The sequence below is a fragment of the Brevundimonas albigilva genome (assembly GCF_023573565.1).
GTDB classification, from domain to species: Bacteria; Pseudomonadota; Alphaproteobacteria; order Caulobacterales; family Caulobacteraceae; genus Brevundimonas; species Brevundimonas albigilva.
This window is the reverse complement of sequence record NZ_CP097649.1, coordinates 1,745,001-1,968,528: the sequence shown is the minus strand read 5'-3', so window position 1 is coordinate 1,968,528 and position 223,528 is coordinate 1,745,001. Positions and strand designations below refer to the sequence as shown.

Annotated in this window: 217 protein-coding genes, 3 tRNA genes and 3 pseudogenes (1 of these 223 running past the window's edge); 117 read left to right on the top strand and 106 right to left on the bottom strand. The window is 68.3% G+C overall.

Annotated elements, in window-relative coordinates; genetic code table 11:
• Positions 1-14: the final stretch of a DUF1365 domain-containing protein gene (locus M8231_RS09825; protein WP_249750123.1), read on the top strand. It extends 748 nt beyond the left edge of the window; 14 of the gene's 762 nt are visible here — the last part of the coding sequence; its start codon lies beyond the left edge, outside the window; the stop codon is at positions 12-14.
• A gap of 29 nt (positions 15-43) precedes the next feature.
• On the opposite strand, the gene M8231_RS09820 is transcribed toward M8231_RS09825, so the two are convergent.
• Entirely contained in the window at positions 44-1,231 is a 1,188-nt protein-coding gene (locus tag M8231_RS09820) for a cell wall hydrolase (protein ID WP_250201381.1), read from the bottom strand.
• 448 nt (positions 1,232-1,679) lie between these two features.
• On the opposite strand from M8231_RS09820, the gene M8231_RS09815 reads away from it, so the two are divergent.
• Both M8231_RS09815 and M8231_RS09810 read left to right on the top strand, forming a co-directional pair.
• Positions 1,680-1,862, top strand: coding sequence for a hypothetical protein (locus M8231_RS09815; protein ID WP_250201380.1), 183 nt, complete (start codon positions 1,680-1,682; stop codon positions 1,860-1,862).
• 227 nt (positions 1,863-2,089) lie between these two features.
• Positions 2,090-2,446 (top strand): DUF6481 family protein, encoded by a 357-nt coding sequence (locus M8231_RS09810; RefSeq protein WP_249750126.1) that lies wholly within the window; start codon positions 2,090-2,092, stop codon positions 2,444-2,446.
• A 63-nt stretch (positions 2,447-2,509) separates the two neighbouring features.
• On the opposite strand, the gene M8231_RS09805 is transcribed toward M8231_RS09810, so the two are convergent.
• Complete coding sequence (locus tag M8231_RS09805) at positions 2,510-3,154, bottom strand: response regulator (RefSeq protein ID WP_250201379.1); 645 nt, start codon at positions 3,152-3,154, stop codon at positions 2,510-2,512.
• A 52-nt stretch (positions 3,155-3,206) separates the two neighbouring features.
• Positions 3,207-6,206, bottom strand: a complete 3,000-nt coding sequence (locus M8231_RS09800; protein ID WP_250201378.1) for a PAS domain S-box protein — start codon at positions 6,204-6,206, stop codon at positions 3,207-3,209.
• A 130-nt stretch (positions 6,207-6,336) separates the two neighbouring features.
• Here M8231_RS09800 and M8231_RS09795 point away from each other — a divergent pair, with 130 nt between their 5' ends.
• The 6 genes from M8231_RS09795 (at position 6,337) to M8231_RS09770 (ending at position 13,426) form a co-directional block, all read left to right on the top strand.
• A complete protein-coding gene (locus M8231_RS09795) occupies positions 6,337-6,816 on the top strand; it encodes a Dps family protein (RefSeq protein ID WP_249750129.1) in 480 nt (159 codons plus the stop codon).
• A 93-nt stretch (positions 6,817-6,909) separates the two neighbouring features.
• The gene (locus M8231_RS09790; protein WP_250201377.1) at positions 6,910-8,106 is read left to right on the top strand and encodes a cell wall hydrolase; all 1,197 of its coding nucleotides are present in this window, start codon (positions 6,910-6,912) and stop codon (positions 8,104-8,106) included.
• A 71-nt stretch (positions 8,107-8,177) separates the two neighbouring features.
• Positions 8,178-10,118, top strand: a complete 1,941-nt coding sequence (locus tag M8231_RS09785; protein ID WP_250201376.1) for a PAS domain-containing protein — start codon at positions 8,178-8,180, stop codon at positions 10,116-10,118.
• A 69-nt stretch (positions 10,119-10,187) separates the two neighbouring features.
• Positions 10,188-10,595 (top strand): response regulator, encoded by a 408-nt coding sequence (locus M8231_RS09780; RefSeq protein ID WP_249750132.1) that lies wholly within the window; start codon positions 10,188-10,190, stop codon positions 10,593-10,595.
• Between the two features lie 70 nt (positions 10,596-10,665).
• Entirely contained in the window at positions 10,666-11,625 is a 960-nt protein-coding gene (locus tag M8231_RS09775) for an aldo/keto reductase (RefSeq protein WP_347342311.1), read from the top strand.
• A 289-nt stretch (positions 11,626-11,914) separates the two neighbouring features.
• On the top strand, positions 11,915-13,426 hold the full coding sequence (locus tag M8231_RS09770) for an integrase arm-type DNA-binding domain-containing protein (RefSeq protein ID WP_250201375.1): 1,512 nt from the start codon (positions 11,915-11,917) through the stop codon (positions 13,424-13,426).
• A gap of 5 nt (positions 13,427-13,431) precedes the next feature.
• On the opposite strand, the gene M8231_RS09765 is transcribed toward M8231_RS09770, so the two are convergent.
• Together M8231_RS09765 and M8231_RS16995 are read right to left on the bottom strand one after the other, a co-directional pair.
• Entirely contained in the window at positions 13,432-14,574 is a 1,143-nt protein-coding gene (locus tag M8231_RS09765) for a hypothetical protein (protein ID WP_250201374.1), read from the bottom strand.
• Positions 14,575-14,583: 9 nt separating this feature from the next.
• Positions 14,584-15,003 (bottom strand): abortive infection family protein, encoded by a 420-nt coding sequence (locus M8231_RS16995; protein ID WP_488796123.1) that lies wholly within the window; start codon positions 15,001-15,003, stop codon positions 14,584-14,586.
• Positions 15,004-15,015: 12 nt separating this feature from the next.
• Here M8231_RS16995 and M8231_RS09760 point away from each other — a divergent pair.
• The 5 genes and pseudogenes from M8231_RS09760 to M8231_RS09740 form a co-directional block, all read left to right on the top strand.
• Positions 15,016-15,411, top strand: a pseudogene (locus M8231_RS09760) (transposase family protein); the annotation flags it as partial.
• 84 nt (positions 15,412-15,495) lie between these two features.
• Positions 15,496-15,873, top strand: a complete 378-nt coding sequence (locus M8231_RS09755) for a hypothetical protein (RefSeq protein ID WP_250201373.1) — start codon at positions 15,496-15,498, stop codon at positions 15,871-15,873.
• A complete protein-coding gene (locus M8231_RS09750; RefSeq protein ID WP_250201372.1) occupies positions 15,863-16,369 on the top strand; it encodes a thermonuclease family protein in 507 nt (168 codons plus the stop codon). The genes M8231_RS09755 and M8231_RS09750 overlap by 11 nt, the downstream gene beginning before the upstream one ends.
• A 109-nt stretch (positions 16,370-16,478) precedes the next feature.
• Entirely contained in the window at positions 16,479-16,844 is a 366-nt protein-coding gene (locus tag M8231_RS09745; RefSeq protein WP_250201371.1) for a hypothetical protein, read from the top strand.
• Positions 16,841-18,196, top strand: a complete 1,356-nt coding sequence (locus tag M8231_RS09740) for a HEPN domain-containing protein (RefSeq protein WP_250201370.1) — start codon at positions 16,841-16,843, stop codon at positions 18,194-18,196. Before M8231_RS09745 ends, M8231_RS09740 begins: the two co-directional genes overlap by 4 nt.
• 16 nt (positions 18,197-18,212) lie before the next feature.
• Here the strand turns inward: M8231_RS09740 and M8231_RS09735 are convergent, their stop codons facing one another.
• Together M8231_RS09735 and M8231_RS09730 are read right to left on the bottom strand one after the other, a co-directional pair.
• On the bottom strand, positions 18,213-19,505 hold the full coding sequence (locus M8231_RS09735) for a type II toxin-antitoxin system HipA family toxin (protein WP_250201369.1): 1,293 nt from the start codon (positions 19,503-19,505) through the stop codon (positions 18,213-18,215).
• Positions 19,502-19,855 (bottom strand): helix-turn-helix domain-containing protein, encoded by a 354-nt coding sequence (locus M8231_RS09730; RefSeq protein WP_250201368.1) that lies wholly within the window; start codon positions 19,853-19,855, stop codon positions 19,502-19,504. The genes M8231_RS09735 and M8231_RS09730 overlap by 4 nt, the downstream gene beginning before the upstream one ends.
• 243 nt (positions 19,856-20,098) lie before the next feature.
• Between M8231_RS09730 and M8231_RS09725 the strand changes: the two genes are divergently transcribed.
• On the top strand, positions 20,099-20,491 hold the full coding sequence (locus M8231_RS09725) for a hypothetical protein (RefSeq protein WP_250201367.1): 393 nt from the start codon (positions 20,099-20,101) through the stop codon (positions 20,489-20,491).
• Between the two features lie 148 nt (positions 20,492-20,639).
• Here the strand turns inward: M8231_RS09725 and M8231_RS09720 are convergent, their stop codons facing one another.
• Complete coding sequence (locus M8231_RS09720; protein ID WP_250201366.1) at positions 20,640-21,128, bottom strand: hypothetical protein; 489 nt, start codon at positions 21,126-21,128, stop codon at positions 20,640-20,642.
• A 370-nt stretch (positions 21,129-21,498) separates the two neighbouring features.
• On the opposite strand from M8231_RS09720, the gene M8231_RS09715 reads away from it, so the two are divergent.
• The 3 genes from M8231_RS09715 (at position 21,499) to M8231_RS09705 (ending at position 25,505) form a co-directional block, all read left to right on the top strand.
• The gene (locus M8231_RS09715; RefSeq protein ID WP_250201365.1) at positions 21,499-23,544 is read left to right on the top strand and encodes a ParB/RepB/Spo0J family partition protein; all 2,046 of its coding nucleotides are present in this window, start codon (positions 21,499-21,501) and stop codon (positions 23,542-23,544) included.
• Positions 23,545-23,602: 58 nt separating this feature from the next.
• Positions 23,603-24,373 carry a pPIWI-associating nuclease domain-containing protein gene (locus M8231_RS09710; protein ID WP_250201364.1) on the top strand — a complete coding sequence of 257 codons (771 nt, stop codon included), beginning with the start codon at positions 23,603-23,605 and terminating at the stop codon, positions 24,371-24,373.
• Positions 24,310-25,505, top strand: a protein-coding gene (locus tag M8231_RS09705) for an IS3 family transposase (protein ID WP_250201343.1) whose coding sequence is annotated in 2 segments (ribosomal slippage) — positions 24,310-24,580 and positions 24,580-25,505 — 1,197 coding nt in all. Because the reading frame shifts where the segments join, the coding sequence is not laid out codon by codon here. Before M8231_RS09710 ends, M8231_RS09705 begins: the two co-directional genes overlap by 64 nt.
• Here M8231_RS09705 and M8231_RS09700 read toward each other — a convergent pair.
• Genes M8231_RS09700 through M8231_RS09660 form a run of 10 tightly spaced genes read right to left on the bottom strand, consistent with a single transcriptional unit; the run spans position 25,485 to position 32,895 of the window.
• Positions 25,485-26,009 carry a methyltransferase family protein gene (locus tag M8231_RS09700; RefSeq protein WP_250201363.1) on the bottom strand — a complete coding sequence of 175 codons (525 nt, stop codon included), beginning with the start codon at positions 26,007-26,009 and terminating at the stop codon, positions 25,485-25,487. The genes M8231_RS09705 and M8231_RS09700 overlap by 21 nt on opposite strands.
• Positions 26,006-26,134 carry a hypothetical protein gene (locus tag M8231_RS16915; protein ID WP_255413955.1) on the bottom strand — a complete coding sequence of 43 codons (129 nt, stop codon included), beginning with the start codon at positions 26,132-26,134 and terminating at the stop codon, positions 26,006-26,008. Before M8231_RS16915 ends, M8231_RS09700 begins: the two co-directional genes overlap by 4 nt.
• A complete protein-coding gene (cydB, locus tag M8231_RS09695) occupies positions 26,134-27,135 on the bottom strand; it encodes a cytochrome d ubiquinol oxidase subunit II (protein WP_205682545.1) in 1,002 nt (333 codons plus the stop codon). Before cydB ends, M8231_RS16915 begins: the two co-directional genes overlap by 1 nt.
• Positions 27,125-28,552 (bottom strand): cytochrome ubiquinol oxidase subunit I, encoded by a 1,428-nt coding sequence (locus M8231_RS09690; protein WP_250201362.1) that lies wholly within the window; start codon positions 28,550-28,552, stop codon positions 27,125-27,127. Before M8231_RS09690 ends, cydB begins: the two co-directional genes overlap by 11 nt.
• 9 nt (positions 28,553-28,561) lie before the next feature.
• Positions 28,562-29,356: a sulfite exporter TauE/SafE family protein gene (locus M8231_RS09685; protein WP_250201361.1), complete on the bottom strand. Its 795-nt coding sequence runs from the start codon at positions 29,354-29,356 to the stop codon at positions 28,562-28,564.
• Between the two features lie 8 nt (positions 29,357-29,364).
• A complete protein-coding gene (locus tag M8231_RS09680) occupies positions 29,365-30,642 on the bottom strand; it encodes an NAD(P)/FAD-dependent oxidoreductase (protein WP_250201360.1) in 1,278 nt (425 codons plus the stop codon).
• Positions 30,639-31,061, bottom strand: coding sequence for a protein tyrosine phosphatase family protein (locus tag M8231_RS09675; RefSeq protein WP_250201359.1), 423 nt, complete (start codon positions 31,059-31,061; stop codon positions 30,639-30,641). The genes M8231_RS09680 and M8231_RS09675 overlap by 4 nt, the downstream gene beginning before the upstream one ends.
• A 29-nt stretch (positions 31,062-31,090) precedes the next feature.
• On the bottom strand, positions 31,091-31,510 hold the full coding sequence (locus M8231_RS09670; RefSeq protein ID WP_250201358.1) for a DUF6691 family protein: 420 nt from the start codon (positions 31,508-31,510) through the stop codon (positions 31,091-31,093).
• Entirely contained in the window at positions 31,507-31,941 is a 435-nt protein-coding gene (locus tag M8231_RS09665; protein WP_250201357.1) for a YeeE/YedE family protein, read from the bottom strand. Before M8231_RS09665 ends, M8231_RS09670 begins: the two co-directional genes overlap by 4 nt.
• 12 nt (positions 31,942-31,953) lie before the next feature.
• The gene (locus M8231_RS09660; protein ID WP_250201356.1) at positions 31,954-32,895 is read right to left on the bottom strand and encodes an MBL fold metallo-hydrolase; all 942 of its coding nucleotides are present in this window, start codon (positions 32,893-32,895) and stop codon (positions 31,954-31,956) included.
• Positions 32,896-32,999: 104 nt separating this feature from the next.
• Here M8231_RS09660 and M8231_RS09655 point away from each other — a divergent pair, with 104 nt between their 5' ends.
• The 3 genes from M8231_RS09655 to M8231_RS09645 are packed head-to-tail and all read left to right on the top strand — an operon-like array spanning position 33,000 to position 34,496.
• Positions 33,000-33,659: a peroxiredoxin gene (locus tag M8231_RS09655; protein WP_250201355.1), complete on the top strand. Its 660-nt coding sequence runs from the start codon at positions 33,000-33,002 to the stop codon at positions 33,657-33,659.
• A complete protein-coding gene (locus M8231_RS09650) occupies positions 33,656-34,075 on the top strand; it encodes an ArsR/SmtB family transcription factor (RefSeq protein ID WP_008259045.1) in 420 nt (139 codons plus the stop codon). Before M8231_RS09655 ends, M8231_RS09650 begins: the two co-directional genes overlap by 4 nt.
• Before the next feature lie 25 nt (positions 34,076-34,100).
• Complete coding sequence (locus M8231_RS09645; protein WP_008263599.1) at positions 34,101-34,496, top strand: cupin domain-containing protein; 396 nt, start codon at positions 34,101-34,103, stop codon at positions 34,494-34,496.
• A 3-nt stretch (positions 34,497-34,499) separates the two neighbouring features.
• On the opposite strand, the gene M8231_RS09640 is transcribed toward M8231_RS09645, so the two are convergent.
• From M8231_RS09640 to M8231_RS09630, 3 genes are read right to left on the bottom strand one after another with little or no spacing between them, the layout of a single operon-like run.
• Positions 34,500-35,993 carry a L,D-transpeptidase family protein gene (locus tag M8231_RS09640; protein WP_250201354.1) on the bottom strand — a complete coding sequence of 498 codons (1,494 nt, stop codon included), beginning with the start codon at positions 35,991-35,993 and terminating at the stop codon, positions 34,500-34,502.
• Between the two features lie 35 nt (positions 35,994-36,028).
• Positions 36,029-36,802, bottom strand: coding sequence for a substrate-binding domain-containing protein (locus M8231_RS09635; RefSeq protein ID WP_250201353.1), 774 nt, complete (start codon positions 36,800-36,802; stop codon positions 36,029-36,031).
• Positions 36,802-37,701 carry an MBL fold metallo-hydrolase gene (locus tag M8231_RS09630; protein WP_250201352.1) on the bottom strand — a complete coding sequence of 300 codons (900 nt, stop codon included), beginning with the start codon at positions 37,699-37,701 and terminating at the stop codon, positions 36,802-36,804. The genes M8231_RS09635 and M8231_RS09630 overlap by 1 nt, the downstream gene beginning before the upstream one ends.
• A gap of 101 nt (positions 37,702-37,802) precedes the next feature.
• Between M8231_RS09630 and M8231_RS09625 the strand changes: the two genes are divergently transcribed.
• Together M8231_RS09625 and M8231_RS09620 are read left to right on the top strand one after the other, a co-directional pair.
• Positions 37,803-38,992, top strand: a protein-coding gene (locus M8231_RS09625) for an IS3 family transposase (RefSeq protein WP_250201334.1) whose coding sequence is annotated in 2 segments (ribosomal slippage) — positions 37,803-38,055 and positions 38,055-38,992 — 1,191 coding nt in all. Because the reading frame shifts where the segments join, the coding sequence is not laid out codon by codon here.
• A 46-nt stretch (positions 38,993-39,038) separates the two neighbouring features.
• Positions 39,039-39,461, top strand: a complete 423-nt coding sequence (locus M8231_RS09620) for a hypothetical protein (protein ID WP_250201351.1) — start codon at positions 39,039-39,041, stop codon at positions 39,459-39,461.
• Positions 39,462-39,470: 9 nt separating this feature from the next.
• Here the strand turns inward: M8231_RS09620 and M8231_RS09615 are convergent, their stop codons facing one another.
• The 3 genes from M8231_RS09615 to M8231_RS09605 all read right to left on the bottom strand — a co-directional run bounded on the left by M8231_RS09615 (position 39,471) and on the right by M8231_RS09605 (position 43,958).
• On the bottom strand, positions 39,471-42,869 hold the full coding sequence (locus M8231_RS09615) for a UvrD-helicase domain-containing protein (protein ID WP_250201350.1): 3,399 nt from the start codon (positions 42,867-42,869) through the stop codon (positions 39,471-39,473).
• On the bottom strand, positions 42,869-43,195 hold the full coding sequence (locus tag M8231_RS09610) for a hypothetical protein (protein WP_250201349.1): 327 nt from the start codon (positions 43,193-43,195) through the stop codon (positions 42,869-42,871). The genes M8231_RS09615 and M8231_RS09610 overlap by 1 nt, the downstream gene beginning before the upstream one ends.
• Positions 43,196-43,598: 403 nt before the next feature.
• A complete protein-coding gene (locus M8231_RS09605) occupies positions 43,599-43,958 on the bottom strand; it encodes a hypothetical protein (RefSeq protein ID WP_250201348.1) in 360 nt (119 codons plus the stop codon).
• Positions 43,959-44,550: 592 nt separating this feature from the next.
• Here M8231_RS09605 and M8231_RS09600 point away from each other — a divergent pair.
• Positions 44,551-46,170: an ABC1 kinase family protein gene (locus M8231_RS09600; protein WP_250201347.1), complete on the top strand. Its 1,620-nt coding sequence runs from the start codon at positions 44,551-44,553 to the stop codon at positions 46,168-46,170.
• On the opposite strand, the gene M8231_RS09595 is transcribed toward M8231_RS09600, so the two are convergent.
• On the bottom strand, positions 46,120-46,605 hold the full coding sequence (locus M8231_RS09595; protein WP_250201346.1) for an Hsp20/alpha crystallin family protein: 486 nt from the start codon (positions 46,603-46,605) through the stop codon (positions 46,120-46,122). The genes M8231_RS09600 and M8231_RS09595 overlap by 51 nt on opposite strands.
• 770 nt (positions 46,606-47,375) lie before the next feature.
• The gene (locus M8231_RS09590; RefSeq protein WP_250201345.1) at positions 47,376-47,753 is read right to left on the bottom strand and encodes an aldo/keto reductase; all 378 of its coding nucleotides are present in this window, start codon (positions 47,751-47,753) and stop codon (positions 47,376-47,378) included.
• Between the two features lie 15 nt (positions 47,754-47,768).
• Between M8231_RS09590 and M8231_RS09585 the strand changes: the two are divergent.
• Positions 47,769-47,885: pseudogene (locus M8231_RS09585) on the top strand (IS110 family transposase); the annotation flags it as partial.
• Between the two features lie 132 nt (positions 47,886-48,017).
• Here the strand turns inward: M8231_RS09585 and M8231_RS09580 are convergent.
• A protein-coding gene (locus M8231_RS09580) for an IS3 family transposase (RefSeq protein WP_250201344.1) occupies positions 48,018-49,186 on the bottom strand; the annotation gives its coding sequence in 2 pieces (ribosomal slippage) (positions 48,018-48,928 and positions 48,928-49,186; 1,170 coding nt in all).
• A gap of 220 nt (positions 49,187-49,406) precedes the next feature.
• Here M8231_RS09580 and M8231_RS09575 point away from each other — a divergent pair.
• A protein-coding gene (locus M8231_RS09575; RefSeq protein WP_250201343.1) for an IS3 family transposase occupies positions 49,407-50,602 on the top strand; the annotation gives its coding sequence in 2 pieces (ribosomal slippage) (positions 49,407-49,677 and positions 49,677-50,602; 1,197 coding nt in all).
• Between the two features lie 20 nt (positions 50,603-50,622).
• The gene (locus M8231_RS09570; protein WP_250201342.1) at positions 50,623-50,859 is read left to right on the top strand and encodes a hypothetical protein; all 237 of its coding nucleotides are present in this window, start codon (positions 50,623-50,625) and stop codon (positions 50,857-50,859) included.
• A 314-nt stretch (positions 50,860-51,173) separates the two neighbouring features.
• Here the strand turns inward: M8231_RS09570 and M8231_RS09565 are convergent, their stop codons facing one another.
• A complete protein-coding gene (locus M8231_RS09565) occupies positions 51,174-51,848 on the bottom strand; it encodes a TetR/AcrR family transcriptional regulator (protein WP_250201341.1) in 675 nt (224 codons plus the stop codon).
• Positions 51,849-51,935: 87 nt separating this feature from the next.
• Here M8231_RS09565 and M8231_RS09560 point away from each other — a divergent pair, with 87 nt between their 5' ends.
• Together M8231_RS09560 and M8231_RS09555 are read left to right on the top strand one after the other, a co-directional pair.
• On the top strand, positions 51,936-53,135 hold the full coding sequence (locus M8231_RS09560; protein ID WP_250201340.1) for a patatin-like phospholipase family protein: 1,200 nt from the start codon (positions 51,936-51,938) through the stop codon (positions 53,133-53,135).
• Positions 53,136-53,152: 17 nt separating this feature from the next.
• A complete protein-coding gene (locus M8231_RS09555; RefSeq protein ID WP_250201339.1) occupies positions 53,153-53,731 on the top strand; it encodes an acyloxyacyl hydrolase in 579 nt (192 codons plus the stop codon).
• Between the two features lie 1,097 nt (positions 53,732-54,828).
• Here the strand turns inward: M8231_RS09555 and M8231_RS09550 are convergent.
• The gene (locus tag M8231_RS09550; protein WP_250201338.1) at positions 54,829-55,731 is read right to left on the bottom strand and encodes a CoA transferase; all 903 of its coding nucleotides are present in this window, start codon (positions 55,729-55,731) and stop codon (positions 54,829-54,831) included.
• Positions 55,732-55,827: 96 nt separating this feature from the next.
• On the opposite strand from M8231_RS09550, the gene M8231_RS09545 reads away from it, so the two are divergent.
• From M8231_RS09545 to M8231_RS09535, 3 genes are all read left to right on the top strand, one after another.
• Positions 55,828-57,018, top strand: a complete 1,191-nt coding sequence (locus M8231_RS09545) for an acyl-CoA dehydrogenase family protein (RefSeq protein WP_250201337.1) — start codon at positions 55,828-55,830, stop codon at positions 57,016-57,018.
• 116 nt (positions 57,019-57,134) lie between these two features.
• Complete coding sequence (locus tag M8231_RS09540; protein WP_250201336.1) at positions 57,135-57,725, top strand: TetR/AcrR family transcriptional regulator; 591 nt, start codon at positions 57,135-57,137, stop codon at positions 57,723-57,725.
• Positions 57,726-57,842: 117 nt separating this feature from the next.
• The gene (locus tag M8231_RS09535) at positions 57,843-58,718 is read left to right on the top strand and encodes an alpha/beta fold hydrolase (RefSeq protein ID WP_250201335.1); all 876 of its coding nucleotides are present in this window, start codon (positions 57,843-57,845) and stop codon (positions 58,716-58,718) included.
• A gap of 251 nt (positions 58,719-58,969) precedes the next feature.
• Here M8231_RS09535 and M8231_RS09530 read toward each other — a convergent pair.
• Positions 58,970-60,159, bottom strand: a protein-coding gene (locus M8231_RS09530; RefSeq protein WP_250201334.1) for an IS3 family transposase whose coding sequence is annotated in 2 segments (ribosomal slippage) — positions 58,970-59,907 and positions 59,907-60,159 — 1,191 coding nt in all. Because the reading frame shifts where the segments join, the coding sequence is not laid out codon by codon here.
• A 415-nt stretch (positions 60,160-60,574) separates the two neighbouring features.
• Positions 60,575-60,650 (bottom strand) — tRNA-Lys (locus M8231_RS09520).
• 181 nt (positions 60,651-60,831) lie between these two features.
• Between M8231_RS09520 and M8231_RS09515 the strand changes: the two genes are divergently transcribed.
• Entirely contained in the window at positions 60,832-61,185 is a 354-nt protein-coding gene (locus M8231_RS09515; RefSeq protein WP_249750133.1) for an Hpt domain-containing protein, read from the top strand.
• Here the strand turns inward: M8231_RS09515 and M8231_RS09510 are convergent.
• Together M8231_RS09510 and M8231_RS09505 are read right to left on the bottom strand one after the other, a co-directional pair.
• Entirely contained in the window at positions 61,182-61,514 is a 333-nt protein-coding gene (locus M8231_RS09510; RefSeq protein ID WP_249750134.1) for a chorismate mutase, read from the bottom strand. The genes M8231_RS09515 and M8231_RS09510 overlap by 4 nt on opposite strands.
• 38 nt (positions 61,515-61,552) lie before the next feature.
• Positions 61,553-62,368, bottom strand: coding sequence for a ferredoxin--NADP reductase (locus tag M8231_RS09505; protein WP_250201333.1), 816 nt, complete (start codon positions 62,366-62,368; stop codon positions 61,553-61,555).
• 106 nt (positions 62,369-62,474) lie between these two features.
• Between M8231_RS09505 and M8231_RS09500 the strand changes: the two genes are divergently transcribed.
• The 6 genes from M8231_RS09500 to egtB all read left to right on the top strand — a co-directional run bounded on the left by M8231_RS09500 (position 62,475) and on the right by egtB (position 70,673).
• Positions 62,475-64,739: a S9 family peptidase gene (locus tag M8231_RS09500; protein ID WP_250201332.1), complete on the top strand. Its 2,265-nt coding sequence runs from the start codon at positions 62,475-62,477 to the stop codon at positions 64,737-64,739.
• The gene (locus M8231_RS09495) at positions 64,673-66,163 is read left to right on the top strand and encodes an amidase (protein ID WP_249750136.1); all 1,491 of its coding nucleotides are present in this window, start codon (positions 64,673-64,675) and stop codon (positions 66,161-66,163) included. Before M8231_RS09500 ends, M8231_RS09495 begins: the two co-directional genes overlap by 67 nt.
• Before the next feature lie 72 nt (positions 66,164-66,235).
• Positions 66,236-66,526, top strand: coding sequence for a SemiSWEET family sugar transporter (locus tag M8231_RS09490; RefSeq protein ID WP_249750137.1), 291 nt, complete (start codon positions 66,236-66,238; stop codon positions 66,524-66,526).
• A gap of 259 nt (positions 66,527-66,785) precedes the next feature.
• On the top strand, positions 66,786-67,091 hold the full coding sequence (locus M8231_RS09485) for an SCP2 sterol-binding domain-containing protein (RefSeq protein WP_154726859.1): 306 nt from the start codon (positions 66,786-66,788) through the stop codon (positions 67,089-67,091).
• A gap of 105 nt (positions 67,092-67,196) precedes the next feature.
• Positions 67,197-68,408 carry an acyl-CoA dehydrogenase family protein gene (locus M8231_RS09480; RefSeq protein ID WP_249750138.1) on the top strand — a complete coding sequence of 404 codons (1,212 nt, stop codon included), beginning with the start codon at positions 67,197-67,199 and terminating at the stop codon, positions 68,406-68,408.
• A gap of 102 nt (positions 68,409-68,510) precedes the next feature.
• A complete protein-coding gene (egtB, locus tag M8231_RS09475) occupies positions 68,511-70,673 on the top strand; it encodes an ergothioneine biosynthesis protein EgtB (RefSeq protein WP_250201331.1) in 2,163 nt (720 codons plus the stop codon).
• A gap of 69 nt (positions 70,674-70,742) precedes the next feature.
• Here the strand turns inward: egtB and M8231_RS09470 are convergent, their stop codons facing one another.
• Both M8231_RS09470 and M8231_RS09465 read right to left on the bottom strand, forming a co-directional pair.
• Positions 70,743-70,970, bottom strand: a complete 228-nt coding sequence (locus M8231_RS09470; RefSeq protein WP_249751975.1) for a con-10 family general stress protein — start codon at positions 70,968-70,970, stop codon at positions 70,743-70,745.
• 111 nt (positions 70,971-71,081) lie between these two features.
• On the bottom strand, positions 71,082-72,059 hold the full coding sequence (locus M8231_RS09465) for an NAD(P)H-quinone oxidoreductase (RefSeq protein ID WP_250201330.1): 978 nt from the start codon (positions 72,057-72,059) through the stop codon (positions 71,082-71,084).
• Between the two features lie 362 nt (positions 72,060-72,421).
• Here M8231_RS09465 and rpoB point away from each other — a divergent pair, with 362 nt between their 5' ends.
• Entirely contained in the window at positions 72,422-76,537 is a 4,116-nt protein-coding gene (rpoB, locus tag M8231_RS09460; RefSeq protein WP_250201329.1) for a DNA-directed RNA polymerase subunit beta, read from the top strand.
• Positions 76,538-76,654: 117 nt separating this feature from the next.
• Positions 76,655-80,851: a DNA-directed RNA polymerase subunit beta' gene (rpoC, locus tag M8231_RS09455; protein ID WP_250201328.1), complete on the top strand. Its 4,197-nt coding sequence runs from the start codon at positions 76,655-76,657 to the stop codon at positions 80,849-80,851.
• Positions 80,852-80,911: 60 nt separating this feature from the next.
• Here rpoC and M8231_RS09450 read toward each other — a convergent pair whose 3' ends face one another.
• Positions 80,912-81,709, bottom strand: a complete 798-nt coding sequence (locus tag M8231_RS09450; RefSeq protein WP_249750140.1) for a hypothetical protein — start codon at positions 81,707-81,709, stop codon at positions 80,912-80,914.
• Positions 81,710-82,097: 388 nt separating this feature from the next.
• Here M8231_RS09450 and rpsL point away from each other — a divergent pair, with 388 nt between their 5' ends.
• From rpsL to M8231_RS09385, 14 genes are all read left to right on the top strand, one after another.
• The gene (gene rpsL / locus M8231_RS09445; RefSeq protein WP_021697983.1) at positions 82,098-82,472 is read left to right on the top strand and encodes a 30S ribosomal protein S12; all 375 of its coding nucleotides are present in this window, start codon (positions 82,098-82,100) and stop codon (positions 82,470-82,472) included.
• Positions 82,473-82,511: 39 nt separating this feature from the next.
• Complete coding sequence (gene rpsG, locus M8231_RS09440) at positions 82,512-82,985, top strand: 30S ribosomal protein S7 (RefSeq protein ID WP_201216437.1); 474 nt, start codon at positions 82,512-82,514, stop codon at positions 82,983-82,985.
• A gap of 136 nt (positions 82,986-83,121) precedes the next feature.
• Positions 83,122-85,200, top strand: coding sequence for an elongation factor G (gene fusA, locus M8231_RS09435; protein WP_250201327.1), 2,079 nt, complete (start codon positions 83,122-83,124; stop codon positions 85,198-85,200).
• A 110-nt stretch (positions 85,201-85,310) separates the two neighbouring features.
• On the top strand, positions 85,311-86,501 hold the full coding sequence (tuf, locus tag M8231_RS09430; RefSeq protein WP_201216432.1) for an elongation factor Tu: 1,191 nt from the start codon (positions 85,311-85,313) through the stop codon (positions 86,499-86,501).
• Between the two features lie 292 nt (positions 86,502-86,793).
• Positions 86,794-86,928: a hypothetical protein gene (locus M8231_RS16910; RefSeq protein ID WP_283843656.1), complete on the top strand. Its 135-nt coding sequence runs from the start codon at positions 86,794-86,796 to the stop codon at positions 86,926-86,928.
• Positions 86,929-87,023: 95 nt separating this feature from the next.
• Positions 87,024-88,361 (top strand): hemolysin family protein, encoded by a 1,338-nt coding sequence (locus M8231_RS09425; protein ID WP_249750142.1) that lies wholly within the window; start codon positions 87,024-87,026, stop codon positions 88,359-88,361.
• Between the two features lie 92 nt (positions 88,362-88,453).
• Positions 88,454-88,529: transfer RNA gene (locus M8231_RS09420), tRNA-Trp, on the top strand.
• A gap of 70 nt (positions 88,530-88,599) precedes the next feature.
• On the top strand, positions 88,600-88,896 hold the full coding sequence (secE, locus tag M8231_RS09415; protein WP_249750143.1) for a preprotein translocase subunit SecE: 297 nt from the start codon (positions 88,600-88,602) through the stop codon (positions 88,894-88,896).
• A 13-nt stretch (positions 88,897-88,909) separates the two neighbouring features.
• Complete coding sequence (gene nusG, locus M8231_RS09410; protein ID WP_249750144.1) at positions 88,910-89,485, top strand: transcription termination/antitermination protein NusG; 576 nt, start codon at positions 88,910-88,912, stop codon at positions 89,483-89,485.
• Between the two features lie 315 nt (positions 89,486-89,800).
• Complete coding sequence (gene rplK / locus M8231_RS09405) at positions 89,801-90,232, top strand: 50S ribosomal protein L11 (protein ID WP_249750145.1); 432 nt, start codon at positions 89,801-89,803, stop codon at positions 90,230-90,232.
• Between the two features lie 4 nt (positions 90,233-90,236).
• Positions 90,237-90,926 carry a 50S ribosomal protein L1 gene (gene rplA / locus M8231_RS09400; protein WP_250201326.1) on the top strand — a complete coding sequence of 230 codons (690 nt, stop codon included), beginning with the start codon at positions 90,237-90,239 and terminating at the stop codon, positions 90,924-90,926.
• Between the two features lie 126 nt (positions 90,927-91,052).
• Complete coding sequence (locus M8231_RS09395; RefSeq protein WP_249750146.1) at positions 91,053-92,135, top strand: AI-2E family transporter; 1,083 nt, start codon at positions 91,053-91,055, stop codon at positions 92,133-92,135.
• 112 nt (positions 92,136-92,247) lie between these two features.
• Positions 92,248-92,700: an NUDIX hydrolase gene (locus M8231_RS09390; protein WP_249750147.1), complete on the top strand. Its 453-nt coding sequence runs from the start codon at positions 92,248-92,250 to the stop codon at positions 92,698-92,700.
• Between the two features lie 72 nt (positions 92,701-92,772).
• Positions 92,773-93,288 carry a DUF2059 domain-containing protein gene (locus M8231_RS09385; protein ID WP_249750148.1) on the top strand — a complete coding sequence of 172 codons (516 nt, stop codon included), beginning with the start codon at positions 92,773-92,775 and terminating at the stop codon, positions 93,286-93,288.
• Here the strand turns inward: M8231_RS09385 and M8231_RS09380 are convergent.
• Positions 93,285-93,992, bottom strand: a complete 708-nt coding sequence (locus tag M8231_RS09380) for a glutathione S-transferase (RefSeq protein WP_249750149.1) — start codon at positions 93,990-93,992, stop codon at positions 93,285-93,287. The two genes, M8231_RS09385 and M8231_RS09380, sit on opposite strands and share 4 nt — an antisense overlap.
• 318 nt (positions 93,993-94,310) lie before the next feature.
• Here M8231_RS09380 and rplJ point away from each other — a divergent pair, with 318 nt between their 5' ends.
• The 3 genes from rplJ to M8231_RS09365 all read left to right on the top strand — a co-directional run bounded on the left by rplJ (position 94,311) and on the right by M8231_RS09365 (position 95,773).
• The gene (rplJ, locus tag M8231_RS09375) at positions 94,311-94,826 is read left to right on the top strand and encodes a 50S ribosomal protein L10 (protein ID WP_249750150.1); all 516 of its coding nucleotides are present in this window, start codon (positions 94,311-94,313) and stop codon (positions 94,824-94,826) included.
• A gap of 62 nt (positions 94,827-94,888) precedes the next feature.
• The gene (gene rplL / locus M8231_RS09370; protein ID WP_249750151.1) at positions 94,889-95,278 is read left to right on the top strand and encodes a 50S ribosomal protein L7/L12; all 390 of its coding nucleotides are present in this window, start codon (positions 94,889-94,891) and stop codon (positions 95,276-95,278) included.
• 114 nt (positions 95,279-95,392) lie between these two features.
• Positions 95,393-95,773 (top strand): hypothetical protein, encoded by a 381-nt coding sequence (locus tag M8231_RS09365; protein ID WP_249750152.1) that lies wholly within the window; start codon positions 95,393-95,395, stop codon positions 95,771-95,773.
• Positions 95,774-95,776: 3 nt separating this feature from the next.
• Here the strand turns inward: M8231_RS09365 and pip are convergent, their stop codons facing one another.
• Genes pip through M8231_RS09350 form a run of 3 tightly spaced genes read right to left on the bottom strand, consistent with a single transcriptional unit; the run spans position 95,777 to position 97,393 of the window.
• Positions 95,777-96,751 (bottom strand): prolyl aminopeptidase, encoded by a 975-nt coding sequence (pip, locus tag M8231_RS09360; protein WP_249750153.1) that lies wholly within the window; start codon positions 96,749-96,751, stop codon positions 95,777-95,779.
• Positions 96,752-96,788: 37 nt separating this feature from the next.
• On the bottom strand, positions 96,789-97,151 hold the full coding sequence (locus M8231_RS09355; protein WP_249750154.1) for a DUF423 domain-containing protein: 363 nt from the start codon (positions 97,149-97,151) through the stop codon (positions 96,789-96,791).
• Between the two features lie 2 nt (positions 97,152-97,153).
• Positions 97,154-97,393, bottom strand: a complete 240-nt coding sequence (locus M8231_RS09350) for a hypothetical protein (protein WP_249750155.1) — start codon at positions 97,391-97,393, stop codon at positions 97,154-97,156.
• A 204-nt stretch (positions 97,394-97,597) separates the two neighbouring features.
• On the opposite strand from M8231_RS09350, the gene M8231_RS09345 reads away from it, so the two are divergent.
• From M8231_RS09345 to M8231_RS09310, 8 genes are all read left to right on the top strand, one after another.
• Positions 97,598-97,996 carry a DUF6249 domain-containing protein gene (locus M8231_RS09345; protein WP_249750156.1) on the top strand — a complete coding sequence of 133 codons (399 nt, stop codon included), beginning with the start codon at positions 97,598-97,600 and terminating at the stop codon, positions 97,994-97,996.
• 25 nt (positions 97,997-98,021) lie between these two features.
• Complete coding sequence (locus tag M8231_RS09340; RefSeq protein WP_249750157.1) at positions 98,022-98,579, top strand: RNA polymerase sigma factor; 558 nt, start codon at positions 98,022-98,024, stop codon at positions 98,577-98,579.
• Positions 98,569-98,991: a hypothetical protein gene (locus M8231_RS09335; protein WP_249750158.1), complete on the top strand. Its 423-nt coding sequence runs from the start codon at positions 98,569-98,571 to the stop codon at positions 98,989-98,991. The genes M8231_RS09340 and M8231_RS09335 overlap by 11 nt, the downstream gene beginning before the upstream one ends.
• 57 nt (positions 98,992-99,048) lie before the next feature.
• Positions 99,049-99,885 carry a 3-methyl-2-oxobutanoate hydroxymethyltransferase gene (panB, locus tag M8231_RS09330; RefSeq protein WP_250201325.1) on the top strand — a complete coding sequence of 279 codons (837 nt, stop codon included), beginning with the start codon at positions 99,049-99,051 and terminating at the stop codon, positions 99,883-99,885.
• A gap of 78 nt (positions 99,886-99,963) precedes the next feature.
• Complete coding sequence (locus tag M8231_RS09325) at positions 99,964-100,743, top strand: tetratricopeptide repeat protein (RefSeq protein ID WP_249750159.1); 780 nt, start codon at positions 99,964-99,966, stop codon at positions 100,741-100,743.
• A 23-nt stretch (positions 100,744-100,766) separates the two neighbouring features.
• The gene (locus M8231_RS09320) at positions 100,767-102,152 is read left to right on the top strand and encodes an outer membrane protein assembly factor BamB family protein (protein WP_249750160.1); all 1,386 of its coding nucleotides are present in this window, start codon (positions 100,767-100,769) and stop codon (positions 102,150-102,152) included.
• Positions 102,153-102,184: 32 nt separating this feature from the next.
• On the top strand, positions 102,185-103,813 hold the full coding sequence (gene der / locus M8231_RS09315; protein ID WP_249750161.1) for a ribosome biogenesis GTPase Der: 1,629 nt from the start codon (positions 102,185-102,187) through the stop codon (positions 103,811-103,813).
• Between the two features lie 5 nt (positions 103,814-103,818).
• Positions 103,819-104,286, top strand: a complete 468-nt coding sequence (locus M8231_RS09310) for an NUDIX hydrolase (RefSeq protein ID WP_249750162.1) — start codon at positions 103,819-103,821, stop codon at positions 104,284-104,286.
• Here M8231_RS09310 and M8231_RS09305 read toward each other — a convergent pair.
• From M8231_RS09305 to radA, 4 genes are all read right to left on the bottom strand, one after another.
• Positions 104,283-105,035, bottom strand: coding sequence for an SDR family NAD(P)-dependent oxidoreductase (locus M8231_RS09305; RefSeq protein WP_249750163.1), 753 nt, complete (start codon positions 105,033-105,035; stop codon positions 104,283-104,285). The two genes, M8231_RS09310 and M8231_RS09305, sit on opposite strands and share 4 nt — an antisense overlap.
• Before the next feature lie 67 nt (positions 105,036-105,102).
• Positions 105,103-106,608: an amidophosphoribosyltransferase gene (gene purF, locus M8231_RS09300; RefSeq protein WP_249750164.1), complete on the bottom strand. Its 1,506-nt coding sequence runs from the start codon at positions 106,606-106,608 to the stop codon at positions 105,103-105,105.
• Between the two features lie 32 nt (positions 106,609-106,640).
• Positions 106,641-107,237: a CvpA family protein gene (locus M8231_RS09295; protein WP_249750165.1), complete on the bottom strand. Its 597-nt coding sequence runs from the start codon at positions 107,235-107,237 to the stop codon at positions 106,641-106,643.
• Positions 107,238-107,269: 32 nt separating this feature from the next.
• The gene (gene radA, locus M8231_RS09290; protein WP_249750166.1) at positions 107,270-108,640 is read right to left on the bottom strand and encodes a DNA repair protein RadA; all 1,371 of its coding nucleotides are present in this window, start codon (positions 108,638-108,640) and stop codon (positions 107,270-107,272) included.
• Between the two features lie 167 nt (positions 108,641-108,807).
• On the opposite strand from radA, the gene M8231_RS09285 reads away from it, so the two are divergent.
• Positions 108,808-109,437: a Yip1 family protein gene (locus M8231_RS09285; RefSeq protein ID WP_249750167.1), complete on the top strand. Its 630-nt coding sequence runs from the start codon at positions 108,808-108,810 to the stop codon at positions 109,435-109,437.
• Between the two features lie 10 nt (positions 109,438-109,447).
• Here M8231_RS09285 and alr read toward each other — a convergent pair whose 3' ends face one another.
• The 5 genes from alr to rpsR all read right to left on the bottom strand — a co-directional run bounded on the left by alr (position 109,448) and on the right by rpsR (position 116,034).
• Positions 109,448-110,485, bottom strand: a complete 1,038-nt coding sequence (gene alr, locus M8231_RS09280; protein WP_250201324.1) for an alanine racemase — start codon at positions 110,483-110,485, stop codon at positions 109,448-109,450.
• A 323-nt stretch (positions 110,486-110,808) separates the two neighbouring features.
• Positions 110,809-112,299 carry a replicative DNA helicase gene (locus M8231_RS09275; protein WP_250201323.1) on the bottom strand — a complete coding sequence of 497 codons (1,491 nt, stop codon included), beginning with the start codon at positions 112,297-112,299 and terminating at the stop codon, positions 110,809-110,811.
• A gap of 152 nt (positions 112,300-112,451) precedes the next feature.
• Positions 112,452-114,803: a TonB-dependent receptor plug domain-containing protein gene (locus tag M8231_RS09270; RefSeq protein ID WP_250201322.1), complete on the bottom strand. Its 2,352-nt coding sequence runs from the start codon at positions 114,801-114,803 to the stop codon at positions 112,452-112,454.
• A gap of 369 nt (positions 114,804-115,172) precedes the next feature.
• Positions 115,173-115,757, bottom strand: coding sequence for a 50S ribosomal protein L9 (gene rplI, locus M8231_RS09265; RefSeq protein ID WP_250201321.1), 585 nt, complete (start codon positions 115,755-115,757; stop codon positions 115,173-115,175).
• 1 nt (position 115,758) lies between these two features.
• The gene (gene rpsR, locus M8231_RS09260; RefSeq protein WP_249750170.1) at positions 115,759-116,034 is read right to left on the bottom strand and encodes a 30S ribosomal protein S18; all 276 of its coding nucleotides are present in this window, start codon (positions 116,032-116,034) and stop codon (positions 115,759-115,761) included.
• Here rpsR and M8231_RS17080 point away from each other — a divergent pair.
• Positions 116,012-116,191, top strand: coding sequence for a hypothetical protein (locus M8231_RS17080; RefSeq protein WP_353745004.1), 180 nt, complete (start codon positions 116,012-116,014; stop codon positions 116,189-116,191). The genes rpsR and M8231_RS17080 overlap by 23 nt on opposite strands.
• Positions 116,192-116,210: 19 nt before the next feature.
• Here M8231_RS17080 and rpsF read toward each other — a convergent pair.
• Positions 116,211-116,408 (bottom strand): annotated as a pseudogene (rpsF, locus tag M8231_RS17075) (30S ribosomal protein S6); the annotation flags it as partial.
• Positions 116,409-116,793: 385 nt separating this feature from the next.
• Here rpsF and M8231_RS09250 point away from each other — a divergent pair.
• The gene (locus tag M8231_RS09250; protein WP_249750172.1) at positions 116,794-118,386 is read left to right on the top strand and encodes a carboxyl transferase domain-containing protein; all 1,593 of its coding nucleotides are present in this window, start codon (positions 116,794-116,796) and stop codon (positions 118,384-118,386) included.
• A gap of 6 nt (positions 118,387-118,392) precedes the next feature.
• Here M8231_RS09250 and ppk2 read toward each other — a convergent pair whose 3' ends face one another.
• On the bottom strand, positions 118,393-119,142 hold the full coding sequence (ppk2, locus tag M8231_RS09245; RefSeq protein ID WP_249750173.1) for a polyphosphate kinase 2: 750 nt from the start codon (positions 119,140-119,142) through the stop codon (positions 118,393-118,395).
• A 96-nt stretch (positions 119,143-119,238) separates the two neighbouring features.
• Between ppk2 and M8231_RS09240 the strand changes: the two genes are divergently transcribed.
• The 3 genes from M8231_RS09240 (at position 119,239) to M8231_RS09230 (ending at position 121,653) form a co-directional block, all read left to right on the top strand.
• On the top strand, positions 119,239-120,375 hold the full coding sequence (locus M8231_RS09240) for a serine hydrolase domain-containing protein (protein ID WP_249750174.1): 1,137 nt from the start codon (positions 119,239-119,241) through the stop codon (positions 120,373-120,375).
• 105 nt (positions 120,376-120,480) lie between these two features.
• On the top strand, positions 120,481-121,239 hold the full coding sequence (locus M8231_RS09235; RefSeq protein ID WP_249750175.1) for an extensin-like domain-containing protein: 759 nt from the start codon (positions 120,481-120,483) through the stop codon (positions 121,237-121,239).
• A gap of 210 nt (positions 121,240-121,449) precedes the next feature.
• Positions 121,450-121,653, top strand: coding sequence for a cold-shock protein (locus M8231_RS09230; RefSeq protein ID WP_249750176.1), 204 nt, complete (start codon positions 121,450-121,452; stop codon positions 121,651-121,653).
• Between the two features lie 148 nt (positions 121,654-121,801).
• Here M8231_RS09230 and M8231_RS09225 read toward each other — a convergent pair whose 3' ends face one another.
• The 3 genes from M8231_RS09225 to M8231_RS09215 all read right to left on the bottom strand — a co-directional run bounded on the left by M8231_RS09225 (position 121,802) and on the right by M8231_RS09215 (position 125,557).
• Positions 121,802-122,749, bottom strand: coding sequence for a DMT family transporter (locus M8231_RS09225; RefSeq protein ID WP_250201320.1), 948 nt, complete (start codon positions 122,747-122,749; stop codon positions 121,802-121,804).
• Between the two features lie 64 nt (positions 122,750-122,813).
• Entirely contained in the window at positions 122,814-124,985 is a 2,172-nt protein-coding gene (locus tag M8231_RS09220) for a histidine kinase dimerization/phosphoacceptor domain -containing protein (protein WP_250201319.1), read from the bottom strand.
• On the bottom strand, positions 124,982-125,557 hold the full coding sequence (locus M8231_RS09215; RefSeq protein ID WP_250201318.1) for a biliverdin-producing heme oxygenase: 576 nt from the start codon (positions 125,555-125,557) through the stop codon (positions 124,982-124,984). The genes M8231_RS09220 and M8231_RS09215 overlap by 4 nt, the downstream gene beginning before the upstream one ends.
• A gap of 153 nt (positions 125,558-125,710) precedes the next feature.
• Here M8231_RS09215 and M8231_RS09210 point away from each other — a divergent pair, with 153 nt between their 5' ends.
• Positions 125,711-126,487, top strand: coding sequence for a transglutaminase-like domain-containing protein (locus tag M8231_RS09210; RefSeq protein WP_250201317.1), 777 nt, complete (start codon positions 125,711-125,713; stop codon positions 126,485-126,487).
• A gap of 231 nt (positions 126,488-126,718) precedes the next feature.
• On the opposite strand, the gene rpmB is transcribed toward M8231_RS09210, so the two are convergent.
• Positions 126,719-127,015: a 50S ribosomal protein L28 gene (gene rpmB, locus M8231_RS09205; protein WP_249750184.1), complete on the bottom strand. Its 297-nt coding sequence runs from the start codon at positions 127,013-127,015 to the stop codon at positions 126,719-126,721.
• Between the two features lie 227 nt (positions 127,016-127,242).
• On the opposite strand from rpmB, the gene M8231_RS09200 reads away from it, so the two are divergent.
• A complete protein-coding gene (locus tag M8231_RS09200; protein WP_249750185.1) occupies positions 127,243-127,719 on the top strand; it encodes a DUF3617 domain-containing protein in 477 nt (158 codons plus the stop codon).
• Positions 127,720-127,785: 66 nt separating this feature from the next.
• Here the strand turns inward: M8231_RS09200 and M8231_RS09195 are convergent, their stop codons facing one another.
• The 3 genes from M8231_RS09195 to M8231_RS09185 form a co-directional block, all read right to left on the bottom strand.
• Positions 127,786-128,733 carry a DUF808 domain-containing protein gene (locus M8231_RS09195; RefSeq protein WP_249750186.1) on the bottom strand — a complete coding sequence of 316 codons (948 nt, stop codon included), beginning with the start codon at positions 128,731-128,733 and terminating at the stop codon, positions 127,786-127,788.
• 66 nt (positions 128,734-128,799) lie between these two features.
• A complete protein-coding gene (locus M8231_RS09190) occupies positions 128,800-129,192 on the bottom strand; it encodes a hypothetical protein (RefSeq protein WP_249750187.1) in 393 nt (130 codons plus the stop codon).
• Positions 129,193-129,316: 124 nt separating this feature from the next.
• Positions 129,317-129,847, bottom strand: a complete 531-nt coding sequence (locus tag M8231_RS09185) for a CarD family transcriptional regulator (protein WP_249750188.1) — start codon at positions 129,845-129,847, stop codon at positions 129,317-129,319.
• A 367-nt stretch (positions 129,848-130,214) separates the two neighbouring features.
• On the opposite strand from M8231_RS09185, the gene cysD reads away from it, so the two are divergent.
• Both cysD and cysN read left to right on the top strand, forming a co-directional pair.
• Entirely contained in the window at positions 130,215-131,213 is a 999-nt protein-coding gene (cysD, locus tag M8231_RS09180) for a sulfate adenylyltransferase subunit CysD (protein ID WP_430641155.1), read from the top strand.
• Positions 131,213-133,138 carry a sulfate adenylyltransferase subunit CysN gene (cysN, locus tag M8231_RS09175; RefSeq protein ID WP_249750190.1) on the top strand — a complete coding sequence of 642 codons (1,926 nt, stop codon included), beginning with the start codon at positions 131,213-131,215 and terminating at the stop codon, positions 133,136-133,138. Before cysD ends, cysN begins: the two co-directional genes overlap by 1 nt.
• Positions 133,139-133,155: 17 nt before the next feature.
• Here the strand turns inward: cysN and M8231_RS09170 are convergent, their stop codons facing one another.
• The gene (locus M8231_RS09170) at positions 133,156-135,714 is read right to left on the bottom strand and encodes a DUF4214 domain-containing protein (protein ID WP_250201316.1); all 2,559 of its coding nucleotides are present in this window, start codon (positions 135,712-135,714) and stop codon (positions 133,156-133,158) included.
• 132 nt (positions 135,715-135,846) lie between these two features.
• Positions 135,847-136,644, bottom strand: a complete 798-nt coding sequence (locus M8231_RS09165) for a PhoH family protein (protein ID WP_249751976.1) — start codon at positions 136,642-136,644, stop codon at positions 135,847-135,849.
• 304 nt (positions 136,645-136,948) lie between these two features.
• Here M8231_RS09165 and M8231_RS09160 point away from each other — a divergent pair, with 304 nt between their 5' ends.
• Entirely contained in the window at positions 136,949-137,476 is a 528-nt protein-coding gene (locus M8231_RS09160; protein WP_249750192.1) for a gamma carbonic anhydrase family protein, read from the top strand.
• Positions 137,477-137,610: 134 nt separating this feature from the next.
• Here the strand turns inward: M8231_RS09160 and M8231_RS09155 are convergent, their stop codons facing one another.
• The 4 genes from M8231_RS09155 to tipF form a co-directional block, all read right to left on the bottom strand.
• Positions 137,611-138,543 (bottom strand): bifunctional riboflavin kinase/FAD synthetase, encoded by a 933-nt coding sequence (locus M8231_RS09155; RefSeq protein WP_249750193.1) that lies wholly within the window; start codon positions 138,541-138,543, stop codon positions 137,611-137,613.
• Positions 138,543-139,004: a MaoC family dehydratase gene (locus M8231_RS09150; protein WP_249750194.1), complete on the bottom strand. Its 462-nt coding sequence runs from the start codon at positions 139,002-139,004 to the stop codon at positions 138,543-138,545. Before M8231_RS09150 ends, M8231_RS09155 begins: the two co-directional genes overlap by 1 nt.
• A gap of 38 nt (positions 139,005-139,042) precedes the next feature.
• Positions 139,043-139,912, bottom strand: coding sequence for a TIGR01459 family HAD-type hydrolase (locus M8231_RS09145; RefSeq protein WP_250201315.1), 870 nt, complete (start codon positions 139,910-139,912; stop codon positions 139,043-139,045).
• A 220-nt stretch (positions 139,913-140,132) separates the two neighbouring features.
• Entirely contained in the window at positions 140,133-141,407 is a 1,275-nt protein-coding gene (gene tipF, locus M8231_RS09140) for a flagella assembly cyclic-di-GMP phosphodiesterase TipF (protein WP_250201314.1), read from the bottom strand.
• Positions 141,408-141,513: 106 nt separating this feature from the next.
• On the opposite strand from tipF, the gene M8231_RS09135 reads away from it, so the two are divergent.
• Positions 141,514-142,284 carry an SDR family NAD(P)-dependent oxidoreductase gene (locus M8231_RS09135; RefSeq protein ID WP_249750195.1) on the top strand — a complete coding sequence of 257 codons (771 nt, stop codon included), beginning with the start codon at positions 141,514-141,516 and terminating at the stop codon, positions 142,282-142,284.
• The gene (locus M8231_RS09130; RefSeq protein WP_249750196.1) at positions 142,274-143,335 is read left to right on the top strand and encodes a lysophospholipid acyltransferase family protein; all 1,062 of its coding nucleotides are present in this window, start codon (positions 142,274-142,276) and stop codon (positions 143,333-143,335) included. Before M8231_RS09135 ends, M8231_RS09130 begins: the two co-directional genes overlap by 11 nt.
• Here M8231_RS09130 and M8231_RS09125 read toward each other — a convergent pair.
• The 3 genes from M8231_RS09125 to M8231_RS09115 form a co-directional block, all read right to left on the bottom strand.
• Positions 143,284-143,790, bottom strand: coding sequence for a response regulator (locus tag M8231_RS09125; protein ID WP_249750197.1), 507 nt, complete (start codon positions 143,788-143,790; stop codon positions 143,284-143,286). The two genes, M8231_RS09130 and M8231_RS09125, sit on opposite strands and share 52 nt — an antisense overlap.
• 78 nt (positions 143,791-143,868) lie before the next feature.
• Positions 143,869-144,069 carry a DUF2093 domain-containing protein gene (locus M8231_RS09120; protein ID WP_249750198.1) on the bottom strand — a complete coding sequence of 67 codons (201 nt, stop codon included), beginning with the start codon at positions 144,067-144,069 and terminating at the stop codon, positions 143,869-143,871.
• A gap of 40 nt (positions 144,070-144,109) precedes the next feature.
• Entirely contained in the window at positions 144,110-145,366 is a 1,257-nt protein-coding gene (locus M8231_RS09115) for a cation:proton antiporter domain-containing protein (RefSeq protein ID WP_249750199.1), read from the bottom strand.
• Between the two features lie 161 nt (positions 145,367-145,527).
• Here M8231_RS09115 and M8231_RS09110 point away from each other — a divergent pair, with 161 nt between their 5' ends.
• The 3 genes from M8231_RS09110 to M8231_RS09100 are packed head-to-tail and all read left to right on the top strand — an operon-like array spanning position 145,528 to position 149,401.
• Positions 145,528-146,457 (top strand): mechanosensitive ion channel family protein, encoded by a 930-nt coding sequence (locus tag M8231_RS09110; protein WP_249750200.1) that lies wholly within the window; start codon positions 145,528-145,530, stop codon positions 146,455-146,457.
• Positions 146,457-147,473 (top strand): threonine aldolase family protein, encoded by a 1,017-nt coding sequence (locus M8231_RS09105; protein WP_249750201.1) that lies wholly within the window; start codon positions 146,457-146,459, stop codon positions 147,471-147,473. The genes M8231_RS09110 and M8231_RS09105 overlap by 1 nt, the downstream gene beginning before the upstream one ends.
• A 44-nt stretch (positions 147,474-147,517) precedes the next feature.
• Entirely contained in the window at positions 147,518-149,401 is a 1,884-nt protein-coding gene (locus tag M8231_RS09100; protein WP_250202605.1) for an ABCB family ABC transporter ATP-binding protein/permease, read from the top strand.
• Here the strand turns inward: M8231_RS09100 and M8231_RS09095 are convergent.
• The 6 genes from M8231_RS09095 to M8231_RS09070 all read right to left on the bottom strand — a co-directional run bounded on the left by M8231_RS09095 (position 149,389) and on the right by M8231_RS09070 (position 152,979).
• Entirely contained in the window at positions 149,389-149,862 is a 474-nt protein-coding gene (locus M8231_RS09095; RefSeq protein WP_249750202.1) for a chemotaxis protein CheE, read from the bottom strand. The genes M8231_RS09100 and M8231_RS09095 overlap by 13 nt on opposite strands.
• Complete coding sequence (locus M8231_RS09090; RefSeq protein WP_249750203.1) at positions 149,859-150,416, bottom strand: response regulator; 558 nt, start codon at positions 150,414-150,416, stop codon at positions 149,859-149,861. The genes M8231_RS09095 and M8231_RS09090 overlap by 4 nt, the downstream gene beginning before the upstream one ends.
• 126 nt (positions 150,417-150,542) lie before the next feature.
• Positions 150,543-151,493, bottom strand: coding sequence for an acetyl-CoA carboxylase carboxyltransferase subunit alpha (locus tag M8231_RS09085; protein ID WP_250201313.1), 951 nt, complete (start codon positions 151,491-151,493; stop codon positions 150,543-150,545).
• Between the two features lie 88 nt (positions 151,494-151,581).
• On the bottom strand, positions 151,582-151,776 hold the full coding sequence (locus tag M8231_RS09080; protein ID WP_249750204.1) for a type II toxin-antitoxin system HicA family toxin: 195 nt from the start codon (positions 151,774-151,776) through the stop codon (positions 151,582-151,584).
• A 67-nt stretch (positions 151,777-151,843) separates the two neighbouring features.
• On the bottom strand, positions 151,844-152,068 hold the full coding sequence (locus M8231_RS09075) for a DUF1902 domain-containing protein (protein ID WP_249750205.1): 225 nt from the start codon (positions 152,066-152,068) through the stop codon (positions 151,844-151,846).
• Positions 152,069-152,085: 17 nt separating this feature from the next.
• Complete coding sequence (locus tag M8231_RS09070) at positions 152,086-152,979, bottom strand: tyrosine recombinase (protein ID WP_250201312.1); 894 nt, start codon at positions 152,977-152,979, stop codon at positions 152,086-152,088.
• Between the two features lie 116 nt (positions 152,980-153,095).
• Between M8231_RS09070 and M8231_RS09065 the strand changes: the two genes are divergently transcribed.
• The gene (locus M8231_RS09065; protein ID WP_250201311.1) at positions 153,096-153,662 is read left to right on the top strand and encodes a shikimate kinase; all 567 of its coding nucleotides are present in this window, start codon (positions 153,096-153,098) and stop codon (positions 153,660-153,662) included.
• Entirely contained in the window at positions 153,659-154,765 is a 1,107-nt protein-coding gene (gene aroB, locus M8231_RS09060) for a 3-dehydroquinate synthase (RefSeq protein ID WP_249750206.1), read from the top strand. The genes M8231_RS09065 and aroB overlap by 4 nt, the downstream gene beginning before the upstream one ends.
• On the opposite strand, the gene M8231_RS09055 is transcribed toward aroB, so the two are convergent.
• The gene (locus M8231_RS09055) at positions 154,762-155,187 is read right to left on the bottom strand and encodes an MliC family protein (RefSeq protein ID WP_249750207.1); all 426 of its coding nucleotides are present in this window, start codon (positions 155,185-155,187) and stop codon (positions 154,762-154,764) included. The two genes, aroB and M8231_RS09055, sit on opposite strands and share 4 nt — an antisense overlap.
• 39 nt (positions 155,188-155,226) lie before the next feature.
• Complete coding sequence (gene tadA / locus M8231_RS09050) at positions 155,227-155,685, bottom strand: tRNA adenosine(34) deaminase TadA (protein ID WP_249750208.1); 459 nt, start codon at positions 155,683-155,685, stop codon at positions 155,227-155,229.
• Positions 155,686-155,697: 12 nt separating this feature from the next.
• On the opposite strand from tadA, the gene M8231_RS09045 reads away from it, so the two are divergent.
• Genes M8231_RS09045 through rsmD form a run of 3 tightly spaced genes read left to right on the top strand, consistent with a single transcriptional unit; the run spans position 155,698 to position 158,178 of the window.
• On the top strand, positions 155,698-157,173 hold the full coding sequence (locus tag M8231_RS09045; protein WP_250201310.1) for a pseudouridine synthase: 1,476 nt from the start codon (positions 155,698-155,700) through the stop codon (positions 157,171-157,173).
• Positions 157,174-157,198: 25 nt separating this feature from the next.
• Positions 157,199-157,609, top strand: a complete 411-nt coding sequence (locus M8231_RS09040) for a GFA family protein (RefSeq protein ID WP_250201309.1) — start codon at positions 157,199-157,201, stop codon at positions 157,607-157,609.
• A 5-nt stretch (positions 157,610-157,614) separates the two neighbouring features.
• On the top strand, positions 157,615-158,178 hold the full coding sequence (gene rsmD / locus M8231_RS09035) for a 16S rRNA (guanine(966)-N(2))-methyltransferase RsmD (RefSeq protein WP_249750211.1): 564 nt from the start codon (positions 157,615-157,617) through the stop codon (positions 158,176-158,178).
• 21 nt (positions 158,179-158,199) lie between these two features.
• Here rsmD and M8231_RS09030 read toward each other — a convergent pair whose 3' ends face one another.
• Complete coding sequence (locus M8231_RS09030; RefSeq protein ID WP_250201308.1) at positions 158,200-158,784, bottom strand: hypothetical protein; 585 nt, start codon at positions 158,782-158,784, stop codon at positions 158,200-158,202.
• A complete protein-coding gene (locus tag M8231_RS09025) occupies positions 158,781-159,236 on the bottom strand; it encodes an RNA polymerase sigma factor (RefSeq protein ID WP_250201307.1) in 456 nt (151 codons plus the stop codon). Before M8231_RS09025 ends, M8231_RS09030 begins: the two co-directional genes overlap by 4 nt.
• 144 nt (positions 159,237-159,380) lie before the next feature.
• Between M8231_RS09025 and M8231_RS09020 the strand changes: the two genes are divergently transcribed.
• Positions 159,381-159,671: a hypothetical protein gene (locus tag M8231_RS09020; RefSeq protein WP_249750214.1), complete on the top strand. Its 291-nt coding sequence runs from the start codon at positions 159,381-159,383 to the stop codon at positions 159,669-159,671.
• Here M8231_RS09020 and M8231_RS09015 read toward each other — a convergent pair.
• From M8231_RS09015 to M8231_RS09005, 3 genes are read right to left on the bottom strand one after another with little or no spacing between them, the layout of a single operon-like run.
• Entirely contained in the window at positions 159,652-160,143 is a 492-nt protein-coding gene (locus M8231_RS09015) for a low molecular weight protein-tyrosine-phosphatase (RefSeq protein WP_249750215.1), read from the bottom strand. The genes M8231_RS09020 and M8231_RS09015 overlap by 20 nt on opposite strands.
• Positions 160,140-162,002: a DNA mismatch repair endonuclease MutL gene (gene mutL, locus M8231_RS09010; RefSeq protein ID WP_250201306.1), complete on the bottom strand. Its 1,863-nt coding sequence runs from the start codon at positions 162,000-162,002 to the stop codon at positions 160,140-160,142. The genes M8231_RS09015 and mutL overlap by 4 nt, the downstream gene beginning before the upstream one ends.
• 58 nt (positions 162,003-162,060) lie before the next feature.
• Positions 162,061-162,819 carry a tRNA1(Val) (adenine(37)-N6)-methyltransferase gene (locus tag M8231_RS09005; protein ID WP_250201305.1) on the bottom strand — a complete coding sequence of 253 codons (759 nt, stop codon included), beginning with the start codon at positions 162,817-162,819 and terminating at the stop codon, positions 162,061-162,063.
• 199 nt (positions 162,820-163,018) lie between these two features.
• Between M8231_RS09005 and M8231_RS09000 the strand changes: the two genes are divergently transcribed.
• Together M8231_RS09000 and M8231_RS08995 are read left to right on the top strand one after the other, a co-directional pair.
• A complete protein-coding gene (locus M8231_RS09000; RefSeq protein ID WP_250202604.1) occupies positions 163,019-163,960 on the top strand; it encodes a polyprenyl synthetase family protein in 942 nt (313 codons plus the stop codon).
• On the top strand, positions 163,957-164,604 hold the full coding sequence (locus tag M8231_RS08995) for a squalene/phytoene synthase family protein (protein ID WP_249750216.1): 648 nt from the start codon (positions 163,957-163,959) through the stop codon (positions 164,602-164,604). The genes M8231_RS09000 and M8231_RS08995 overlap by 4 nt, the downstream gene beginning before the upstream one ends.
• Here M8231_RS08995 and trmFO read toward each other — a convergent pair.
• Complete coding sequence (trmFO, locus tag M8231_RS08990) at positions 164,601-165,995, bottom strand: methylenetetrahydrofolate--tRNA-(uracil(54)-C(5))-methyltransferase (FADH(2)-oxidizing) TrmFO (protein ID WP_250201304.1); 1,395 nt, start codon at positions 165,993-165,995, stop codon at positions 164,601-164,603. The two genes, M8231_RS08995 and trmFO, sit on opposite strands and share 4 nt — an antisense overlap.
• A 76-nt stretch (positions 165,996-166,071) precedes the next feature.
• On the opposite strand from trmFO, the gene M8231_RS08985 reads away from it, so the two are divergent.
• The 4 genes from M8231_RS08985 to M8231_RS08970 are packed head-to-tail and all read left to right on the top strand — an operon-like array spanning position 166,072 to position 169,641.
• Complete coding sequence (locus M8231_RS08985; RefSeq protein ID WP_249750217.1) at positions 166,072-166,860, top strand: hypothetical protein; 789 nt, start codon at positions 166,072-166,074, stop codon at positions 166,858-166,860.
• Positions 166,853-167,767, top strand: a complete 915-nt coding sequence (locus M8231_RS08980) for a hypothetical protein (RefSeq protein ID WP_250201303.1) — start codon at positions 166,853-166,855, stop codon at positions 167,765-167,767. Before M8231_RS08985 ends, M8231_RS08980 begins: the two co-directional genes overlap by 8 nt.
• A gap of 22 nt (positions 167,768-167,789) precedes the next feature.
• The gene (locus tag M8231_RS08975) at positions 167,790-168,668 is read left to right on the top strand and encodes a hypothetical protein (protein WP_250201302.1); all 879 of its coding nucleotides are present in this window, start codon (positions 167,790-167,792) and stop codon (positions 168,666-168,668) included.
• Positions 168,669-168,699: 31 nt separating this feature from the next.
• The gene (locus M8231_RS08970) at positions 168,700-169,641 is read left to right on the top strand and encodes a CPBP family intramembrane glutamic endopeptidase (protein WP_250201301.1); all 942 of its coding nucleotides are present in this window, start codon (positions 168,700-168,702) and stop codon (positions 169,639-169,641) included.
• On the opposite strand, the gene uvrA is transcribed toward M8231_RS08970, so the two are convergent.
• Positions 169,638-172,568, bottom strand: coding sequence for an excinuclease ABC subunit UvrA (gene uvrA, locus M8231_RS08965; protein ID WP_250201300.1), 2,931 nt, complete (start codon positions 172,566-172,568; stop codon positions 169,638-169,640). The two genes, M8231_RS08970 and uvrA, sit on opposite strands and share 4 nt — an antisense overlap.
• Positions 172,569-172,758: 190 nt before the next feature.
• Here uvrA and M8231_RS08960 point away from each other — a divergent pair, with 190 nt between their 5' ends.
• Positions 172,759-173,358, top strand: a complete 600-nt coding sequence (locus M8231_RS08960) for a hypothetical protein (RefSeq protein WP_249750223.1) — start codon at positions 172,759-172,761, stop codon at positions 173,356-173,358.
• Positions 173,359-173,371: 13 nt separating this feature from the next.
• On the opposite strand, the gene M8231_RS08955 is transcribed toward M8231_RS08960, so the two are convergent.
• On the bottom strand, positions 173,372-173,869 hold the full coding sequence (locus M8231_RS08955; RefSeq protein WP_249750224.1) for a group III truncated hemoglobin: 498 nt from the start codon (positions 173,867-173,869) through the stop codon (positions 173,372-173,374).
• A 148-nt stretch (positions 173,870-174,017) separates the two neighbouring features.
• Between M8231_RS08955 and M8231_RS16905 the strand changes: the two genes are divergently transcribed.
• Both M8231_RS16905 and M8231_RS08950 read left to right on the top strand, forming a co-directional pair.
• Complete coding sequence (locus M8231_RS16905; RefSeq protein ID WP_283843657.1) at positions 174,018-174,152, top strand: hypothetical protein; 135 nt, start codon at positions 174,018-174,020, stop codon at positions 174,150-174,152.
• Positions 174,118-175,686, top strand: coding sequence for an ABC-F family ATP-binding cassette domain-containing protein (locus M8231_RS08950; protein ID WP_250201299.1), 1,569 nt, complete (start codon positions 174,118-174,120; stop codon positions 175,684-175,686). The genes M8231_RS16905 and M8231_RS08950 overlap by 35 nt, the downstream gene beginning before the upstream one ends.
• Here the strand turns inward: M8231_RS08950 and M8231_RS08945 are convergent.
• From M8231_RS08945 to M8231_RS08930, 4 genes are all read right to left on the bottom strand, one after another.
• Complete coding sequence (locus M8231_RS08945; protein ID WP_249750226.1) at positions 175,683-177,251, bottom strand: EAL domain-containing protein; 1,569 nt, start codon at positions 177,249-177,251, stop codon at positions 175,683-175,685. The two genes, M8231_RS08950 and M8231_RS08945, sit on opposite strands and share 4 nt — an antisense overlap.
• 66 nt (positions 177,252-177,317) lie before the next feature.
• On the bottom strand, positions 177,318-177,755 hold the full coding sequence (locus M8231_RS08940; protein WP_249750227.1) for a flagellar basal-body protein FlbY: 438 nt from the start codon (positions 177,753-177,755) through the stop codon (positions 177,318-177,320).
• The gene (locus M8231_RS08935) at positions 177,752-178,051 is read right to left on the bottom strand and encodes a rod-binding protein (RefSeq protein ID WP_249750228.1); all 300 of its coding nucleotides are present in this window, start codon (positions 178,049-178,051) and stop codon (positions 177,752-177,754) included. The genes M8231_RS08940 and M8231_RS08935 overlap by 4 nt, the downstream gene beginning before the upstream one ends.
• Positions 178,052-178,053: 2 nt before the next feature.
• Positions 178,054-179,169 carry a flagellar basal body P-ring protein FlgI gene (locus M8231_RS08930; RefSeq protein WP_249750229.1) on the bottom strand — a complete coding sequence of 372 codons (1,116 nt, stop codon included), beginning with the start codon at positions 179,167-179,169 and terminating at the stop codon, positions 178,054-178,056.
• Positions 179,170-179,348: 179 nt separating this feature from the next.
• Here M8231_RS08930 and M8231_RS08925 point away from each other — a divergent pair, with 179 nt between their 5' ends.
• The 3 genes from M8231_RS08925 (at position 179,349) to gltX (ending at position 181,927) form a co-directional block, all read left to right on the top strand.
• The gene (locus M8231_RS08925; RefSeq protein ID WP_250201298.1) at positions 179,349-179,789 is read left to right on the top strand and encodes a flagellar assembly protein FliX; all 441 of its coding nucleotides are present in this window, start codon (positions 179,349-179,351) and stop codon (positions 179,787-179,789) included.
• A gap of 169 nt (positions 179,790-179,958) precedes the next feature.
• Entirely contained in the window at positions 179,959-180,372 is a 414-nt protein-coding gene (gene dksA, locus M8231_RS08920) for an RNA polymerase-binding protein DksA (RefSeq protein ID WP_249750230.1), read from the top strand.
• A gap of 220 nt (positions 180,373-180,592) precedes the next feature.
• Positions 180,593-181,927: a glutamate--tRNA ligase gene (gene gltX, locus M8231_RS08915; protein WP_249750231.1), complete on the top strand. Its 1,335-nt coding sequence runs from the start codon at positions 180,593-180,595 to the stop codon at positions 181,925-181,927.
• A gap of 18 nt (positions 181,928-181,945) precedes the next feature.
• On the opposite strand, the gene M8231_RS08910 is transcribed toward gltX, so the two are convergent.
• Positions 181,946-182,251, bottom strand: a complete 306-nt coding sequence (locus M8231_RS08910) for a DUF8200 family protein (RefSeq protein ID WP_249750232.1) — start codon at positions 182,249-182,251, stop codon at positions 181,946-181,948.
• Between the two features lie 93 nt (positions 182,252-182,344).
• The gene (locus M8231_RS08905; RefSeq protein ID WP_249750233.1) at positions 182,345-182,950 is read right to left on the bottom strand and encodes an LOG family protein; all 606 of its coding nucleotides are present in this window, start codon (positions 182,948-182,950) and stop codon (positions 182,345-182,347) included.
• A 108-nt stretch (positions 182,951-183,058) separates the two neighbouring features.
• Here M8231_RS08905 and M8231_RS08900 point away from each other — a divergent pair, with 108 nt between their 5' ends.
• Complete coding sequence (locus M8231_RS08900) at positions 183,059-183,781, top strand: hypothetical protein (RefSeq protein ID WP_250201297.1); 723 nt, start codon at positions 183,059-183,061, stop codon at positions 183,779-183,781.
• A gap of 213 nt (positions 183,782-183,994) precedes the next feature.
• Entirely contained in the window at positions 183,995-184,231 is a 237-nt protein-coding gene (locus M8231_RS08895; protein WP_249750235.1) for a hypothetical protein, read from the top strand.
• A gap of 5 nt (positions 184,232-184,236) precedes the next feature.
• On the opposite strand, the gene M8231_RS08890 is transcribed toward M8231_RS08895, so the two are convergent.
• The 6 genes from M8231_RS08890 to M8231_RS08865 form a co-directional block, all read right to left on the bottom strand.
• Positions 184,237-185,280: a LacI family DNA-binding transcriptional regulator gene (locus M8231_RS08890; RefSeq protein WP_250201296.1), complete on the bottom strand. Its 1,044-nt coding sequence runs from the start codon at positions 185,278-185,280 to the stop codon at positions 184,237-184,239.
• Between the two features lie 67 nt (positions 185,281-185,347).
• The gene (locus M8231_RS08885; protein WP_249750237.1) at positions 185,348-186,880 is read right to left on the bottom strand and encodes a tryptophan halogenase family protein; all 1,533 of its coding nucleotides are present in this window, start codon (positions 186,878-186,880) and stop codon (positions 185,348-185,350) included.
• A 20-nt stretch (positions 186,881-186,900) separates the two neighbouring features.
• A complete protein-coding gene (locus M8231_RS08880) occupies positions 186,901-188,418 on the bottom strand; it encodes a tryptophan halogenase family protein (RefSeq protein ID WP_250201295.1) in 1,518 nt (505 codons plus the stop codon).
• A gap of 73 nt (positions 188,419-188,491) precedes the next feature.
• On the bottom strand, positions 188,492-191,656 hold the full coding sequence (locus tag M8231_RS08875; protein WP_250201294.1) for a TonB-dependent receptor: 3,165 nt from the start codon (positions 191,654-191,656) through the stop codon (positions 188,492-188,494).
• 47 nt (positions 191,657-191,703) lie between these two features.
• On the bottom strand, positions 191,704-193,977 hold the full coding sequence (locus tag M8231_RS08870; protein WP_249750240.1) for a beta-glucosidase family protein: 2,274 nt from the start codon (positions 193,975-193,977) through the stop codon (positions 191,704-191,706).
• 265 nt (positions 193,978-194,242) lie between these two features.
• A tRNA-Ser gene (locus M8231_RS08865) sits at positions 194,243-194,332 on the bottom strand.
• A 95-nt stretch (positions 194,333-194,427) separates the two neighbouring features.
• Between M8231_RS08865 and M8231_RS08860 the strand changes: the two genes are divergently transcribed.
• From M8231_RS08860 to M8231_RS08840, 5 genes are read left to right on the top strand one after another with little or no spacing between them, the layout of a single operon-like run.
• On the top strand, positions 194,428-195,243 hold the full coding sequence (locus M8231_RS08860) for a septal ring lytic transglycosylase RlpA family protein (RefSeq protein WP_249750241.1): 816 nt from the start codon (positions 194,428-194,430) through the stop codon (positions 195,241-195,243).
• 48 nt (positions 195,244-195,291) lie between these two features.
• The gene (tmk, locus tag M8231_RS08855) at positions 195,292-195,924 is read left to right on the top strand and encodes a dTMP kinase (RefSeq protein WP_249750242.1); all 633 of its coding nucleotides are present in this window, start codon (positions 195,292-195,294) and stop codon (positions 195,922-195,924) included.
• On the top strand, positions 195,921-196,913 hold the full coding sequence (locus M8231_RS08850) for a DNA polymerase III subunit delta' (RefSeq protein WP_249750243.1): 993 nt from the start codon (positions 195,921-195,923) through the stop codon (positions 196,911-196,913). Before tmk ends, M8231_RS08850 begins: the two co-directional genes overlap by 4 nt.
• The gene (locus tag M8231_RS08845) at positions 196,913-197,698 is read left to right on the top strand and encodes a TatD family hydrolase (protein ID WP_249750244.1); all 786 of its coding nucleotides are present in this window, start codon (positions 196,913-196,915) and stop codon (positions 197,696-197,698) included. Before M8231_RS08850 ends, M8231_RS08845 begins: the two co-directional genes overlap by 1 nt.
• Entirely contained in the window at positions 197,695-198,489 is a 795-nt protein-coding gene (locus M8231_RS08840; RefSeq protein ID WP_249750245.1) for an MBL fold metallo-hydrolase, read from the top strand. Before M8231_RS08845 ends, M8231_RS08840 begins: the two co-directional genes overlap by 4 nt.
• 3 nt (positions 198,490-198,492) lie before the next feature.
• On the opposite strand, the gene M8231_RS08835 is transcribed toward M8231_RS08840, so the two are convergent.
• Positions 198,493-199,761, bottom strand: a complete 1,269-nt coding sequence (locus tag M8231_RS08835) for a DNA polymerase IV (protein WP_249750246.1) — start codon at positions 199,759-199,761, stop codon at positions 198,493-198,495.
• Between the two features lie 107 nt (positions 199,762-199,868).
• Between M8231_RS08835 and M8231_RS08830 the strand changes: the two genes are divergently transcribed.
• The 3 genes from M8231_RS08830 to M8231_RS08820 are packed head-to-tail and all read left to right on the top strand — an operon-like array spanning position 199,869 to position 202,055.
• Positions 199,869-200,234 carry a response regulator gene (locus M8231_RS08830; RefSeq protein WP_249751978.1) on the top strand — a complete coding sequence of 122 codons (366 nt, stop codon included), beginning with the start codon at positions 199,869-199,871 and terminating at the stop codon, positions 200,232-200,234.
• Entirely contained in the window at positions 200,231-201,592 is a 1,362-nt protein-coding gene (locus tag M8231_RS08825) for a PleD family two-component system response regulator (protein WP_250201293.1), read from the top strand. Before M8231_RS08830 ends, M8231_RS08825 begins: the two co-directional genes overlap by 4 nt.
• A gap of 10 nt (positions 201,593-201,602) precedes the next feature.
• Entirely contained in the window at positions 201,603-202,055 is a 453-nt protein-coding gene (locus M8231_RS08820) for a VOC family protein (protein WP_250201292.1), read from the top strand.
• Positions 202,056-202,142: 87 nt separating this feature from the next.
• Here M8231_RS08820 and rpmG read toward each other — a convergent pair whose 3' ends face one another.
• On the bottom strand, positions 202,143-202,310 hold the full coding sequence (rpmG, locus tag M8231_RS08815; protein ID WP_181543575.1) for a 50S ribosomal protein L33: 168 nt from the start codon (positions 202,308-202,310) through the stop codon (positions 202,143-202,145).
• Between the two features lie 126 nt (positions 202,311-202,436).
• On the opposite strand from rpmG, the gene M8231_RS08810 reads away from it, so the two are divergent.
• Entirely contained in the window at positions 202,437-203,003 is a 567-nt protein-coding gene (locus M8231_RS08810) for a hypothetical protein (RefSeq protein WP_249750248.1), read from the top strand.
• A gap of 4 nt (positions 203,004-203,007) precedes the next feature.
• Here M8231_RS08810 and M8231_RS08805 read toward each other — a convergent pair whose 3' ends face one another.
• A complete protein-coding gene (locus M8231_RS08805) occupies positions 203,008-203,715 on the bottom strand; it encodes an NUDIX hydrolase (RefSeq protein WP_249750249.1) in 708 nt (235 codons plus the stop codon).
• 139 nt (positions 203,716-203,854) lie between these two features.
• Complete coding sequence (gene rnr / locus M8231_RS08800; RefSeq protein ID WP_250201291.1) at positions 203,855-206,185, bottom strand: ribonuclease R; 2,331 nt, start codon at positions 206,183-206,185, stop codon at positions 203,855-203,857.
• Positions 206,186-206,288: 103 nt separating this feature from the next.
• Between rnr and M8231_RS08795 the strand changes: the two genes are divergently transcribed.
• Genes M8231_RS08795 through M8231_RS08785 form a run of 3 tightly spaced genes read left to right on the top strand, consistent with a single transcriptional unit; the run spans position 206,289 to position 210,158 of the window.
• The gene (locus tag M8231_RS08795; protein ID WP_249750251.1) at positions 206,289-207,689 is read left to right on the top strand and encodes a pyridoxal-phosphate dependent enzyme; all 1,401 of its coding nucleotides are present in this window, start codon (positions 206,289-206,291) and stop codon (positions 207,687-207,689) included.
• 4 nt (positions 207,690-207,693) lie between these two features.
• Positions 207,694-208,857, top strand: coding sequence for a cystathionine gamma-synthase (locus tag M8231_RS08790; protein WP_249750252.1), 1,164 nt, complete (start codon positions 207,694-207,696; stop codon positions 208,855-208,857).
• Between the two features lie 59 nt (positions 208,858-208,916).
• A complete protein-coding gene (locus M8231_RS08785; RefSeq protein ID WP_250201290.1) occupies positions 208,917-210,158 on the top strand; it encodes a mechanosensitive ion channel family protein in 1,242 nt (413 codons plus the stop codon).
• On the opposite strand, the gene M8231_RS08780 is transcribed toward M8231_RS08785, so the two are convergent.
• The 3 genes from M8231_RS08780 to ileS form a co-directional block, all read right to left on the bottom strand.
• Positions 210,155-210,847 (bottom strand): TorF family putative porin, encoded by a 693-nt coding sequence (locus tag M8231_RS08780; protein WP_249750253.1) that lies wholly within the window; start codon positions 210,845-210,847, stop codon positions 210,155-210,157. The two genes, M8231_RS08785 and M8231_RS08780, sit on opposite strands and share 4 nt — an antisense overlap.
• A gap of 35 nt (positions 210,848-210,882) precedes the next feature.
• Complete coding sequence (locus M8231_RS08775; protein ID WP_250201289.1) at positions 210,883-211,815, bottom strand: NAD(P)H-dependent flavin oxidoreductase; 933 nt, start codon at positions 211,813-211,815, stop codon at positions 210,883-210,885.
• Between the two features lie 422 nt (positions 211,816-212,237).
• A complete protein-coding gene (gene ileS, locus M8231_RS08770) occupies positions 212,238-215,153 on the bottom strand; it encodes an isoleucine--tRNA ligase (protein WP_250201288.1) in 2,916 nt (971 codons plus the stop codon).
• A 293-nt stretch (positions 215,154-215,446) separates the two neighbouring features.
• Here ileS and M8231_RS08765 point away from each other — a divergent pair, with 293 nt between their 5' ends.
• Complete coding sequence (locus M8231_RS08765; protein WP_249750254.1) at positions 215,447-216,343, top strand: hypothetical protein; 897 nt, start codon at positions 215,447-215,449, stop codon at positions 216,341-216,343.
• A gap of 131 nt (positions 216,344-216,474) precedes the next feature.
• On the opposite strand, the gene M8231_RS08760 is transcribed toward M8231_RS08765, so the two are convergent.
• The 4 genes from M8231_RS08760 to hfaA form a co-directional block, all read right to left on the bottom strand.
• Positions 216,475-219,375, bottom strand: coding sequence for a M16 family metallopeptidase (locus M8231_RS08760; RefSeq protein WP_250201287.1), 2,901 nt, complete (start codon positions 219,373-219,375; stop codon positions 216,475-216,477).
• 108 nt (positions 219,376-219,483) lie between these two features.
• Positions 219,484-220,749 carry a holdfast anchor protein HfaD gene (hfaD, locus tag M8231_RS08755; protein WP_250201286.1) on the bottom strand — a complete coding sequence of 422 codons (1,266 nt, stop codon included), beginning with the start codon at positions 220,747-220,749 and terminating at the stop codon, positions 219,484-219,486.
• Entirely contained in the window at positions 220,676-221,701 is a 1,026-nt protein-coding gene (gene hfaB / locus M8231_RS08750; RefSeq protein WP_249750258.1) for a holdfast anchoring protein HfaB, read from the bottom strand. Before hfaB ends, hfaD begins: the two co-directional genes overlap by 74 nt.
• A complete protein-coding gene (hfaA, locus tag M8231_RS08745) occupies positions 221,698-222,135 on the bottom strand; it encodes a holdfast anchoring protein HfaA (protein ID WP_249750259.1) in 438 nt (145 codons plus the stop codon). The genes hfaB and hfaA overlap by 4 nt, the downstream gene beginning before the upstream one ends.
• 121 nt (positions 222,136-222,256) lie before the next feature.
• Here hfaA and M8231_RS08740 point away from each other — a divergent pair, with 121 nt between their 5' ends.
• Both M8231_RS08740 and M8231_RS08735 read left to right on the top strand, forming a co-directional pair.
• Entirely contained in the window at positions 222,257-222,934 is a 678-nt protein-coding gene (locus tag M8231_RS08740; RefSeq protein WP_250201285.1) for a rhomboid family intramembrane serine protease, read from the top strand.
• 93 nt (positions 222,935-223,027) lie between these two features.
• Positions 223,028-223,456, top strand: a complete 429-nt coding sequence (locus M8231_RS08735; RefSeq protein ID WP_249750261.1) for a CBS domain-containing protein — start codon at positions 223,028-223,030, stop codon at positions 223,454-223,456.
• The last annotated feature ends 72 nt before the right edge of the window (positions 223,457-223,528 follow it).

Here is a 223,528-nt window from a genome sequence, read left to right as displayed (position 1 = left end):
CCCACGGAGCCTGACAAGTTCGCGACGACCGTCGTCGGAGCGGTCAGACGGCGTTGGCGGACGCGGCGGCTTCAGGCTTGGGGGATTCGGCCGGACGCGCCGCACGCGGCGTCGGCGCGGCCTGAGCGCGCGCGGAGGCGGCGGGCGACGGCGTCGAAGGCTGCGCCTGCGAAGCCGAGGCCGGGGCGCTGCGTTGCTGTGCGGCAGGCCTAGCGGCGGTCGTGGTCGCGGCGGCGGCCTCGGGCGCAGCGCGGCCTTCCTGGGCCAGAACCAGCGAATAGGCGACGGCCTCGCCGGCCTGACGCGCGGCCTCGACGGGATTGATCGCGGCCTGGATCAGGCGCGGCTGGTCGGCGTCGGTGGAGGGCCGGGGGGCGTAGGTGAAGGCGCCGCGCGAGCCGGAGCGGCCGCCGAACCGATAGAACAGATGGCTGCCCACCTGGCTGACGCGCACCAGCGATCCGCGCCAGGCCGGCGACACGCCGGTGGTGTGGAAGTGGGTGGCGTTGCCGACGGCGGCGTACACGCCCCCCGACAGGGCCTTGGACGCCACGTCGCGAGCGCGGTTCCAGGCGGCCTGGTTTACGCGCCCGCGCATCACGCCCGAGCAGGTGAAGGAGAACTGGCAGCCGGTGCGACGCGCGGCGCCCTGATAGACGACGCCGCAGACGCTCTTGGGAAAGGCGGGGTGGCGGACACGGTTCAGAACCACCTGGGCCACGGCGCTCATGCCGTCGCGGCCCTCGCCGCGCGCTTCGTAATAGACGGCCTGGGTCAGGCAATCCAGGTCGCGGCTGGCGTCCAGCGCGTGATCCATGCGGAAGGGCTGGGCGGGCGTCGGGGCCGACAGGCTGGCGCGACGAAGGTTGGGATCGCCGGGGTTGGCGCGCAGCTGCTCCAGGCGGGCGGCCAGCAGTTCGGCCTGGCGGTCGCGCTCGGCCGAGCCTGCGCTGGTGTAGGGGTCGTGACGTCGGGCGATCGCAAGCGCGCTGGGATCCAGGCCGCCGGCGGCGGCGGACAGGGCTTCTTCGGTGAAGCCGGCGGCGGTGGCGCCCTGGATACGTTCGGCCTGCGCGCGCAGGGTCGTCTCCTGCGCCGCCACGCCGCCCAGATAGGCGGCCCCGATCGCCAGTCCCACCAGACCGCCGAAAGCGGCGGCCGCGTGGACAGGCTTGACCTTCGCCACACGATCGGCAGCCGAAATGGCGCGCGTCTGCGAGGAATGCGACAACGTAGTATCCTAGTCAGCAGGGCTGGAAACGCCGCCCCCGGGGGTAGTCTCGCCGGCCGGGCGACTCTGACGGTCGCGTTCCAGCCTGCAGACGACGTTCGGCTCACGGGCCCGGACGTCGAGGACGGGCCTATATAGCGGTGTTTGTGACCCTAATGTGGTCGATTCGCAAGCTGACGGTTAAGTCGCTGAAGTTTCACGTTTGCGACGCGTATGGGGCGAGATTTTGAACGCGGGGTCGATGAATAAGCATTGGAACGTCGACGATCCTCTTCGGCCTGAGACCCGAATACTTGCATAGACTGCACATCGGCGCGTGATCTAAGCTTACATGGGGCGTGGCCGACGGGGCCTGCCAGGCGTAATCTGGTATTGGGATGCTTTGTCGCGCGGCTCGGGGAACTGGAGCGGCGCACGGGTGTTTGAAGCGGAGCCATTGGAGGACATCATGACCCGCATCGCCATCCTGACCCTGACCGCCGCCGCCCTCGCCCTTGCCGCCTGCGGGGCCACCGTGGAACAGAAGGCGGCCACGGGTGCCGTGGCCGGCGCCGTCGTCGCCGGGCCCGTGGGCGCCGCGGTCGGCGGCGCCGCCGGCACTGCGGCCGGCCACGCTCAGAAGCCGAACTGACGCTCGTTACGGGGGCGCGCCTTGCATCCGGCGAGGCGCGACCTATCTGCGACACATGGCGCGGCTTGTTCAGGCGGCCCGCGCCGATGCTCGCCATCGACCGTTTCGGACCTTGATTTCGCCGCCGGTTTAGGCTTTGTGCGGCCGCTTCGGGCCGTGCGCCGTTCGCCGCCTGACCCTCGATGGCCGCCGTCGCGGCCGCTCACAAGGAAACAGCGCTCGCCCGCATGAAAGACATCAAGACCGGATTCACCGACCGCCTGACCGCCCAGCAGGAAGCCAAGAAGGCCCTGCTCGCCAAGTTCAAGCCCAAGCCCGCCGCCCCCGATCCCGAATTCGACCGGCTGGCCGAGAAGCGCGCCGCCGAAAAGGAGGCTCTGCGCCAGCAGCACGAACTGGCCAAGGCCGAGGTGCGCCGCGAGAAGGCCGAGAAGGAAGCCGCGCGGATGGCGGCCGAACGCGAGGCCCAAGACGCGATCGACGCCGAAAAGCGCGCCGACCGCAAGGCTCGCAAGCAGCTGACCAAGGAAGAGCAGAAGGCGCGTCGCGACGCCCGTTACGCGGCCCGCAAGGCGCGCCGCTAACTCCGCGGCCCGATCTCGATCAAAGGCGCGCCCGGGTTCCCGCGGCGCGCTTTTTCGTATCCGTCATCGAGCCGACGCGGCCGGCGTCCCCTCGACCAAGCGGCGGAGTTGATCGGCCGAATAGGGTTTGCGCAGGAAGGGCCACGGCGCATCGGCCAGAACGCCGTCGACATCGTCGCCGACATAGCCGCTGGTCAGGGCGATGCGCATGTCCGGCCAGTCGCGCGCGGCCCGTCGCGCCAGATCCACGCCGCTCATCCCGCCCGGCATGACCACGTCGGTCAGCATCAGGTCGAAGCGGCCCGCGGCCAGGGCGCCCAGGGCGGCCTCGCCGGTTTCGGCCAACTGGACGTCGAAGCCGAAGCCCTCGAGCAGATCGACGGCCACGGCGGCGACATTGGCGTCATCCTCGACCAGCAGAAGCCGGCGCCCCCCGGCGAAAGCCGTTTCGGGCGGGGGCGTCGAGCGCGTCGGCGCCCGCGTCGGCGCTTCGGCTTCCGCAAGCGGGGGAAGGTAGAGACGAACCTCCGTGCCGCGCCCGACCGTCGAGGCGACCCGAACGCCGCCGCCCGACTGACGCGCGAACCCATAGACCTGGCTGAGGCCCAGCCCGGTGCCCTTGCCGACCGCCTTGGTGGTGAAGAAGGGCTCGAACACCCGGTCGATGACCTCGGCCGTCATGCCCGCGCCGGTGTCCGATACGGTCACGCAGACATAACGCCCGGCGGGAAGATCGGGGCCTTCGTCGTCGGGCCCGATTTCACATGACAGGGTCCGTATGGAAACGCGGGCCGGACGTCGCGGCGCGCCGTCGCGATCCGCCGTGACATCGCCCCAGGGCGTCGCGCGCGTTGACGATCAGGTTCAGCAAGGCGGCTTCGAACTGGGCGGGGTCCACATTGACCCGGGCGCCGCCGCGCTTCAGCCGGACCTGGAAGTCGACCGCTTCCCCCACGGCGCGACGCATCAGGGGCTCGCCTTCGCGGATGAGGGCGTTCAGGTCGACGGCCTCGGGGCGGAGAGGCTGGCGTCGCGAGAAGGCCAGCAGCTGGTGGGTCAGGCTTTCGCCGCGCCGCGCGGCGGACAGGGCGGCTTCGCCCAGCTTCTTGCGTTTCGCCGGGTCTTCGCTGCGCAGGATGATGTCGAGGGCGCCAATCACCACCGTGAGCAGATTGTTGAAGTCGTGGGCGACGCCGCCGGTGAGGCGACCCACGGCCTCCAGGCGCTGGGCGTGCAGCAATTGCGCCTCGGCCTGGGCCTTTTCGGCCAGGGCTTCTCCGACCCGGTCCTCCAGCAGCTCGTTGATGCGCTTGAGGTCGTCCTCGGCGCGCTTGGCTTCGGTGACGTCCAGGCTGGCGCCGACATAACCCTGGAAGGCGCCCTCGGCGTCGAAACGGGGCACGCCCTCGGTGCGCAGCCAGCGCTGGCCCAGCGTCGGATGGTTGACGCGGCTGAGCGCCTCGAAGCGGTCGCGGGCCTCGAAGGCGCGCATGAAGGCGCCGGTGAAGACGGTCTCGTCGTCGGGGTGGATCAGACGCCGCCAGCTGTCGCGCAGCTGCCGTTCCGACCGCACGCCGAAGAAGGTTCGATAGAGGCGGTTGGCGAAGACGAGCTGGGCGGCGTCGTCGCTCATCCAGACCAGGACGGGCGCGCTGTCGGCGACGGTGCGGAAACGGCTCTCGGATTCCTCCAGCCGCATCCGGGCGTCGCGCATGTCCGTGACGTCGAAGGCCACGCCGACGAAGCCGACGACCTCGGAGCCGCTTGTCCGCGGCCGGGAAAAGGACTTGAGCCAGCGCCAGGTCCCGTCGTGGCGCCGATACCGCGCCTCCATCGAGAAGGGCTCCCCGGTCGCTTCTCCCGCCAAGGATTCCTCAAGGATCCGCTGCTGGTCGTCAGGATGCAGGCAGGCGCGCCAGTCGGCCGTCCGGGCCGCTTCATAGGTCGAGCCGTAGAAGTCGACATAGGCCTGGTTGACGAAGGCGCGGCTGCGGTCCTTGGCCGTGACCCAGATCAGGACGGGGGCGGTGTCGGCGACGGCGCGGAAGCGCGCCTCGCTCTCGCGCGTCTCGGCCTCGGCGCGGGCGCGTTCGATCTCGGCCCAGGTGCGGGCGGCGACCTCTTCCAGCAGGGCGGCTTCGGCGTCCGTCCAGAGTCTGGGCTGGGCCGAGTGGACATAGAGAAAGGCGCGCAGCCGGCCGTTGCGGATCAGGGGCGCCCGCATCAGGGCGCGGGTCTGCAGGGCCTCGAAGGCGGGCGCGGCCTGCGTGGTGCGGGGGTCGTCGCGCACATCCTCGACGCGCACGGTCTCGCCGGCGGCCAGATCGGCGATCAAGGGGGCGCCGAGATCGCGCAGGCTGAAGCGCCCGTGGGCGCTGACGACGCCGTCGGTCCAGTCCTGGGTCATCGACACCACGCCGGCGTCTTCGTCGACCTCTCCGTAGCCGACGCGGTGAACCTCCATGAGATCGCCCAGCGCGCGCTCCACCTCGGTCATGATGACCAGCGGATCGGTCATGTCGCGCAGGCGGTCGACCAGGGCCAGGAGGAAGGCCTGGCGCCGTTGCTGGCGGGCCGCGGCGTCCAGGGCCTCACGGGTCTCGGTGACGTCGAAGGCCATGCCGGCGAAGCCCAGCAGGCCGCCCGCGTCGTCCAGGCGGGGCTTGACCACCACGCGCATCCAGCGCCAGGCGTCGTCGTGGCGCCGGAAGCGGGCCTCGAAGGCATGGGCCGCGCCGTCGTCGCGAGCCTGGATCTGGCCGGCCATGACCCTGTCGGCGTCGTCGGGGTGCACAAGCTTGCGCCAGCCCTGACCGGCGAGGGCGGCGCTGTCCGGTCCACAGAAATCGACCAGGGCGGCGTTGGCGAACTCGATGCCGCCTCGGGCGTCGGTCAGCCAAATGGGGGCGGGGGCGATGTCGGCCAGCAGGCGGAAGCGGCTCTCGCTCTCGCGGACCGCCGCTTCGGCTTCGCGCGAGGCGGTGATGTCGACGCCGCCGGCGATATAGCCGATCGGGGCGCCGTCGGGACCCAGCAGGGCGCGGACGCTGACCAGGGCCCAGACCACCCGGCCGTCGGGATGGACATAGCGCTTCACTAGCTGGTCGCCCGACCGTCCCTGGGCGATGGCCTTGAGGGCGGCCAGGGTGCTTTCGGCGTCCTCGGGGTGGGACACATCCAACGTGGTTCGGCCGACCGCCTCCTCCGGCGAGAGACCCAGAAGCTCGGCGTAGCGTCCATTGATGGCTGTGATCCGGCCCTCGCGGTCTAGGCGGACGATGCCCGCGGCCGACTGGTCGACCAGGGCCTGCAGTTCCGATCGGCTGCGCGTCAGCTCGGAAAGGGAATCCTCCAGCCGGTGCAGGCTGCGCCTCAGCCAGGCTCCCGTCTCGGTGCAGAACAGACCGACGAGAAAGAAGTTGGTGGTTGCGATCCGGCCCAGGTTCGGGGGCATGGCCCGCCCTTCGGGCGTGGTCAGCACCACGACGGCCCATCCGCCCGCCAGGCAGGTCGCCAGCGCCGCCCAGCCCCCGGCGCGACCCGCCGAAACGGCCGCCAGGATCACGGCGGGCAGCAGGATGATGAAGCCGGAGATTTCCGCATAGTAGCGCGCCGCCGCAGCCCGCACGGCCAGGCCGATCACCGCGCAGACGACGCCGATCAGGACGGCGCCGAGTGTGGATTTCTGCGTAAGGCGGGGCAGCCGCATCAAAAAGGCGTCGACGCCGGAGAGGGCCTTGCCGACAGCCGCTCTGCTCATTCCCCCACGTCTCCCCGGCGCGTCGATAGGTCGTGCGCTTCTGTTGCAACGCTTCGGCCCCACTGGCGTTCCTTAACACCCAAAAGCGTCGGGTTCCCGGCGTAGGCCTATTCGCATCCATGGAGCAAGCATGACCGCCACTATCGACACGGGCATTTCCGCGGAAGACCGAGGCGATGTCGCCGAGCAGCTGACCCGCGTCCTGGCCGACGCCTACGCCGTCTATCTGAAGACGCACGGCTATCACTGGAACGTGCGGGGGCCGGAATTCTTCGCGCTCCACAACCTGCTGGAGCAGCAGTACCGCGACCAGTGGGAGGCGCTGGACCACATCGCCGAACGCATCCGGGCGCTGGGCGAGCTGGCGCCGCAGGGGTACGGCACCTTCGCCAACCTGACCAGCATCAGGGACGGCGACCCCGAGAAGGACGCGCCGGACATGCTGCGGGAACTGATGCGCGATCACGAGACGCTGATCGCGACGATGCGCGCGGCCCTGGAAGTCGCGGACGACGACGGCGACGACGTGACGGTCGATCTGCTGACCCAACGCCTGGGCGCCCATGAGAAGTTCGCCTGGATGCTGCGTTCGACCCTGGGCGGCCGATAACGCCGATTTACGGAACGCCCGAAAACCGCCCATAAGTCCGGGCATTGCCGTGGGACGACGCAGTCCTCATCTGAGGGCGGACGCGAGGACTCCATGCTGAACCCGGACTGGAAGGCGATCTGGACGGCGCTAAGGCGCTCGGCGGCGGCGATGCCGGCCGCCGGCGCGGTGCTGGGCGTCGCCATGGCCGCCGGGTCGGCGCCGCGCCCGGACGCGGACCGCACGGCCGAGGCGGTGGCGCGCGTCACCGGCGGGGACCTGACCGCCAAGGGCTTGGCGGCCCTGCGCGCGCGGTTGACCCCTTCGCAGCTGGCCCAGGCCGAGCGGCACGATCCGACACGCATCGGACCGGCCCTGTATGGCCTGACCCCCGGATGGGAAAGCCTGACGTTGGCGGGCAAGCCGGGTCTGGAGCCGGGCGCCGTCGGCCTTGAGGCCCAGCAGATGAATGCGGCGCTTCCCGTGACGTCGGGCGCCCTGCGGCCCGCCCAGCCCTTCGTGTTCAAGGGCGACGCCGACGATCGCCGACGGGCGCTGCGTTGCCTGACGCAGGCCGTATATTATGAGGCCGCGCTTGAACCCGACGCCGGTCAGGCGGCGGTCGCCCAGGTGGTGTTGAATCGGGTTCGCGATCCCAACTACGCCAATACGGTCTGCGGCGTGGTGTTCGAGGGCGCCGAGCGCACCACCGGCTGCCAGTTCAGCTTCACCTGCGACGGTTCCCTGTCGCAGGCGCCCGTGGCATGGGCCTGGGAACGGGCGCGCAAGGTCGCGGAAAGGGCGCTGGCCGGACAGGTGGCCCAGAGCGTCGGCACCGCAACCCATTACCACGCCGATTACGTCCACCCCTGGTGGGCGCCCACCGTGGCCAAGGTCAACCAGATCGGAGCGCACATCTTCTACCGCTGGAAGGGCATCTACGGGGAGCCGGCCGCCTTCCGCGCCGTCTATAACGGCCACGAGCCGACGATCGACGAGGCGCGCTTCGCCCGTCCGCGGATGGTCGCCGCCTCGGCCGGCGAGGCCACTGGCGGTCCCGATCCCGATAAGCCGGCTGCGCCGATGCGCACGGTCGAGATCGACGGCCAGCCGCGCGTGGTCGGCGTGGCCAGCCTGGGCGGACGTCGTCTGCCCACTCACGAGGAAGTCGCCGCCATCAACGCCCGCCTGCAGGCGTTCGAGCAGCCCAAGCCGACGGCCTCTGCAGGCGCGCCCAGCGCCCCCGTGCCGGGCGCCGCCGCCATGGCCGTGGAAGAGGTGGGCAAGCCCGCGAACGGATCCGGCGCCTAGTTGCAACGCTTGATCCGTCTGGCGCGTTGACTGCCTTATCGCTGGGCGACGCCCATTCCGGAGACCCCCGCTTGACGACCGCCCCAGACGCCGTTCTTCCCGCCTGGGACGAGTCCGACCGCCTAGCCGCCCTGCGGGAATACGGCATCCTGGATACAGGTCCGGAAAAGGCTTTTGACGAGTTGGTGACTTTGGCGGCGCGGGTTTGCGAAGCGCCGATGGCGGTCATCAGCCTGGTCGACGCGAGGCGGCAGTGGTTCAAGGCCGAGATCGGGCTGGGCGTGTCCGAAACGCCCCTGAGCACGTCCTTCTGCGCCCTCGCCATGATGGAGACCGACGGGCTGGTCGTGCCGGACGCTCGGAGCGATCCCCGTTTCGACTGCAATCCGCTGGTGACGGGCGAGCCCCACATCCGCTTCTACGCCGGGCGGCGGCTGACGACGCCGGAGGGGCTGCCGCTGGGCGCCCTGGCCGTGCTGGACACGCAGTCGCGCGCTGCGGGGCTGAGCGAGCTTCAGGCGCTGACCCTGGACACGCTGGCGGGCCAGGTCATGAGCCAGCTGGAACTGCGCCGGGCCCTGCGGCAGCGCGACCTGAGCCAGGACGCCACGCGAAGGGCTTTGGCGGTGTCCGAATATGTGGGCGCGTGGGAATGGGACATCGTCGCCGACCGGGTTACCGCCGACGAACGCTTTGCGGCGATGTACGGCGTCGCCCCCGACGTGGCGGCGGAGGGCTCGCCGATCGCGGAGTTCATGCGCCACATCCACGCCGACGACGCCGAACGCGTCCGCGCCGAGGTCTCTGCGGCGATCGAGGGGCAGGGCGAATTCGCCAGCGAATACCGCATCGCCAGGCCGGACGGCTCGGTGCGCTGGATGCTGGCGCGCGGGCAGGTTTATTTCGATCAGGACGGCGCGCCCGTGCGTTTCCCCGGCGTGGCGGTCGACATCACGGCGCGGTGGCAGAAGGACGAGGATCTGGCCGCCATCGCCGCCCGGCTGAGCCAGAGCGAGGCGGGATTCCGCGCCCTGGCCGACGCCATGCCGCAGATGGTCTGGTCCACGACGCCGGACGGACTGCACGACTACTATAACGCGCGGTGGTACGAGTTCACCGGCGCGCCCTTCGGCTCGACCGACGGCGAGGGCTGGAACGACATGTTCCACCCGGACGATCAGGATCGCGCCTGGTCGCGCTGGCGGCATTCGCTGTCCACCGGCGAACCCTATGAGATCGAATACCGGCTGAAGCACAACTCGGGCGTCTATCGCTGGACCCTGGGCAGGGCCATGCCGATCCGCGACGACGAGGGACGGATCACCCGCTGGTTCGGCACCTGCACCGACATCGACGAGCTGAAGAAGCTGGAGCAGGGACGCGAGCTGGTCAGCCAGGAACTGAGCCACCGGATCAAGAACATCTTCGCGGTGGTCAGCGCCCTGGTCGCCCTGTCGGCGCGGCAGTATCCCGAAGCGCGCGCCTTCGCGGCCTCCTTGAGGACCCGGATCAACGCCCTGGCGCGGGCGCACGAGTTCGTCAGGCCGCATACGGAGACGTCGCGCATCACGGTCGGCGCCACCACCTTGCATTCCTTCCTGAACGACCTTTTCACCGCCTACGCCGATCACACGGGCGCGGCCCGCGTCATCGTGTCCGGCGACGACGCGGTGTTCGACGATCAGGCGGCGACCTCGGTCGCGCTGCTGTTCCACGAGTTGGCCACCAACGCCGCCAAATACGGCGCGCTTTCGCAAGACGGCGGCACGATCGACCTGACCACGCGTCGGGACGGCGATCGCTTCATCCTGATCTGGACCGAGCGCGGCGGCCCAGAAATCACGGCCGAGCCGACGCGCGCCGGGTTCGGATCATCGCTGGCGACGCTGTCGGTGGAGGGCCAGCTGGGCGGCCGGCTGACGCGGGAATGGCGCCCGGAAGGCTTGAAGATCGTTGCAGATTTGCCGGCGACTGCGCTATCGCGCCGCCGTGCGGCCGAGAAGTCGCGTTAAATTTGGCGCTACGCTGAAACCCATCGCGACGCATCGCGTTATGTGCGTTCCCGAACATAAGCCCCCCGCATGAGCCCGCGCATCCTGATCGTTGAAGATGAAGCCCTGGTCGCCATGGAGCTTCGATTCGTGCTCGAGGACCTGGGGCACGAGGTCGTCGACATCTGCGCGACGGCCAGGTCGGCGCTGAACGCGGTGCGCGAGACGGAAATCGATCTGGCCCTTGTCGACATCCACCTGTCGGACGGCGCGACGGGGATCGAACTGGGGCGACGCCTGGGTCAGGAGATGGGCGTCAGCGTCCTTTTCATGACCGCAAACCCCGGCATGGTGCGACAGGGAGTGGCCGGCACCATCGGCGTCCTGTCCAAGCCCACCGACGAACGGGCGGTGCAGACGGCGGTCGATTATGCGCTGCGCCGACGCCAGGGCCAGCCGATCGATTACGCGCCGCCGGGACTGCAGCTTTTCGGCTGATCGGCGGCCGCAGCGGTTGCGGCGGCGCCGGCCGCGCCTATGTCGAAGGTTCCCCGAACCGGAGCCTGCCATGACCGAACTGACCAAGCGCGCCCTTGGCGATAGCGGCCTTGAGATCGCCCCCCTGGTGTTCGGCGGCAATGTGTTCGGATGGACGGCCGACCAGCCGACCTCCTTCGCCCTGCTGGACGCCTTCGTGGACGCCGGTTTCGACGCGATCGACACCGCGGACGCCTATTCGCGATGGGTCCAGGGTCACGAAGGCGGCGAAAGCGAGACGGTGATCGGCCAGTGGCTGCAGGCGCGCGGCCGACGCGACGACGTCAAGATCTTCACCAAGGTCGGCTCGGACATGGGCCAGGGGCGCAACGACCTGTCGCCCGCCTGGATCGAAAAGGCGGTCGAGGCGTCTCTGCGCCGGCTTCAGACGGATTATATCGACCTCTATCAGACCCATTGGCCCGACCCCGAGACGCCGCAGGAAGAGACGCTGCGGGCGCTGGATCGGTTGGTGCAGGCGGGCAAGGTTCGCGCCATCGGCGTGTCGAACCACGACGCCGCGCAGGTGCGCCAGGCGCTGGACATCTCCGCCCGCGAGGGGTTGGCGGCCTATTCGTCGATCCAACCGCACTACAACCTCTATAGCCGCGACACCTTCGAAGGGGCGCTGCAGGACCTGGCGGTGGAGCACGGGCTGGGCGTCATCACCTATTTCAGCCTGGAAAGCGGCTTCCTGACCGGCAAGTACAAGAACGCCGGCCAGATCGCGGGCACCGCGCGCGAGGGCATGCTGGAGGGCAAGTTCGACGAGCGGGGCGTGCGGATCCTGGCGGTGTTGGATGCGGTGGCCCAGAAGAACGAGGCGACCCCGGCCCAGGTCGCCCTGGCCTGGCTTCTGGCGCAACCCGGCGTGACGGCGCCCATCGTCAGCGCCACCTCCACGGCGCAGCTGGACGACACCCTGAAGGCGGCGACGCTGCAGCTGTCGAAAGAGGACCTGGCCGATCTTACGGACGCCTCAGCCTATTGAGGCGACGATATCCGCAGGGAAGGAAAGGAAAGACGATGGTGGGTGATCACAGGTTCGAACTGTGGACCCGCTGATTAAGAGAACCCGTTCTTCGGTTTTCCGGACCCCGCCGATTGCACGCTAGGGCACGATCAAGCAATTGAAATAATTGACATTTTATACCCACTAGCGCAGATTTGGCGTGTTCTTCGCATTTCGAGAAACAGACTCTCGAGCCGGAGTTCACCGTCCTAATCACCGTCCTAATGGGGGATTTCGGCACCGTCCTAACGCCGAAAACGTCAGCAAAATGCCCGATCAACGCCTCGCTTTAACGGACAAAATTCTCATCGGCATGCCCTTCGCCAGACGCGGGCAGATCGTGGTCCGCGACACCGAACAACCCGGCTTCGCGGTGCGGATCGGCGCCTCGACCAAGACCTTCATCATCCAGGCTGATCTGCGCCGCGACGACGGCACGCGCTCAACCATCAAGATGAAGGTCTGCGAGGTCGGCGAGTTGAACACGCGCGCCGCACGCGCGAAGGCGAGGGGACTCCTGCTGCTCATTGCCGCCGGCGAGGATCCGCGTCCCAAGAAGAAGGTGGAGATTCTGGCCGCGGCCAAGGCCGCCGAGAAGGCCGAGGACGAGGCTGCGCGCGCCGCGCCGTTGGGCGTCCCGACGCTGCGGGAAGCCTGGTCGCGGTTCAGGGTCTCCCACCTCGAACGGAAACAGCGCAGCCCCGCCACGATCCGGGGGTACACCGATCATATGGAGCGTTTGTTCGCGGACTGGCTCGACCGGCCGCTTTCCGAGCTCGGTGACGAGCCTCGCCTCCTGGCGGATCGTCACGACCTGATCAGCGCGAACAACGGGCCCGCCATCGCCAACGGCGCCATGCGCACCTTCCGCGCCGTCTACAATCACGCCCGCAAGACGTGCCGTGCGCTTCCGCCGGAGAACCCGGCGGCCGCCGTCGATTGGAACCCGGAGAAGCGCAAGGACACCGCTATGGGGGTCATAGACCTGCCGGGCTGGTTCGAACAACTTGCCAGGATCACGAACCCGATCCGCCGCGAGTTCCATTTGATGACCCTGCTGTCGGGATCTCGGCCGGAGGTGCTCAAGAACGTCCGCGTCACCGATTTGGATCTGAAGCACCGGATCATGCATCTCTCCAAGCCCAAGGGCGGAGAGATGAAGGCCTTCGACGTGCCCCTGTCGCGGGCGATGATGGAATCCATCTTCCGGCTCAGGCGGATCGCGCCGATCATCTATCCGGAGAGCGGTCGCGTGTGGCTGTTCCCGAGCGATGCGCCCTGCGGTCACATGACGGAGCATAAGGAGGACCGCTCGGTTCTCAGCCATTGGGGCAACGACCTGCGTCAGACCTACCGGACGCTCGCCCAGGCCGCCGAGGTCTCCGAGGTCGACATGCACCTTCTGATGAACCACGCCCTGCCGGGCGTGAACTCGGGCTACATCACCCGGTCCAAACTGATGCGAGATCACCTGAGGGCGCAGCAGGAGCGGTTGTCGGTCTTCTTCTTGGGAACGGTGATGGGCCGAGGCCGCGTGCACAGCGACGAGCTGAGCAGGTGGCTCAACAGCACCAGCCGGACGCTGCTTGAGGATTTGATGGCTGAGGCGCCGGATGCGGTTCGGCTGAGGGCCGGTCCGCGGGCCGCGTTGCGGAAGCTGGAGGTGCAGGCGGCGCGGATGACCTTGCACGCCCTGCCGTCTGTGTTGATCGACGCACCCAGTCGGCGGAACCGAGCCGGACGAAATCTGCTTGCGGAACGTAGGCGCGCCGAGAGCTGACACGATTAGCCCACTGGCACTGGCTCAGGTTCCTGAGGCTCTGATGGAAGGACTTCGGCCAGCCATTCCTTGAGAAGGCTGTTTGACTTGAAGAACATCTCCGCGAAGCCGAAAAGGGCGGTGAACGGAACCGCCTCGATGCGGAGCAGATGGGTTCTGTAGGTCGCCGACTGAGACTTGCCGTGCTGGAGCGTGTTGCTCATTCGTAGGGCTCGATCACCGTCCCTGTAGACGTTGATCGCCAGATCGAGGTGCTGAAGGACTGCATCCCTAATCGGGGTGCCCCAGGGCGCGCGCGTATCGAGATGGATGCAGCGACCGATCATCAGCCCGTTTGACTCGTCCGGTCTCGGCAACTCCTCGAGGATCATGCTCAGATAATCGGGGTCGGTCCGCGTCGCCCTGATCTCGAGCCGGCGGACGTGTCTGAGCGCATAGTCGCGATACGCTTCCATCCCTTCCTGTTCGAGGTCTCCAAGCAGTTCGTACTGTGCGTAGGCTGTCATCTCGGGAAACAGGGCTAGCGTCTTCATCCAGCGCGGATCCGCCGGAACGATCGAGGCCTCGAACAGCGCCTGGAGCGGCTGGGTCTTGAAGTGGCGGGACGGATCCAGCCGAAGAAAGAGCGGGGCCTGTGGGAACTCCTTCCGGGCCCACACGGGAATCTGCGCATCAAGCTGTTGCGCGAGTTTTCCGTACCCCGGACCAACAACATAGATCTCGCTGTCATTGATCGCGAGAACCGCACCGCTGTCGATCAGCTCCAGATCCGGTTGGCCGTTCGTTTGGCGTTTGCGGATGTGATCGAACAGTTTCGGCGCGCCAACGAAGAGCGGTTGGCACCGGTTGTAAAGTGCGCAACTGCGCTCAAGCGCGCGGTTCTGATATCGGTCGCAGACCTCGAAGGCGAACGCCCACCAGGCCAATCGACGATCCTTATCCGGAGCTGGGAAGAAGCCGATCTCAAGATATGGCCGGCAGCGCTCGCGGTCCTGGTCGGTCAGCATCGCCTGGCGAAGCGTCACGCAGTCTTCAGCGTCCTGCGAAGCGCCGAACAGACCCGGCAGATAACCTTCCCAGTTGCCTTCCCGAACATCCAGCGCGTCGGCGAAGCCGACGAGCTGGCGATCATATTCGTCAAGATCCATCGGTTTAACTCAATATAGTCCCGGTTCTGAGGGCTCCGGCTCGAACGCATCGCCGTGACGGGGAAGCGCGCGGTGCTGCTGTCGCTCCCACGTCTGGATTAGGAACAGGGCAGCGGAACTTGCGGCGCTGAGCGCAAGGTGGGCGATCCTAGCGTCGATGCGGGGGAAGCCGCGCTGTCGTCCATGAGCATCTCCGCCATGTGTTCGCAAGGCCCCGACGCCTTTCACCACGGTCGTCAGTCCGCTGAGGACCTGCCGGACGTCGTCCTCGACCTCTGGCGGAAGGTCGCTGCGGCCAGGGGACAGGTTCAGTGAGACTTGCACCGCCTTGAGAAGGCCTTCGATGTCCTTGCGTGGCGGCAGGGGCTGGGCGAGCTCGATCAGGATCGAGCGGCAAACGGCTTCGACGAGGGAGCAGGCCGCTGTCACCGCGTCCTCACCATCGTCAGCGACAACGGCACGGAGTACACCTCGAACGCGGTCCTGGCCTGGGCCGACGACACCGGCGTCGGCTGGCACTACATCGCGCCGGGCAAGCCCCAGCAGAACGGCTTCAACGAAAGCTTCAACGGGCGGCTGCGTGACGAGCTGCTGAACGAGACGCTGTTCCGCTCGCTGCCGCACGCTCGCGCCGTGCTGGAGGCGTGGCGACGCGATTACAACGAGCAGCGTCCGCACTCGAAGCTCGGGTGGCTGACGCCGCAGGCTTATGCAGAAGCGCTCACCGGACACATCGGCCGGCCTGCTGCGCTGGTTGGAGGCTGCGCTGACCGGCCTCTTGCCAACCCAGCCGATCACAGCTCAGATCAACCTAGGACTCTCGTTATGGCTGGATGAGAAACGGGGGTCACGTCAACGGCGATCGGATGCTACATGTTCTGTCTGCGCACTCACAAGCAGATCCGTCCCTGGTACGTTGGGATGACCCTCGCGAAGGCCGGCTTCCGAGGCGAGGTTTTCCAGCTGCATAAGCTTAACAGCTTCAACTTCGTGATGAACGCCCACGCCACGGCCATGGCGCGTCCCATACTTTTCTTCTTCCCCTTGATGACGCCTACCCGCCGCTTCAGCACAGCTGGCTCCAGCGGCAAGCCGGTGATCGAATGGATGGAGCGCTATCTCATGATGACGGCCTTTGCCCGAAATCCGGCGATTACCAATGTGCGCGACATGGCGATGCTCAGGCGGGTTGAGGTGCCGGGTCTTCTCGGCAAGCGGCCAGGCCGGCCTCACTCGGATGTGCAGAGCGTCCGGCAGGCGCTTTTTGGTTCGTCGCGGAGACCTTCCGATGGCGGATGACGCAGGAACCGAAGACGGCCTCAACGCGTCTGTGGTCCGTCCAAAGATCATCCGGCTGCTTTTGTTTAGGCTTCGGATCCCATCACGCCTTGCGCTCGGTCTGACGGTGCTCGGACTGTCGCTGTTTCCCGCTATCGCCAAGGCTGACCCCTGCGAGGGACGGTTGCCGAGCCGGGCGGGGGAGGCGTTCTCAGGTCAGGTCAGGTACATCGGCGACGGCGACAGCCTCTGCGTCGGCCGGTCGTCGGACCCCGAGACCTGGGTCGAGGTTCGTCTTTCGGACTTCGATGCGCCCGAGTTGCACGGCTCCGGCGGAAGGCAGGCGCGCGATCGGTTGTCTCGCCTGGTCATGGGGCGCTCCCTGAGCTGCGTCGCAGTTCGCGGGCGCAACGGACGCGTCGTCGTCTATGACCGGGTGATCGCCGCTTGTCGTCTGAATGGCCGCACCCTCGGGGATCTCCTCCGGGCGAACGGCGGCCGTGAGGGCGGGCGCTAGCGCAGCCTGATCCCGCCCATAACTCCGGGGGCTCGCGTCGCCCCTCTGAACCGTGAGCTGGTCGACCGTCTTCCGATATTCTTATTACGAAAACCCGAGAGACCTCAGCATGAGCGAGACATTCATCCAATCGACGCCACACGGGGACGTCACGCTGGAGTTCGACGACGATGAGCAGGTGATCGTTTGGTCGCCCGCAGGGGTGAAGGTCGGCGAACTGACCCATCGCGAAGTCGACGAGGACGAACCGATGGTCCGGTTGATCACCCACATTTTTCTGGAGGGTGAGGGCGGCCGCTATCAGGGCGCGGGGGTGATGAAGCGGGCCTTGGTCGAGCTGCAGGCGTACGGGTATCGGATGCTCTGCCGGCCTGATGACGGCATTTCTCGAGATGACGGAAGCCATTTGACTCAGGATGCGCCGCGTTTCTTCGCCCGTATGGAATCGAGGGGACTGGTGGGGCGCTTCGGATGAAGAGCCCGCGCCCCGGTTCCAGCCGCGATATGGAAGATCATGCCGGTCACGTCCTGATCGGCGAACGGACGCTCGGGGCCACGCTGTCCCAGTCCGATGGGCATCTGTCCCTCCGCGTGGCGCTTGGGGCCGGTGAGAATCTCGACCTGCCCGAGGATGGCCTCGTGCGGTTTCGCGCGGCGACAGGCTACTTCACCCTTCTGGGTCTGCGCGAGGGCGGGTCGCAGCTGCTGCTCGGGGTTGCCGAATCGGCCACGGTGTCGCTGCGCCATGCGATCAAGAGCGCGGATTTCACCGCGCTCGACGACATAAGGTCCACGACCTGGTTGCTGTATGTCGAGGACCTGCCGGCGATCCACCACGTCAACGGCTTCCAGCAGGCGTTCGTTTTCGCTCAGAACGGATCGGCCCAGGTCGAATGGAGCTACTCGGCGCCGGGGTCGGTGACGCTCGACTGCCCGACCGCAGGCCTCCAAGTCGCGCTGGGGCAGGATGCCAAAACCAGCAGCAAGACGCGAGACCAGGCGACGATAACGTTCGCCTACCCGATGACCGTGATCTTCCCCGAGGCGGTCGGTCTGTATGAGGTCCTGCCGGTGCTCCATCGCATCCGGCAGTTCTGCTCGCTCCTGATGGGGCGCATCCTCGATATTGAACGGGTGGTCCTTCGCCTGCCGCAGGAGGGCGGGCGGTCGCATGACGCCGAGGTCTTCGGCGTTCACCCGGTCAAACGGTCCGACCGGCCCAAGCACAGGATCGCACGGTTCGACGATCCCGCAGCGCTGGCGATCCTCCTCGATGCCTGGCTCGACCGGGTAGACACGCTTGAGGACGCGATCGACCTCCATTTCGATGCGCTCGAACAGGAGGACCTCAGCCTGCCGCTGCGCTTTCAACTGTTCGTGCAGGCGATCGAGGCCGCCCATCGTCGGTCTGGCGCGCCGGCTGGCGAACCGATCAATGTCGACGTCGTGGTCGAGACGCTCAGGGAGCGGAGTGTCGCCGACGGCATGATCGACCGCGTCAGGGGCATGCTCGCCCATGCGCACGAGCCGGGCTTGCGCCAACGGCTACGGGCCTACTGGGATGCGTTCGCGCCTGAGTTGGCGGTGCTCCGCCCCGATCTCACGCGGAACGCCTTCGTCAATCGGCTGGTAGCGACCCGCAACTTCTATGCGCACGGGCTGGACCTGTCGTCCGAGGTTCTTGAACACGCGGACCTGTGGGACGGCACGGAACTTCTCAAGGCCCTGTCCCATCTTGTCCTGCTTCAGGCGATCGGAGCCGACGTCGCCGGCGTCGGCCAGCGGATGATTGACGAACGGTTCGTCCGGTTTTCCATCCGCGCCTGAGCGCGGACGGAAGGTGTCAGAGCATCAGGCGTAGCGACGGATCGATATCGAGGCGCATCTTGTCGTCGACCTGTGCGACCTCGGCGAAGCGGGGCCAGTCGGCGACGACGTCGCGGACCTCCTGAACGATCGCGCGCGCGCGGGCGCTGTTGATGGACACCGTTCGCGCACAGTCCTCGAAATCCGCCAGCACGAACCCGTCGCGCTTGCCGTTCATCGCCATCTGATGCTGCGACAGCCATTTGTTGCCCGGGTCGAAGCTCCAGGTCACGTCATAGGCGGGTGACAGAGACCAGCGACCGGTCTTGTCCATCAGGAAGGCGACGTTCTTGACGTGGTCGTCCTGGTTGCGGGCGACGATGTTGAACGCCATCCGGCGGAACAACTGTTCCAGGTCCGACATGGGCAGGTCCATCTGGCGCAGGACGAGGAAAGCCTGTTCGTAGGTGTAGGTCGTCGGTTGGCCGTAGTCGAAATGGGCGATCGCGCCGAGCGACTGCATGTGCAGCTTGCCCTGGGGCGTCCGGTCGAAGCGCTGCGTCATGAAGTGGCGGCGCCCGCCCTCTTCCAGGAGGCGGCATGGGGCCATCTCGATCCCGGCCGCCCGGGCCATCTCCGAATAGGCGAACTCGACGGCGCCGAAGCCCTTTGGATCGGCGAGACCCCGATCCTTGTTGTTCGAGACTCCGTCGAACTTCAGCAGCCAGTATTCGAAGCCTTCGCCCGCATCCACCTGGCCCGAACGGACCTCGTTTGTCGCAGGGTTCCACGCGATGACCGCCTTCGCTCGCGCTCCACCCGCCGAGGTGCCGACGCGGAGGATGTCGCGCAGGGCGTCGCCTTTGCTGGCGAATGAGGTGTCCAGGTCGTTCTGGTGCGTCAGCACTTCCGACGCGAGTGCGACGAGGCGGTCGATCTGGATCTTCTGCGAGGTCTTGGCCTGCGGACCCTTCGCGGGCGTGAATTCGAGCGCACCCATGCCGCGCGCGCCCGTGTAGCAAAGCCGCTCGACCGCATTGAAACTTTCAGGCGTCCGGCCCTGCGTCGCGAGCCAGGCATTGATCAGGGTGTTGCCGTAGCGGTCGGGCAGGGCGTCGGCCAGCAAGCCCGGCAGACCCTGAAACGTCTCGGGATTGAGGGATGGGAATGTGTAGGTCTGCCGGCTCAGCGGCATCACCAAGGGCGCGACCTGAATGTTACTTTCGGCGAATGCCGGATCGTAGGCGAAGGCGGCGGTCTCCGCGCCGTCCTCGAGTGAAACAGCGCCGATACGGCTTCCCCACAGGCGGACTTCCGCGACGGTGGTCATCGCTTATCCCCCCACGACCACCGCATGTGAATGGGCTCGGACGAGCCGCCGTCGGGGCGAACGCGCTGACGAACCTTTCCTTGGCGCTCCAGCAGATCGATCGGGTTGGCGGGCGCCTCGGGCAGGAGCCGGTCGAATCCATCCAACCGGTCGAGCACGCGCATGACGCGGATCAGGTTGCTGAACTGGACCGACTCGCCGGCCTCCAGACGTTCGATCGTGCGCTTGGAGACACCGGCGGCTTCCGCGACCTGCGCCTGGGTCAGTTCGCGCACGATGCGATGATCGGTTAGCCTGCGCCCAAGCTCTCCCAGAACGGCTTCGTCGGTGTTGAGTGCGGTGAGTTTCATAAGTCGTCACTTTCGACGATTTATATGGGATAATAGGGGTTAACTCGTCAATAATGGCGAGTTGAGATTTTCATGGTCTGTAGGCGATAAGTCGCCATTGGTGGCGATTTATCGAGTGGATAGCCGTTAAGTCGTCAAATATGGCGAGTTATTGGTAACCTGCCAGCTCAACGCAGGCAAACCCGTAACACTCGCACCGCGAGGGATACAGGGTCCCAACTGCCGGAGGTGAAGCAGACCACGATGACGATCTTTCTGAGCGAAGATGACGTCGCCTATTTCGATGCGCTGACAAAGCGCGCCGCCGGCGCGGCGGCGCCTCGACGCCAAACCATAATCTTCCGCGACGGGTCAGAGCCCCGGCGCAACGACTGCCACGCCAATGCCGCTCGGCGCGCGGCGGAGGATCCCGCCGTGGTTCCGGTCCACGGTTGGCTGATCGAAACCAACCATGGCGGTTTCCGACGTCTCGCCGCCCATTCGCTGCTGCGCGATGGCGCGGGGACCCTGATCGACATCACGCCGATCGATCAGGAAGGGCTCGCCTTCATCGAACACGAGGGATCTGCGGCCGATTTTTTCGCTCTCCTGCCGCGCTTCAACAGCATCACCTGGCCGCCGCCGCAGATGCTCTGACGTCTCATGACCCCTGGCGGCCGCGACAGGACGGAGGGATGGCTGATCGCGGCGATCATCGTGCTGATCGTCGTGCAAGTCGTGATCGTCGCGGGCGTGGTCCTGACCGGAACAGCCGCAATGATCCGCCCGGGAACGGGGTGCGCGCCTAGTCAAAGCGAAATGACAGCCGCGGCGTAATCTGGATCGCGTCGAAGATCGCCTGAGCAAGCCCGAAGTCGATGTCGTGGAAGCCGTGCGGTGTCGCGGAGACGAACTGGCGGATCTCGTGGGGTGCGAAGGAGAAGGCAGCGGGCAGGCCCAGCTTGCGCTTGGCCGTGCCATCGGCGCTGTTGCACTGCTCGCACATCACCACATCCGGAAACCGGCCGCCTTGCCCATAGCGAACGGGGCCGACCCCGTGATCGTGGTGGGTGTGGTAGCCGCCGACCCAGTCCTCGAAGCGGTTCGCGGATCTGGGGAAGCGGACGCTCCAGCGCAGAATCTCGAACTTGCTGCGCGCGCATCCGGGGCAGCGCCAGCCCTCGGCGAGGCTGCGGTACAGGGTCCGGCAGTGCGCGCCGTCAAAGGCGGCGTAATCCGCCGCCGTCGGGATCTTGAGGTTCCGGTTTTTCCGATTTGTCACGGCCAGGCCCAAGGCTCGCTGTCTCAAAGACCGGCATGATCGCACGGCGCTGATCATGTCCCGCGACCATGGGGGAAGCGTCAACGGTTTCGACGCTCGCGCCGCGTCGCGTGCCGACGACGAGGGGGCGAAACAGGAAGCACTAAGGGCTCCGCCCTCGCGCGAGCCAGGGTGAAGCGGCTGCGCCGCCGGACCGGCCGGTCTCCCCGACCTTCCGCGCCGGCCATTGATGTCATCGCTCGCAGGAACGTCAGGCTTGTGCAGGCCGGGCGATCCCCCTCCGGCCGGTCCGCCCTGGCCCTTGCTACCCCGGTCTCGCCGACGGGCAGGGTTTCAGGCGCGCAGTTCGCGTGCCTGCAACCCTTGCCCAAAGGAGGCAGACATGACCGCTCAACCTATCGAATCCCCCGCCACGGAGGCGATCGCGCCGCAGCACGGCGCGGAGGTGTTCGTGCCCCTGAACCAGCTCAAGGCCTCGCCGAAGAACGCGAGGAAGACCCCGCATTCGGCGGCGGCCATCGAGGCGCTCGCGGCCTCGATCAAGGCCAAGGGGGTGTTGCAGCCGCCCGTGGTGGAGATCGAGGTGAATGACGAGGGCGGGCCTACGGGAAACTACTTGGTGACCATCGGGGAGGGTCGGCGGCAGGCGTTGCGGCTGCTGTCCAAACGCAAGGCCATCAAGCGGACCCATCCGGTCAAGGTGATCGTGGACGCCGACAACGACGCCCATGAAATCAGCCTCGATGAGAACATCACCCGCGAGGCCATGCACCCCGCCGACCAGGTCGAGGCCTTCCGGCGGCTGGCCGAGGAGAAGGGATATGGCCCCGAGGAGATCGGCGCCCGGTTCGGGGTGTCGGCTCATGTGGTGCGCCAGCGCCTTCGTCTCGCGGCGGCGGCGCCAGAGTTGATGACGGCCTATCGTGAGGAGCGGCTGGCGCTGGACCAACTGACCGCATTCTGCGTCAGCGAGGATCAGGACCGGCAACGGCAGGTGCTGGAACAGATCGGTCCCCACACCCCCGCCTACGCCATCCGGCGCGCCATGACCGAGTCCAAGGTCCGCGCCGATGACCGGCGCGCGGCCTTCGTCGGCAGCGAAGCCTATGAGGCCGAGGGCGGCTCCATCCTGCGCGACCTCTTCACCGAGGACGGCGGGGGATGGTTCGAGGACGTGGGCCTGCTCGACCGCCTCGTCTCGGAGAAGCTGGTCGGGCTGGCGGACGAAGCCCGCGCGCGCGAAGGCTGGAAATGGGCCGAGGCCGCCGGGGAATATGCCGAGGTCTCGGCCTTGGGTCGGGTCTATCCGGTCGCCGTTGAACGGTCGGAGGCGGACGCCGCCGCCATCACCGCTCTGTCGGAGGAGTATGATCGGCTCGTTTCGGAGACGGACAGCGCGGAGGCCTTGCCGCCCGAGGTGGATGCCCGGCTGGAGGATATCGACAAGGCCTTGCAGGCCCTCGGCCCGGACTTCGACTATCCGGTCGAGGTCAAGGCGCGGGCCGGGATCATGGTCCTGCTCGGCCATGACGGTCTCGCCCGCTTTGAGCGCGGTCTGGTCCGGCCTGAGGATGTCGTCTCAAATCGGGCGTTCGATCCGGAGGCCCCCGACATCGAGGGCGAGGATGACGGGACGGGAACCGGGGGCGACGCGGGCCGTGAAGGGCGTCGTGAGGAGACGGAGCCGGATGAAGGCCCCGGTCTGTCGGATCGTCTGCTGATCGATCTGACCGCCCACAAGACCATGGGGCTGCGTGATGCGGTTCAGGCCGACGCCGCCGCCGCCCTCGCCACGGTGGTTCACGCCCTGGCCTTGCAGGTCTTCTATCCCGGCTACGGAATGTGGACGCCGCTGCAGCTTCGGCTGACCGTCAACGGTCTGGATCGGCTGGCGCCGGGAGTGGAGGACGGTCCCGCCGGGCGTAGGGTCCGCGACCGGTGCGAGGCGTGGGGCGCCCGTCTACCCGAGCGGGCGGACGCCCTCTGGGAGGTTTTGGCGCCCATGCGCCGGGCGGATCTTTTGGACCTCATGGCCTGCTGCGTCGGGGTGGGCCTCTACGCCGTGCGCGATCCGCACGACCGCAGGCCGGGGGCCTTGGCGCTGGCCGAGCGGCTGGCGACCGAGGTCGGTCTCGACATGGCCGGGACGTGGAGCGCCACCGCCGCCAGCTATTTCAGTCGGGTCGCCAAGGCGCGGGTGCTGGAAGATGTGACCGGGGCCACCAATGCCGAGGAAGCCGATCGGATCGCCGGGTTCAAGAAGGGCGACATGGCCGAGGCGGCGGAACGTCTGGTCGAGGGCAAGGGCTGGCTTCCCGCCGTCCTGCGCACCGAACCTGCGGTGTCGGAGGCGGAAGGGGAAGCAGCGCCTGCCGATGGAGAGGGGGAGGCGACGGACGCCGACGCCTATCCCTTAGCAGCCGAGTAGAGGTCAGCCGCGACCTCACAAACTCGCCGCGCGCCCTTCGGGGGCGCGCGGCTCTTTATTGGTCTTTGGCAAGCGGCGCGACGAACGGCATGTGATTGCGGATCGCCCGACGCGTCATCACCTAGAAGCCATGACAGCCCCCACGCCCAAGCCCGCCGCCAAAGCCCTCGCCGCGCCGGTCGCCAAAGCCACCGTCGCCCCACCGGCGTGGGACGCAATCGATTGTCAGGCCCAGCGACTGCGAGACCGGCGTCCGCTGGACGACTTCGCCGACAAGGTGCTGACCGGCGCGCTGCGCACGGCGCGAGACGAAGGCAATCCGATCCGGGGTAATCTGTTCGCGGCGGCCTCGCGCGAGCTGACAACTCATCTTCTGCACGACCTGGCTCCGGAAGATCAGGTGCGCGCCTGCGCATGGTTCGTCCAGGCCAAGGATACAATGACGGTCACGCGGGCGCAGCGGGCCGCCTACATCACCCATGGCGGCATGACCCCCGACTACGTCGAGAAGACCCTGGGCCTCCACGCCGACGACTTCGTGAAGCCGCTCACCGAGGCGATGGACGAACTGAACAAGCGGACCCACCTGAAGGCCAACACCGTCCTCGCTGACGACATCGCCATCCGGGGTCTCGCCGCCGATATCTTCGACTCTATCGAAGGCCTGCTCGACATGGCCGAAGAATGCCGGTCGTCCTGGTCTGCGCCCTTTGAAGTGATCCATCCCTTATGTTGGTCTGCGGACCGGAACGGATGGAGCCAAGGATGGCCAGGAAGCGTCACAAGCCCGAAGAGATCATCGCCAAGCTGCGCCAGGTTGAAGTGTTGACCGGGCAAGGCAAATCGATCGCGGAGGCGGTGAAGACGATAGCGGTGACGGAGACGACCTACTTCCGCTGGCGAGCGGAGTTCGGCGGGATGAAGACCGATCAGGTCAAACGGATGAAGGCGCTGGAGCTGGAGAACGCCCGGCTTCGTCGGGCGGTGTCGGACCTGACGCTGGACAAGCTGATCCTGTCGGAGGCGGCGCGGGGAAACTTCTGAGCCCTGCCCGTCGCCGGGCCTGCATCGACAAGGTGCGGACCGAGTTGAAGGTGTCGGAGCGGCGCGCCTGCGCGGTGCTCCGACAGCATCGCTCAACCCAGCGAAAGACGCCGAGGGGCCGCACCGACGAGGCGGCCCTGACGGCGGCCATCACCGCACTGGCGGCGACCTATGGCCGTTACGGCTACCGCCGGATCACGGCGCTGCTGCATCAGGCGGGCTGGTCGGTGAACGCCAAAAGGGTTCAGCGGATCTGGCGACGGGAAGGGCTGAAGGTCCCGCAGAAACAGCCGAAACGCGGCCGGCTCTGGCTCAATGACGGGTCGTGCGTGCGGCTGCGCGCCGAGCGGCCCAACCATGTCTGGTCTTACGACTTCGTCGAGGATCGCACCCAGGACGGCAGGAAGTTCCGCATGCTCTGCGTGATTGATGAGTTCACGCGCGAGGCTCTGGCGATCCGGGTCAAGCGCAGGCTCAACTCCACCGACGTGCTAGAGACCCTGGCGGACCTGATGATACTGCGCGGGCCGCCGGCCTATGTGCGGTCCGACAACGGACCGGAGTTCATCGCCACCACCCTGCGTGAATGGATCGCCGCCGTCGGCTCTCAGACGGCCTACATCGAACCCGGTAGTCCCTGGGAGAACGGCTACTGCGAGAGCTTCAACTCCAAGCTCCGGGATGAACTGCTGAACGGCGAGACCTTCTTCAGTCTGGCCGAGGCTCAGGTGCTGATCGAGGCGTGGCGGCGTCACTTCAACGCCGTGCGACCGCACAGCGCCCTGAAGTACCGACCGCCAGCACCGGAAGCCCTCATCCCTCGCGCCGGAAACATCGTGCCGTGGGCGAGCGCGCCAGCGCTTGAAGGCGCGCGCTCGCCCAACCCAACCATGGCGTCAGGCCCGCCCATGAACTAACATCGAAACCGGATCACCCCATGGGGGCAGACCAGGGGCAGACCAGCCCAGCCAGCGGCGCACCCGGCCCACGTACACGGACCACGCCGCGCCGAAGAGGGCCGCCAGGTGTCGTTCCTCGCGCCGGATGGCGAGACGGTCGGTGGCGAAGGCGGCGACGGGGGCGGCCACGAAGAACCAGGCGTTGTCGAACAGGCCCCCGAGGCCGAGCAGAAGCAGCCCGTTCGCGAGATAGATCGGGTTGCGGCTCCAGGCGAACGGACCGGTCGTGACCAGGGCGGTCGCCGCCCGGTGCGGCAGGATGTTGGCGCGCCGCCGCCGCATCTCCAGCATGGCCCAGAGGTCCAGACCAAGGGCGAGCCCGACCAGAAGGCCGCCGGCGGCGAAGGCGCCGGGGAAGAGGGCGGGCGGAGTCCATAGACGCGCCGTGATGAGCGCGACAAGGACGGCGCCGCCCGTGATGAGCGGCGGCCAGGGCCAGCGGTTCGGCGCCTGCGGCCTCACCCGCCGGCCAGCTTGAGAACGCCGCGCAGCAGATAGGCGACGACGCCCAGGACGCCCACGCCCAGCACCCAGAGGGCGACGAACCAAAGGCCCTGCCGAAGCCCGTTTGTGGAGCCGCGACGCATCAGTGGTAACCGTCGTCGCCGACCTTGCCGCGAAACACCCAGTAGGCATAGGCGGTGTAGGCTAGGATGATCGGGATCAGGATCAGGGCGCCGACCAGCATGAACAGCTGGCTGGAGGCGGGGGCGGCGGCCTGCCACAGGGTGATCTCGTCGGGCACAGCGTAGGGGAAGACGCTTACGCCCAGCCCCGCGAAGGTGACGGCGAACAGGCCCAGAGACAGCAGGAAGGGCCAGACCTCACGCTTCTGACGCATGGTCCAGAAGAAGGCGGCTGCGACGATCAGAACGAGCAACGGCACCTGGGCCGTCAGAAGCACGCCGGGCCAGTCGAACCAGCGCCGGGCGTATTCGCCGTCGAGGAAGGGGGTGGCCAGGCTGACCGCGCCAATCATCAGCAGGGTCGCCGGACCCAGTTTCCAGGCCTGGGCGCGGGCGTGGGCCTGGAGCGCGCCCTCCGTCTTCATGTTCAGCCAGGTGGCCCCCAGAAGGGCGTAGCCGACGACGACGGCGGCGCCGGTCAGCAGGCTGAAGGGGCTGAGCCAGTCCCACCAGCCGCCGCCGTAGGCGCGGCCCGACACCTCGACCCCCTGCAGGATGGCCCCCAGGGTGACGCCCTGGGAGAAGGCGGCCAGCAGGGAGCCGCCGAAGAAGGCGACATCCCAGACGGGCTTGGCCCGTACCGTACGCCAGCGGTATTCAAAGGCGACGCCGCGGAAGACCAGGCCCAGCAGCATGGCGATGATCGGCGTATAGACCGCCGGCATCAACACGGCGTAGGCGAGGGGAAAGGCGGCGAACAGGCCGCCGCCGCCCAGGATCAGCCAGGTCTCGTTGCCGTCCCACACCGGAGCGATCGAGTTCATCGCCTTGTCGCGCTGATCGCCGGCCTTCAGCGTCGGGAACAGGATGCCGACGCCCAGGTCGAACCCGTCCATGACGATATAGGCGAAGACGGCGAAGGCCAGCAGGCCGGCCCAGACCAGGGTCAGATCAACGCTCATGATCGGTCTCCTCGCCGGTCGGGATGGGGCGGTCCGGGTCGATGGCGGGGGCGGGGGTGATGCCCGCCGTGCGGATCGGGGTTTCCGCCACGCCCGGCTCGTCGCGGTGCGGCGCATGGCTCATCAGACGCAGGATGTAGAAGACCCCGGCGCCGAACACCGTGAAATAGACCACGGCGAAGGCGGCCAGGGAGGTTGCGACGGCCGGCGCCGCCAGGGGCGCGGCGCTGTCGGCGGTGCGCAGCAGGCCATAGACCGTCCAGGGCTGGCGGCCGACCTCCGTGGTAATCCAGCCCGCCAGCACGGCGACGAAACCCATCGGCCCCATAACCAGGGCGAACCGGTGGAGCCAGGGCGCGTCGTAGAGGCGTTTTCGCAGGCGCGCATACAGACCCCACAGCCCCAGCAGAAGCATGGCCATGCCCAGGCCGACCATGACGCGGAAGGACCAGAAGACGATCTCGACCGGCGGCCAGTCAGCGCGGGCGATGGTGTCCAGGCCGGCCAAGGGCGCGTTCGGATCGTGCTTCAGGATCAGGGAGGACAGCTTGGGAATCTCGACTGCGCCGTGGACCGTGGCCGCGTCCCGGTCGGGAATGCCGAACAGGATCAGCGGCGCCCCGTCCGGATGGCTTTCGAAATGGCCTTCCATGGCCATGACCTTGGCGGGCTGGTGCTCCAGGGTGTTCAGCCCGTGCATGTCGCCGATGAAGATCTGGACCGGGGCGGCGACCAGGATCATCCCCATGGCCATGGCGAACATCTTGCGTGCGCCCTTGTTCGTCCGTTCCTTGATCAGGTGCCAGGCCCCGACCGCGCCCACGACCAGGCCGGTGGTCAGATAGGCCGCCAGCAGCATGTGGGCGAGGCGATAGGGGAAGGAAGGATTGAAGACGATCTTGAACCAGTCCGCCGGTACGAACTGGCCGACCTCGTTGATGGCGTAGCCTTGCGGCGTCTGCATCCAGCTGTTGACCGACAGGATCCAGAAGGCCGAGGCGAAGGTGCCGATCGCGACCATCAGGGTGGCCAGGAAGTGCAGCTTCTTGCCGACGCGGTTCAGCCCGAAGAGCATGACGCCGAGGAACCCCGCCTCCAGGAAGAAGGCGCTCAGCACCTCATAGGCCATCAGAGGACCGATGACCGGTCCAGCCTTGTCGGAGAAGACCGACCAGTTGGTGCCGAACTGGTAGGACATGACCAAACCCGAGACGACGCCCATGCCGAAAGCGACAGCGAAGATCTTCAGCCAGTATTTGAACAGGTTCAGATAGAGGTCTCGCCCCGTCTTCAGCCACAGGGCCTCCAACACGGCCAGATAGCTGGCCAGGCCGATGGAGAAGGCCGGGAAGACGATGTGAAAGGCAACGGTGAAGGCGAACTGCATCCGCGCCAGGATCAGGGCGTCAAGTTCCATGGTGTGGTCTCACCCGATCAGGCCGAGCGCGCCGGCGCTGCGGTAAAGCATATAGAAGGCGACGACGAAGATCAGCCCGGCGAACACTGTGTTCAATAGGCCTTTTTGTCCTGACAGGGCTTTCGCGAGCCGTGCGCCGATCAGACCGCCAAGGACGCCGCCGCCGATGAAGACCGCGGCCAGGGGCCAGTCGACCCAGCCGTCCAGGGCGTAGTTGAAGGCCGTGGTCAGGCCGAAGGCCGTCACGCCGACCAGCGACGAGCCGACCGCATAGTAGATGGGCATGCGGGTCGAGACCATCAGTCCAGGGACGATCAGAAACCCGCCGCCGATGCCGAAGAAGCCGGACATAACGCCGGTCAGGGCGCCGGCTCCGACGAGCTTCGGCGCATTGCCCCGCGTCAGGACCACGTCGGGGTCCCCCGAAGCCGAGCGGCCTCTCAGCATCAGCACCCCGACCACCAGCATCAGGGCGGCGAACAGAGCCAGCAACTTCTGACCGTCCACGGCCTTGCCCAGGGTGGAGCCGAGAAAGGCGCCGAAGACGCCGGCCAAGGCGAACAGGCCGGCGATCTTCCATTTCACCGTGCCGTGGCGCGCGTGGTTCAACAGATTGGCGAAGGCGTTGGCGGCGACAGCGAAGGCGCTGGTGCCGATCGCCAGATGCGGATCCTTGACACCCACCAGATAGACGATCAGCGGCACAGCCAGGATGGACCCGCCGCCGCCGACGAGGCCGAGGGTGAAGCCGACAAGCGAGCCGGCGCCGGCGCCGAGGCCGTACTGCAGCGGAGACAGGTCCATGATCAGGCTCAGGCGACGATGGGTTGCGGGCGGTCGAGGGCGTCGACGTGGTGCGGTGCCGCCATCCATTCGCGTCCCTTCAGCATGGCTGACCAGTAGATTTCCGGAAGGGCCTCGGACTTCAGCAGCCAGGCCAGGCGGGTCGGCTTGGTGCCGTCCAGAAGCCATCTCGGGAAGCTGGGCAGGAGCTTGCCGCCATAGCCGAACTCGGCCAAAACGATCTTGCCGCGCTCTACTGTGAGCGGACATGAGCCATAGCCGTCATAGACCGCCCGCATCGGCTGACCGTCCAGCAGCGACAGGATGTTCTCGGCCACCACGGGCGCCTGTTTGCGGGCGGCCGCAGCGGTCTTGGCGTTGGGCGCCGAGCAGGCGTCGCCCAGACCAAAGACGTTTTCGAACCGCTTATGGCGCAAGGTGGCGTCGTCCACCTCGATCCAGCCGCTTTCGGCGGCCAGCGGGCTTTCGCGGACGAAGTCGGGCGCGGTCTGCGGCGGGCAGACGTGCAGGAAGTCGAACTCGCGCCGCGTCTGGCGCACTTCGCCGTCCGCACCCGTCACGGCGAAGGTCGCGATCCGCGCCGGGCCGTCCACCGCGACGAGTTTCGACCCGAAGTTCAGGTCGATGCGATACTTGCGAACATATTCCATCAGCGCCGGGACGTAGGCCTTGACGCCGAACAGCACCGGGCCGGCGTTGTGGAATTCGATCTCGATGTCGTTGCGGCCGTTGTCGCGCCAGTGGTCGGCCGACAGATACATGGCCTTCTGCGGGGCGCCGGCGCATTTGATCGGCATGGGCGGCTGGGTGAAAATCGCCCGGCCGCTGTGCATGGCCTGCACCAGCTTCCAGGTGTAGGGCGCGGTCTCGTAGCCGTAGTTGGAGGTGACGTTGTTGCGCCCCAGGGTTTCGGCCAGGCCAGGGATGGCCGCCCAGTCCAGCTTTAGCCCCGGCGCAGCGACCAGCATCCGGTAGCCAATCCAGCGGCCGTCGGTCAGTTCGACGCGATCATGGATGGGGTCGAAGGCCGCGACCGCGCCACGCACCCACTGGGCGCCCTGGGGGATCAGGTCCTCGGTGCGGCGCTGGGTCCGCTCGGGCGTGAAGACGCCGGCGCCGACCATGGTCCAGCCGGGCTGATAATAGTGATGTTCGGACGGCTCCACGATGCGAACGTCGAGGCCTGGGCGGCGGCGCAGGAGGCTGGCGGCCGTGGCGATGCCGGCGGATCCGCCGCCGACGATCAGGACATCGCAGGAATCCGGGGGGGCGTATTGGGCGCTCATGACGCGGCTCCTTCAAGACGGGGACGCAGGGCGCCGAGGTCGTAGCCGGCGCTCTTGGCGCGGGCGATCAGATGATCGGGGGTTTGTGCGCCGGCGTTCGCCAGCGCCCACAGGGTGGTGGTTCGCGTGCCGGTGCGGCAGAAACCGAACACGGGCTGGGGCAGGTCAGCCAGAGCCTCGCGGAAGTCCGCCACGTCCTGGTCGGAGATGGCGCCGCCGACCACGGGAACGTGGGCGAAGGCGAGGCCGGCGGCCTCGGCGGCCTGGCGCAGATCCTCGGCGCTGGGCTGGCCGGGCTCCTCGCCGTCGGGTCGGTTGGAGATCACCGACCGGAAACCCTGGGCCGCGATGGCGGGCAGGTCTTCCGGGGCGATCTGGGGCGAGGCGGATAGGGCCTTGTCCAAGGGGCGGATATCCATGGCTTTGTCTCCCTAGGGTCTTTTCTGGTTCAGGCGTTTCGGTCGAGCGTCAGGCGGAACAGCGCCATGCCGGCCACGAGGGCGCCGACGAAGACAAAGGCCTGCCAGGCGCCGGTCGTCAGGGCCGCCAGCGCCGGGCCGGGGCACAGGCCGACCAGCCCCCAGCCCAGGCCGAACACGACGGCCCCGCCGACCAGAGGGGTGTCGATGGTCCGGCTCTCAGGCACATGGAAGGTCTCGGCCGCGACCGGCGTCTCCATGCGACGGCGGATCAGATAGGCGATGGCGGAGGGGATCAGCGCCCCGCCCATGACGAAGGCCAGCGAGGGGTCCCAGGCGCCCGTCACATCCAGAAAGGCCAGGACGCGGGCCGGGTTGATCATGTCGGACACCACCATGCCGGCGCCGAACAGCAGGCCGCACAGGACGGCGACGATCAGCCGGTTCATGCCAGGCCTCCCAACAGATGGCGGGTGACGAAGACGGTCAGGGCCGCAACCGCCATGAAGACGCCGGTGGCGACGATGGAGCGGGACGACAGGCGGGCCAGGCCGCAGACGCCGTGGCCGCTGGTGCAGCCCGAGCCCCAGCGGGTGCCGAAACCGACGATCAGGCCGCCGAGCACCAGCAGCCAGATGTCCGAGGTAATCTGCACCTCGGGCCTGCGGATCAGCGCTGAGGCCAGGGCCGCGCCCCCCAGCAGGCCGGCGATGAAAAGCAGGCCGAGGGTGCGCGGCGCGCCTTTCGACAGGCCGGTCGCCGCGGCGGTCAGGCCGGAGATCCCGGCCACGCGCCCATTCAGCAACAGGTAGAGACCGGCCGACAGGCCGACCAGCAGACCGCCGGCCAGCGGCCAGACGAAGGGGATGGGCTCAAGCATGGGGGGCTCGCCTCACAGCGCGTTCAGCGGGACCTTGAGGTAGCGCACCCCATTGTCCTCGGGCTCGGGCGGGCGGCCGCCGTTCATGTTCACCTGGACTGACGGCAGGATCAGCCTGGGCATGGGCAGGGTGGCGTCGCGCTGGGTGCGCATGGCCACGAACTCGTCCTCGCTGACGCCGTCGCGGATATGGATGTTGCCGGTGCGCTGGGCGCCGATGGTGGTCTCCCAGGCGAACTCGGTCCGGCCCGGAGGCGCCTTGTAGTCGTGGCACAGAAAGACCCGCGCCTCGTCCGGCAAGGAGGTCAGGCGATGGATCGAGCGGTACAGGGTCCCGGCGTCGCCGCCGGGGAAGTCGCATCGCGCGGTGCCATAGTCGGGCATGAACATGGTGTCGCCGGGGAAGACGGCGTCGCCGATAACGTAGGCAAGGCAGGCGGGCGTGTGGCCGGGTACGTGCAGCACCGTAGCCTCGAGGTCGCCGATGCGGAAGTGGTCGCCGTCGTTGAACAACTGATCGAACTGGCTGCCGTCGCGGCGGAAGTCGGTCCCTTCGTTGAAGATTTTGCCGAAGACCGCCTGGACGGTGAGGATCTCATGGCCGATGGCCAGCTGACCGCCGAGCTTCTCCTGAAGATAGGGCGCCGCCGACAGGTGATCGGCATGGGCGTGGGTCTCCAGCAGCCACTGGACCGTGAGACCTTCGGATTTCACGTAATCAATGAGGGCGTCGGCCGAGTCGTGCGCGGTGCGGCCGGACGCCGGATCGTAGTCGAGCACGCTGTCGATGATGGCGCAGACGTCGGAGCCAGGATCGCGCACGACATGGCTGACGGTGAAGGTGGCCTCGTCGAAGAATGACCTGACGACAGGGCGCTGGCGAGGATCGCCCAGCGCGGCGCGCACGATGTCGGCGGCGTGGTCCCGGGCGGGATCGAGGATGGGCGAGGACATGGCGTGTCTCCGTTTCGGTGACCCAACACATATACCCATTCATAGTTCGTGCAAGTATGTATTTTATTGTAGCGGAAACGGTGGGAAGCGCTTAGCTTGCGGCTATGGAAACGATCGACACCGGGCCAGCCGTCTATCCCCCCGCAATTCGCGCCCTGCGCATCAACGACACGGCGCCGGACTTCACCGCGCGCACGACCCAGGGCGAAAAGCGCCTGAGCGACTACCGTGGACGCTGGCTGGTGCTGTTCTCGCATCCGGCGGATTTCACGCCGGTCTGCACCAGCGAGTTCGTGGCCCTGGCCCGGCAGGCCGAGGCCTTCGCGGCGATCAACTGCGATCTGATGGCCCTGTCGGTGGACAGTCTGTATTCGCACCTGGCCTGGCTGAAGGACATTTACCGCCGCTTCGGCGTGAAGGTGTCTTTCCCGATCATCGAGGATCCCTCCATGGCCATCGGCCACGCCTTCGGCATGGTGGACGCCGGCTCGAGCGACAGCGCGACGGTGCGCGCCACCTTCGTGATCGATCCCGAAGGCGTGGTGCGCGCCATCAGCTGGTACCCGATGAACATCGGCCGCTCGGTTGATGAGCTGCTGCGTCTCGTCACCGCCTTGCAGACTTCTGACCGTGAGGCGGCCTCCACGCCGGCGGGCTGGACGCCCGGCGACGCTCTCCTGGAGCCGGCCGCCACCACCCTGGACGCCGCCATCGCCGACGGTGACGGCGATGCGCCCTGGTACTACCGCGAGCGCCGCGCATGACCGACGATCAAGCGGCCGCCATGGAGCGGCTGAAGGAAAAGGCGCCGGAGGCCGCAGAACTGCTGCGCCAGTTGGCCAACGCCAACCGGCTGCTGATCCTGTGCCATATCGCCGAGGAGGAACGTTCGGTTGGCCAGCTCGAGGCGGACCTGGGCATCAAACAGCCGGCCTTGTCCCAGCAACTGGCTGAGCTGCGCCAGTACGGTCTGGTCAAGACGCGCCGTCAGTCGCGCTCGATCTTCTATTCGATCGCCGACGAGCGGGCCCAGGCGGTCATGGGCATGCTCTATGAGATCTTCTGCGGCGATGCGAAGGCGGTCGGCGCGCGCGTCGCCGCCCCGGCGCCCCGCCCATCGACGCCGGCTCGCGGCGACACGGCGCAATTCGCGCGCATCACCGCCGTCGCGCGTCGCTGACGGCCAACCCGCACAGGAGACTCTCGTGAAGGGCTTCATCGACAATATCGAACGTCTGACGGAAGAGAACACAGACTTTCGCCGTGTTCTCTACACCGGCCACAATCTGCAGCTCGTCCTCATGGCCATTCCGGCCGGTCAGGAGATCGGCGAAGAGGTCCACGACGACCGCGACCAGTTCTTCCGCATTGAGGCCGGTGAGGGCGAAATCTGGATCGACGGCGTGCGTCACGCCGTGAAGGCGGACGACGGTGTCATCGTCCCTCAGGGCGCCCGGCACAATGTGGTCAGCACGGGGTCCGAGCCGCTTCGGCTCTACACCCTCTACGGCCCGCCGGAGCATCTCGACGGGACGGTTCACGCGACGGTGGAAGAGGCCTCCGCCGACCACGAGCACTTCGACGGCCGCACGACCGAATAGCCGTCAGGGGCCGACGTCATCCGCATCGGCGCGGCGGTCGTCGGGCCGCGGCAGGTGCAGAGCGATACCCAACGCCTCCGCCAGACGGGTGTCGCGACGATAGATGTCATCGCGAAAGGCGACGCGGCCCTGGCCGTCCAGGAAGGCGGTCCAGTACAGCAGGCGCACGTCGATCGGTCGACCGGTCGCCACACGGACGGTCTGGCCGCTGTCCAGCGCGGCGTCGAAGCGGGTGAGTCTCTCGGGGTCGGGCGCCAGGAGAAGGCGGGCGAAGCCGACGGCGTCCTGCACCCGCACGCAGCCGTGACTGAGATGGCGGAAGCTCTGGTCGAACGCGCCCCGAGACGGGGTGTCGTGCAGGAAGATGGCGTAGCTGTCCTGAAGCTCGAACTTGACCTGGCCCAGGGCGGCATTCGGACCCGCGCGCTGAACCACCATGCCGTTCTGGATCGTCATGTTGTTCGCCCGCATATAGGCGGCGCCACGCGGCAGGATCTCGCGCTGGGCGATGGAGGTCGGCACCGTCCAGGGCGGATTGGCGACGACCGAGGCGAAGGGCCGTTCCAGGCTGGGCGTCGCATTGTCGGCGTCACCCGTCACGACCCGCATCGAATGCACGGGCCGACCGTCCTTCCAGTAGACCATGATGGAGGCGGCGGTATTCACCTCGATCCGCTCCGGGGCGACGTCTCTCTTCAGCCAACGGCGGCGTTCCAGATTGAGCGCGATCTGGCGAGCACGGGCCTCGGCCGAAATCGACAGCGCCCGCTGGGTCGCCGGGCCGATGCGGGCGTCCGCCTCCAGACCGTGGCGCACCTGGAACGCCCGAACGGCCTCTTGCAGAACAGAGCCGTAGTCACCGCCAGACGGGCCGATCATGGAGGCGGCGGCGTCGCTGAGATCGCCTTCCACCCGAAGGCGCGGCAGGAGGGCGGGAAGACGGGGGTCGGACGCAAACGGTTCGATCGTCGCGCCCAGGGCGAAGGGCGGCCAGCCGCCGCGGTCGGCGATGGTGCGATAGCGGAGGAAGCCGTCGCACAAGCCCTGATAGCCGCGGTCCTGAGGCGCAAGGCCCGCCATCGTCTCGGCCAACGTTCCGTCGTCGACCGCCGTCGCCAGCAGCGGCGGCGTATCGACCTGGTTGCGACCCATCTCCCAAAGGGTCTCGACGGATGCCGGGTCGACCCGGCCATGAGCGAGCGCCTCGACCAGGGTCAGGACGGCCTGGGTCAGTTCGGCTTCGCTCAGGGCGAGACCGTCGGGCGCCGACAGCCCGTGGCGGTCCGCCAGAGCCAGGGCGTCCATGGCTTGCCGGCGCGCTGGCCCCGCCCAGGCGGGGCGTCCGCCGCGGGCGGCGTAGAAGGCTGTGGTCAGGGCAGTGATGTCAAAGGCGGCGGGCGCGGGTGCTGCTCGCGCCGCCGTCGAAACCCAAAGCGGCGCCGCTGCGGCCGCCAGCAGGTGTCGGCGGTTCAGGGTGAAGGAGCGACGGTTGGCCATGCCGCCGACACGGCAGGGTTCACCTTAAGGCAGGCTTAAGGTTGGCCGGTCCGCCAGCCCCAACGCGCGAAGATGGCGGCCCCCTCGTCGGACTTCAAAAATTCGAGGAACGGCTGGGCGTCGGCGTCCTGGCGGCCGGTCTCGGTCACAACGGCGCCAGCGTCGCGGTAGATGCGGTAGGGCTCTTCGACCTCGACCACATCAGCGAGGTCCGGATTGGCGACCTGCCAGATGCCCCAGATGATCCAGGCGTCCAGCGTCGGGTCGTCAATCCAGGCCTGGCGAGCCTCGGCGCTGTTGCGGGCATAGACGGCGATGTTGCGACGCAGGGCGCGCACCTTGGCGATGTCGCCGGTGCGGCCCGCCATATCCTCCCACAGGCCGTTCTGGCCCGCGCCATTGACGACCAGGACTCGGCGACCCGGCTGGAAGAGATCTTCCAGGCCGCCGATGCCGTTCGGATTTCCCGGGCGAACGAGAATGGAGGCGGTGCGCAGATAGAGCGGCTCGACCGCCTCGGCGCGGATGCGGCCCTCCAGAGCGCTGACGAAGTCGGTCATCATCGTCTCGGAGCCTGAGAAGATCAGGTCGCCGTCCGCCTTGGCCTGGCCCAGCCATTGGGGCGTGGGTCCGGCGACGACGGCCACGGCGCGACCGGTGCGCGCTTCATAGGCCTTCGCCGCTTCGCGCATGGCGGGGGCGGGGCCGCCGGGACCATAGACATGAAGAGGATCGGCGGGCGTCTGGGCGTGGGCGGCCAGGGCCGTCGTGCTCAAAAGGGCGGCCAAGGCCAGGGTGGAAGGACGCATCAAGAGTTCTCCTGGGGCAGGGCGAAGTGATTGGCGGGGATCTTGAAATAGACGCGCCCGTCCGGTGCGGCCGGCGGCAACACGCCGCCGCGGATGTTCACCTGAAGCGCGTAGAGCATCAGGTTCGGCAGGGGAAGGGTGGCGTCCCGGCCGTCGCGAAGCCGCACGAAATCCGCCTCGCCGCGTCCGCCGCCGACATGGATGTTGTCCGCCTTCTGCTCTCTCACGGTGCTGAAGCAGGCGGGCTTGCGGCCATCGGGACCGTAGTCGTGGCCGACGAAGACGCCGGTCTCCTCGGGCAGGGCCAAGATGTCCTGGATGCTTCGGTAGAGGGCCTTGGAGTCGCCGCCCGGAAAGTCGGCGCGCGAGGTGCCGGCATAGGGCATCATCAGCGTGTCGTGGACGAAGGCGTTGCCGCCGATCACATAGGTGATGGACGCCAGGGTGTGGCCTGGGGAGAAGATGACCCGCCCCGGCAGGCCGCCGACAGCAAACGCATCACCGGCCTGGAAGAGACGGTCCCACTGGCGCCCGTCGGCCGGGAAGTCGTCGTCCAGGCCGTAGATGTCCTTCCACAGCCTCTGGACGCCAACCACTTTCTCGCCGATGGCGGTTGGAGCCTCCAGCTTCTCGTTGAGATAGGGCGCGGCCGAGAAATGGTCGGCATGGGGATGGGTGTCCAGCAGCCATTCGACGGTCAGGCCTTCAGTCTTGACGTAGTCCAGGATGGCGTCGGCGTTGCGGGTCGAGGTCGCCGCGGCCTTCTCGTCGAAATCCCAGACCGGATCGATGATCGCGCATTTGCGGCTGACCGGGTCGGAGACGACATATTGCCAACTGCCGGTCTTCTTGTCGTGGAGCGCCGCGATGCGCGCTCCGCCGTGGTCGATGATCTGCATGAAGTCTCCGTTTGGTTTGCGAAGAAAAGGGCCGGACCTGACGTGACCCCCTGAAACTCCTCCAGGAATAGCTAGAGTCCGCCCAACGAAGGACGGACAGAATGAAGCGATCGAGGTTCACGGAAGAGCAGATCATCGGGATCCTGTGGGAGCAGGAGGCCGGTGTAGCGACGGCGGAGGTGTGCCGACGCCACGGGGTCAGCTCGGCGACCTTTTACAAATGGAAGGCCAAGTTTGGCGGGCTCAACGTGTCGGAGGCTCGGCGGCTCAAGGCGCTCGAGGATGAGAACGCCCGGCTGAAGCGGATGCTGGCGGACGCGATGCTGGACAACGTGGCCCTGAAGGACCTGCTGGGAAAAAAGTGGTGACGCCCGCCGGCTATCGCGAGGCGGCTGGCCATCTGCAGGCCGCCTACGAGATGAGCGAAAGGCGGGCGTGCCGTGTGCTGGGCGTCGATCGGACGAGCGTGCGCTATCAGGCGACGCGCCCGGACGACGGCGCTCTGCGCGACCGGCTGAAGGCCCTGGCCCAGGACCGTCGACGGTTCGGCTATCGTCGCCTGCACGTGCTGCTGCGGCGCGAGGGCCATGCGGTCAACAGGAAGCGGGTCCAGCGGATCTATCGCGAGGAGCAACTGACGGTGCGCCGGCGCGGCGGCCGGAAGCGAGCGATGGGCCCGCGGCGACCGCTGGACCTGCCGCTGGCGCCCAACCAGCGCTGGTCGCTGGACTTCGTCGCAGACCAGATGACGGACGGGCGGCGCTTCCGCATCCTGACGGTGATCGATAACTGCACGCGCGAGTGCCTGGCGCTGGTGGCCGACACCTCGCTGTCGGGCGCGCGGGTCGTGCGGGAGTTGGACGCCGTCATCCGGCAGCGAGGGCGGCCCGACACCATCGTCAGCGACAACGGCACGGAGTACACCTCGAACGCGGTCCTGGCCTGGGCCGACGACACCGGCGTCGGCTGGCACTACATCGCGCCGGGCAAGCCCCAGCAGAACGGCTTCAACGAAAGCTTCAACGGGCGGCTGCGTGACGAGCTGCTGAACGAGACGCTGTTCCGCTCGCTGCCGCACGCTCGCGCCGTGCTGGAGGCGTGGCGACGCGATTACAACGAGCAGCGTCCGCACTCGAAGCTCGGGTGGCTGACGCCGCAGGCTTATGCAGAAGCGCTCACCGGACACATCGGCCGGCCTGCTGCGCTGGTTGGAGGCTGCGCTGACCGGCCTCTTGCCAACCCAGCCGATCACAGCTCAGATCAACCTAGGACTCTCGTTATGGCTGGATGAGAAACGGGGGTCACGTCATCGTGTTCAGCGCTTTGCTGGCCTCGCCGTGCGAAGACGTCTCGCGCAGAACCTCAAGAGCGACATCTGGAGCGACCCTGAAAAGATAGAGGGGTCACCGTGGCAACGTCTCGCAGCGCTCGCGGAGAGCCATAGCGACGCCAGTGGAATGCAGCCGTGGTGGGTGTTGGAGGGTGCGGAAATCACCCGTCATGTTTTCGAACGCCCCTTTGGTCGCGACATCGCCAGGTTTGCGCAACTGAAAGAACAGCGGATGATCTATCGCTTGGCGCTAGGGCAGCCCAATCAGGAGGATTTCCTTGAGGTGCTGTCGCGCGGCGGCGGGTCAACGCGCGCACTACTGCAGCCGCTCGTGCTCGACCTCTCGGCCATGGGTCTCCGACAGCCCGTTTCGAACGGCACTGCGCCTGTGGACGCAGGAGGCGACGAACAGTCCCGCGGCAGCTCGTAGAGTTCTCCGCTATGCCGCCGCCGCGATGGATGGCGTCACCGCGATAATCTCGCCGGTCGTCACCAGCACGATCAGCCCGCGCGCCGCGCCGGTCATGTCGAGATAGGCCCGCACTTGAGCGCGGTAGTGGTCGACCGTCTCAGGAGTTGGCTGGACGTCGCTCTTCCAATCGATCACCACCTGCGGCGTCCCATCGGATCCCAGGCCGATGGCGTCTGCGACGCCGGCGGTCGCCTGCTCAACTTCATCGAAGAGCGCCGACGCATAGACTGGGAGCTCGGGCGTGAGGACGGGCCGAAGCGCGGCGATTTCGGGCAAGGCGAGCGTGCGAGTCACGCATCCAGCAAGCTCACCGGGCGAAAGACCCTGCGACGGGTCTTCGACCGCGGGGCGACCGAGCGCCGCGATCAGCGACTGCGCCCGTTCGGCCAAGGCGGCGGTGTCTTGCGCCGTCTCGCCAGTCAGCACTTCTTCGAGAAGCTTGTGCAGGATCAGCCCGCGTTCGCGCCCGCCCTGGATGCTGGGCCGTTCAGCCTCGTCATCGGGCTGGCGCTCGTCACGCGCCGCCCAGATCTCCACCGCCTCCGGGGTGAGCACCGGGCCGGCGCTGCTTTCGTCACGGCTGGGCGCCAGCCAGGTCAGGCGGCGATGGGGCTCGGCGATGGCGGCGGCTTCCGCCGCAAAACTTTCGCGGGTCTGCTGGTTGCCTTCGCCGGCCGCCGCACCGCCCATCTCCAGCGGGAGATGAGCGACATCGAGCGCCGGGAGGTCGGCGAGCGACAGGTCGAGCAGCGAGATCCAGGCCGACTTTGACGGCGCCGCGTCGAGGCGGGGCAGGACCAGTAGCTCGCGCGCCCGGGTGGCGGCGACGTACCAGAGGCGGACGCGCTCGCGGTCGAGCTCGGCTTTTTCCGCGTCGCGCACGTCGTCGTAGCCGACCGGCTTCACCCCGAAGACCGGGCAATAGAAGGTATCGCTGTCGCGATCGGTCACCGCGTTCTCGGCCGGCATGATGCCGGTCATCGTGTTGACCGGCACGACGATCGGCCACTCGAGGCCCTTGGCCGCGTGCATGGTGTAGAGCGCGACGGCTTCTTCCTGCGCGTCAGGCCGCCCCTCGACGGCGCGCGCTTCGTCGGTCCACGCCGCGGTCATCGTCTCGGCGAAGGCGCGCAGGCCGCGAACGGCGAAGGCGGAGGCCAAACTGAGATAGAGATCGACATTGGAGAGCGCCCGCTCGGCCTGGCCGCGGTGCCGTGCGAGCAGGATGGGACGCACCCGCATCACATCGACCGCTTGCGACAGCAGGTCGTGCGGCGTGGTGCTGTTGGTCCGGCGATTGAGGGCTTGCAGCCTTTCGATCACCGAGCGCGCCAGCGGGTGGGCAATCTCGCTGGCCTCCACGCCAAGGTCGAGACGCGGCAGGGCGTCGGGATGTTCCTCGGACCGGGGCAGCGCCCAAATGATGTCGAGCAATTCTTCCTCGGTCAGACCGACCAAAGGACCGCGCAGGAGCGCGCCCAGGGCGAGCGTATCGCGGCGATCGGCGAGGACGCGCGTGAGCGCGATGAGATCCTGAATCTCCTGCCGGCGGAACAGGCCTTTGCCGGCCTGGGTGGCGACAGGGATGCCGTGCCGCTCAAGGGCTTCTTCATAGCGCCACAGGTCGCTTCCGGTCGGCGCGAGCAGGGCGATGTCGCCGGGCCGACAGACCCGGCTGGCGCCGGAGCGGCGATCGAGGATCATCTCGCTGCCGATCAGGCGGGCGCACATCTCGGCGACGGCTTCGGCTTCGGCATCGCGTTGCTGCTCGGCGCTCGCCTTGCCGTTCTCGTCCGCGATGGCGACGTCCAGCGCGGCTACGCAGGGGGCCTCGCCTCGGTCGGCATGGAACGGATCGAGCGCGGTGAAGCCGGGCTGACCGTCGCTCGACAGCAGCGCTTCGAAACGCTCGTTCACATAGGTGAGGATCGGCGCGCAGGAGCGGAAGTTGGTGGAGATCGACAGGACGCTGTCGGCATCCCGGGCGATGAAGGCGTCGCGCGCCCGGACATAGGCGCTGACGTCCGCGCCGCGGAAGCGGTAGATCGCCTGCTTGGGATCGCCGACCAGGAACAATGCGCCCGAGCGGATCTGGAAGGCGGTCCAGCCGGCATTCGCGTCCTCAGCGGGGGGCTCCCCGCACAGCCGCCAGAAAATCTCCGTCTGCAGCGGGTCGGTGTCCTGGAACTCGTCGACGAGCACCCGTGAGAAGCGTGCGCCCAGCGCGCGGCGGACATCGTCATGGTCGCGCAGCAGGTCGCGCGCGGCGAAGACCAAGTCGTCGAAGTCGAGCAATGCGGCGGAGCGCTTATAGTCCCGGAACCGCTCCAGCACCGGCTGGACCTGAGCAATTAGATCGGACAGGACGCGGCTCGCCACATTCTGGAGCAGGACCTGCCAGGCCTCGCAGCACGCCGCGTAGTGACCATCGGCCGCCGCGTTGAGGCGTTCGCCGTCGGCCTTGGCCAAGCCCTCGCGCTTGGCGGCCTCCAGCCACTTGCCCTTCTTCTTGAAGGCCAGAAACGAGCCGGTCTTGGTGCAAAGGTCAGGGTGGGGCGGCGAGACGAGCAGCCGGACAAGACCGGCAGGCGTTTCGGCGGTCGACGCATCCTCCATCGCCTGCGCCATCTCGGCGAGGCGCTCGGCGAACCTCGCTGTCTCCTCCTCGACCGCAGGCGCGGTCTGGATGAAGTCGGCGAAGGCCTCCGTGGCGTTATGGAAGGCGCGCAGGTGCGGAGCGAGCGGCGTCACGGGCGGCGCCGACACGGTGCGACGCTTGCGCAGATTGGCGACGATCTTGTGGATCAGCCCAACAGTCTCACCGGGGCTTTGCAGCACCATTTCGGCGATGATGCCGCCTTGGCCGCCCGAAAGCTGCTCTCGCAGCCACGCATCGACGATCTCAATGAAAGCGAGATCGGCTTGGTTGCGGTCCATCACGCCGGCGCCTGGATCGATGTCGGCTTCGACCGGATAAGGCTTGATCAGCCGCTGGCAAAAGCCGTGGATCGTTGAGCAGGTGATCTCATCGATGGCCGCTGACGCCGCCGCGAGGTTGGCTTTATGGGCCTCCGACAGACCGCCCGGAAAGGCGATCCGCAGTTCGGTCGGGATGGTCCCCGTCACGAGGTCGGCCACGAAGTCACGAACGCGGATCAGGAGTTCGCTCGCCGCCAATTCAGTAAAGGTCACCGCCGCGATGGATTTGGGCGCGACGCCCTCGGCAAGCATGGCGGCGATGCGCCCGGCCATGACGGCGGTCTTGCCCGAACCCGCGCCGGCTTCGACCAGGATGGATCGGTCATGCACGCTGATCGCGGCGCGGCGGGCGGTGTCGTCGCGGAGGGTCTTGCTTGCGGCCGTCATCACTGGGCCTCCCAGACTTGAGCGGCGTCGCCGAACAACTCGGTCGCGGCGGGCAGCTTGCGTTTGCAGTAGGTGGCGCCCGCGTTCGCCGGCATGGCGAAGGCGTGGTCGTCATAGGCTCCGCCGGTATCGGGTCCGATCAGGGCGTGCCCGGCGGTCAGGTTGGCGCGAGCGGCCTGCAAATAGCCGGTGATCTCGACCAGTGTGGCTTCCGGATCGGCGAGTTGGAGATCGACCTGCTCGCGCGGGAAGAGCAAGGAGGCGCTGATTGAGACATCGGGTCCAAGCAGCGCCTTGACGGCGAAGGCGTAGAGGCAACGCTGCAACTCGCGACCGCCGTCGAGGCTGATGTCCTCCCTGGGCGACCGCCATTGGTGCCCACACTGATCCGCTCAGCGGCCCGCAAGGGTCACAGCGGAACGGTTTGACACCGTGTAACGTGAGATACCCGGCTTGCTAGTCAGACTTCGGCCCATGCAATCTGAACACCGCCACCCACGTCCAGAGCTGGAGCCAGGGCAGGCGGCATGCCTCCAACTCGGCAATAATCTTGGTGGTGATCTCGTCGTAGATGTTCGAGCGCTGGGTTCGGGCATGGCCTTTGGAAGCTGGGCGTGTCATCGCGTATCTCCGCGACGGGCCGGCCAGAGAACCTCTCTCGACCTTCAAAACCCGTCACGGCGACAGCCGCAGCCCTCTCCCTGTCATGTGCGCCGGCGGATCCGTCAGCTACCTAGTGATCGACACGCGGACCTGATCAAGCAGGCTCCGCGTCACGGCCAAGGCCTGATCGGGCGACATCGCCAAGCCTCCGGTGGCCACCAATTCGGACAGACCGTGCCGCTTATAGTACGGGCTGATAGTAGCGATCAGGGCGGCAAGGTCGCGATGCGCTGGTACAAATCCGACCTTCGCGGCTTCGCCGAGGGCTTTGGCGATGTCATGCCGCACCTCGATGCGGCAGCGATCGTCATCCAATCCCCGCTTAACAAGGAGCGCTTTGAGCCCGAGTTCGAGCGCATAGCCGACATTCTGTAAAAGCGGTTCTCCGCAAAGCCGGGCTTCAGGTTCGGCGACACGATCGGCCATGACGAGCTCGCTGCCCGTTCGAGCAGATGTGCCTGAAGCGTGGGTTTCATCGCGTATGTCTCATGCCGATGGTCAGAGACAACGCACGTCGCTGCGAATGGATTCCGCCGTCAGGAATGGTTGCCACCGCGGGGGGGCGTTGCGGGGCAGGCTGTGCAGAAACCCGCCGGGACGAGCTTGTCGCTTAAGGGAAAGTCACGCGAAAGAACTCGCGTGCAAGCCTGGAGCAGGCGTTACCCTGGCATGGACTTCGTTGGAGATGTGCAGCCGATGGTCGACCTGGAGCTTAGACGCGCCTTCCCGCCACCGACGCTGCAGTATCCGGTCCGCACCACCTCCTCGATATCGCAATGTAATCACAAGGCGATATCGCGGGATGCCTACTCATCGGCTATCTAATCTCGAAGGCGTCTGATGGCGAAAGTCAGTCCCGCAACGCCCGTCAAAATCATGAGAGCGCTCAGCCCGCCGATCATGTAGCTAGTCAACAAACTGATCCTCCACATGGGCCGCCAGAGATGGCCCGTGAGGGGCCCACAGGTTCGCGCCCAGGGTCTTGCGCCCCCGGGGGCGACCAAGCATTCGAGGCTCTATGTTACCCTTGACCCTTTCGCCCAACGACTATCGTCGTCTGGCCAAGGTGATCCACACCTTAGCCCCTACAGCCGCGCGGCCTGTTTTGGTGCGGCTGGGTCTGCTCCGGGGCGCGGCTTCCGACGAGGCGAACGAGGGTTCGGCATACGGGGCCTTCGTTGCGGCTCTTGAGGCACTCGGGCCCACATTCGTGAAGCTAGGCCAGATCATGGCGACACGGTCCGATCTGCTTCCGCCAGAGCTGACCGAGCGGCTCGGCCGGCTTCACGACGACGTGGCTGCAGTGCCCTTCGACCATTTGCGCGAACAGCTGACGATCGATCTGGGCGCGCCGCCGGAAGAGCTTTTCGCCGAATTTTCGACGACGCCAATTGCGGCTGCGTCCATCGCGCAGGTCTACGCTGCGCGGCTCATGACCGGTGAAGACGTCGTCCTCAAGGTTCGCAGACCGGGGATCGAGGCGGTCATGCGCGCTGATCTGCGGCTACTCTTGGCCGCTGCCCGCGTCATCGAGCGTCGCGCGCCGGGCCTGCGTCGACATCAGCCTGTGCGCGTCGTAACGGAGCTCAGCGAAGCCCTTCTCGAGGAGATCGATTTTCGGATCGAGGCTCGCAATCAAACGGAGGTCCGCAGACGCGCAAGCTTCTTCCATGTGCCGCTCGTTCATGAGCGATTTACCACGGAAAGGACCATGGTCAGCGCCCGCATCCGTGGCCGCAGTCCTAACGCCGCGTTCCGCAACGAAGAGCCTGCCTTGGCGCGCGCCCTGGCGCCCGATGCGGCGAGGGGGATGCTGGGCATGATCCTGCTGGACGGGGTGTTCCACGCGGACCCTCATCCAGGAAATATTCTGGTGACTCCGGACGGTCGCCTTGCGTTGTTGGACTTCGGCTCCGTCGGGCGGCTCTCGACGAAAAGGCGAGAGCAGGTCCTCGTGGTCCTCGGCTCCCTGGTGGATGCCGACGTCGCGGCGGTTTCTGATGTGCTGATGGAATGGGCTGGCCGCTCGGGCCCCCCGCCGCCCGGCCTCGAACAAGGTTTCGAGCGATTCTTCTTGCGTTACGCCGCCGATTCCGGGCGACCAATCCGGCTTGCGGAGGCGATCACCGAATTCATCTCCATCGCCCGAGACAACGCACTGACCTTGCCGCCGGATCTGCTGCTGCTCATGCGCGCTCTGGGCATCGCCGAAGGCTTGGCGAGGACGCTCGATCCCGACCTCGATGTCGTCGCCGCTATCGCGCCAGTGGTTCTCCGGGCTTTCGCATCTAGGTTTGCGCCGAAAGCGCTCGCCACCCGCGCCTTCCGGACGTTCAAGGAACTAGATCAGATCCTCGCCATCGGGCCAGAAGCGATCCGGCGCGGTATCGGGCGCATCAGCCGTGAGGGCATTGTCATCCAGGTCTCAAGTTCAGACCTGGCCGAGTTGCCGCGAGCGGTCAGGCGGGCCAGCGATACCCTGTCGCTCGGGATCGTGGTCGCGGCCCTTATCGTCGCTGCTGCCGTCGTCATCGTCGCGAAGGACGATCAGGCGGCCGCGACCGCCCGGATCGCCATCGTCATCCTGTCAGGCGTGGGCCTGGCCGCCTTCGTGAGTCGCCTGTTCCGGCGGGATTGAGGTTTCGCGCACGGGAACACGTCTTGCTTCCCCGCGCACCCACGCGGCCTTGACCATTCTCACGGTCAGAACGCCGTCTTCGAGGGCCGACGTCACCTCGTCGGGATCGACCGGCTCCGGGAGATCGACGCTCAGGTCGAACGGACGCCCAATGTTTCCGGACCGCCCTAGACGGCCGGCCCCTCGCAGACGCAAACGAGTGGGAATGGCCTCCAGGACCATGTCGCCGATGGCATACCCAGGGGCATCGACCTCAACGGTCACGTCCTCGATCGTCTGGGCGATTGCAAAAGCCGGAACATCGCCCAAAGGAGAACCGAGCTGGGTCTCAAGCCGGCGCCGAACACCCCTCAACCTGCGGCCGATAAGGCTGTCGTATTCCAGGGTGGCGGAATACACCCTCCGCCCTAATTTTACCGAGACGCTGCCGATCATTCGAAACTCCTGAGAACATTCTCCTACTGAAGACTTGCGCGCCTGATGGCGGCAACTTCATGGCGGTTAACGCGGGCATGGTTTGCCAAGCTGCGAGGGCGAGCAGCGGGGAGTGGCCGGGCCGGTCTTCCGGCTCATTAAGCCGGGCTGCGAGGTACGTACACAGAGGTCGTGACCCACCCAAGCCAGATATGGCGGATCGTAAAACGCCGACGCGGCGACGCTGTAGTGCAGAAAAGTCCCGGCTGCATTGTATCGGAGATGGGGTGCAATGCTATTGGCGTCGCGAAACGCCGCCTGCGTTCTTGAACAAGCCCATTTCAGCGTCCCGCTTTCCCTGTCTGCCGAGCGTCGTCGCATTAGCCGGAGGGACAGCTCGCGCTGTCGAGGGCCGCCTTGGCAGCCTCAGCGTCCGACAGGTCCCCCCTCCATCGCGAGGCGTCGAGCCGTCGACCCCTCACGCCATCGACGCTTCCGAGGCAAGCCAGAGAAGCGGCGGGACGAGTGACCCCATGGTCTCGCGCCCCCGATACGACCCTTGCGCGGCGGTGCAAGCAGGCAGGATTGCGATCAATGCGGGCGTGGTCCTGGGCTGTGATCCGTACATTCGTCGCCAAGTTCTCCTCGAGCCGTGCGCGCTTCTTGGAGCCGTGCGCGCTTCTTGGTTCCGGGGATGGGAAGGATGTCCTCTCCTTGAACGAGAAGCCAGGCGCGCGCCAACTAGGCTGGCGTGCAGTCCTTCTCTCGCGCCATTGTCCCGATCTCCTGCACTAGGGCGAGGTTTTCTGGAAGTGTTCGCCTTGGACGCGCGGCGCATTGCGACGGTAGTCGTCTTCCGCCAGGTCATCGACGTTTTGAATCTGCCCGGTGAGGAAGCCGCGTTCGAGGGGGCTGTAGGCGGCCTCGCCGATGCCGCAGTTCGCAGAAAGTTGGCAGGATTCCTCATCCGGCTCTCGGCTCAAGAGGGAGTATTCCGTTTGAAGTGCGGTGATCGGGTTCACGGCATGTGCACGGCGGATCGTTTCCGGCCCAGCCTCTGACAGCCCCAGGTAGCGGACCTTCCCGGCCTTCACGAGCTCGGCCATCGCGCCGACCATATCCTCGATCGGCGTGTTGGGGTCGACCCGATGCTGGAAATAGATGTCCATGTGATCGTGGCTTTCGGCATGCTGGCTCGCAAGCCGGGCGTGCTGGTCACTGTGGCTTTGGCCAACAAGATGGCGAGGATCTTCTGGGCGCGGATGGCGCTGGGCGGAACCTGCAGAGCTCCGGCCGTGGCGGTCTCGTCAGGGTCTCACGCGCCGGAGAGGCGGAAAGGTCAAGCGAGAGGTCTGGCGCAAAGGTCAGAGACAGGGACCGGAAAACCAGTGAAATGTTCGAGCGCCTTGACGTGCCCCCCTCTGGTCCCTCGATCATTGTGAGAGCCCAGGGGTTTGATAGCCGATCTGCGTCGCCGGCGGGAGCGGCCGTGCGGCGGAGCTGATTAAGTTGCGCAGCCGAACGGCCGCGGGGTTCAGGCGCACCGCCTCCGGGGTCAGTCCCCCGTGCGCCGAGTGCGGCCTGACGTGGTTGTAGTCGATGCGCCAGCGCTCGATGACGGCGCGGGCCTCGGCCAGGGTGGCGAAGACCTCTTCGTTCAGGCACTCGTCGCGGAGCCGGCCGTTGAAGCTTTCGACGAAGGCGTTCTGCTGCGGCTTGCCCGGCGCGATGTAATGCCAGGCCACGCCGGTGCGGTTGGTCCATTCCAGGATCGCCCGGCTGGTCATCTCCGTCCCATTGTCGCTCACGATCATGGCTGGACGCCCGCGCCGGGCGATCAGCCGATCCAGCTCCCGGGCCATGCGCTGGCCGCCGATCGAGGTGTCGACCACCAGAGCCAGGGCCTCGCGCGTGAAGTCGTCCACGATGCACAGGACACGGAAGCGCCGTCCCCACGACAGACTGTCGGCCACGAAGTCCAGCGACCAGCGTTGGTTGGGGCCGTCCGGCAGGGCCATGGGCGCACGGGTTCCGGTGGCTCGCTTCCGGCCTCGTCGCCGTCGCACCGCCAGGCCTTCCTCCCGATAGAGCCGGAATAGCCGCTTCTTGTTCATGCTGACGCCCTCCCGTTGCAGCAGGATGCCCAGGCGCCGATAGCCGAACCGGCGGCGCTCAGCCGCCAGGCTACGCAGGCGCTCGCGCACCTCCGCGTCGCCCTGTCCAGGCTCGCGCCGCACCGTCTTCGGATCGATCTGCACCAGCCCGCAGGCGCGCTTCTGGGAGAAGCCGCGCTCCGCCATCAGACGAAGCACGGCCGCTCTGCGCGCTGCAGGCCCAATCAGTTTTTTCCCAGAAGATCCTTTAGCGCCGAAACGTCCAGCATCGACTCCGCCAGCAGCTTCTTCAGCCGCCGGTTCTCGTCTTCCAGCGTCTTCAGCTTCTGGGCGTCCGACACGCTCATGCCGCTGTACTTCGCCTTCCAGCGATAGAAGGTCTGCTCGCTGATCCCGTGCCGCCGGCATACCTCCGCCGTCGGGCTTCCGGCTTCCTGCTCGCGCAGCACGCCAATGATCTGCGCCTCGTTGAACCTGCTCTTCTTCACGTCCGTCTCCTTTGATGAAACGGACTCTCACTCAAAACGAGGGATCAGGAAGGGGGCGCCTCAGCCTCGAGCGCGCCAAAGCCGTCTGAACCCGACCCGCGATCTGCATACAGGCCGGTGGCGTGTGAAAATCCGCATCAACAGGGCCGACCTGGTCTGCGCCCTTTGAAGTGATCCATCCCTTATGTTGGTCTGCGGACCGGAACGGATGGAGCCAAGGATGGCCAGGAAGCGTCACAAGCCCGAAGAGATCATCGCCAAGCTGCGCCAGGTTGAAGTGTTGACCGGGCAAGGCAAATCGATCGCGGAGGCGGTGAAGACGATAGCGGTGACGGAGACGACCTACTTCCGCTGGCGAGCGGAGTTCGGCGGGATGAAGACCGATCAGGTCAAACGGATGAAGGCGCTGGAGCTGGAGAACGCCCGGCTTCGTCGGGCGGTGTCGGACCTGACGCTGGACAAGCTGATCCTGTCGGAGGCGGCGCGGGGAAACTTCTGAGCCCTGCCCGTCGCCGGGCCTGCATCGACAAGGTGCGGACCGAGTTGAAGGTGTCGGAGCGGCGCGCCTGCGCGGTGCTCCGACAGCATCGCTCAACCCAGCGAAAGACGCCGAGGGGCCGCACCGACGAGGCGGCCCTGACGGCGGCCATCACCGCACTGGCGGCGACCTATGGCCGTTACGGCTACCGCCGGATCACGGCGCTGCTGCATCAGGCGGGCTGGTCGGTGAACGCCAAAAGGGTTCAGCGGATCTGGCGACGGGAAGGGCTGAAGGTCCCGCAGAAACAGCCGAAACGCGGCCGGCTCTGGCTCAATGACGGGTCGTGCGTGCGGCTGCGCGCCGAGCGGCCCAACCATGTCTGGTCTTACGACTTCGTCGAGGATCGCACCCAGGACGGCAGGAAGTTCCGCATGCTCTGCGTGATTGATGAGTTCACGCGCGAGGCTCTGGCGATCCGGGTCAAGCGCAGGCTCAACTCCACCGACGTGCTAGAGACCCTGGCGGACCTGATGATACTGCGCGGGCCGCCGGCCTATGTGCGGTCCGACAACGGACCGGAGTTCATCGCCACCACCCTGCGTGAATGGATCGCCGCCGTCGGCTCTCAGACGGCCTACATCGAACCCGGTAGTCCCTGGGAGAACGGCTACTGCGAGAGCTTCAACTCCAAGCTCCGGGATGAACTGCTGAACGGCGAGACCTTCTTCAGTCTGGCCGAGGCTCAGGTGCTGATCGAGGCGTGGCGGCGTCACTTCAACGCCGTGCGACCGCACAGCGCCCTGAAGTACCGACCGCCAGCACCGGAAGCCCTCATCCCTCGCGCCGGAAACATCGTGCCGTGGGCGAGCGCGCCAGCGCTTGAAGGCGCGCGCTCGCCCAACCCAACCATGGCGTCAGGCCCGCCCATGAACTAACATCGAAACCGGATCACCCCATGGGGGCAGACCACGCCGATCTCGAAGCCGCCGCTCCGCAGGAGCGGGATCGCCTGTGGTTGGCGCAGCAGATCACCTTACTGCTCGACTCTTCTCTGCTGCATACCACCTTTTCTCTTCACACCGACGATCCACGGCTAAAGGCTCATGCCCAGGCCGCCAGCCTGTCGGCCCAGAACCATCTGGATGAAGTCCGCCGGCTCGGGGGTGACAAGCTGCGGCCCCTGGACTCCTGAAGACCTCAAAGATCGGGCGGAAAGGGCCCGACGCACGGTCCGGACGTCTCCATCTGTCATTGGTGTTTTGGTCGCCATAAAGCCGGTTGACCTTGGGCTGCCACTGTACCGCGACGGTCTTCCGGCACAGCGATTGTCTTTATCGGCGCCCGGGCCCCGATCTTGAATCTCCACGAGGCGCTTTAACCCCGTCGAAAGCGCGTGATGCCGGCGTGGAGCCGAAGCCGGGTTCGCGCTTGAGCAAGTCTTGCGGACGCGGACTGTCGCAAACTCCGTGACGCTCGGCATACCGACGTCGTCGGTCGACCGTCGCTTTAAGCTGGGGTTTGTGCGCATTGCCTATCCACCAGGGTGCGAATAACCGCCGTGAATCGCGACCCTCGCGTGCGAATTTCATCCATGGCTTCATGAGGCTGCAGAGCGTTGAGACGGGTCGCGAAACCGATCAGCAGGTCGAGAACCGCCAGAGAGAGGTCCTCGGCCATTTTCTCGGATAGGCCCGGCGTCCGCTGCGCCAGAAGCACCGAGAAAACATCGACGCTTTGGCGAACTGAAGCCGACACAGTTTCTCTGATGGTGCGGAAGGTCTCGTCTTCCGTGAGCAGAAAGCCCATGAGGGCGCTTCCTTCCGGCGAGACCAGGATCTCAAGGCAGCGGCGAACGAACTCTCCCAGCCAGTCCTCGGAGCGGGACGTCGTATTCGTCAGAGATGCCCGGACGTGGCTTCTCCAGCGCTCCAGAGCATCGCGGATCGCCGCTTCCACGAGCTGATCCTTGGAACTGTATCTTTGATAGATCGTGCGCTTGCTCATGCGCGCGTGGCGCGCGACCGCCTCGATTGTAGTTCTGGAATAACCTTGATCTACAAAGAGTCGCCAGGTGGTCGCCAGCAGATCGACGTCGATGACGTCGGCTTCTCGAAGGCTCGGACGACCAATTTTCGGATCACGCTCCGTTGGCTCGTCAAAATGTGAGAGATCAGAGGTCATTCGCACACTGTAGGGAACTCAACACGCACGGGCGAGTTCCTGCGGGGTAACGCTACGGCGTATTACCCTCATCGCTAGAAAGTACTTATGCAGAGAGTTCGTATCGCGCTGATCGCAGCCTGCCTGGCCTTCAGTGCGTGTGCGACGGTGGATCGCGCGCCCGAGATGTCGCTCCACGAGTTGGAGCGGGGCCTCGTCGCGACCCAGGACCCCAGGATCGCACCGAGCGATCAAGGCCGGCTGGAGCGGATTGCAGAGGATTTTCGCAATCGGCTCGCCGGCAGTGACCGCCGCCGGTCGATTCTCGCCTTGTCTGGAGGGGGTGCAAACGGTGCCTATGGGGCCGGCATCGTGGCCGGGTGGACTCAGCACGGCGATCGCCCGGACTTCGATATCGTCACAGGCGTGAGCACAGGAGCCCTGGCAGCGCCCTACGCCTTCCTCGGTCCTGACTGGGACGATGAACTCGCGGCAGCCTATTCCGAAGGACAGACCGAGGGTCTCTTAAGCTGGCGCAGCTTCGCTGCTTTTCTGTCGCCAGGTCTCTTCAGTCCGCGAACGCTTGAAGCGCTTGTCGAAGAGCACGTAACGCCGGCTTTGCTGGCGCAAATCGCCCTGGAAAACAAAAAGGGGAGGAGGCTCTTTGTCGCCACGACGAACCTCGATTCCGGCGAGACGGTGATCTGGGACATGGGCCTTCTGGCCGAGGGCGGCGATGAAAACGCCCTGCGGTTGTTCCGTCAGGTGCTTCTCGCATCGGCCAGTATTCCGGGCGTCTTCCCCCCGGTCTTGATCGCCGGAGTGACCGAGGCCGGGACCGTTCGGCAGGAGATGCATGTCGATGGCGGGGTCAACACCCCGTTTCTCGGCGTTCCGGAAGGGATGATCCTGAGTGGCGAAGCCCTTCCCGGCTGGAGCGGCAGCGAACTCTACGTCATCATAAACGGAAAGCTCGGGCAGGACTATCGTCAGACCAAGGGCAGTCTGCCGTCCGTCTTCGTCCGGTCTTACCAGAGCATGACCCAGTCTCTTCTGCGAACCAGTCTTGCGGCCCAGGGCGCGTTCGCTCGCCGCAACGGAATGCGCGTGAACGTGGCGGCGATTCCGCCAGAGGTCGACGCTTCCGCGCTCGATTTCGACCAGGATTCGATGACGGCGCTCTTCGAGGAGGGCCGTCGTCGCGCAGCGGCCGGCGATGGCTGGGCGCCATTGAATGTCGGCCTGGTGGAGCCCCCCTCCCCACCGGGTGGCGGATCCGGCGGGCAACCCGGTCCTCAGAACCCCTGACGCCAACGAGACATTCGATGCCCTCTAGTAAAAATCTCCGTCCGCTGATCTCAGCGGCGGCCATCGGCCTGTCTTTTCCGTCCCTTGCCGGCGTCGCCAATGCCCAAGATGACGGTCGGCAGATCCGCGTCGCCGTCATGCAGCACGACGTCCTCCATCTAGGCGCGGGCGATCGCGAAAGCGGCCTCAACCTCGAAGTGGCGCTGTTGAGCCGGCCCATCGCGGCCCTTGCGACCGTCGGCCGTCCAAGGGTCTATGTGAGCGGCTCGGTGAACAGCGACGGCGACACGAATTTCGCGGCGGTCGGCCTGGCGTGGCGTCGCGACCTGTCCGAGCGGTTCAGCGGCGAGATCGAGTTCGGTTATGCGTTGCATGACGGGGTCGTGGACACGATCAATCCTGTCGAGGCGCAATCACGGCTTCTGCTGGGCTCACGGGATCTCTTCCGATCCGCCCTCAGCCTTGATTGGAAGGCCTCGGAAGACACGAGGATCGGTCTCCAGTGGGTCCATCTTTCGCACGGACAAATCCTGGGCGACGGGCGCAACCAGGGTATCGATACCGCAGGTCTGGTCATGACGTACCGATTTCCTTAGAGCGCGATCCCGGTCGGCTCGGCCCCCAAAGGAAAGAACCCCAGCCTGCTCAAGCCTCGGATGATCGTGCAGCAAGGCAGCGGCCGAAGAGTGCTGTCCCAAAGCGTGGCGCAATCCGGCGACTTTATAATGCAAGTCGCAGCGCCGGGCTCTGAACTTCCTGGCCTTCCTAGTCGGACGTTCTGGTAGCGACGATGCTAACCGGCCACATCGATTGAACAACGACCGTCGTGCCGAGCAACTGACGGCCTTCTTCAAGATTCCGGCCGCAGCGAACATGGCTTAAGTGTCTGGAGCCCTCTGCTCGTCTGTCATCGCCGGGAAGGACCGGCACGGTCATTGACAGTGCCGGCTTGGAAGGAAGGATGTCCACTTGCGAACGTGCTGAAAACGTCGCTGGTACCAAAGCGTTCCATTATTCGCTAGGCTTCGACCGTATATTACGAGCCTGGGCGCCTGATGGCCTCCACATCCCCACTAGTTCACGCCGGATCGTCACTCAGATGACCGAGCTGTAGGCGAAATCGGATTTGATCGCCGCGATAGTCGTCAAGCCGGTGTGCAGCCGCGGGTCCTGTAGCTAGGGAAGAGCGACCGAGAGCGGGTCAATCACAGACAGGCGCGACGCCCAAGCGAACCATCCCGCGGCTGACGGCTTCAGGGCAGGTCAGAGCGACAGGACCGGAGCCTAGCACTGTCCCCTACGGGCGTGGATCTCGTCGACAAACTCATCAACGCCGGAAGGCGGACGTGGGAAGGTTTTGGTATCCGTGCGTTTGAAGCCATTATGCTTTCGCACAGCTGGCCAAGCCGAGGTCGTCGCGCGACACATCGCGTCTCTCCATTCCGACCAGCCTGCTGGACCCAGGGCGCGTCCACGACGTCGACGGGCGAGTGATGGATGGCCGGACCTCGGGAGGCCGCGAGGCGATGTGGTCCAACATCGCAGAGCGCGATGGGACGGCAAGGGGACTGTTGAACGCCTTTGCCGAAACGGGCCTCAGTGCTGTAATGCTCGATCGTTTCTGTGGTGAGTTTGTGCGGGCCGCCCGTCATTTTCGAGCCGGCCTCATACTCTTATGCCCGTCAATCCCGAGCTAGGAAGTCTCTTCAGAACCGAACACTGTGCTGATCGGCAGGTCGTTGATTTTGGCTATCTCATCGACTTCGGACACCGACAGATCTGATAAAAATCCTTCCGGATCCCCCGCGGTGATCTCCATCAAGCGAGCGGCGAATTTGGGCTCGATCGCTGCAACCGCCGCCCAGCCATTTTTCAATGGGTGGATTCCGTAGCCCGGAAACGCACCCGATAAGGCTCCCCCGCTCCGGGTCAGGCCATAGCCGACCGGCGCTGCGCACGCGAGTGCGGCCTGCTTCAGGCCGACGGTGCGATGGCGACCCTGCGATCCACGTTCCCGACCGAGCAGCAGCGCCAACCCAGCTCGCGCCGCTTCCGCTGCCCCCCCGAGATCAGCGATAAGGGTAAGAGGCATCGACGGGGGAGCGACCAGGCCTGCGTCCATCTGGTAGGTCAGATCATGACCCGGCACTTCCGGCGCCCGGGTGTCGCCCACAATCTCGACCCAGCAAAGCCGGCTGTTGATCTCCATCAGCGACGGCGCTGTAATTCCCAGGCGCGACAGGGCAGAGGGTCTCTGGCTGGTGATGAGCAGGTCTGACTGCGCCAGTATGGTGCGGAGCGAGGCCATTTGTGACGGTTCACGCAAATCCAGGGCGTAGACCTCGACTCCCCTATGCAGATCTTCGTACCAGGGAGGGCATGCAAGGTGAAGCAGATCGCCCGAAGGCGGTTCTATCTTCGTCGCAGTCACGCCGTCCGCGACGAGCATCGACAACGCGACCGGCCCGGGCAGATTCTGCGCCAGGGAGATGACGTTGAATCCTGCCAATGGGCGATGCCTGTCATAGGTCGAAGCCGGATTCATCGGGCTGGACTCCAAATCGTTATCGAAACCGCTGCGGTCGAAGACCGTCATCTCACCTTGACAGGCTGATCATGCCAGACAACATACTGTACGTCCAACATGTAACTTTTCCCAGGCACGTGACGCTTGGTATGCGGAGCGATGACGATGTCCAAGGACGCTAGGCCGATCTTCATGGCTCCGCCGGAGACCAGTCCCCTGCTCAATCGCACCGTCTTCGGGTCGGAACACGACGACTACCGCCGGGGCGTGCGAAACTTTTTCGAGGCTGAGGTCTACCCGCACTGGGAAGCCTGGGAGGCTCAGGGGCATGTCGACCGAGACCTATGGAACAAGGCGGGTGCGGCCGGGATGCTGTGTGTGACGATGCCTGAGGCCTTCGGAGGGCTCGGCGCGGACCGCCTCTTCGCGACTATAGTTATGGAGGAGCAGGCGCGCGTGGGCGCCAGCGGGCCAGGCTTTTCGCTCCACTCCGAAATCGTCGCGCCGTACCTTAAGCACTATGGCAGCCAGGCCCAAAAGGAGAGGTATCTGCCCAGAATGGCGTCTGGAGAGCTCATCGGCGCGATTGCCATGACCGAACCCGGAACGGGATCGGACCTCCAAAATATTCGGACCCGAGCCCGCGACGCCGGCGACCACTACGTCCTCAATGGATCAAAGATCTTCATCACCAACGGATTTCTCGCTGACCTCGTGATCGTCGTCGCCAAGACCGGAGAAACCGGCAAGGGGAGCGCGGACACCAGTTTGATGCTCGTGGAAGCGGGTACGCCTGGGTTCACCAAGGGAAAACCGCTCAAAAAGATGGGTATGCGAGCCCAGGACACGGCTGAACTTTTCTTCGAGGATGTCCGGGTTCCCAAGGAGAACCTGCTGGGCAGCGAAGGCGCCGGCTTCCTGATGCTGATGCAGCAACTCGCCTGGGAGCGCCTGATGATCGCAATCCAGGCGCAGGCGAGCGCAGAAGCCGCCTTCGACATCGCTCGCGACTATGTGAAGTCCCGTACCGCCTTTGGGCGTCCGGTCGCCGCCTTCCAGACCATGCGCCACCGAATGGCGGACATGCAGACCGAACTCGGCGTCGGCCGCACCTTCGTAGACGAATGTCTTAAGGCGGAGATCGCCGGTACCCTGACGCCGATGGCGGCTGCGGCGGCCAAGATGTGGGTGTCAGAGATGTGCAGCCGCGTCATAGACCAGTGTGTTCAGATGCATGGCGGTTACGGGTTCATGTGGGAGTATCCTGTGTCGCGGGCGTTCGTCGACAACCGCGCCCACCAGATCTACGGGGGCACCAATGACATCATGCGAGAGCTGATCTCCCGGGCACTCTAGTCTGGCCCGTGACCTTTGGTTCCTTGTGCAATCCAGCCGAAACGTGAGAGGCCATGACACATCTCGCACATGACGGTCGACCTAACCCCCGAACCCAGACCGAGCGATCCGCCGCGATGAAACGGCGGCTGATCGAGGCGACGCTCGAGACGCTTCACGAGCATGGCTATGGCGAACTAACGATCGGCCGGGTCGTGGCCGTGGCAGGGGTCTCACGCGGGGCTCCCTTGCATCACTTCACATCGAAAGCCGCCCTGGTCGAGGCTGCGACGGCGTCTCTCGTCGCTGACGTGTCCCAGAAGATGCTCGAGATCTGGAAGCGAGTTCAGAGAGACCCTGATCCGATCAGGCAGTTTTCACTGGCGCTCTGGAAAGACATCTTCCTCGCGCGCGAAGGCGTTGTTTTGGCGGAACTCAGCCACGCCAGCCGCAGGGCTCCGGAACTCGCGGAAATCCTCACCCGTCTTTGGACAGGCTTCTATCGGATGGTGCAGGATTTTCATCCCGCTGATTCCGCCGGGTTTGGCGGCCCCGCCGGTGAGTTGTCTGTCGGTCGGACATTCATGTTGAGCCAATGGTTGATGCGAGGCATGCACGCTGACGTTCATTTGGGAGCGTCGAAAGCGTTGTTCGAAGCCTATTTGAACCAGTGGGTGGACGCCTTGGAACCCAAGGTTTCCCCCGTAAGGGATGGGCCAGGCGCGTGATCGAAACCGGCGATTTGAGGGGGTGTTGCAGAGTTCCGCCGGTTTCCAACGCCTGGGCTGATCCTGCGGCCGGTTCAGAAACGAAGCGAAACTCCGAACCAAAGATTGGACTTCCGAATGAAAGAACGGGCCAGAGCAGCGTTCAGGACCACCGACGGTCTAGATTTGGCGGCCGACCGCTATGGTCGGCCCGGACGCGGATCGATCCTGATGGCGCACGGCGGGGGCCAGACCCGACATTCCTGGGCCAAGACGGCGACGGTGCTTGCGGATCGAGGTTGGCAAGTGGTGGCGCTCGATCTTCGCGGCCACGGCGACAGTGATTGGTCGACGACGGGCAGCTACGCGATCGAGCGGTTCGCGGCCGACCTTGTGGAGGTTGCGAAGACGATGGGTGACCGTCCGGCCTTGATCGGGGCGTCGCTGGGCGGTCTCGCCGGACTGTACGCGGAGGCGGAACTCGCGCCTGGAAGTTTCAACTCGATCACATTGGTGGATATCGTTCCCGGCATGGACCTGGACGGAGCCGCCAGGGTGATCGAGTTCATGAGCGCCAATGTAACGGAAGGTTTCGGAAGTCTTGACGAAGCGGCCGACATTATTGCTGCCTATCTGCCCCACCGCCCGAGACCTTCAGATCAATCCGGGTTGGCGAAGAACCTCAGGAAGGGCGCCGACGGCCGATACCGCTGGCATTGGGATCCCGGCGTCGTCGCCGGTATGCAGAGCGGGAAGTCCTTGCATGACGCGGAGGCATTCCGGGCTCGGATGCCTGGGTTGAAGCTGCCGGTCCATCTTATCCGCGGTCGCCTGAGTGAGCTGGTAACCCTCGAAGCAGCGGAATCCTTCGTCGACCAGCTTCCGAACGCACAATTCACGGATGTCGCCGGCGCTTCACACATGGTGGCGGGCGATCGTAACGATGCCTTTCTCAGCGCTGTGGTCGAATTTCTTGAGCGAATCGACCCTCGGCTATCAGACATAAAAGCTTGAAATCATGTGGGCTTCGCAGTCCTGACGCCTCTCTATCCAAAATCATGGCCCGCAGTGAGGCTTTGATGACCGGGGAGGCACCTCTGTGGTCCCTGGCCGCGTCAAATGTATACGGTGGAGCCGCACGGCCTGCTGCGCTCATCGGGACTCTAAATTTTTAGCGCAGGGGTATGTTTCGCATTGCTGATGCGTTCCTCTCCACCGCACAGCGCCAAACGAACTCTAGTTCGGAGTGACGTGACCCCCGTTTCTCATCCAGCCATAACGAGAGTCCTAGGTTGATCTGAGCTGTGATCGGCTGGGTTGGCAAGAGGCCGGTCAGCGCAGCCTCCAACCAGCGCAGCAGGCCGGCCGATGTGTCCGGTGAGCGCTTCTGCATAAGCCTGCGGCGTCAGCCACCCGAGCTTCGAGTGCGGACGCTGCTCGTTGTAATCGCGTCGCCACGCCTCCAGCACGGCGCGAGCGTGCGGCAGCGAGCGGAACAGCGTCTCGTTCAGCAGCTCGTCACGCAGCCGCCCGTTGAAGCTTTCGTTGAAGCCGTTCTGCTGGGGCTTGCCCGGCGCGATGTAGTGCCAGCCGACGCCGGTGTCGTCGGCCCAGGCCAGGACCGCGTTCGAGGTGTACTCCGTGCCGTTGTCGCTGACGATGGTGTCGGGCCGCCCTCGCTGCCGGATGACGGCGTCCAACTCCCGCACGACCCGCGCGCCCGACAGCGAGGTGTCGGCCACCAGCGCCAGGCACTCGCGCGTGCAGTTATCGATCACCGTCAGGATGCGGAAGCGCCGCCCGTCCGTCATCTGGTCTGCGACGAAGTCCAGCGACCAGCGCTGGTTGGGCGCCAGCGGCAGGTCCAGCGGTCGCCGCGGGCCCATCGCTCGCTTCCGGCCGCCGCGCCGGCGCACCGTCAGTTGCTCCTCGCGATAGATCCGCTGGACCCGCTTCCTGTTGACCGCATGGCCCTCGCGCCGCAGCAGCACGTGCAGGCGACGATAGCCGAACCGTCGACGGTCCTGGGCCAGGGCCTTCAGCCGGTCGCGCAGAGCGCCGTCGTCCGGGCGCGTCGCCTGATAGCGCACGCTCGTCCGATCGACGCCCAGCACACGGCACGCCCGCCTTTCGCTCATCTCGTAGGCGGCCTGCAGATGGCCAGCCGCCTCGCGATAGCCGGCGGGCGTCACCACTTTTTTCCCAGCAGGTCCTTCAGGGCCACGTTGTCCAGCATCGCGTCCGCCAGCATCCGCTTCAGCCGGGCGTTCTCATCCTCGAGCGCCTTGAGCCGCCGAGCCTCCGACACGTTGAGCCCGCCAAACTTGGCCTTCCATTTGTAAAAGGTCGCCGAGCTGACCCCGTGGCGTCGGCACACCTCCGCCGTCGCTACACCGGCCTCCTGCTCCCACAGGATCCCGATGATCTGCTCTTCCGTGAACCTCGATCGCTTCATTCTGTCCGTCCTTCGTTGGGCGGACTCTAGCTATTCCTGGAGGAGTTTCAGGGGGTCACGTCACCGTACGTGCGGTGTTTCTCTAGGGTTCGCCCTGAGAGGCCCAGAAAGTGGCCTGCTTCGGGCGTCCTCAGATAGCGAGAGCGTGCGGGTGAGTCAGTTGAGTTTGCCATGTGCGCAGCCACCAGAGGTCTCCGATTCGGAAGCGAGGGGCGTAAGTTTGAGCGGCTGTGTCATCTCCGACCATCCGCGAGTTTACGGTCGGAACCATGCCGGGGTCGCGACGGCTAGATTATCGGACAACACCAACCGCAATCCACCGTCCTAACTACCGTCCTAATCGCCGTCCTAAAGGATGGCCCGACGATAGAGCTCGGTCGAAATGGCTAAATATTCAATGAAATCAAGGGGACGATGGTGGGTGATGTAGGGTTCGAACCTACGACCCGCTGATTAAGAGTCAGCTGCTCTACCAACTGAGCTAATCACCCGACCGGTCGTCTTGGCTTCGTCAGGGCGCGAGCGCCCTTGGCGAAGGGCGCTCCTACTACCCAGCCCGTTCGGCCTTGGCAAGCGCTTTCGCAAACTTTCTTCGCCGGTCTATGGTCGCACCCGAGACGCGACGTGACGGAAGGCGCAGGCGATGATTCACGAACAAGCGGGGGCTGTCTGATGGCGCGTCGGGACCTGTCCGGCGCGGTCGATTTCGCCGTGCTGGAAACGATGACGGGCGGCGATGCGGCGGTGTCCGAAGAGGTGCTGGGCCTGTTCGTCGAGCAGGCGGGGCTGTGGTCCGCCATGCTGGATCCGAAAGGCGAGGGCTGGCGCGACGCGGTGCACACGATCCGCGGCGCGGCGGCGGGTGTCGGCGCGGGCGAACTGGCGCGGGTCTGCGCCCAGGCGGAAGCCGCCGAGCAGGCCCTGGCCGCTCCCGCGCTGGATCGCGTCAGGACCGCTCTGGACGCCGCCCTGGCCGACGTGGCGGCCTATCGACATGAACTGATGCTGGCGGGCCTGAGGCGCTAGGACCGCGTCCGGTCGTAGGTGGCGAATTCGTGGGCGATGCAGCGGTCGATCAGCAGGCGCCAGACCGGCTCGGCGATGTCGGGCGACAGGTCGTGAGCCTGGGCCGAGGCCAGCACCTTGGCCACCACGTCGTCGATGCGGGCCTGGTCGAAGACGGCGTCGCGATCCGGCTTGATGCGGGCGGCGGCGTCCATGTAGCGCTGGCGTTCGGCGATCAGGGCGACCAGGGCGCGATCCAGGGCGTCGACGCCCTGACGGACCTCGGCCATCGTCTGGCATTCGGCGGGATCGACCCGGGGATCGACGGCGACAAGGGCAGGGTGATGCATGGCCCGGCTTTCGCCGGAATGGCCGGATTTTTCAACCCTTAGCCGACGAAGGCGCGCTCCAGCACATAGTCGGCGGGTTCGGCGTTGGAGCCTTCCTTAAGCCCATAGGTCTCCAGCAGTTCGCCAGCTTCCTTGATCATCGCCATCGAACCGCACAGCATGGCGCGGTCCCTGGCCGGGTCGAAGCCCTCGGGCAGGCCCAGGTCGCGGAAGAAGTCGCCGGACTTGATGCGGTCGGTGATCCGGCCGGGGGTCTGGAACTCCTCGCGCGTGACGGTGGGGTAGTAGGTCAGTTGCGCCCGCGCCTCGTCGCCGACCAGCGGGTCGTCGTGGATCTCGCCGCCGAAGAAGTCGCGATAGGCCAGGTCGGCGACGTTGCGCACGGTGTGGATCACATAGACGTGGCCGAAGCGGGAATAGGTCTCTGGGTCGCGCGCCACGCTGAGCCAGGGCGCCAGGCCCGTGCCGGTGCCGATCAGGAACAGCCGCTCGCCGCCCGTCAGGGCGTCCAGCACCAGGGTGCCGGTCGGCTTCTTGCCCATCAGCACCGTGTCGCCGGGCTGGATCTTCTGCAGGCGGGACGTCAGCGGGCCGTCCTGGACCTTGATGGAGAAGAACTCCAACTCCTCGGCCCAGCAGGGGCTGGCGATGGAATAGGCGCGCAGCACGGGCTTGCCCCCGTCCTCGCCCGGCAGGCCGATCATCACGAACTCGCCCGAGCGGAAGCGGAAGTCCTCGGGCCTGCGGATGCCGAAGCTGAACAGGCTGTCGGTCCAGTGGCGAACCCACAGCACTTCCAGGTCATGGAAGGGGCTGGCCTTCACGGGGGCGGGGGAGAGGGCGGCGTCGGTCATCGCGCGCTATCTAATGTGAGAACCCTTCGCAGGGAAGGAAAAGCCGGGCCGGGCACGACGAGATTTCCTCGTGACGGCTGTAAGCCCGGCCGCTAGCTTGCCGGCCATGCGCCATCTCCTGCTCGCCTCGACCATCCTTCTTTCGGCCGGTTCGGCCCATGCCCAGACGCAAGGAGGAGCAAGCGCCGATCCTTCGATCCTGACGCCCGAACGCGTCTTCTCCAGCCCCGGGCTGAACGGCCCTGTGGCGCGGGGCGTCAGCCTGTCGCCGGACGGACAACTGGTCGCCTTCCTACGCCCGCGCGAGGACGACAACGACGTCCAGGACCTGTGGGCCGCGCCGGTCGGGCCGGGCGAGCCCTACAAGCTGATCGATTCCCGCGCCCTGGTCCCCGACGCCGGGGAGCTGTCCGAGGCCGAGAAGGCGCGGCGCGAGCGGATGCGGGTCAGCGCGCGCGGCGTGGTGGAATATTCCTGGGACAAGCAGGGCCGCTATATCCTGGCGCCGCTGGAAGGCGACATCTTCCTGGCGACGCGCGCGGACGGCTCGGTGCGGCGCCTGACCGAGACCGAGGCCGACGAGATCGACGCCAAGGTCTCGCCGCTGGGCAACTTCGTCTCCTATGTCCGCGACCAGGACCTGGTCGTCTATGACCTGGCCGACGGCCGGGAGACGCCGGTCACGACCGACGGCGACGGCCTGGTCACGTGGGCCACGGCCGAGTTCATCGCCCAGGAGGAAATGGACCGCGACACCGGCTATTGGTGGAGCCCGGACGAACGCTACATCGCCCTGACGCGCGTGGACGAAAGCCCCGTGGACGTGGTGCCGCGCTTCGAGATCAGCGGGGACGGCGCGACGGTGGTGCAGCAGCGCTATCCCCGCGCCGGCCGGCCCAACGCCCTGGTCGAACTGTATGTGCAGGACCGGCAGAGCGGCCAGCGCGTGAAGGTCGATCTGGGCGCAAACACCGACATCTATCTGGCGCGGGTCGACTGGGCCGGCGATGGAAAGACGCTGTACGTCCAGCGCCACTCGCGCGATCAGAAGACGCTGGACTTGCTGAGCGTGGACCCGGCGACGGGCGCTTCGCGCGTGATCCTGAGCCAGAAGGCCGACGCCTGGGTCGACCTGAACAACGACTTCCGCGTGCTGAAGGACGGCCGCTTCCTGTGGTCGAACGAGGATTCCGGCTGGCGGCACCTGTATCTGTACGACCGCGACGGACGCCTGGTGCGGCCCGTGACGCGCGGCGATTATCCGGTGAAGCACCTGGACGGGGTGGACGAGACGACCGGCGACGTCTTCTTCACCGCCTCCATGCGCGACGGCGAGGAACTGCCGATCGAGCAGCAGATGTTCCGCGCCAGCCTGAACAGCACGGTCGAGCCGGTGGCGGTGACGCCGGCGGGCGGCTGGTGGAACGTGTCGGTCAACGGACCGGCGACCGCCTATGTCGGCAACTATTCCGATCCGAAGACGCCGCCGCAGTCGGCGCTGTACAGCATCGACGGCCAGCGCATCCGCTGGATCGAGGAGAACCGGCTGGACGCCGCCCATCCGTTCAGCCCCTATGTCTCGCATCTGCCGACGCCCGAATACGGCACGCTGCAAAGCCACGGCGAGACGCTGGTGTGGCGCATGACCACGCCGCCCGGCTTCGATCCGTCGAAGAAGTATCCGGTAGTGATGCAGGTCTATGGCGGGCCCGGCACCGGGGCGGGCGTTCAGAAGAGCTGGCAACCGCTGACCAACCAGCTGCTGACCGACGCCGGCTATGTCGTCTTCCGCCTGGACAACCGGGGCGAAGGCGACCGGTCGCAGCGGTTCGAGACCAGCATCTATCGCCGGCTGGGCCTGGCGGCGGTCGAGGACCAGACCCTGGCCGCCCAGTGGCTGAAGCAGCAGCCCTATGTCGATCCCGACCGGATCGCGGTCATGGGCTGGAGCTTCGGCGGCTTTCTGAGCCTGTTGACCCTGACCCAGCCCGAGGCGGGCCTGGCCGCCGCCCTGGCCGGCGCCGCGCCGACCGAGTGGAGCCTGTACGACACCCATTACACCGAGCGGTACATGTCGACGCCGCAGGACAATCCGGAAGGCTATGCCGAGACGGACATCCTGCCGCGCCTGGACGACCTCACGGGCCGCCTGATGATCCTGCACGGCATGGCCGACGACAACGTCATCTTCGCTAACGCCACGCGCGTCATCGACGCGCTTCAGGCCAAGAGCGTTCCGTTCGAGATGATGCTCTATCCCGGCCAGCGGCACGGCGTCCGTGGCGATCCCAGGCAGCTGCAGCAATGGCGAACCTATCTCGACTTCCTGGACCGCACGATCGGGCCGCGCTCGGTTTCCAAAACCGACTGATCGCGGTCGCGGCCGCGCTGGCCCTGTCGGGCTGCGCGGCCGGGCAGGCCGCTTATCCCGCCCCCGCGGCGGTGGTGGAAGCCGGGCGCGCGGCCGACACCGCGCACGCCGTCATCCGCTGGAACGACGCGCTTTCGGCGCCGATGCGCGGCCCGCTGGCGGGCATGCCGATCCTGCTGAAGGACAATATCGAGACGGCGGACATGCCGACCACCGCAGGATCGCTGGCGCTCGCCAACAATGCGCCGGGTCGCGACGCGCCGCTGGTCGCGCGTCTGCGGGCCGCCGGCGCCGCCATCGTCGGCAAGACCAATCTGTCGGAATGGGCCAACATCCGCGCGTCGGACTCGATCAGCGGTTGGAGCGCGGTCGGCGGGCAGACGCTGAACCCCTATGACCCCGCGCGGACACCCTGCGGCTCGTCCTCCGGCAGCGGGGCGGCGGTGGCGCTGGGGCTGGTTCCGGTCGCCATCGGGACCGAGACGGACGGCTCGATCACCTGCCCGGCCTCCGTCAACGGCGTGGTGGGCTTCAAGCCGACGGTCGGACTGGTGTCGCGCACCCGCATCGTGCCGATCAGCCATTCGCAGGACACCGCCGGACCGATGGCCGTGACCGTGCGCGACGCCGCGCGGGTGCTGACCGCGATCGCAGGGTCCGACCCGGCCGATCCGGCGACGGCCGAGGCCGACGCACGCAAGGTCGACTACGCCGCCGCCCTGGATGCCGGGGCGCTGCACGGCGCGCGCATCGGGGTGATGCGGTTCCTGAAGGGCTATTCGCCCGAGACCCAGGCCGTGTTCGAGCAGAACCTTCAGGTCCTGCGCGACGCGGGCGCCGTCCTGGTCGATCTGCCCGAGGGCCCGGACGGCAGGACCTTGGGCGCGGCCGAGATCAAGGTGCTGCTTCATGAGCTGAAGCACGATCTGAACGCCTACCTGGCCTCGACCGACCCGACGCAGGTGGAGACGCGCACCCTGGCCGACGTCATCGCCTTCAACGCCGCCGAGCCGCGCGAGACGGCCTTGTTCGGGCAGGACCTGTTCGAGCGGGCGCAGGCCACGGCGGGTCTGGAGGATCCGGAATATATCGAGGCGCGCGCCACGTCCCTGCGCCTGGCGGGGCCCGAAGGCATCGACCGCCTGATGCGCGAGCACCGCCTGGTCGCCCTGATCGCGCCGACGACCTCGCGCGCCTGGACCAACGATCCCGAGGACGACGATGACATGGAGGGATCGGCCAGCCGAATGGCCGCCGTCGCCGGCTATCCGCACCTGACCGTGCCGATGGGATTCGACCGGGGCATGCCGGTGGGCCTGAGCTTCATCGGCAAGAAATGGGACGACGCCCGCATCCTGTCGCTGGGCTACGCCTTCGAGCGGGCGACCCAGGCGCGCCGCCCGCCAGGTGCGGTTCCGCACTGAGGAACCGGCGAGGCCGGCGCGGGCTTGAGGTGTGGGCGGGCCGCTGGGGCGCCGCCGCCGCGGGGAGGCCCCATGAGCGACGTCATAGCCAACATCTTCGGCTCGGCGGCCGCCGTCTGTTCGGTGACCAGCTTCGCGCCCCAGGCGATCAAGATCTGGAAGGAGCGCGACGCCTCCTCGGTCAGTCTGAAGACCTATTCGCTGACCGTCACCTGCTTCGCCCTGTGGGTCGTCTACGGCGTGATGACCCAGGCCTGGCCGGTGACGGCGGCCAACAGTTGCGCCCTGGTGATGGCGGCCTGTGTGCTGGCGATGAAGTGGCGCTTCCGCGACGGCGACCCGGAAGCGAAAGAGGGGACGTGACGAATTGATGCGGATCAAGGCGTCGGACCCGTCCGGCGTCCAACATGCGGTCAAAGGAGAGACCCCATGCCCGAATCCGCCATTCCCGTCGTCATCCTGGTCGTCGCCGCCTTCGCCGTCTTCATGGGCGCCCTGGGCGGGGGGAGCATCTGGTCCAACGCCGGGCCCAAGTGACGCCAGCTTTACCCGACGTGATCTTGGCGCCCTGGCCGATGCGGGTTACGCCGTCCCTTCAACCGTTCTCAAGGGAGACGCCCCCATGCCTGATCTCGCTCAAGTCACTGAACACATCCGCGGCGCCGTCGGCGACAACTCCGGCCTTGGCAAGACCGTGAAGCTCGACCTCGGCGACGAGGGCAAGATCTTCATCGACGGCGCGTCGGTGCCGAACACCGTCACCAATGAGGACAAGCCCGCCGACGCCACGGTGTCGATGAAGTGGGATGACTTCATGGCTCTGTCGGAAGGCAAGCTGGATCCGATGATGGCCTTCATGCAGGGCAAGCTGAAGATCGCCGGCGACATGATGATCGCCCAGAAGCTGGCTCCGTTGCTGAAGCGCTGATGACGCGCTGAACGTCACCACCTTGACGGCGCGGTCCCTGAGGGGATCGCGCCGTTTTCGTTTCAGCGTCCGACAGAGGCGCAATCGGGACAAGAGGACACGACCATGGATTTCCAACCTTCTGACCGCGCCCGCGAATGGCAGGACCGCGTTCGCCGCTTCCTGGACGAGCAGGTCATTCCTCGCGAAGCCGACTATTTCGCCCAGGTGCGCGAGGACGCCGGGCGCCAGCCGCCGGTCATGGAGGAGATGAAGGCCAGGGCGCGCGAGGCGGGCCTGTGGAACATGTTCCTGCCCGGCGACCACGGCGCGGGCCTGACCAATCTGGAATACGCGCCGCTGGCCGAACTGATGGGCCGTCATCTGTGGTCGGCCGAGGTGTTCAACTGCAACGCGCCGGACACCGGCAACATGGAGGTGCTGCACCTCTACGGAAACGCCGAGCAGCAGGCGCGCTGGCTGAAGCCGTTGATGGCCGGAGAAATCCGCTCGGCCTTTCTGATGACCGAGCCCGAGGTCGCCTCGTCAGACGCCACCAACATCCAGACCCGGATCGAGCGCGACGGCGACCACTATGTCATCAACGGCCGCAAGTGGTGGTCGACCAACATGGGCCATCCGAACGTCGCCATGACCATCGTGATGGGCAAGACCGACCCCGACGCCGCCACCCACGCCCAGCAGTCGCAGATCATCGTGCCGGTCGACACGCCCGGCTTCCGCGTCGAGCGAATGCTGTCGGTGTTCGGCTATGACGAAAAGCCGATCGGCCACGCCGAGGTGGTGCTGGAGAACGTCCGCGTGCCCGTCGAGAACCTGATCGCCGGCGAGGGCCGCGGCTTCGAGATCGCGCAAGGGCGCCTGGGGCCGGGTCGCATCCACCACTGCATGCGCGTGATCGGCGCGGCCGAACGCGCGCTGGAACTGATGGTCGAAAGGCTGCTGAACCGCACCGCCTTTAGGAAGCAGCTGGCCGAGCATTCGGTGTGGGAACAGCGCGTCGCCGACGCCCGCACCAATATCGAGATGTGCCGCCTGCTGGTGCTGAAGGCGGCGTGGATGATGGACGTGGCCGGGGCGAAGAACGCCCGCTCCGAGATCGCCCAGATCAAGGTGGCGGCGCCGAAGATGGCGCTGCAGGTCATCGACGACGCCATCCAGGCCTTCGGCGGGGCGGGGGTGTCAGGCGACACGCCTCTGGCCGAACTTTACGCCGGGGTTCGCACCCTGCGGATCGCCGATGGTCCCGACGAGGTCCACAACCGCACAATCGCGCGCCTGGAATACGCCAAACATGGAGGCAAATCCGCGCGTTGACTAAGCTGATCGGGCCGCCCCTCGCCCGTGCGAGGGGAACCTGAGCCTTGGCGTGACGTTCGCCTTTTGGACGCGACGCCGCGCCGCAGGGAACGCCGCATCATGAACGCACGCTTCGAGCCCGACGCACGGGTGACGGCGGACCTGGCGCGGTTCCGGGCGGTCCGCGCCGCCATGCCGGCCCTGGCCGAGGGGTTGTCGGCGGAGGATCTTTCGGCCCAGTCGATGGCCGACTGCAGTCCCGGCAAGTGGCATCTGGCGCATACCAGCTGGTTTTTCGAGGCCATGATCCTGGCCCCCGCCGACCCGGACTATCGTCCGGTCGATCCGCGCTTTCAGCAGCTGTTCAACAGCTATTACGAGGCGCTGGGCGAGCGGGTGGCGCGCCCCGAACGCGGCCTGATGACCCGACCGTCGCTGGACGAGGTTCTGGCCTATCGCCGCGAGATCGACCGGCGCATGGCCGCCTGGATCGCGCAGGCGCCGACGGGCGGGCGAGAGCGCTATCTGCTGGAGTTGGGCCTGCACCATGACCAGCAGCATCAGGAGCTGTTCCTGATGGACCTGCTGAACCTGATGTCGCGCTCGCCGTTGGACCCGGCGGCCTACGCCCAGGAGCCGCGTCGGCACCCGCCCGAGCCGGCGCGGGGCGGGGCGAGCCGGTTCGAAGGCGGCCTGATCGATGCGGGTCATGGCGCCCAGGGCTTCGCCTTCGACAACGAAGGGCCGGCGCATCGCGTCTGGCTTGAGCCTTTCGCCCTGGCGCATGACCTGGTCACGAACGGCGACTGGATCGCCTTTATCGACGACGGCGGATATCGCCGGCCCGAACTGTGGCTGTCGGACGGTTGGGCCGCCGTGAAGGCCGAGGGTTGGACGGCTCCGCTCTACTGGCGGCGGGGGGACGACGGCTGGACCGTGATGGGCCTGACCGGGCGCCGGCCCGTGGACCCTTCGGCGGCGGTCCGTCACGTCAGCTTCTACGAGGCCGACGCCTACGCCCGCTGGGCGGGCAAGCGATTGCCCAGCGAGTTCGAATGGGAACACGCCGCGACCAGCGCGCCGGAGGCGTTTTCGAACCTGTCGGGCGAGGTGTGGCAGTGGACGTCCAGCGCCTATGCGCCCTATCCGGGGTTCACGCCCACGCAGGGCACGGCCGCCGAGTACAACGGCAAGTTCATGGCCAACCAAATGGTCCTGCGCGGCGGCGCCTTCGCCACGCCCGAAGGCCACGACCGGCCGACCTATCGCAACTTCTTCTATCCCTTTCAGAGGTGGGCCTTCATGGGCGTGAGACTGGCCGAGGATGCGCCCGCCGGGCGCAAGACCGATTTCGAGGACGACACGACGCGGGCCTTCCGCGACGACCTGGTCGAAGGACTGTCGCGCCCGCAGAAGGCGTTGCCGCCCAAGTGGTTCTACGACGCCGAGGGCTCGCGCCTGTTCGAGGCCATCACCGACCTGCCGGAATACTATCCGACCCGGCAGGAGACGGCCCTGCTGCGCGAGCGCGCAGACGATCTGGCGACGGCGTTCGGGCCGGGCGCGGTGCTGGTCGAGTTCGGCTCGGGCGCCAGCGAGAAGACCCGCATCCTGCTGGACGCGGCCCCGGACCTGGGGGCCTATGTGCCGCTGGACATCAGCGAGAGCGCCCTGTTCGAGGCGTCCGAGCGTCTGCGCCGGGCCTATCCCCGTCTGGAGGTGAGGCCGCTGCTGGGCGATTTCGAGAACCTCGCCCCCCTGCCGGGCGATTTGCCGCGCGGGCGCAGGATCGGCTTCTTCCCCGGCTCCACGATCGGCAATCTTTCACCCGATGAGGCGGTGCGCTTCCTGGGCGCGGCGCGGCGGATGCTGGGGGAGGGGGCGCTGTTCGTCCTGGGCGTCGACCTGGTCAAGGACCCGGCCGTCCTGGTGCGCGCCTATGACGACAGCCGAGGCGTGACGGCGGCCTTCAACCGCAATGTCCTGGTCCGCGCCAACGCCGAGCTCGGCGCCGATTTCGACCTGGACGCGTTCGCCCACCGCGCGGTGTGGAACGCGGAACAGTCGCGGATCGAAATGCACCTTCAGGCCCAGGCGCCGACCACGGCGCGGGTCGATGGCCGCGCCTTCCGGTTCCAGCAGGGGGAGACCATCCACACCGAGAGTTCGCGCAAGTTCACGCGCGAGGCGGTCGAAGACATGGCCGCCGAGGCGGGGTGGCGTCTGGTCCGCTTCGACGCCTCCGCCGAGCCCAGCGTGGCCCTGGCGCTGCTGTCCAGCTGAGGCGACGGCCGGCAAGCAAAAAGGGCGGCGCCGAAAGCGCCGCCCTTTCTTTCGCCAACCAGCGGCGATCTATTCCTGAGGCCGTTGCGGCGCGGCTTGATCTTTGCGCGAGCCGTGGGAGGCCTCGCCGCCCTTGCGGCCCGCCTGCGCCGCCAGGCTGCGGTCTTGGGAGAAGCTGCGTTTCTCGCTGGGCACGCTTGCGCCGCCCTTGCGCGCGATCTCACGCTGACGTTCTGGGTCCATCGAAGCGAAGCCTCGCTTCGAGACGCCCGAGCCCCGCGTCGGTTGACCTTCCATCGGTTGTCCTTTCCCGCTGCTGTTGCGCTTGTGGGAGATCAACCGTTCGGAATCCCGGCCGGTTCCGAATGGAACCCAGGTTTTTACTTCCGTCGTCTGAGTGAAGGCTGTTCAGTCTTTCAGGATGATCTTGCCCAGGTGGGCGCCGGCTTCCAGGCGTCGGTGCGCCTCGGCCGCCTGGGACAGGGGCAGGACGGCGTCGATGACGGGGCGGAACCGGCCCGCCTCGATCCAGGGCCAGACGGTCGCCTCGATCCGCTGGGCCAACCGCGCCTTCTCGTCGGCAGGGCGGTTCCTGAGGGTCGATCCGGTCAGCGTCGCGCGCTTGCGCATCAGGGCCATGACGGGGACCTCCAGCGTCCCGCCGTCGAGGGCGGCGATATAGACGATCCGGCCGTCCATCTTCAGGGCGCGAAGGTTCCGCTCCAGATAGGCGCCGCCGATCATGTCCAGCACCACGTCGGCGCCGCCCATGTCTTCGACGACCGCGCCGAAGTCTTCGGCCTGGACATCGATGACGCGGTCCGCGCCCAGCGCCGTCAGAGCCTCGGCCCGCGCCGCGCCCCTGCAGGTGCCGACCACGCGCGCGCCGGCCGCCTTGCCCATCTGGATCGCCGTGACGCCGATGCCGGAGTTGGCGCCGTGCACCAGCAGGGTTTCGCCGGCGGCCAGTCGCCCGTGCTCGAACACATTGGCGAAGACGGTGAAGACCGTCTCGGGAAGGGCGGCGGCGTCCTCGAACGACAGGCCCGCCGGCAGGGGCAGGGCGTGGCGCGCATCGACCACGGCGTATTCGGCGTAACCCCCGCCGCCCAGCAGGGCCGTGATCCGATCGCCCGCGCGCCACCGGCCGGCGTCGTTGACCGCCTCGCCCGCTGCCTCAAGGCCCAGGGTTTCGGGAGCGCCGGGCGGCGGCGGATAGAGGCCGCGCCGTTGCAGCAGGTCGGGCCGGTTGACCCCGGCCGCCCGCACCCGGATCAGCAACTGGCCGTCGGCCGGGACGGGACGGTCCGTATCGACCCATTTCAGCGCCTCGGGCGGTCCCTTGCCGCCGTCGACGATGATGGCGTTCATGCGGGTCTGATCCATGATCGGGCTCCTTGAGGCGGTCTTGGAGGGTTGTGCCCGTTGGCCGGGGCCGGGACAAATCCCCAAAAGACGCTTAACGCGCCGCCGGGGTCTTTATTTCGCCGTGGAAGCGCGTATATGTCCGCGTTCCGCAACACTCCGCATGAGTCTGCGCGTAAAGCGCCGAGGCCCGGTCCGTCGCCCTCCGACCGGAGCGAAGGCGCGGCTCCTTCCCAAGGGAGCCCAATGATTTCAGGCGTCCGGTCCGTTCGCGGGCCGAGGGCAGACGCCGAAAACACTGGTCGCGGACGCCGAACGGCGGACCGTGGCTGCCGCATTTGACGCGTGGTTTTCCCCGGGCCGCGCGGATTGGGAAAAACTGAATGACTGACGTCGCCCACGATCTCGCCATCAACGGTCAGGTCGCCTCCGCCACCTCGTTCACCGGCAAGAAGCGCATCCGCAAGTCCTTCGGGCGCATCCCCGAAGCGATCCAGATGCCGAACCTGATCGAGGTCCAGCGCGCGTCCTACGAACAGTTCCTGCAGCGCGAGGTCCGTCCGGGCGAGCGCAAGGAGCAGGGGATCGAAGCGGTCTTCAAGTCGGTCTTCCCGATCAAGGACTTCAACGAGCGCGCGATCCTGGAATACGTCTCCTACGAGTTCGAGGAGCCCAAGTACGACGTCGAGGAATGCATCCAGCGCGACATGACCTACGCCGCGCCGCTGAAGGTCAAGCTGCGTCTGATCGTGTTCGAGACCGACGAGGAAACGCAGGCGCGTTCGGTCAAGGACATCAAGGAGCAGGACGTCTATATGGGCGACATCCCGCTCATGACGGACAAGGGCACCTTCATCGTCAACGGGACCGAGCGGGTGATCGTGTCCCAGATGCACCGTTCGCCGGGCGTCTTCTTCGACCACGACAAGGGCAAGACGCACTCTTCGGGCAAGCTGCTGTTCGCCGCGCGGGTGATCCCGTACCGCGGTTCGTGGCTGGACTTCGAGTTCGACGCGAAGGACATCGTCTATGTCCGCATCGACCGCCGTCGCAAGCTGCCGGCCTCGACCTTCCTGATGGGTCTGGGCATGGACGGCGAGGAAATCCTCAAGACCTTCTACGAGACCGTCCCCTACGAGAAGCGCGGCGAAGGCTGGGTCACGCCCTACAAGCCGGAACGCTGGCGCGGGGTGAAGCCCGAGTTCGACCTGATCGACGCCGACACCGGCGAGGTGGTCGCCCAGGCCGGCCAGAAGATCAGCGCGCGCGCCGCCAAGAAGCTGGGCGACACGGTCAAGTCGCTGTCGCTGGCCGCCGACGCCTTGGTCACCAAGTATCTGGCCAATGACGCGGTCAACATGGAGACCGGCGAGATCTTCGCCGAGGCGGGCGACGAACTGGACGCCCCCACGATCGAGGTGCTGGAGCAGAACGGCTTCACCACCATCGAGGTGCTGGACATCGACCATGTCACGGTCGGCGCCTACATGCGCAACACCCTGCGCGTCGACAAGAACGACAACCGCGAGGACGCCCTGTTCGACGTCTATCGCGTGATGCGTCCGGGCGAGCCGCCGACGCCGGAAGCCGCCGAAGCCATGTTCAACTCGCTGTTCTTCGACAGCGAGCGCTACGACCTGTCGGCCGTCGGCCGGGTCAAGATGAACATGCGCCTGGAAACCCCCGAGGTCTCCGACGAGATCCGCGTCCTGCGCAAGGAAGACGTGCTGAAGGTGCTGCAGATCCTGGTCGGCCTGAAGGACGGCCGCGGCGAGATCGACGACATCGACAACCTGGGCAACCGCCGGGTCCGTTCGGTCGGCGAACTGCTGGAAAACCAGTACCGCGTCGGCCTGCTGCGGATGGAGCGCGCCATCAAGGAGCGCATGTCCTCGGTCGATATCGACACGGTCATGCCGCACGACCTGATCAACGCCAAGCCTGCCGCCGCGGCGGTGCGCGAGTTCTTCGGTTCGTCGCAGCTGTCGCAGTTCATGGACCAGACCAACCCGCTGTCGGAAATCACCCACAAGCGCCGCCTGTCGGCGCTTGGCCCGGGCGGTCTGACGCGTGAGCGCGCGGGCTTCGAAGTCCGCGACGTGCACCCGACCCACTACGGCCGCATCTGCCCGATCGAGACGCCGGAAGGCCCGAACATCGGCCTGATCAACTCGCTGGCCACCCACGCCCGCGTCAACAAGTACGGCTTCATCGAGAGCCCGTATCGTCGCGTGAAGGACGGCCAGGCCCAGGGCGAGGTGGTCTACATCTCGGCCATGGAGGAGTCGAAGTACACGATCGCCCAGGCCAACATCGAACTGAAAGACGGCCAGATCGTCGAGGATCTGGTCCCCGGCCGGATCAACGGTGAATCCCAGCTCCTGAACAAGGACGCTGTGGACATGATGGACGTGTCGCCGAAGCAGGTCGTTTCGGTCGCCGCCGCCCTGATCCCGTTCCTGGAAAACGACGACGCCAACCGCGCGCTGATGGGCGCCAACATGCAGCGTCAGGCCGTGCCGCTGGTGCAGTCGGACGCGCCGCTGGTCGGCACCGGCATGGAAGCGGTGGTGGCCGTGGACTCCGGCGCCGTCGTGGTCGCCCGTCGTGACGGCGTCGTCGAGCAGATCGACGGCACCCGCATCGTCGTGCGCGCCACCGGCGATGTGGACGCCGCCCGTTCGGGCGTCGACATCTACCGCCTGTCGAAGTTCCAGCGCTCGAACCAGTCGACCTGCATCAACCAGCGCCCGATCGTGCGCGTGGGCGATGCGGTGAAGGCCGGCGACGTCATCGCCGACGGTCCGTCGACGGACCTGGGCGAACTGGCCCTGGGCCGCAACGCCTTGGTCGCCTTCATGCCTTGGAACGGCTACAACTTCGAGGACTCGATCCTGATCTCCGAGCGCATCGTGCGCGACGACGTCTTCACCTCGATCCACCTGGAAGAGTTCGAGGTCGCGGCCCGCGACACCAAGCTGGGGCCGGAAGAAATCACCCGCGACATCCCCAACGTCGGCGAGGAAGCCCTGCGCAACCTCGACGAGGCGGGCATCGTGGCCATCGGCGCCGAGGTCCAGCCGGGCGACATCCTGGTCGGCAAGGTGACGCCGAAGGGCGAAAGCCCGATGACTCCGGAAGAGAAGCTGCTGCGCGCCATCTTCGGCGAGAAGGCTTCGGACGTGCGCGACACCTCGCTGCGTCTGCCGCCGGGCGTGGCCGGCACCATCGTCGACGTGCGCGTCTTCAACCGTCACGGCGTCGACAAGGACGAGCGCGCCCTGGCCATCGAACGCGCCGAAATCGAACGCCTGGGCAAGGACCGCGACGACGAGCTCAAGATCCTGGAGCGCAACGTCTATGGCCGCCTGAAGCCCCTGCTGGTCGGCAAGAACGCCGTGTCGGGTCCCAAGGGCATCGGTCGCGGCGAACTGACCGACGAGAAGCTGGCCGAGGTCAGCCGCGGCCTGTGGTGGCAGATCGCGCTCGACGACGAAAAGGCGATGGGCGAGCTGGAGGCCATGAAGCGCCAGTTCGAGGACGCCCGCAAGGCGCTGGACCGTCGCTTCGAGGACAAGGTCGAGAAGCTGCAACGCGGCGACGAACTGCCTCCGGGCGTGATGAAGATGGTCAAGGTGTTCGTCGCGGTGAAGCGCAAGCTGCAGCCGGGCGACAAGATGGCCGGCCGTCACGGCAACAAGGGCGTCATCTCCAAGATCCTGCCGATCGAGGACATGCCGCACCTGGAAGACGGCACCCACGTCGACATCGTGCTGAACCCGCTGGGCGTGCCGTCGCGCATGAACATCGGCCAGATCTTCGAGACCCATCTGGGTTGGGCGGCCGCGGGCCTGGGCAAGCAGATCTCCGGTCTGCTGGAAGCCTGGCAGCACGGCGGTCAGAAGCAGGCCCTGGTCGAGCGCCTGACCGAGATTTACGGCGTAGACACCCCCCTGCCGCAGGACGAGGAAGAGCTGGTCGAACTGGCGAAGAACCTGTCCAAGGGCGTGCCCTTCGCGACCCCGGTCTTCGACGGCGCGCACATCGGCGACATCGAACGCCTGCTGGAAGAGGCGGGGCTGAACAAGTCGGCCCAGTCGATCCTGTACGACGGCCAGACCGGCGAGCAGTTCAAGCGTCCGGTCACGGTCGGCTACATCTACATGCTGAAGCTGCACCACCTGGTCGACGACAAGATCCACGCCCGCTCCATCGGCCCGTACTCGCTGGTCACCCAGCAGCCGCTGGGCGGCAAGGCGCAGTTCGGCGGTCAGCGCTTCGGGGAAATGGAGGTCTGGGCGCTGGAAGCCTACGGCGCCGCCTACACCCTGCAGGAGATGCTGACGGTGAAGTCCGACGACGTGGCCGGCCGCACCAAGGTCTACGAGGCCATCGTCCGCGGCGACGACAGCTTCGAGGCCGGCATTCCCGAGAGCTTCAACGTGCTCATCAAGGAAATGCGTTCGCTGGGTCTGAACGTGGAGCTGGAGAATTCGTGAGGCGTGACGCGTGAGTCGTGAATGGGCCGATGCTCGTCACGACTCACCACTCACCAATCACGGCGCAGTTCTCCCTCTGAATACTTTTCGCGGCGGTTGCCGCAGCAAGGAACCAAGATGAACCAGGAAGTCCTGAACATCTTCAACCCGGTCCCGGTCACCCCGACCTTCGACCAGATCAAGATCGCCCTGGCCTCGCCGGAGAAGATCCGGTCGTGGTCGTTCGGCGAGATCAAGAAGCCGGAAACCATCAACTACCGCACGTTCAAGCCTGAGCGTGACGGCCTGTTCTGCGCCCGTATCTTTGGCCCAACCAAGGACTACGAATGCCTGTGCGGCAAGTACAAGCGCATGAAGTACAAGGGCATCATCTGCGAGAAGTGCGGCGTGGAGGTTACCCTGGCCCGCGTCCGTCGCGAGCGGATGGGCCACATTGAACTGGCCGCGCCGGTCGCCCACATCTGGTTCCTGAAGTCGCTGCCGTCGCGCATCGCCCTGATGCTGGACATGGCGCTGAAGGACGTCGAGCGCGTCCTGTACTTCGAGAACTACATCGTCACCGAGCCGGGCCTGACCCCGCTGAAGCAGAACCAGCTGCTGACGGAAGACGAATTCTATCGCTATCAGGAAGAGTTCGGCGACGACGGCTTCACCGCCGAGATCGGCGCCGAGGCCGTGCGCAACCTGCTGATGGGCATCGACCTGCACGCCGAAGCCGAGAAGCACCGTGCCGAACTGGCCGACAACCCGTCGGAAATGAAGGCCAAGAAGGCGTCCAAGCGCCTGAAGCTGATCGAGGCCTTCCTGGAATCGGGCAACAAGCCCGAGTGGATGATCCTGACCATCGTGCCGGTCATCCCGCCGGAACTGCGCCCGCTGGTGCCGCTGGACGGCGGCCGCTTCGCGACGTCGGACCTGAACGACCTGTATCGCCGCGTCATCAACCGGAACAACCGCCTCAAGCGCCTGATGGAGCTGCGGGCGCCGGACATCATCATCCGCAACGAAAAGCGGATGCTGCAGGAATCGGTCGACGCCCTGTTCGACAACGGCCGTCGCGGCCGGGTCATCACCGGCGCCAACAAGCGGCCCCTGAAGTCGCTGGCCGACATGCTGAAGGGCAAGCAGGGCCGCTTCCGCCAGAACCTGCTGGGCAAGCGCGTCGACTATTCGGGCCGCTCGGTCATCACCGTGGGACCGGAACTGAAGCTGCACGAGTGCGGCCTGCCCAAGAAGATGGCGCTGGAGCTGTTCAAGCCGTTCATCTACGCGCGTCTGGACGCCAAGGGCCTGTCGGGCACCGTCAAGCAGTCCAAGCGCATGGTCGAGCGCGAGCAGCCCGCCGTCTGGGACATCCTGGACGAGGTGATCCGCGAGCACCCGGTGCTGCTGAACCGCGCGCCGACGCTGCACCGCCTGGGCATCCAGGCGTTCGAGCCCAAGCTGATCGAGGGTAAGGCCATCCGCCTGCACCCGCTGGTCTGCACCGCCTTCAACGCCGACTTCGACGGCGACCAGATGGCCGTGCACGTTCCGCTGAGCCTCGAGGCCCAGCTGGAAGCGCGCGTCCTGATGATGTCGACGAACAACATCCTGTCGCCCGCCAACGGCAAGCCGATCATCGTGCCGTCCCAGGACATCGTCCTGGGTCTGTACTACCTGTCGCTGGTCAAGGACGGCGAGCCGGGCGAGGGCAAGCTGTTCGCCAACATCGGCGAGATCGACGCGGCCCTGGACGCCAAGGTCGTCACCCTGCACACGCGCATCAAGGCCCGCTGGACCGAGATGAACGCCGAAGGGCAACTGGTCACCAAGGTGATCGACACGACCCCGGGTCGGATGAAGCTGGCCGCCCTGCTGCCGCAGAACCCGAACGTCGGCTATCGCCTGCTCGAGAAGAACCTGACCAAGAAGGAGATCGGCAACCTGATCGACGTGGTCTATCGTCACTGCGGTCAGAAGGCGACGGTCATCTTCGCCGATCAGATGATGGGTCTGGGCTTCCGCGAGGCCGCCAAGGCGGGCATCTCGTTCGGCAAGGACGACATCGTCATCCCGGCCAAGAAGGTCGAGCTGGTCAACGAGACCCGCGCCCAGGTCGAGGAGTACGAGCAACAGTACGCCGACGGCTTGATCACGCGCGGCGAGAAGTACAACAAGGTCGTCGACGCCTGGGCCAAGGCCACGGACCGGATCGCCGACGCCATGATGGGCGAGATCGCGCAGCCGCGCGTGCTGATCGAGGGCGAGAACCCCGACATCAACTCGGTCTTCATGATGGCCAACTCGGGCGCCCGCGGTTCGCAGGCGCAGATGAAGCAGCTGGGCGGGATGCGCGGCCTGATGGCCAAGCCGTCTGGCGAGATCATCGAGACGCCGATCACCTCGAACTTCAAGGAAGGCCTGACCGTCCTTGAATACTTCAACTCGACCCACGGCGCCCGCAAGGGCCTGGCCGACACCGCGCTTAAGACCGCCAACTCGGGTTATCTGACCCGTCGTCTGGTGGACGTGGCGCAGGACTCCATCGTCACCGAGGACGACTGCGGCTCGACGCGCGGCATCACCCTGCGCGCGGTCATGGAAGGCGGCGACGTGCTGGTGTCCCTGGGCGCCCGCATCCTGGGCCGTTACGCGGCCGAGGACATCAAGGAGCCGGGCGCGGACACCGTCCTGTTCCCCGCCGACACCTATCTGGTGGAAGAGGTCGTGGAAGCGATCGAGGCCGCCGGCGTGCAGTCGGTGAAGGTGCGTTCGGCCCTGACCTGCGAGGCCGAAGCCGGCATCTGCGGTCACTGCTACGGTCGTGACCTGGCGCGCGGCACCAACGTCAACATCGGCGAAGCGGTCGGCGTCATTGCCGCCCAGTCGATCGGCGAGCCGGGCACCCAGCTTACGATGCGGACCTTCCACATCGGCGGCACGGCGCAGGTTGCGGAAACCTCGTTCATGGAGGCGACCAACGCCGGTACGGCCAAGATCGCCGGCCCGACCGTCGTCGCGCCGCACGGCGACCTGGTGGCCATGAGCCGCAACGTCACCGTGACGGTGGTCGTGGACGGCAAGGACCGCGAGACGCACAAGGCCCCCTACGGCGCCCGCATCCGCGTCAAGGACGGCGGCGAGGTCAAGAAGGGCCAGCGCCTGGCCGAGTGGGACCCCTACACCACCCCCATCCTGACGGAAGTGGGCGGCGTGGTCCGCTTCGAGGACCTGGTCGACGGCCTGTCGGTCAAGGAAGAAACCGACGAGGCGACCGGCATCGCCCAGCGCGTCGTCACCGACTGGCGCGCCAGCCCGCGCGGCTCGGACCTGCGTCCGGCTCTGGGGGTCACCCAAGGCGAGGCCTATGCCAAGCTGTCGTCGGGGTCCGACGCCCGCTATCTGCTGCCCGTCGGCGCGGTTCTGTCCGTGGCGAACGGCGACGAGGTCAAGCCGGGCGAGATCGTCGCCCGCGTCCCGACCGAAGGCGCCAAGACCCGCGACATCACCGGCGGTCTGCCGCGGGTGGCCGAGCTGTTCGAAGCCCGTCGTCCCAAGGACTGCGCGGTCATCGCCGAGATGGACGGCCGCGTCGAATTCGGTCGCGACTACAAGAACAAGCGCCGGATCAAGATCACCCCGGAAGTCAACGCCGACGGCGTCCAGGGCGAACCGGTCGAGTTCCTGATCCCCAAGGGCAAGCACATCTCCGTCCACGACGGCGACCTGATCCAGAAGGGCGACTACATCATCGACGGCAACCCGGATCCGCACGATCTGCTGCGCATCCAGGGCGTCGAGGCGCTGGCCGAGTATCTGGTGAACGAGGTGCAGGAGGTCTATCGACTGCAGGGCGTGCCGATCAACGACAAGCACATCGAGGTGATCGTTCGCCAGATGCTGCAGAAGGTCGAGGTCATCGACTCCGGCGAGACCACCCTGATCAAGGGCGACACGGTCGAAGTGGCCGAGGCGGCGCTTGAGAACGCCAAGGTCGAAAAGCGCGGCGGTCGTCCGGCGATCACCCAGCCGGTTCTGCTGGGCATCACCAAGGCGTCGCTGCAGACCCGCAGCTTCATCTCGGCGGCGTCCTTCCAGGAGACCACCCGCGTCCTCACCGACGCCTCGGTCAACGGCAAGAAGGACACGCTGGAAGGCCTGAAGGAAAACGTCATCGTCGGCCGCCTGATCCCGGCCGGCACGGGCGCCTACCTGCGCAGCCTGCAGAAGATCGCCAACGATCGCGACGCGGAACTGACCCAGGCCCGCGAAGACGCGGTCGAGCCGCTGCCGGCCGACCTGCAATTGGAGCTGGAGAGCAGCGAAGGCTGATCTCCGGTTTCGGAAGCGAAGACCTGAGAAGGGCGGCGCCGGCGACGGCGCCGCCCTTTTCTATTGAGGTTCGCGCCCAGGCCCGGAGGCCCCGGGGACCAGCGGCGCGCCAGAGGCCGGCGGGCCGTCGCGGCGGGTGCGGACGTTGCGCGAGGAGTCGGGCGCAAGCGACGGATCCAGATGCGCGCCGGCGCAGCCCGTGCCGAAGTTGGAGCCGATGCAGTCGGCCGGGCCCACCACGCCGACGCCGCCCGACAGCGGACGACGCTGGGCCTCCCACTGCTGCAGCCGGCGGGCGCCCTCGCGGGCGAAGGCGGCGTCGCGCTCGGGATCGCCGGAGCCGTGGATGGGCGGGGCCGCCGCCGCGCGTTCGCCGAACCGCTGGCGGCAATGTCGCCGTTCGTCCTCGTTCAGCAGTTCGGGCGAGGCGCAGCCGGCGGCGCCCAGCCGCAGGCTGCGCGACATGGCCCCGCGCCGGTCGGTCGGATCGACCCGCCAGGCCGTGTCCGGGGCAGGGGCGCCGGCGGGGGGCTGGACGGCCAGGCGCGGCTGGACGGGCGCCGGACGGCCCTCATAGGCGGGATCGGGCCGGCGCGCCTGCGGGGCGGCGTCGTCGCGCGCCCGGCCCTGAATCGGCGCGTCGGGTTCGGTCGTCGCCACGGGCGGGCGCGGGCGCTCGTCGCGCAGCAGGGGGCGGGGCTGGATTTCCAGCAGGATAAGCGGGGGCTCGGGGCGGGCGACCCTGCGCGGCCCCAGGGCGTTCAGCGACAGCGCCAGGATCAGGCCGCCATTGACCGCGACGGCCCCCAGGGCCAGTGCAGCCTTGCGCCTGGTGTCGATGCGCCCGTCGCCCGTCACGCCGCCCCTCCCGGTTCGACGCCAAGCTGGGCGGCAAGCATGGCCGCTTTCAGGCGGCGCGGCGACTTGTTCGCGTCGCGGCTGTGCGTCGGTCCCCCGAAACGCGGCGGGACGGGGGATGCGCTTGACCCGAACGCCCATCGCGCGTAGAAGCCGCCCACTTTCGAGGCGTGGCCGGTTCGCCGTCCGCTGAGACGATCACAATCGAACGGACGGCCTGTGCGCCGCCGGAACGCCCGAAGCGCGCGTTCCGGTTTTTCTGTTTGAGGACGGCGTCTCGGTCTCGATGACAACCCGGGCGGGGGAATGGTCCCTCGTTCACAAAAGAAGGCGCGGGGCGCCTCGGTCGAAAGACACACGCCCCCCACAGAAGTCGAGACCTGTCTCAATGCCTACGATCAACCAACTGATCCGCAAGCCGCGCAAGCCCAAGCCCGTCCGCAACAAGGTTCCGGCCCTGGAAGGCTCGCCCCAGCGCCGCGGCGTCTGCACCCGCGTCTATACGACGACCCCGAAGAAGCCGAACTCGGCTCTGCGTAAGGTCGCCAAGGTGCGCCTGGCCAAGAACGGCTACGAAGCCGTGTGCTACATCCCCGGCGAAGGCCACAACCTGCAAGAACACTCGGTCGTGCTGATCCGCGGCGGCCGCGTGAAGGACTTGCCGGGCGTTCGCTACCACATCCTGCGCGGCGTGCTGGACACGCAAGGCGTCAAGGACCGCAAGCAGCGCCGTTCGCACTACGGCGCCAAGCGTCCGAAGTAAGCCGCCCTGCGCGTCATCAGATTCTAAGAGGATACATCCATGTCCCGTCGTCACCGCGCCCAGAAGCGTGAAGTCCTGCCGGATCCCAAGTTCGGCGACCTGATCGTCACCAAGTTCATGAACTACGTGATGTACGAAGGTAAGAAGGCCGTCGCCGAAAACATCGTTTACGGCGCCTTCGACATCCTGGCCGACAAGAAGAAGGACCAGACCGCGGTCGAGACCTTCCACTCGGCGCTCGACAACGTCGCCCCGTCGGTCGAAGTCCGTTCGCGTCGCGTCGGCGGCGCCACCTACCAGGTGCCGGTCGAGGTCCGTCCGGACCGTCGCCGCGCCCTGGCCATTCGCTGGCTGGTCAACGCCGCGCGCAACCGCGGCGAAAACACGATGACCGAAAAGCTGGCCGCCGAACTGCTGGACGCCTCGAACAACCGCGGCACCGCGGTCAAGAAGCGCGAAGACACCCACAAGATGGCCGAAGCCAACCGCGCCTTCAGCCACTATCGCTGGTAACGCCTTCAAAGCGTCATCGACGATGACTATCTGAGACTATCCGGCGCGGGCGGTTTGAGCTAAATCGCCCGCGCCGCCTTATCCGACATTTCCGAGGGCGCCCTGGCGTCCGCCAAAGCCCCCAAGGGACGCTCTCATGCCCCGCACGCATAAAATCGAAGACTACCGCAACTTCGGCATCATGGCCCACATCGACGCGGGCAAGACGACGACGACCGAGCGGATTCTGTATTACACCGGCAAGTCGCACAAGATCGGCGAAGTGCACGACGGCGCCGCCACCATGGACTGGATGGACCAGGAGCAGGAACGCGGCATCACCATCACGTCCGCCGCGACGACCGCCTTCTGGAAAGAGAAGCGCCTCAACATCATCGACACCCCCGGCCACGTGGACTTCACCATCGAAGTCGAGCGTTCGCTGCGCGTCCTGGACGGCGCCGTGACGGTGCTGGACGGCAACGCCGGCGTCGAGCCGCAGACCGAGACCGTCTGGCGTCAGGCCGACAAGTACAAGGTTCCGCGCATCGTCTTCGTCAACAAGATGGACAAGATCGGCGCCGACTTCGACAAGTCGGTCGAGTCGATCCGCGACCGTCTGGGCGCCAAGGCCGTGCCGATCCAGTTCCCGATCGGCGCCGAATCCAACCTGTCGGGCCTGGTCGACCTGGTCCGCATGAAGGCGGTCATCTGGGACAACGACGGCCTGGGCGCCTCCTTCCGCGACGAGGAAATCCCCGCTGACCTGAAGGCCAAGGCTGATGAAGCGCGTCAGTATCTGATCGACAACGCCGTCGAACTCGACGACGAGGCGATGGAAGCCTATCTGGAAGGCAACGAGCCTTCGGAAGAAACCATCAAGAAGTGCATCCGCAAGGCGGTGCTGACGGGCGCCTTCTATCCGATCCTTTGCGGCTCGGCCTTCAAGAACAAGGGCGTGCAGACGCTGCTGGACGCCGTCGTCGACTACCTGCCGTCGCCGATCGACATCCCGCCGACCCCGGGCATCGACTTCAAGACGGAAGAGCCCGTGGTCCGCAAGGCGTCGGACGACGAGCCGCTGTCGGTCCTGGCGTTCAAGATCATGGACGACCCCTTCGTCGGCTCGCTGACCTTCTGCCGCCTGTATTCGGGCAAGATGGAAACCGGCCAGTCGCTGCTGAACTCGACCCGCGACAAGAAGGAACGCGTCGGCCGCATGCTGCTGATGCACTCCAACAACCGCGAGGACATCAAGGAAGCCTACGCCGGCGACATCGTCGCCCTGGCCGGCCTGAAGGACACCCGCACCGGCGACACCCTGTGCGACCCGATCAAGTCGCCGGTCATCCTGGAGCGCATGGAGTTCCCGGCCCCGGTCATCGAGATCGCCGTCGAGCCCAAGACCAAGGCCGACCAGGAAAAGCTGGGCGTCGCCCTGGCCAAGCTGGCGTCGGAAGACCCGTCCTTCACCGTCTCGACCGACCACGAGTCCGGCCAGACGATCCTGAAGGGCATGGGCGAGCTGCACCTGGACATCAAGATCGACATCCTGAAGCGCACCTACAAGGTCGAGGCGACCATCGGCGCGCCGCAGGTGGCCTATCGCGAATCCATCAGCCGCAAGGCCGAGATCGACTACACCCACAAGAAGCAGACCGGCGGTACGGGCCAGTTCGCCCGCGTCAAGCTGGTGTTCGAGCCGGGCGAGCCGGGTTCGGACTTCGTCTTCGAATCCGCCATCGTCGGCGGCGCGGTGCCCAAGGAATACATCCCGGGCGTCGAGAAGGGCCTGAAGTCGGCCAAGGACCACGGCCTGCTGGCCGGCTTCCCGGTCATCGACGTTAAGGCCACCCTGGTCGACGGCGCCTTCCACGACGTCGACTCCTCGGTGCTGGCGTTCGAAATCGCTTCGCGCGCCGCCTTCAAGGAACTGCGTGAAAAGGGTGGCCCCAAGCTGCTCGAGCCGATCATGGCGGTCGAGGTCGTGACCCCGGAAGAGTACCTGGGTTCGGTCATCGGCGACCTGAACGGCCGTCGCGGCATGATCCAGGGGCAGGACATGCGCGGCAACGCCACGGTGGTGAACGCCTTCGTGCCGCTGGCCAACATGTTCGGCTACGTGAACACGCTGCGCGGCATGTCGCAGGGCCGCGCCCAGTTCACCATGCAGTACGACCACTATGAGCCGGTGCCGCAGCACGTCGCCGACGAAGTGATCAAGAAGTACGCCTAAGCTTTCCCTTTTCGGAAAGCGGACCTAAAAGCGCCCGGCCGGTCACAGGCCGGGCGTCCTTAACCCCCAAACCAAAAGGAACCCCGGTTCGGGGACCTAGGAGCTAGAGAATGGCCAAGGAAAAGTTCGAACGCACGAAGCCGCACTGCAACATCGGCACGATCGGTCACGTCGACCACGGCAAGACGACGCTGACGGCGGCGATCACGATGACGCTGGCGAAGGCGGGCGGTGCGAAGGCGATGAACTACGCCGACATCGACGCGGCGCCGGAAGAGAAGGCGCGCGGCATCACGATCAACACGGCGCACGTGGAATATGAGACGGCCAACCGTCACTACGCCCACGTCGACTGCCCGGGCCACGCCGACTATGTGAAGAACATGATCACGGGCGCGGCGCAGATGGACGGCGCGATCCTGGTGGTTTCGGCCGCGGACGGCCCGATGCCGCAGACGCGCGAGCACATCCTCCTGGCCCGTCAGGTCGGCGTGCCGGCGCTGGTGGTCTTCATGAACAAGGTCGACCTGGTCGACGACGAAGAGCTGCTGGAGCTGGTCGAGATGGAAGTGCGCGAGCTGCTGAGCAGCTACCAGTTCCCGGGCGACGAAATCCCGATCACCAAGGGCTCGGCCAAGGCCGCGACCGACGGCGTGAACCCGGAGATCGGCGAGCAGCGCGTGCTGGCGCTGATGGAGACGGTCGACGCCTACATCCCGCAGCCGGCCCGTCCGGTGGACCAGCCGTTCCTGATGCCGGTGGAAGACGTGTTCTCGATCTCGGGCCGCGGCACCGTGGTGACGGGTCGCGTCGAGAAGGGCGTGATCAAGGTCGGCGAGGAAGTCGAGATCGTCGGCATCCGTCCGGTCCAGAAGACGACCTGCACGGGCGTGGAAATGTTCCGCAAGCTGCTGGACCAGGGCGAGGCGGGCGACAACGTCGGCGTGCTGCTGCGCGGCACCAAGCGTGAGGACGTCGAGCGCGGTCAGGTCCTGTGCAAGCCGGGTTCGATCACCCCGCACACCAAGTTCCTGGCCGAGGCCTACATCCTGACCAAGGAAGAAGGCGGCCGCCACACGCCGTTCTTCACCAACTACCGCCCGCAGTTCTACTTCCGCACGACCGACGTGACCGGCATCGTGCACCTGAAGGAAGGCGTCGAGATGATCATGCCGGGCGACAACGCCGAGCTGAACGTCGAGCTGATCACCCCGATCGCCATGGACCAGGGCCTGCGCTTCGCCATCCGTGAAGGCGGCCGCACCGTCGGCGCCGGCGTCGTGGCCAAGATCGTCGAGTAATCGACGATCCCAGGCCACGCATCCTTGCGATGCTGCGGGAGCCATGCTCCCGCAGGGGCCAAGATCGTCGAGTAATCGACGTTCTGATGCGCTAACGCGCGTGAAGCGATCGCTCGCTTCTTGAGCGCGTCGGCCTTGCGGCTGACAAGCCATTCGTAGCGTACAGAGCGGCCCCCGGAGCGATCCGGGGGCCGTTTCTGCATTGATGTTCGCCTTTCAGGCGTGAGGGCTTGCCCGCAACCCAAATCCCCCATCTACGTTCGGCTGTGGACGTTAAGGATTTGGTAACCCTATGTTTCGCGCGGTTCGCATCGGTCTGTTCATCGGCACCCTGATCGGGATGTCGGCCTGCGCGACGCAATACGACGCGCAGGGACGCCCCGTTTCGGGCGCCTATGGCTCCGTCGAGGCCGGCCGCACGGGCTGATTTCAAGGAAATCGTGGCGCTGAGGGCGATTGTCGCCTACTGTCGTCCTTGCGGACGCCGTTTGTCGCGCCGCGTCGGTCCTTATAACCCCCTAGATGTTACTCATCGCTATCGTCGTCGTTCTGCTCCTGGTGGTGCTCAACGGCCTTTTCGCCATGACCGAACTGGCGGTCGTGTCGTCCCGGAAATCCAAGCTGCAAAGCCGGGCCGAGAAGGGGGATCGCGGGGCGCGCAAGGCCCTGAAGCTGTCCGAGGAGCCCACGCAGTTCCTGTCGGCGGTGCAGGTGGGCATCACCCTGATCGGCATTCTGGCGGGCGCCTACGGCCAGGCGACCATCGCCGGCGAGTTGGACCGCATCCTGGAAACCAGCTTTCCGGCCCTGGCCGCCTACACCGAATTCTTCTCCACCGCCGTGGTCGTCATCTGCATCACCTATGTTTCGCTGATCGTCGGCGAATTGGTGCCCAAGCGTCTGGCGCTGATCTTTCCGGAGACCATCGCGTCCAAGATGGCGCAGCCGATCTCCAGCCTGGCGCTGGTGATGAAGCCCTTCGTCCTGCTGCTGACGGCCTCGACGTCCGGCATCCTGAAGCTGCTGGGCGTCAAGGACCGGGATGGGTCGGACGTCACCCAGGAAGAGGTGGCGACCATCCTGGCCGAGGGCACCTCGGCCGGCCTTATCGAGCCGGAAGAGCAGGAGATGATCGAGGAGATCCTGCGGCTGGGCGACCGTCCGGTGCGGGTGGCCATGACGCCGCGTCACGAGGTGTTCTGGATCGCCCTGGACGACAGCGAGAAGCAACTGCGCGAGGAAATCCGGACCTGTCCCTATTCCCGCATCGTCGTGGCGCGCGACAACGACGTCGATAATCCGCTGGGCGTCGTCCACAAGAAGGACCTGCTGGACAGCCTGCTGGACAATGGCGAGTTCAACGTCGAACGCCTGGTGCAGGAGCCCGCCTTCATCCCGCAGTCGACCTCGGTGTTGAAGGCGCTGGAGATCATCAAGGGCTCCAAGGTCCACATGGCCTTCATCGTCGACGAGTTCGGCGCCTTCGAAGGCGTCATCACCGCCACCGACCTGCTGGAGATGATCGCCGGCGACTTCAACGAATCGCACGACGAGGAAGAGGCCTATCTGCGACAGCGCGAGGACGGCTCTTGGCTGGTCGACGGACAGACCGACCTGGACGAACTGGCCGACGCCCTGGGCGAGGATTTCGGCGACCATGAAGGCTTCCACACCGTCGCCGGCCTGATCCTGCACCAGCTGTCGCGCGTGCCCGACGAGGGCGAGGTGCTGCAGGTCGGGCGCTACGAGGTCGAGGTGGTCGACATGGACGATCGCCGGATCGACAAGCTGATCTTCAAGGAACTGGTCCGAGCCGAAGACGAGAAGCAGGCGGTCGCCGCGCACCTGGAAGAGGAATAGGCGCGTCACATCCGCCCTTGAAATGCCGGGCCGCGTCAGGCATACGCGCCCCTCTGGCGAAGACGCTTGCCGATGGCGGGCGGCCTTTGTCTAGGAGTTTAGCTCAGCTGGTAGAGCACCGGTCTCCAAAACCGGGGGTCGTGGGTTCGAGTCCCCCAACTCCTGCCATTTCCCCCTGTCGCTTCCGGATGGGACTTCCCATCTGGGGCGACAGGATCAATTGTTTGAAGAGCATCTGATGGCCAAGGCCAAGAACCCCGGCAAGCGCCCGCAGATGGGCTCGAAGCTGCAGACCGCACCGGCGGGCCAGACCATCGCCGTCGAGGCGACCGAGCCCAAGAAGAAGACGAGCCCGGCTCAGTTCTTCAGCCAGGTGCGCGCCGAGGGCCGCAAGATCGTGTGGCCCAGCCGCAAGGAGACCTGGATTACCTCGGTGATGGTCTTCATCATGGTGCTGATCGCCTCGATCTTCTTCTGGGTGGTGGACACCGGCCTCGGCTTCGCCTTCCGCTACATCATCGCTCTCGGCTCGTAAGAAAGACGCCCCCATGACCGACGCAGCGCCCGCCAAGCCGGCCAACCCGCGGCACAAGTGGTACATCGTCAACGCCTATTCGAACTTCGAGAAGAAGGTCGCCGAGCAGCTGCGCGAACAGGCCCGTCAGCAGGGGCTGGAAGACGCCTTCTCCGAAATCCTGGTGCCGACCGAGGACGTCGTCGAGATCCGTCGCGGCCGCAAGGTGAACTCCGAGCGCAAGTTCTTCCCGGGCTACGTCCTGGTGAAGATGGAGATGACCGACCAGGCCTATCACCTGGTCAAGAACACGCCCAAGGTCACCGGCTTCCTGGGCGCCGCGGGCGGCACCAAGCCCCTGCCGGTCTCGGAACGCGAAGTTCAGAACATCATCGGGGCCGTGGAAGAGGGCGTCGAGCGTCCCAAGCCCACCATTCGCTTCGACATCGGCGAGAAGGTCAAGGTCACCGACGGTCCCTTCGCCAGCTTCGACGGCGCCGTCGAGAGCGTGGACGAGGAGAACGCCCGCCTGCGCGTCGCCGTCTCCATCTTCGGCCGCGCGACGCCGGTCGAGCTAGAATACGGCCAGGTGGAGAAGGTCGCGGGCTGAGGCTGGAAGTCTCCCCCCGTCCGGGGAGAGCAGGTCGCGCAGCGACCGGTTGGAGGCGGCTCGTCGACGGGCCGCCTTTTTGCTGGCTGAGCCTGACGGGCCTTGCCGTTCCCACACGGTCTCCGCTTCGCTTCGACCTCCCTCCCCGGACGGAAAGGGAGAAGACGTTGCCTCGACCCCGCGTCTCTGATACACGCGCGCCTTCGCTCGGCGGACCTCGGTTCGCGGTGCGGCAAATCCGTGGGAGGCCGCCATGCCGGACCACGGCTCACCGGTCCCGGATCGAAGTCCGGGGATCATTCATAGGAGAGACCAATGGCCAAGAAGATTCTCGGCTATATCAAGCTGCAAGTGCCGGCCGGTTCGGCCACGCCTTCGCCGCCGATCGGCCCGGCCCTGGGTCAGCGCGGCGTCAACATCATGGGCTTCTGCAAGGAGTTCAACGCGCGGACCGAGAAGGAAGCCAAGGGCACCCCGCTTCCGACCGTCATCACCGTCTATCAGGACAAGTCGTTCACCTTCGTGACCAAGACGCCGCCGGCGACCTGGTACCTGAAGCAGGCCACCGGCCTGAAGTCGGGCGCCAAGCTGGTCGGCCGCGAGATCGCCGGCAAGATCACGCAGACGCAACTGCGCGAGATCGCCGAAAAGAAGATGAAGGATCTGAACGCCAACGATCTCGACGCTGCGGCCAAGATCATCGAAGGCTCCGCCCGCGCGATGGGCCTCGAAGTGGTGGAGGGCTAAGCACATGGCCAAGCAAACCAAGGCTCAGAAGGCCCGCACCGGCGTCACCCAGGACCTGGTCCCGTTCGCCGACGCCATCAAGCTGGTCAAGGACAACGCCAAGGCCAAGTTCGACGAGTCGATCGAGATCGCCGTCAACCTGGGCGTCGACCCGCGTCACGCCGACCAGCAGGTCCGCGGCGTGGTCAACCTGCCGTCCGGCACCGGCCGCGACGTCCGCGTCGCCGTCTTCGCCAAGGACGCCAAGGCCGAGGAAGCCAAGGCGGCCGGGGCCGAGCACGTCGGCGCCGAAGACCTGTACGAGAAGATCAACGGCGGCTTCATGGAGTTCGACCGCGTGATCGCCTCGCCGGACATGATGGCCCTGGTCGGCCGTCTGGGTAAGGTGCTGGGTCCGCGCGGCCTGATGCCGAACCCCAAGGTCGGCACCGTGACCCCGAACGTCGCCCAGGCCGTCAAGGACGCCAAGGGCGGCGCCGTCGAGTTCCGCGTCGAGAAGGCCGGCATCGTGCACGGCGGCATCGGCAAGGCCTCGTTCACGCAGGACGCGCTGGAAGCCAACGTCAAGGCGTTCGTCGACGCCCTGAACCGCTCCAAGCCGTCGGGCGCCAAGGGCACCTACGTCAAGCGCATCAGCCTGTCCTCGACGATGGGCCCGGGCATCAAAGTCGATCCGGCTTCGCTGGAAGCCTGATCCCCGGTTCGCGACTGAATCGAGACGGCCCCGGAGAGCAATCTCCGGGGCCGTTTTCTTTTTTCCATCGGCGGCGAACGGTCACGCTGGGGGTGCGTTCTGTCCGCGACCTTTGGGGATGTGACGATGTTCGGACTGGGAAGACGGGGCGGCGGCGTGGGCGCGGCGGGCGGAGGCGATCCGTGGAAGGGCAGGCTGGCGTTCGGCGCCGTGGTGCTGGTGGCGGCCTATTTCGCCGTGCAACTGGTCATCACGCTGCAGACGCTGTGGCTGCTGATCTTCGGCGCCGTGGTGGTGGCCGTGATTCTGCGCGCTTTGGCCGACCCCATCGTCCGCTGGTTCAAGGCGCCCGATCCCCTGGCGGTCTTTCTGTCGCTGCTGATCGTGGTGGCCGTGCTGGCGGGGGTGCTGACCCTGTTCGGCGCGCAGATCGTCGAGCAGGTGGCGGCCTTGTCCGCGGTCGTGCCCCAGGGCTGGGCGCAGGTGCAGTCCTGGATCCAGGCCCAGCCCTACGCCGGCCAGCTGTTCGAGCAGCTGCAGGGGCTGGGAGATCGCGCGGGCCAGGCCCTGCAGGTGGCGCAGCGCTTCGCCCTCAGCTTCGCCTCCGGGGTGACGACGCTGGTGCTGGTGGTGGTGGCGGGGGTGTTCCTAGCCATCAAGCCGGCCAAGTCGCGCGAAGGACTGCTGGCCCTGGCGCCCATGCAGCACCGCCCGCGTCTGCGGGAAGTCCTGGACAGCTGCGGTCACGCCCTGAAGGGCTGGCTGAAGGCGCAACTGTTCTCGATGGTTCTTGTCGGCACCCTGACCGGCGTCGGTCTGGCGGTCATCGGCGTGCCGTCCGCCCTGGGTCTGGGGCTGCTGACCGGGCTGGCGCAGTTCGTGCCGATCGTCGGACCCATCGTCTCCACCGTGCCGGCCGTGCTGGTGGGCGCCACCCAGGGATGGGAGACCGCCCTGATGACCCTGGCGCTCTATGTCGTGGTCTCACAGCTGGAGAGCAACTTCATCACGCCGATGGTGCAGAAGAACGTGGCGAACCTGCCCGTGGTGCTGGGCATCTTCGCCGTGGTCGGAATCGGCACCCTGTTCGGCCCGCTGGGCGTGCTGTTCGCCACGCCGCTGGCGCTGGTGCTGCACACGCTGGTGACCATGCTCTACCGCCAGGACGTGCTGAAGGATCCGGACGCCCGGGCGCCGGGACAGCGATAATCGTTCCGATCGGAGCGAGACGACTTGACGCAGGCCTCGCGATCCCGTTTGCCGGTGGGCAGGTCGTCCCAGGGCGGATGAATTCGGTCGCAGGCGCCGCAGGGAGCGACAGGTGACGGGCGAACAAGTAAAGCGCACCGCGCGGTCCGAGACCCGGCAGGTCGCCGCCCTGCCGTGGCGCCTGGAAAACGGGCGGCGTCGCATCCTGATGATCACGTCGCGTGAGACACGGCGCTGGGTCATTCCCAAGGGCGGGCGAATGGTCGGCCTGACGGACGCCGAGGCGGCGGCCCAGGAGGCGCTGGAGGAAGCCGGCGTGAAAGGGCAGGTGCATGACCAGTCCATCGGCGTCTTCCGGTATCTGAAGCGGCTCAAGGACGACAGCGAGCGGCGCTGCGTGGTCTCCGTCTATCCGCTGGAGGTGCTGATCCAACTCGGCGCCTGGCCGGAAGCCCATCAGCGCGAACGGCGGTGGATGACCTTCGCCGAAGCCGCCGAGGCGGTGCATGAGCCGGATCTGGCGGCCCTGATCCGCGACTTCGACGCCACGCCCCTGGCGGATTGAGCAACCGCAAGTGGTTTTCGCTGGTCTCGGCCCCGCCGCGACCCGATAAGAGGCGGTCAGGAGGAGGCCGCCATGCGGATCATGATGCTGGCGGCCTTGGCCGTCTTCAGCGCGGCGCTGGCCGCGGGCGGCCCCGCCGCGGCGCAGGACGCCGGGCGGGAACAACGCTTGATCTTGTCGCGCGAGTTGATCGCCGTCTCGACCGGCCCCAACCTGGCCAAGTCCGTCGAAGGCTACGCCGCCGCCGAGATGGAGAAGACCATCGCGGGTCAGGATGACGAAGAAGCCGCATGGGTGCGCGCCAACATGCCCGCCATGATCGGCCGGATGACGAACCGCATCATGGCGGACCTGGCGCCGGTGTACGCCGACACCTTCACGATCGAGGAGCTTGAGGCGCAGATCGCCTTCTTCCGCTCGCCGGTCGGTCGACAGATCGCGGCCAAGACCATCGAACTGGCGACGGGCCAGGAAACTGTGCTTCAGACCGCCGTCCTGGCGATGATGACCGAGTTCGAGGCGAAGTTCTGCGCCGAGTTCGACTGTGACGCGGTCGGCGGCCAGGCGGCGGCCAAGCCGACCCGCTAGCCGTCGAACTCCGGATATCGCCGGAAGATTCCGTCCTCGTTGAAGGCGATGCGACGCGGACTGTCCAGATAGGCGGCGATGCGGGGCAGGGCGGCGACGCGGTCGCGCACGGCGACGACGCGGGGCGTGTCCCGCATCACCCGAGCCGCCGCCTGGGGAAAGGCGTACCGCAGGCCCTCCGCCACCTGGAACAGGGACAGGTCCGCATAGGTCATGCGGTCGCCGGCCAGCCAGTCCGAACCGGCGCGGTTGCGTTCCAGGACGCGTTCGGCCCAGCCCAGGAATTTGCCGATGCGCTGGTCGCGGAACCCCTTGGCCCTCCGTGCGGCCTCGGGCTTCTGCTCGTCGTAATAGGCGGCCAGGTCGACAGGGTGGTGGGTGTCGTGCGCCTCGACGACCAGGTCGGCCAGCGTCAGCTGGACCTGATTGACCCAGGCGCGGTCGCTGTCTCCGTCGGGGGCCAAACCCAGCTGCGGACCGATCCAGGCCAGAATGGCGGCGACCTGGCCGATGGTGCGCTCTCCCAGCTTGAGGAAGGGCGGGGCGAAGGCGGGGGTGTCGGCCGTCTTCATCAGGCGCATCATCGCCTCGCCGTCGTCCTGGCGCGAGACGTCGACATAGTCCGCGCCGGCCGCCTCCAGCGCCAGGCGGACGAACTCTCCGCGCCCCTGGATCGTCGGCCAGTAATAGAGTTCATAGGCCATGCGTCACGCTCCTTGATTTATCGGACCTGTCCCTGTATGAGCGCCGCTTCCCGTCGAAGGTTCGCCTTTGACGGTCCTGTCCGAGAACTTCGGGGCGTGGGGGCCACCCGCGCCGTAACCGTCAGGGAGCCCCCTGGCGCCGTGGGGAGATGGGGACGCAAACTGGCAGATGTCGGCCCGCATTCCGGGACGGACGCCGTCAGTCGCTTCCTTCGGACAATACGACCGGCCTGAACGTCTCGCGGCGACGCGCGACGCTTTGGCCAAATCCGTCGTCGGGAATAAGCCCGGCGGCGAATGCCAAGACTGGAGACCGCAATGGACCGCGCACAAAAGGCCGAGTCGATCGAGACGCTCAAGGGCGTGTTCGCCGACGCCGGCTCCGTGGTCGTGACCCACAACCTGGGTCTGACCGTTGCGGAAATGGAAGACCTGCGTGGCCGGCTGCGTACCGCCGGCGGCGCGTTCAAGGTGGTCAAGAACCGCCTGGCGCTGAAGGCGCTCGAAGCCGAAGAAGGCAGCGATTACCACGGCCTGTTCAAGGGCCCCGTGGGCATCGCCTACGCCGAGAACCCCGGTACGGCCGCCAAGGTCGCCACCGAGTTCGCCAAGGCTAACGATCGCTTCAAGATCGTCGGCGGCTTCATGGGCGAAACCGTCGTCGACCAGAAGGGCGTCGAGGCGCTCTCCAAGCTGCCGACGCTGGACGAAGTCCGCAGCCAACTCATCGGCCTGCTCAACGCGCCCGCGACCAAGGTCGCCGGCGTGCTGCAAGCGCCCGCCGGTCAGCTGGCCCGGGTGTTCAACGCCTACGCCACCAAGGAAGCCGCGTAAGCGGCGGACCCTTTCATCTCTGCATCCCTCTCTGAAACCAATCCTCCGAAGGAAAACTGACAATGGCCGACCTCGCCAAGATCGTCGAAGACCTGTCCGCGCTTACCGTTCTGGAAGCCGCTGAACTCTCCAAGCTGCTGGAAGAAAAGTGGGGCGTTTCCGCCGCCGCTCCGGTCGCCATGGCCATGCCGGCTGGCGGCGCCGCTGGCGGCGCTCCGGCTGAAGCCGCCGAAGAGCAAACCGAGTTCACCGTCGTCCTGGTCGACGGCGGCGACAAGAAGATCAACGTCATCAAGGAAGTTCGCGGCGCTCGCTCGGACCTGGGCCTGAAGGAAGCCAAGGACCTGGTCGAAGGCGCTCCGCAGAACGTCGTCGAGAACGTCTCCAAGCAAGCCGCCGAAGAGCTGAAGAAGAAGCTCGAGGAAGCCGGCGCCAAGGTCCAGATCAAGTAATCTGGGCTTCAGCGTCCGCTGAAGATCGAAAGGCCCGGCGGGAAACCGCCGGGCCTTTTTCATTATCCTTCCGAGGCGCGGCGTGACACGGTTCGGTTTCGATGGAGACGCGCCATGATCCTCGCCTTTGTCGTCGCTGCTTTGAGCGGTCTGCAGCTGGACCCGCTGGATGCGGTCGTCGCCGCGCCGGAAAATCACGTGGTGATCCTAGAGAATGATCGGGTCCGCGTTCTCAGGGTGACTGTGCAGCCGGGCGAGACAGAGGCGCCGCACGTTCACCGCTGGTCCAGCGTGATGCACATCCAATCGGCGCAGCCGCTGGTCGATATCCTCTACGAGAGGGGCGAGGACGGTCTTGCCGAGGTCCGGCGCACGCCCCTACCGCCTGGACCGCCGCCCGAGGCGCTATGGTTTCCGCCAGAAGGGCCGCACGCCATCTATAACGCCGGCGACGGCGTATTCCGCGCCATTCGGATAGAGCTGAAGAGCGATTAATCGCTAGACGGTCGCCGCCCAGTCCGTGGCGCGGATCAGGCTGTCGATGATGCCGGGTTCGGACGAGGCGTGGCCGGCGTCGGGCACGATGTCCAGCCGGGCCTCGGGCCAGGCGCGGTGCAGCGCCCAGGCGCCCGAGATCGGCGTGACCACGTCGAAGCGGCCTTGCGCGATCCAGCAAGGAATGTCCCGCATCCGGTCGACGTTCTTCAGGATCCAGTCTTCCTCGGGGAAGAAGCCGCCGTTGGTGAAGAACCAGTTCTCGATCCGTGCGAAGGCGACCGCGAACTCGGGCTCGGCGAACTTGTCGGGCCGGGCGTCGGGGCCCTCTACGCTGACGGTCTCGCCTTCCCAGCTGGACCAGGCGATGGCGCAGCGCTCGCGTTCCGCCACGTCGTCGCCGATCAGTCGCTTGTAATAGGCGCCCATCAGGTCGCCGCGCTCGGCCTCGGGGATGGGCACGACGAACCGCTCCCACGCATCGGGGAAGATCATCGAGGCGCCGTCCTGGTAAAACCAGTGGAGTTCCTTGCGGCTCAGCAGGAAGATGCCGCGCAGCACCAGCGCCAGGCACCGCTCGGGATGGGTGATGGCGTAGGCCATCGACAGGGTCGAGCCCCAGGAGCCGCCGAACACCACCCACCTGTCCACGCCGCAACGGGCGCGCAGCCGCTCGATATCCTCGATCAGGGTCCAGGTGGTGTTGTCTTCCAGCGAGGCGTTCGGGCGGGATTTGCCGCAGCCGCGCTGATCGAACAGGACGATGCGGTACTTGGCCGGATCGAAATAGCGCCGCATGCCCGGATTGACGGCGCCGCCCGGTCCGCCATGCAGGACCAGGACCGGGCGCCCCTGCGGATTGCCGCATTCCTCGTAATAGATCTGGTGAGGACCGTCGGTCTCCATCCAGCCCGAGGCGAACGGTTCGATCTCGGGATAGAGCTCACGACGGGGATCGGCAGGCGCGGGGAAGGCCATGAATCGAACGGTCTTTCTGAGAAGGCGAAACTTGGCCTTAAGAGGAGCGGCCTTGCAATGCCGCAAACGCGACGCAAAGCCAACCGGCGATCATCAGAACCCCGCCGACCGGCGCGACCGCGCCCATGGCGGGTAGGCTGAGCAGCGCGATGAAGGCCAGAGCCAGGCTGAACACCAGGCCGCCCGCCGCCCCAAGCCAGCCGGCCAGGCGCGCCAGACGGCCCCCGCCCGTCCACAGGGCGCAGGCCAGGCCGAAGACGGCGTGCGCCAGCTGGTAATGCGCGCCCGTGGTCAGCAGGGTCTTGACCTGCAGACCCGCGCCGTGGGCGGCGAAAGCCCCCAGCGCTACGGCCAGCGCTCCATTCAGCGCGGAAAAGACGATCAGGTCGCGACTGGCCATGCTCAGCCTTCGACGTCGGTGGCCGGGCGGTCGTGGCCGTCGGCCCGCTCGGTGATCCATTCGCCGTCAGGCCCTTCGTATTCGATCATCGCGGTTTCATCCGGGACCTTTTGCTCGTGCGCGGCGCGCACGGCGGCGGCCCGGGCCAGATCGTGACTGGCGAAGGTCTCGGAGAAGGTGTCTCCCGACCGATAGGCCCAGCCGCCGTCGTGTTCGACGATGCGATAGGTGACATGGCTCATGGGAATGCCTTTCTGGAAATGTCGGCGGACGCTAGCGCGAACCGGCGGCGCCCGAAACCGGTTCCAGCGACGCCGAACGCCGGCGCGGCCGACCTTACGAAGATTTCACCAAAGGCTTCGCATCCGTGGGGGCGCCTGGCGGCCTCTTGTGATCAGAAGGCCGCCGCATCAGGCTGGGCCGCAAGGGATCACAGGGGTATCGCCATGGAAGACTTCATTCCGATCTTCGCCATCTTCGCCGTCTTCGGCACCATCACGGCCATCATCGTCGGCCCGACCTTCCTGAAGTACCGCGAGAAGCGCGACATGCAGGAGACCGTCCGCCACGCGGTCGACAAGGGCCAGGACCTGCCGTCCGAACTGATCGACGCCATGACCAAGGACGTGCAGAAGACCCTGCCGTCGCGCACCCGGGACATCCGCCGCGGCATCATCTGGCTGGCGGTCGGCATCGGCGTCGCCGCCTTCGGCGTCGTCAGCGACCTGGGCGGAAACGGCTGGAACGGCGGCATGGACAACGGCCTGCTGGGCATCGCCTGCATTCCCGCCGTCATCGGGATCGCCTTCATCGTCCTGAGCTTCTTCAACCCGAACAAGGACTGACGGCGACCGATCGGGGGAAACCGTCATGAACAGGACATCCTTGCACGATCTTCACGACGTCGAGCTGGCGGCCCAGGCGGCCGCCGGCGGGCGGCGGGAGTATGGCGAGCTGGTGCGCCGGCACGGTTCGGCGGTCCGGGGCCTGCTGCGCCGGATGGGGGCCAGCCCGTCGCTGGCCGACGACGTGGCCCAGGACGCCTTCCTGCAGGGCTTCCAGCGCTGCGCCGAGTTTCGGGGGCAGGGGACCTTCGCCGGCTGGGTCAAGAAGATCGCCGCGCGCCTCTATCTGAAGCGCGTCGCCCGCGAGGCCCGCTATGTCGCCGAGATCGAGGCCGAGGAGGCGGCGACGCCGGTCGACCAGGCCGGCGCGCTGGACCTGGACGAGGCGCTGAAGGCGCTGAACGAGACCGAACGGGTGTGCGTGTCGCTGTGCCACGGCGCCGGCATGTCCCATCCGGAAATCGCCGCGGCCATGAATTTGCCGCTCGGAACGGTGAAATCCCATGTCAAACGTGGTCTGGATAAACTCCGCGCTCGGCTTCAGCCGGCGGCTTCAGGCGGGAGGTCGGCTCATGTCGGCTGACGAATTCGACCCGGCGATCGAGCGACTGTTCGCCCGCGCCCCCAGGATGGCCGACGACGCCCTGTTCGTCGCCGAGTTCCGCACGCGGCTGGAGAAGCGTTCGCGCTGGCGCGGCGTGGCCCTGACCGGCGCGGGGCTGATCGGCGGGCTGATCGCGGTGCGCGAAGGGATCAATCTGAACTTCACCGGCGGAGAGGCCGAGGTGACGACGCTGGGCCAGGGCGCGCAGGCGGTCGCCGTCACGGCCCAAGGCGCGGTCCAGTCCGGTCTGGGCGGTCTGGGGCTGGACTCCCTGGGGTTGGGCTCGATCGACCTGATGAGCGGGTCGGGCATGGCGGCGTTCTGGATCGTCGCCGGGGCGCTGGTCGCGCTGCTGGCCGCCGGCGCGGTGCGGCTTTCTCAGGACATCTAGGGTGACTCGGGCGGCGCGGGCGCCTATCTGACGGCCGATCAGACAGGAGGCCCGCCGATGTCCATTCACGCCCAGGAGACCGTCCGGCGCATTTCCGTGCCCGACATCGCGGCGAGAAAGGGCGGCGAACCGATCGTCTGCCTGACCGCCTATGACGCGCCGATGGCGGCCCTGCTGGACCCCCACTGCGACGTGCTGCTGGTGGGCGACAGCGTGGGCATGGCGGTGCACGGCCTTCCCAACACCGTCGGCGTCACGCTGGAGATGATGATCCTGCACGGCCAGGCGGTGGTCCGGGGCTCGCGCCGGGCCCTGGTGGTGGTGGACATGCCGTTCGGCGCCTACGAGGGCGGCGAGCAGGCCGCCTACGACGCCTGCGTGCGGGTCATGAAGGAAACCGGCGCCCAGGCGGTGAAGCTGGAGACCAGCGCGGAGCTGGCGCCCATCGTCCGGTTCCTGGTCCGGCGCGGCATTCCGGTGATGGGCCACATCGGCCTGCGCCCCCAGGCGGTGCTGGCCGAAGGCGGCTTCAAGGCCAAGGGCCGAACCGACGCGGAACGCGAGCGCGTGCTGGCCGAGGCTGTCGCCGTGGCCGAGGCGAGCGCCTTCTGCATCGTCATCGAGGGCGTGGCCGAATCCCTGGCGCGCGAAATCACCCAGACCATCGACGTCCCCACCATAGGCATCGGCGCCTCGGCCGCCTGCGACGGCCAGGTCCTGGTGGTCAACGACATGCTGGGAATGTTCGACTGGACCCCCAAATTCGTCCGCAAGTACGCCGATCTGCGCGGAGAGATCGACCGCGCCGCCGCCGCCTTCGCCTCTGACGTGAAGTCCCGCCGTTTTCCTGCCGAAGTCGAGACCTACTTCTCGAAAAAACCGGCTTCGCCGTAACGGCTTCGTTGCGGGCGTGAGGGCGACCCTCTAGGGTCCGCCGGATTCCGTGCAGCGATCTTTTGGGGCGACGTTTCCGTGGTTGATGTCTTCGAGCAGGTCGAGGAGGAGCTCCGCTCCGACCGGTATAAGCGCCTGGCCCGCACCTGGCTGCCCGTCGCGGCCGTGGTCGTGATCGTCGCGCTGATCGGCGCGCTGGGTTGGTGGGGCTGGGACAGCTATCAGTCCAATCGCGCCGCCAAGGGCGCCGAGGCCTATGATCGCGGCCTGGAAGCCCTGCGCGAAAGCAAGCCCGCCGACGCCCGCGCCGCCTTCCAGGAAGCGGTCGAGCAGGGCAACGGCGCCTATAAGGCCCTGGCCCTTCAGCAGCAGGCCGCCCAGGCCCTGGACGCCAACAAGGTTCCCGACGCGGTGCGCCTGTTCGACGAATCCGCCAAGGCGACGCGCGACCCGATCCTGTCCGACACGGCTTCGCTCAAGGCCGCGTGGCTGCTGATGGACACCGCGCCGCTGGCCGAGTTGGAAAGCCGCCTGACCCCGCTGGCCGAGGACGACCGCCCGCTGCACGCCTTCGCCCAGCATGCGCTGGCCCTGGCCCGCCTCCAGCACGGCAAGGCGGCCGAGGCCCGCTCGGCTTTGGTGGTGCTGCAACTGGGCCAGGACGTGCCCGACGCCATCCGCCAGCAGGCCCAGGCGGCCATCGCCATGATCGATTCCGGCACGGTCGCCGCCCTGCCCAAGATCGTCGACGCCGCCAAGGCCGCGCCGCCGCCCGCCGCGCCGCAAGTCGCGCCCGCATCGCAGGCTGCATCCCCGGCCTCGGCCCCGGCCCCGGCCGCTGCGCCGACCCAACAGTGACGTCACCGGACAGGACGCCTTCGATGAACCGAGCTCTGAAAGTCGCGCTGGTCTGCGGCGTCGCCCTGACGGTCGCGTCGTGCGGCGCCGTGCGCCGGTCCCTGCCGTTCGGCCTGGGTCGCAGCGACCAGCCCCAGGCCACGGCGACGGAGGGGCAGCGTATTTCGGTGCTGGCCTTCGACGAGCAGCTGGCGCCCTCGGCGGCCTTGGCCGGCCGCGATATCTTCCTGCCCGGCCCGCAGGCCGTGACGGCATGGACCCAGCCCGGCGGCACGCCCGAGAACCTGGTCGAGCACGTCATCGCCGCGCCGAACTTCCAGATCGCCTGGCGCCGCGACATCGGCGCCGGCTCGGCCAATCCGGGCGACGTCATGTCCCCGGTGGTCGCCGCCGACGGCAAGATCTTCGTCTTGGACGGCCGCTCGACCGTCACGGCCGTCTCGGCCGACACCGGCGCGGTGCTGTGGAAGGCCGACGTGAAGCCCGAGGGTCGCGATCGCGGCCGCGACAACGGCTTCGGCGGCGGCGTCGCCGTGGCCGGCGGGCGGGTGTTCGTCTCGTCGGGAACGCGCGTGGTTTCGGCGCTGGACGCCAACAGCGGCGCCGTGGTCTGGAGCCAGAACGTCGACGCCCCGGTGCACGGCGCGCCCACGGTCGCGGGCGGCCGCGTCTTCGTGGTCGATGTCGACAGCCAGATGTTCGCCTTCGACGCCGCCACCGGCGCCCAGGCCTGGGCCTATCGCGGCATCGGCGAGCCGGCGCGGGTCCTGCGCGCCTCCAGCCCGGCGGTGACGGGCGAGACGGTGATCGCCCCCTTCGCCTCGGGCCAGCTGGTCGCCCTGCGGACCAACAACGGCCAGCCGGTGTGGGAAGAGACCCTGTCCAACACCAGCCGCACCAGCGCCCTGTCCGAGGTGCGCGACATCGCCGGGCGTCCGGTCATCAGCCGCGGCATGGTCTATGGCGTCAGCCATTCGGGCCAGATGGCGGCCATCGACATCCGCTCGGGCCAGCCGCGCTGGCGGCTGCCCATCGTCGGCGTCAACGCCCCGCTGCCGGTCGGCGACGCGGTCTATGTCGTCTCCAAGGCCGGCGAACTGATCGCCGCCAACCGCGACACCGGCCAGGTCTATTGGACGCGCGAGCTGAACGAGGGGCGTGTCCGCAAGGAAGGCGGTTTCCTGGGCTTCTTCGATCATGAGCTTCGCCCGCAATGGTCGGGGCCGATCCTGGCGTCGAACCGCCTGGTGATGGTCAACTCGTTCGGCGAGGCCGTCGCCTTCGACCCGAAGACCGGCGCGCCGCAGGCGACCCTGAAGCTGGGCGCGCCCGCCTTCATCGCCCCCAGCGCCTATAACGGCGCCCTCTATGTGCTGACGGATTCCGGTCAGCTGATCTGCATCCGCTGACGTTTCGTCGCAAACTGGGTTAGAAGGCCGACATGGCTCTGAAGGTCGCCATTGTCGGCCGCCCCAATGTGGGCAAGTCGACCCTGTTCAACCGCCTCGTTGGCAAGCGTTTGGCGCTGGTCGACGATCGCCCCGGCGTGACCCGCGACCGGCGCTACGCCGACGGCAATATCGGCGACATGGACCTGACGCTGATCGACACGGCCGGGTATGAGGACGTCACCGACGAAAGCCTGGAAGCCCGGATGCGCGAGCAGACCGAGGCCGCGCTGGACGACGCCGAACTGATCCTGTTCATGATGGATGCGCGCGAGGGCGTGACCCAGTTGGACCGCATCTTCGCCGAACGCCTGCGCCGCCAGCACAAGCCGGTGATCCTGCTGGCCAACAAATCGGAAAGCCAGGCCTCGGGCGGCGGTGTCGGAGAAGCGCACGCCCTGGGCTTCGGCGAGCCGGTCGCCATCTCGGCCGAGCACGGCGAGGGCATGGCCGACCTGTATCAGGCCATCGTCACCGCGTCCGAAGACATCTTCATCGAGGAAGAGGACGAGCCGGAAAAGCCGATCCGCATCGCCGTGATCGGCCGCCCGAACGCCGGCAAGTCGACCCTGATCAACCGCCTGATCGGCGACGACCGGCTGCTGACCGGGCCGGAGGCCGGCATCACGCGCGATTCCATCTCGGTCGACTGGGTGTGGGAAGACAAGAACATCCGCCTGATCGACACGGCGGGGATGCGGCGCAAGGCCCGGGTTCAGGAGAAGCTGGAGAAGCTGTCGGTCGCCGACACCATCCGCGCCATCACCTTCGCCGAGGTGGTCATCCTGGTCATGGACAAGGACGACGCCTTCGACACCCAGGACCTGCAGCTGGCCGACCTGGTCGAGCGCGAGGGGCGGGCCCTGGTCTATGTCGCCTCCAAATGGGATCTGGAGGAGGAGCCGCAGGCGCGCCTGGCCGAGTTGAAACGGCTGGCCGAGGACAAGCTGCCCCAGCTTAAGGGGTCGCCCTTCGTCGCCCTGTCGTCGCACAGCGGCCGCGGCGTCGACCGCCTGATGCCGGCCGTACTCCAGGCCTATGACATCTGGTCGGTCAAGGTGAAGACCAAGGACCTCAACACCTGGCTGTCCATGGCCACCCAGCGCCATCCGCCGCCCGCGGTGGACGGCAAGCGGATCAAGCCCAAGTACATCGCCCAGACCAAGGCGCGTCCGCCGACGTTCGTGCTGATGGCCAGCCGCGCCTCGGCCATGCCCGACCACTACAAGCGCTATCTGATCAACTCGATCCGCGAGAGCTTCGACCTGCCGGGCACGCCCATCCGGCTGAACGTCAAGACCAGCGGGGCCAACCCCTATGTCGACGGCGGCGCCAAGTCGGGCCCGGAGCGGTTCAAGGGCGCGGCCAAGACCGCGCCGCGCCGCATCCAGAAGGCCGAAAAGGCCGAGGAGCGGCTGTCCAATCTGCCGGGCAAGGCGCTGGAGCAGAAGGCCAAGGCGGGGATCAAGCCCAAGGTGAAGCCTCTGGGCGGGTTGAAGGCCAGCGCCTCCAAGAAGTCCGGGACCAACGCCATCGTCGGCAAGGGCGCGCGTGGCGGCGCCCGTCAGGTCTCGCGCTCGGGCCGCGTCCGCAGCGGCCAGAAGGGCGGCGCCAAGCGCTGACGCCCATGAGCGAGGGGAACGCGACGCTTCCCGCGCGGCCGACCGCCCGCTGGCTGATCCTGGACCCGCAGGGCCGGGTGCTGCTGTTCCGCTTCGTCTTCGCCGAGGGGCCGCTGTCCGGAACCGTCTTCTGGGCCACGCCCGGCGGCGGCTGCGAGCCGGGCGAAAGCTTCGAGGACGCCGCGCGTCGCGAACTGTTCGAGGAGACGGGCCTGTCCGTCGCCGATCCCGGTCCCCAGGTCGCCCGCGTCCGCGTGGCCTTTCGCCTGCCTGACGGCCGCATGGCCGACGTGGATCAGCGCTTCTTCCTGCTGCGCGCCGAGCGCTTCGTCGTCGCGCCCGGGGGCTGGACGGAAGAGGAGCGGCGCGTCCTGGTCGAGCACCGCTGGTGGACGGCGGCCGACATCCGGGCCTCCACCGAGGCGATCTGGCCCGCCGAACTGCCCGATCTCCTCGACGATCTTCGCGATTAGACCAGGGCTTCCGGGGACGGCTCCGACTTCCAGTCCCTGAAGGACACCGTCAGCGGCGGCGTCAGGTCGCCGCGGGCCAGTTCGACGATCAGGGGGGCGATCTCGGACGGATGGGGCAGGCCCTGCGGGTCTTCGCCCGGATAGGCCTGGGCGCGCATCTGGGTTCGCATCCGGCCGGGATCGACGATGCTGACGCCGACCGGCGTGCTCTCGATCTCGTCGGCCCAGGCCTTCACCAGGGCTTCGGCGCCCGCCTTGGTGGCGGCGTACATGCCCCAGAAGGCGCGGGGCCTGGCCGCCACGCTGGTGGTCAGGTGGATGGCGCGCCCCGCGTCGGAGGCGCGCAGCAGCGGCTCCAGCGAACGGATCAGGCGATAGACGGCGGTGAAGTTGGTCTTTTCGACCTTGGCGAACTCGCGCGGGTCGGCGTGGGACACCGGCGTCAGGCCCGACGGCCCCATGGTCGCCGCCGCCTGGACCCAGATGTCCAGCTTCTTGAACCGCTCGAAGATGGCCCCGCCCAGCCGGTCGATGGCGCCCCCGTCCACCAGGTCGAAGGGAACCAGGGTGGCGTGCTGGCCCGTCGCGGCGAAGACGGCGTCGTCCAGCTCTTCCAGGCCGCCCTGGGTGCGCGCCGTGGCGATGACGTGGGCGCCGGCCTTGGCCAGGGCCAGGGCGCTTTCATAGCCTATGCCGCGCGAGGCGCCGACGACCAGGGCGATACGGCCGGAAAGGGGGAGTTCGGACATGGCGCCTGATAGCGCGCGCGAGGCCGGCCCGCCAAGCCGCTATTCGCCCGGCGCCGTCCGCCTGGCTTCAGGCGCTGACGAGCAGGGACAACTGCCGGGCGCCGAATTCGCGGCCGCCTTCCTCGATCTCCCGGTCCAGCAGGCGGGTCGGGTAGTCGCCGGTGAAATAGTGGTCGGTGAACTGCGGGTTGGCCTTGTCGCGGCCCGTCTCGCCCATCGCCCGGTACAGGCCGTCGATGGACAGGAAGCCCAGGCTGTCGACCTCCAGCATGTCGCGCATCTCTTCCAGCGTCTTGTTGGCCGCCAGCAGCTGCGCGCGTTCCGGCATGTCGATGCCGTAGAAGTCCGGGAACAGGATCTGCGGGCTGGCCGAGCGCAGGTGGACCTCGGTCGCCCCCGCCGCCCGCACGGCGCGGACCAGCTTCAGCGAGGTGGTGCCGCGCACGATGGAGTCGTCGATCAGCACCACGCGCTTGCCGGCCAGGGCCGACTTGTTGGGGCTGTGCTTCATGCGCACCCCCTTCTGACGGGCGCCCTGGCTGGGCTGGATGAAGGTGCGGCCCAGATAGTGGCTGCGGATGATGCCCATCTCGTAGGGGATGCCGCTCTCCTGGGCGTAGCCCAAGGCCGCCGGCACGCCAGAGTCCGGCACCGGCACGACGATGTCGGCCTCCACGCCCAATTCGCGCGCCAGGCCCCGCCCCATCTCCTTCCTGACCTCATAGACCGAGCGGCCGTTCACGACCGAGTCGGGGCGCGAGAAATAGACATATTCGAACAGGCAGGGGCGGGCGGCGCGGGCGGGGAAGGGCTTGAGCGAGCGCAGGCCGCTTTCGTCGATGACGACGACCTCGCCATGCTCGACGTCGCGCACGAAGGTCGCGCCGATCATGTCCAGGGCGCAGGTCTCGGACGCCAGCACCCAGGCCTCGCCGACCCGGCCCAGCACCAGCGGACGGATGCCCAGCGGGTCGCGGGCGCCGATCATCTTGTGCCGCGTCTGGGCGACCAGGGCGTAGCCGCCCTCGATCCGCGCCAGGGCGTCGATGAAGCGATCGACGATCTTGGCCTTACGGCTGCGCGCGATCAGGTGGAGGATGACCTCGGAGTCCGACGTCGACTGGAAGATGGCGCCTTCGCCGACCAGCTGGCTGTGCAGGAACTTGAAGTTGGTCAGGTTGCCGTTGTGGGCGATGGCGATGCCGCCCTGGTCCAGATCGGCGAACATCGGCTGGATGTTGCGCAGAAACGATCCGCCGGCGGTGGAATAGCGGGTATGGCCCACGGCCGCCCGGCCGGGCATCCGGCCGGCCAGGTCGGCGCCGCCGAAGGCCTCGCCCACCAGGCCCTGGTGCCGTTCGGTGTAGAAGCGTTCGTCCTTGATGCTGGCGATGCCGCAGGCTTCCTGGCCGCGATGCTGCAGGGCGTGCAGGCCCAGGGCGACGACGGCCGAGCCCTCGTCCTCTTCCGCGCCCCAGACGCCGCAGACGCCGCATTCCAGGCGAAGCTGGTCGTCCTCCGGCTCGCGCCAATGTTCGCGGTGAACGACGGGATCGGCGATATGGTGGCGCATCGTCGGGCTCCGATGACCTGGGACTTGGGACACTAGGGGGCGGCTTCGCGCGGCGAAGTAGTCCCGGATTGCGGCTGGGGCAAGGCTTCCCGATCGGAAAACCCTTTGCGTACGGAGGAATCCACCACGGGGGAGATGGCGTCGACGCCCCGGCCGATGCCGGGCAGGACCATCTGGATCGCCCGCGCGCCGAGCGCGCTGACCGGATAGGTCAGGGCGCCGTTCAGCCAGCGGGGCGTGCGTTCGCCAGGCAAGGCGGCCACGATGACGAGATGGACCGCTCCGATCAGGATCAGGGCGCGCACGGCGCCCACGGCAAGGCCAAGCACGCGATCGAGGCCGCCCAGGGACGGATGCGCCTTGGCGCTCTTGGACAGCAGGGATCCGGCGATCCGCAGGCCGAAATAGACGACGAAGAAGGTCAGGATGGCCGCCAGCACCGTGCCGGCCCAGTCGGGATCGACCACGGCGCGCCCGGCCATGGCGGTGAAGGGCAGGGCGATCAGGGCGACCAGGGCGGCCAGCAGCGCGCTGAGCAGGGTCACGATCTCGCGGACGCCCCCGCGCACCCAGCCGGCGGCGGCCGAGAACAGCAGAACCACGATGACGAAGACGTCGTATCCGGTCACGCGGCGGGGTTCCTGGCGGGGCTCACGGCTCTCTAATACCGGTTCTGCGAGATTCGTTCGACCACTTCGGACAGGCGCGTGGCCGCCGTGGTCTTCACGCCCCTGGTCTTGGCCGACAGGGGCGGGGACAGGACCTGGTCGAAGCCCAGCTTCTGGGCCTCGCGCAGACGGGCCTCGGCGCGGCCGACGCTGCGGACCTCGCCCGACAGGCCGATTTCGCCGAAGACGACGCAACCCTGCGGCAGGGGCACGTCCAGGGCCGAGCTGATCAGCGCCGCCGCCGCGGCCAGATCCGCCGCCGGCTCGTTGATGCGCAGGCCCCCCGCGACGTTCAGATAGACGTCCTTGTCCCCGAACCCCAGGCCGCAGCGCGCTTCCAAGACCGCCAGCAGCATGGCCAGCCGGCCCGAATCCCAGCCGACCACGGCCCGGCGCGGCGTGCCGTAGGCCGAGGGCGCGACCAGGGCCTGCATCTCGACCAGCACGGGCCGCGAACCCTCGATGCCGGCGAACACGGCCGCGCCCGGCGCGCGGTCCTTGCCCTCGCCCAGGAACAGGGCCGAGGGGTTGGCGACCTCGCGCAGGCCGCTGTCGCCCATTTCGAAGACGCCGATCTCGTCGGTCGCGCCAAAGCGGTTTTTGCCGGCGCGCAGGATGCGGAAGGGATAGCCGCGCTCGCCCTCGAAGGTCATGACGGCGTCGACCATGTGTTCGACCACCCGGGGGCCGGCGACCTGGCCGTCCTTGGTGACGTGGCCGACCAGCACCACCGCGGGGCCGCCGTTCTTGGCCAGCCGCACCAGTTCCCCGGCGCAGGCCCGCACCTGGGTGATGGAGCCCGGCCCGCTCTCGTGCACGTCGGACCATAGCGTCTGCACCGAATCGACGATGACGATGTCGAACGTCTCGCGCTTCAGCGTGCCCAGGATGTCGCGCAGCGCCGTGGCCGCGGCCAGATCGACCGGCGCGTCGGCCAGCCCCATCCGCTTGGCCCGGGCGCGGATCTGCTCGACCGCCTCCTCGCCGGAGATGTAGGCGACCTTGGCGCCGCGCAGCGCGGCCTTGGCCGCGACCTCCAGCAACAGGGTCGACTTGCCCACCCCCGGATCGCCCGACAGCAGAATGGCCGATCCCGGCACGACCCCGCCGCCGCAGACCCGGTCGAACTCGGCCACGCCGGTGGCGATGCGGGGCGGCTCGGGCGTGTCGCACTGAAGCGTCTCGAACTGAAGGCCCCGGCCGCGCGCGGCGGCCGAGGCGGCCGGCTTGATGGCGCCGGGCGGGGCGGATCGGCTCTCCTCGCTCAGGGTGTTCCACTGGCCGCACGATCCGCACTGGCCGGACCATTTGCCGTGGACCGTCCCGCAGGACTGACAGACGTAGAGGGCGGTGTCGCGAGCCATGTGGGCCTGTCTAGCAGATGCCGCGGCGGGGGCTATCCGCCCGCCGCCCGTCTGCGACCGGAACTGACGTGGGTGTGGAAATGAGACTGACTCTCAGCATCTTGCATCTATGGCCAAGCCGGGGTCAGTATGCCGCACCCTGTTCTCCCAGCCCCCGAGCGCCCTCCATGACCGACCAGCCGAGCCAACCCGCCGTCGATCCCGCCCTGGTGGCGCGCGTCAAGGGCATCCTGCTTCAGCCCCGGGCGGAGTGGGAGCGGATCGACGGCGAGTTCGCCACCACCCAGACCCTGTTCACCCGCTACGCCATGATCCTGGCCGCCATCGGCCCGGTGTGCAGCCTGCTGGGCGGCCAGCTGTTGCCGATCTTCGGAATGCGGATGCCGATCACCGCGGCGCTGGTGGTGGCCGTGGTCAGCTATCTGCTGTCGCTGCTGGGCGTCTTCCTGCTGGGCCTGATCATCAACGCCCTGGCCCCCAGCTTCGGCTCGGTCCCCAGCAAGATCCAGGCGATGAAGGTGGCGGTCTATTCGTGGACGGCGGCCTGGCTGGCCGGGGTGTTCGGCCTGATTCCCATGCTGGGCGTGCTGGCGATCCTGGGCCTTTACTCCTTCTATCTGCTGTTCGTCGGCCTGCCGATCCTGATGAAGACGCCGGAAGACAAGAAGGTCGGCTATTTCATCGTCACGCTGATCCTCAGCATCGTGGTCTATTTCATCATCAGCGCCGTGATCGGCAGCATCAGCATGATGTTCGTGGCCAGCACGGCGGCGATGAGCGGCCTGGCCGGTCTCTGACCCGCCGGCGTCAATCGACATAGGCGCGCGGGACGCGGGGGGTGATCGAGGTCAGCAGTTCGTAGGCGATGGTGCCCGCCGCCGCCGCCGCGTCGTCCAGCCGGCGGTTGGGGCCGAACAGTTCGACCCGGTCGCCGACGGCGACGTCCAGGCCCGTGACGTCCACGGCGCAGACGTCCATCGACACCCGGCCCAGCAGCGGCCGCGTCTGGCCCGCCACCCAGGCCGCCCCGCGCGGGCTGTAGGACCGAAGCAGGCCGTCGGCGTAGCCGGCCGCCACGGTGGCGACCCGCACGGGCGCGTCGGCCCGGAAGCCGCGCGAATAGCCGACGCTCTCGCCCGCCGGAACCTCGCGCACCTGCAGCACCTCGGCCCAGAGCGTGGCGACGGGCGCGATCCGGTCGTCGGTCCGCCCCTCGGGCCCGCCGCCGTAGAGGCAGATGCCCGGCCGCACGGCGTCGAAGGCGAAGTCCGGCCCCAGGAAACAGCCGCCGGAGTTGGCGAAGGAGCGGATCGCGCCGGGATAGCGCTGGGCGGCCGCGGCGAAGAGGTCGCGCTGGCGGCGGTTCATCGGCTGGGCCGGTTCGTCGGCGCAGGCCAGGTGGCTCATCACCAAAGAGACGCCGTCGAACGTTTCGGGGGCGTCCTCGGGCCGGAAGCCCAGCCGGTTCATGCCGGTGTCGATCTGAAGGCCGCAGGCGCCGCCGCCGGCCTGGCGCCAGGCGTCGATCTGGCGCGGCTGGTTCAGCACCGGCCGCAGGTCGGCCGCCTTCAGTTCCGCCGCCGCGCCCTCATGGCAGCCGTCCAGCACATAGATGGTCGGCTCGGCGCCCAGGGCCGCGCGCAGGGCCTGGCCCTCGGCGGCGCGCGCCACGAAGAAGGTCCGCGCGCCCTCGGCCATCAGGCGGGTCGCGCAGGCCGGGGCGCCCAGGCCGTAGCCGTCGGCCTTGACCACAGGATGCACGGGCGCGCCGGTCAGGGCCTGAAGCGCGTGGAAATTGCGCGCGAGGGCGCCGAGATCGACGGAAAGCGTGGCGGGGGAGGGCATCGGGCTCTTATGACGCAAGTTTCTTGCAATGGAAGGGCGGCGAGCCCGAGCCGTGCGGAAAAACACCGTGCGAAGAGTGCGAATAGTGTGAAATCCGGGCCGGAAGCGACGCCGCGACCGCACGGTTCGCGAAAAAGACAGTGTGAATAGTATGAATGGTGTGAAATCCGGTCGCGGCGCCCCGCAGGCCGGGGGGGCGGCGATCATAACCGATCGCGAAGGTGCGAAAGGTCGATCGCCGGACCGTCACCGTATGGCGTTGTTCTGAAAACGGAAATGTTCAGAAATTGGGATGGCCGAGGCGACGCGCCCGCCGTGCGGCCCTATTCGTAGCTGTCCTGGTAGCGGCAGTCGTGGGCCAGGTTGCCGAACTTGGTGGTGTCGGCGTCGAAGGCCAGTTTGACGATGCCGATGGGGCCGTGGCGCTGCTTGCCGATGACGACCTCGGCCTGGTGCTGCAGGCGGTCCATGTCCTGCTGCCACTGCAGGTGTTCCTCGGTGCCCTCGCGCGGTTCGGCGCGGCCCAGGTAATAGCTCTCGCGATAGACGAACATCACGCAGTCGGCGTCCTGCTCGATCGAGCCGGATTCGCGCAGGTCCGACAGCTGGGGCCGCTTGTCCTCGCGCTGCTCGACCTGGCGCGACAGCTGCGACAGGGCGATGATCGGCACCGACAGCTCCTTGGCCAGGGCCTTCAGCCCGCCGGTGATCTCGGACACCTCCTGCACCCGGTTCTTCTGGCTGTTCTCGCCGGTGGTCACGAGCTGGAGGTAGTCGACGATGATCAGGTCCAGGCCGTGCTCCATCCGCTTCAGCCGCCGCGCGCGCGCGGCCAGCTTGGAGATGGACAGGCCGCCGGTGGCGTCGATGTAGAGGGGGCTTTCGCCGATCTCGACGGCGGCGTCGCGGATCTTGCCGAAGTCGGTGGCGTCGATCTCGCCCTTGCGCAGCTTGTCGGAGGACACGCCCGAGGCGTCGGCCAGGATCCGCATGGCCAGCTGTTCGGCGCTCATTTCCAGCGAGTAGAAGGCCACGACCCCGCCGTTGACGGTCTTGCGCCCCTCCGGCGTCGGCTCCCACTGATAGTTGCGCGCCACGTTGAAGGCGATGTTGGTCGCCAGCGCCGTCTTGCCCATCGACGGACGGCCGGCGAGGATCAACAGGTCGGACGGGTGCAGGCCGCCCAGCTTGGAGTCCAGGTCGTTCAGGTGGGTGGCCAGGCCGGCCAGCTTGCCGTCGCGCTGATACGCCTCGGCCGCCATCTGAACCGCGCCGGACAAGGCGTGGGAAAAGCTGACGAAACCGGACGAAGGCTTGCCGGTTTCGGCCAGGGAGTACAGGGTCTGCTCGGCCTGTTCGATCTGCTCGTCGGCGGGCGTTTCGGGGTTCGGCGCCTCCTTGATGATGTCGCCGCCGATGCGGATCAGGTCGCGACGCAGGGCCAGGTCATAGACGACCCGGGCGTAGTCGGGCGCATTGGCGGCGGGCGGGGCGCGGTCCACCAGGTCGGCCAGATAGCGCAGGCCGCCGAACTCCTGAAACGCCGGGTCCTGCTTGAACCGCTCCATCAGGATGGTGGGCTCGGCCAGCATCCCCTGGCGGATGTGGTCCTCGATCGCCTCGAACAGACGCTGGTGGAAGGGCTCGTAGAAGTGCGAGCCGCGCAGCCGGTCGCTGAGCCGTTCGAACACGGCGTTGTCGAACATCAGCGAGCCCAGCAGCGCCTGCTCGGCCTCCAGATTGTGCGGCATCGACGAGACGCCGCCGTGATCGGTCGGCGAGGCGGAAAAGGGCAGCGGGGCGAAGGCGTTCATGTCGGTTAAGGCTTTAGCGCCGCCCTGCGTCGGATGCGGACGGAATCCGACGCACGTCCGAAGATGAACGGGGATAGGCTGTGGACGGGGCGCGAAACGACAGGGGCGCTCCCGAAGGAACGCCCCCTTGAGCCGTCAGGCGCGGGGCCGGGTCACCAGTTCAGGCTGACCCGGGCATAGGCGTAGCGGCCATTGAAGCCGAAGGGCGAATAGTAGGGGAAGCCCAGCACGCCGTTGGAATTCAGGCTGGCCGGCACATAGTCCGGATATTCGTCGAAGACGTTGTCCACGCCGACGGCCAGGCCGACCCGGTCGGTCAGTCGATAGCGGCCTTCCAGATCCACCACCGTCTTGGCGCCGGTCGAATAGTCGCTGGCGGCGGTCGAGCCGGGCTGCAGGACGTCGCCGTAGTAGGTGGCCTTCAGCGTGGCCCCCCACTGGTCCAGACGCCAGTCCGCCGAGGCCGAGACCTTGGTCGCCAGCGTGCCCTCCTCGATGGTCAGGATGCGCTGGCGGGCGAACAGGGTGGGCGAGAGGTCGGTGCTCAGCGACACGTCGTTGAAGTTCGCCGCGACCGTGAAGTCGAAGTCGCCGGCCGCCTCGGTCGGCAGGCGATAGCGGCCGACCACGTCCACGCCCTCGGTCTCGGTCGAGACGCCGTTCAGGAAGAACCGCGCGGCCTGCACGCCCAGCGGACCCAGCACCGCCGGATTGCGGATCAGTTCCGACAGGACGATCTGGTCGTCGATGTCGATCTTGTAGGCGTCCACCGTCAGGTCGAAGCGGCCCAGCCGCACCACCGCGCCCAGCGAATAGTTGGTCGAGGTCTCGGGCTCCAGCGGGCGGCCGCCCAGGGCCGTCGCCACCACGCTGGTCGCCGGGAAGGTGCCCGTCTCGACCACGGCGCCGTCCTGGATCACCGAGGCGGTGGAGGTGAAGAAGGATTGCTGCAGCGACGGCGCGCGGAAGGCCGTCGAGATCGAGCCGCGCAGGGCGAAAGCGGGGGTGAAGTCGTAGCGGGCGCTGAACTTGCCCGTCTGGGTGTCGCCGAAGTCGGAATAGTCCTCGAACCGCACGGCCCCCTCGACCGTCAGCTTTTCGGTCAGCGGGATCTCCACGTCGGCGTAGGCGGCGAAGTTGTCGCGGTCGACGTCGATCTCGTTCGAGGGCTGGAAGCCGACGAAGCCCTGGGCGCCGCCGGCCAGGGCGGTGTTGGCGCCCAGCGGGCCGCGGTTGTAGCTCTCGGGCTGGCCGGCCTCGATCTTGTAGGTCTCCCAGCGCTGCTCCAGGCCCCAGGCGAAGTTCAGCGGGCCGCCGGACAGGCCGACCTCGAAGGCCTGGCTGAAGTCGGCGCCCAGGACCAGCTGGTCATAGATCAGCGAACCGGAATCGAAGGTCGTCGGCGAGGCCGAGCCATAGGTGGAGTTCAGCGAGTCCCGCGTCTCGAAATCCAGGGCGTTGCGGCCATAGACCAGGCTGATCTCGGCGTCCCAGCCGCCCAGCTGGCCGCGCGCGCCGCCGGCGGCCGACACGTCCTGGCTGTCCACGCCGATCTTGGGCAGGAAGCCGTCCGGATAGATGGCCGCGACATTGTTCACATTGTCGGACAGGCGCGGGAAGGCGGCGCTTTCGCTCTGGCGATCCTGATAGCCGGCCCAGCCGAAGGCCTCCCAGCCGTTCCCCAGGGGCTTGCCGGCGTTGGCGAAGACGGTCCACTGCTCGACCTCGGGGTCGCCGGCGCGGGCGGTGACGGCGCCGTTGGCGGCGGCGCGCGGATCGTAGTCCGAGCGGTTGGTCGGGTCGCGCTGGAGGTATTCCGCCGACAGGGTCAGATAGCCGTCCGAGCCCAGGGCCAGGCCCTGCCAGGCCGAGGCGGTGACGGTCTGGCCGTCGTTCTCGTCGCGTTCGCCGCGCGCGGTCTCCACGGTGGTGACGTACTGGCCGTAGGTGACGCTGGCGCCGCCGCCGCTTGAGGCTTCCTTGAGGCGCAGGTTGACGACGCCGGCGATGGCGTCGGAGCCGTACTGGGCCGAGGCGCCGTCGCGCAGCACCTCGACGCGGTCAAGGGCGCCGGTGGGGATGGCGTTCAGGTCCACGGCGGCCGAGCCGCGCCCGATCGAGCCGTTGACGTTGACCAGGGCCGAGGCGTGGCGGCGCGTGCCGTTCAGCAGCACCAGCGTCTGGTCCGGCGACAGGCCGCGCAGGGTCGCCGGCCGCACCGAGTCGGTGCCGTCCACCGCGGTCGGGCGGGCGAAGGTCAGCGAGGGCACGGTCTGCGACAGGGCGGCGGCGAACTCGGTGGTGCCGCGCTGCTGCAGGGTCTCGCTGGTCACGACGTCGACGGGGGCCAGGGTGTCCAGGCGCGAGCGGTTGGGCACGCGCGTGCCGGTGACCACGATGTCGTTCGGGTCGGCCTCAGGCGCGGTCTGGGCCAGGGCGGGGGCGGCGCCGAACAGGGCGATCGCGGAAGCGGCGCCCAGCAGGGCGGACAGGCGGGAGGTCATGGAGGAATCCTTCTTGAAGGCGCGGGAGAGCATCCGGCGGTCTTGGGTCGCCGCCGGTTGGGAAAGGTCGGGATCGGAAAGGGGACGCGCGGCGGCCTCAGCCGCGGCGACATCGCCGGGCGCGACAGGCGTTTCGGAACAGGTTGCGGCGCATGAGGCCCCTCCAGGCGCGGCACAGGGGAGGCGTGTCGCGGCAGAGGCGATATTGAGACCGCATCGGGGCGCGTCAATCCGGGCCATGCGCCAGATTTTCTGGCCGCGTCTTTAGAAATCCTTACGCGGCGGGCCGGCGGGGGCTGGCCCGCGGGCAGGAAAAAGGGCGCGTCCCGTGCGGAACGCGCCCTTGTCCTTGTCGTCGATCCGGTCGGATCAGGCTTCGTCGCCGAAGCCTTCCTGTTGACTGGCGCCGCCCTCGATCAGCTCCTGGGCCGATTGCTCGGCGGCCTGGCGCTCGTCGTCGAACTGGCTGCGGATGACGTCTTCACCCTTGGCCTGACGCTCGGCTTCGTCGGCCGAACGGGCGATGTTGACCTTGACCGTGGCGCGGACCTCGGCGTGCAGGCGGACCAGCACTTCGTGGACGCCCAGGGTCTTGATCGCCGTGTTCAGCACGACCTGCGAACGCTCGACCTTGCCGCCTTCGGCCTGGATGGCCTCGGCGACGTCGCGGCCCGCGACCGAACCGTACAGCTGGCCGGTTTCGCCGGCCTGGCGGATCATGACGTAGGTTTCGCCGTCGATCTTGTCGGCGACCTTCTGCGCGTCGGCCTTGTTCTTCTCGTTGCGCTGCTCGATGGCGGCGCGGTCGAGTTCGAAGGCCTTCAGGTTGGCGGCGGTGGCCCGGCGGGCCTTGTCGCGCGGCAGAAGGAAGTTGCGGGCGAAGCCGTCCTTGACGGACACGACGTCGCCGATGGCGCCGAGGTTTTCGACGCGTTCCAGCAGAACGACCTTCATCTTACTTCACCACGTACGGCAGGAGGGCCAGATAGCGGGCGCGCTTGATGGCCTTGGCCAGTTCGCGCTGCTTCTTCTGCGAGACGGCGGTGATGCGCGAAGGCACGATCTTGCCGCGTTCGGAGACGTAGCGCTGCAGCAGCTTCACGTCCTTGTAGTCGATCTTCGGCGCGTTGGCGCCCGAGAACGGGCACACCTTGCGGCGACGATAGAAGGGGCGGCGGGCCGGGCCGGAGCCGGCCGGAGCGCCCGGAGTGGGGGCAGTCGTATCGGTCATGTCCGGTTTCCTTATTCGGCGTCGGAAGAGGCGTCGTCGCGCGGGGTGCGCTCGCGCTCACGCTCGCGTTCACGCTCGCGGCGGGCCAGCAGCGGCGACAGTTCCAGGTCGAGTTCCTCGACGCGGACGGTCAGCCAGCGCAGCACGTCTTCGTTGATCGACAGCTGACGCTCGACCTCGGCCATGGCGGCCGGGGGGGCGTCGACGGCCAGCAGCGAATAGTGCGCCTTGCGGTTCTTCTTCACGCGGTAGGTCAGGTTGCGCAGACCCCAGTATTCGATCTTGGCGACCGAGCCGCCGCCGGCGACGATCAGATCCTTGATGGTGTCATTCAGCGCTTCGGCCTGTTGCGCCGAGATGTCCTGGCGCGTCATGACCGTGTGCTCGTAAAGAGCCATGCGGTAGTCTCCCTTTTCGGGCGTCGGCGCGGAAACGACCGGGTAAGTCGATCTCCACGATGGCTCCTGGCGCGGCGGCCGGACCGAGCGTCCGTCCCTTTGGTGGTCCGCGTCAGGACCGAAGCCCTGGAAAGCGGGCGCGTATAGGGGAAAAGGGGCGGGAGCGCAACATTTCTCTCTCCCCCGCGGGGAGGTCGGGCGGGGAGGGCGGGGAGGGCGCGGCGACGCCCTACAGACCTGGACTTCATCAAGCAGGTGCGACCCTGCCGGGCCGCCCCCACCCGGTCGCTTCGCGACCACCCTCCCCATGAAGGGGAGGGAGAGGCTTTCCCCCGCCGCGCTCCCCGCCTAAACCGTCCCCATGCCGAAGCTGACGTCAGCGGTCGATCCGCAAAGCCCCGATTACAAGTCCCTGCACGCGCACAACAGCGCCCTGGCCGCGACCCTGCGCGAGCGCGTGGCGCAGGCCGCGCGCGGCGGGTCGGACAAGGCGCGCGAGCGGCACGTCTCGCGGGGCAAGCTGTTGCCGCGCGACCGGGTAGAGCGCCTGCTGGACCCTGGCTCGCCCTTCCTGGAGGTCGGGCAGCTGGCGGCGAACGGGATGTACGACGACGAGGCGCCGGGCGCCGGGGTGATCGCCGGGATCGGGCGCGTCTCGGGCCGCGAGGTGATGATCGTCGCCAATGACCCGACGGTGAAGGGCGGCGCCTATTTCCCGATGACGGTCAAGAAGCACCTGCGCGCCCAGGAGATCGCCGAGCAGAACCGCCTGCCGTGCGTCTATCTGGTCGATTCCGGCGGGGCCAACCTGCCGCACCAGGCCGAGGTGTTTCCGGACCGCGACCATTTCGGCCGCATCTTCTTCAACCAGGCGCGGATGAGCGCCAAGGGCATCGCCCAGATCGCCTGCGTCATGGGCCTGTCGACCGCTGGCGGCGCCTATGTGCCCGCCATGTCGGACGAGACGGTCATCGTCCGGAACCAGGGCGCGATCTTCCTGGCCGGGCCGCCGCTGGTGAAGGCCGCGACGGGCGAGGTGATCACCGCCGAGGAGCTGGGCGGGGCCGAGACCCACGGGCGTCGGTCCGGCGTGGTCGACCACGTGGCCGAGAACGACGAGCACGCGCTGGAGGTGGTGCGCTCCATCGTCGCCAATCTGAACACGACCAAGCCGGTAGAGATGGATGTGCGCGAACCGCGCGCGCCGGCCTTCGACCCCGAGGAGCTGTACGGCCTGATCCCCGAGGACGTGCGAGCGCCCTATGACGTGCGCGAGGTGATCGCCCGCATCGTCGACGGCTCCGACTTCGACGAGTTCAAGACGCTGTACGGTTCGACCCTGGTGTGCGGCTTCGCCCGCATCTGGGGCTATCCGGTGGCGATCCTGGCCAACAATGGGGTGATCTTCTCGGAGAGCGCGCAGAAGGGGGCGCACTTCATCGAACTGGCCTGCAAGCGCAAGATCCCGCTGCTGTTCCTGCAGAACATTTCGGGCTTCATGGTCGGCGGAAAGTACGAGGCGGGCGGCATCGCCAAGGACGGGGCCAAGCTGGTGACGGCGGTGGCCTCGGCGGAGGTTCCCAAGTTCACCGTCCTGATCGGCGGATCGTTCGGCGCGGGCAATTACGGCATGTGCGGCCGGGCCTATTCGCCGCGCTTCCTGTTCACCTGGCCCAACAGCCGCATCGGCGTGATGGGCGGCGAGCAGGCCGCCAGCGTCCTGGCCACCGTGCACCGCGACGCCGAGACCTGGACGCCGCAAGACGCCGAGGCCTTCAAGGCGCCGATCCGCCAGAAGTACGAGGACGAGGGCAATCCCTACTACGCCACCGCCCGCCTGTGGGACGACGGCATCATCGATCCGGCCCAGACCCGCGACGTGCTGGGCCTGGCCATCAGCGCCAGCCTGAACGCCCCGATTCCGGAGACCACCTTCGGCCTGTTCAGGATGTGAGGCGGATCAGCGGGCCAGGCGCTTCCTGGCCTCCTCGGCGCCGAAGACGATGTCGGGATCGGGCTTCTTCACCTCGCCCGGAACATGATCCAGCACCGCCAGGATGTGGCGGATGATGTTCAGCCGGGCGGTCTTCTTGTCGTCGGTGGCCACGATGGTCCAGGGCGCGAAGTCGCGGTCGGTCTCGGCCAGCATCCGGTCGCGGGCGTCGGAATAGGCGTCGAAGCGGGCCTCGGCCTCGGCGTCCAGCGAGGACAGCTTGAACTTCTTGAGCGGGTCCTTGCGGCGTTCCTTCAGCCGCAGGGCCTGTTCCTCGCGCGAGATGTCCAGCCACAGCTTGATCAGGACGATCCCGTCGTCGGTCAGCATCCGCTCGAAGCGCGGCGTGTCGGCCATGAACTGGGCGTACTGGGCGGGGGTGCAGAACCCCATCACCGGCTCGACGCCCGCGCGGTTGTACCAGGAGCGGTTGAAGATGACCGTCTCGCCCGCCGCCGGCAGGTGGGCGACGTAGCGCTGGAAATACCACTGGCTGGATTCGCGGTCGCTGGGCTTGGGCAGGGCGACCACGCGCGTCTGGCGCGGCGACATATATTCCGTAAGCCGCTTGATGGCGCCGTCCTTGCCGGCGGTGTCGCGCCCCTCCAGGACGATGACGACCCGCAGGCCGTGTTCGATCGTCCAGGCCTGGGTCTGGACCATGGCGAGCTGGAGCTGCTCCAGTTCGTCGTCGTAGGCGTCGGATTTCTTTCCCATGCGCCGACAGTGACCGGCGCGGGCGGACAGGGCAAGGGCCGTGCGTTCGCGCCGCCGGGACGCTAGGCTGTCGCCGAATACAGGGAGAGCGCCGCCATGAAGACCGACCGCCGAACCGTCCTGGCCGGAAGCCTGGCCGTGGCCGGGCTGGCCGCCCTGCCGGCGCGGGCGGACATCGGCGCCGATCCGGCCGCCTATGAGGCCGTGCTGGAGGCGGTGTTCGCCGAGACCCGGCCGGTGGCCCTGGCCGGCGGGGTGGTGACGCGCGAGGGCCTGGCCTGGTCCGGGGTTCGCGGGGTGCGCCGGTTCGGCGGGGACGACCCGGCGACGCTGGACGACCGCTGGCACCTGGGGTCCAACACCAAGGCGATGACGGCGGCGCTCTACGCCCGGCTGGTCGAGCAGGGACGGGCGGACTGGGACGCGCCCCTGTCGGTCCTGTTCCCGGCCGCGACGGTCGATCCGGCCTATGAGGCCGTGACGATCCGCGACTTCCTGCGCCACCGGGCCGGGGTGAAGGACGCCGACGCCCTGGGCATGGTCTTCTACATGACCGCGCGGGCCGATCCCCGGCCGCTGCCCGAACAGCGCCGCGCGATCGCCGAACGCATCCTGTCGACGCCGCCGACCGGTACGCCGGGCGGATATGAATACGCCAACGCCAACTACATCCTGGCGGGGGCGGCCATCGAAACCCTGACCGGCCAGTCATGGGAGGAGGTGACGCGCGCGGAGATGTTCGGGCCGCTGGGCCTGGCGTCGGCGGGCTTCGGCGCGCCGGTCCACGACGTTCATGGCGGGGCCAACGCCTGGGGGCATCGCTGGGCTGGCGGGCAGACGCACACGCCGGTCGATCCGGCCGATCCCGGCGCCGACAACCCCGCCGCTCTGGGGCCGGCGGGCACCGCGCACATGACGCTGGCGGACTATGCGACGTGGCTGCGGGTGTTCCTGAACGACGGGGGCGGCTGGCTGAAGCCGGAGAGCGTGGCGGTCCTGAGCGATGCGGGCGCAGGCCAGGGCCAGCCCTACGCCCTGGGCTGGATCGCGCCGCCCGCCGTTCCCTGGGCCGGGGGTCCCGCCCTGATGCACGAGGGGTCGAACACCCTGTGGCACGCCGTCGCGGCGGTCGCGCCTCGTCGCGGCGTCGCCCTGATCGGCCTGGCCAACGTCAGCGTCGAGGCCGGCGCCGCCAACGGCCTGATGCCCGGACTGGTGCGCGCGCTGGGATAGGGCCGCGTCGGCCGGTCGATCGCGATGAACGGATCGGCCCCCCGGTGCGTTGGGAAGCGGGGCCGTTGCGGCCCGGCGCGGGGCGCAGGGAGGACGCGGGGCGGCATGAGGCGGGACTTCGCGGACTTCTGGAACCTGCTGTGGGAGGCGGCGCTGCTGGTCTGCGCGGCCTTCGCCCTGCTGAACGCCTATGCGCCGCCGCAAGACCTGCCGTGGAAGCCGCTGGACCTGGATCGGCCGATCGGGCGGGCGACGGCGACCAAGGTGGCGGCCTTCGACCTGCCCCGCGCCGCCACGCCCGAACAGGTCGCGGCGCCCACCGAGGCCTGCATGAGGCTGTTGCGCGAGGCCGGCGTGCAGGTGGAGCGGGCGCCCGATCGCGACGACGGCGGCTTCTGCCAGGTGCGCGGCGCGGTGCGGATCGTCGGCGGGGCCACGCCCCTGGCGCCGGCCGGGGTGGTGATGCAGTGCCCGCTGGCCCTGCGCTACGTCCTCTGGGACCGCCAGGTGCTGCAACCGGCCGCGCGGGACGTGCTGGGCTCTCCGGTGGCGCGGGTGGAGAATTTCGGGACCTACTCGTGCCGTCGCATCTATGGGTCGACCGACACCGGCGACCGGCCCAGCGAACACGCGCGCGCCAATGCGCTGGACGTCGCGGCGGTGACCCTGGCCGACGGGCGCCGGGTCAGCGTCAAGGCCGACTGGGCCGGGCAGGGGCCGGCCGGCGCCGAGGGCGGGCGCTTCCTGAAGCGCGTGGGGCAGGGCGGTTGCCGGCTGTTCTCCAATGTCCTGACGCCCGAGTACAACGCCGCCCATGCCGACCATCTGCATCTGGACGCGGCCCCGCGCGGGGTGTGCGGCTAAGGTTCGATTAACCACCTAACGCCGATTTGTGGAATCGCTTTGCTGTTGACCGGCCCGTAAAGGCGGGTGACAACACGGGCGCAGTCCGGATTTTGCGTGGGGTCCACACCCGCGTCTCGCTCCTTCGCCTGAACGAGCTTGTTCCAGATGGACTGACGGGTCCCTCTGAAAAGGGGCCCGCCTGGAAAGCGCGTTTACGGAGACGCAGACATGGCGACCGGTACGGTCAAGTGGTTCAACCCCACCAAGGGCTATGGTTTCATCCAGCCCGATAGCGGCGGGTCCGACGTGTTCGTTCACGTCACCGCCGTTCAGAAGGCCGGCCTTCAGGGCCTCGATGAGAACGCCAAGGTCGAATACGAGCTGGAAACCCAGCGCGGCAAGACCTCGGCCGTGGACCTCAAGGTCCTCTAAGTCGACAGCCGAACAGGCTGGGAAGCGGGCGCGGGGGCATCCTCCGCGCCCGTTTTCTTTTTAGGGCGGGCTACCGCGCTTCGCGCTGCTTGAGCCCATGTTGTTTGGGCTACCGCGCTTCGCGCTGCTTGAGCCCATGTTGCCTGGGCTACCGCGCTTCGCGCTGCGGGGGTCCGGCGGTTGCGGATGGCTCGGCGGCCAGGCCGGAAAAGGGCGCGGCGGGCGCTCGGTTCGAGCGCTGGGCCAGGATGACGGCGACCAGGACCAGGGCGCCGCCGCCGGCCTGAACCGGGGTCAGGGTCTCGCCGAAGACCAGCCAGCCCAGCAGGGCCGCGACCACCGGCTGGACCAGGATGGTGACGGCGGTGACCGAGGCGGGAAGGCGGCCCAGCGCCCAGGCCACGCCGCCCTGGCCGAAGACGTGCATCACGCCCATGGCGACGCAGGCCGCCCAGCCGGCCAGGGTTGCGGGAAGAACGTCCTCGCCCAGGCCCAGCGCGACCAGGAACAGCAGGGGCGCGCCCAGCAGCGTGGCCCAGAAGGTGATCCGCATCGCGCCGGCCGTCGCGCGCGCCGCCTTCACCGCCAGGAAGTAGCCGGAATACCAGACCGCCACCGACAGGCTGAACAGGTCGCCCAGCAAGGGGTTGGTCCCCTGGCCGCCGTCGGCCCCGGCCGCCATGGCCAGGGCGCCGCCCATCGCCAGGGCGAGGGCCAGCAGGAACAGCCGGCGCGGCTTCTCCTTCAGCACGACCCAGGCGAACAGGGTCACGACCACCGGCGTCAGGTTGCACAGCACCGTGGCGTTGGCCACCGACGTCATGACGATGCCGTAGTGCCAGAAGCTGAGGTCGAGCGTGAAGAACAGGCCGGCCAGCAGCGCCCATTTCGACGGCCGGGCCACGCCTCCCGGTTCGCGCCCCGCCAGCACCGCCAGCAGCGGCAGGGCGAAGGCGAAACGCCAGAAGCCCGCCGCCGCCGGCCCCGTCTCGGTCAGGCGCACCAGGATCGGGGCCAGGCCCAGGACGCAGGCCGCGACCAGCAGCACCGCCAGGGCCGGCGCGAGCGGAGACGTTCGGGGGGAGGGGGCGGTCATGGCGGCTGTTTAGGCCGCGCCGCGCGACCGCGCCATCGGGATCGGCGGCCAGCCAGAGCGGGCGTCAGGCCAGGGGGTCGATGCGCGCCTTCAGCGTCACTTCCAGCCCCGGCTTGCGGTCGCGGTAGGCCAGCTGGCCGTCCAGCTGGCCGACCAGGCTGCGGATCATCATGGAGCCGAAACCCTTGCCCGCCTGGTGCCCGCCCTTGCCGTCGTCGGCGACGGTCAGGCGCAGCTGATCGTCGGCTTCGGCCAGGGTGATGAACAGCGGACCCGGCTGGCCGTCATAGGCGTACTTCTGGGCGTTGATGATCAGCTCGGTCAGGATCAGGCCGAGGGTGACGGCCCGACCGGCGTCGACGCAGACCGGCGCCAGGTCGGTCTGGATCGCGGCGGCCCAATCAGGCCCCATGCTGCCGCCCAGATCCGTCACCAGTTCGCCGATGTAGCGGCTGAGGTCGATGGTGGTGGTGTTGTCGCCCCGATAGAGGCGGCTGTGGACGGTGGAGACCGCGCGCACCCGGCGGCGCGCCTCCTGCAGGGCGACGGCGGCGGGGCCGTCGGCCTGGTCGCGCGCCTGCAGGCCCAGGAAGCTGGACACCAGCGTCAGACTGTTCTGCACGCGGTGATTGACCTCGCGCATCAGATACTGCTGCTGCTCCAGCCGCAGGTCGCGCTCGTTGAGGCGGGTCTGAAGCGACTGGTTGAGGCTGCGCAGCTGGCTGACGGCGGCGAAGTCGGCCAGGGCGTCGCGCAGGCGCGCGGCGGACTCCACCGCGGCGGCGGACCAGCGGCGCGCGCGGCCCGAGACGGTCTGGGACCACTCCTCGAAGGACGCGCGCGGGTTCAGGGCGCCGGACGCGCCGGATTTCACCGCCGTCTCGGGATTTCCCGCCCAGCGCACCGTCTCGACGATTTCCGAGCGGAACCACAGGATGGAGACCGGCGCGCGGCCGGTCAGGCGGACGGCCAGCAGGCCGCTGCCGTGGGCGCGCCACGCCTCGGCCTCGGGCAGGATGCTGGACAGGGCGCTGGAGGAGACGGGACGAAGGCCGGGCAGGCCCTCCAGCCAGGCGCCGAGGCGAGCGACGCCCTCTTCCGGCGGGGTATGGCCGAAGCGGACGACGCGCCCGTCGCCGATCAGGGCCAGGCCGTCGGCGTCGACCAGTTCCATCAACTGCGCCGAGCGCGCCGCCAGCGCCTCGTCCAGCGCCGCTTCGGCGGGCAGCCGGGCGACCAGCTCGTCCTCGAGACGACGCAGGCGGACCCGTTCGCGGTACAGTTCCGCATCCGCCTTGGCCTTGAGTTGGCGCGCCAGGTTGCGGGCCAGCGTCGTGCAGGCGACGCGAATCTCGTACGGCATCAACTGCGGCGCCGCGCTGTGGCAGGCGACCAGGCCCCACAGGGCGTCGTCGACGATGATCGACACCGAGGCCGAGGCCCGCACGCCCATGTTGCGCAGATACTGAAGGTGAACGGGCGACACCGAGCGCAGGCCGGCGTCGCTCATGTCCAGCGGCGGCTCGTCGGGATCGACGGGGCGCAGCGGCTGGGGGGTGTAGTGGCTGTCGGGGATGACCCGCACGGGGTTGCGCAGATAAAGGGCGCGCGCCTGACGCGGGATGTCGGTCGCGGGGAAGTGGTGGTTCAGGAAGGAGGACGCGCCGTTGCCGCGCGCCTCGGCCACGACCTGGCCCGCCTCGTCGTCCAGGAAGCGGTAGATCATGACCCGGTCGAAACCGGTCAGCTTGCGAAAGGCCTCGGCCGCCTGGTCGCTGACGCCCTGCAGGGTGCCGGCCCGTTCCATGTCGGCGCCGGCGGCGTCGAGGCGCGCGATCAGTTCCACGCCCGGGCGGCTTTGCTGGGAGCTTTGCTCCACCTCGACGACGACGCGCGGCGCCTCGCCCGACATCGACGGCGTCGCGTAGTGGACGACGACATCGTATTCCAGCCCGTTGGCGGCGCGCCAGCGTCCGCAGAAGCCCTTGTCCTCCAGCCGCGCCATGTCCCGCACGCGTCGGGCCACGGAATCGCCCAGCAGGTCGGCGACCGGGCGATCCAGCCAGCCGTCGCGCCCGGTCAGGCCCTCGATGGGGCCGGCGCCCTTGAGCACCACCTGGGCTTCAGGGTCCAGCACCAGCAGGAAGCCGTGAGGCTGGACGGCCTGGGGAACATGGATCGGCTCGCGATCGCAATCGGTCAGGTCGATCTCGTCGCGGATGGCGGAATCGGTCATGCGGCTGCCCTTTGCGACAGCGGCGCCAGCGTGGCGCGGGCGTAGGCGAAGCCCTGCAGGCCGCCGGCCACGATCTGCTCGACCGAGGCCGCGCCATCGGCGCAGGCCTGCTCCAGCAAGGTCTGGAAGGCGCGCCAGCGGTCGCCGGTCTGGTCGCCGTGGGGATCGAGGAAGGACAGGCCCGCCAGATCGCACCCGGCGGCGGCCAGGCGGCGGCGGATGATGCGGCCGCCCAGCATCGACCCCTCGGCGACATAGACCCAGCCCAGGGCGGCGCCGGGCGTCGCGACGGGGGGCGGCGCGGCGGGCGTGGGCGCGACGACGCCCAGGTCCGCCAGGTCGCGAGCGACGCCTTCGGATCGTGCAAGCGGCTTGAACGCGCCCGCCAGCGAGGCGACCAGCGGATGGGCGGCCGCCTCCACGCCGAAGTGGAAACGATGGAAGGCCAGGACCATCTGCGCCCGGGCGGCCGGATCGGCCAGGCGGCGCTCGATCGCCGCCTCGTCCTCAAGCGCGGAGTGGTCGGCGGCGGTCGCTCGGCGAAGGGCGGATAGGGCGGGGGAGGCCGACATGAATGACGATCCTAACATATTGAGACCGCTTGTCGATTTTCGCCTGTTGTGTACGCCGCCGTACGTTTTGCATCCGCGCGCCCCGGGGTCACGGAACAGCCGCAGTCTCATGGCGTTGAGCGGCCAGCCAAACCTTCAAAACCGGTGCCCTTCATGAAACTGCGCGTTCGCGCCGAGCTCGTCTATCGCTTCGATCCGCCGACGGACGCCATCTACAAGATCCAGGTCGCGCACTGGCCCGGCCAGGACATCCTGGAGGAGCGGCTGACCTTTTCGCCGCCGATCCAGGCCCATGAGGACGAGGACGCCGAGTTCGGCGCCCGCACGCTGCGTTGCCATATGTCGGGCGAGGTGACGCTGACCTATGGGGCGGTGGTCGACAACGGCGTGCTGAGGGGGCTGCCCCTGAACGTGTCGCAGCACGACTGGGGCGATCTTCCCGCCGAGGTGCTGCCCTATCTGTCGCCCAGCCGATACTGCCCGTCGGACCAGTTCGGGCGTTTCGTGACGCGCGCGTTCGGCGAGACGTCGGGCGGGGCGCGGGTGCTGGCGATCCTGGACTGGATCAAGGCCAACATCGACTATGAGCACGGGGTGTCGGACACCGAGACGACGGCGGCGCGCACCTTCATCGACCGGGCGGGGGTGTGCCGGGACTTCACCCATCTGGGCCTGACGCTGTGCCGGGCGTCGGGCATTCCCGCGCGGGCGGTCAGCGCCTTCGCCCACCAGCTGGAGCCGCCGGATTTCCACGCCATCTTCGAGGTCTGGCTGGACAACGGCTGGTGGCTGGTCGACCCCACGGGCCTGGCGCCGGTCGAGGGGCTGGTGCGGATCGCCTGCGGCCGCGACGCCGCCGACATCGCCTTTCTGACCACCCAGGACCGCTGCGAGATGGTGCGTCAGTCGGTGACGGTGGAAGCGGCCTGAGGCGATGACGCGAAGACCTTCCCCCGCTTGTCGGGGGAAGTGTCAGGTCGTGGCGCGAAGCGACACGCCTGACGATGGGGGGAGTGTCTTCTTTGGATGACACTTCCCTCTCCGACCCCTGGTTCGCTTCGCGAACGACGGGCCACCTCTCCCGCAAGCGGGAGAGGGATGGGCAAAGAAAAAGGCCGGCGGAAACGCCGGCCTTTTCCCGAAATCGATTTGCGACGCCGATCAGGCGGCGGCTTGCTCGGCCAGCTTGGCGCGGACCTGACGCTTGATGCGCTGGGCGGCGGTCGACAGCTGCTCGTCGCGGGCCTTGACGATGAAGGCGTCCAGGCCGCCCTTGTAGTCCAGGGTGCGCAGGGCGGCGTTGGAGATGCGCAGGCTGAAGGTCTGGCCCAGGGCGTCCGAGGTGACCTTGACCGTCTTCAGCGACGGCAGGAAGCGGCGCTTGGTCTTGATGTTCGAGTGGCTCACGCTGTGGCCGACCATCGGGCCGATACCAGTGAGTTCGCAACGACGCGACATCGTCAGATCCTTAAGGTGCGGCGCCCGGCCCGAGAAATGGACGCGAACGCATGAAACAGGTGCGCGCGGAAACGGGTCCCGCGCGAGAGAGGGGGCGTATAAGGGAGAGGGGCGCGGGCGTCAACCTGAGTCCGCGCCGGCCGAACGCCGCGACGCGCGTCTCGTTCAGCCTGTATTCAATTGCCGGGCGTCATATCCATATCATGACCATGACCAAGAGCCTTTCCATGATCCTTTCCCCGATCCGCCGCGCGCCGGGCAAGGCCGCCGCGATCGCCGCGCCGCTCCTGGCCGGCGGCCTGATGCTGGCCGCGCCCGCCATGGCGCCGGCCCAGACCGCCGCCCAGTCGGAAGTGCTGCCCGGCTATTGGGAATACACCACCAGCGCCCTGGGCCAGCGCGACACCGAACAGAAGTGCGTGCGCCCCAGCGAGATCAACCGCTTCTTCGGCGGCCTGTCGACCAAGCGGTGGCGCTGCACCTATCCGACGCGGGTGGTGGGCGACGGAAACGCCCGCTTCGAGGGCACGTGCCAGGACCACAAGGGCCGCCGGGTCAATGTGCGGCTGAACGGGACCTATGAGACGACCAGCTTCCGCTTCAGCGGCGGCGCGCAGCTGCTGCGCGGCACGCCCTATATCCCGGCCAGCATCACCGCCCGGCGAATCAGCGCCCAGTGCCCGGCCAATGCGGAATATTTCTGACTTTCCGACCCGCCAGGCGTGGGCCCAGGCCCAGGCTTGAGGCCAGGCGTGGCGCAGGGCGCAGTATCAGTGCGCCCCGCCGCCCTTTCGAAGCCGCATGACCTGATGCAGGGCGAAGGCGACGGCGCCGCCCACCACCACGCCGATGACGGTCGAGATCGCCGCCGTGGTCAGCCAGCCCGCCACGGCGCCCAGCGGCCCGGTCGCCTGGGCGACGGCGTGGGACAGATGCTCCACCGGCTCAGCCGGCCAGGCCAGTCCCAGCGTGTGCGACCCGTGCAGCAGGATGCCGCCGCCGACCCACAGCATGGCGAAGGTGCCGATCGCCGACAGGGCGTTCATCACCACCGGCATGGCCTTGACCAGGCCGCGCCCCAGCGCCCGGGCCGCGCCTGACGGCCGCTCGGCCAGATGCAGGCCGATGTCGTCCATCTTCACGATCAGGCCCACCGCGCCATAGACCGCCACGGTCATGGCCAGGCCCACCACGATCAGCACGCCGGCCTGGGTCAGCAGGGGCGCGTCGGACACGTCGGCCAGGGCGATGGTCATGATCTCGGCCGACAGGATCAGGTCGGTCCGCACCGCGCCCGAGACGGTGGCGGCTTCCAGGGCGGCGGGGTCGCCGGTCGCGGGCGCGGCCTCGCCATGACCCGCGCCGCCGAACATCTCCATCAGCTTCTCGGCGCCTTCGAAACACAGATAGGTCCCGCCGCACATCAGGATGGGCGTGATGGCCCAGGGCGCGAAACTGGTCAGCAGCAGGGCGACGGGCAGGATCAGCAGCAGCTTGTTGCGCACCGAGCCGGCGGCGATCTTGGCGATGATCGGCAGTTCGCGGCTGGGCGACAGGCCGGTGACGTAGCGGGGCGTCACCGCCGCGTCGTCGACCACCACGCCGGCCGCCTTGGTCGCCGCCTTGCCCGAGGCCGCCCCCACATCGTCGATCGACGCCGCCGCCAGCTTGGCGATCCCCGCCACGTCGTCGAGCAGGGCGATGAGTCCGGAAGGCATGGGCGCGGTCTTGAGCTGAGGGGGAGAGGGTTCAGGCGTAGATCAGCGCCCACGCCTTGTCGATCTTCACCTGGTGGTTTCCTGAGCCGGTCCGCTCTTGAGTGCTTGCGTATTCCGGAAGGCCGAGCCCCAGATCGTGAACATGCCCGACGCCAAGATGAGCGTGACGAGGAGGACGCCGAAGCCCAGCCCGGAAGGGTCTCGACTGACGCTGACGACAACGAAGACGTGAAACGCAAGAAACAGCAGATGCACGCCCGCCAGGACGATGGCGTTGTAGATGCGTCGCCATCGCGGCTTGAGCATCAGGCCTATCAGGCCCGGCCATTCGGTCAGGTCCTCCGCGAGCGGATCGTGAGGGATGGCGGTTCGGGATTTGAGGAACGGCAGTCGCAGGAACAAGCCCGCCGCCACGAAGGACAAAAGCGTCAGCGCCGCCCCGATGGCCATCGCTCTCATGCTCATCTCCTCCGGCGACGTCCGGACCAGCCTCAGGGACAATCGTTAAAGGCGGGTCGACCACGCAAAACAAAAGGCCCGGGATCGCTCCCGGGCCTTTCGATTGTTCGTCGATGGGGCGCGATTAGGCCGCTTCGGCGGTCGGGATCGGCTTCTTGGCGCTGAGGGACTTGGCCAGCAGTTCGACGGCCGCGTCCTTGTCGATCTTGTTGGCCGCGGCGACTTCGCGGGCCATGCGGTCCAGGGCCGATTCATAGAGCTGGCGCTCCGAATAGGACTGTTCCGGCTGGGTGTCGGCGCGGTGCAGGTCGCGGACGACCTCGGCGATCGAGATCAGGTCGCCCGAGTTGATCTTGGCCTCGTACTCTTGGGCGCGGCGCGACCACATGGTGCGCTTGATGCGCGCGCGGCCCTTCAGCGTGGTCAGGGCCTTGGTCACGACGTCGTCGGCGGCCAGCGAACGCAGGCCGGCGGTCTTGGCCTTCTTGGTCGGGACGCGCAGGGTCATCTTCTCGTGGTCGAAGGTCACGACATAGACCTCCAGGCTCATGCCCGCGACTTCCTGGGTTTCGATGGCCGCCACCTTGCCGACGCCGTGCGCCGGATAGACGACCGCGTCGCCGACCTTGAACTCCAGACCCGTCTTGCTCGTCATAATCGTCCTTTCCCGGTCAGGGCCGGGCGAAGCGAAGGCGCGTCGAACGCAGACAGGTTCTCGTCCACCGGCGGGGCCGCTGGATGAAAAGATGCAGGCGTCAGATGCGGAAACGGATCACCAAACCTCTGGCCGATCCCGCCTTCATGGACGGGATTCTGTCGCAAACACGGGCGGCGCGAAGATTCCGCGGACCGCCCGATCCAATGAAACAGAACCTATCACAAAATGACGGATTTTCAAAACGTCCACAGGGACGGCGTGGATTCACGGCATGGCTGGTTCGTTTGTGGCCGAAATCGGGCAATGATCCCCGACGACGAAGATGCGGGGATGATTTCTGCTCGGCGGTCATAGTATCAATCGTTTGCGCCCGGCATGGCTTTGCGGTGAGTGGGCCGCCTTTGAACGAGCGAACGCCTTGCCTGTCAGTCCCGCCGCATCCCTGACCCCCGCCGTGTCGCGCGAGCGGCTCACCCATCTGCAGCGCCTGGAGGCCGAGAGCATCCACATCATGCGCGAGGTGGCCGCCGAGGCCGAGCGCCCGGTGATGCTGTATTCGATCGGCAAGGATTCGGCGGTGATGCTGCACCTGGCCCGCAAGGCCTTCTTCCCGTCCAGGCCGCCGTTCCCGCTGCTGCACGTCGACACGACGTGGAAGTTCCGCGCCATGTACGAGATGCGCGAGCGGATGGCGGCCGAACTGGGCTTCGAGCTGCTGGTGCACCGGAACCCCGACGCCCTCGCGCGCGGCATCAATCCGTTCGACCACGGCTCGGCCCTGCACACCGACCTGTGGAAGACGGAAGGGTTGAAGCAGGCGCTGAACCTGCACGGCTTCGACGCGGCCTTCGGCGGCGCCCGGCGCGACGAGGAGAAGTCGCGGGCCAAGGAGCGCATCTTCTCGTTCCGCACGGCCGAGCACCGCTGGGATCCCAAGAACCAGCGGCCCGAGCTCTGGCGACTATACAACACGCGAAAGCGGCCGGGCGAAAGCATCCGTGTCTTCCCGATCTCCAACTGGACCGAGCTGGACGTCTGGCAATACATCCACCTGGAAAACATCCCCATCGTGCCGCTGTATTTCGCCGCCGAGCGGCCGGTGGTGGAGCGCGACGGGGCCCTGATCATGGTCGACGACGACCGTTTCCCGCTGCGTGCCGGCGAAACGCCGCGGATGCGTTCGGTCCGGTTCCGCACCCTGGGCTGCTATCCGCTGACGGGGGCGGTGGAGAGCACGGCCGCGACCCTGCCCGACATCATCCAGGAGATGCTGCTGACCACGACGTCCGAGCGCCAGGGCCGGGTGATCGACCACGACCAGTCCGCCTCGATGGAGAAGAAGAAGCAGGAAGGCTATTTCTGATGGCCGCCAAGATCTACGAAGCGTCCGACCTGATCGCCGCCGACATCGCGGCCTATCTGGATGCGCACCAGAACAAGAGCCTGCTGCGCTTCATCACCTGCGGCAGCGTGGACGACGGAAAGTCGACCCTGATCGGGCGGCTGCTCTACGATTCCAAGATGATCTTCGAGGATCAGATGGCGGCGCTGGAGGCGGACAGCCGCCGCGTCGGCACCCAAGGGGGCGACATCGACTTCGCCCTGCTGGTCGACGGCCTGGCGGCCGAGCGCGAGCAGGGCATCACCATCGACGTGGCCTATCGCTTCTTCTCGACCGATCGACGCAAGTTCATCGTCGCCGACACCCCGGGACACGAGCAGTACACCCGCAACATGGTCACCGGCGCCTCCACCGCCGACGCGGCCGTGATCCTGATCGACGCGCGGCGGGGCGTGCTGACCCAGACGCGGCGGCACGCCTATCTGGTCAGCCTCCTGGGCATCCGCCACGTGATCCTGGCGGTCAACAAGATGGACCTGATGGGCTGGTCCCAGGCGGTGTTCGACGAGATCGTGGCCGACTTCTCGGCCTTCGCCGAGCGGATCGGGGTCGAGGATTTCCACGCCGTGCCGATGTCGGCCCTGCGCGGCGACAACATCGCCGAGGCCAGCGGCCGCTCGCCCTGGTACGCCGGGCCGCCGCTGATGACCCTGCTGGAGACGCTGCCGGTCGACGACGACCTGTCGGCCGATCCGTTCCGGATGCCGGTGCAGTGGGTCAATCGGCCCGACCTGGACTTTCGCGGCTTCTCCGGCCTGATCGCGGCGGGGACGGTGCGGCCGGGCGACCCCGTGCGGGTCGCGCCGTCGGGCAAGACCTCGACTGTCGCGCGCATCGTCACCGCCGACGGCGACCTGGACCGGGCGGTCGCCGGCCAGTCGATCACCCTGACCCTGGCCGACGAGATCGACGTGTCGCGCGGCGACGTGCTGGCGGCGGCCGACGCCCCGCCCGAGGCGGCCGACCAGTTCGAGGCGACCCTGGTGTGGATGGACGACGAGGCCATGCTGCCGGGCCGGCCCTATCTGCTGAAGGTCGGCGCCCGGCTGGTCGGGGCGACGATCACCGAGCCCAAGCACAAGGTGGACGTCAACACCCTGGAGCAGCGCCCGGCCAAGCGGCTGGAGCTGAACGAGATCGGCGTGTGCAACCTGTCGCTGGACGCCGCGGTCGCCTTCGATCCCTATGCGGCGAACCGGGACCTGGGCGGCTTCATCCTGATCGACCGCATCTCCAACCGCACGGTCGGGGCGGGGATGCTGCACTTCGCGCTGCGCCGGGCCCACAACATCCACTGGCAGGACCTGTCGGTCGACAAGGCCGCCCGCGCCGCGATCAAGAACCAGCGCGGCCGGGTCGTCTGGCTGACCGGCCTGTCCGGCGCCGGCAAGTCGACCATCGCCAACCTGGTCGAGAAGCGCCTGCACGCCGACGGCCGCCACACCTATCTGCTGGACGGGGACAACGTCCGCCACGGCCTGAACCGCGACCTGGGCTTCACCGAGGAGGACCGGGTCGAGAACATCCGCCGCGTGGCCGAGGTGTCCAAGCTGATGGTGGACGCCGGCCTGATCGTCTTGGTCAGCTTCATCTCGCCCTTCCGGGCCGAGCGCCGCATGGCCCGCGACCTGATGGCGCCGGGCGAGTTCGTCGAGGTGCACGTCGATACGCCGTTGGCCGTGGCCGAGGCCCGCGACGTCAAGGGCCTCTACAAGAAGGCCCGCGCCGGCGAGCTGAAGAACTTCACCGGCATCGACAGCCCCTATGAGGCGCCCGAAGCGCCCGAGATCGTGGTGGACACCACCACCATGACGGCCGAACAGGCCGCCGAACGCATCGCCGCCTGGCTGGACCAGGCCGAACCGCCGACGGACTTCAGCATCTGAAGCCCGCCGGCTGATCCCTAGACGATCCAGGCGTGGTCCTGGGTTTGGCGGATGTGGTCGATGTCGTTGGCGGGGATGCGGTGGAGGTCGGCCACGTCGGGCCCGGCGTCGGCGGCGTGCAGGGCGTCGAACCAGGCAGGCGGCAGGGTGTCGACGGCGGCGATGTCCGGGGCCGGCGCCTTGTGGGCGTCGAACGTCGGCATGACCTGGCCGGTCAGGTCGAGGTCGGCGGCCAGGACGAAGGCGTCGTCGTCGAGGCCGTCCGAACCGATCACGATGGGATCGCGGAAGTCTTCGGGGGCCAGGATCGCCTTGCCCGGCTCGGCGGCGGCCAGGGCGCCGTTGTTCCCGCCAGCGACCTGAATCCCACCCAGCCACAGGCCGGCGGTCAACCCCACGTGCTCGGCGCTTTCGGAGAAGTTGAGCAGCATCTGGGCGCGGTTCGATGCGCCGCTGTCCAACTGGCTGGTCCAGTGGGCCAGGCCGCCGGCGTCGGGTTCGCGGTTCAGGGTGAAGCGGTACATCTGGGCCACGAAGTCGGCGTTCGACAGGTTTCCGTACTTCTGCTGGAACTCGGCGGCCGAGGCGAAGGCGGCGGCGATGTCGATCAGGGCCGTGCCGTCCTTGAGGTTCTGGGTCCAGACGGCCAGGCCGCCGACGTCAGCCAGGCGGTCGAAGGTGGCGTCATAGAGACGGGCGATGATCTTGGCCTGGTCGTCGGCGACCCACAGGCCGCGGTTCAGCACCGAGGCGGTGTTGTTGACGTGCTCGGCGCTCTCGGAGAAGGCGACCAGCATGTCGGTTCGGTTCAGCGAGCCGTTGTCGAGGCGTGCGGTCCAGTTGGCCAGGCCGCCGGCGTCGGGCTCGCGCCGCAGGGTGGTGCGATACAGCTGGGCGACATAATCCTGGTTGGACAGGCCGCCGAAGTTGGCCTGGAACTCGGCGGAATCCAGGAAGGCCTGGGCCATCTGGGTCAGGGTCAGCCCGCCTTCCAGCCGGTCGAGCCAGTTCTCGAAGCCGCCCTGGTCGGACTGGCGGGCCAGGGCGGCGTCGTACATCCGCATCACCTGGGCCGCCTGGCTGGCCGCGTCGAACGTCAGGGTCCCGTCGACGAAGCGCAGGTTCTCGATCGAGACCAGCGCATCGGTCCCTTCGCCGGCCCCAGAGATCGAGGTGCTGTCGGCCACATACATCCGCCGCGCCGAGGCGTAGAGCGCCGTGTCCACGCCCGCGCCGCCGTCCAGCAGGTCATTGCCGCCCGCGCCGGTCAGGGTGTCATTTCCCGCGCCCGCGGCGAAGATGTTGGCGGCGGCGTCGCCAATGAAGTTGTCGTTGAAGGCTGTGCCGTAGGCGCCCTCGATCGAGACGAGAGTGTCGATCCCGTGCGCGACCGAGTTGGCCTGACCCGTCGCTAGGTTGACCGTGACCGCATTCGGCGCGGTGCGATAGTCCGCCATGTCCAGACCCGCACCACCGTCCAGACGATCGTTCCCCGCTCCCCCGATCAGAACGTCGTCGCCCTCCATCCCGCGCAGATCGTCGTGGCCGCCATTGCCGTTCAGGATGTTGTTGGCGACGTTGCCTGTGACGATGTCGTCTCCATCGCCCGCGATGGCGTTCTCGATCAGCGAGCGGATGTCGCCCTGATAGAGCAGCGCATTGGCCAGATTGCCCGCCGCATAGATCGGCCGGAGGGCGCCGCCCGGTGTATCGGCCCTTTGGATCAGTGTCGCGAGCATGGAGGAATCGAAGGTCGACCACTCACCGGGTTGCAGGCTGATGACTTGATCGCGGTCGAAGTTGCTGAAGTCATAGGTGTCGACGCCGCCGCCGTCCCAGATCGTCCGCAACACCACGTCATAGGCTGGAACAGCTCCGCCCACCCCATTGACCACCATCTGACCGGTCGCCGGGTCGAAGACGTAGGTGGTGTCCGTCGCATTGAAAGCGAAGTTCGCCCCATACAGATACTGCAGCGCGGCGATATCGAGCATCATGAAGCTCTGCTCGTGATGCGACCCGCTGTAGTCGCCGTCCTGCTGCGTGGTGTGCAGCCGGTAGGACATGGTCGAATATTCGATGGAGTCATAGGCGAGAGGGATGGGACCCCACTGGCCCTCGTGCGGGTGCGACAGGCCCAGCGCATGACCAAATTCGTGACGCAGGATGTGCGAGACCGTATCGCCTAGGACCGGATCGGCGTTGGCGTTGTTGGCGAACCACTGATCACCGTTCTGCTGAAAGTCTCCCGGGCCGTAGGCGTAGGCCCCGTTTCCGGGATCGTCGAACCGGCCCCAGCGCAACTGTGAGGCGGCTGGGTCGCCCTCCACGAAGGTCAGGGTGGTGAAGGTGGCGATCTCATCCAGCAAGGCCACGGCGTGGGTCGCCCAGGCTGCGGAGAAGGCTTGGAAGTTCTGCAGGTGCCAGTCGCTGGGGTAGCCTGGCTGCCCGCCGTTGTAGGCGGTGGAGGATCCGGGGAAGGCGTAGGTCAGGCGCGCATCGGTCCATCGCGTGCCCAGAAACATCCCATCGATGAGCGGGTCGCCCGATCGGATGACGACTTCGGAGTGCGGCATGATCAGAAACTCCCTTGGAGACGAGGGGAGCCTACAGCCACGCTCTGGGAATCGGCAAGTTCGTCAGCCGGCGTTATCGCAATGGGGTGCTGTTCGGCACCGACCGTTCATGGCCGGCGCCGAACGATCGCTTTACAGCACCCCGATCATCGAGGCAACCAGGGGGTGGCGGACGATGTCGCGTTCGGCCAGGCGGACGACGGCGATGTCGTCGACCGCCTCAAGCCGGGCCGAGATGTCGGCCAGGCCCGAGACGCCGGGAAGCAGGTCGGATTGGTGCGGGTCGCCGGTGACGACCATGGTGGAGTGCCAGCCCAGCCGGGTCAGCAGCATCTTCAGCTGGACGTAGGTGCAGTTCTGGGCCTCGTCCACGACGATGAAGGCGTTGTTCAGGGTGCGGCCGCGCATGTAGCCGATAGGGGCGATCTCGATCAGGCCCTCGGCCATCAGCGCCTTGACCCGCTTCATGCTGAGGCGGTCCGACAGGGCGTCGTAGAGGGGGCGCAGATAGGGGGCCAGCTTGTCCTCCATGTCGCCGGGCAGGAAGCCGATCGATTCGCCGGCCTCGACGGCGGGGCGGCTCAGCACGATGCGGCCGACCTTGCCCGCCTCCAGCGCCTCGACCGCCTTGGCCACGGCCAGATAGGTCTTGCCGGTGCCGGCCGGGCCCAGGGCCATGACCAGGTTGTGGTGGTCGATCGCCGTCATCAGTTCGGCCTGGCCGTCCGACTTGGGCTTCAGCGTCTTCAGATAGGCCTGGTCGCGGTCGTCGTTGGACGGGTAGGGCGACCAGCCGCCCCGATCCGCGCGTTGCTCATGGGCATGGAGCCGCCGAACCTTGGATTCCTCCATGAAGTCCCGTGAATCGAGAATCCCGTGCTCACGGGCCTGACGCTTGATCGCCGCACGCTTGGTCATGGACGCCTCCAGGGCATGAAAAAAGGCGGACCCGCGTGGGCGCCGCCTTGGGTGGACTTGGGAAGGAAGAAGTCGAAGCCTGCCGAATGGCCGCCCGGATCGACAGCGGGGCCGTCCGCAACGGGGATGTCCCGCCGCCTGACGACCGCACCCGGATCCCAACGCGCCACGCGAAGCTCCGTCACTGACCGGACCGGGCTTGATCCGGCTTCGGATTCGGGGCCGATATGTCGGTCTCGAATCGCATCAACACTCTGATGCTAACGTGGTTTCCAAACGCTTAAAGCGTTCTTTTTCGAAGATGATCGGTGTTCGGATGACTGTTTACGCGCTTGACGACAAAGGTCCTCAGCTTCCGCCGGAAGGCGAATACTGGATCGCGCCGAATGCTGTGGTCATAGGGAACGTGATTCTTCATCGCGACGCCAGCGTCTGGTTCGGCGCGGTGCTGCGAGGGGACAATGAGGCGATCACCCTGGGCGAGGGCTCGAACGTTCAGGACGGGGCGGTGCTGCACACCGATCCGGGCTCGCCGCTGACGCTGGGGCGCGGGGTGACGGTGGGGCACCAGGCCATGCTGCACGGCTGCGAGGTCGGGGACTACAGCCTGATCGGCATCGGGGCGGTGGTGCTGAACGGGGCGAAGATCGGCAGGAATTGCATCATCGGCGCCAACGCCCTGATCACCGAGGGCAAGGTGATCCCCGACAACAGCCTGGTCGTGGGGCAGCCCGGCAAGGTGGTGCGCGAGCGCGATCCCGACCATGTGGCGGTGCTGAAGATGTCGGCCGACCACTATGTGGCGAACTGGAAGCGGTATGCGGCGGGGTTGCGCCCGCTCTGATCGTCCTTCCGGGGCTTCGCGAAGCGAGGAACCCGGAACCCAGGACCGCAATCGCGATCCATACCGCGTCGTTGGCGCCGGCGCTGTCCTGCTGGGTTCCGGGTTCGTCCTGCGGACGCCCCGGAATGACGAAGTCAGGAAGTCGTCAACGCCGCCCGCGCCGCGGCGGCGTCCCGCTCGATCTGGGCCTTGAGGGCGTCCAGGCCGTCGAAGGTCTGCTCGCCGCGCAGCCAGGCGATCAACTGGACGTCCAGCGTCTGGCCGTACAGGTCGCCGTCGAAGTCGAACAGCCAGGCCTCGAGAAGAGGCGTCTGCAGCGCATACATGGGCCGCACGCCCAGACTGGCGACGCCGTCGAAGGTCCGGCCGTCGGGAAGTTGCGCGCGGATCGCATAGACGCCGTAGGCCGGCCGCATATAGTCGCCCAGGTCGATGTTGGCGGTGGGCACGCCGATGGTGCGGCCGCGCTTGTCGCCGTGGATCACCTCGCCCCGGATAGCGAAGGGACGGCCCAGGATGGCGGCGGCGCGGGCCATGTCCGCGGCCTTCAGCGCCTCGCGCACGGCGCTGGACGACAGCTTCAGCCCGTCCGCGTCGTCGATCCGCTGGGCCACCGAGACGCCGAAGCCCAGGCGCTCGCCATAGGTCCTGAGCGCCTCGGGCGAGCCCGAGCGGCCCTTGCCGAAGGTGAAGTCGAAGCCGACGGCGGCGTGGCGGATCCCCAGACCCTGGGCCAGGACGCGCTGGGCGAAGTCGGCGTCGCCCATGCCCGCCATCTCGCCGTCGAAGGGGAGGAGATAGAGGACGTCGACGCCCAGCGGCGCCAGGGCCTGGGCCATCTGATCGGCCGTCATCAGGCGGAAGGGGGCGGCGTCGGGCTGGAACCACCGACGGGGGTGGGGACCGAAACTGACCACGCCCAGCGGAACGCCCAGGCGCTCGGCGGCCGCGCGCGCCTTTGCGATGACCGCCTGATGGCCCCGGTGCACGCCGTCGAAGGCGCCGACCGCGACCGCCGCGCCCCGGTCGGCGTCGGACAGTCCGCGCCAGTCCCGGACGATCCGCATCAGCGGGCGGAGGGCTTGCGCCGGCGCGGCACCCGGACGACCGCGACGCCGTCCATGATCAGGGCGCCGTTGACGAAGCCCTCGCAGCTCAGCTTCACGCGGGCGGCGTCCGGCTCGATCTCGATCACGGTGATCACGATGCGCACCTCGTCGTCGATCCGCACCGGCTGGTGGAAGGCCAGGGTCTGGGAGATGTAGATCGAGCCCGCGCCGGGCAGGATGGTGCCGACCACGGCCGAGCCGAACGAGGCGCTGAGCAGGCCATGCGCGATGCGGCCGCGATAGGCGGTCTTGGAGGCGAAGGCCTCGTCCAGATGCACGGGATTGAAGTCGTCGGACGCCTCGGCGAACAGCTGGATGCGCTGCTCCGTCGCCACGACGATCTTCTCGGCGGCCATGCCGACGTGAAGTTCATCCAGGATATAGCCCCCGGACGGATGCTGCTGAACCAGATCGACCATCGGACGGCTTTAGCGGGGGTGCGACGAAATGGCCATCCTCACCACGCCAGTTCCAGCGCGGCGTAACGGGCGTAGGTCGTTTCCGCCTTCAGCAGGTCGGCGGCGCGGGCGGGGTCGAGGGCGCCGTCCGGGCCCTTGGCCTGGTCGCCGTGGATGCCCTGGGCGATGAACAGGCAGTCCAGGCCTTGCGCATTGGCGCCCATCACGTCCGTCACCACCCCGTCGCCGATGCACAGGACGCGCGAACGATCGACCGGACCGCCCGCTAGCGTCTCGGCCTCGCGAATCGCCAGGTCGTAGATCGGGGCGTAGGGCTTGCCCGCCATGACGACGCGGCCGCCCAGCGATTCGTACAGGTCCGCCAGCGCGCCGCCGCAGTAGATCAGCTTGTCGCCGCGCTGGACCACGCGGTCGGGATTGGCGCAGATCAGCTCCAGGCCGCGGGCCGCGCCGGCGGCGAAACGGTCGCGATAGTCCTCGGGCGTTTCCGTGTCGTCGTCCACCGGGCCGGTCACGGAGATGAAGGCGGCGTCGGCGGCGCCGGTCGCGCGGTTCAGGTCCAGCCCGGCGTAGAGGGCGTCGTCACGCTCGGGTCCGACGATCCAGGCCGGGCCGGGCGCGCGCTTGGCCAGTTCGGCGCGGGTGGCGTCGCCGGAGGTTACGAAGGCCTTCCACGCCTCGCGCGGCACGCCCAGGCCGTCCAACTGGGCGATCACGTCCGTGGCCGGGCGGGGGGAGTTGGAGATCAGCACGACATGGCCGCCCCGCTGGTTGAAGCGGGTCAGGGCCTGGCAGGCCGCCGGCCAGCTTTCGCGGCCGTTGTGGATCACGCCCCAGACGTCGCAGAGCAGGATGTCGTAGTCGCCGGCGATCTCGCCGAGATGGGGAAGCGGATGGGGGAGGGTCATGCGCGGGGTCTTAGCCGGTCTGTCGAAGAGGGAGAAGGCCGCCCGCCCGCGTTCAATCTTCGTCATTCCCGGCGAAGTGCAGCGGAGACCCGGAATCCAGCGGCGCGCGATAGCGCGAACCTGTCGCGGACTTGGTCTTCAGATCGTGTGGCGGATGGATTTCGCCTGTGGCGCCGCTGGGTCCCCCGGTCTCGCTGCGCTCGCCGGAGGATGACGAAACTCAGTGGAAGCGGCGACGCTGTTCCGCGCTGCGCAGGGTGGAGCGCAGGAATTCGGCCGGGGGATCGGTCTCGGCCAGGACCTGCTCCTTGATGGCGCGCGGCTCGCCGAACAGGTGACCCTGGCCCATGCCGACGTCCAGCTCCAGGATGTCGACCACCTGGCGCTCGTTCTCGACCTTCTCGGCGATGACCTCGACGCCGTAGCGGCGGGTCAGGCCGGCGAAGTCGGCGGCCTGGATGTCGGGCATGGAACGCAAGGGGGCGCCGCCGTCCAGATCCAGCAACTGTTCGATCAGCAGGTCGGCCGAGACCTTGATGAACTTGACGTCCGAGCGCTGCAGGTCGGCGAAGTCCAGGTCCAGGGTCTGGACCTTGTCCAGCGAGAAGCGGAAGCCCAGGTCGGCCAGCTTGGCCATGTTGCGCGCCTCGACCGCGCCGCGCGCGTCGAAGGTGGCCTGGCCCAATTCGAAGATCAGCGCCTGGTTCAGGTCGCGGTTCTCGCTGAGGAAGTCGAGGAATTTGGGGAAGAAGGCCTCGTCGCCCAGGCTGGTCAGGGCGACGTTGCAGAAGACGCCGACCTTGCGGTCCTGGCGCGCCAGACGGCGCACGATCTGGGCGCAGCGGAACAGCAGCAGGTTGTCGATGGCCGGCACCAGGCCCTCGCCCTCGGCCACCGACAGATATTCGGCCGGCATCATGACGCGGTCCGAGGCGTCGCGCAGGCGGGTGAAGCTTTCGTAGAAGATGGTCCGGCGCTGGGGCAGGGACACCACCGGCTGCAGATACAGGTCGACCCGGTTCTCGCTGAGCGCCTCGTGGATGGTCTGGAGCAGGACGTTGGACTGGGCCTGGCGGCGGCCTTCGAAGGTGTCCAGGCCGATGGTCGGCGCGGCCGACAGGCGCTGGTCGATGCTGTCGCTCATCTGCTGGACCAGGCTTTCCAGCATCCGCACCTCGCCGGTCAGCTGGTCGGCGCCGGCCAGGGCCCCGGTCTCGATCGCCTCAGCAAGTTCGGTCAGGGCGCCCTGGGTGGATTCCATGGCATCGGCCAAGAGGCGGTGCGCCTCGCGGACCTGGGCGATCTCCTTCTTCAGGGCGCGCCGCGCGGCGACGCCGGTGACGATGCCGTGGAAGGCGGCCAGCAGGCCCAGCGCCCCCAGCGTCCCCGCCACGCCCGCGCCGATCCCTAGCCCCGCGCGCCACAGGAAGGCGCCCACGGTCAGCCCGAGGAACAGATAGGCGAAATAGAGGAAGCCCGAGGTGATGGTGCGCATCGTGGCGCTTGTCGCTCCCGTATGGAATCGCCCGAGTATCGGGGTATCAAGGACGTTCGGCTAGAGCGGCGCGGGAAATATCCCCGCCGGAAACAAGGGGAAGCGCATGGAACTGTTCGATCTGACCGGCAAGGTCGCCGTCATCACCGGCTCGTCACGCGGAATCGGCAAGGCCATCGCCGAACGGCTGGCGGAACATGGGGCCAGGGTCGTGATCTCGTCGCGCAAGGCCGGGCCGTGCGACGAGGTCGCCGCCGAGATCAACGGCAAGCACGGCGAGGGCCGGGCCATCGCCGTTCCCGCCAACATCGCCTCGAAGGAAGAGCTGCAGCGTCTGGTGGACGAGACCAACAGCGCCTTCGGCCGGATCGACATCCTGGTCTGCAACGCCGCGACCAACCCCTATGCAGGGCCGATGGCGGGGATCGCCGACGAGCAGTTCGAGAAGATCCTTCAGAACAACGTCATCTCCAACCACTGGCTGATCCAGATGGTCGCGCCGCAGATGCTGGAGCGCAAGGAGGGGGCGATCCTGATCATCTCGTCGATCGGCGGGCTTCGCGGCAACGCCCTGATCGGCGCCTACAACATCTCCAAGGCCGCCGACATGCAGCTGGCGCGCAACCTGGCGGTGGAATACGGGCCGTCGAACGTGCGGGTGAACTGCATCGCGCCCGGCCTGGTGCAGACCGACTTCGCCAAATACCTGTGGGAGAACCCCGAGCTGCTGAAGACGGTCACCGAACCCGCGCCGCTGAAAAGGATCGGCCAGCCCGATGAAATCGCGGGCACGGCGGTCTATCTGTGCAGCCCTGCGTCGGCCTATGTGACCGGCCAGACCCTGGTGGTGGACGGCGGACTGACGATTGCCTGGTGAACAACAGCGCTCAAGCAGCCCGAAGGGCGATAGCGCAGAGCAAAATCCGCGCTCAAGCAGCCCGAAGGGCGATAGCGCAGAGCAAAATCCGCGCTCAAGCAGCCCGAAGGGCGGTAGCGCGAAAGACGTTCGGCAGGATGTCGTCTGGCGGCTGGAGGCGTTCGCCTTCCGGGCGCTGTTCGCCTTTCTGCGGCTGCTGGGGGTCGAGCGGGCGTCCGGCCTGGGCGGCTGGCTGCTGCGGACCTTGGGGCCGCTGACGGGCACCCAGAAGACGGTGATGCGAAACCTGCGGATCGCCTTTCCGGACATGGGCGCGGCCGAGCGCGAGCGGCTGGCGCTGGACCAGTGGGACCAGACCGGCCGCACCTTTGCGGAGCTGGCGGTGATGGACCGGCTGACGCCCGAGGGCGGGCGGGTCGAAGTGGTCGGCATGGAGCGGCTGCACGCCATTCGCGACAGCGGCCGGCCCGCGGTGCTGATCTCGGGCCACCTGGCCAACTTCGAGGTGATGGCGGCGGTGATCATGGCCTCGGGCGTGCCGTGCCAGGTGACCTATCGGGCGGCGAACAACCCCTATGTCGACGCCCTGATCCGCCAGAGCCGCGAGCGCTACGGCATCCGCCTGTTCGCGCCCAAGGGCGACGGCACGCGCGAGCTGATGGCGGGGATGAAGCGCGGCGATTCCATCGCCCTGCTGGTCGACCAGAAATACAATCAGGGGCCGGAGGTCGAGTTCTTCGGCCAGCCGGTCAACGCCTCGCCCGGCGCGGCGCGCCTGGCGCTGAAGTTCGGAACCATCATGCAGCCGCTGTCGGTGACGCGGCTGCCGGGCGTGCGCTTCCGCGTGACCGCGCACGAGCCGATCGTGGTGGAGGAAACCCCGGACAAGACCGCCGACGTGCTGGCCGGCGTGCAGGCCGCCAACCGCTTCGTCGAGGACCGCGTGCGGGAGCATCCCGTGGACTGGTTCTGGGTCCACAAGCGCTGGCCCGACAAGGTTTATGCGGCGCTGGATCGTCCGTCGGCGGATCGCCTGAACGGCCCGGCGTAGCCCTCCAGGTCGCGACGGCGGCGGCAGGGGCCGAAATAGCCGTCGGTCTTGACGAAGGCGCGGGGCCTGAAGATCACCGCATTGAGCCGGTCAAGCACCGCCTTGGCCGTGATCGGCTTGACCACGAACTCGGTGACGCCCGCGTCGCGCGCCTCGGTCACGCGCTTCTTCTCGGCGTGGCCGGTCATCATGATGATGGGCAGATAGACGTTCGGGCTGTCGGGGCTGTTGCGCACCAGGCGGGTGAACTCCACGCCGTCCAGGGGGAACATGTTGAAGTCCACGATCGCCAGGTCGATCGGATACTGGCGCAGCAGTTCGAAGGCCGAGGCGCCGTCCGGGGCTTCGCGCACGTTGCGGACATTGGCGGAATGCAGCACGGCCGACGCGATGGCGCGCATGTGCTGGTTGTCATCGACCAGAAGGACGTTGAGCGATTGCAGGGCGGCGGTCATGGAAGGCTCAGTCTATGGACCGCCACGGTGACGCCGAACCGTTGAAGATCGGTGTTCAAGCTTCGCCATACGACGCTTTCAGCCGGGCGGATTCAGCCGCGAGATGAACTCGCCCGGACCCCAGTAGGCTTCCTGCCGCGTCGGGCTCCAGTACCGGAGGGCCTCCAGGGGAATGGCCTTGTCGGTGACGGCGCACCGCACGAATCGGCCCGGCTTCAGGACGGCGAATTCGCCGTCGCCGTAGTGAAGGGTCGCGGGTTCGGTCGCTGTGGTGTCCATGGGGCGACGATAGCGCGGCCGGCGCCGCCCGCAAGGGGCCTCAGGCCGAGGTGGGCGGGCTGACGGCGTCCGTCACCGGGCCGTCGGCGGCCTCGGGCTCGGCGCCCCTGGGGGGCTTGGGCTTGCCGCCCAGGCGATCGGTCAGCTTGAACACGAACGGATTGAGCGAGATCGACAGCAGGGCGGCGGCCAGGATCAGGTCGTGAGTCTCGCGGCTGAGGGCGCCCAGGCTGACGCCCAGCGCGGCCAGGATGAAGGAGAACTCCCCGATCTGGGCCAGGCTGGCGGCGACGGTGAAGCCGGTGCGGCGGTCCAGGCCGAACTGCTTGGTGATGGCCAGGGCGGCGACCGACTTGCCCACGATGATGATGCCCAGCACCCCCAGCACGGCCCAGGGCTCGCGCACCAGGATCATCGGATCGAACAGCATCCCCACCGACACGAAGAACAGCACGGCGAAGGCGTCGCGCAGCGGCAGCGACCGCTCGGCGGCGTTGTGGCCCAGCGGCGAGGCGTTCATCACCAGGCCGGCCAGGAAGGCGCCCAGCGCGAACGAGTGGAACAGGAAATAGGCCACCCAGGCGATGCCCAGGGCGATGGCCAGGACGCCCAGGGTGAACAGCTCGCGCGACTTAGTGTGGGCGATGCGGATCAGCAGCCACGGCATGACGCGGCCGCCCACGACCAGCATGACGCCGACGAACAGCGCCACCTTCAGCAGGGTCCAGCCGACGTTGGCGCCCAGGGCCCCCAGGTCCATCGGCGTGCCGGCGGGCACCACCACCATCGGCAGCATGACCAGGGCGATGACGATGACCAGGTCCTCGACGATCAGCCAGCCCACGGCGATGCGGCCGATCTCGCCCTTGACCTGCTTGCGCTCTTCCAGCGCGCGCAGCAGGACGACGGTGGAGGCGACCGACAGGGCGAAGCCCATAAGCAGGGCCTCCACATCCGTCAGCTTCAGCACGAACCGTCCCAGCGCCCAGCCCAGGACGGTGGCCACGGCGATCTGGCCCAGGGCGCCGGGAACGGCGACCTTGCGGACCTGCATCAGGTCCTTGGGCGAGAAGTGAAGCCCGACCCCGAACATCAGCAGAATGACGCCGATCTCGGCCAACTGCGGCGCCAGTTCGGTGTCGGCGACGAAACCGGCCGTATAGGGACCGACCACGACGCCCGCGACCAGATAGCCGACCAGCGGCGACAGTTTCAGTCGATGAGCCAACATGCCGAAGGCGAAGGCCAGGACGAAGCCCCCCACCAGGGTAAGGATCAGGCTGTCGGCATGCGGCATCGGGGCTCCTGTCGCGGGCGGGGGGTCGGCGTTGGGAATGCTTCGCAGTTGGGGGCGCTTTGGCGATTCGGCAAGGCGGCGCGGTGTCGCGCGCCCATGACGAAGCAGCAGAATTTCCGCGACGGGGTTCCAATCCCCCGCTGAGGCGTTAGACCCGCCGCATGTCCAATCCCACGCCCATAGCCGAAGCCGTCGCGGCGGGTCGACAGGCTGTCGCCGTCGACGCCGCCCTGGTCGCCAAGCTGATCGATCTGGCCGGCGACTTCGCCATCAACCTGACCGTCGCGGTGCTGATCTTCGTCGTCACCCTGTTCGCCGCGAAGTGGGCGGCGGGGGCGGCGCGGCGGGGGCTGTCGCGCGTTCGCGGCTTCCGCCACGATCCGACGGTGCTCAGCTTCGCCACCCAGGTGGTGCGGGTGGTGGTCATCGTCATCGGCATGATCGCCGTGCTGCAGCGGCTGGGGGTGCAGACCACGTCGATCATCGCGGTGCTGGGCGCGGCGTCCCTGGCCGTGGGCCTGGCGCTGCAGGGCACGCTGTCGAACGTGGCGTCCGGCATCATGTTGCTGATCCTGCGGCCCTACAAGGTCGGCGACGTCATCGACGTGGGCGGGATCGCCGGATCGGTGCAGCGGCTGGACCTGTTCACCACGCAACTGTCGAACGCCAACAACCATAAGATCGTCATCCCCAACGCCAAGGTGCTGGGCGACACGGTCACCAACATCACCGGCCAGCAGACACGGCGGATCGAGATCAACTTCACCGTCGGCTATGGCGAGGACCTGACCCAGACGCGCGGCGTCCTGACCGGCGTGGCCGGGGCGCACGCCAAGGTGCTGCACGACCCCGCGCCGTGGGCCGGGGTCACGGGCCTGCTGGACAGCGCGGTTCAGGTGACGCTGCACGCCTGGGTCGAGGTCTCGGATTGGTGGCAGACCCAGGCGGACCTGATGCAGGCCGGCAAGGAGGCGCTGGACGCCGCCGGGATCGAGATTCCGTTCCCGCACCAGGTGGCCGTGCCCTATCGCGAGGACGTCGTGCCCCTGGTCCAGTTGAAGGCGGTCGGACCGGTCGACGGGGACAAGTGATGCGTTACGATTTCGGGTCCGACAACACCGCCGGCATGGCGCCGAGCGCGGTGGAGGGGCTGGTCCGGGCCAACGACGGGTTCGCGCGCGCCTATGGGGCCGACGACGTCACCGCGCGCGCCGCCGACCAGATCCGCCAGCGGCTGGACGCGGACGCCGAGGTTCGGTTCGTGTTCAGCGGCACGGCGGCCAACGCCATCGCCCTGTCGATGCTGGCCTTTCCGTTCGAGGCGGTGCTGGCCCACAACGCCGCCCACGTCTGCACCGACGAGACCGGGGCGCCCGGCTTCTTCGGCCACGGGCTGGGGCTGATCGGTTTGCCGGGCTTTTCCGGCAAGATCGACCCGCTGGCGCTGAAGGCTCAGCTGGACGAGCCGGAAGTCGGCCATCGCCAGCCGCCGGCGGCGCTGAGCCTGACCCAGGCGACGGAATACGGCGCCGTCTATTCCGAGGAGGAGCTGCGTCACCTGATCGAGCCGGTGAAGTTGCGCGGTCATGGCGTGCACCTGGACGGGGCGCGGCTGGCCAATGCGGCGGCGGCCGGGTTCGATCTGAAGGACATCGCGCGCCTGGGCGTCGATGTCCTGGTGTTCGGCGGCGCCAAGGCGGGCGCCAACTGCGCCGAGGCCATCGTGCTGTTCGACAAGAGCCTGGCGCGGCGGCTGGACAACCGGCTGAAGCAGGCCGGGCAGACGGCGTCCAAGGCGCGCTTTCTGGCCGGGCCGATGCTGGGTCTGCTGGAAAGCGGCGATTGGGAGGCGGGCGGCGCCCACGCCAATCTGATGGCCCAGCGGCTGGCCGAGGGCGTGGCCACGCGATCGCGCTTCGTCCTGGCCCATCCGGTCGAGGCCAACGCCGTCTTCGTGCGGATGCCGGCAGAGGCGCACGCCCGGCTGAACGCCCTGGGCTGGGCCTGTTACGCCTTCGACGACGGCTCGGTGCGGTTCGTCTGCTCCTGGGCCACGACGACCGAAGCTGTGGACGAGCTGATCGAGGCGGTCGCCGGGCTGGAATAGGCCTTTTCGTCGCCGCATCGCCCGCCCATATGCCCCGCATGGCCATGCGCGGAGAGCGCTCCGGAAGCCGACGCGATCCCTTGGTGAAGGCGCAGCAGGCAGGGAGTTCACAAGACGGAGTGGAAGGGCCGCCGACGCTGAAGGCGCTGGCGGACCTGGTGCGGCTGGTCGCGCGCTCGGGCGCGCCGCAACTTCGTCTCAGGCTGACCGCCGCCATCGGCCTGACGCTGGCCGGCAAGGGGCTGGGCGTGCTGGCGCCGTTGATGCTGGGCGCCGCGGTGAACCGGCTGGCGGCGGGACAGGATGCGGCGGTCGCCGTGGGCTGGGGCTTCGCCGCCTTCGCGATCGGCTGGGCCCTGGTGCGGTTCCTCTCGTCGGCGGCGCCGCAGGTCTCGGATGTGGTGTTCGCCCCGGTGCGCGCGGCGGCCCAGCGAAGGACGGCGGCCGAGGCCTTCGCCCACGCGCTGGGGCTGTCGATGGATTTCCACCAGACCAAGCGGTCCGGCGCCCTGTCGCGGACGCTGGACCGGGGATCGCGCGCGGTCGACTTCCTGCTGCGCATCCTGGCCTTCAACCTGATCCCGACGGCGCTGGAGCTGCTGCTGGCGGCCTTCGTCCTGGGCGGGAAATACGACTGGCGCTTCGCCGCCGTGGCGGTGGTGGTCGTGGTGATCTACACCATCGCCACCTTCGCCATGTCCAACTGGCGGTTGGAACATCGGCGGGTGATGAACGCCGCCGATTCCGAGGCGGCCGGCGTCTCGGTCGACGCCCTGCTGAACTACGAGACCGTCAAGGCCTTCGGGGCCGAGGCGCGGGCGGCGCGGACCTATGACCAGGCGCTGGGCGACTACACCGAGGCGGCGCTGAAGGCCAACACCTCGCTGAACCTGCTGAACGGGATGCAGGCCCTGATCATGAACGTCGGCCTGGGCGTCATGGCGGTGATGGCCGGTTTCGAGGCGGCGGCCGGACGGATGGGGCCGGGCGACGTGACGGCGGCGGTGCTGATCCTGATCTCGCTGTACGCGCCGCTGAACATCCTGGGCTTCGCCTATCGGGAGATCCGTCAGTCCTTCATCGACATGGAGGAGATGCTGAAGGTCACGCGCCAGACGCCGCAGGTGGCCGACGCGCCGGACGCCGTCGCCCTGCCGCGGCCGGCCGACGCGCGCGGGGCCGCCCTGGCGTTCGATCATGTGGGCTTCCGCCACGACGCGCGGGCGAACGGGCTGGAGGACGTCAGCTTCCTCGCGGCGCCGGGCACGACCACGGCCCTGGTCGGGCCGTCGGGCGCGGGCAAGTCCACCATCGTCAAGCTGGCCCTGCGGCTGCTTGACCCGCAGCAGGGGCGGGTGCTGATCGACGGCCTGGACGTGCGGGCGGTGAAGCAGACCTCGCTGCGGTCGGCGGTGGCCCTGGTGCCGCAGGACGTGGCGCTGTTCAACGACACCATCGCCGCCAACATCGCCTTCGCCCGGCCGGACGCCGACGCCGCAGCCGTCTGGGCGGCGGCCGAGGCGGCGGAACTGGCCGACTTCATCCGCGCCCTGCCCGAGGGATTGGAGACCAAGGTGGGCGAACGGGGGCTGAAGCTGTCGGGCGGCGAACGCCAGAGGGTCGGCATCGCCCGCGCCCTGCTGGCCGATCCGTGCATCCTGATCCTGGACGAGGCGACCAGCGCGTTGGACAGCCGCACCGAGGCCGCGATCCAGAAGACGCTTCGAAAGGCCAGGGCGGGGCGCACGACCCTGGTGGTGGCGCACCGGCTGTCGACCGTGGCCGACGCCGACCAGATCCTGGTGCTGAAGGCCGGCCGCATCGTGGAGCGGGGCGCCCATCACGAACTAGTGGCCCGCGTGGGCGGCGAATACGCGGCCCTGTGGAAGAAGCAGACCCGCGCGGGCCGGGCGGGTCAGCCCGCCTGACCGGCGCCCAGCTTGCGCCGCAGCACCTCGCGCAGATTGTCGACGATGGCCTGGCGGGCCTCGGTCGCGTCGCCCGGCAGGGCCAGCAGCAGCTTCATCGCCTGGGCGTGGACCGTGGGGATGCGCCAGTCGAACCCGCCGTCGCGCGGCGCGGCGTCCAGCAGGTCGCACAGGCCCCGCGCCGCGATGCAAAGGTCGTCCATCGCGAAGGGGCTGGCCGCGTCGATGATCTGGCTGGAGGAGGCGTAGGCCATCTCCAGGCGCATCTTCTCCGGCAGGCCCGGCGTGGGCGGCGCCAGCAGGGCGGCGATGTTCTGGGCGATCAGCGCGATCGCCTGGTCCTGAAGGCCGTCCAGATTGGCCTTGGCCTGGGCCAGGGCGACCCCGACGCTGATCCCGCCGGGCTTGTCGACCATCTGGGCCAGGCGCGACTTGCGCTGGACGTGGGTGATGACGGTCATGCGATCTCCACGGTGTTGGAGGCCTTCGTCGCGCCCATGCGGTCGGCGCGGCGTTCGGGGCCGTCCCATTGCTCGTCGCGGAAGCGACGGTCGGGACCGAAATAGTCGCCCACCTCCAGGAAGGGGCGGTTGTCGCGCGCGACCCACAGGATGCGCTCCAGCAGCATCGCCGCGCTGAAGGGCTTGGTGACCAGGAAGTTGGCGCCGCAGTCGCGGGCCTGGTTCAGGCGTCCGCGCCGGATGTGGCTGGCGGTCATGATCACCGGAGAGAAGGCGTTGGGGTTCAGGCCCGACCGGCGCAGCCAGCGCACCAGTTCGAAGCCGTCGATGTCGGGCATGTCGGTGTCGACCACCAGAAGGTCGACGGGCTTTTCCTGAAGGATGCGCTTGGCGTCCCCGCCGCTGCCGACGGTGAAGGCCGGGCGGATGCCGAAACCGGCCAGGGCGTTGGCCGTCAGGGTGAGGGAGAACGGCGAATCGTCGACGATCATGGTGACCGCGCCGCCCAGGTTGAACACGGCGCTTTCGCGCAGGGAATCGCCCAGCGTGGTCATGCGTGCCCGCGCTTTGTCGATCCCGTGGTGCGGATCATGCTCGATTCCCCGTCAGCTGCCGCCAAGGTCGCAATTCCGGGTGGACAGGGCGTTAACGCTGTTCGCCCAAGGCGGCTTTGACGGCGGTCAGGCCAGGGCGCCGATGGCGTAGAAGCGGTCGGCGCGCGCCTTGCGGATCTGTTGCGGCGTCAGGCCGTCGAAGGTCTTGAGCTCCTCGGCCAGGACGTCGCCGACCGTGGCGATGGCCGCCGCGCGCTCGGTGTGGGCGCCGCCGACGGGCTCGTCGATCAGGCGATCCACGATCTTCAGCTGAATCAGGTCCGGGCCGGTGATCTTCATGGCCATGGCCGCGTCCCTGGCCCGCGCGCCGTCGCGCCACAGGATGCCGGCGGCGCCCTCGGGCGAGATGACCGAATAGATGGAATGCTCCAGCATCAGCACCCGGCTGGCGGCGGCGATGGCGATGGCGCCGCCCGATCCGCCCTCGCCGGTGATGGTGGCGATGGAAGGAACGCCCAGGGTCAGGCCGCGCTCGGTCGAACGGGCGATGGCCTCGGCCTGGCCGCGCTCCTCGGCGCCCAGGCCGGGATAGGCGCCGGCGGTGTCCACGAAGGTCAGCACCGGCAGGCCGAACTGTTCGGCCATGTCCATCAGGCGCACGGCCTTGCGATAGCCCTCGGGCCGGGCCATGCCGAAGTTGTGGCGCAGGCGGGTGTCGGTGTCGTGGCCCTTCTCGTGGCCCATGACCACCACCGGCCGGCCGCGGAACCGGGCCAGGCCGCCCAGGATGGCCTGGTCGTCGCCGAACTGGCGGTCGCCGTGCAGCTCGTTCCAGTCGGTGAACAGGCCCTGGACGTAGTCGACGAAGTGCGGACGCTGGGGATGGCGGGCGACCTGGGTCTTCATCCAGGGGTCCAGGCCGGCGTAGGTCTTCCTGCGCAGCTGGTCGGCCTTCCGGCGCAGGCCAGCGATCTCGGCGTCGAAGGAGCCTGCGCTCTCGGACAGGGCCGACAGCTCCGCGATCTTGGCTTCCAGATCGGCGATGGGCTTTTCGAAGTCGAGGTAGTGCGTGGCCATCTAAGGCGTCCGGAACAGCGGGGCGCGGGGCGACCCAAGGGAAGGCGGCGGAACCTAGAGACGTCAACGCCGCCCGGCAAGCGGGGGTTCAGAAGGCCTTGGGCAATCCGGCCTGTCTGAGGATTTCGTTGGCTGTGTGCCGGCTCTTGGAGCGAGGAACAGTGATGGCGTGCGGCTGATCAGGATGTCGCCATTTCTCGTGGCTGCCCTTGGCGTTCGCGACGCGTCGCCAACCGGCGGCGTACAGGAGGGCGGTGAGTTGCGGATAGAAGTCCTTGGGCACGCCCGCCTCGATCAGATGAGATGGCTCATGATGGATTCGAGGCGTGCGTTCTCAACGCACAGGCAGATCATGCGGCGACAACGTCGAAGCCGCCGACGGCCTCGAAACGAACGGGTACTTCGCCGTGGATTCCTAGGTTTTCCGCCAGAAGCTCAGGCGCGAAATGGCGGGCTAGCGATTCAAACTCACCCAGAGTCGCCGTTTCCAATACCAGTCCGAGGATGTTGGATTCGCTGCACCAGACCTCGGCTTCGGGGTCCCAGATCGCCTTGACGTAGAACGAGTGCGCCATCCGGCGAATATGCGCCGTCAGTCGTCGCGCGCCAAGGGGTGGTTCTGGCGGACGACCTGGGTCAGCCGGTCGGTGGCGACGTGGGTGTAGATCTGGGTGGTGGCGATGTCGGCGTGGCCCAGCAGGGTCTGGACCACGCGAAGGTCGGCGCCGCCTTCCAGCAGATGGGTCGCGAACGCGTGGCGCAGGACGTGGGGGCTGACCCGGGCGGGATCCAGGCCGGCGGCCAGGGCGGCCTCGTCCAGCAGCTGGGCGAAGCGGCGGGGGGTCAGGCGGCCGGTTCGGCCCGAGGACGGAAACAGCCAGGGGCTGTCGGGCGTCTCGGGCTTACGTTTCTCGTCGCGGGCGGCCAGCCAGGCCTTGACCGCCTCGCGCGCCGCGCCGTTGAGGGGGGCCAGGCGTTCCTTGCCGCCCTTGCCGCGCACGATCAGATAGGCCGGATCGCGCCGCACGGCCTCGACTCGCAGCGCCAGCAGCTCCGACACGCGCAGGCCCGAAGCGTAGGCCAGCTCCACCAGGGCGACCAGGCGCAGGCCGGCGGCCGCGTCCTTGCGCGCGGCGGCCTGCAGCAGCCGGTCGATCTCGTCGCGCGACAGCACCTTGGGCAGGGCGCGCCCCTGCCTGGGCGCGTCCAGGCGACGCGACGGGTCGTCGCCGCGCCAGCCCTCGGCCAGGGCGAAGCGATAGAACTGACGCACCGCTGAACGGCGACGCGCGGCGGTGGCGGCCGAGAGGCCCCGCCGCGACAGGTCGGCGAACCAGGTTTCCAGCCCCTCCGCATCGGCCTGCATCAGGCCGCCGGTCGCCGTCTCCGCGTCGGCCAGGTCGCGGGCGTAGGCGGCCAGGGTGTGGGGCGAGGCGTCGCGCTCCACCGCCATCATCTCCAGAAAGGCCTCGATCTGGGGCGTCATCGGACGATCCGGCGCCGCGGCGTATGGCGCGGGGCGGCGCATCGTGTAGAGGGTTGGTCGATCATGTCCGCCCGCCTCGCCGCCTTCTTGCCACGTCTGTTCGCCGGTGCGCCCGGATGAGACGACGCGCGAATCCGCCGCCGCGACGCACCATAGCGCTGGTCGGGCTGATGGGGGTGGGCAAATCCTCGGTCGGGCGCCGGCTGGCCAACCGGCTGAAGCTGCCCTTCGCCGACGGCGACGTGGAGATCGAGGCGGCGGCCGGCATGACCATCGCCGAAATCTTCGCCAGCATGGGCGAGGGCGAATTTCGCGCCGGAGAGGCCCGGGTGATGCGCCGCCTTCTGGAGGGGCCGCCGATCGTGCTGGCCACGGGCGGCGGGGCGATGATGAACGCCGAGACCCGGGCGCTGTTGCGCGAACGGGCGGACACGGTGTGGCTGCGGGCCGACCTGGGCGTCATCGCGGAACGGGTGGCCCGTCGCGACACGCGACCCCTGCTGCGGGGGCGCGATCCGCGGGAGGTGCTGACAGGCCTGGCCGAGACGCGTTACCCCCTCTACGCCGAGGCGGACCTGACGGTGGACGTGGGCGAGGGGTCTCACGGCCAGGCGGTGGACGCCATCCATCGCGAACTGCGCCGGCATTGGCGGCGCAAGCGATGCGCGGAGACGAAGACATGACGACCCTTACCGTGGGCGGCCAGGGGTTCCGGCCCTATGACGTGGTGGTGGGACGCGGCCTGTTGGCGCGCGCGGGCGAACGCATCGCGCCGCTGGCCAAGGGACGGACCGTGATCGTCAGCGACGAGACGGTGGCGGCGATCCACGGCCAGGCCCTGTCGGCGTCGCTGGAGGCGGCCGGGGTGCGGACCCAGACGATCACCGTGCCGGCGGGCGAGGCGTCCAAGTCCTTTGCTCAGCTGGAGCGGGTGCTGGACCGGCTGCTGGAGATCGGGCTGGACCGCAAGGACGTGGTGGTGGCCCTGGGCGGCGGGGTGGTGGGGGACCTGGCCGGTCTGGCGGCGGCGCTCTACATGCGCGGGATCGACTTCGTGCAGGTCCCGACGACCCTGCTGGCGCAGGTGGATTCCTCCGTCGGGGGCAAGACCGCCATCGACACGCCGAGGGGCAAGAACCTGGTCGGCGCCTTTCATCAGCCGCGCCTGGTGCTGGCCGACATCGACGTGCTGGCGACCTTGCCCGACAAGCAGCTGCGTTCCGGCTGGGCCGAGGTGCTGAAGCACGGGTTGATCTGCGACGCGGCCTTCTTCGACTGGCTGGCGGGCGACGGGGCGGGCGGCGCGTGCGGCGATCCGGCCGCGCTGGAGCGGGCCGTGGTGCGCTCGGTCGAGATCAAGAGCGCCGTCGTCAGCGAGGACGAGAAGGAGGCGGGGCGTCGCGCCCTGCTGAACCTGGGCCACACCTTCGGCCATGCGGTCGAGGCGGAGCTGGGCTTCGAGAAGGCCGCCCTGGCGCACGGCGAGGCGGTCGCCCTGGGGTGCTGCCTGGCCTTCCGCTATTCGGCGCGCGAGGGTCTGTGCCCGGAGGCCGACGCCCGGCGGGTCGAGGCCGTGATCGCGGCGGCGGGCCTGCCGACGCGGCTGGACCAGGCGGGGACGTTCGACGCGGATCGCCTGCTGGCCCTGATGGCCGGCGACAAGAAGGCCGAGGGGGGCGCGCTGACCCTGATCCTGGCGCGCGGGATCGGCCAGGCCTTCGTGGCCAAGGGCGTCGATGCGAGCAGCGTCAGGGCCTTCCTGATCGAGGAAGGTGCGGCGGGTTAATCCACCGCGCGGCAGTCGGTCGACTGGCGGCCTTCGACGGACCAGGTGGCCATGACGCCCTTGCCGCGTAGTTCGACGCCCGAGGCGCGGTACCAGATGCCGTCGGCGGCGCGCTGCTGGTAAAGGTCGACCGCCTCGCCAGAGGAGTTGCGCACGGTCGCCATCTCGCGCGGATTGTCGAAGTCGACGGTCAGGCGCTCGCCGTTGTCGCACAGATAGACGGCGTGGACGACGTTGTTGAGGATGCGGTCCTGCAGCTCGGCGCCCGTGCGCTTGCGGGCGGTCTGGGCCTCGATGGCGCGTTCCTTGACCTCGTCGCCCGTGGTGGGCGCGCGCGACGGGTCAGGGCCGCAGGCGGTCATCACGGTCAGGGCCGCCAGGCCCGCGAACAGGATGGATTGCGGCGGATCCAGCTTTATCAAGGCAGTCGTCCCTCCCACGGCGCCGCTTGGCGCGGCGTCCTAACGTGCGCCCGACGCGGCCGTTCCCCGCCGCGAACGGAAGAAGGAGCGGAGCAAGGCGGACGCCTCCTGCGCCAGAGGACCCGAGTCGGTCGCCGGGCGCCAGTGGCAGGTCGGCTGCTCGAACAGGCGCGGACCGTGGATCACGGCGCCGCCCTTGGGATCGTCGGCGGCCCAGACGACCCGGCCGATGCGGGCGTGGCTGATGGCCCCGGCGCACATGGCGCAGGGCTCCAGCGTGACATAGAGGGTCAGGCCGGTCAGGCGGTAGTTCCCCAGCGCCGTCGCGGCGCGGCGCAGGGCCACGATCTCGGCGTGGGCGGTCGGGTCGTGGGCGCCGATGGGGCCGTTGGCGCCGCTGGCGATCACCTCTCCCGTGGCCGGATCGACCAGAATTGCGCCCACCGGGACCTCTCCCGCGTCCGCCGCCGCTTGCGCTTGGTCCAGCGCCATGCGCATGAACCGCTCATCATGGTCCGCCATACAGACGACAACGACAAGAAGCCCCGCGCCCGTCAAGACGAACGGTCGCCCCGGCCCTTCAAATCCTCCGGTCCCCGCAAGAGCGGCGACGGGAAGGCCCCCTTCGGCGACAGGCCGAGAAAGCCGTTTGGCGACAAGCCCACGGGCGATCGTCCGCGCGCCGCCAAGGACGGCAAGCCGGCCCCCAAGTCCGGCAAGGCCGACGCCGCCCCGGTCCGCAGCGAGCGAATCGCCAAGGCCATGGCCCGCGCCGGCATCGCCTCGCGCCGCGAGGTCGAGCGGCTGATCGGCCTGGGCAAGGTGGCGGTGAACGGCCGCATCCTGGACACGCCCGCCACCCTGGTGACGCGCGACGACGTGATCACCGTGGACGGCAAGCCGATCGGCGCGGCCCAGGCGACGCGCGTCTGGCGCTATCACAAGCCGGCGGGCCTGCTGACCAGCCACAACGACCCGGCCGGGCGGCCGACGGTGTTCGACGCCCTGCCGGCGGGCCTGCCGCGGGTGATCTCGGTCGGCCGGCTGGACCTGAACACTGAAGGGCTGCTGCTGCTGACCAACGACGGCGAGCTGAGCCGGGCGCTGGAGCTGCCGTCGACGGCCCTGGTCCGCCAGTACCGGGCCCGGGCGCGCGGCAAGATCACCCAGGCCGACCTGGACAAGCTGAAGGACGGGGTGGTCGTGGACGGCGTGTCCTACGGCCCCATCGAGGCGACGCTGGACAAGGCCAAGGAGTCGAAATCCGACGATGGCAAGGCGCCGGCCAACCTGTGGGTCTCGGTCTCGATCACCGAGGGCAAGAACCGCGAGGTCAGGAAGGTGCTGGAGTCGATCGGCCTGACGGTCAATCGCCTGATCCGCCTCGCCTATGGTCCGTTCCGGCTGGACGTCCTGCCGGTCGGGTCGGTCGAGGAGGTGGGGCCCCGCGTGATCCGCGAGCTGCTGGGCGAGCACATCCGGCCCGAGAACCTGCCGACCGGCAATACGGTCGAGACGCCCGCGCCGATCCCCGGAAGGCGCATCTCGACGCCCATCGTCAAGGGCCGCTCGGGTTCGGCCATGTCCGACCCGTCGAGGAAGCCCAGCCGCGTCCGCGCCGCCGAGAGCGCTCAGGCCGAGGCGGTCGAGCGTCGTGAGCGGGCGCCGAAGAAGGACGGCTGGGCCAAGGCCAAGCCCAAGTTCGAGCACGCCAAGACCTTCAAGCCGCGCGAACGCACCGCCCCCGAGGGCGAGCGCCCGGCGCGGACGGATGGCGACCGGCCCAAGCGCCCCTTCAAGCCCCGCGACGACCAGTTCATCGACGACCGGCGCAAGCCCGCGGGCCGCTCTGGCGCCAAGCCGGGTCCGCGCGCGGGCGCCAAGCCCGGCGGGCGCGACTTCAAGCCCCGCACGGGCGGCAAGCCCGCCGGCCCGTCGGGAACCAGCGGACGCAGCCCCGGCGGCAAGCCGCGGGGTCCGCGCTGATCGCCCTTAGCGGAGGAGCGAGACCATGACCGTCCAGACCGGCCGATGCCTGTGTGGCGCAGTGACCTTCAGCGCCACGCCCAAGGGCGGGATGCACGCCTGCCATTGCGGCACGTGCCGACGCTTGTCGGGCGGGATCCTGTTCAGCGTGGATTGCGGCGACAGCGTCCAGGTGCGGGGAGATGTGGCGACCTACACCTCGTCCGAATGGGCGACGCGCCAGTTCTGCCCGGCGTGCGGGACCGGCCTGTTCTGGCGCGCCAACGATGGGGGAATCACCATGGTCTCGGCCCAGGCGTTCGATAACGCGTCCAGCTTTGTGCTGGAGGACGAGTTCTGCATCGAGAGCAAGCCCGAGACCTACGCCCTAGCGGGGGATCGGCCGCGCCTGACCACGGCCGAACTTTACGCCCAGTTCGCCCCACCCGAGGCCTGAAAGCTGTGCGGATCGTCGCCGGCAGCCTGAAGGGCCGGGCCATCGTGGCGCCGGAAGGGCGGGGCACGCGCCCGACCAGCGACCGCGCGCGCCAGGCCGTGTTCAACGTGCTGGAGCACGCCGCCTGGGCCGAGCCGTTGCACGAGGCGCGGGTCATCGACTTGTATGCGGGCTCGGGCGCCCTGGGCTTCGAGGCGATCAGCCGGGGGGCGGCCTTCTGCCTGTTCGTCGAGATCGACGACGACGCGCGCGGCGCCATCCGCGAGAACGCCGACACCTACGGCCTGATGGGGCGCACGCGGGTGCATCGGCGCAGCGCGACCGATCTGGGCGTGCGGCCGGGTCCCGTCGCCGAAGCGTTCGACATCGCCTTTCTGGACCCGCCGTACGGCAAGGGGCTGGGGGAACAGACGCTGGCGCGGCTGAAGGAGGGCGGCTGGCTGAAGCCGGGGGCCCTGGTGGTGTTCGAGCGCGGGTCCGACGAGCCCGAGATCGACACGCCGGGCTATGACCGGCTGGACGCGCGCGACTATGGCGCGGCGCGGGTGCTGTTCCTGCGGGCCGAATGAGGCGCCGCGTCTGAACAAGGCTCAGGCGCGGCCGTCCCGCAGCGCCTCCAGCGCCGCGCGGTGCGCCGCCATGCGCTGTCGGCAGCGTCGCGCATGGCGCAGGTAGAAGCCGATGCAGGCCGCCAGGAACAGGCCGGCGCCCGCCAGAATCGGGCCGCGCATCTCCGCGACCGGTTCGGCGACCCACAGCATGACGATCAGGAAGACCATGCCCGCCAGGCTGATCGCCACCCCGGCCAGGGCCCAGCGGTAGCCCGTGCGGGCCTGGCCCAGGGCCGAGCGCAGCACGGCCTCGGGCGTGTCGGTCAGAAGGCCCGGATCGCCGCGCCGCGACCACAAGGTCATCACCAGGGCGAAGACGGCGAAGCCCAGGGCGGCCAGGACGACCGGCAGGTCGACGCCGCGCCACAGCGCCCAGCCCATGACGCCGACGACGGCCAGGCCGCCGACGATCTCGGAGATGAAGTTCAACCGGGCCAGCCGGTCGCGACGGCGCAGCGACCGGATCAGGGCGGCGTCCAGCGGCGGGCCGTCGTCGGGCGCGGCGCTCCACGCCCGGGTCAGGTCGGTCCAGTCGTCGGCGTGGTCTTCGGGGGGCGTGCTCATGACCGAGCCTCCGGGTTCATGGCCTTGCGCAGGGCGGCCTTGGCGCGGGTCAGGCGGATAGAGACGACGTTGGCGTTCAGGCCCAGCATCTCGGCGATCTCGGCCGGCGGGAAGCCTTCCAGGGTCAACAGGGCGGGCTGGCGCAGCGGCAGGGGCAGGGCGCGCACGGCGTCGGCCAGCCGGTCGTGCAGGTCGCGCGCCTCGGCCGCCTCGTGCGGGGTGGGGGCGTCGCTGGGGGCGGCCTCGTCCAGAGGCTGGCGGCGCGGCTCTGCGGCCTCGCGCGCCACATGGGTGACGGCGCGGTTGTGGGCGACGCGGGCGATGAAGTGGCGCAGCGGCGCGTCGCCGCGATGTTTCGGCAGGGCGCGCCAGACGGCCAGCAGGATGTCCTGCTCCAGTTCGCGCCGCCGCTCGCGGTCCGCCTCATAGGCCGAGGCGATGCGGCGCAGCATGGCGCCGTGTTCGGCCAGCAGGGCTTCGAAGGTCTGGTCGCGTCCCAGCGCGGCGCTCTCCGGAAAAATCGTCGGTCGGGATGAAAGACTCCGATGTCGGCCGAGACTTTCAGGTCAGGCGTCGAAAAACGAGAGGAGTTCGCCATGACCATCCAGAGCGATGTCGAGGACCAACCGAAGGCCGGCGCGCTGGCGCGGGGAAAAGGGTTCCTGAAGGTGCTGGCCGGCCTGTTGCTGGTCGCCGCCATCGGGGCGTGGGCGTCCCTGGGCATCGGGCTTTATCTGGACGTCCCGCGCGGGACGCGCCTGACCCTGGCCATCGTCGCGGCGGTGGCGACCGAGGCCCTTTTCTGGACCGTGGCGGCCCTGCTGGGCGTGTCGGTGGTCGAGGCGCGCAAGCGCATCTGGCGCAAGATCACCGGCCGCGCAGGCTGAGCGCCAGGGTCCGGGCCGCGGCCGTCACCTCGGCCCAGGTGACCTCGAAGCCGTCGTCGTCGCCGAAATAGGGGTCGGCCACGGCCTGGCCCTCGCGGCCGGGCACGTGGTCGAGCAGCAGGCTGAGTTCGGCGGCGGCGTCGACGGGGGCCAGGCGGCGCAGGTTGGCCAGATTGTCGTGGTCCAGGGCGACGATGTGGGTGAAGCGGCGGAAGTCCGCCGGCGTCACCTGCCGCGCCTTCAGGCCCGAGATGTCGACCCCGTGCCGCCGCGCCGTCGCCTGCGCCCTCGGGTCCGGCGGCTCGCCCGCGTGCCAGTTCCCGGTCCCGGCGGAATCGACGATCAGATCGAGCCGGAGGCGCCCGGCGTCCGCACGCAGGGCCCCCTCGGCGAGCGGCGAGCGACAGATGTTGCCGAGGCAGACGAAGAGGATGGAGGGGGTCGGGGGCCGACGATTGAGCGCGGTCGTCATCGCCGCCCGAACAGCTTTTCGAGGTCGTGCAGCTTCAGCTCCACATAGGTGGGACGGCCGTGGTTGCATTGGCCGGAGTGGGGGGTGGCTTCCATCTGGCGGAGCAGGGCGTTCATCTCGGGGGCGGACAGGACGCGGCCCGAGCGGACGCTGCCGTGGCAGGCCATCGTGCCGCAGATGGCGGCGAGGCGCTCCTTGAGCGACAGGGCCTGGCCGTGTTCGGACAGGTCGTCGGCGATGTCGCGGATCAGGCCCTGCACGTCCGCGTCGCCCAGCATGGCCGGGGTCTCGCGCACCAGGACGGCGCCGGCGCCGAAGGGTTCGACCACCAGGCCCATCTCGGCCAGTTCGTCGGCGCGCGAGGCGACGCGCTCGGCCTCGGCCGGGTCCAGGTCGACCACCTCGGGCGTTAGCAGGGCCTGGCGGGTCACGGCGCCCTCGGCCATCTGGGCCTTCATCCGCTCATAGACCAGGCGCTCGTGGGCGGCGTGCTGATCGACGATGACCAGGCCGTCGCGGGTCTGGGCGACGATGTAGTTGGCGTGGAGTTGGCCCCGCGCGGCGCCCAGCGGGTAGTCGATGGGGTCGAGGGGCGGGTCGTATGGCGTGACTCGTAAGTCATGACTGGTGACGGGGCCGTCCCACGCCGGCTCCACGCGGGCGCTGCGTTCGTTGAGGCCGGGCAGGACTTGGGCGGCCGCGGCGGGCTGGGACCAGCCGGTCCAGCCGCTGAAACCCTGGGCCGAGGGGCTGCTGGGGCTGTAGGCCGGGGCGGTCGACGCGCCGCTGCGGGGTTGGAAACTGGACAGGGCGTCGGCGGCGACGGTGGTGGAGGCGCGGTGGCCGGCCGCGTGCAGCGCGTGCCTCAGGGCCCCGACGATCAGGCCGCGCACCAGGGCCGGATCGCGGAAGCGGACCTCGGCCTTGGCCGGATGCACGTTGACGTCGACGAAGAGCGGATCGATGTCCAGGAACAGGGCCGCCGCCGGGTGACGGTCCCGCGCCAGGAAGTCGGCGTAGGCGCCGCGCAGGGCCCCTTGCAGCAGGCGGTCCTTCACCGGGCGGCCGTTGACGAACAGATACTGGTGCGCGGCGTTGCCCCGACTGTAGGTCGGCAGGCCGGCGTAGCCCGACAGGCGCACGCCGTCGCGTTCCTGGTCGATCAGCAGGGCGTTGGCCTCGAAGTCGCGGCCCAGCAGGGCGGACAGGCGCTTCAGGCGGCCCTCGTCGCCGGGATGTTCGGCCGGCAGGCGCAGGGTGGTCTTGCCGTCCAGCGAGAGGGTGAAGGCGACGGCCTCGCGCGCCATGGCCTGGCGCTTGATCTCTTCCGAGATGGCCATGGCCTCGGCCCGTTCGGACTTCATGAACTTGAGCCGGGCGGGGGTGGCGTAGAACAGGTCGCGCACCTCGACCCGCGCGCCGTGCGGGCCGGGGAAGGCGGCGGGGGCCAGGGGGCGGTGATCGCCGCCCTCCACGCGAATGGCCCAGGCGTCGCGTTCGTCGCGGGCGCGGGTGGTGATCGACAGGCGGGCGACCGAGCCGATGGAGGGCAGGGCCTCGCCCCGGAAGCCCAGGGTGTGGATTCGAAGCAGGTCCACGTCGCCGGCGTCGTCGGCCTCGAGCTTCGACGTGGCGTGGCGCTCGACCGCCAGGGGCAGTTCGTCGCGCGGAATACCCTTGCCGTCGTCGGCGATCAGGATGCGCGACAGGCCGCCGCCGTCGGCCTGGATCTCGATATGGGCGGCGCCGGCGTCCAGGGCGTTCTCGACCAGCTCCTTGATGGCGCTGGCCGGCCGCTCGACCACCTCGCCGGCGGCGATGCGGTTGACGGTCTCGGGCGGGAGGCGACGAATGGGCATGAGGCGTCGAAGATAGGGCGCGCGGGGGATTCGCGCCACGGCGGGACGCGCCGGCGCCTCACCAGTCCAGGGCGGCGTCGCCGCGCAGGATGGCGTCGGCTTCGGGCGTGTGCTGGGCGCCCGAGCGGTCGTGGAGGATCAGGGGCGGCAGAAGGCGCAAGGGCGCGCGGCCGGTCTTGACGGCGTGGACCAGGACCCGCTTGGCCGGCTGGTCGGCGAAGGGGTGGACGGGGCGCACGGCGAAGCCCCCGGCCTTGTCGCCCAGCAGCGACAGCAGGTCGGCCAGCCGATCGGCGCGGTGGATGACGACGATGCGCCCCCCCTCGCGCACCGCCTTCAGCAGGAAGGCCGTCCAGGCCTGGAGGCCGTCGTCGGCTATCCAGGCGCCGCGCTTGCCCTCGGCCGGGGCGCGCAGGGTCGCGGCGTCGTCGAAGAAGGGCGGATTGGACACGGCCCAGTCGAACGGCGGCAGGTCCAGGGTGCGAAAGCCGGCGGCGACGTCGCCGGTGCGAATCGTCGTGCGGTCCTGGACCCCGTTTAGGGCGGCGTTTTCCCGCGCCAGGCCGGCCATCGCGGGGTCGCGCTCCAACCCGGTCAGGGTGACGCCCGGCCGTCGCGCGGCGAGCGGCATCAGCACGCCGCCCGCGCCGCAGCCCGCCTCCAGCACGCGCTGGCCGGGCAGGGCCGGGACGGCGGCGGCCAGAAGGGCCGCATCCAGACCCGCGCGGTAGCCGCGCGCGGGTTGGCGCAGGCGCACGCGGCCGTTCAGCAGGCCGTTATCGACGATGTCCGGCGACGCCGGGGCGGGCTGGTCCAAGCCTCAATCTCCTTGACCCTCAAGGGGCCGACCACCATTGTGCGCCGCATCGCGATCCGGCAAGTCGTCGGCCCGCCTTCGCCTGTCGCGGACCACCGCGCGCCCCTGTGAAAGAGTCTCTCCCTTGGACGTCGCCATCGCCGCCGCTGCCCGCCCGAAAGGGGACGTCGACGCCCTGGTCCGGCTGGCCCAGACCGACATGGCCGCCGTGGACGCCCTGATCCTGGACCGGATGCAATCGGACGTGCCGATCATCCCCAAGCTGGCCGAGCATCTGGTTTCGGCGGGGGGCAAGCGGCTGCGTCCGCTGATCACCGTCGCCGCCGCCCGCGCGACCGGCGCCAGCGACGACATCGACGCGCCCAGGAAGCTGGCCGCCGCTGTCGAGTTCATCCACACCGCCACCCTGTTGCACGACGACATCGTGGACGCCTCGGAACTGCGCCGCGGCAAAGTGGCGGCGCACCTGATCTGGGGCGCGCCCACCAGCGTCCTGGTCGGCGACTTCCTGTTCGCCCGCGCCTTCGAGCTGATGGTCGAGACGGATTCGATGCGCGCGCTGGGCATCCTGGCCGAGGCGTCGCGGGTCATCTCCGAGGGCGAGGTGCTGCAGCTGACGCGGGCGCACGACCTGAACCTGGACCAGGACGTCTATTTGCAGATCATCTCGGCAAAGACCGCCGAACTGTTCGCCGCCGCGGCCGAGGCGGGCGCGGTCGGGGCGGGGGCCGACGCCGCCGCGGTCAAGGCGCTGCGCGACTACGGCATGGCGCTGGGCATCGCCTTCCAGCTGGCCGACGACGCGCTGGACTATGGCGCGACGGCCGAGGCCCTGGGCAAGAACGCCGGCGACGACTTCAACGAGGGCAAGGCCACCCTGCCGCTGCTGCTGGGCGCGGCGCGCACGCGCGGGCGCGAGGCGGCGTTCTGGGAGCGCACCATCACCAAGGGCGAACGCACGCCCGAGGACTTCGGCCGGGCGCGCGAACTGATCGTCGGATCGGGCGCCATCGGGGCGACGCTGGACCTGGCCGGAGACTACGCCGACCGGGCCAAGGCGGCGGTGTCGGCCCTGCCGGCGTCGGACTGGCGCACGGCGCTGGAAGACCTGGCCGACTTCGCGGTGTCGCGCGCGGCTTGACCGAGGGCGCCCCTTCAACCGACGCGCTGCTGGACCAACAGGTCCGGGACGCAGACCTGGACCGCTGGCTGTCCAGCCGCCTGGTCTCGGATGCGCGCGCGCGCGCCGACCTGATCGCGCTCCATGCGTTCGAGGCCGAGCTGATGGCCATCCCGACGCGGGTGACCCAGCCGCTGCTGGCCGAGATGCGCTACACCTGGTGGGCGGAACAGATGGACGGGGTCTTCGCCGGCGTCGCGCGCAAGGGGCACCCGGTGCTGGAGGCCCTGACCGACATGGTGGCGCGGCGCGGCCTGGACCGGGCGCCGTTCGACGCCCTGATCGAGGCGCACATCGGCCGGGTTCACGGCGAACCGCACGACCTGGACGCCTTCTACGTCGGGCCGATGCAGGTCGCGACGCATATCCTGGCGGGGCCAGGCCATGCGGACAAGGCGGTCGGAGCCGGACGGGTTCGGGGCATGGCGCAGGTGGGCCGGTCGGACGAGGCCAAGGCGGCGCGCGCGGGCGCCAACGCGGCCCTGAAGGGACTGCCGACGGCGGCCTTTCCCGCCGTGGCGCCCGCAACCCTGATCGGTCAGGACGAGCCCGAGCCGGTCAAGCGGCTGCGCCTGCTCTGGGCCAGCCTGCGGGGACGGATCTAGGCGTCCCGCCAGGCCTTGAGGCTGTCCAGCGCCCGCAGGCTCTGCAGCCGCTTCTTGGCCCGGCCCCTTTCCTTCGGGTGGATGCGCTTGCCGTCCTCATCCACCTTGGGGGCCTCCAGCGGCGGCAGCAGGCCGTAGTTGATGTTCATCGGCTGGAACTTGGAGCCTTCCAGATGCCCGCCGGTGATGTGCTCGACCAGGGCGCCGATGGCGGTTTCGGGCGGGGGGGCCGACAGGTCGCGACCCAGCGCCTGGGCGGCGGCCAGACGACCGGTCAGCAGGCCCATGGCCGCGCTCTCGACATAGCCCTCGACCCCCGTGACCTGACCGGCGAAGCGCAGGCGGGGCAGGGCCTTCAGCCGCAGCTGTCGGTCCAGCAGCTTGGGCGAATTCAGGAAGGTGTTGCGGTGCAGGCCGCCCAGTCGCGCGAACTGGGCGTTCTGCAGGCCCGGGATCATGCGGAAGGTCTCGGCCTGGGCCCCGTGCTTCAGCTTGGTCTGAAAGCCGACCAGGTTGAACAGGGTGCCCAGCGCATTGTCCTGGCGCAGCTGGACGATGGCGTGCGGCTTTACCTTCGGATCGCGCGGATTGGTCAGGCCGACGGGCTTCATCGGGCCGTGGCGCAGGGTCTCGCGGCCGCGTTCGGCCATCACCTCGATGGGCAGGCAGCCGTCGAAATAGGGGACGTTCTCCCAGTCCTTGAACTCGGCCTTGGGGCCGTCCAGCAGGGCGTCGATGAAGGCCTCGTACTGGGCCTTGTCCATCGGGCAGTTGACGTAGGCGGCGGCGTCCCCGCCCGGGCCTTCCTTGTCATAGCGCGACTGCCGCCAGGCGATGTCGAAGTCGATCGAATCGGCGTGGACGATGGGGGCGATGGCGTCGAAGAAGGACAGGCTTTCCTCGCCCGTCGCCTTCAGGATGGCGTCGGCCAGGGCGGGGGAGGTCAGGGGGCCGGTGGCGACGATGACATTGTCCCAGTCCTCCGGCGGCAGGCCGGCGATCTCCTCGCGGACGATGGTGATCAGGGGGTGGGCTTCGAGACGGGCGGTGACGGCCTGGGAGAAGCCGTCGCGGTCGACGGCCAGGGCGCCGCCGGCGGGCACCTGGTTGGCGTCGCCCGAGGCCATGATGATCGAGTCCAGGGCGCGCATCTCGGCGTGCAGCAGGCCGACGGCGTTGTATTCCCAGTCGTCCGAACGGAAGGAGTTGGAGCAGACCAGCTCGGCCAGGCCGTCGGTCTGGTGGGCGTCGGTCTTCACGCCCGGGACGCCGCGCATCTCGTGCAGGATGACGGGCACGCCGGCCTGGGCGATCTGCCAGGCGGCCTCGGAGCCGGCCAGGCCGCCGCCGATGACGTGGACGGGGGAAACGGAAGCGGGGGAGGAAGTCATCGCGGCCTTCTAGCGCCCGTCTGGCCGCAAGTCATGATCCCCTGCTATAGCGCGGGCGGGTTGGGGAGTTCAGGCCTTGGGGCAGGCGCGCGACGCATCGGGATGGGGCGGGGTCCTGGCGCAGGCCGGCGGCGGCCTGGTGCGCGGCCGGCGCGAGGCGCCGGGCGCCGTCGTGCTGTCGGCGCTGGCCTGGAGCGCCTGGCCCTTCCTGCCGACGGGCGTCGCCGCCGTGGCGGCCGCGCTCTGCACCCTCGTGCTGGCGGGCGCCCTGGCGCGCATCGCCGTCTCGAACGACGTCGCCGGCGCGCGAACGCTGGGCCTGGGGCCGGCGGGGCTGCAGTTCGGGGCGACCGAGATGCGGCTGCTGGCGGGCTTCGCCCTGTGCGGGGTGTTCATGGCCATGATCCTGTCGGTGGCGGCGCTGGCCCTGCTGGCGCTTTACGGCCTGGCCGGTCTGGACGCCGAGGCGATCCGGGCGCGCGACTGGGCGGGCGTCGGCGCGCCGTGGAAGCTGGCGCTGCTGGGCGCGATCACCGCCGCGGCCCTGTACGCCGTCGTCGCCCTGGCCGCGCGCCTGTCGCTGTTCGTCCCGGCCACGGCGGCCGAGGGACGCATCGTGTCATTGCAGGTCATGGGCTTGACCAAACGCGGATTCTGGCCGCTGCTGGGCGGAGTGATCGTGACGGCGGCGCCCAAGCTGGCGCTGGTCGTGGGCTGGGGGCTGGGCGTGCTGAGGGGCGAGGCGGGCTGGATCGTCTGGGCGGTCGTGGTGAACGGCGTCCAGGCGCCGCTGACCCTGGCCTTCCTCGGCGCGGCCTATCGCCAGCTCGTTTCGATTTCGCCGCGGGAGAACGCGCATGGCTGAGACCTTTTCCATCGGCGAGGCCCTGGCTGCGCCCGTGCGCGTGATCCGGCGCCATCCGCTGGCGGTGTTTGTCTGGGGCCTGACGATGGTGGTCTTCAGCCTGGTGCTGTCGGGCCTGATCTTCGGGTCGCTGGCCGACCTGCCCTTGACGGCCGACGGAAGCGCCGAGGCGTCGCCCGAGTTGCTAGGGCGGATGATGGCCCTCCAGGGCGTGTCGATGCTGGCCAATCTCGGCCAACTCGCCCTCAGCGTGATCATCTGGACCGCGACGATGCGGGCGGCCCTGAGGATAGGCCGCCCCGACCGGTATTTCTTCATGCGCGCCGGCATGGATGAACTGCGGGTGGGCGTGGTGGGCATCGCCCTGTTCGTCGGCGCCTACATCGCCGTGATCGTCCTGGTGCTGCTGGGCGTGGCCATCGGCGCGGTGGCGTGGCAGGCGAACGAGGCGCTGGCGGTCGTGCTGGGCTTCGTCATGGTCCTGGGGCTGATCGCGGCGGTGATCTACGCCATGGCGCGGCTGTCGCTGATCGCGCCGGCGACGCTGATCCTGGAACGGTTCGCCTTCGTGGAGGGCTGGACCCTGGCCAAGGGGCGGATGGGATCGCTGCTGGGCCTGCTGGTCTGCACCTGGCTGATCTACATGGCGATGTATTTCGTCATCGCCTTCCTGGCGATCCTGGGATTCTTCGCCAGCGGCGTCTTCGCCCATATGCAGGCGGCGGGCGACGCCCTGACGTTCCGCGACCTGATGCCGTCGCCAGGCGTCTTGGCGGGCCTGGTGGTCCTGCTGCTGGGGCCGGGGGCCTTCCTCTACGGGGCGGTGATGACCTTACTGTGCGCGCCCTTCGCCTCGGCCTGTCGACAATTGCTCGATGGTTCGCCGCAAGGTGCGCTAGAAGCGTGACGAGTCGTTCCGGAGCCCGTCGATGAGTTTTTCCGCCACCGAAGCCGCATTCGAAGGTTTCCGCGTCGTCCGCCGCAAACCCGTCGTGGTGCTGCTGTGGGGGGCGGTCTATCTGGCGATGTTTCTGGCGATGTTCGGCGTGGGCGCCGGCTCGTTCGCGCGGATCATGGCTCTGGCTCAGGCGGTGGAGCAGTCGGCCGAGCCGTCGATGGAGGACGTGCGCCAGCTGGGCATGGCCTATGCCGGCATGAGCTGGCTGATTCCGGTGGGCCTGGTCGTCGGCGCGGTGCTCAGCGCGGCGGTCGCCCGGTCGGTGCTGAGGCCCGCCCAGGACGCTTGGGGCTATCTGCGGCTGGGCAAGGACGAGCTGCGGGTGGTGGCGGTCAGCGTCGTGATCAGCCTGCTGTTCGGGCTGTCCGGCGCGGTCGGCTTCGTCGTGATCGGCATGATCGGCGGGGCGGGCGCCGCCTCGGGCCAGGCCGTCCTGTTCCTGATCGCCCTGCTGCTGGGCCTGGCGCTCGCCGCCGGGCTGATCTGGCTGGCCGTGCGGCTGAGCCTGGCCGTGCCGATGACCCTGGATCAGGGCCGGATCGTCATCTTCGAGTCCTTCAAGGCCACGCGCGGCCGGTTCTGGCCGCTGCTGGGGATGAGCGTGATCGTCTTCATCATGACCATGGTGGTCAGCCTGCTGGGATCCATCGTCGCCATGCCGATCACCCTGATGACCGGCGGCCTGAACAGCCTGGCGGCCTTCGACGGCGCGTCGGCGGCGGAGATGCTGCAGCAGTCGTGGGTGGCCATCATCAGCTGGTCGGTGATCAACGCCATCCTGTCGGCGCTGCAGCTGGCGGTGCTCTATGCGCCGTTCTCGGCGGCTTGGCAGGGCCTGCGCGACGGCTGAGGCGCGTCGCTCGACGGAAAGGACCAGGGACATGGCCGGCATCGAGCTTTATGCGCCGCGTCGGGCGCGACATCGCCGCACCTGGACGGCCGCCGCCCTGGTGCTGGCGATCGTCTTCATCGCCGTGGGTCAGACCCTGGCCTTCGTGCCGGGGATGCTGCTGGGGCTGATGACGCCCGACGGCGCGGATGTGGGCTGGCTGGGCACGGCCTGGACGCTGGCGGGCTTCGCCTTCATCGCCCTGATCGTGATCGGCTGGGTGACGCTGTTCGAGCGGCGGAGCCTGGCGACCATCGGCTTCAACGGCTCGGGCCTGAAGCGCTTCGCGCGCGGCTACGCCATCGGGCTGGCCTTCCTGGTAGGCGTGGTGGGGATCATCGCGGCCCTGGGCGGCTATCGCATCGAGGGGGGCGGCGTGTTCTCCGGGCCTTCGGCCGCCGCAGGGCTGGTTCCCATCCTGGTGCTGATGGCGGGCTTCGTCATCCAGGGCTCCACCGAGGAGATCGTCACGCGCGGCTGGCTGATGCAGGTCATCGCCTCGCGACACGGCCTGGCGTGGGGCGTTGGGCTGAGCTCGGCGCTGTTCGGCCTGTTGCACGCGGCCAACATCGATCCGTCGCCGGCCCTGGCCATGGGGGTGACCAACGTCACCCTGTTCGGGGTCTTCATCGGCCTGTACGCCGCGCGCGAGGGGTCGCTGTGGGGCGTCTGCGGTTGGCACGCGGCCTGGAACTGGCTGCTGGGGCTGGGGTTCGGGCTGGAGGTCTCGGGCCAGGTGATCGACGCCCCGCCGCTGGTGGTCGACCTGGCGACGCGGCCGGAACTGCCGTGGTGGATGACCGGCGCCGCCTTCGGACCCGAGGGCAGCGTGGTCGTCACGGTCGTGCTGCTGGTCGGCTCGATCGTCCTGGCCGTGCGCGGCCGCAGCCGCGATCATGGGGTGATCGCGGAACCGACCGAGCCGTCGGCCTAGGCCGACGCCTTGGCGCGCGTCTTCCTGGCGGGCGTCAGCTGGGCCACGCGCGCCTTGCGCCGCGTCTCGTGCCGATCCAGCACCTCCTTGAGGTATTTGCCGGTCCAGCTGGCCTTGTTCGCCGCGACCTGTTCGGGGGTGCCGACCGCGACGATCTCGCCGCCGCCGTCGCCGCCCTCGGGGCCGAAGTCCAGCAGGTAGTCGGCGACCTTGATGACATCCAGATTGTGCTCGATCACCACGATGGTGTTGCCGGCCTCGACCAGTTCCTGCAGCACCTCCAGCAGCTTGCGCGTATCCTCGAAATGCAGGCCGGTGGTCGGCTCGTCGAGGATGTACAGGGTGCGGCCGGTCGCGCGCTTGGACAGTTCCTTGGACAGCTTGACCCGCTGGGCCTCGCCGCCCGACAGGGTGGTCGCCGGCTGTCCGACCTTGACGTAGCCCAGGCCCACCCGCTCCAGCGTCAGCATCTTGTCGCGGATCGGCGGCACGGCCTTGAAGAAGGTCGCCGCCTCCTCGACCGTCATGTCCAGCACGTCACTGATGGACTTGCCCTTGAACACGATCTCCAGGGTCTCGCGGTTGTAGCGCTTGCCCTTGCAGACGTCGCAGGTGACGTAGACGTCGGGCAGGAAGTGCATCTCGATCTTGATGACGCCGTCGCCCTGGCAGGCCTCGCAGCGGCCGCCCTTGACGTTGAAGCTGAACCGACCGGGACCATAGCCGCGCGCCTTGGATTCCGGCAGGCCGGCGTACCAGTCGCGGATGGGGCCGAAGGCGCCGGTATAGGTGGCGGGGTTCGAGCGCGGGGTGCGTCCGATGGGCGACTGGTCGATGTCGATGACCTTGTCGAAATGCTCCAGCCCCTCGATGCGGTCGAAGGGGGCGGGGGCGTCGGACGCATTGTTCAGGCGACGCGCCGCGGCCTTGTAGAGCGTCTCGATGGTGAAGGTGGACTTGCCGCCCCCGGACACGCCGGTGATGCAGGTGAAGACGCCGACGGGGATCTCGCCGGTCACGCTTTTCAGATTGTTGCCGCTGGCGCCTGAAATCTTCAGCATCCGCTTGCGGTCGACCGGGCGCCGGCCGTCGGCGGGTATCTCGATCTCGCGCTCGCCAGTCAGATATTTGCCGGTCAGGGAGTTCGGGTTGGCCATGACCTGCTCGGGGGTGCCCTCGGCGCAGACCGAGCCGCCGTGGACGCCGGCGGCCGGACCCATGTCGATGACGTAGTCGGCGGTCAGGATGGCTTCCTCGTCATGCTCGACCACCAGGACCGAGTTGCCCAGGTCGCGCAGGCCCTTCAGGCTGTCCAGCAGGCGGGTGTTGTCGCGCTGGTGCAGGCCGATGGAGGGTTCGTCCAGGACGTAAAGCACGCCCGTCAGGCCCGAGCCGATCTGCGACGCCAGGCGGATGCGCTGGCTCTCGCCGCCGGACAAGGTGCCGGAGGAGCGCGACAGGTTCAGATAATCCAGGCCGACATTGTTCAGGAAGCGCAGCCGGTCGGTGATCTCCTTCAGGATGCGCCGGGCGATCTCCATCTGCTTGTCGGTCAGGCTCTGCTCCAGGGTGGAGAACCAGAGATAGGCCTTGGAGATCGACAGCATGGAGATGTCGGCGATGTCCTCGCCGCCGACCTTGACCGCCAGGGCCTCGGGCTTCAGCCGCTTGCCGCCGCACGCCTCGCACGGGGTTTCCGACTGATAGCGGGCCAGTTCCTCGCGCACCCAGGCGCTGTCGGTCTCGCGCCAGCGGCGCTCCAGGTTCGGCAGCACCCCTTCGAACGGCTTGGAGACCTCGTACTTGCGGGCGTTGTCGTCGTAGGTGAATTTGATCTTCTCGGAGCCGGTGCCGTGCAGGATCGCCTTGTGCGCCTGGGCCGGCAGGTCGCGCCAAGCCTTGTCCATCGAGAAGCCGTAGTGGCGGGCGAGCGACTGCAGCGTCTGGGTGTAGAGCGGCGAGGGCCCGCGCGCCCAGGGAGCGACCGCGCCCTTGTGCAGGCTCTTGTCGCGGTCCGGGATCACCAAGTCGGCGTCGAAGGCCAGCTTGACCCCCAGGCCGTCGCAGACCGGGCAGGCGCCGAAGGGGTTGTTGAACGAGAACAGCCGCGGCTCGATCTCGGCGATGGTGAAGCCGGAGACGGGGCAGGCGAAGCGTTCGGAAAAGACCAGGGTGCGCGGCGCGGTCTCGCCTTCGGCGACGCTGGCCCATTCGGCGGTGGCCAGGCCGTCGGCCAGGCCCAGCGCCGTCTGCAGGCTGTCGGCGTAGCGGCCTTCAAGCCCGTCCTTGGTGACGATCCGGTCCACGACGATGTCGATGTCGTGCTTGAACTTCTTGTCCAGCGTCGGCGCCTCGTCGATCGGATAGAACTGGCCGTCGATCTTCAGCCGCTGATAGCCCTGGCGCTGCCATTCGGCGATTTCCTTCTTGTATTCGCCCTTGCGCCCGCGAACGACCGGGGCCAGCAGCAGGATGCGCTCTCCCTCAGGCAGGGCGGTCAGCTTGTCGACCATCTGGCTGATGGTCTGGCTCTCGATGGGCAGGCCGGTGGCGGGCGAATAGGGCACGCCCACGCGCGCCCAGAGCAGGCGCATATAGTCGTGGATCTCGGTCACCGTGCCGACGGTGGACCGCGGGTTCTTGGACGTCGTCTTCTGCTCGATCGAGATGGCCGGCGACAGGCCCTCGATCAGGTCCACGTCCGGCTTGCCCATCAGCTCCAGGAACTGGCGGGCGTAGGCCGACAGGCTCTCGACATAGCGGCGCTGGCCCTCGGCGTAGATGGTGTCGAACGCCAGCGACGACTTGCCCGAGCCCGACAGGCCGGTCATCACCACCAGCTGCTCGCGCGGAATATCGACGTCCACGCCCTTGAGATTGTGCTCGCGGGCGCCGCGAACGCGGATGAAGTTGTGTTTTTCGGTCATGCCTGATCGGGAACGCGGGGAGGCCCCGGCGGCTCCGGAGCGACAGCGGTATATGGGGATGATTTGCGGGATTTAAGCAAGAACAAATAAGGAACGCTAACCCGCCACCGGGACGTGCGCGACGGCGTCCGTTGACGCGACGCCCCGCCTCCTGTCACCTGATCGCTCCAATCGGCTGGCGGAGACCGCCATGACGACGCCTTCGCCAGCGATCCCGCGCACGCCGCACCTGCCGGAGGCCGCCGCGGCCCGCCTGCGCGGCCTGCTGGACGGCTGTCGGGGCTATCTGGAATACGGCTCGGGCGGGTCCACGGTGATGGCCGGCGAAATGGGAGCGCCCTTCACCGTCAGCGTCGAGAGCGACGGCGATTGGCTGGCGGCGCTACGACAGGCGCTGGACGGCGCGGCCGGCGAACGCATCCTGCTTCACGCCGACATCGGACCGACGGGGGAATGGGGGCATCCCGTGTCGGAGGCGCAGTGGCGCCGCTGGCACGCCTATCCGCTGCTGGGTTGGGAGACGTGCCGGGCGCGCGGTCTGGTTCCCGACCTGGTGTTGATCGACGGGCGCTTCCGCCGGGCGTGCCTTTACGCCTCGTTGCTGTTCGCCTGGCCCGGAACGCGCATCCTGTTCGACGACTACGCCGGCCGCCCGACCTACCACCCGGTGGAGGAGATCCTGAAGCCAGTCGCCCTGCACGACCGAATGGCCGAGTTCGTGGCACCGGCCTCCATCGACCGCGACGCCGTGTGGCGCGCCCTGCTCGAAGCGTCGACGGACAAGGCGTAGGGCCGGATCGGCGTCAGGCGTCCTCGGTCCAGGGCGGGGAAGGGGCGCGAAAGCGCTCTCCGGGCGCAAGCAGGACGCCGTGCGCGTTGGCTACGCCCAGTTCCAGGCTTTCGGCGATGCGGCGCGCCCGCTCCATGAAGGCGGCGGCCGCCTGCGGCGGACACAGGTCGCGCACCGTGTCCTGGAACAGCGTCAGCCAGCGGTCGAAATGGCGGGCGTCGATGGGCAGGGGCAGGTGCCTGGGCATGGGACGGCCCTGATAGACGCCGCTGGCCAGGACCACGGACGACCAGAACCGCTTCATCTGGGCCAGGTGCGGTCCCCAATCCCCGACACGATCGGCGAAGATCGGGCCGATCAGGGCGTCGTCGCGGACACGGGCGTAGAAGGCCTCGACCACGCGATCGATCAGGGCCTCGTCCACGCCGGTCATCTCTCTCTGTCGCTGGACGGCGGCCGCGCGGCGTTCGGCGGCGCCGGCGGAATCCTCGACACGGAACGGGGGCTGCATGAGGCTCCATGTAGGCTGTCCGGCGCGGGCGATCCACTGGACGACTTGCCCATGTTCACGCGCCCGTGTGCGGTCTCGCCCTTGCGCGGCGGAACCGGACACGCCATCCTCAGTTCCCTGAGCACTTGAGCAAGGAGGCTCGACGATCATGATCATCGCACTGGCAACCGGTTCCGCCCTGTCCGCCATGCTGCTCGTGATCCTCCATGCCAACCAGCCCAAGCCCAAGCGGGTCCGCGTCCGCGCTCGTGACGCTCGACAAGGTCGCCGCACGGACGCCTGAAGGCGTCACCCTCTTCGATAATCTGAGCCTGACGTTCGCGCGTGAACGCACCGGCGTGGTCGGTCGCAACGGCGCGGGCAAGAGCACCCTGCTGCGCCTGATCGCGGGCCGTCAGGCGCCGGCCGAAGGCGTGGTCGCACGCGCCGGCTCGGTCGGCGTGCTGGACCAGCGCGCCGAAGGTCCGCCCGGCGAAAGCGCGGCCGACGCCCTGGGCGCGGCGAAGGGCCTGCGCCTGATCGAGCGCGTCCTGGCGGGCGATGCCGCCGGCGACGACCTGGCGGAGGCGGACTGGACGCTGGAGGCGCGGATCGACGAAGCGCTGGCGGCGGTGGGGCTGGCCGCCCTGCCGATGTCGCGCCAGACCGCGGCGCTGAGCGGCGGGGAACGCACGCGATTGCGACTGGCGCGGCTGATGCTGGAAAAGCCCGATCTGATCCTTCTGGACGAGCCGACCAATCACCTGGACCAGGAGGCGCGCCGGCGGGTGGCCGAGATGGTGGAGCGATGGGAGGGCGGCGTCGTGGTCGTCAGCCACGACCGCGATCTGCTGCGCCGGATGAACCGGATCGTCGACGTCTCGGGCCTGGGGGTGGAGATCGTCGGCGGCGGCTATGACCTCTACGCCGCCCGAAAGGCCGACGCGCGGACGGCGGCCGAGCGCGCGCTGGCCGAGGCGGAAAGGGACGTGTCGCGCGCGGGTGCGGAGGCGCAGCGCCGCGTCGAGGCGAAGGCGCGGCGCGACGCCGCCGGCCGTCGCAAGGCCGGACGCGGCGACATGCCCCGCATCCTGATCGGCGCGCGGGCCGAGCAGGCGGAAAACAGCGGCGCGCGCGATCATCGGCTGGCGACGCGCCAGGCCGAGGCGGCCGAAGCCGCCCTGGCGGCCGCGCGGTCCCGGGTCGAGCGGGTGCGGGCCCTGTCCATCGCCCTGCCGCCGACCCGCCTGCCGCCGGGCCGGACCGTGGCGACCTTGCGCGACGCGACCTGGGCGGCGCCTGACGGACGGGTCGTGCTGGGGCCGATCTCCCTGGGGCTGACCGGCCCGGAGCGGGTCGCGGTGACCGGCGCGAACGGCGCGGGCAAGACCACGCTGCTGCGGTTGATCGCCGGGCGGATCGAGCCGACGTCGGGGACGGTCGAACGACCGGTCAGGGGCGTCATGCTGGATCAGCAGGCGGACATCCTGCGGCCCGAGGAGACCCTGGCGGAGGCGTGGCTGAGGCTGAACCCGGCGGGCCGGCTCAATGACGCCCAGGCGGCGCTGGCGCGCTTCCTGTTCCGCAACGCGGCGGCGCATCGACGTGTCGGCGACCTGTCGGGCGGGGAGCGGCTGCGCGGGGCGCTGGCGTGCGTGATGACCGGAGCCGAGCCGCCGCCTTTGCTGATCCTGGACGAGCCGACCAACCACCTGGACCTGGCCTCGGTCGAGGCGGTGGAGGGGGCGTTGGCGGGCTACGACGGCGCGCTGGTGGTGGTGAGCCACGACGCCGACTTCCTGACCGCGGTGGGCGTGGAGCGGACGCTGGCCCTTTAGCCCCAGGCCTCGACGGCGCCGCGTCGGCGGACGGGCGCGACGGAGGCCAACTGGGTGCGCGGCTCGGCCTCCGCGCGGCCGAACAGCCATCCCTGGCCGAACTGGACGCCCATGCCCTGCAGCGCCTTGGCCAGGCTTTCTGTCTCGATCATCTCGGCGATGATCTCCAGCTTCAGGGACTGGCACAGCTCCACGATGCTGCGCAGCATGGTGGCCGAGCGTTCGTCGGTTTCGATATCATGGATCAGGGCGCCGTCGATCTTGACCGCGTCCACCGAGAGGCGACGGATGTAGTCATAGGAGGCCGCGCCGGCGCCGAAGTCGTCGATGCAGACCTTGATGCCGGCCTCGCGCAGGGCGCCCAGGCGCCGGTCGGCGGCTTCCAGATCGGCCAGGGCGGCGGTCTCGGTGACTTCGACCATCAGCCGCTTCCGTTCGGCCGTGGCGCCGCTGGTCATGTGCAGCAGGTTCTCGACATAGGCGTCGTCGCCCAGCGAACCGCCCGAGACGTTGATCGCCATCTTCAGCAGCCCGGCGCCGGGCTGGCGCATCCGCTTCAGGACCTTCTCGGCGACCGCCAGGTCGAAGGATTCGATCAGGGCCAGCTCCTCGGCCATGCGGATCGCCTCGCCGGGACCGCTGTTGGCGCTGAAGCGCGCGAGGGCCTCGAAATGATGCACCGCGCGCGAATCCAGATGGACGATGGGCTGGTAGTGGACCTGGAACTCTCGCGCCTTGACCAGGGTGCGGAAGGTTTCGGCCTCGCGGAAGGTGCGTTTCAGCGAGTCGGCGAACGCCAGCTGCGGATTGGCCAGGCCGTCGTTCTTCAGGCAGCCCTCGATGGCGAAACGCATGGCGCGAAGCACGCACAGGGATTCGGCGCCCTTGGGCACTTCCGAGGCGAAGTTGCGGGCCGAAAGATCGACGCCTTCGGCGCGGCCCGCCTCGACGATCTCGGCGGCGATATCGCGGCGGTCGTCCGGAGCGCGCAGCAGGGCGAAGCGTTCGGGCGTCAGCTGGGCCGCGCTGGATCCCTGCACGGCGGCGGATTGAAGGGTGGCCTCGATGCGCCGGTTCATCCGCGCGGCCACGTCGTCGGTCAGACCTTCCAGACCCTGGACGTCCAGGAAGGCCAGGGCCAGGCCCGTGGCGCTCTCGACCACGGGCGCGGCTTCCGCCATGAAGGTCTCGGCGTCGACCAGCGGACGCGTCTGCAGTTCGGACGCCATGAAGGCGGGGCCTTCATAGGTCAGGCCGCACGAGACGGCCGGGGCCAGTTGCGGCAGCACGAACGCCCGCAGGGTGGCGCGTCGCAGCCGGTCCGGCCCCGCGCGCAGTAAGACCGAGACGGCGGGCGTCCTCTGTCCGGGTTGGAGCGCGCGCACGGTCGCCACCACGGCGCCGCCCTCGTGAAGCAGGTCGCCCAGCGCCTTGCCGGTCCAGGCGGCGGCGTCCTGGCCGGACACCGGCCCCACGCCGATGCCGAAGGCGATCGTCCCGCCTGAATCGACCTCGATCAACGCATCAGCGGATGCGAAGGCGAGGCCCAGCAGACGGGTGGTCATGGTCATGACCCCATTGAGCACGCGCGCGCTTAAAAAATCGGCAACGCGCCGGCGCGGGGCGTCGGGTCAGGCCGTGCGGTTGAAGGCGACGGCGCGGCCGTCGCCCTGGGCGGCGCGGCCGTCGGCGGCGTAGGCGGCCGCGGGGGTGCGCGACGCCGCGACCTCGTGCGCGATGGTGCGCACCAGCCCCTCCGAGATCGTCCGTGCCGCCTCCACGGCCCGTGCGTGGCGGTTCAGGACGCCGTCGAAGACGCGGGTGGCCTCGGCCAGTTCGCGCTTGTCGGCGGCCGGCGCGGCCGAGAGCAGCCCGGGATCGGCCTTCACCTGGGCCGTGTCGCGGCGGTAGAGATTGGCCATCTCCTGGGTGTCGGCCAGGCCCGCGGCGATGTCGCGCGGGCGATGGGTTTCCAGCGCCTCGGTCTCGGCCGAGAGGCGCTCGCCCAGCCGGCGGGTCAGGTCGATCAGCTGGCGCACGCGCGCCCGGGCCAGGTCGGCGTCGCTCATTGGGACTGCTCCTGCATCTTCAGCATCTCGCTCATCACCGACGAGGCCAGGCCGATGCCGCCGGCGGCGACGGTCTTCTTGGCCATTTCGTCGACCAGGAAGCTGCGCCAGGTCTGTTCGGCGCTGCCGCCGCCGAAGGGGCCGTCGGTCGAAAGCCCCTCGAACATCGGCTTCATCATCTGGGCCAGGAAGGTGGCCTCGAACGCCTCGGCGGTTTCGCGCGCCTTATCCGAGACGGCGCCGACGGCCTGGCCGACGGGCTTTAGCAGGTCGGTGGGCAGGGTCAGGTCGGCCATGGTCACATCACCTCGATGTCGGCCTGAAGCGCGCCGGCGGCCTTGATGGCCTGAAGGATGGAGATCATGTCGCGCGGGCTGACCCCCAGGGCGTTCAGGCCGTTGACCAGGGTGGACAGGTTGGCCGCTCCGCCGACCAGCCGCATCTGGGTGCCCAGGTCCTCCTCGACGCTGACGCCGCTGTCGGGGACGACCGCGGTCTGGCCCTGGCTGAAGGGGGCGGGCTGGCTGACGAAGGGACGTTCGTCGACCGAGATGGTCAGATTGCCCTGGGCGATGGCCACCTGGGAGATGCGCACCGCCTCGCCCATGACGATCACGCCGTTGACCTCGTCGATAATCACCTTGGCGGGAGAATCGACGGTGATCGGCAGGTTCTCGATCTGGCTGATGAAGCCGGCCATGCCCATCTGGCCCGGCGAGCGGAGCGCCACGACCGAGCCGTTCTCGGCCAGGGCCGAACCGGGATAGGCGCCGTTGATCACGCCGGCGACCCGCTGGGCCGTAGTGAAGTCCGGGTTGCGCAGGGTCAGCCGGACCTCGTTCATATTGGTCAGCTGGAAGCCGGTCTCGCGTTCGACGGTGGCGCCGGAGGCGATGCGGCCGGCGGTCGGCACGCCGCGCGTCACCGACGAGCCCGAGGCGCCCGAGGCCGAGACGGCGCCCGTCTGGATGGATCCCTGGGCGACCGCATAGACCTGGCCGTCCGCACCCTGCAGGCTGGTGACCAGCAGGGTGCCGCCCAGCAGGCTCTTGGCGTCGCACATGGAGGAGACCGAGACGTCGATGCGCGAGCCGGGCGTGGCGAAGGCCGGAAGATCGGCCGTCACCATGATGGCGGCCATGTTCTTGGAGTTGGCGTTGGTCCCGCGGATGTTGACGCCCAACCGTTCGGTCATGCCCTCCAGCGACTGGCGGGTGAAGGGGCAGTTGCGCAGGCTGTCGCCGGTGCCGTTCAGCCCGACCACCAGGCCGTAGCCGACCAGCTGGTTGGAGCGGACGCCCTCCACGGCGGCGATGTCCTTGATCCGCGACTGGGCCATCGCCGGCGCGGCTGCGCCGCCGAACGCGGCGGCCAGGACGAGCGGGGCGATGAGTCGGCCGAGCATTTTCTGCATGGGTGCGGGGTCCGTACGCAATTCGCCCCGTTCGTTGCGAAGATCGTGCCGGAAAAAATGCTCAGCAAAAGCAATGACCCCGCCCGTCGGTCCCGCGTCCTTGCGGCAAGTTTTGCCGCGTCGTTAACCAAACGCTCATGTCGGGCGGCGAAACATCGGATCATGATCCGGAGAGTCGCATGAAGATCACCGGCCCCGCCGCGCTCGGCGCCTCGTCCAGCGCCCGACCTTCCCGTCCGGCCTCGGGCTTTTCGCTGGGGAGCGCGCCCAGCGCCAGCGCGACCGGCGCGGCCGCGCCGACCGCCTCGACCTCGGGCGTTTCGGACGTCTCGGCCCTGATGGCGTTGCAGGGGGTGGAGGGCCCGCTGGAGCGTCGCCGCCGGGCGGTCCGGAGGGGCGGGGGGCTGCTGGATCGGCTGGACGAGCTGAAGCTGGCGCTGCTGGGCGGCGAGGCCGACGAGGCCGCGCTCCGGCGTCTCTCCCGCGCGCTTCAGGAGGAGCGCCCCGAGGCCGGCGAAGAGGCCGGGCTGAACGCCGTCCTGGACGAGATCGATCTTCGAGCCTCAGTTGAACTGGCCAAGGCCGAGATGCGCCGGGCCGACCCGCGTACGAGATCGTAACTCCTTTGCATTGCGTGACAATTGTCACGCCCGTACGCCTGTCGGCGGAATTGCGATCACGGAATCGCGAGCCGCGTTGCCGCGACTCGCGCGGGTGACTATACGGCCCCTACGCCACAGGGGGGCGTGCTATTAGAGCGTGAGTGCGATGAACGCATTGGCGTCCGTAATGTCCGACGAAACGGCTGCGTACCGGCCATCCGACGACGAGCCGTTCATGAATGAACGGCAGCTTGCCTACTTCAAGAAGAAGCTGCTGGCGTGGAAGGACGACATCCTGCGCGAGTCGCGCGGGACGGTGGTCAATCTGAAGGCCGAGACCGAGAACCACCCCGACCTGGTGGATCGCGCGTCGTCGGAATCGGATCGCGCGCTGGAGCTTCGGACCCGCGACCGCCAGCGCAAGTTGATCTCCAAGATCGACGACGCGCTGCGCCGGATCGAGGACGGCTCCTACGGCTATTGCGAGGACACCGGCGAACCGATCGGCCTGGGCCGACTGGAAGCCCGTCCGACGGCGACCCTGTCGGTCGAGGCCCAGGAACGCCACGAACGCCGCGAGCGCGTGCACCGCGACGACTGATCGGCGTCGGGCGCCCGACCGGCGTCTTTCGCGCCAGGTCGTCACCGCTGATCCTGGCTCGGCGGGGCAGGCGAGACCGTCGCCTTGGTCGGTCTGGCGATCTTTGTCGAAGGCGACGCGAGCGTTCGCGCCGGGTTTCGCCGCCGCCTGCCAAGCCGCGCCTTGACTTCGCCGGGTTGCGGCGCGACCTAGCCGCCTCGCTTTCGAGGTCTAGGTCTTCATGTCCGTCAAGGTTCGTTTCGCCCCGTCGCCGACGGGTAAGCTGCACGTCGGCAACGTCCGCACCGCCCTGGTGAACTGGCTGTTCGCGAAAGGGCAGGGCGGATCGTTCGTGCTGCGCATCGACGACACCGACCTGGCGCGTTCGACCGCCGCGTTCGAGCAGGGGATCGAGGACGATCTGGCCTGGCTGGGACTGACCTGGGACGAGCGCTACAACCAGTCCAAGCGGTTCGACCGCTATGAGGAGGCGGCCGAGCGCCTGAAGGCGTCGGGGCGGCTGTATCCGGCCTATGAGACGGCCGAGGAACTGGATCGCCGGCGCAAGGTGCAGCTGTCGCGCGGCCTGCCGCCGATCTACGACCGCGCCGCGCTGGACCTGACTGACGCGCAGAAGGCGGCCTACGAGGCCGAAGGGCGTCGCCCGCACTGGCGCTTCAAGCTGGAAGGCAAGCGGGTGTCGTGGGAAGACCTGGCGCGCGGGCACGCCGAGGTGGATACGGCGTCGATGTCCGACCCGGTGCTGATCCGCGAGGACGGCCTGTTCCTCTACACCCTGCCGTCCGTCGTGGACGACATCGACATGGCGATCACCCACATCATCCGGGGCGAGGACCACGTCACCAATACGGGCGCCCAGATCGAGATCTTCGAGGCGCTGGGCGCGCCGGTTCCCGGCTTCGCCCACATGCCGCTGCTGGTCGGCGCGGACGGCGCGGCCCTGTCCAAGCGGCTGGGCTCGCTGTCGATCAGCGAGATGCGCGACCAAGGCTACGAGCCCATCGCCATCACCAGCCATCTGGGCCGCATCGGCACGTCGGACCCGCTGGAAGTCGCCGCCTCCGTCCAGGCGCTAGGCGAAAGCTTCGCCTTCTCCAAGATGGGTCGCTCGCCGGCGCGATACGACACGGCGGACCTGGACCGGTTGAACGCCCAGGCGCTGCACGCCCTGTCCTATGAGGCCGCGCGGCCGCGTCTGGCGGCGGTCAACGCGGACCTGGGCGAGACCTTCTGGGACGTGGTGCGGCCCAACCTGAACAAGTTCGCCGACGTCGTCGAAATGGCGAAGATCGTGAAGGGACCGATCACGCCGGTGATCGAGGATGCGGCCTTCGCCGAGACGGCGCTGGGCCTGCTGCCCGACACCATCGACGAGACCGCCTGGTCGGCCTGGACCGGCGCGGTGAAGGCCGAGACCGGGGCCAAGGGCAAGGCGCTGTTCATGCCGCTGCGCCTCGCCTTGACCGGACAGGCGCATGGGCCGGACATGGCCGCCCTGGCCCCGCTGATCGGCCGCGAGACCATCGTTCGCCGTCTGAGAGGCGAGACGGCCTGACGGCCGCCTCGCGCCCGGTCAGGCGTTGCAGGCGGCGATCTGTTCGTCGGTCAGGCTCACGCCCTTCCAGGAGAAGGCGGTCACCGGGCCCAGACGCTGGACCACCCGGCGGCAGGCGCGGGTCGCCGGTTGTTCGGACCCGCCCGACGCGGTGCAGACCGCGCCTTCGCAGGCCCAGCGGGCGCCGTCCAGGATCAGCGGCCGCGACGGGGCGTCGGCCGCGTCGGCCAGGGTCAGGCGGGTCGGAGGCAGGCTGGTCGGGGCGGGCGACTGCGCCGCGGCGGGAGCGGCCAGCAGGGCGGCGGCGAGAATGAGAGCGCGCATGGGAATCTCCAAACGGGGACGATCGCTTGCCGATCGTTCCCGCCTCTCACCGTCTTTTTAGAAAACTGTCAATGCCGAATGATCGGCGTTCAGTTATCGCAGGTCATGTCGGACCTGCGGCGTGTCGTCGCTGGCGGCCAGCTGGGCCATGGCGTCCTCGACCGTGTCGGCCACCGTCCAGGCCTGAAGGAAGCTGGCCGGGGTCATCCCTTCGGCCACGCTGTGACGCATCAGTTCGAAGAAGCCGTTCCAGAAGCCGTTGATGTTCAGGAAGACGACCGGCTTGTGATGCAGGTCCAACCGTTTCCACGACAGCAGTTCGACGATCTCCTCCAGGGTGCCGATGCCGCCAGGGGCCACGACGAAGGCGTCGGACTGGTCGTACATCAGCTGCTTGCGCTCGTGCATCGAGGTGACGACGATGGTCTCCACGTCGTCGAACAGCCGCTCTCGGCTGCGCAGGAAGGCCGGCATTATGCCCAGCACGCGGCCGCCCGCTTCGTGCGCGGCGCGGGCCGAGGCGCCCATCAGGCCGACGCCGCCCCCGCCATAGACCAACCGCCAGCCCGCCGCCGCCGTCGCCGCTCCAAAATCGCGGGCCGACTGCAGATAGGCGGGATCGGCGCCGTCGGACGAGGCGCAGAACAGGCAGACGGAGGGACCGGCGAACGGCTGGATGGAGACGTCGGGCAGCGACATGGGGCCTCTGGAACTGGATGGGACGCGGCAGGCATGGCCAAACCGGCGGCGGTCGAGCTAACACGAGCCGAACGCTGGGTCGCCAGTCCTATATCGTCGAGGCGCGGGATGGAACTTCGGATCGTCATCATGGCCGTGCTGGTCGCCGGCGCGGGCGCGTGTTCGGGCAAGGACGAGGCGGCGCCGCAGGCGTCGGAGGCGCCGGCCGCCTCGGCGTGGATTCAGCCGCCCCGGATCGACGCCCTGGCCGCCGACGGGACGGATCGCCTGGTGCGCGGCGCCGCGGGGCCGGGCGCGCGCGTGGTGCTGCGCGGCGCGGACGGAGAGGCCGTGGCGGCCGCGGCGGATTCGAAAGGGCGGTTCGAGCTGAGGATCCCCGCCCCCAGCGCCCCCGTGCTGCTGACGCCCGAGGTTCAGATCGGGGAAGACGCCTCGGTCTCGCCGGATCGACTGGTGCTGATACCGGGCGGCCCGGCGGCCCTGATCGCGGCGGGGGAGGCGACGCGGCGGCTCGACGCCGCCGGTCCGCTGGACGCGATCGATTCCGACGGGGCCGCGCTTCAGATCGTGGGGCGGGCGTCGCCGCAGGGCGCGCCGCCGACGGTCGTAGTCGACGGCGCGCCCGAGGCCGTGACGCGGCTGTCCGACGGGCGCTGGCGCGTGCTGGTCAGCGGCGGGGGCGCGCGTTCGATCGTCGTCGGCGGCCGGACCTACGCCTATCCGGGCGTCGGCGCGCCGGAGGGGACCACCCTGGCGCGCGCGGGCAACGGCTGGCGGATCGGTTGGCCGACGCCGCCCCAGGGCCGGCAGGAATCCTGGCTGCCGGACTGAGGACTTAAGGGTTCGTTCACCAATTCAGTTAAGGAAGAAGGCGACCTCTGCGTATTGGAGGCCACCATCACCGAACCTTTCATCGGCCCGGCCCTCTTCGCCGGGCCTTTTTTTGCGCGCGCGAAAGGTTACGCAGATGTGAAGACGCCGGCCGCCGGCCGACTCCCCAACCTCTGTTTTCTGTGAAAGCATGCAGGCGAAGGGGGGGATCGAATGCCGACGCGCAAGACCTTGATCCGATCCGAGGCCGGGGTCCGATTGCAGCGGATCGAACGGCTGGGCGCGCGCCAGAAGGCGGCGCTCCAGTTCAGCGTCTCGACCCTGCGCCGCCACGGAGTCTGGCTGTTCGACGACCGCGACCAGGCCGAGGACGCCTATGACCTGGAAGTCATCGCCGCGCTCAGCGACCCCGTGGTGGTCGACATGCAGCGCCGCGGGCTGCTGGAATAGCGGGCTCACGCCGGGGCGGGCCCGGTGGAGGCGCGTTCGATCAGGGAGAAGGGCACGAGGCGGCCCATGGGAAGGTCCGTCTCTCCGGCCTTGGCCCGCATCAGCAGATTCGCCGCCTGGGCGGTCATGGCGGCGACGGGCTGGCGGATGGCCGTCAGCGGCGGGTGGCTGAAGCGCACGATCGGGGTGTCGTCAAAGCTGATGATGGACAGATCCTGCGGAATCGACAGGCCGCGCCCATTCGCCACTCGCAGAGCCGCCAGCGCCATCTGGTCGTTGCTGGCCACCACGGCCGTCGGCGGCTGGGCCAGGGCGAGCAGGGCGGTCATGCCGGCCTCGCCGGATTGAAAGCTGAAATCGCCGGGCGTCACCAGGGCGGGATCGAACAGGCCGTGCGCCTTCAGCGCGTCCGCGTAACCGTCTAGGCGCGCGGCGCTGAGAGCGTATTCGTCGCTGCCGGTGATGAAGCCGATCCGCCGGTGGCCCAGGTCGATCAGCCGCCGGGCAGCGACGCGGGCGGCCTCGGCGTCGTCCATGGCGATGGCGAAGCCGGCCCCTGGCGTCTGGGAGCCGATCCGGGCGAACGGCAGGCCGCGGCGCTCCAGCAGATCGGTGATCAGCGGATTGTCCGAGTGCGGCGGCGTCAGGATCACCCCGTCGGGATTCAGGGCCGCGAGGGCGCCGGCGACCTCGCGCTCGACATGGCTGGAATGGGTGTCGACCAGCTCGAAGATCATGCGGTAACCGCGTCGGGCGCACTCCAGCATTCCGCCCATCAGCATCTGGTCGACCCAGTCCGTGCCCTCGCCGGATGTCCAGCCTTCGATCGTGCGGTCACGGTCGTTCAGGGCCAGCAGCAGATAGGACCGCGATCCCCCCATGCGGCGGGCGGCCAGACTGGGAGTGTAGCCCAGCTTGGCGATGGCGGCGTTGACGCGCGCCTTGACCTCGGCCCGCACGTTGGGTCCGTCGTTGATGACCCGCGACACCGTCTGCAGGGAGACGCCGGCCTCGGCGGCGACGTCCTTGATGGTTACCGCGCGCCGCAAGCCGATGGTCCTCTGCACCCCGACGCCATTGTGTCAGCCTTGACCGTTTCGAAGCAAGGGGAAGCCGTCACACCGGCGCCGCCCAATCCGGCGACGGGGCGGTGCAGTGATCCTTCAGGAAGTCGGCATGGCGGGGCAGGCCCTCGACCGCGCGTCGTATGGCCGTCGCCGCCTGATCCAGATAGGCGGGCATGCCCTCGAACGGGATGCGGTCGATCAGGGGATGATAGGCGCGGGGATGCACGCCCATGCCTTCCAGCACCGACTGCCAGCTGACGCTGCGGAACATCAGGTCCACGCCCTCGCGGACCGTGCCGTTGACCTGGAACAGCTCGATCTTGCTCTTGAGCGATTCCGGCATCTCCATCGTGCGGCACTGACGCCAGAAGTCGTTGTCGTCCCGCTGGGTCGTGGCGTAGTGCATGATGACGAAGTCGCGGATCTCCTCGTAGTCCTGGGTCATCCGCCGATTGTATTCGGCGATCAGGGCGGGATCGCAGTCGGCGTCCGGCAGGAACCGCAGGAAGAAGTCCATGCCCCGGTAGATCAGATGCAGGGCGGTCGATTCCAGCGGCTCTATGAAGCCGCCGGCCAGTCCGAGCGACAGGACGTTCTTCTCCCACAGCCGCTCGCGCATGCCGGTCTTGAAGGGGATGATCCAGGGATCGACGATCGGCTCGCCCTCGGCCTGGGCCAGAAGATTGGCCAGGGCCTCGTCGTCGCTGACATGGCGGTCGCAGAAGACGTAGCCGACGCCGCTGCGCTGCTGCAGGGGTATGCGCCAGCACCAGCCGTGGTCCTGGGCGTGCGCCAGGGTGTAGGGGCCGGGCGGCGTCGGGTTGGTCACCTGAAGCGCGACCGCCCGGTTGCAGGGCAGCCAGGACGACCAGTCATGATAGCCAACGCCCATCGTCTTGCCGATCAGCAGGGCGCGAAAGCCCGTGCAGTCGATGAAGAAGTCGGCGTCGATGCGGCGGCCGTCCTTCAGCACCACGCCCTCGACGAAGCCGTCGGGGCGGGTCACCACCTGGTCGACGATGCCTTCGGTGCGCGTCACCCCACGCGCTTCGGAGAAGCGGCGCAGATACCGGGCCATGCGGCGGGCGTCGATGTGGACGGCGTAGGCGGCCGAGGCGACCGGGGTGCGCGGGGCCTTGAATGGCAGGGTGAAGCGGTCCTGCTCGATCATGACCGAGGCGGCGGCGAAGGCTTGCAGCGGGCCGTCGTAGCCCTGGGCCCGCGCCCTCAGCCAGACCTGATAGAGGTCGTCCATCTCCACCGGGACGCCGAAACGGCCGAACGGGTGGATGTAATCGTCGCCCTTCAGCTTCCAGTCCTTGAACAGGATGCCCAGCTTGAACGAGCCTTGGACCTCCTTGAGGAAGTCCTGCTCGTTGATCCCCAGGCGGGTCAGCATCTGCAGGAAGGGCGGGATGGTGGATTCCCCCACGCCGACGATGCCGATGTCGTCGGATTCGACCAGTTCGATCTCGGCCAGCTTCCCCTTGAAATGCTCCGACATCAGCGCCGCCGCGATCCAGCCGGCGGAGCCGCCGCCGATAATGCAGATCTTCTTCAGGGGGCGGCGGGACTGGTCCATGGAAGGGCTCGTTGGGTTTGTCATGCGGCCTGTCCGCGATCGAGGGCCGCCAGATACTGGGCGTGGTCGGGCGTGGACGCGACCAGGCGGGCGATGTTGTCGCGCATGTCCCGCAGGCCGCGTTCCAGGTCGGCGGGGGTCATGGCGTCGACGGCGGGATCGTAGTCGTCCGGATGGACGCCGAAGCCGTCATAGATCGCCAGCCAGCTGGCGGGATGGAACATCTCCCAGCGATAGCGGACGAACTCGCCCCGGGCGGTCCACAGGTCGATCTTGCGCTGGAGGGTGTCGGGCACGGTCATCTCGCGGCAGTCGCGCCAGAAGGCGGAATCCGTCCGCCGGTTCAGCTTGTAGTGCAGGATGATGAAGTCGCGCACCCGCTCCATCTCGCGCGCGCTCTGGTCGTTGTATTCGTCGATCACCGCCGGGGCGAAGCGGCGGTCGGGGAACAGTTGCTTCAGCCGCGCGACGCCGGTTTCGATCAGGGCGATGCTGGTGCTTTCCAGCGGCTCCAGGAACCCCGCCGAAAGGCCTATGGCGACGCAGTTCCTGGACCAGGCCTGGGCGCGACGGCCGGGGCGGAAGGGAATGCGGCGGGGCTCGGTCAGCGGATCGCCCAGCAGATGGGGCATGAGTTCGGCCAGCACCTGATCGTCGCTGAGATGGGCGCTGGAGAAGACCAGGCCGTTGCCGGCGCGGTGGCGCAGCGGAATGCCCCATTGCCAGCCGGCCGAGCGGGCGGTGACGCGGGTGAACGGGGCGGGGGCGTCGCCGGGGCGGTTGCGGCTCTGCACCGCGAAGGCGGCGTCGCACGGCAGCCAACGGCCCCAGTCCTCGAAGCGCACGCCCAGCGCCTCGCCCAGCAGCAGGCTGCGGAAGCCGGAGCAGTCGACGAACAGGTCGCCCTCGACCTCGCGGCCGTCGTCCAGGGTGACGGCGCGGATGAAGCCGTCCTCCGGCCGCTGTTCCACCGAGCGGATGCGGGCGTCGATGCGCGTGCAGCCCCCCGCCTCGGCATAGGCCCGCATGTGCTGGGCGAACAGGGCGGCGTCGAAATGCAGGGCCCAGTCGAACACCGACAACTGGGTCGGCGGATTGGGGGCGGGCAGGGCGAATTTGCCGGCGGCGGCCAGGGCGGCGCCCAGCGAATAGGCGGCCAGGGGCGTGTCGTCGCCAGCCTGCCGCTGCTTCAGCCAGTAGTGGTGAAAGCCGGTCCCTCGCACGTCCTGGCCGTAGTGGCCGAACGGATGGATGAAGTCGGAGCCCGGCGCGCTCCAGTCCAGAAAGCGGATGCCCAGCTTGCAGGTCGCCTGGGTCGCCCGCATCACCGCGTCGTCGGTCATGCCCAACTGGGCGTAGAAGCGGCGGATGGTGGGGATGGTCGCTTCGCCGACGCCGACGGCGCCGATCTCGGAGGACTCGATCAGGGTGATGCTCACCGGGGTCGAGCGGAAGTGCTGGACCAGGGCGGCGGCCGTCATCCAGCCCGCGGTTCCTCCGCCGACGATGACGACAGACCGGATGCGATGGTCTTGCATGTCTGATCCTGAATAACCGGAAAAGGCGGCCGGCGACACGGATGCGTCGCCGGCCCAGTCGCTCAGGAAAGGGTCAGAAGCGAGCGCGGATACCGACGGAGTATCGCGGCTCGAACTGATTGCGGCTGTGGAACTGTTCCTGTCCCGGCTCGAACTCGAAGAAGTAATCCTCGATCTCTCCGAAGATGTTCGAGCCGTTGGCGTAGACCGTCACCATGTCGGTTATGTCGTAGGTGATGTTGGCGTCCACGTACTGCGCGTCATCCTGATAGATCGGGATTGCGCCGTAGGTGGCCGAGAGGCGCCGCGTACGATAGTTCCAGGCCACGCGGGCCTGCAGACGGTCGCCCTGGTACCAGACGGCCGCATTCATCGACTGTTCCGAGTTGTCCGGGAACGGCAGATCCTCGCCCGACAGGTTCTGCGCGTTCTGGGAACTGTCGGAATAGGTGTAGCTGCCGTCGAAGCCGAAGTCCCTCCAGATGGGCGTGTCGATGAAGTCAGACAGGCCGACCTTGGCCCCAACCTCGACGCCCTGGAGTTCGCCGCCCTCGCCCTGAACCGGCCGGTTCACATCCACCAGACGACGGACGACGCCGTCGCCGTCCGGATATTCGCCGCTGAGAGGCACCGTTTCCCGCGTGACGAAGCTGTCGATGTTCAGACGGAAGATGCCGACGTTGAACATGGTGGCGGGGCCGAAATAGTACTCCAGGGCGAGGTCGTAATTGTCCGACCGCCAGGGATTCAGTTCGACCGTGCCGCCGATGCTGGCGCCGGTGACGCGTCTGACGCCGACCGGGGGTGCGGTCGGATCCTCGTCCGTAGGTCCTTGCGAATCCACAGTCGATATCGAAACGCCGCCGCCGTAGTTGCCCAGATCCAGGGGGATCATGGTCTTGGCGTAGGCGAAGCGCAGCTTCAGCTTGTCGCTGAAGTCATACTGCAGGTTCACCGTCGGCAGCCAGTCCGTGTAGCTGCGGCTGGAGGTGACGTCGCCGATATCGTTGTTCGTGTCGCCATAGGGACGCGGCGTCGGATCGGTCAGGTTCTGACGCGCGCGCAGTTCGGTTCGGACCATGCGCACGCCGACATCGCCGGACAGGTTCCCGTATCCCAGAACGAAGTTGGCGTAGGCCGCGTCCTCAAACAGGTCCACGTCATAGGTGTTGCCCGGGATGATGACCTCATAGGCGTTGCCGAACACGCGTTCCTGGAAGGCGCGAGCGTCGTCGAAGTCCCGGGGATCGGCGACCCAAACACCCGGCAGACCCGAGGTGATCGAGCCGTAGTCGGTCAGGAAATAGGTGTTGTTGTTCTCGCGCAGCAGCGTCGGGCGGTTCACCGTATAGCCCTGGAAGCAGGTCGGGGCGTTGCCCGGCGTGCCGCCCGTGCAGCTTGTGGGATCGACGATCGGAAGGGTCGGGTCGAACGACGGGTTGGAGACGAACTCGCCCGACCGACACAGCGAGTTGTCCATCACGACGTCGATGGCTTTCCACTGAGCCGAGCAGCCGGCCTGATTGCCCGCGCCCTGACCGGCGTAGAAGTCCGAGAACAGGTGGAAGCTGCGGATCTCGACTTCACGGGCGCTGTGGCGCACGCCGCCGTCGACACGGGTGATGACGCCGAACAACGGCGCGTCCTGGAACTCGTACGAGCCGTCGAAGCGCACCACCGTCAGGTCGGAATTGTTGCGCTGGTTGCTTTCGGACGAATAGGCGCCGACCGTGTAACTGTCGAGGTTCGACATGTAGTCGGTCAGCGGCACGGTCCCGAGGCCGCCGGGCAGGGGCGTGTCGAAACCGCTCCAGGCCAGGCTGTCGCCGGTCAGGTTGATGTGCAGTTGCGGATCGGCGCCGTAGCCGAACGGGTTGGGATCGATATATCGCCCGCCCTGGCTGCCCACCACGCCGTTCGAATAGCGCGAGGCGGGATACATCGCCGCGATTTCGGCGGGATAGAAGGTGCCCCGTGTTCGGTCGCCGGCCTGGCGGAACAGGGTGAAGGCGCGGTCGGGTCCGTACTGCCAGTTCGAAAGGTCGCCCTGGACCTGGCCGTTGATGCTTTCAAGGCTCGCTTCGGCCTTGATGGCTCGAGCGCTGAAGGTGAACGGGCCGCCTTTGTCGTAGTCCAACTCCAGATTGAAGTTGATCGACTCGTTCTCGGTCGCGCGGTTGACGGTGAAGGAGTTCATCCACCAGACGTCGAGGTCGTACTCGCTGACGTTGAGCCAGGGCTGCGGAATCTCCTGGTTCGGGTTCGTCACGCCGGTCTCGACGAAGTCGGTCGGGGTGGTCCAGCCAAGCCCATTCCAGCGATTGGAGATGTTCAGGCCGGCGGCGCGGTTGTATTCCTGCTGGTGGGTGTAGAAGACCTCGCCGGTCAGGCGGATGCCGTCCTCGATGTCGAACTGGAAGGCGCCGTTCAGGCTCTCGCGCTCGCGTTCGACCACGCGGCTGAAGCTGTCGTAGCCGTGGGGCGAAATCCAGTTGTCGCCGCCGCCGCCCCAGTCGTTGTTGCCCAGCACGCTCTGGCTGATGCCGGAGTAGTTGTTGCCCAGGTTCGAATTGCTGATGACGCCGGACAGCATCGCGCCGAAGCGGTCGCCGCGCCAGTTCAGCAGGCCGTTGAACAGATAGTCGGACTCGCTGGTGCGCTCGCCCGTCTGATACTCGGCGGCGGTGAAGACGGTCGGGCCGTAGTCGAAGTCCATCGGCCGGCGGGTGCGCAGGTCGATCGTGCCCGAGATGCCCGATAGGGCGTTCGACACGTCTTGCGACTTGAACACGACGATCGAGCTCATCAACTGCGACGGCACGTCGTTCAGGTTCGGCTGGGCCGTGCCCAGGTTGCCGGGCGCCAGATACTGTTCGCCGTTCAGCAGGGTGATGACCTGGGGCAGACCGCGGATGTTGACGGTCGAGCCTTCGCCCGCCGTGCGCTGCACCTGAATGCCCGGAATGCGCTGAAGGGCGTCGGCCACGGTGACGTCGGGCAGCTTGCCGATGTCTTCGGCCGAGATGGCGTCCACAAGCGCGGTCTCGTTGCGCTTGATGTCGATCGACTGGGCCTGTGACGCCCGGATGCCGGTGACGACGATCTCGCCGACCTCGGCGACGTTCTGGTCCATCGGGACCTGTTCCTGGGGCGCGTCCGCCGTCTGGGCGTAGGCCGGCGCGACGAGCGCCGAACTGGCCAGCAGGGCCGCGACCAGGGGTCGCTGGTGTAGTCTCATTGTCTCTTCCTCCCTCTTTGCAGCGCCGCGTGCGTTGGCGGCATTTCTCAGGGCCTTGTGGTGGTCCCTGAAATGGTGGTCCGGCCCGTCAGGCCGGGATCGCCCGCGTCGTGGGCGATGGCGACGGCGTACTCCCCCGCCTCGATGCGCCAGCCGGGCAGGCTGGTGTCGTAGTCGGCGATGATGCGGGGCTCGGCTTTGATGGTCACACGTCGGGTTTCGCCGGGCTGGAGCGACAGTCGCGACCAGCCGGCCAGGCGGCGCGGGCGTTCGCCGCCGGCAGGGCGGACGTAGAGTTGGGGCACGTCGACGCCGGCGACGCGGCCGGTGTTGGTGACGTCGACGCTGACGCTGAGGCCGTCGTCGTTCGAAACGGCCAGTTTGTCGTAGGCGAAGCTCGTGTAGGACAGGCCGTGGCCGAACGGGAACAGCGGCTTCAGCCTCTGACGCTCGTACCAGCGATAGCCGACGTCGGCGCCTTCGACATAGTCGACGGCGAAGTCCTGCATGCCGGGGGCGGGCGGGGCGCCGGGGTTGGCGGCGGCGTCCGCGGCGGCGCTGTCGGCCGCCTTCAGCAGGTCCAGGCCGGGCGGGACCGGACGGGGCGGCTGGTCGGCGGCGGCGGGAAAGGTGATCGGCAGGCGACCCGACGGATTGACCTGGCCGAACAGGATGCGGGCGATGGCCTCGCCGCCGCGCTGTCCGGGGTACCAGGCCTGGATGACGGCCGGAACCCGATCGATCCAGGGCATCAGCACCGGGCCGCCGGTCTCCAGCACCACGACAGTCCGGGGATTGGCCTGGGCGGCCGCCGCGATCAGGGCGTTCTGCTCGGCGGCCAGGTCCAGGTTTTCGGAATCGACCGCCTCGGTGCTCCATTTGGTGGCGAAGACCACCACGACGTCGGCCGCCGCCGCCGCCGCGCGGGCCGCCTCCAGATCATCACCGGCGGCGAAGCTCACCGTCGCCTGCGGGGCCAGCGCGCGGATCGCATTCAGCGGCGAAGAGGCATGATAGGTGTATCGCGCGAAAGAGGCCGCCGCCCCCGACGTCAGCGGCACCTCGACGGGCGCGCCGCCGACCGAGCGGACCTGGGACGACCCGCCGCCCGACAGGACGCCGACATCGGCATGGCCGCCGATCAGGGCGATGGTGCGGGCGTTCGTCGCCAGCGGCAGGACGCCGCCCTCGTTCTTCAGCAGGACGATGCCCGCCTCGGCGGCGCGCTGGGCGACTTCGGCGTGGGCGGCGTAGTCGATGTCCTGCGGTTCGGTCACCACGGGCGCGTCCAGCACGCCCGCCCCGATCAGGCCGGTCAGGAAGCGACGGACCATGTCGTCCAGCCGCGCCTGCGGAATTTGGCCGGCTTCCAGCGCTTCCCGGAACGGCGCGTCGAAGTAGAGAGCCTTGTCCAGTTCCTGGCCCGAAGCCTGGTCGAGACCCGCCATCGCCGCCTTGACGGTGGAATGGACCGCGCCCCAGTCGGACATGACCCAGCCTTCATAGCCCCAGTCGCGCTTCAGCACCTGGTTCAGCAGGAAGTCGTTCTCGCACGACCAGTCGCCGTTGACCTTGTTGTAGGCGCACATGACCGAGGCGGGGTCGCCCCGCTCGATGGCGATTTGGAAGGCCAGGAGGTCGCTCTCGCGCAGCGCGGCCTCGTCCAGGCGGGCGTCCATGATCATTCGCCCGGTCTCCTGGGAGTTGAAGGCGAAATGCTTGATCGTTGAAGCGACGGCGTTCGACTGGACCCCCCGGATATGCTCGCCCGCCAGCACGCCGGCCAGCAGCGGATCCTCGCCCAGATATTCGAAGTTGCGGCCCGCCCAAGGATCGCGCGTCAGGTTGACCCCGCCGGCCAGCAGGGCGTTGAAGGTCTTGGCGCGCGCTTCGGCGCCGATCATGGCCCCGCCGGCGTAGGCGATCTCGGGGTCGAAGCTGGCGGCGGTGGCCAGGCTGGCGGGCAGGGCCGTGGCGACGTCGCCCTTGCGCTGCTCGACCTGGTTGGCGACGCCCAGGCTGGCGTCGCTTTCGCGGATGTCGGGGATGCCCAGGCGCGGGATGCCCGGGATATGGCCGGCCGACGGGATCATGTCCTCGACCGGCGCGCCCGGCGTCCGCTCGGCCAGCGGCGGGAAATAGCCGTGGATCAGCTGCAGCTTCTCGTCCTTCGTCATCCGCGCCAGCAGGGCGTCCGCCCGTTCCGCGCTCTGGACGTGGGAGGCGGCCGGCGACGGCTGCGCCTGGGCCCAGGCGGACGGCGTCGTCGCCAGGACGACGGCGAAGACGGAAACGCCGAGCAGAAGCGAACGAGAACGCATGGAAACTCCCCTGAAGACATCGACAGACCGCCCCTCGCGGCCTTCAGTTGTCAGGAGAAACAGCCGCGCCGCGTCGCGCGGCGACGGGTGTGCGGCCTGGTGAAGCGCACCGATCCGGCCGCCGGCCCGATCCGTCGCTTCGATATTCCTCCCTGAGCGGAAGAGTCTGACGCCCTTCTCGAGTCGCTTTGAAGCATGAAATGAGAACGTTCACAACGACGCGTCCGCGTAACGGCGATCACGCTGTGCAACAACCGGAAGAGGATGGCGGGTGGTGAGAGATTCGAACTCTCGGAAGCCTCGCAGCTTCGCCGGTTTTCAAGACCGGTGCATTAAACCGCTCTGCCAACCACCCGCGGCGCGCCCGCCATAGCAAACGAACCCGGCATTAACCAAAGGGGAAATGTCCGGCGGCATCCTGAGCGGATGAAAGCGGCGGCGAGACGATCGATGAGGGCGCGCGACCTGATGCGCGGCGTGCTGGCGCTGGCCGGCGTCGCGCTTCTGGCGGCCTGTTCCAGCGTGGGCGGAGCGCGGCCCTCGGCGCGTCCGCCCGCATCCCAGGCGCCGGTGGTGCGTGACCCGGCGCCGATCGTTTCGGGGACCATGCGGCCCTATCAGGTGCGCGGGCGCTGGTATCGGCCCGAGGAGCAGCCGAACTACGACGAGGTCGGCATGGCCTCGTGGTACGGCTCGGCCCACGACGGGCGCCCGACCTCGACTGGCGAGCGGTTCGACATGACCGCCCTGACCGCGGCGCACAAGACGCTGCCGCTGCCCGGCCTGGTCGAGGTGACGAACCTGGAGACCGGCCAGCGGGTGGTGGTGCGGATCAACGACCGCGGCCCGTTCGCGGAGGGGCGCATCATCGACCTATCGCGGGAGGCGGCCGACGAATTGGGCCTTCTGGCCAAGGGCGTGGGGCGGGTGCGGGTGCGGTATCTGGGCCGGGCGCCGCGTCTGGGCGGCGGCGGGACGGTGCTGACGGCCGAGGCGGGGACGCCCTTGGCGACGTCTTCCGCGCCTGCGGCGTCGGTCTCGTCGGCCCAGGCCGGGCCGTTCTGGGTCCAGGCCGGAAGCTTCTCAGACGCCGGGGAGGCGCGGCGAATCGCCGACAGGCTGAGCGGCTGGGTCCGGGCCGACGCCGGCGCGGCGCGCTTCCGCGTCGTCGTGGGGCCGTGGGACGACGCCAACGCCGCCGAGCGAGGCCGCCAGGCCGTGGTGGCGCGGGGTTACGCCGACGCCCTGTTGATATCGGGAAGCTGATCGTCGCGCGGGCTTGCGTCCGGGCGCGCCGGGGCGCCATGAAGCCCTGTGTCCCGAGGCAAGTTCATCACCTTCGAAGGCGGAGAGGGCGCCGGCAAGTCGACCCAGGTCGGTCGGCTGGTCGCCCGGCTGCAACCCTTGTTGAACGAACGCGCGGTGGTCCGCACCCGCGAACCGGGCGGCTCCAAGGGCGCGGAAGTGATCCGCAACCTGGTCGTGGCGACGGAGGCCGAGCCCTGGTCGGCGATGACCGAGACCCTGCTGATGTATGCGGCGCGTTCCGACCATCTGGAGAACACCATCCGGCCGGCCCTGGCGGCGGGCGACTGGGTCGTGTGCGACCGCTTCGCCGACTCCAGCCGCGCCTATCAGGGCGCGGGCGGGGGCGTGGCGCCGGGCTTCATCGAACAGGTCGACGCCGCCGTGGTGGGTGACGACCAGCCGGATCTGACCCTGGTGTTCGACCTGCCGGTCGAGGTGGGGCTGGAGCGGGCCTTCGGGCGGGGGCTGTTCGAGACGCGGTTCGAGTCCAAGGGCCTGGCCTTCCACCAGCGGCTGCGCGAGGGTTTCCTGAAGATCGTCGAGACAAACCCGGCCCGCTGCGTCCGCATCGACGCCGTGGGCGACCTCGACACGGTCGAGGAGCGGGTGTGGCGCGCGGTGCAGGAGCGGCTGCTGTGAGCGAGGATCACCCCCGCGACCGGTTCGATCTGGTTCCCGACGTGGCCGCCGAGACGGCCTTCATGGACGCCTGGACGCGCGGCCGGCTGCATCACGCCTGGCTGCTGTGCGGGGTCGAGGGGGCGGGCAAGGCCACCTTCGCCTATCGCGCCGCGCGTCGTCTGATGGGAGCGACGGCCGATCCGTCGCGCGGACCGCTGGGGGCGCTGAGGGACGATCCGGTCAGCCGCCTGATTTCGGCCCAGGCCCATCCCGACCTGCTGGTGCTCGAGCGGGCGGTCGAGGGCGGCAAGGTCAAGAAGTCGATCTCGGTCGATCAGGCGCGCCAACTGCCGGAGTTCTTTTCCAAGAGCCCGTCGCAGGCGCGCTACCGCGTGGCGATCATCGATGCGGCCGACGATCTGAACGTCAACGCCGCCAACGCCTTGCTGAAGGTTCTTGAAGAACCGCCCGAGCGCGGCGTCCTGTTCCTGGTCACCCATGCGCCGGGGCGGCTGCTGGCCACGATCCGGTCGCGATGCCGACGCCTGAGCTTTCCGATCTGGCCGCAGGACAGACTTGAGGCGCTGGTGCGGAACCGGACGGGCGCCGAGCCCGGGGATGCGGCCCATGCGGCGGCGATGGCGGGCGGATCGCCCGGCGCGGCCCTGGCCCTGGCGTCTGGCGCGACCTTCGAGATGGACCAGCTGGCGCGCCAGTGGGTGTCGGGCGACATCGACCGGGCCGAGGCCCTGGCCGTCGCCGACAAGTTCCGCGGGGCCGAGGGGCAGGAACGGTTCGAGACCCTGATGGACCGGCTGATCGCGGCGGTGCGGGTGCGGGCGCTGGACGCCGCGCCGGGCGCCGGGAACCGCTGGGCCGAGCTGTGGGAGCGGCTGAGCCCGCTGCCCGACCGTGCAGCCGGCCTGAACCTGGATCGCGGCGACGTGCTGGCCGGCGCGCTGGCCGACGTCCGGCGGACTCGCGCCCAGACGGAGGCGGCCGGCTGATGCTGATCGACAGCCATGTGAACCTGCACGCCCCCCAGTTCGACGAGGACCGCGACGCCGTGATTGAGCGCGCCCGTGCGGCCGGAGTGCGTCTGATGGTCGAGATTTCCGACCGGCTGACGACCTTTGAGGCGACGCACGGCCTGGCGATGGCCAACGACGACATCTGGTGCACGGTCGGCGTCCATCCGCATGAGGCCAAGGACGCGGCGGACCTGACGGCGGCGACGCTGATCGACCTGGCCGGCCGACCCCGCGTGGTCGGGATCGGCGAGTGCGGCCTGGACTTCCACTACGACCTGAGCCCGCGCGAGGTTCAGGCGGCGGTGTTCCGACAGCACGTGAAGGCGGCGCGCGAGACCGGCCTGCCGCTGGTGGTCCACACGCGCGAGGCCGACGACGTGATGGCGGCGATCCTGCGGGAGGAATACGCCGCCGGGCCGTTCCGGATGCTGATGCACTGCTACACCAGCGGGGCCGAGCTGGCCGCGACGGCGGCGGACCTCGGGGCGTGGTTCTCGGTGTCCGGCATCGCCACCTTCAAGGCGGCGGAGGAGGTCAGGGCGGTGATCCGCGACATGCCGGCCGACCGGATCATCGTCGAGACGGATTGCCCCTATCTGGCGCCGATCCCGCATCGCGGGCGCCGCAACGAGCCGGCCTATGTCGGCCTGGTGCTGGACAAGCTGGCGGAAATCCGGGGCTGGAGCGCCGAGGAGGCCGACGCACGCACCACCGACGCCTTCTTCGCCCTGTTCGACCGCATCCCGAGGCCGGCGGCATGAGCCTGGAGGTCGTCATCCTGGGTTGCGGTTCGTCGGGCGGGGTGCCGCGCGCCGACGGCGACTGGGGCGCCTGCGACCCGGCCGAGCCCCGCAACCGGCGCACGCGCTGCACGATGCTGGCGCGCAAGACCGGGCCGGAGGGCGTCACCAACGTCCTGATCGACACCTCGCCGGATCTGCGCGAACAGATGCTGGCCAGCGGGACGACCCATGTCGACGCGGTGCTCTACACCCACGACCACGCCGACCAGACGCATGGCGTCGACGATCTGCGGACCTTCGCGGCGCGGTCGCGTCGGCGCATACCCGCCTGGATGGATGCGGCGACCCAGGCCTCGCTGACCCACCGGTTCGACTACATCTTCGAGATGAAGCTGGGCTACCCGCCGTTGCTGGACGCGCGGGTGATCCCGCCGCACGGCCAGCCCTGGAGCGTGGAAGGCGCCGGCGGCGCCGTCCCGGTCGTGACCTTCGACCAGGCGCACGGACCGATCCGCTCGGTCGGCTATCGGCTGGGCGACATGGCCTATTCCAGCGACGTGTCGGACCTGGACGAGGCGGCGCTGGACGCCGTGCGCGGCTGTCAACTGTGGATCGTGGACGCCCTGCGCTACGCCCCGCACCCGACCCATGCGCATCTTGACCGCGCGCTGGAATGGATCGCCGCCGCCGAGGTGAAGCGCGCGGTCCTGACCAACCTGCACATCGATATGGACTATCGCACCCTGTCGGCCCAGCTGCCGGCCCATGTGGAGGTCGCCTTCGACGGCTGGACCGCGCGGCTGGACTGAGCGTCAGCTCTTGAGGGCCCGGCCGGCCACGACGGCCTTGTCGCCGAACTTCTCGCGCAGCCTGTCGATGGCGCGCTCGGTCTTCAGGGCGCGGGTCTCGGCGGTCTGGAAAAGGCCGGCGGGGGCGTCCTCGGCGTCCTGTATGTCGGCCATGCCGATGCCGATCAGGCGATAGGGCCGGCCCAGTTCGGGCTTCAGCAGATCGCGACCGGCGGCGAACAGGGCGCGCGCCGTCTGGACCGGCTCGGACAGGGTCACGCGGCGGGTGACGATCTTGAAGTCGGTGCGGCGCAGCTTCAGCACCAGGACGCGGCTGGCCACCCCGTCGCGGCGGGCCTTGGCCGCCAGCTTCTCGCACAGAGGCCACAGTTCGGCTTCCAGCGCCTCCTGGTCGGCCAGGTCCTCGTTGAAGGTGGTTTCGGCGCTCATGCCCTTGCGGTCGCGTTCGGGGTTCACCGCGCGCGCGTCGCGGGCGTGGGCCAGGTCGTGCAGGCGCAGACCCGATTCCCCGTAGCGCTTCACCAGATCGCGCACGTCGGCCCTGGCCAGGTCGCCGATCAGGGCGTAGCCGTCGCTGCGCAACGCCCGGCCGAAGACCGGTCCGACGCCGGGCAGGGCGGTGACGGGCTTGTCGGCCAGCAGGGCCTGGGCGTTGGCGCGGCCGATGACGGAAAAGCCCCGCGGCTTGTCCATCTCGGACGCCATCTTGGCCAGGAAGCGATTGGGCGCCAGGCCGATGGAAACCGTCAGGCCGGTCTCGTCTTCGACGGCCTTCTGGAAGCGGATCAGCTGCACGGCGGGCGGACCGCCGTTCAGGCGCTCGGTGCCCGACAGGTCGACCCAGGCCTCGTCCAGCGACAGCGGCTGGATCAGCGGCGTCAGACGGCCCAGCGCGCCCAGGATACGCTTCGATTCGAAGGTGTATTTGCTGAAGTCCGGCTTGATCACGACCGCGTCCGGACAGGCCTTCAGCGCCTTGAACATCGGCATGGCGGAACCGACGCCGTACAGGCGCGCCACATAACAAGCCGTCGAGACCACCCCGCGCTTGCCCCCGCCGACGATGACCGGCTTGTCACGAAGTTCGGGCCGGTCGCGCTTCTCCACCGAGGCGTAGAAGGCGTCGCAGTCCATGTGGGCGATCGACAGCTGGTCCAGTTCGGGGTCCGCGACGATGCGGCGCGAACCGCACGTCGGACAGCGCCGATCCGGCGGCCCGGCGGGGTCCTGGCCGGTCCACAGACAGTCGCGGCAGACGGCCTTGATGGCCACGCTTTAAGCTCTCCGTAAGTTTGGCTTCATCCCAACTTAAGACTGGTCGGCCAGTATCGCATCAAGGAAGCCGTCCCCACGTTCAGGGACGCGCGGGCTGGGTGATGATGTCGAAGAAGGTCCTCATCGTCGAGGATAACGAGCTGAACATGAAGCTTTTTCATGATCTGCTCGATTCCCAGGGCTATGAGACGCTGCAGACCCGCGAAGGGATGCAGGCGCTGGCGCTGGCGCGCGCGCACCAGCCGGACCTGATCCTGATGGACATCCAGCTTCCCGAAATCTCCGGCCTGGAAGTCACCAAGTGGCTGAAGGACGACGAGGAGCTGAACCACATCCCCGTCATCGCCGTCACCGCCTTCGCCATGAAGGGCGACGAGGAGCGGATCCGGCAGGGCGGCTGCGAGGCCTATATCTCCAAGCCCATCTCGGTGATGCACTTCCTCGAAACCGTGAGGAAGCACCTGACATGAGCGCGCGCGTCCTGGTCGTGGACGACGTCGAGGCCAACGTCCGTCTGCTCGAAGCCAAACTGACGATAGAGTATTTCGACGTCCTGACGTGCCAGGACGGTCAGACCGCCCTGACACTGGCGGCCGAGAGCCAGCCGGACCTGATCCTGCTGGACGTGATGATGCCGGGCATGGACGGGTTCGAGACCTGCCGCCGCCTGAAGGCCCAGGCCGAGACGCGCCACATCCCTGTGGTCCTGGTCACGGCCCTGGACGGCCGCGAGGACCGCATCCGGGGGCTGGAGGCGGGCGCCGATGACTTCCTGACCAAGCCGATCGACGACGTGATCCTGTTCGCCCGCGTGCGGTCGCTGACCCGTCTGAAGCAGGTCATGGACGAACTGCGCGAGCGCGAGGAAAGCAGCCGGCGCATGGGCGTCGGCGGCGACGGCGCGCGGCGTCTGCGCGCCGAGGGCGGGCGGGTGTTGATCGTCGACGACAACGAACGTCAGGCGGCGGTGATCGCCGAGGCCTTGGCGCGCGAACACCGCGTCACGGTCGAGACCGACCCGGACAAGGCCCTGGCGGCGATCAAGGGGCCGCTGGACCTGATCATCGTCAATGTGGCGGCGGAAGCGTTCGACGGACTGCGGGTCGTGGCCCTGTCCAAGTCCGGCGACGCGCGGCGCGCGCCGATCCTGGCGGTGGTCGAGCCCACGGAGCGGGCGCGGATGGTCAAGGCGCTGGAACTGGGCGCGACCGACATCCTGCCGCGTCCGATCGACGTCGAGGAACTGTCGGCGCGGGCCCGCACGCAGATCCGGCGCAAGCGCTACAGCGACTTCCTGCGCGAGAAGCTGGACAACAGCCTGGAGATGGCCGTCACCGACGCCCTGACCGGCCTGCACAATCGCCGCTACATGGCCGGTCAGCTTCAGGCGCTGGTCAATCGCGCTGTGCATGGCGGCAGTTCTGTCGCGGTGCTGCTGATGGACATCGACCACTTCAAGTCGGTGAACGACAGCTTCGGCCACGACGCGGGAGACGAGGTGCTGACCGAATTCGCGGTGCGCCTGGCCACCAACGTCCGCGCCGTCGACCTGCCGTGCCGCATGGGCGGCGAGGAATTCGTGGTGGTCATGCCGGGCGCCGCGCTGGAGGACGCCCAGCGTGTGGCCGAGCGCATACGCCGCGACGTGGCCGCGGCGCCGTTCCGCATCATGGGCGGACGCGAAAGCCTGTCGATCACCATCTCGATCGGCGTCGCCGCCACCACCGGCGAGGGCGATACGCCCCATCTGCTGCTGAAGCGGGCGGACGAGGGCGTCTATGAGGCCAAGGCCGGCGGCCGCAACAAGGTCATCGCCAAGGCGGCCTGATACCGACGTTTTGCGTCTTGATCTGGTCTGCGGGCGCGAGCAGTCTGTCTCCGACGCTCGGAGCTATGCGATGTATGTCCCAGAAGGGTTCGCGGTCGTAACGCCCTACATCTTCGTGGAGAAGGCCGAAGACTATGTGCGTTTTCTCGAATCCGCGTTCGGCGCGCACGAAACGGGCCGCAGCGTCGGCAAGGACGGGCGGATCGCCAATAGCCAGCTTCGGTTCGGCTCGGCGACCATCATGATCAGCGAAGCCTCGGCCCAGTTTCCGGCCAGTCGCGCCGCGCTTTATCTTTATGTCGCCGATGCTGACGCCGCCGTTCAGGCCGCGGAGCGCGCCGGCGCCGAACGGATCATGGACGTCGCGGATATGCCTTATGGAGATCGGCAGGGCGGGGTTCGCGACACTGCGGGCAACAGCTGGTGGGTGTCGCAGCGCCTGATCCCGGAGCCGTATTTCTAGCCGTAATTCTAGAAGCGGCCTCCCGCGCAACGAAAAACGCCCGGCTGCGGACAGCCGGGCGTTTCCATTTCTCAGCCGATCAAGTGGTTACTTGATCTTGCCTTCCTTGAATTCGACGTGCTTGCGCGCGACCGGGTCGTACTTCTTGACGACCATCTTCTCGGTCATGGTGCGGGCGTTCTTCTTGGTGACGTAGAAGAAGCCGGTGTCGGCCGTGGAGTTCAGGCGGATCTTGATGGAAGCCGGTTTGGCCATCGGAATTACCTCTGCGACGGCGAAAGCCGCTAAAATAAGAGGCGCGGAACATACTCAGGCGCGCTCCAAAGTCAACGGGCGCGATGCCGCGTTGTGGCGCGGTTTTGCGGCGTTAGGTTCACGGGCATGAAAATCCTGTCCCTGGCGGCGTCGGCCGCCGTCCTGACCGCCGCTGCGGCGGGCGCCGCCCAGGCCCAGACGCCCGCTGCGCAAGACGCCTTCATGGGCCGTCTGAACGCCCTGTGCGGCCAGCGCTTCGAGGGGCGGGTCGTGACCACCGATCCCGCCGACGCCGGCTTCGCCAACCAGCGCCTGCTGATGCAGGTGCGCGACTGTTCGGCGCAAGAGGTGCGCATTCCCTTCTGGGTGGGCCCGGATCGGTCGCGGACCTGGGTGGTGACGCGCACGCAAACAGGCCTGCGGCTGAAGCATGATCACCGCCACGACGACGGCTCGCCTCACGTCCTTCACTGGTACGGCGGCGACACGGCCAGCGCGGGAACGGCCGAGCGGCAGGAATTCCCGGTCGACGCCGAATCGATCGCCCTGTTCAACGCCAACGACGCCTCGGTGTCGACGACGAATGTCTGGGCGATGGAGGTCCGTCCCGGCCAGACGTTCGCCTATGAACTGCGCCGCGCGAACCGGCGTTTCCGCGTCGAGTTCGACCTGACGAAGCCGGTCGCCGACTAGGGCCTCAGTCCCTGTGCTCCACGACGTGACGTCCGCGCACCATGCGGACGAAGGGCAGGGGACGGTCGGGATGATCCAGCCGCTCGGCCAGTTCACCCAGCACGAAACGGGTGATGGCCGGCAAGTCCAAGGCACGGGCCTGGTCCAGCGGCAGCCAGGCGATCTCGTCCAGTTCGCCGGACCCTGCGGTCGGCTCCGGCGACAGCAGGGCCTCGGCCGGCGCCATGAAGAAGCGGGCGTCGAAGCGGCGGCTGCGGCCCGGCGGCGTGATGGCGCGGGCGACATAGGACAGCACCGACAGATCGGGCAGGGCGCCGGCCTGTCGATACTCGCGCCACGGTCCGGCGACCGACGCGGCGGGCGCGGCGCGGCCGAGAACCAGCCCGGTCTCCTCGAAGGTCTCGCGCACGGCGGTCAGGGCCAGGGCGCGGGCGCGTCGGGCGGGCAGTTCCCCCTCCAGGCGGCGCGCGACGCCAGGGGCCAGGTCGCCGGCGCTGGCGGCGGTGAAGTCGCTTCGGTCGATCCGCCCGCCCGGAAACACCCATTTCGACGCCATGAAGACATGACCCGGCGCGCGCCGCCCCATCAGCACCTCGGGCCGTGATCCTCCTCGCGTCAGAATAAGCGTGGCGGCGTCCCTGGGCCGCTGGGTGCCGCCGACACGCGGGGCGTCGGTCAGATCCTGCGCGGCGTCGAAGGGCTGCTCCCTCATCCCGCTCATCCCGGCGAAAGCCGGGACCCAGTGCTTTCGTTCGCACTGGCGACTGGGATCAAGGCTCGCAAATCAGCTCGAACGCCTATCGCCCAAAGAACTGGGTCCCGGCTTTCGCCGGGATGAGCGGATGTTTGAGTCACTTCCGCCTGCCCTTCCTGACGCCCTTCAGGCCGCCGGAGGGCTTGGAGCCGTTGCGGGACTTGGGACCGCCGGGCCGTTTCTGGCCGCGCTTCACCGGTCCGTCGCCGCCTCGGCCGCGCATCCCCAGGCGAGGGGCGGGGGCGTTGGGATCGCGCGGCTCGGGGTCGCTGAGCATCTCGAACACCAGGCCGCCGGTGACGGGCGTGGCCTCCATCAGCTTGACCTCGACCCGGCGGCCCAGGGTGAACCGCTGGCCCGTGCGTTCGCCCACCAGGGCGTGGGCGCGGTCGTCGTGGGTGAAATACTCCCCGCCCAGGGTCGAGACCGGGACCAGGCCGTCGGCCCCCGTCTCGTCCAGCCGCACGAACAGGCCAAAGCGCGTCACGCCGGTGATGCGGCCGGTGAAGGTCGCGCCGACGCGGTCCTCCAGGAAGGCGGCGATGTAGCGGTCCATCGCGTCGCGCTCGGCGGCCATGGAGCGACGCTCGGTGGCGGTCACCTGTTCGGCGATGGCGGGCAGTTCGGCGATCTCGCGGTCCGTCAGCCCGTCCTTGCCCAGCCCCAGCGCCCGGATCAGGCCCCGGTGCACGATCAGGTCGGAATAGCGCCGGATCGGCGAGGTGAAGTGGGCGTAGCGGTCCAGGTTCAGGCCGAAGTGGCCCACGTTCTCGGTCGAATAGATGGCCTGCATCTGGGTGCGCAGGACGACCTCGTTGACCACCTCGGCGTGCTCGCCGTCGCGGGTCTCGTCCAGCAGCTTGTTGAACCGCTTGGTCGTGCCCGGCTCGCCCTTGTTCCAGGGCTTGCCTATGGTCGACAGGAAGTCGGCCAGGTTGAAGATCTTCTCCTGGCTGGGCGCGTCATGGATCCGGTAGATCAGCGGCGTCTTCTTCTGCTCCAGCGTCTCGGCGGCGCAGACGTTGGCCTGGATCATCATCTCCTCGATCAGCCGGTGCGCCTCCAGCGAGGTGCGCTTTTCGATGGAGGCGATGCCGCCGTCCGGCGTCATGCGGATGCGGCGCTCGGCCGATTCGATCTGCAGCGGGCTGCGCTTCAGCCGGCCCTTCAGCATCGTGTGGTAGGCGTTCCACAGCGGGTAAAGGATCGCTTGCATGATCGGGCCGGTCACGTCATCCGGCCCATCCCCCTTTTCCGGCCCGTCGATGGCGGCCTGCGCCTGCTCGTAGCTGAGCTTGGCGTGCGACCGCATCAGGCCGCGCACGAACCTGTGGCCGGTCTTTCGGCCGTCCTTGTCGAACACCATCCGCACGGCCATGCAGGCGCGATTCTCGCCCTCTTTCAGGCTGCACAGGCCGTTCGACAGCACCTCGGGCAGCATCGGTTCGACGCGGTCGGGGAAGTAGGTGGAGTTGCCTTTCTCGCGCGCCTCGCGGTCCAGCGCCGTGCCGGGGCGCACATAGGCGGCGACGTCGGCGATGGCGACCCAGACGATCCAGCCGCCGGGGTTCTTCGGGTCCTCGTCGCGCTGGGCGAAGACGGCGTCGTCGTGGTCGCGCGCATCGGCGGGGTCGATGGTGATGAAGGGGATTTCGCGCAGGTCCTCGCGGCCCTTCAGGGTCGGCAGGGCCTGATCCTCGGCCTCGCGCTCGACGGCCTCGGAAAAGCCGGTCGGCACCCCGTGGGCGTGGATGGCGATCAGGGAGGCGGCGCGGGGATCGTCCTCCTTGCCGATATGCTCCAGGATCTTGCCGCGCTTGGGGCCATAGCGATGCTCGCCCTTCTCGATGGCGGCCAGCACCAGGTCGCCGTCGCGCAGGTCGCCGGACTGGGCCTGGGGCACCAGCAGCACGTCCTTGGAGCGACGGTCGACCGGCTCCACGCGGGTCTCGCGCGCCGATTTGCGGATCACGCCCAGGACGCGATTGGTCCCGGCGTCCAGCTTCTTGATGAGCCGCGCCTCCCACTGGTCGTCGGAACGGAAGAACTTGACCAGCAGCCGGTCGCCCAGGCCGGGGGCCGGGCCAGGCTTGCCCTTGTCCGGCATCAGCAGGGCCCGCGGGGCGTCAGGGCTGGCCTCGACCAGGCGGACATACAGTTCGCCGTCGCCGTCGCGTTCGATCACGTCGGCCACGCCGACGGGGGGCAGGGCGCCGGCCTCGGAAAAGCCCTTGCGGCCGCGTTTGCCCAGCCGGCCTTCGGCCTCGAGCTCGCGGATCATTTCGCGCAAGGCGCGGCGGTCGCCGCCCTTCAGGCCGAAGTGGCGGACGATGTCGGTCTTCTCGGCCGAACCGGTCTCGCGCAGATAGGCGAGCAGCGTGTCTTTGTCGGGGAGACCGGCGGGCGGCCTCTTGGATGATTTTGTCATTGCGTCTTTCGTAGCGCGGAACCGCGCCCTTGGGTCAAATCTTGCGCAGGTTGACCATATGAATGCGAGGCCTCAGCTTCCGCCGGCCTCAATGGAGTCTCCGATGTCCCTCAACGCCCCCGCCCTGAGCGCGATCGTCTCGTCGCCGCTCGATCTGATCGGCAAGACGCCGATGGTGGAGGTGACGCGGATCGACACCGGGCCGTGCCGGCTGCTGCTGAAGCTGGAGTCTCAGAATCCCGGCGGGTCGATCAAGGATCGGATCGCGGTGGAGATGCTGGACGCGGCCGAGCGGGAGGGCTTCCTCAAGCCCGGCGGGACCATCGTGGAGGCCACCGCCGGCAACACCGGTCTTGCCCTGACCCTGGTGGGCCGGGCGCGTGGATATAAGGTGCTTCTGGTCATCCCGGACAAGATGTCGAAGGAAAAAATCCAGCATCTCAGGGCGATGGGGGCGGATGTGCGCCTGACGCGCTCGGACGTGCCGCACGGGCACCCGGAATACTACACCGACATGGCCGAGCGGCTGGCGCAGGCCTTGCCGGACGGCTTCTACGTCAACCAGTTCGCCAATCCGTCGAACGCCGAGGCCCATGTGAAGACCACGGGGCCGGAAATCTGGGAGCAGACCGGCGGCCGGATCGACGCGCTGGTGGCCGGCATCGGGTCGGGCGGCACCATCACCGGCACGGCGCGGTATCTGAAAAGCCAGGGATCGAAGGCCCAGATCATCCTGGCCGATCCGGTCGGATCGACCCTGGCGGGCGTCGTCAACGACGGCGTGCCCAGCCCCGAAGGCAGCTTCGCCGTCGAAGGGATCGGTCAGAACTTCGTGCCCGATACGGCCGACATGAGCCTGATCGACCGCGCCTATTCGATTCCGGACGCCGAGGCGATCGGCGCCGCGCGCGAGCTGCTGCTGAAGGAAGGCATACTGGCGGGTTCGTCGTCGGGCACCCTGCTGGCGACGGCGCTGCGCTGGTGCCGCGAGCAGACCGAGCCCAAGACCTGCGTCACCTTCGTCTGCGACACGGGGGCCAAGTACCTGTCCAAGGTCTATAACGACGCCTGGCTGGCCGATCAGGGGCTGGGCGAGCGTGAGCTGCATGGCGACCTTTCGGACCTGATCACCCGCAAATACGCCAAGGGCGACGTGGTCACGGCCGGACCGGGCGACACCCTGGACACGGCGTTCAAGCGGATGCGCGGCGCCGACGTGTCGCAGTTGCCCATCATCGAGGACGGCCGCCTTGTCGGCATCCTGGACGAGAGCGACATCGTCCACATCATGAACACCGACGAGATCACCCGCAAGGAACGGTTCGCCAAGCCGGTGGCGTCGGCCATGACGCGCGATCTGGATACGGTCCAGGCGTCCGAGTCTCTCGACGCGCTGATCCCCGTCTTCGACCGCGACCGCGTGGCCATCGTGCTGGATGGAGAGACGTTCGTCGGCCTGATCACCCGCACCGACCTGATCAACCACCTCAGCCTGAACCGCTAAGATCATGGCCGACAAGAAGAACAGCCAAGGCTTTTCCACCCGCGCCATCCATGCGGGTCAGCATCCGGACCCGACCACCGGCGCGGTGATGACGCCGATCTACGCCACCTCGACCTACGCCCAGGAAAGCCCGGGGGTGAACAAGGGGTACGAGTATGCGCGCGGCAAGAACCCGACGCGCGAGGCGTTCGAGGCCTGCATCGCCGACCTGGAGGGCGGAACCCACGGCTTCGGCTTCGGCTCGGGCATGGCCGCGACCTCGACGGCGCTGGAACTGCTGGACGCAGGGGACCACGTGGTCACGGGCGACGACCTTTACGGCGGTTCGTGGCGGCTGTTCGAGCGGGTGCGCCGTCGGTCGATGGGCCTGGACTTCGCCTATGTGGACCTCAGCGACATCGCCGCGGTCGAGGCGGCGATCACGCCCAGGACCAAGATGCTGTGGGTCGAGACGCCCACCAATCCGCTGATGAAGCTGGCCGACATCGCCGCCCTGTCCAAGGCGGCCAAGGCGCACGGGCTGATCCTGGTGGTCGACAACACCTTCGCCACCCCCTTCTGCCAGCAGCCGCTGAGCCTGGGCGCGGACGTGGTGATGCATTCGGCGACCAAGTACCTGAACGGCCACTCGGACATCATCGGCGGGGCGCTGGTGACGGCCGATCCGGACTTGGCGACGCGGATCAAGTTCCTGCAGAACTCGGTCGGCGGGGTCATGGGGCCGTTCGACGCCTTCCTGGCCAACCGGGGGCTGAAGACGCTGGCGCTCAGGATGAAGGCGCACTGCGAGAACGCCCTGACCATCGCCCGCTGGCTGGAGACGCGGGCGGGGGTGGCCAAGGTGATCTATCCCGGCCTGATCGCCCACCCGCAGCACGAGCTGGCGGCGCGCCAGATGCACGGCGGCTTCGGCGGCATGGTGACCGTGATCCTGGACGGCGACCTGGAGCGGACAAAGCGGGTGCTTGAACAGGTCCAAGTCTTCACCCTGGCGGAATCGCTGGGCGGGGTGGAGAGCCTGGTGAACCACCCGGCGATCATGACCCACGCCTCGGTGCCCAAGGACGTGCGCGAGAAGGGCGGGATCACCGACAGCCTGATCCGCCTCTCCGTGGGCGTGGAGGATGTCGCGGACCTGATCGCCGATCTGGACCAGGCGCTGGGCTGAGGGCGGCGCATCGCCGCGACGGGGTTCAAATCCGCGGCGGCATTGCCTAGGCTGTGGCCATGCCTGACTTCAACGCCATGCGGGATCGCCTGGCGGAGCACCCGGTCGCGGAAACGCTGATCGGGCTCTGTCTCCTGTTATTCGCCGCCTTCCTGGCCGACTTCCTGGTTCGACGCGTGCTCATTCGCCTGTTGCTCAAGGTCATCGACCGGGGCGGGCGGACCGACATGGACGACCTGCTGAAGCCGGCGGTCGGGACGCTGGCGCGGATCGCGCCGGCCATCATCGTTCATCAGGGGATCGCCGCCGTCCCGCACCTGGCGCCGGTCATGGTGAAGCTGACGCAGAATGTGGCCAACGCCTTCGCCATCGTCGTGGTGGTGATGGCGCTGGCGGCGGCGATGGACGTGGTCAACACCCTGTATTCGCGCTCGCCGCGCGGGCACCGCCGCGTGATCAAGGGGTATCTTCAGGTCCTGAAGATCGCCTTCTACGCCATCGGTTCGATCCTGGTGATCGCGACCCTGATCGACCGGTCGCCGCTGCTGCTGCTGTCGGGGCTGGGGGCGTTGGCGGCGGTGCTGATGCTGGTGTTCAAGGACACCATCCTGTCGCTGGTGGCGTCGGTGCAGCTGAACTCCAACGACATGCTGCGGGTCGGCGACTGGATCGAGATGCCTCAGGTCAACGCTGACGGCGACGTGATCGACATCGCCCTGCACACGGTCAAGGTCCAGAACTGGGACAAGACGATCACCACCATCCCGACATGGCGGCTGATCAACGAGAGCTACAAGAACTGGCGCGGGATGCAGGAGAGCGGGGGGCGGCGGATCAAGCGGTCGCTGCTGATCGACCAGACCAGCGTGCGCTTCCTGACGGGGGAGGAGCGAGAGCGGATGCGCCGCTTCCTGCTGATCGACGACTACCTAGCCGACAAGGCGGCGGAGCTTGAGCGGTGGAACGCCGAGCTGGTCGCCAACGGCCGCGATCCGGTCAACATGCGCCGCTCGACCAACATCGGGGCCTTCCGCGCCTATGTGGAGCAGTACCTGACCCACCACGCGCGCATCCGCAAGGACATGACCCTGCTGGTGCGCCAGCTGCAGCCGACCGAGACGGGGCTGCCGCTGGAGATCTACTGCTTCACCTCCACCGTGGCGTGGGGCGAGTACGAGGCGATCCAGTCCGACATCTTCGACCACCTGCTGGCGATCCTGCCCGAGTTCGGACTGGGCCTGTACCAGCAGCCGGGCGGGGCCGACGTGGCCCGCGCCCTGGAGACCCTGCGCGCGGCCTAGAAGGCGTAGGCGATCTGGGCGACCAGGGCGCTCTTGTACTGGTCGCCGAACTCGCGGGCGTCGGTGTCATACCAGCGCACGTCCAGGTCCAGAGCGTCGGTCAGGCCGTAGGTCACGCCGGCGTTCCAGGCGGTGTAGTCCGGGGCGTTGTCCTGCTCGCGGCGGCCCAGGGCGACGGTCGCGTCCAGGCGGTTGGTGAAGGACCAGCCGACGCGCCCCTCGACCCAGGTGAAGGCCTCGGTCGAACCCGCGGCGTCGGGCGAATACTGCACCAGAAGCCGGCCGCTGGCGGGGCCGATCGAGCGGCTGGCCGAACCGGAGACCTCCACCGTGTCCTCGTCATAGCCGGCCTCGGCGTCCAGCCGGTTCTTGTAGGCGACGTTGAAGTCGAAGACGTAGCCATAGGCCTCGGGCGCATAGCCGAAGGCGATCTCGGCCTCCACGTCCGAACCGCCCAGATCGATCGTCTCGGCGGCGGGCGAGACGTAGAAGCGGCCGTCCGCGCTTTCCCAGGTCGCCGAGCCGAAGACATAGGGGTCATTGCCCGACTTGGACGTGCCCTTGGAACGGTTGTCGGTGCCCGCCCCGACCTCGAAGGACCAGGGGCTGGCGGACTGGGCCAGGGCCGGGGCGGCCGCCAGCGTCGCGAGGGCGAAGGCGGGCAGGCAGAGCAGGGCGGTCTTGGTCATGGAGCCTCCAACGCGCGAAAGGCGCGCGGGTGCCCTTAGCGCGCTCCGGCCTTGATGGCGAATTGATCCGTGGCCTGAGCGAACTCATGTCGCAGGCGTTCCACCAGCGCGGCGGCCGGCACGACGTCGTGGATGGCCCCCGCGCCCTGGCCGGCCGACCAGACGGTCTTCCAGGCCTTGGCCTCGTCGCCCATGTCCAGCTTGTGCTCGGGCAGGTGCTTGGGGTCGACGCCATTCTCGACCAGGGACTTGACCATGAAGTTGGCCGGAATGCCCGAGACGGCCGGCGTATGGACGATGTCGGCCGAGCCGCTGTCGACGATCATCTGCTTGTAGGGCTCGGGCGCCAGGGCCTCGGTGGTGTTGATGAAGCGGGTGCCCATGTAGGCGAAGTCGGCGCCCATCATCAGGGCGGCGGCCACGTCCTGGCCCGTCGAGATGGCGCCGGCCAGGATGATGGTCCCGTCGTAGAAGGACCGCACCTCGTTGATCAGGGCGAACGGATTGACGATCCCCGCGTGACCGCCGGCCCCGGCCGCGACCAGGATCAGGCCGTCGACGCCCGCCTCGGCGGCCTTTCGCGCATGACGGACATTGGCGATGTCGTGGAAGACCACGCCGCCATAGCCGTGCACCGCATCGACCACGTCGCGCACGGCGCCCAGCGAGGTGATGATCAGGGGCACCTGCTCCTCGACCGACACCGTCATGTCGGCCATCAGGCGCGGATTGGTCGGGTGGACGATGTGGTTCACCCCGAAGGCCGCGGCCTCGGGTTTCAGCCGGGCCTTGATGTCGCGCACCCACTCCCGATAGCCCTCGGTCGTGCGCTGGTTCAGCGACGGGAAGGTGCCGATCACGCCGGCGTTGCAGGTCTCGACCACCAGGTCCGGGCCGGACACCAGGAACATGGGCGAGGCGATGACCGGCAGGGTCAGGCCCTTCTGCAGCGAAGCGGGAATGGCCACGGGCGTCTCCTATGGGTTTCGTTTCGCTACGGATAGCGGGCTGTCGCCGGGGAAGGCAATCGGGCCAGGCGGCGGAAAAAGAGGGTATGAACAGTATGAATAGTGTGAAATCGGCGAGCGGATGCGCGCCGCCGCGCCGAAGCGCGCGATCGCGAGCCTAGCATCCCTTGGGTCGCCGGAATGCGATGGGCGTGGATTTTCCTCAGGGTGAACCATGCTTCACGAGCCCTCTGGCGCGACCGGACAAGGGAGGATGGCACGGTTTCCAACCCAGGCGGGCTGAAGACGACGACAATCAGGCAATCGGTTGAAATCGTTGGAGTCATGTCCGCCGTTGCTGAGGGGTCGGCGACATCGACCTCGCACGCTCCCGCCTGCGCCTGAGCCCCTCTCCCTGTGGGGAGAGGGGATGCGTCGAGCGGTTAGTGCGTCTGGTCCCAGAAGCGCACCGCGTCGGCGTCGCGGGCCGACAGGTCGGGGTAGGCGGGATCGGAGCCGACGTCGGGGACGCGGCGCCAGGAGCGGGCGCATTTGGGGTGGTCGGCGAGGTTGACCGCGACCGTGACCGCCTCGCCGCCCGTGACCAGTTCGGCGCCGGAGGTGCGGAAGACCTCGGCGGCGTCCAGGCCGTCGAACGGCGCGAGGAGCTCGGCCGGGGCGGTGACGGTCGGCCAGGCGTCCAGGGCGCCGCCGATGATCTTGTCGCGGCGAGCGGCCTCCAGGGCTTCGTTGACGACCTCCAGAACGGTCTCCACGCCGGCCCAGCGTTCGGCCTCGGCGGGGTTGCGCCACTGGCCGGGCGTTTCCGGGATGACGCGGGCGCAGTTGGTCCCGGCGTCGGGGAAGCGCGTGGTCCACGCCTCTTCCATCGTGAAGGGCGTCAGCGGGGCCAGCCAGGCGGTCAGACGGGCGAAGACCTCGTCCATCACGGTGCGGGCGGCGCGACGGCGGACCGAATCGGGCCGGTCGCAGTAGAGGGCGTCCTTGCGAATGTCGAAATAGAGCGCCGACAGGTCGCCCGAGCAGAACTCCAGCACCGGGCGGACCACGTCCTGGAAGCGGTATTCGGCGTAGGCCTGGCGGACCTGGGCGTCGAGCTCCCACAGGCGATGCAGGATGAACTTTTCCAGCGGCGGGAACTGGTCGTAGTCGGTCAGACGCTCGGCCTCGTCGAAGCCGGCCAGGGCGCCCAGCAGATAGCGGACGGTGTTCCGAAGCTTGCGATAGGCGTCGACCGTGGTCTGGAGGATCTGCTTGCCGATCCGCTGGTCGTCCGAATAGTCGACCAGGGCGACCCACAGGCGCAGGATGTCGGCGCCGCTCTCCTTGATGATGGTCAGGGGGTCGGTGGTGTTGCCCCGCGACTTGGACATCTTCTCCCCGTTCTCGTCCAGGGTGAAGCCGTGGGTCAGGACCGCCTTGAACGGGGCGCGGCCGCGCGTGCCGCAGCCCTCGAGCAGGGAGGACTGAAACCAGCCGCGGTGCTGGTCGGAGCCTTCCAGATAGAGGTCGGCGGGCCAGTGGGCCGGGCGGTTTCCACTGTAGCCGTGCTCGGCCGTGCGCGGGTCCAGGGTGAAGGCGTGGGTCGAGCCGGAGTCGAACCAGACGTCCAGGATGTCCTGAACCTTCTCGTAGCGGGCCGGGTCGTGGGCGCCCAGGAAGTCGCTGTCCGGGGCGGTGAACCAGACGTCGGCGCCGTGTTCGGCGACGGCGGCGACGATGCGGGCGTCGACCGCGTCGTCATGCAGGGGCTGGCCGGTCTGTTTGTCGATGAACATGGCCAGGGGCGTGCCCCAGGCGCGCTGTCGGCTGACCAGCCAGTCGGGGCGGCCCTCGACCATGCTCCGGATGCGGTTCTTGCCGCCGGCGGGGTGGAAGGCGGTGGCGTCGATGGCGTTCAGGGCCGTCTCGCGCAGGGTGTCGCCCGACTTCAAGGGCTCGTCCATGCGGATGAACCACTGGGGGGTGTTGCGGAAGATGATGGGGGCCTTGGAGCGCCAGCTGTGCGGATAGGAATGCTCCAGACGGCCGCGCGCCAGCAGATTGCCCGCCTCGATCAGCTTTTCCATCACCGCGCCGTTGGCGGGGCCGAACTTGCCGGTCTTCTTGCCCTCGGTCTCCAGCACCTTGAGGCCGGCGAACAGGGGGACGGTCGGATAATAGGCGCCGTCCGGGTCGACCGTGTCCGGCACCTCGTGATGGCCGTGGGCCTTCCAGACCTCGAAGTCGTCGGCGCCGTGGCCCGGCGCGGTGTGGACGAAGCCGGTGCCCGCATCGTCGGTGACGTGGTCGCCGGCCAAGAGCGGCACGGAGAAGCCGTAGCCGCTGTCCAGCGCCGCCAGCGGGTGGGCGGTCTCCAGGCCCGAGGGGTTGATGTCATAGACGCGCGTCCAGGCGGCGATCTTGGCGGCTTTGAACACGTCCTCGGCCAGCTTGTCGGCGACGATCAGGCGGTCGCCCGGCCTGGCCCAGGGCTCGAACTCAAGCCCCTCTTCCATGGCCGTGACCTCATAGAGGCCATAGGCGATGTCGGGGCCGTAGCTGATGGCGCGGTTGGCCGGGATGGTCCAGGGCGTGGTCGTCCAGATGACGATGGACGGGGTGCTGCTGCGGAAGGACAGCAGATCGTCCGGATGGTCGTCCGAGGCGCCCGTGACCGGGAACTTGACCCAGATCGTGGGCGAGACGTGGTCGTGATACTCGACCTCGGCGTCGGCCAGGGCGGTGCGTTCGACCGGGGACCACATGACCGGCTTGGAGCCGCGATAGAGCTGGCCCGAGTTCTTGAACTTGTGGAATTCGGCGACGATGGCCGCCTCGGACGCGAAGTCCATGGTGGCGTAGCGGTTGGCGAAGTCGCCGACGACGCCTAGGCGCTGGAACTGGTCGCGCTGCAGGTCGATGTACTTGCCGGCGTAGTCGCGGCAGGCGGCGCGGAATTCGTCCTTGGACACCTCGTCCTTGCGGCGGCCCTTGGCGCGGAATTGCTCCTCGATCTTCCACTCGATCGGCAGGCCGTGGCAGTCCCAGCCGGGGACGTAGTCGACGTCGTATCCCAGCAGGAAACGGCTGCGGACCACGAAGTCCTTCAGCGTCTTGTTCAGGGCGTGGCCGATGTGGATGTCGCCGTTGGCGTAGGGCGGGCCGTCGTGCAGGACGTAGAGAGGGGCGTTCTGCTTCTGCCGCTCGGCGCGCAGGGTCCCGTAGAGGTCGCCCCACTGTTCCAGGATCAGCGGCTCCTTCTGCGGCAGGCCGCCGCGCATGGGGAAGGGCGTCTCGGGCAGGAAGACGGTGTCGCGATAGTCGCGGCCAGAGGGGGTGTCGGTGGCGTCGGCCATGAAGGGTCTCGGCGTAGGGTGAGCATTCGCTGTTTCATTCGCCCGGTGGGCGGTCGTCCCGACGTGCGCTGGGCCAGGCCCTGCGGCGCTACGCCGGGCGGCTAATCGAAATCAGGCGAAGGAAAACGCGGACGGTCATTGTGCGGGCGGTCTAGCAGACCCGTGCGGCATTGCGCCATCCCGGAAAGCGGCGGCGTCTCAACGGAAACGAAAGGCTTTTGGCGTTTTGGTTAAACGATGATCGGCCGGGTTGCGCCTGGCCGACGCCTTGAACACGCTCGGGAGCCCTGCCCATGAGGCTGCGGATCAGAAACTGGATGCTGGCGCTGGGGGCGGGATTCGCCTTCACGGCGACGGCCGGCGCCGCGGCGGCGCAGTGCGATTCCGGCTGCGAGCCGCCGACGCCGCCGTGCTGCGAACCGCCGCCTCCTCCGCCCCCGCCGTCGTGCGACGGCGGCTGCACGCCCTATCCGCCGACCTATCCGCCCGGCGGCGGCAATGTGAACGTGAACGTCAACGTCAACGCCGGGGCCTACGCCAACGCCAATGCGGGGGCCAGCTCCTACGTCAATGCGCGCGCGGGCGGATTCAGCAGCAGCCGGGGCTTCGGTTCGGGCTATGGCTACGGCTACGGCGGGGGCTCGGCCTATGTCAGCGTCGAATCGCCCGCGCCGACGACCATCCAGGGTCTGGCGGTCGAAGGCATGGCCATGCAGACCGTGCGCACGCCCTACACGGCCTTTCGCAGCATGATGAAGCGGGTGGTGATCCAGGCGGTCTGCATCGACGACCGCCAGGTGCCGCATCCGGCCTCGCAGGTCCGGCCCGACCGCGAGGTCGGCGAGGGCTACGAGGGCGAACTGTACCGCTGCCTGGCCGGGACCTGGCTGCAGGCGACCATCGCCGACTACGATGGCGACGTCAGCTTCGACCACGGCGAGACGCTGACGTGCCGCAAGCACGAGGCCCTGTGGTTCGGCGCCGGCGGCAAGCTGGAATGCCGGCCCGAGAAGCCCGAGCGCGACTGCAACGAGCGCTCGCTGCTGCGGCGCTACGGCGCGGGGATCAAGATCCTGACGCTGTACCGCGAGGAGGAATACACCGAATACCGCGAGGAGCAGGTGCAGGGCACGGCGGTCATGACCGGCACCATCACCCTGGACGGCGGCGTCGGCGGCCGGGTTTTCTGAACCGGAGCCGAACGGCGTCGTTCAGGCCCGGCTCACGCGCGGGATGAGAGGATGCGACCGTCGGCTCTCCGTCGACGATCCTGAAGACTGGCCCCGGTCCGCGCTGGACCGGGGCCTTTTTCGTGCGTCGCCTATTGAGCCGGGGCGGCGCCCGCCTTGTCGGAGACGACCTCCAGGCGCCAGGCGGCGGCGGGGGTCAGGTACTGACGGGCCAGCCGCTGCAGGTCGGCGGCCGTGACAGCCTCCAGCACCGCGATCTGGTTGCGCGTCTGGTCCAGCGAGGCGGGCTCGGACTGGGCTTCGGACAGCTGCTGCAGCCAGTAGGCGTTGTCGGCCATGCTGCGGCGGATGCGCTCGACCGCGGGCAGGCGGGCGCGGTTCAGCTCGTCCTCGCTGACGGGCGTGTCGCGCAGGTCGGCCGCGATGGCGTCCACCGTCTCGAACAGCTTGGGCAGGGCCTCGGGCGGCGTCTGGGCCGTGACCGAGACATAGCCATAGCCGGGATAGATGTCCGAGCTGTTCGAGCCGGCGTTGGGCGAATAGGCCAGGCCCTGCTTTTCGCGGATCTCGTCGTTCAGCCGCAGCTGCAGGACGTCGGACAGGATCGACAGCTGGCGCGCGGCGGTGCGGTCGCCGATCTGGTCGGTGGTCGGCCAGGCGACGAAGCCCAGGGCCTGGTCGGCGGGGCCGTCGTGCGTCAGCCGGGCCGGCGCGGCGTCCGGCGCCGGGAAGCGGCGCTGGGCCGAGGCCGGGGCGGGCGTCGGCGCCGGGCCGCGCGCGGGCAGGGCGCCGAAGGTGGAGGCCACCGCGGCGATGGCGGCGTCCACGTCGACATCGCCCACAACGGTGATCTCGATCGGGCCGTGGGCCAGGGCGGCGGGCACGCCGGCGCGCAGCTCGTCGATGCTCATGGCCGCGACCTCCTCGGCGGTCGGGAGGGTCTCGCGACGGTCGCCCGACGCCAGCAGGCCGGAGCCGTCGCGCTGGAACACGCCGGCGGGGGTCGCGCTCAACTGCTGGAGCAGTTGCGGGAAGAAGGCCTTGATCTGCTCGAACGGCGCGGCGCGCAGGCCGGGATCGGTCAGATAGGCCGCCAGGACCTGCATCTGAAGCTGCAGGTCCTCGGGCCGGGTGGCGCCGCTGAAGACATAGGCGTCGCCGCCCAGCTGGGCCGTGGCGCTATAGACGTGGCCGCTGAGCACGCGGGTCATCTCGTCCAGGGTCAGCTTGCCCACGCCGCCGGGCGTCAGGACCGGGTTCGCCAGGGACAGGGCGGTGACCCGGTCCGCGGGCAGGCCCAGTTCGCCGATGCCGGTGCGCGCGCTGACCAGGATCTGGTCGTCGCGGAAGTCGGTCGGCTTGATGTTCAGCAGCACGCCGTTGGGGAAGCGCACCAGGGTGGCGCCCAGGTCGGCGACCTCGGTGCGTTCGGCGGGAACGCCGGCGGCGCCGAAGTCGGTGTAGGGCCATTCCAGGGCGGCCTGTTCGGCGCGCGCGCTGACGGGAACCTGGCGCGAGGCCTCCAAGGCGGCGGTGACGGCGGCCTCGCCGCCCTCGACCGGGACGGGGGACGAGAACAGGACGAGCGGCCCCTGGCCCTCGAACACCGGCGCGACGGCGGCGTTGACCTGGGCGGCGGTCAGATCCTTCACCCCGGCCTCGAACAGGGCCAGACTTTCCTGCGGGGTGGTGAAGACTTCGTCGTCGTTCACGGCGCCCAGCAGGCTGTTGGCCAGGGCGGGCGTGGAGCGCGTGGCCGCGGCGGCCACCTGGTTCTGCAGGGCGGTGCGATAGTCCGTGATCTCGCGCTGGAGTTCGGCGTCGGTGACGCCGTGCTCGGCCAGACGGCGGCCCTCCTGCTCCACGGCTTCCAGGGCGCGCTTCCATTCGCCGGGATTGAAGCTGACGGCGATCGTGCCGGCGTCCAGGCTGTTGAACAGCGACTGATACGAGCCGCCGGCGCCGAGGAAGGGCGGGTTGTCGGCGCGCGCCATCTCGCCCAGCCGGCGGTTCAGCACGGCCAGGCCCAGGCTGCGGCGCAGGTCGACGGTGCGCTGGGCCACCGTATCGGGCGTCAGGTCGGGCGCCTTGATCCAGTTGATCTGGATCGTCGACTGCACGCCCGGCTCCACGATGATGGCGGTCTCGGGTTGGCGCGGGGCGACGGTTCCCAGGTCGGGCTCGGGGCCGTCGGCCGCCTTGGGCGTCCAGTCGCCGAAGGCCTGGCGGATCTTGGCTTCCATCGCATCGACATCGAAGTCGCCGACGGCGATGAAGGTCGCGCGCGAGGGACGGTAGTAGGCGTCATAGAAGGCGACGAACCGCTCGCGCGGGGCCGTGCGGATGATGTCCAGGTCGCCGATGGGCAGACGTTCGGCCAGGCGCTGGCCCTGCGCCAGCAGACCCAGCTGGGTCTTGAGCACGCGCAGTTGCGGGGTGTTGCGGGTGCGCTCCTCGCCGACGATGACGCCGCGCTCGGCGTCGATCGCGTCCGGCGCCATCAGGGCGTCGCCCATCATCTGACGCAGCACGTGCAGGGAGGCGTCGACCGTCTCGTCCCTGGTGTTGGGCAGTTCCAGCACATAGGCGGTCTGGTCGAAGCTGGTGAAGGCGTTGGTGTCCGCGCCGAAGGCCAGGCCGAGACGTTCGAGGATGCGCAGCATCTCGTTCTCGGGGATGTCCTTGGTGCCGTTGAAGGCCATGTGCTCCATGAAGTGGGCCAGGCCCTTCTGTTCGTCGGTCTCCATCAGCGAGCCGGCGTCGATCCGCAGGCGGAACGAGGCCTGACCCGGCGGCGTGGCGTTGCGAAGCAGGGCGTAGCGCATCCCGTTCGGCAGCAGGCCGAATCGCACCGCGGGGTCGGCGGGAATGTCGCTGGCCGCCTGGGGCCAGGGGTCGGAGGGCGCGACCTGCGCCGTCGCGGCGGCGGCGGGCGCGGCCTGGTCGAAGGCGAAGGCGGGCGCCGCGAAGGCTCCCGTGGTCAGGGCCAAGCCCGAGACGGCGACAAGAAGCAGGCGGCGTGCAGAACGCATCAGTTCACTCCCAAAGGCCGCAACCCCCGATGGAGCGGCCCTGAGGGAGTAGGCGAGACGACGGACGGCGGCAAGCGCGCCGTGGATCGTCGCGAACGACGGCGCCGATCAGCCGCCGGGTCGCGAGACGTAGAAGGTGGCGCTGTTGCCCGCGGCGTTGGCGCCGACGACGGCGGCGCGGCTTCCGCCCGTCCGGCCCGCGCCGACGTTGACCACGGCCGAGACGTCGCCGGAGTTCACCTGGGTGTTGGCGACGTTCACCTCTCCGCCGCAGGTGGAGCAGACGTAGCCGCTGACGGCGTTGCCGATGGCGTCCGCGCCGACATAGGCGTCATATCCCGTATTGCCCTGGAAGGTCGCGACGGCCTCGACGCCGCCGGTGTTGATCTGGGTGTTGTCCAGCGACAGGTAGATGTCGTCGTTGCCGGCGACGGTCTCATTGGCCACGGCCCGCGCGGAGGCGACGGCGGCGCCGTAGAGGTCGGTCCGCAGGCGCGTCTCGGCCCGGACGCGGCCGGCGTTGGACTGGTCGGCCCGGATCACCATCGAACCGCCCTCGTTGCCGGCGTTGGCGTAGTTGCCGCGGGCCTGAGCATCGGCCGAGACGTCCCAGGCGTTGTCGATATAGACGTCGGTCTGCGCGACGGTAGTCGAGGGGCGGTTCTCCTGCCGGATGGACAGATTCTGGTGCGACGAACCCGTCGTGCCGGCCTGGGCGGAGTTGGCGGTCGCGCGGCTGGAGAAGGAGGCCGTCGCCGGGACGTAGCGGATGTCGGCGACCGTTTCGGAAAAGACGGTGGTCTGGGCGGTCTGGTCGATGGCGCCGAGCACCTGGGAGCGGGGGCCGCCGACAGCGACGTTGTTGGCCGTGGCCGAGGTGGACACATAGCCGCCGCCGGTGATGGCGCTGTCGCCGGCCTGGATATCGGTGCTGGCCTGGACGGCCGGGCCGGCGGCGACCTGGGCCGCGTCCACGGTGAAGACGGCGTCGCCCGTATAGGCCTCGAAATTATTGCCCCGCACGTGGGTGTCGACCGCCGCGCCGTTCTCGGCGCCGGACACGGCCACGACCACGTCGCCGCGAACGAGGCCGCGGTTGTCCTGGCGCGAGATCATGGCCCCGGACGCGCCCTCCACGCCGCCGCGCAGGACATTTCCCTGGGTCTCGACCGAGACCTGAAGCTGGCCGACGGCCACGTCGAGATTAACCGACGACAGGACGTCGCCGGTCTGGACCTGGTTGCTGGAACAGGCTGCGCCGGTCAGCGGATCGCAGACCGCCGCCTGCTGGGCGGACGCCTCAGTAGCGGCTGCCGCGAACGTCGCCGTCGCGGCGATCATGCCAGCGAGACGGATCGGCGCGTGTCTGGCCATTGTTCGTGTCCGTGTTGGGATAGGCGGGGTAGTAGCCGCCGGTCGGGCCGACCGTGGAATCGGCCAGGGGATCGTTCGCCGGGTTCAGGCAGATCTCGGGGCCTGGCGCGCCATAGAGATTGGCCATGAACTCCACCGTCGCGCGTTCCACCAGGGCGCGCACGGCCAGTTGAACGGGTTCGAACCCGCCCGTGCCGGCCGAGATGTCGAAGACGTTGCCGTTGAGGAAGTCGAACACGCCGGCCGAGATCTCGCGGCCGATGATCTGCTTCTGGTAGGAGACGACGTCGACCACCTCTAACGTGGTGGTCTGGACCAACCGCAGATCCATGGCGATGTTCATGACGAAGACGCGGTGGGTGACGATGCCCGAACCGGGGGTGTCGCTGTCCACCTCGCCGCCGGCGACGTCGAAGCCGCCCGAGCGGATGTTGTAGTTCACCTCGGTCACGCCGCCGACGACGTAGAAGTCCGAGCCCGGCACCTGGCCGGCCAGGATGCGGCGGTACTGGGTGTCCTCCGGCGCGTCCGGGGCCTGGTCGCCGATCAGCTTGTTGTTGGCGTAGCGCAGCTCCAGCTCGGACACCGAGGTGTCGTAGCGTTCGACGATCCGCGCGCCGGCCTTGGCCAGGGCCGAGGTCGCCATCAGGGAGGCGCCGCCGGTGATCTGGCGGCCGCCGTCCGAGGAGACGGTGCCGGTGTAGTCGCTGATCCGCCCCACCGCCATGCGCGGCGAGGGCAGATTGTAGCGCCGGGCGTAGTCCGCCAGGCAGTACAGGGCCGTGGAGTAGGGCGTCGGGTTCGACGTCACCGGCGCATTGCCGATCGGCGTGGCGTAAAGGCCCGACGGTCCCGCCGTGGGGCTGACGCAGCCGGCCAGGGCCAGGGCGGCGACCGACGCGACGGCCGCCGCGCGCGCGCGGAGACGGGAAGAGGTGTGTGTGCGGCTCATGGCAGGTCGAGGGTTCCGTTCAGGGCCGTGCCGGCGGTGACGTCGCCGTTGTTGGTCTGGTTCGAATTGACGATCACGGTGTTCCAGCTGCCCTGGACCACGACGTTGAGCTGGTTGCCGATGGCGGTCGAGCCGCCGATGGTCGTGCCCGCGCGCGATCCGTAGCCGGCCCCGCTGTAGGCGCTGGCCACGCCGCCGGTCTGGCGCGAATAGGAGGAGGCGCCGGACTGGATGATGCCGTCCACGATCAGGCGGTTGCCGTTGGAATCGCGGGTGGAGCCGGTCGTGCCGCTGGTCGTGCTGGACCGCGCCGAGCCATAGCCCTGCTGGAACTGCGAGGCCCCCCCGGAACCGGCCGTCTGGGCCCCGGCCAGGGCGGGGGCCAGCAGTCCCGCGACGAGGGCGCTCGCGGCGATCAGCGTCTTTGCGGACATGGCTTCTGGACGCTCCTGGCGCACGAATAGGGATGCGGCCGTGTCGTCGGCCCGCGCCTAATGTCGGTTAAGGTTATTAAGAAGCGCTTGAGATTGCGGCGGTCGCTGCGCATTTGGGGGCATGACCGATCCGCAAGGCCGATTCGATGCGCCGCCGCCGGCCCGGGAGCGGATGTTCAACGCCCCGCTGACGGTGGTGCTGATCGCCCTGTCCATGCCGGTGCTGTTCTTCTTCCAGCAGCGCCTGCCTGACGGCGGGGCCGGCATGGCCTTCGCGCCCGCCGACCTGGCCGAGGGACGATGGGGGACCCTGTTCACCGTCATGCTGCTGCACGGCGGATGGGCGCACGCGATCATGAACGCCATCGCGGCCCTGGCCTTCGGGGCGCCGGTCGCGCGGCTGTTCGGGGACCGGATCGGGCCAACGGTGTTCCTGCTTTTCTATGTGGCGTGCGGCGCCCTGGCGGCCCTGGGCTATGGGCTGGTCCACTGGGGTTCGACCCAGCCGATGGTCGGAGCATCCGGCGCGGTGTTCGGCCTGATCGGGGCGGCGACGCGGCTGATGGGCGGGCAGGGCAGGGTGCTGCCGTTGACCGACCGCCGCGTGCTCAGCGCCTCCCTGGCGTGGATGGCGGTGAACGTCGTGGTCGGGCTGATCGGCTATGCGCCCGGGGTTCAGGGCGCCAGGATCGCCTGGGAGGCCCATGCCGTCGGCTTCGTGGTCGGGATCCTGGCGATCGGCCCCCTGGCGCGCCTGTTCGGCAAGGGACCCGAATCGCCGGGCGCCGCGCAGGTTTGATTCCCCGATCGGACTGAGCGATCATCGGTCGCGAGCGGCCCTGTCGCCATCCCGGCCCCGCGGTCGTCTCTTCCACAGAGAGAAGGAGCCGCGATGTTCGTCGCCGAAATCCTCAAGACCAAGGGAAACGCCGTCTTCTCCATTGCGCCGGATCTGAGCGTGGCGCGCGCCTGCGCCGAGTTGGAGGAAAGGCGGGTCGGGGCGCTGGTCGTCTGCGACGGCGAGCGCGTGGCCGGCGTCTTTTCCGAACGCGACGTGGTTCGCGCCCTGGCGCGCGACGGCGCCCAGGCGCTGGATAGGCCTGTCAGCGCCTATATGACGGCGAAGGTGATCTTCGCCGAGCCGCGCGAGGAGATGTCTGTGCTGATGACGCGCATGACGGATCGACGAATCCGCCACCTGCCGGTCATGGCCGAGGGGCGGCTGGCCGGCGTCATCTCCATCGGCGACGTGGTGAAATGCCAGATCGCCGAACACGCCCGCGAGGCCGAAAGCCTGAAGACCTACATCGCCGCGGGCTGAGCGGGCGGGCGACGGCTCGTCTATCGCGGGTCCGTCAGAAATTTCGTCGAACCGTCAGAATCCGGTTGCGGC

Coding starts and splice junctions, on each gene's coding strand:
- M8231_RS09725 (WP_250201367.1), top strand. CDS start 20,099: ATGACGATCTTTCTGAGCGAAGATGACGTCGCCTATTTCGATGCGCTG.
- M8231_RS09105 (WP_249750201.1), top strand. CDS start 146,457: ATGCGTTACGATTTCGGGTCCGACAACACCGCCGGCATGGCGCCGAGC.
- dksA (WP_249750230.1), top strand. CDS start 179,959: ATGTCCGACGAAACGGCTGCGTACCGGCCATCCGACGACGAGCCGTTC.
- M8231_RS09605 (WP_250201348.1), bottom strand. CDS start 43,958: ATGGCCGATCGTGTCGCCGAACCTGAAGCCCGGCTTTGCGGAGAACCG.
- hfaA (WP_249750259.1), bottom strand. CDS start 222,135: ATGTCCGCAAAGACGCTGATCGCCGCGAGCGCCCTCGTCGCGGGACTG.
- M8231_RS09210 (WP_250201317.1), top strand. CDS start 125,711: ATGAAACTGCGCGTTCGCGCCGAGCTCGTCTATCGCTTCGATCCGCCG.
- M8231_RS08810 (WP_249750248.1), top strand. CDS start 202,437: ATGAAAATCCTGTCCCTGGCGGCGTCGGCCGCCGTCCTGACCGCCGCT.
- M8231_RS09740 (WP_250201370.1), top strand. CDS start 16,841: ATGAAGAGCCCGCGCCCCGGTTCCAGCCGCGATATGGAAGATCATGCC.
- M8231_RS09670 (WP_250201358.1), bottom strand. CDS start 31,510: ATGAACCGGCTGATCGTCGCCGTCCTGTGCGGCCTGCTGTTCGGCGCC.
- M8231_RS08970 (WP_250201301.1), top strand. CDS start 168,700: ATGGCCGGCATCGAGCTTTATGCGCCGCGTCGGGCGCGACATCGCCGC.
- M8231_RS08880 (WP_250201295.1), bottom strand. CDS start 188,418: ATGCAAGACCATCGCATCCGGTCTGTCGTCATCGTCGGCGGAGGAACC.
- M8231_RS09355 (WP_249750154.1), bottom strand. CDS start 97,151: ATGGCCAGTCGCGACCTGATCGTCTTTTCCGCGCTGAATGGAGCGCTG.
- M8231_RS08870 (WP_249750240.1), bottom strand. CDS start 193,977: ATGCGTTCTCGTTCGCTTCTGCTCGGCGTTTCCGTCTTCGCCGTCGTC.
- rpmG (WP_181543575.1), bottom strand. CDS start 202,310: ATGGCCAAACCGGCTTCCATCAAGATCCGCCTGAACTCCACGGCCGAC.
- M8231_RS09595 (WP_250201346.1), bottom strand. CDS start 46,605: ATGATCGGCAGCGTCTCGGTAAAATTAGGGCGGAGGGTGTATTCCGCC.
- M8231_RS09470 (WP_249751975.1), bottom strand. CDS start 70,970: ATGGAAGGTCAACCGACGCGGGGCTCGGGCGTCTCGAAGCGAGGCTTC.
- M8231_RS16905 (WP_283843657.1), top strand. CDS start 174,018: ATGATCATCGCACTGGCAACCGGTTCCGCCCTGTCCGCCATGCTGCTC.
- M8231_RS09020 (WP_249750214.1), top strand. CDS start 159,381: ATGACCATCCAGAGCGATGTCGAGGACCAACCGAAGGCCGGCGCGCTG.
- M8231_RS08825 (WP_250201293.1), top strand. CDS start 200,231: ATGAGCGCGCGCGTCCTGGTCGTGGACGACGTCGAGGCCAACGTCCGT.
- M8231_RS09500 (WP_250201332.1), top strand. CDS start 62,475: ATGCGCCATCTCCTGCTCGCCTCGACCATCCTTCTTTCGGCCGGTTCG.
- aroB (WP_249750206.1), top strand. CDS start 153,659: ATGACGACCCTTACCGTGGGCGGCCAGGGGTTCCGGCCCTATGACGTG.
- M8231_RS09000 (WP_250202604.1), top strand. CDS start 163,019: ATGGCCGCCGTGGACGCCCTGATCCTGGACCGGATGCAATCGGACGTG.
- M8231_RS08910 (WP_249750232.1), bottom strand. CDS start 182,251: ATGCGCGCTCTCATTCTCGCCGCCGCCCTGCTGGCCGCTCCCGCCGCG.
- M8231_RS08940 (WP_249750227.1), bottom strand. CDS start 177,755: ATGAGCGACGCCGACCTGGCCCGGGCGCGCGTGCGCCAGCTGATCGAC.
- M8231_RS09155 (WP_249750193.1), bottom strand. CDS start 138,543: ATGCGGATCGTCCGGGACTGGCGCGGACTGTCCGACGCCGACCGGGGC.
- ileS (WP_250201288.1), bottom strand. CDS start 215,153: ATGGCCGACGCCACCGACACCCCCTCTGGCCGCGACTATCGCGACACC.
- M8231_RS09310 (WP_249750162.1), top strand. CDS start 103,819: ATGAGCGAGGGGAACGCGACGCTTCCCGCGCGGCCGACCGCCCGCTGG.
- M8231_RS09465 (WP_250201330.1), bottom strand. CDS start 72,059: ATGGATCAGACCCGCATGAACGCCATCATCGTCGACGGCGGCAAGGGA.
- M8231_RS09110 (WP_249750200.1), top strand. CDS start 145,528: ATGTCCAATCCCACGCCCATAGCCGAAGCCGTCGCGGCGGGTCGACAG.
- M8231_RS08960 (WP_249750223.1), top strand. CDS start 172,759: ATGACGACGCCTTCGCCAGCGATCCCGCGCACGCCGCACCTGCCGGAG.
- M8231_RS08765 (WP_249750254.1), top strand. CDS start 215,447: ATGAGGCTGCGGATCAGAAACTGGATGCTGGCGCTGGGGGCGGGATTC.
- M8231_RS08955 (WP_249750224.1), bottom strand. CDS start 173,869: ATGCAGCCCCCGTTCCGTGTCGAGGATTCCGCCGGCGCCGCCGAACGC.
- M8231_RS09365 (WP_249750152.1), top strand. CDS start 95,393: ATGATCCTCGCCTTTGTCGTCGCTGCTTTGAGCGGTCTGCAGCTGGAC.
- M8231_RS09235 (WP_249750175.1), top strand. CDS start 120,481: ATGAGGCGGGACTTCGCGGACTTCTGGAACCTGCTGTGGGAGGCGGCG.
- M8231_RS08740 (WP_250201285.1), top strand. CDS start 222,257: ATGACCGATCCGCAAGGCCGATTCGATGCGCCGCCGCCGGCCCGGGAG.
- M8231_RS09320 (WP_249750160.1), top strand. CDS start 100,767: ATGAACCGAGCTCTGAAAGTCGCGCTGGTCTGCGGCGTCGCCCTGACG.
- M8231_RS09240 (WP_249750174.1), top strand. CDS start 119,239: ATGAAGACCGACCGCCGAACCGTCCTGGCCGGAAGCCTGGCCGTGGCC.
- M8231_RS09215 (WP_250201318.1), bottom strand. CDS start 125,557: ATGTCGGCCTCCCCCGCCCTATCCGCCCTTCGCCGAGCGACCGCCGCC.
- M8231_RS08905 (WP_249750233.1), bottom strand. CDS start 182,950: ATGTCGCTGCCCGACGTCTCCATCCAGCCGTTCGCCGGTCCCTCCGTC.
- rplJ (WP_249750150.1), top strand. CDS start 94,311: ATGGACCGCGCACAAAAGGCCGAGTCGATCGAGACGCTCAAGGGCGTG.
- hfaD (WP_250201286.1), bottom strand. CDS start 220,749: ATGGCCAGACACGCGCCGATCCGTCTCGCTGGCATGATCGCCGCGACG.
- M8231_RS08735 (WP_249750261.1), top strand. CDS start 223,028: ATGTTCGTCGCCGAAATCCTCAAGACCAAGGGAAACGCCGTCTTCTCC.
- M8231_RS09285 (WP_249750167.1), top strand. CDS start 108,808: ATGACCGACCAGCCGAGCCAACCCGCCGTCGATCCCGCCCTGGTGGCG.
- M8231_RS09715 (WP_250201365.1), top strand. CDS start 21,499: ATGACCGCTCAACCTATCGAATCCCCCGCCACGGAGGCGATCGCGCCG.
- hfaB (WP_249750258.1), bottom strand. CDS start 221,701: ATGAGCCGCACACACACCTCTTCCCGTCTCCGCGCGCGCGCGGCGGCC.
- M8231_RS09660 (WP_250201356.1), bottom strand. CDS start 32,895: ATGTCCTCGCCCATCCTCGATCCCGCCCGGGACCACGCCGCCGACATC.
- M8231_RS09335 (WP_249750158.1), top strand. CDS start 98,569: ATGTCGGCTGACGAATTCGACCCGGCGATCGAGCGACTGTTCGCCCGC.
- rpoB (WP_250201329.1), top strand. CDS start 72,422: ATGACTGACGTCGCCCACGATCTCGCCATCAACGGTCAGGTCGCCTCC.
- M8231_RS08785 (WP_250201290.1), top strand. CDS start 208,917: ATGCCTGACTTCAACGCCATGCGGGATCGCCTGGCGGAGCACCCGGTC.
- M8231_RS09615 (WP_250201350.1), bottom strand. CDS start 42,869: ATGACGGCCGCAAGCAAGACCCTCCGCGACGACACCGCCCGCCGCGCC.
- mutL (WP_250201306.1), bottom strand. CDS start 162,002: ATGCCCATTCGTCGCCTCCCGCCCGAGACCGTCAACCGCATCGCCGCC.
- M8231_RS09490 (WP_249750137.1), top strand. CDS start 66,236: ATGAGCGACGTCATAGCCAACATCTTCGGCTCGGCGGCCGCCGTCTGT.
- M8231_RS09350 (WP_249750155.1), bottom strand. CDS start 97,393: ATGAGCCATGTCACCTATCGCATCGTCGAACACGACGGCGGCTGGGCC.
- M8231_RS08860 (WP_249750241.1), top strand. CDS start 194,428: ATGAGGGCGCGCGACCTGATGCGCGGCGTGCTGGCGCTGGCCGGCGTC.
- M8231_RS09065 (WP_250201311.1), top strand. CDS start 153,096: ATGAGACGACGCGCGAATCCGCCGCCGCGACGCACCATAGCGCTGGTC.
- M8231_RS09100 (WP_250202605.1), top strand. CDS start 147,518: ATGCGCGGAGAGCGCTCCGGAAGCCGACGCGATCCCTTGGTGAAGGCG.
- rpmB (WP_249750184.1), bottom strand. CDS start 127,015: ATGTCGCGTCGTTGCGAACTCACTGGTATCGGCCCGATGGTCGGCCAC.
- tadA (WP_249750208.1), bottom strand. CDS start 155,685: ATGCGCATGGCGCTGGACCAAGCGCAAGCGGCGGCGGACGCGGGAGAG.
- M8231_RS08980 (WP_250201303.1), top strand. CDS start 166,853: ATGGCTGAGACCTTTTCCATCGGCGAGGCCCTGGCTGCGCCCGTGCGC.
- M8231_RS08805 (WP_249750249.1), bottom strand. CDS start 203,715: ATGAGGGAGCAGCCCTTCGACGCCGCGCAGGATCTGACCGACGCCCCG.
- M8231_RS09095 (WP_249750202.1), bottom strand. CDS start 149,862: ATGACCGTCATCACCCACGTCCAGCGCAAGTCGCGCCTGGCCCAGATG.
- ppk2 (WP_249750173.1), bottom strand. CDS start 119,142: ATGGGAAAGAAATCCGACGCCTACGACGACGAACTGGAGCAGCTCCAG.
- M8231_RS09560 (WP_250201340.1), top strand. CDS start 51,936: ATGCAGAGAGTTCGTATCGCGCTGATCGCAGCCTGCCTGGCCTTCAGT.
- M8231_RS09735 (WP_250201369.1), bottom strand. CDS start 19,505: ATGACCACCGTCGCGGAAGTCCGCCTGTGGGGAAGCCGTATCGGCGCT.
- M8231_RS09380 (WP_249750149.1), bottom strand. CDS start 93,992: ATGGCCTATGAACTCTATTACTGGCCGACGATCCAGGGGCGCGGAGAG.
- M8231_RS09550 (WP_250201338.1), bottom strand. CDS start 55,731: ATGACGGTCTTCGACCGCAGCGGTTTCGATAACGATTTGGAGTCCAGC.
- M8231_RS09230 (WP_249750176.1), top strand. CDS start 121,450: ATGGCGACCGGTACGGTCAAGTGGTTCAACCCCACCAAGGGCTATGGT.
- M8231_RS09120 (WP_249750198.1), bottom strand. CDS start 144,069: ATGGACACCACAGCGACCGAACCCGCGACCCTTCACTACGGCGACGGC.
- M8231_RS09535 (WP_250201335.1), top strand. CDS start 57,843: ATGAAAGAACGGGCCAGAGCAGCGTTCAGGACCACCGACGGTCTAGAT.
- M8231_RS09810 (WP_249750126.1), top strand. CDS start 2,090: ATGAAAGACATCAAGACCGGATTCACCGACCGCCTGACCGCCCAGCAG.
- M8231_RS09790 (WP_250201377.1), top strand. CDS start 6,910: ATGCTGAACCCGGACTGGAAGGCGATCTGGACGGCGCTAAGGCGCTCG.
- M8231_RS09540 (WP_250201336.1), top strand. CDS start 57,135: ATGAAACGGCGGCTGATCGAGGCGACGCTCGAGACGCTTCACGAGCAT.
- M8231_RS09030 (WP_250201308.1), bottom strand. CDS start 158,784: ATGAGCACGCCCCCCGAAGACCACGCCGACGACTGGACCGACCTGACC.
- M8231_RS09075 (WP_249750205.1), bottom strand. CDS start 152,068: ATGGCGCACTCGTTCTACGTCAAGGCGATCTGGGACCCCGAAGCCGAG.
- M8231_RS08925 (WP_250201298.1), top strand. CDS start 179,349: ATGAAGATCACCGGCCCCGCCGCGCTCGGCGCCTCGTCCAGCGCCCGA.
- M8231_RS08875 (WP_250201294.1), bottom strand. CDS start 191,656: ATGAGACTACACCAGCGACCCCTGGTCGCGGCCCTGCTGGCCAGTTCG.
- M8231_RS09190 (WP_249750187.1), bottom strand. CDS start 129,192: ATGAGAGCGATGGCCATCGGGGCGGCGCTGACGCTTTTGTCCTTCGTG.
- tipF (WP_250201314.1), bottom strand. CDS start 141,407: ATGCGCACCATCACCTCGGGCTTCCTCTATTTCGCCTATCTGTTCCTC.
- nusG (WP_249750144.1), top strand. CDS start 88,910: ATGACCGACGCAGCGCCCGCCAAGCCGGCCAACCCGCGGCACAAGTGG.
- rpsR (WP_249750170.1), bottom strand. CDS start 116,034: ATGACCGATACGACTGCCCCCACTCCGGGCGCTCCGGCCGGCTCCGGC.
- M8231_RS09305 (WP_249750163.1), bottom strand. CDS start 105,035: ATGTCCGAACTCCCCCTTTCCGGCCGTATCGCCCTGGTCGTCGGCGCC.
- M8231_RS09600 (WP_250201347.1), top strand. CDS start 44,551: ATGTTACCCTTGACCCTTTCGCCCAACGACTATCGTCGTCTGGCCAAG.
- rplA (WP_250201326.1), top strand. CDS start 90,237: ATGGCCAAGCAAACCAAGGCTCAGAAGGCCCGCACCGGCGTCACCCAG.
- M8231_RS09275 (WP_250201323.1), bottom strand. CDS start 112,299: ATGAACGCCTTCGCCCCGCTGCCCTTTTCCGCCTCGCCGACCGATCAC.
- uvrA (WP_250201300.1), bottom strand. CDS start 172,568: ATGACCGAAAAACACAACTTCATCCGCGTTCGCGGCGCCCGCGAGCAC.
- rplI (WP_250201321.1), bottom strand. CDS start 115,757: ATGAAGGTCGTTCTGCTGGAACGCGTCGAAAACCTCGGCGCCATCGGC.
- M8231_RS09510 (WP_249750134.1), bottom strand. CDS start 61,514: ATGCATCACCCTGCCCTTGTCGCCGTCGATCCCCGGGTCGATCCCGCC.
- M8231_RS08975 (WP_250201302.1), top strand. CDS start 167,790: ATGAGTTTTTCCGCCACCGAAGCCGCATTCGAAGGTTTCCGCGTCGTC.
- M8231_RS09640 (WP_250201354.1), bottom strand. CDS start 35,993: ATGGCCAACCGTCGCTCCTTCACCCTGAACCGCCGACACCTGCTGGCG.
- M8231_RS09090 (WP_249750203.1), bottom strand. CDS start 150,416: ATGACCACGCTGGGCGATTCCCTGCGCGAAAGCGCCGTGTTCAACCTG.
- gltX (WP_249750231.1), top strand. CDS start 180,593: ATGTCCGTCAAGGTTCGTTTCGCCCCGTCGCCGACGGGTAAGCTGCAC.
- M8231_RS08790 (WP_249750252.1), top strand. CDS start 207,694: ATGGCCGACAAGAAGAACAGCCAAGGCTTTTCCACCCGCGCCATCCAT.
- M8231_RS09775 (WP_347342311.1), top strand. CDS start 10,666: ATGACCGAACTGACCAAGCGCGCCCTTGGCGATAGCGGCCTTGAGATC.
- rpoC (WP_250201328.1), top strand. CDS start 76,655: ATGAACCAGGAAGTCCTGAACATCTTCAACCCGGTCCCGGTCACCCCG.
- M8231_RS09685 (WP_250201361.1), bottom strand. CDS start 29,356: ATGGACCTGTCTCCGCTGCAGTACGGCCTCGGCGCCGGCGCCGGCTCG.
- M8231_RS08895 (WP_249750235.1), top strand. CDS start 183,995: ATGCCGACGCGCAAGACCTTGATCCGATCCGAGGCCGGGGTCCGATTG.
- M8231_RS09730 (WP_250201368.1), bottom strand. CDS start 19,855: ATGAAACTCACCGCACTCAACACCGACGAAGCCGTTCTGGGAGAGCTT.
- rpsL (WP_021697983.1), top strand. CDS start 82,098: ATGCCTACGATCAACCAACTGATCCGCAAGCCGCGCAAGCCCAAGCCC.
- M8231_RS08900 (WP_250201297.1), top strand. CDS start 183,059: ATGGAACTTCGGATCGTCATCATGGCCGTGCTGGTCGCCGGCGCGGGC.
- M8231_RS08840 (WP_249750245.1), top strand. CDS start 197,695: ATGAGCCTGGAGGTCGTCATCCTGGGTTGCGGTTCGTCGGGCGGGGTG.
- der (WP_249750161.1), top strand. CDS start 102,185: ATGGCTCTGAAGGTCGCCATTGTCGGCCGCCCCAATGTGGGCAAGTCG.
- M8231_RS08845 (WP_249750244.1), top strand. CDS start 196,913: ATGCTGATCGACAGCCATGTGAACCTGCACGCCCCCCAGTTCGACGAG.
- cysN (WP_249750190.1), top strand. CDS start 131,213: ATGGCCGCCAAGATCTACGAAGCGTCCGACCTGATCGCCGCCGACATC.
- M8231_RS09495 (WP_249750136.1), top strand. CDS start 64,673: ATGGCGAACCTATCTCGACTTCCTGGACCGCACGATCGGGCCGCGCTC.
- M8231_RS09135 (WP_249750195.1), top strand. CDS start 141,514: ATGGAACTGTTCGATCTGACCGGCAAGGTCGCCGTCATCACCGGCTCG.
- M8231_RS09150 (WP_249750194.1), bottom strand. CDS start 139,004: ATGGTCGATCTGGTTCAGCAGCATCCGTCCGGGGGCTATATCCTGGAT.
- M8231_RS09200 (WP_249750185.1), top strand. CDS start 127,243: ATGATCCTTTCCCCGATCCGCCGCGCGCCGGGCAAGGCCGCCGCGATC.
- M8231_RS09630 (WP_250201352.1), bottom strand. CDS start 37,701: ATGCAGATCATCGACCACGGCGGAGCGCGCATCGCGGCGCTCCACGAC.
- M8231_RS09340 (WP_249750157.1), top strand. CDS start 98,022: ATGAACAGGACATCCTTGCACGATCTTCACGACGTCGAGCTGGCGGCC.
- M8231_RS09345 (WP_249750156.1), top strand. CDS start 97,598: ATGGAAGACTTCATTCCGATCTTCGCCATCTTCGCCGTCTTCGGCACC.
- M8231_RS09750 (WP_250201372.1), top strand. CDS start 15,863: ATGGCGGATGACGCAGGAACCGAAGACGGCCTCAACGCGTCTGTGGTC.
- M8231_RS09795 (WP_249750129.1), top strand. CDS start 6,337: ATGACCGCCACTATCGACACGGGCATTTCCGCGGAAGACCGAGGCGAT.
- M8231_RS08930 (WP_249750229.1), bottom strand. CDS start 179,169: ATGCAGAAAATGCTCGGCCGACTCATCGCCCCGCTCGTCCTGGCCGCC.
- M8231_RS09425 (WP_249750142.1), top strand. CDS start 87,024: ATGTTACTCATCGCTATCGTCGTCGTTCTGCTCCTGGTGGTGCTCAAC.
- M8231_RS09025 (WP_250201307.1), bottom strand. CDS start 159,236: ATGCTGCGCCGCATCGCCTCGGCCTATGAGGCGGACCGCGAGCGGCGG.
- rplK (WP_249750145.1), top strand. CDS start 89,801: ATGGCCAAGAAGATTCTCGGCTATATCAAGCTGCAAGTGCCGGCCGGT.
- M8231_RS09570 (WP_250201342.1), top strand. CDS start 50,623: ATGGGGGCAGACCACGCCGATCTCGAAGCCGCCGCTCCGCAGGAGCGG.
- rplL (WP_249750151.1), top strand. CDS start 94,889: ATGGCCGACCTCGCCAAGATCGTCGAAGACCTGTCCGCGCTTACCGTT.
- tuf (WP_201216432.1), top strand. CDS start 85,311: ATGGCCAAGGAAAAGTTCGAACGCACGAAGCCGCACTGCAACATCGGC.
- M8231_RS09225 (WP_250201320.1), bottom strand. CDS start 122,749: ATGACCGCCCCCTCCCCCCGAACGTCTCCGCTCGCGCCGGCCCTGGCG.
- M8231_RS09045 (WP_250201310.1), top strand. CDS start 155,698: ATGGTCCGCCATACAGACGACAACGACAAGAAGCCCCGCGCCCGTCAA.
- M8231_RS09650 (WP_008259045.1), top strand. CDS start 33,656: ATGACCGACGATCAAGCGGCCGCCATGGAGCGGCTGAAGGAAAAGGCG.
- rpsG (WP_201216437.1), top strand. CDS start 82,512: ATGTCCCGTCGTCACCGCGCCCAGAAGCGTGAAGTCCTGCCGGATCCC.
- M8231_RS09590 (WP_250201345.1), bottom strand. CDS start 47,753: ATGGACATCTATTTCCAGCATCGGGTCGACCCCAACACGCCGATCGAG.
- M8231_RS08795 (WP_249750251.1), top strand. CDS start 206,289: ATGTCCCTCAACGCCCCCGCCCTGAGCGCGATCGTCTCGTCGCCGCTC.
- M8231_RS08935 (WP_249750228.1), bottom strand. CDS start 178,051: ATGGCCGACCTGACCCTGCCCACCGACCTGCTAAAGCCCGTCGGCCAG.
- M8231_RS09515 (WP_249750133.1), top strand. CDS start 60,832: ATGGCGCGTCGGGACCTGTCCGGCGCGGTCGATTTCGCCGTGCTGGAA.
- rnr (WP_250201291.1), bottom strand. CDS start 206,185: ATGACAAAATCATCCAAGAGGCCGCCCGCCGGTCTCCCCGACAAAGAC.
- M8231_RS09385 (WP_249750148.1), top strand. CDS start 92,773: ATGCGGATCATGATGCTGGCGGCCTTGGCCGTCTTCAGCGCGGCGCTG.
- M8231_RS09675 (WP_250201359.1), bottom strand. CDS start 31,061: ATGGATATCCGCCCCTTGGACAAGGCCCTATCCGCCTCGCCCCAGATC.
- M8231_RS09015 (WP_249750215.1), bottom strand. CDS start 160,143: ATGACGACCGCGCTCAATCGTCGGCCCCCGACCCCCTCCATCCTCTTC.
- M8231_RS16910 (WP_283843656.1), top strand. CDS start 86,794: ATGTTTCGCGCGGTTCGCATCGGTCTGTTCATCGGCACCCTGATCGGG.
- M8231_RS09070 (WP_250201312.1), bottom strand. CDS start 152,979: ATGACGCCCCAGATCGAGGCCTTTCTGGAGATGATGGCGGTGGAGCGC.
- radA (WP_249750166.1), bottom strand. CDS start 108,640: ATGGCTCGCGACACCGCCCTCTACGTCTGTCAGTCCTGCGGGACGGTC.
- alr (WP_250201324.1), bottom strand. CDS start 110,485: ATGCCCTCCCCCGCCACGCTTTCCGTCGATCTCGGCGCCCTCGCGCGC.
- M8231_RS09270 (WP_250201322.1), bottom strand. CDS start 114,803: ATGACCTCCCGCCTGTCCGCCCTGCTGGGCGCCGCTTCCGCGATCGCC.
- M8231_RS09250 (WP_249750172.1), top strand. CDS start 116,794: ATGCCGAAGCTGACGTCAGCGGTCGATCCGCAAAGCCCCGATTACAAG.
- M8231_RS08760 (WP_250201287.1), bottom strand. CDS start 219,375: ATGCGTTCTGCACGCCGCCTGCTTCTTGTCGCCGTCTCGGGCTTGGCC.
- M8231_RS09040 (WP_250201309.1), top strand. CDS start 157,199: ATGACCGTCCAGACCGGCCGATGCCTGTGTGGCGCAGTGACCTTCAGC.
- M8231_RS16915 (WP_255413955.1), bottom strand. CDS start 26,134: ATGCGTCGCGGCTCCACAAACGGGCTTCGGCAGGGCCTTTGGTTCGTC.
- M8231_RS09160 (WP_249750192.1), top strand. CDS start 136,949: ATGACTGTTTACGCGCTTGACGACAAAGGTCCTCAGCTTCCGCCGGAA.
- M8231_RS09395 (WP_249750146.1), top strand. CDS start 91,053: ATGTTCGGACTGGGAAGACGGGGCGGCGGCGTGGGCGCGGCGGGCGGA.
- M8231_RS09485 (WP_154726859.1), top strand. CDS start 66,786: ATGCCTGATCTCGCTCAAGTCACTGAACACATCCGCGGCGCCGTCGGC.
- M8231_RS09680 (WP_250201360.1), bottom strand. CDS start 30,642: ATGAGCGCCCAATACGCCCCCCCGGATTCCTGCGATGTCCTGATCGTC.
- M8231_RS08830 (WP_249751978.1), top strand. CDS start 199,869: ATGTCGAAGAAGGTCCTCATCGTCGAGGATAACGAGCTGAACATGAAG.
- M8231_RS09505 (WP_250201333.1), bottom strand. CDS start 62,368: ATGACCGACGCCGCCCTCTCCCCCGCCCCCGTGAAGGCCAGCCCCTTC.
- M8231_RS09690 (WP_250201362.1), bottom strand. CDS start 28,552: ATGGAACTTGACGCCCTGATCCTGGCGCGGATGCAGTTCGCCTTCACC.
- M8231_RS09185 (WP_249750188.1), bottom strand. CDS start 129,847: ATGACGAGCAAGACGGGTCTGGAGTTCAAGGTCGGCGACGCGGTCGTC.
- M8231_RS09765 (WP_250201374.1), bottom strand. CDS start 14,574: ATGGATCTTGACGAATATGATCGCCAGCTCGTCGGCTTCGCCGACGCG.
- fusA (WP_250201327.1), top strand. CDS start 83,122: ATGCCCCGCACGCATAAAATCGAAGACTACCGCAACTTCGGCATCATG.
- M8231_RS09655 (WP_250201355.1), top strand. CDS start 33,000: ATGGAAACGATCGACACCGGGCCAGCCGTCTATCCCCCCGCAATTCGC.
- panB (WP_250201325.1), top strand. CDS start 99,049: ATGTCCATTCACGCCCAGGAGACCGTCCGGCGCATTTCCGTGCCCGAC.
- M8231_RS09635 (WP_250201353.1), bottom strand. CDS start 36,802: ATGCGTCCTTCCACCCTGGCCTTGGCCGCCCTTTTGAGCACGACGGCC.
- M8231_RS09145 (WP_250201315.1), bottom strand. CDS start 139,912: ATGACCCTCCCCCATCCGCTTCCCCATCTCGGCGAGATCGCCGGCGAC.
- M8231_RS09755 (WP_250201373.1), top strand. CDS start 15,496: ATGACCCTCGCGAAGGCCGGCTTCCGAGGCGAGGTTTTCCAGCTGCAT.
- M8231_RS09085 (WP_250201313.1), bottom strand. CDS start 151,493: ATGGCCACGCACTACCTCGACTTCGAAAAGCCCATCGCCGATCTGGAA.
- M8231_RS09770 (WP_250201375.1), top strand. CDS start 11,915: ATGCCCGATCAACGCCTCGCTTTAACGGACAAAATTCTCATCGGCATG.
- M8231_RS09115 (WP_249750199.1), bottom strand. CDS start 145,366: ATGCCGCATGCCGACAGCCTGATCCTTACCCTGGTGGGGGGCTTCGTC.
- M8231_RS09565 (WP_250201341.1), bottom strand. CDS start 51,848: ATGACCTCTGATCTCTCACATTTTGACGAGCCAACGGAGCGTGATCCG.
- pip (WP_249750153.1), bottom strand. CDS start 96,751: ATGGCCTTCCCCGCGCCTGCCGATCCCCGTCGTGAGCTCTATCCCGAG.
- M8231_RS08780 (WP_249750253.1), bottom strand. CDS start 210,847: ATGACCAAGACCGCCCTGCTCTGCCTGCCCGCCTTCGCCCTCGCGACG.
- M8231_RS09125 (WP_249750197.1), bottom strand. CDS start 143,790: ATGACCGCCGCCCTGCAATCGCTCAACGTCCTTCTGGTCGATGACAAC.
- M8231_RS09555 (WP_250201339.1), top strand. CDS start 53,153: ATGCCCTCTAGTAAAAATCTCCGTCCGCTGATCTCAGCGGCGGCCATC.
- purF (WP_249750164.1), bottom strand. CDS start 106,608: ATGCGCCACCATATCGCCGATCCCGTCGTTCACCGCGAACATTGGCGC.
- egtB (WP_250201331.1), top strand. CDS start 68,511: ATGAACGCACGCTTCGAGCCCGACGCACGGGTGACGGCGGACCTGGCG.
- M8231_RS08885 (WP_249750237.1), bottom strand. CDS start 186,880: ATGGACCAGTCCCGCCGCCCCCTGAAGAAGATCTGCATTATCGGCGGC.
- M8231_RS09665 (WP_250201357.1), bottom strand. CDS start 31,941: ATGCTTGAGCCCATCCCCTTCGTCTGGCCGCTGGCCGGCGGTCTGCTG.
- cydB (WP_205682545.1), bottom strand. CDS start 27,135: ATGAGCGTTGATCTGACCCTGGTCTGGGCCGGCCTGCTGGCCTTCGCC.
- M8231_RS09800 (WP_250201378.1), bottom strand. CDS start 6,206: ATGAGCAGAGCGGCTGTCGGCAAGGCCCTCTCCGGCGTCGACGCCTTT.
- M8231_RS09780 (WP_249750132.1), top strand. CDS start 10,188: ATGAGCCCGCGCATCCTGATCGTTGAAGATGAAGCCCTGGTCGCCATG.
- secE (WP_249750143.1), top strand. CDS start 88,600: ATGGCCAAGGCCAAGAACCCCGGCAAGCGCCCGCAGATGGGCTCGAAG.
- M8231_RS09195 (WP_249750186.1), bottom strand. CDS start 128,733: ATGCCTTCCGGACTCATCGCCCTGCTCGACGACGTGGCGGGGATCGCC.
- M8231_RS08945 (WP_249750226.1), bottom strand. CDS start 177,251: ATGACCACCCGTCTGCTGGGCCTCGCCTTCGCATCCGCTGATGCGTTG.
- M8231_RS09170 (WP_250201316.1), bottom strand. CDS start 135,714: ATGCCGCACTCCGAAGTCGTCATCCGATCGGGCGACCCGCTCATCGAT.
- M8231_RS09220 (WP_250201319.1), bottom strand. CDS start 124,985: ATGACCGATTCCGCCATCCGCGACGAGATCGACCTGACCGATTGCGAT.
- trmFO (WP_250201304.1), bottom strand. CDS start 165,995: ATGACTTCCTCCCCCGCTTCCGTTTCCCCCGTCCACGTCATCGGCGGC.
- M8231_RS09545 (WP_250201337.1), top strand. CDS start 55,828: ATGTCCAAGGACGCTAGGCCGATCTTCATGGCTCCGCCGGAGACCAGT.
- M8231_RS09745 (WP_250201371.1), top strand. CDS start 16,479: ATGAGCGAGACATTCATCCAATCGACGCCACACGGGGACGTCACGCTG.
- M8231_RS09815 (WP_250201380.1), top strand. CDS start 1,680: ATGACCCGCATCGCCATCCTGACCCTGACCGCCGCCGCCCTCGCCCTT.
- M8231_RS09480 (WP_249750138.1), top strand. CDS start 67,197: ATGGATTTCCAACCTTCTGACCGCGCCCGCGAATGGCAGGACCGCGTT.